The 230,686-nt window shown below is 60.3% G+C and carries 212 protein-coding genes, 4 tRNA genes and 1 riboswitch (1 of these 217 cut by a window edge); of the genes, 155 read left to right on the top strand and 61 right to left on the bottom strand.

All coding sequences use genetic code 11. The features are described from left to right. From M0814_RS19610 to phhA, 6 genes are all read right to left on the bottom strand, one after another. A protein-coding gene (locus tag M0814_RS19610) for an MFS transporter (protein ID WP_177434741.1) crosses the window boundary here: on the bottom strand, window positions 1-342 show its beginning. It extends 846 nt beyond the left edge of the window; the window shows 342 of its 1,188 coding nt (coding positions 1-342); it begins with the start codon at window positions 340-342; its stop codon lies off the left edge, out of view. Window positions 343-458: 116 nt separating this feature from the next. Further along, window positions 459-641, bottom strand: coding sequence for a hypothetical protein (locus M0814_RS19605; RefSeq protein WP_003222790.1), 183 nt, complete (start codon window positions 639-641; stop codon window positions 459-461). Between the two features lie 69 nt (window positions 642-710). After that, complete coding sequence (locus M0814_RS29100) at window positions 711-842, bottom strand: hypothetical protein (protein ID WP_003222792.1); 132 nt, start codon at window positions 840-842, stop codon at window positions 711-713. 253 nt (window positions 843-1,095) lie between these two features. Further along, window positions 1,096-2,289, bottom strand: coding sequence for an amino acid aminotransferase (locus M0814_RS19600; RefSeq protein WP_103483898.1), 1,194 nt, complete (start codon window positions 2,287-2,289; stop codon window positions 1,096-1,098). Further along, window positions 2,289-2,645 (bottom strand): 4a-hydroxytetrahydrobiopterin dehydratase, encoded by a 357-nt coding sequence (locus tag M0814_RS19595; RefSeq protein ID WP_003222798.1) that lies wholly within the window; start codon window positions 2,643-2,645, stop codon window positions 2,289-2,291. The genes M0814_RS19600 and M0814_RS19595 overlap by 1 nt, the downstream gene beginning before the upstream one ends. 118 nt (window positions 2,646-2,763) lie before the next feature. Further along, a complete protein-coding gene (gene phhA / locus M0814_RS19590) occupies window positions 2,764-3,555 on the bottom strand; it encodes a phenylalanine 4-monooxygenase (RefSeq protein ID WP_003222800.1) in 792 nt (263 codons plus the stop codon). A 383-nt stretch (window positions 3,556-3,938) separates the two neighbouring features. On the opposite strand from phhA, the gene M0814_RS19585 reads away from it, so the two are divergent. The 53 genes from M0814_RS19585 to flhB all read left to right on the top strand — a co-directional run bounded on the left by M0814_RS19585 (window position 3,939) and on the right by flhB (window position 62,542). Then, on the top strand, window positions 3,939-5,501 hold the full coding sequence (locus M0814_RS19585) for a sigma-54-dependent phenylalanine hydroxylase transcriptional regulator PhhR (protein ID WP_027613959.1): 1,563 nt from the start codon (window positions 3,939-3,941) through the stop codon (window positions 5,499-5,501). Window positions 5,502-5,875: 374 nt separating this feature from the next. Then, window positions 5,876-6,616, top strand: coding sequence for a flagellar basal body rod protein FlgF (locus M0814_RS19580; RefSeq protein WP_007965507.1), 741 nt, complete (start codon window positions 5,876-5,878; stop codon window positions 6,614-6,616). A 45-nt stretch (window positions 6,617-6,661) separates the two neighbouring features. Further along, window positions 6,662-7,447 carry a flagellar basal-body rod protein FlgG gene (flgG, locus tag M0814_RS19575; RefSeq protein WP_003222804.1) on the top strand — a complete coding sequence of 262 codons (786 nt, stop codon included), beginning with the start codon at window positions 6,662-6,664 and terminating at the stop codon, window positions 7,445-7,447. Window positions 7,448-7,499: 52 nt separating this feature from the next. Then, window positions 7,500-8,195, top strand: a complete 696-nt coding sequence (flgH, locus tag M0814_RS19570) for a flagellar basal body L-ring protein FlgH (RefSeq protein WP_003222806.1) — start codon at window positions 7,500-7,502, stop codon at window positions 8,193-8,195. A 27-nt stretch (window positions 8,196-8,222) separates the two neighbouring features. After that, window positions 8,223-9,311 (top strand): flagellar basal body P-ring protein FlgI, encoded by a 1,089-nt coding sequence (locus M0814_RS19565; RefSeq protein ID WP_080593281.1) that lies wholly within the window; start codon window positions 8,223-8,225, stop codon window positions 9,309-9,311. Window positions 9,312-9,322: 11 nt separating this feature from the next. Continuing rightward, entirely contained in the window at window positions 9,323-10,606 is a 1,284-nt protein-coding gene (gene flgJ / locus M0814_RS19560; RefSeq protein ID WP_103483899.1) for a flagellar assembly peptidoglycan hydrolase FlgJ, read from the top strand. 24 nt (window positions 10,607-10,630) lie between these two features. Then, entirely contained in the window at window positions 10,631-12,676 is a 2,046-nt protein-coding gene (flgK, locus tag M0814_RS19555; RefSeq protein WP_103483900.1) for a flagellar hook-associated protein FlgK, read from the top strand. A gap of 13 nt (window positions 12,677-12,689) precedes the next feature. Then, complete coding sequence (locus M0814_RS19550; protein ID WP_103483901.1) at window positions 12,690-14,258, top strand: flagellar hook-associated protein 3; 1,569 nt, start codon at window positions 12,690-12,692, stop codon at window positions 14,256-14,258. Window positions 14,259-14,368: 110 nt separating this feature from the next. Next, entirely contained in the window at window positions 14,369-17,962 is a 3,594-nt protein-coding gene (locus M0814_RS19545; RefSeq protein ID WP_103483902.1) for a glycosyltransferase, read from the top strand. 236 nt (window positions 17,963-18,198) lie between these two features. After that, window positions 18,199-20,187, top strand: coding sequence for a calcium-binding protein (locus tag M0814_RS19540; RefSeq protein ID WP_103483903.1), 1,989 nt, complete (start codon window positions 18,199-18,201; stop codon window positions 20,185-20,187). Window positions 20,188-20,442: 255 nt separating this feature from the next. After that, window positions 20,443-21,216, top strand: a complete 774-nt coding sequence (rfbF, locus tag M0814_RS19535) for a glucose-1-phosphate cytidylyltransferase (RefSeq protein ID WP_103483904.1) — start codon at window positions 20,443-20,445, stop codon at window positions 21,214-21,216. Next, window positions 21,198-22,280, top strand: a complete 1,083-nt coding sequence (rfbG, locus tag M0814_RS19530; RefSeq protein WP_083366619.1) for a CDP-glucose 4,6-dehydratase — start codon at window positions 21,198-21,200, stop codon at window positions 22,278-22,280. The genes rfbF and rfbG overlap by 19 nt, the downstream gene beginning before the upstream one ends. After that, window positions 22,277-22,837, top strand: coding sequence for a dTDP-4-dehydrorhamnose 3,5-epimerase (gene rfbC, locus M0814_RS19525; RefSeq protein ID WP_103483905.1), 561 nt, complete (start codon window positions 22,277-22,279; stop codon window positions 22,835-22,837). The genes rfbG and rfbC overlap by 4 nt, the downstream gene beginning before the upstream one ends. Further along, window positions 22,834-24,060: a class I SAM-dependent methyltransferase gene (locus M0814_RS19520; protein WP_103483906.1), complete on the top strand. Its 1,227-nt coding sequence runs from the start codon at window positions 22,834-22,836 to the stop codon at window positions 24,058-24,060. Before rfbC ends, M0814_RS19520 begins: the two co-directional genes overlap by 4 nt. Beyond that, window positions 24,057-24,908: an NAD(P)-dependent oxidoreductase gene (locus tag M0814_RS19515; protein WP_103483907.1), complete on the top strand. Its 852-nt coding sequence runs from the start codon at window positions 24,057-24,059 to the stop codon at window positions 24,906-24,908. Before M0814_RS19520 ends, M0814_RS19515 begins: the two co-directional genes overlap by 4 nt. Further along, the gene (locus M0814_RS19510) at window positions 24,905-25,975 is read left to right on the top strand and encodes a class I SAM-dependent methyltransferase (RefSeq protein ID WP_103483908.1); all 1,071 of its coding nucleotides are present in this window, start codon (window positions 24,905-24,907) and stop codon (window positions 25,973-25,975) included. Before M0814_RS19515 ends, M0814_RS19510 begins: the two co-directional genes overlap by 4 nt. A 17-nt stretch (window positions 25,976-25,992) precedes the next feature. Continuing rightward, window positions 25,993-26,730 carry a cephalosporin hydroxylase family protein gene (locus tag M0814_RS19505; RefSeq protein WP_027614220.1) on the top strand — a complete coding sequence of 246 codons (738 nt, stop codon included), beginning with the start codon at window positions 25,993-25,995 and terminating at the stop codon, window positions 26,728-26,730. A 55-nt stretch (window positions 26,731-26,785) separates the two neighbouring features. Further along, window positions 26,786-29,701, top strand: a complete 2,916-nt coding sequence (locus M0814_RS19500; protein ID WP_103483909.1) for a TIGR00180 family glycosyltransferase — start codon at window positions 26,786-26,788, stop codon at window positions 29,699-29,701. A 22-nt stretch (window positions 29,702-29,723) separates the two neighbouring features. Next, window positions 29,724-30,725, top strand: coding sequence for a UDP-N-acetylglucosamine 4,6-dehydratase (inverting) (gene pseB, locus M0814_RS19495; protein WP_103483910.1), 1,002 nt, complete (start codon window positions 29,724-29,726; stop codon window positions 30,723-30,725). After that, window positions 30,722-31,879, top strand: coding sequence for a UDP-4-amino-4,6-dideoxy-N-acetyl-beta-L-altrosamine transaminase (pseC, locus tag M0814_RS19490; RefSeq protein WP_103483911.1), 1,158 nt, complete (start codon window positions 30,722-30,724; stop codon window positions 31,877-31,879). The genes pseB and pseC overlap by 4 nt, the downstream gene beginning before the upstream one ends. A 31-nt stretch (window positions 31,880-31,910) precedes the next feature. Then, window positions 31,911-32,531, top strand: coding sequence for a pseudaminic acid biosynthesis-associated methylase (locus M0814_RS19485; RefSeq protein WP_103483912.1), 621 nt, complete (start codon window positions 31,911-31,913; stop codon window positions 32,529-32,531). After that, window positions 32,528-33,223 (top strand): pseudaminic acid cytidylyltransferase, encoded by a 696-nt coding sequence (gene pseF, locus M0814_RS19480; protein WP_103483913.1) that lies wholly within the window; start codon window positions 32,528-32,530, stop codon window positions 33,221-33,223. Before M0814_RS19485 ends, pseF begins: the two co-directional genes overlap by 4 nt. Further along, entirely contained in the window at window positions 33,220-34,725 is a 1,506-nt protein-coding gene (pseG, locus tag M0814_RS19475) for a UDP-2,4-diacetamido-2,4,6-trideoxy-beta-L-altropyranose hydrolase (RefSeq protein ID WP_103483914.1), read from the top strand. The genes pseF and pseG overlap by 4 nt, the downstream gene beginning before the upstream one ends. Continuing rightward, the gene (gene pseI, locus M0814_RS19470; RefSeq protein WP_103483915.1) at window positions 34,718-35,770 is read left to right on the top strand and encodes a pseudaminic acid synthase; all 1,053 of its coding nucleotides are present in this window, start codon (window positions 34,718-34,720) and stop codon (window positions 35,768-35,770) included. Before pseG ends, pseI begins: the two co-directional genes overlap by 8 nt. A 226-nt stretch (window positions 35,771-35,996) precedes the next feature. Continuing rightward, the gene (locus M0814_RS19465; RefSeq protein ID WP_103483916.1) at window positions 35,997-36,923 is read left to right on the top strand and encodes a ketoacyl-ACP synthase III; all 927 of its coding nucleotides are present in this window, start codon (window positions 35,997-35,999) and stop codon (window positions 36,921-36,923) included. Window positions 36,924-37,009: 86 nt separating this feature from the next. Next, window positions 37,010-38,299, top strand: coding sequence for a 6-hydroxymethylpterin diphosphokinase MptE-like protein (locus tag M0814_RS19460; protein WP_103483917.1), 1,290 nt, complete (start codon window positions 37,010-37,012; stop codon window positions 38,297-38,299). Further along, window positions 38,296-38,568, top strand: a complete 273-nt coding sequence (locus M0814_RS19455; RefSeq protein WP_103483918.1) for a hypothetical protein — start codon at window positions 38,296-38,298, stop codon at window positions 38,566-38,568. The genes M0814_RS19460 and M0814_RS19455 overlap by 4 nt, the downstream gene beginning before the upstream one ends. Before the next feature lie 237 nt (window positions 38,569-38,805). Further along, complete coding sequence (locus tag M0814_RS19450) at window positions 38,806-39,666, top strand: flagellin domain-containing protein (RefSeq protein WP_103483919.1); 861 nt, start codon at window positions 38,806-38,808, stop codon at window positions 39,664-39,666. Between the two features lie 73 nt (window positions 39,667-39,739). After that, window positions 39,740-40,099: a flagellar protein FlaG gene (locus M0814_RS19445; RefSeq protein WP_103483932.1), complete on the top strand. Its 360-nt coding sequence runs from the start codon at window positions 39,740-39,742 to the stop codon at window positions 40,097-40,099. Window positions 40,100-40,181: 82 nt separating this feature from the next. Beyond that, window positions 40,182-41,633 carry a flagellar filament capping protein FliD gene (gene fliD, locus M0814_RS19440; RefSeq protein ID WP_103483920.1) on the top strand — a complete coding sequence of 484 codons (1,452 nt, stop codon included), beginning with the start codon at window positions 40,182-40,184 and terminating at the stop codon, window positions 41,631-41,633. Between the two features lie 129 nt (window positions 41,634-41,762). Beyond that, window positions 41,763-42,158 (top strand): flagellar export chaperone FliS, encoded by a 396-nt coding sequence (gene fliS, locus M0814_RS19435; protein ID WP_103483921.1) that lies wholly within the window; start codon window positions 41,763-41,765, stop codon window positions 42,156-42,158. A 10-nt stretch (window positions 42,159-42,168) separates the two neighbouring features. Beyond that, window positions 42,169-42,465, top strand: coding sequence for a hypothetical protein (locus tag M0814_RS19430; protein ID WP_003222861.1), 297 nt, complete (start codon window positions 42,169-42,171; stop codon window positions 42,463-42,465). A 172-nt stretch (window positions 42,466-42,637) separates the two neighbouring features. Next, window positions 42,638-44,113: a sigma-54 dependent transcriptional regulator gene (locus M0814_RS19425; RefSeq protein ID WP_003222863.1), complete on the top strand. Its 1,476-nt coding sequence runs from the start codon at window positions 42,638-42,640 to the stop codon at window positions 44,111-44,113. A gap of 125 nt (window positions 44,114-44,238) precedes the next feature. Beyond that, entirely contained in the window at window positions 44,239-45,432 is a 1,194-nt protein-coding gene (locus M0814_RS19420) for an ATP-binding protein (RefSeq protein ID WP_177434746.1), read from the top strand. Between the two features lie 5 nt (window positions 45,433-45,437). Continuing rightward, window positions 45,438-46,829, top strand: coding sequence for a sigma-54 dependent transcriptional regulator (locus M0814_RS19415; RefSeq protein WP_103483923.1), 1,392 nt, complete (start codon window positions 45,438-45,440; stop codon window positions 46,827-46,829). Between the two features lie 250 nt (window positions 46,830-47,079). After that, window positions 47,080-47,409: a flagellar hook-basal body complex protein FliE gene (fliE, locus tag M0814_RS19410; protein ID WP_003222869.1), complete on the top strand. Its 330-nt coding sequence runs from the start codon at window positions 47,080-47,082 to the stop codon at window positions 47,407-47,409. Window positions 47,410-47,424: 15 nt separating this feature from the next. Further along, entirely contained in the window at window positions 47,425-49,212 is a 1,788-nt protein-coding gene (gene fliF, locus M0814_RS19405) for a flagellar basal-body MS-ring/collar protein FliF (protein ID WP_003222871.1), read from the top strand. Next, the gene (gene fliG, locus M0814_RS19400; RefSeq protein ID WP_003222873.1) at window positions 49,205-50,224 is read left to right on the top strand and encodes a flagellar motor switch protein FliG; all 1,020 of its coding nucleotides are present in this window, start codon (window positions 49,205-49,207) and stop codon (window positions 50,222-50,224) included. The genes fliF and fliG overlap by 8 nt, the downstream gene beginning before the upstream one ends. 4 nt (window positions 50,225-50,228) lie before the next feature. After that, window positions 50,229-51,032 (top strand): flagellar assembly protein FliH, encoded by an 804-nt coding sequence (fliH, locus tag M0814_RS19395; RefSeq protein ID WP_103483924.1) that lies wholly within the window; start codon window positions 50,229-50,231, stop codon window positions 51,030-51,032. Then, complete coding sequence (fliI, locus tag M0814_RS19390; RefSeq protein ID WP_003222877.1) at window positions 51,022-52,380, top strand: flagellar protein export ATPase FliI; 1,359 nt, start codon at window positions 51,022-51,024, stop codon at window positions 52,378-52,380. The genes fliH and fliI overlap by 11 nt, the downstream gene beginning before the upstream one ends. Before the next feature lie 6 nt (window positions 52,381-52,386). Then, the gene (fliJ, locus tag M0814_RS19385) at window positions 52,387-52,836 is read left to right on the top strand and encodes a flagellar export protein FliJ (RefSeq protein WP_103483925.1); all 450 of its coding nucleotides are present in this window, start codon (window positions 52,387-52,389) and stop codon (window positions 52,834-52,836) included. Between the two features lie 192 nt (window positions 52,837-53,028). Beyond that, the gene (locus M0814_RS19380; protein WP_103483926.1) at window positions 53,029-53,334 is read left to right on the top strand and encodes an STAS domain-containing protein; all 306 of its coding nucleotides are present in this window, start codon (window positions 53,029-53,031) and stop codon (window positions 53,332-53,334) included. 5 nt (window positions 53,335-53,339) lie between these two features. Then, complete coding sequence (locus tag M0814_RS19375) at window positions 53,340-55,043, top strand: fused response regulator/phosphatase (protein WP_103483927.1); 1,704 nt, start codon at window positions 53,340-53,342, stop codon at window positions 55,041-55,043. Window positions 55,044-55,073: 30 nt separating this feature from the next. Continuing rightward, entirely contained in the window at window positions 55,074-55,421 is a 348-nt protein-coding gene (locus M0814_RS19370) for an Hpt domain-containing protein (RefSeq protein ID WP_103483928.1), read from the top strand. 106 nt (window positions 55,422-55,527) lie between these two features. Then, window positions 55,528-56,922, top strand: coding sequence for a flagellar hook-length control protein FliK (locus tag M0814_RS19365; RefSeq protein WP_103483929.1), 1,395 nt, complete (start codon window positions 55,528-55,530; stop codon window positions 56,920-56,922). A gap of 217 nt (window positions 56,923-57,139) precedes the next feature. Next, window positions 57,140-57,643, top strand: a complete 504-nt coding sequence (gene fliL, locus M0814_RS19360) for a flagellar basal body-associated protein FliL (RefSeq protein ID WP_003222887.1) — start codon at window positions 57,140-57,142, stop codon at window positions 57,641-57,643. A 9-nt stretch (window positions 57,644-57,652) separates the two neighbouring features. Further along, window positions 57,653-58,621, top strand: coding sequence for a flagellar motor switch protein FliM (gene fliM / locus M0814_RS19355; protein WP_003222890.1), 969 nt, complete (start codon window positions 57,653-57,655; stop codon window positions 58,619-58,621). Window positions 58,622-58,674: 53 nt separating this feature from the next. Next, on the top strand, window positions 58,675-59,136 hold the full coding sequence (gene fliN / locus M0814_RS19350; protein ID WP_164747895.1) for a flagellar motor switch protein FliN: 462 nt from the start codon (window positions 58,675-58,677) through the stop codon (window positions 59,134-59,136). Continuing rightward, the gene (gene fliO, locus M0814_RS19345) at window positions 59,137-59,586 is read left to right on the top strand and encodes a flagellar biosynthetic protein FliO (RefSeq protein WP_103483930.1); all 450 of its coding nucleotides are present in this window, start codon (window positions 59,137-59,139) and stop codon (window positions 59,584-59,586) included. After that, the gene (gene fliP, locus M0814_RS19340) at window positions 59,586-60,344 is read left to right on the top strand and encodes a flagellar type III secretion system pore protein FliP (protein WP_003222895.1); all 759 of its coding nucleotides are present in this window, start codon (window positions 59,586-59,588) and stop codon (window positions 60,342-60,344) included. Before fliO ends, fliP begins: the two co-directional genes overlap by 1 nt. Beyond that, complete coding sequence (gene fliQ / locus M0814_RS19335; RefSeq protein WP_003222897.1) at window positions 60,341-60,610, top strand: flagellar biosynthesis protein FliQ; 270 nt, start codon at window positions 60,341-60,343, stop codon at window positions 60,608-60,610. The genes fliP and fliQ overlap by 4 nt, the downstream gene beginning before the upstream one ends. Window positions 60,611-60,613: 3 nt before the next feature. Beyond that, on the top strand, window positions 60,614-61,399 hold the full coding sequence (fliR, locus tag M0814_RS19330) for a flagellar biosynthetic protein FliR (RefSeq protein ID WP_003222899.1): 786 nt from the start codon (window positions 60,614-60,616) through the stop codon (window positions 61,397-61,399). A gap of 3 nt (window positions 61,400-61,402) precedes the next feature. After that, window positions 61,403-62,542 (top strand): flagellar biosynthesis protein FlhB, encoded by a 1,140-nt coding sequence (gene flhB, locus M0814_RS19325; protein WP_003222902.1) that lies wholly within the window; start codon window positions 61,403-61,405, stop codon window positions 62,540-62,542. Window positions 62,543-62,788: 246 nt separating this feature from the next. Here the strand turns inward: flhB and M0814_RS19320 are convergent, their stop codons facing one another. The 3 genes from M0814_RS19320 to M0814_RS19310 all read right to left on the bottom strand — a co-directional run bounded on the left by M0814_RS19320 (window position 62,789) and on the right by M0814_RS19310 (window position 67,548). Then, complete coding sequence (locus M0814_RS19320) at window positions 62,789-63,148, bottom strand: hypothetical protein (RefSeq protein WP_112997824.1); 360 nt, start codon at window positions 63,146-63,148, stop codon at window positions 62,789-62,791. A gap of 640 nt (window positions 63,149-63,788) precedes the next feature. Beyond that, entirely contained in the window at window positions 63,789-66,731 is a 2,943-nt protein-coding gene (locus M0814_RS19315) for a hypothetical protein (RefSeq protein ID WP_177434742.1), read from the bottom strand. Between the two features lie 655 nt (window positions 66,732-67,386). Further along, window positions 67,387-67,548 carry a hypothetical protein gene (locus tag M0814_RS19310; RefSeq protein WP_158547275.1) on the bottom strand — a complete coding sequence of 54 codons (162 nt, stop codon included), beginning with the start codon at window positions 67,546-67,548 and terminating at the stop codon, window positions 67,387-67,389. 202 nt (window positions 67,549-67,750) lie between these two features. Between M0814_RS19310 and M0814_RS19305 the strand changes: the two genes are divergently transcribed. Then, entirely contained in the window at window positions 67,751-68,137 is a 387-nt protein-coding gene (locus M0814_RS19305; protein WP_103486583.1) for a response regulator, read from the top strand. A gap of 479 nt (window positions 68,138-68,616) precedes the next feature. Here M0814_RS19305 and M0814_RS19300 read toward each other — a convergent pair whose 3' ends face one another. Next, complete coding sequence (locus M0814_RS19300; RefSeq protein ID WP_112997825.1) at window positions 68,617-68,976, bottom strand: hypothetical protein; 360 nt, start codon at window positions 68,974-68,976, stop codon at window positions 68,617-68,619. A gap of 645 nt (window positions 68,977-69,621) precedes the next feature. On the opposite strand from M0814_RS19300, the gene M0814_RS19295 reads away from it, so the two are divergent. Next, window positions 69,622-69,864 (top strand): hypothetical protein, encoded by a 243-nt coding sequence (locus M0814_RS19295; protein ID WP_103486732.1) that lies wholly within the window; start codon window positions 69,622-69,624, stop codon window positions 69,862-69,864. Window positions 69,865-70,027: 163 nt separating this feature from the next. Here the strand turns inward: M0814_RS19295 and M0814_RS19290 are convergent, their stop codons facing one another. Beyond that, entirely contained in the window at window positions 70,028-70,387 is a 360-nt protein-coding gene (locus M0814_RS19290) for a hypothetical protein (protein ID WP_112997827.1), read from the bottom strand. A gap of 522 nt (window positions 70,388-70,909) precedes the next feature. Between M0814_RS19290 and M0814_RS19285 the strand changes: the two genes are divergently transcribed. The 15 genes from M0814_RS19285 (at window position 70,910) to M0814_RS19215 (ending at window position 86,163) form a co-directional block, all read left to right on the top strand. Beyond that, complete coding sequence (locus M0814_RS19285) at window positions 70,910-71,569, top strand: hypothetical protein (RefSeq protein ID WP_103484798.1); 660 nt, start codon at window positions 70,910-70,912, stop codon at window positions 71,567-71,569. A gap of 173 nt (window positions 71,570-71,742) precedes the next feature. Further along, window positions 71,743-73,872, top strand: coding sequence for a flagellar biosynthesis protein FlhA (gene flhA, locus M0814_RS19280; RefSeq protein ID WP_003222912.1), 2,130 nt, complete (start codon window positions 71,743-71,745; stop codon window positions 73,870-73,872). Window positions 73,873-73,883: 11 nt separating this feature from the next. Further along, a complete protein-coding gene (gene flhF / locus M0814_RS19275; protein ID WP_003222914.1) occupies window positions 73,884-75,224 on the top strand; it encodes a flagellar biosynthesis protein FlhF in 1,341 nt (446 codons plus the stop codon). A gap of 113 nt (window positions 75,225-75,337) precedes the next feature. Next, window positions 75,338-76,168: a flagellar synthesis regulator FleN gene (gene fleN, locus M0814_RS19270; protein ID WP_003222917.1), complete on the top strand. Its 831-nt coding sequence runs from the start codon at window positions 75,338-75,340 to the stop codon at window positions 76,166-76,168. After that, window positions 76,165-76,905, top strand: coding sequence for an RNA polymerase sigma factor FliA (gene fliA / locus M0814_RS19265; protein WP_003222919.1), 741 nt, complete (start codon window positions 76,165-76,167; stop codon window positions 76,903-76,905). Before fleN ends, fliA begins: the two co-directional genes overlap by 4 nt. A 166-nt stretch (window positions 76,906-77,071) precedes the next feature. Next, complete coding sequence (locus M0814_RS19260; protein ID WP_024012118.1) at window positions 77,072-77,443, top strand: chemotaxis response regulator CheY; 372 nt, start codon at window positions 77,072-77,074, stop codon at window positions 77,441-77,443. 18 nt (window positions 77,444-77,461) lie between these two features. Continuing rightward, window positions 77,462-78,250 (top strand): protein phosphatase CheZ, encoded by a 789-nt coding sequence (locus M0814_RS19255; RefSeq protein ID WP_003222924.1) that lies wholly within the window; start codon window positions 77,462-77,464, stop codon window positions 78,248-78,250. A 35-nt stretch (window positions 78,251-78,285) separates the two neighbouring features. After that, on the top strand, window positions 78,286-80,559 hold the full coding sequence (locus M0814_RS19250; protein WP_103484796.1) for a chemotaxis protein CheA: 2,274 nt from the start codon (window positions 78,286-78,288) through the stop codon (window positions 80,557-80,559). A gap of 49 nt (window positions 80,560-80,608) precedes the next feature. Further along, window positions 80,609-81,751, top strand: a complete 1,143-nt coding sequence (locus tag M0814_RS19245; RefSeq protein WP_103484795.1) for a chemotaxis response regulator protein-glutamate methylesterase — start codon at window positions 80,609-80,611, stop codon at window positions 81,749-81,751. Continuing rightward, on the top strand, window positions 81,751-82,491 hold the full coding sequence (locus M0814_RS19240) for a flagellar motor protein (protein WP_003222929.1): 741 nt from the start codon (window positions 81,751-81,753) through the stop codon (window positions 82,489-82,491). The genes M0814_RS19245 and M0814_RS19240 overlap by 1 nt, the downstream gene beginning before the upstream one ends. 15 nt (window positions 82,492-82,506) lie before the next feature. Beyond that, complete coding sequence (motD, locus tag M0814_RS19235) at window positions 82,507-83,397, top strand: flagellar motor protein MotD (RefSeq protein ID WP_003222931.1); 891 nt, start codon at window positions 82,507-82,509, stop codon at window positions 83,395-83,397. A gap of 43 nt (window positions 83,398-83,440) precedes the next feature. After that, entirely contained in the window at window positions 83,441-84,229 is a 789-nt protein-coding gene (locus tag M0814_RS19230; protein WP_003222933.1) for a ParA family protein, read from the top strand. Window positions 84,230-84,231: 2 nt separating this feature from the next. Next, a complete protein-coding gene (locus tag M0814_RS19225; protein WP_103484794.1) occupies window positions 84,232-85,194 on the top strand; it encodes a CheW domain-containing protein in 963 nt (320 codons plus the stop codon). A 90-nt stretch (window positions 85,195-85,284) separates the two neighbouring features. Then, a complete protein-coding gene (locus M0814_RS19220; RefSeq protein WP_003222936.1) occupies window positions 85,285-85,770 on the top strand; it encodes a chemotaxis protein CheW in 486 nt (161 codons plus the stop codon). Further along, window positions 85,771-86,163 carry a DUF2802 domain-containing protein gene (locus tag M0814_RS19215; RefSeq protein ID WP_003222938.1) on the top strand — a complete coding sequence of 131 codons (393 nt, stop codon included), beginning with the start codon at window positions 85,771-85,773 and terminating at the stop codon, window positions 86,161-86,163. Window positions 86,164-86,287: 124 nt separating this feature from the next. On the opposite strand, the gene M0814_RS19210 is transcribed toward M0814_RS19215, so the two are convergent. Both M0814_RS19210 and M0814_RS19205 read right to left on the bottom strand, forming a co-directional pair. Beyond that, a complete protein-coding gene (locus tag M0814_RS19210; RefSeq protein WP_003222939.1) occupies window positions 86,288-86,617 on the bottom strand; it encodes an EscU/YscU/HrcU family type III secretion system export apparatus switch protein in 330 nt (109 codons plus the stop codon). After that, a complete protein-coding gene (locus M0814_RS19205; RefSeq protein ID WP_103484793.1) occupies window positions 86,614-88,194 on the bottom strand; it encodes a flagellar hook-length control protein FliK in 1,581 nt (526 codons plus the stop codon). The genes M0814_RS19210 and M0814_RS19205 overlap by 4 nt, the downstream gene beginning before the upstream one ends. A gap of 197 nt (window positions 88,195-88,391) precedes the next feature. On the opposite strand from M0814_RS19205, the gene ccmA reads away from it, so the two are divergent. The 10 genes from ccmA (at window position 88,392) to M0814_RS19155 (ending at window position 95,775) form a co-directional block, all read left to right on the top strand. Then, on the top strand, window positions 88,392-89,027 hold the full coding sequence (ccmA, locus tag M0814_RS19200) for a cytochrome c biogenesis heme-transporting ATPase CcmA (RefSeq protein ID WP_003222941.1): 636 nt from the start codon (window positions 88,392-88,394) through the stop codon (window positions 89,025-89,027). Continuing rightward, on the top strand, window positions 89,024-89,692 hold the full coding sequence (gene ccmB / locus M0814_RS19195) for a heme exporter protein CcmB (protein WP_003222942.1): 669 nt from the start codon (window positions 89,024-89,026) through the stop codon (window positions 89,690-89,692). The genes ccmA and ccmB overlap by 4 nt, the downstream gene beginning before the upstream one ends. A 78-nt stretch (window positions 89,693-89,770) precedes the next feature. Beyond that, window positions 89,771-90,526 (top strand): heme ABC transporter permease, encoded by a 756-nt coding sequence (locus M0814_RS19190; protein WP_003222943.1) that lies wholly within the window; start codon window positions 89,771-89,773, stop codon window positions 90,524-90,526. Then, entirely contained in the window at window positions 90,523-90,699 is a 177-nt protein-coding gene (gene ccmD, locus M0814_RS19185; RefSeq protein ID WP_003222944.1) for a heme exporter protein CcmD, read from the top strand. Before M0814_RS19190 ends, ccmD begins: the two co-directional genes overlap by 4 nt. Beyond that, window positions 90,696-91,151: a cytochrome c maturation protein CcmE gene (gene ccmE, locus M0814_RS19180; RefSeq protein WP_003222945.1), complete on the top strand. Its 456-nt coding sequence runs from the start codon at window positions 90,696-90,698 to the stop codon at window positions 91,149-91,151. The genes ccmD and ccmE overlap by 4 nt, the downstream gene beginning before the upstream one ends. Window positions 91,152-91,154: 3 nt before the next feature. Beyond that, on the top strand, window positions 91,155-93,143 hold the full coding sequence (locus tag M0814_RS19175) for a heme lyase CcmF/NrfE family subunit (protein ID WP_103484792.1): 1,989 nt from the start codon (window positions 91,155-91,157) through the stop codon (window positions 93,141-93,143). Beyond that, window positions 93,140-93,676 carry a DsbE family thiol:disulfide interchange protein gene (locus M0814_RS19170; RefSeq protein WP_003222947.1) on the top strand — a complete coding sequence of 179 codons (537 nt, stop codon included), beginning with the start codon at window positions 93,140-93,142 and terminating at the stop codon, window positions 93,674-93,676. The genes M0814_RS19175 and M0814_RS19170 overlap by 4 nt, the downstream gene beginning before the upstream one ends. Next, window positions 93,673-94,143 carry a cytochrome c-type biogenesis protein gene (locus M0814_RS19165; RefSeq protein ID WP_103484791.1) on the top strand — a complete coding sequence of 157 codons (471 nt, stop codon included), beginning with the start codon at window positions 93,673-93,675 and terminating at the stop codon, window positions 94,141-94,143. Before M0814_RS19170 ends, M0814_RS19165 begins: the two co-directional genes overlap by 4 nt. Then, the gene (ccmI, locus tag M0814_RS19160) at window positions 94,140-95,342 is read left to right on the top strand and encodes a c-type cytochrome biogenesis protein CcmI (RefSeq protein WP_103484790.1); all 1,203 of its coding nucleotides are present in this window, start codon (window positions 94,140-94,142) and stop codon (window positions 95,340-95,342) included. Before M0814_RS19165 ends, ccmI begins: the two co-directional genes overlap by 4 nt. 28 nt (window positions 95,343-95,370) lie before the next feature. Beyond that, a complete protein-coding gene (locus M0814_RS19155; RefSeq protein WP_003222950.1) occupies window positions 95,371-95,775 on the top strand; it encodes a hypothetical protein in 405 nt (134 codons plus the stop codon). Between the two features lie 59 nt (window positions 95,776-95,834). On the opposite strand, the gene M0814_RS19150 is transcribed toward M0814_RS19155, so the two are convergent. From M0814_RS19150 to M0814_RS19140, 3 genes are all read right to left on the bottom strand, one after another. After that, window positions 95,835-96,410 carry a PIN domain-containing protein gene (locus M0814_RS19150; protein WP_103484789.1) on the bottom strand — a complete coding sequence of 192 codons (576 nt, stop codon included), beginning with the start codon at window positions 96,408-96,410 and terminating at the stop codon, window positions 95,835-95,837. Further along, window positions 96,407-96,874, bottom strand: a complete 468-nt coding sequence (locus M0814_RS19145) for a helix-turn-helix domain-containing protein (protein ID WP_103484788.1) — start codon at window positions 96,872-96,874, stop codon at window positions 96,407-96,409. The genes M0814_RS19150 and M0814_RS19145 overlap by 4 nt, the downstream gene beginning before the upstream one ends. A gap of 83 nt (window positions 96,875-96,957) precedes the next feature. Next, the gene (locus M0814_RS19140; RefSeq protein WP_103484787.1) at window positions 96,958-97,845 is read right to left on the bottom strand and encodes a LysR family transcriptional regulator; all 888 of its coding nucleotides are present in this window, start codon (window positions 97,843-97,845) and stop codon (window positions 96,958-96,960) included. 267 nt (window positions 97,846-98,112) lie between these two features. Here M0814_RS19140 and M0814_RS19135 point away from each other — a divergent pair, with 267 nt between their 5' ends. Together M0814_RS19135 and M0814_RS19130 are read left to right on the top strand one after the other, a co-directional pair. Further along, window positions 98,113-98,325, top strand: coding sequence for a type II toxin-antitoxin system HicA family toxin (locus M0814_RS19135; RefSeq protein WP_103484786.1), 213 nt, complete (start codon window positions 98,113-98,115; stop codon window positions 98,323-98,325). Then, window positions 98,325-98,729, top strand: coding sequence for a type II toxin-antitoxin system HicB family antitoxin (locus M0814_RS19130; protein ID WP_103484785.1), 405 nt, complete (start codon window positions 98,325-98,327; stop codon window positions 98,727-98,729). Before M0814_RS19135 ends, M0814_RS19130 begins: the two co-directional genes overlap by 1 nt. Window positions 98,730-98,783: 54 nt before the next feature. On the opposite strand, the gene M0814_RS19125 is transcribed toward M0814_RS19130, so the two are convergent. Next, complete coding sequence (locus M0814_RS19125; protein WP_003222953.1) at window positions 98,784-99,971, bottom strand: MFS transporter; 1,188 nt, start codon at window positions 99,969-99,971, stop codon at window positions 98,784-98,786. A 243-nt stretch (window positions 99,972-100,214) separates the two neighbouring features. Between M0814_RS19125 and M0814_RS19120 the strand changes: the two genes are divergently transcribed. Continuing rightward, a complete protein-coding gene (locus M0814_RS19120) occupies window positions 100,215-100,835 on the top strand; it encodes a DUF5666 domain-containing protein (protein ID WP_103484784.1) in 621 nt (206 codons plus the stop codon). 182 nt (window positions 100,836-101,017) lie between these two features. Here the strand turns inward: M0814_RS19120 and M0814_RS19115 are convergent, their stop codons facing one another. The 8 genes from M0814_RS19115 to gcl all read right to left on the bottom strand — a co-directional run bounded on the left by M0814_RS19115 (window position 101,018) and on the right by gcl (window position 110,717). Further along, window positions 101,018-102,016 (bottom strand): sulfate ABC transporter substrate-binding protein, encoded by a 999-nt coding sequence (locus M0814_RS19115; RefSeq protein ID WP_103484783.1) that lies wholly within the window; start codon window positions 102,014-102,016, stop codon window positions 101,018-101,020. A gap of 105 nt (window positions 102,017-102,121) precedes the next feature. Continuing rightward, window positions 102,122-102,946: an ion transporter gene (locus M0814_RS19110; protein ID WP_003222956.1), complete on the bottom strand. Its 825-nt coding sequence runs from the start codon at window positions 102,944-102,946 to the stop codon at window positions 102,122-102,124. A 22-nt stretch (window positions 102,947-102,968) separates the two neighbouring features. After that, the gene (locus M0814_RS19105) at window positions 102,969-103,883 is read right to left on the bottom strand and encodes an urea transporter (RefSeq protein WP_103484782.1); all 915 of its coding nucleotides are present in this window, start codon (window positions 103,881-103,883) and stop codon (window positions 102,969-102,971) included. 198 nt (window positions 103,884-104,081) lie between these two features. Next, on the bottom strand, window positions 104,082-105,497 hold the full coding sequence (pyk, locus tag M0814_RS19100) for a pyruvate kinase (RefSeq protein WP_103484781.1): 1,416 nt from the start codon (window positions 105,495-105,497) through the stop codon (window positions 104,082-104,084). Further along, entirely contained in the window at window positions 105,494-106,768 is a 1,275-nt protein-coding gene (locus M0814_RS19095) for a glycerate kinase (RefSeq protein WP_103484780.1), read from the bottom strand. The genes pyk and M0814_RS19095 overlap by 4 nt, the downstream gene beginning before the upstream one ends. A gap of 161 nt (window positions 106,769-106,929) precedes the next feature. Further along, on the bottom strand, window positions 106,930-107,823 hold the full coding sequence (locus M0814_RS19090; RefSeq protein WP_003222962.1) for a 2-hydroxy-3-oxopropionate reductase: 894 nt from the start codon (window positions 107,821-107,823) through the stop codon (window positions 106,930-106,932). Between the two features lie 161 nt (window positions 107,824-107,984). Continuing rightward, window positions 107,985-108,767 carry a hydroxypyruvate isomerase gene (gene hyi, locus M0814_RS19085; RefSeq protein ID WP_003222964.1) on the bottom strand — a complete coding sequence of 261 codons (783 nt, stop codon included), beginning with the start codon at window positions 108,765-108,767 and terminating at the stop codon, window positions 107,985-107,987. Between the two features lie 174 nt (window positions 108,768-108,941). Further along, window positions 108,942-110,717 (bottom strand): glyoxylate carboligase, encoded by a 1,776-nt coding sequence (gcl, locus tag M0814_RS19080; RefSeq protein ID WP_103486058.1) that lies wholly within the window; start codon window positions 110,715-110,717, stop codon window positions 108,942-108,944. A 268-nt stretch (window positions 110,718-110,985) separates the two neighbouring features. On the opposite strand from gcl, the gene M0814_RS19075 reads away from it, so the two are divergent. Continuing rightward, window positions 110,986-111,426 carry a heme-binding protein gene (locus M0814_RS19075; protein ID WP_003222968.1) on the top strand — a complete coding sequence of 147 codons (441 nt, stop codon included), beginning with the start codon at window positions 110,986-110,988 and terminating at the stop codon, window positions 111,424-111,426. Between the two features lie 211 nt (window positions 111,427-111,637). After that, window positions 111,638-112,096, top strand: a complete 459-nt coding sequence (locus tag M0814_RS19070; protein WP_103486059.1) for a transposase — start codon at window positions 111,638-111,640, stop codon at window positions 112,094-112,096. A 113-nt stretch (window positions 112,097-112,209) separates the two neighbouring features. Here the strand turns inward: M0814_RS19070 and M0814_RS19065 are convergent, their stop codons facing one another. Beyond that, window positions 112,210-112,815, bottom strand: a complete 606-nt coding sequence (locus tag M0814_RS19065; protein WP_007969638.1) for a TetR/AcrR family transcriptional regulator — start codon at window positions 112,813-112,815, stop codon at window positions 112,210-112,212. Window positions 112,816-113,076: 261 nt separating this feature from the next. On the opposite strand from M0814_RS19065, the gene M0814_RS19060 reads away from it, so the two are divergent. The 5 genes from M0814_RS19060 (at window position 113,077) to M0814_RS19040 (ending at window position 122,937) form a co-directional block, all read left to right on the top strand. After that, window positions 113,077-114,210, top strand: a complete 1,134-nt coding sequence (locus M0814_RS19060) for an efflux RND transporter periplasmic adaptor subunit (protein ID WP_003222969.1) — start codon at window positions 113,077-113,079, stop codon at window positions 114,208-114,210. Window positions 114,211-114,223: 13 nt separating this feature from the next. Then, the gene (locus M0814_RS19055) at window positions 114,224-117,307 is read left to right on the top strand and encodes an efflux RND transporter permease subunit (protein ID WP_103486060.1); all 3,084 of its coding nucleotides are present in this window, start codon (window positions 114,224-114,226) and stop codon (window positions 117,305-117,307) included. Next, window positions 117,297-120,419 carry an efflux RND transporter permease subunit gene (locus tag M0814_RS19050; protein WP_103486061.1) on the top strand — a complete coding sequence of 1,041 codons (3,123 nt, stop codon included), beginning with the start codon at window positions 117,297-117,299 and terminating at the stop codon, window positions 120,417-120,419. The genes M0814_RS19055 and M0814_RS19050 overlap by 11 nt, the downstream gene beginning before the upstream one ends. A gap of 132 nt (window positions 120,420-120,551) precedes the next feature. Beyond that, window positions 120,552-121,955, top strand: a complete 1,404-nt coding sequence (locus M0814_RS19045) for an efflux transporter outer membrane subunit (protein ID WP_247868519.1) — start codon at window positions 120,552-120,554, stop codon at window positions 121,953-121,955. Window positions 121,956-122,022: 67 nt separating this feature from the next. Beyond that, window positions 122,023-122,937, top strand: coding sequence for a DUF808 domain-containing protein (locus M0814_RS19040; RefSeq protein ID WP_103486064.1), 915 nt, complete (start codon window positions 122,023-122,025; stop codon window positions 122,935-122,937). A gap of 16 nt (window positions 122,938-122,953) precedes the next feature. Here M0814_RS19040 and M0814_RS19035 read toward each other — a convergent pair whose 3' ends face one another. The 3 genes from M0814_RS19035 to M0814_RS19025 all read right to left on the bottom strand — a co-directional run bounded on the left by M0814_RS19035 (window position 122,954) and on the right by M0814_RS19025 (window position 126,047). Further along, window positions 122,954-123,778, bottom strand: a complete 825-nt coding sequence (locus M0814_RS19035; protein WP_103486065.1) for a Cof-type HAD-IIB family hydrolase — start codon at window positions 123,776-123,778, stop codon at window positions 122,954-122,956. Between the two features lie 189 nt (window positions 123,779-123,967). Continuing rightward, the gene (locus tag M0814_RS19030) at window positions 123,968-124,756 is read right to left on the bottom strand and encodes a VacJ family lipoprotein (protein ID WP_003222981.1); all 789 of its coding nucleotides are present in this window, start codon (window positions 124,754-124,756) and stop codon (window positions 123,968-123,970) included. Next, entirely contained in the window at window positions 124,749-126,047 is a 1,299-nt protein-coding gene (locus tag M0814_RS19025) for a hypothetical protein (RefSeq protein WP_003222983.1), read from the bottom strand. The genes M0814_RS19030 and M0814_RS19025 overlap by 8 nt, the downstream gene beginning before the upstream one ends. Window positions 126,048-126,270: 223 nt before the next feature. On the opposite strand from M0814_RS19025, the gene M0814_RS19020 reads away from it, so the two are divergent. Next, window positions 126,271-126,639 (top strand): hypothetical protein, encoded by a 369-nt coding sequence (locus M0814_RS19020; RefSeq protein WP_003222985.1) that lies wholly within the window; start codon window positions 126,271-126,273, stop codon window positions 126,637-126,639. Between the two features lie 115 nt (window positions 126,640-126,754). Here M0814_RS19020 and M0814_RS19015 read toward each other — a convergent pair whose 3' ends face one another. Beyond that, window positions 126,755-128,350 (bottom strand): beta (1-6) glucans synthase, encoded by a 1,596-nt coding sequence (locus M0814_RS19015; protein WP_103486066.1) that lies wholly within the window; start codon window positions 128,348-128,350, stop codon window positions 126,755-126,757. A 33-nt stretch (window positions 128,351-128,383) separates the two neighbouring features. Between M0814_RS19015 and M0814_RS19010 the strand changes: the two genes are divergently transcribed. The 4 genes from M0814_RS19010 (at window position 128,384) to M0814_RS18995 (ending at window position 131,760) form a co-directional block, all read left to right on the top strand. Further along, window positions 128,384-128,560 (top strand): hypothetical protein, encoded by a 177-nt coding sequence (locus M0814_RS19010; RefSeq protein ID WP_247868518.1) that lies wholly within the window; start codon window positions 128,384-128,386, stop codon window positions 128,558-128,560. A gap of 77 nt (window positions 128,561-128,637) precedes the next feature. Continuing rightward, the gene (locus M0814_RS19005; protein ID WP_003222989.1) at window positions 128,638-129,489 is read left to right on the top strand and encodes a glycine betaine ABC transporter substrate-binding protein; all 852 of its coding nucleotides are present in this window, start codon (window positions 128,638-128,640) and stop codon (window positions 129,487-129,489) included. 304 nt (window positions 129,490-129,793) lie between these two features. After that, window positions 129,794-130,105: a DUF485 domain-containing protein gene (locus M0814_RS19000; protein ID WP_003222991.1), complete on the top strand. Its 312-nt coding sequence runs from the start codon at window positions 129,794-129,796 to the stop codon at window positions 130,103-130,105. Next, window positions 130,102-131,760, top strand: a complete 1,659-nt coding sequence (locus tag M0814_RS18995) for a cation acetate symporter (RefSeq protein WP_103486067.1) — start codon at window positions 130,102-130,104, stop codon at window positions 131,758-131,760. Before M0814_RS19000 ends, M0814_RS18995 begins: the two co-directional genes overlap by 4 nt. 1,100 nt (window positions 131,761-132,860) lie before the next feature. Here M0814_RS18995 and gltA read toward each other — a convergent pair. Beyond that, entirely contained in the window at window positions 132,861-134,150 is a 1,290-nt protein-coding gene (gltA, locus tag M0814_RS18990; protein WP_003222994.1) for a citrate synthase, read from the bottom strand. 363 nt (window positions 134,151-134,513) lie between these two features. On the opposite strand from gltA, the gene sdhC reads away from it, so the two are divergent. From sdhC to M0814_RS18930, 12 genes are all read left to right on the top strand, one after another. Further along, entirely contained in the window at window positions 134,514-134,888 is a 375-nt protein-coding gene (sdhC, locus tag M0814_RS18985) for a succinate dehydrogenase, cytochrome b556 subunit (protein WP_016773673.1), read from the top strand. After that, window positions 134,882-135,250, top strand: a complete 369-nt coding sequence (sdhD, locus tag M0814_RS18980) for a succinate dehydrogenase, hydrophobic membrane anchor protein (protein ID WP_003222999.1) — start codon at window positions 134,882-134,884, stop codon at window positions 135,248-135,250. Before sdhC ends, sdhD begins: the two co-directional genes overlap by 7 nt. Before the next feature lie 3 nt (window positions 135,251-135,253). After that, the gene (gene sdhA, locus M0814_RS18975) at window positions 135,254-137,026 is read left to right on the top strand and encodes a succinate dehydrogenase flavoprotein subunit (RefSeq protein ID WP_003223001.1); all 1,773 of its coding nucleotides are present in this window, start codon (window positions 135,254-135,256) and stop codon (window positions 137,024-137,026) included. 11 nt (window positions 137,027-137,037) lie between these two features. Then, a complete protein-coding gene (locus M0814_RS18970) occupies window positions 137,038-137,742 on the top strand; it encodes a succinate dehydrogenase iron-sulfur subunit (protein WP_003223007.1) in 705 nt (234 codons plus the stop codon). 259 nt (window positions 137,743-138,001) lie between these two features. Beyond that, window positions 138,002-140,833 carry a 2-oxoglutarate dehydrogenase E1 component gene (locus M0814_RS18965; RefSeq protein WP_003223009.1) on the top strand — a complete coding sequence of 944 codons (2,832 nt, stop codon included), beginning with the start codon at window positions 138,002-138,004 and terminating at the stop codon, window positions 140,831-140,833. Window positions 140,834-140,875: 42 nt separating this feature from the next. After that, window positions 140,876-142,099 (top strand): 2-oxoglutarate dehydrogenase complex dihydrolipoyllysine-residue succinyltransferase, encoded by a 1,224-nt coding sequence (odhB, locus tag M0814_RS18960; protein WP_003223011.1) that lies wholly within the window; start codon window positions 140,876-140,878, stop codon window positions 142,097-142,099. A gap of 97 nt (window positions 142,100-142,196) precedes the next feature. Continuing rightward, a complete protein-coding gene (gene lpdA / locus M0814_RS18955; protein ID WP_003223013.1) occupies window positions 142,197-143,633 on the top strand; it encodes a dihydrolipoyl dehydrogenase in 1,437 nt (478 codons plus the stop codon). A 198-nt stretch (window positions 143,634-143,831) separates the two neighbouring features. Beyond that, entirely contained in the window at window positions 143,832-144,998 is a 1,167-nt protein-coding gene (gene sucC / locus M0814_RS18950; RefSeq protein ID WP_003223015.1) for an ADP-forming succinate--CoA ligase subunit beta, read from the top strand. Further along, a complete protein-coding gene (gene sucD / locus M0814_RS18945) occupies window positions 144,998-145,879 on the top strand; it encodes a succinate--CoA ligase subunit alpha (protein ID WP_003223019.1) in 882 nt (293 codons plus the stop codon). The genes sucC and sucD overlap by 1 nt, the downstream gene beginning before the upstream one ends. 455 nt (window positions 145,880-146,334) lie before the next feature. Beyond that, window positions 146,335-147,648, top strand: coding sequence for a branched-chain amino acid transport system II carrier protein (gene brnQ, locus M0814_RS18940; protein ID WP_103485430.1), 1,314 nt, complete (start codon window positions 146,335-146,337; stop codon window positions 147,646-147,648). Window positions 147,649-147,905: 257 nt separating this feature from the next. Then, window positions 147,906-148,643: a DUF599 family protein gene (locus M0814_RS18935; protein WP_003223022.1), complete on the top strand. Its 738-nt coding sequence runs from the start codon at window positions 147,906-147,908 to the stop codon at window positions 148,641-148,643. After that, window positions 148,643-149,044, top strand: a complete 402-nt coding sequence (locus tag M0814_RS18930; protein ID WP_003223023.1) for an MAPEG family protein — start codon at window positions 148,643-148,645, stop codon at window positions 149,042-149,044. Before M0814_RS18935 ends, M0814_RS18930 begins: the two co-directional genes overlap by 1 nt. A 75-nt stretch (window positions 149,045-149,119) precedes the next feature. Here M0814_RS18930 and M0814_RS18925 read toward each other — a convergent pair whose 3' ends face one another. Continuing rightward, window positions 149,120-149,356 (bottom strand): hypothetical protein, encoded by a 237-nt coding sequence (locus M0814_RS18925; RefSeq protein WP_003223025.1) that lies wholly within the window; start codon window positions 149,354-149,356, stop codon window positions 149,120-149,122. A 158-nt stretch (window positions 149,357-149,514) separates the two neighbouring features. Between M0814_RS18925 and M0814_RS18920 the strand changes: the two genes are divergently transcribed. From M0814_RS18920 to M0814_RS18905, 4 genes are all read left to right on the top strand, one after another. Beyond that, on the top strand, window positions 149,515-149,991 hold the full coding sequence (locus tag M0814_RS18920; RefSeq protein ID WP_103485431.1) for a PaaI family thioesterase: 477 nt from the start codon (window positions 149,515-149,517) through the stop codon (window positions 149,989-149,991). Next, entirely contained in the window at window positions 149,988-150,440 is a 453-nt protein-coding gene (locus M0814_RS18915; RefSeq protein ID WP_003223029.1) for a PaaI family thioesterase, read from the top strand. The genes M0814_RS18920 and M0814_RS18915 overlap by 4 nt, the downstream gene beginning before the upstream one ends. 81 nt (window positions 150,441-150,521) lie before the next feature. Continuing rightward, on the top strand, window positions 150,522-152,426 hold the full coding sequence (htpG, locus tag M0814_RS18910) for a molecular chaperone HtpG (RefSeq protein WP_103485448.1): 1,905 nt from the start codon (window positions 150,522-150,524) through the stop codon (window positions 152,424-152,426). A 67-nt stretch (window positions 152,427-152,493) separates the two neighbouring features. Beyond that, window positions 152,494-153,222 carry a dienelactone hydrolase family protein gene (locus M0814_RS18905; RefSeq protein WP_103485432.1) on the top strand — a complete coding sequence of 243 codons (729 nt, stop codon included), beginning with the start codon at window positions 152,494-152,496 and terminating at the stop codon, window positions 153,220-153,222. 146 nt (window positions 153,223-153,368) lie between these two features. Here M0814_RS18905 and M0814_RS18900 read toward each other — a convergent pair whose 3' ends face one another. Both M0814_RS18900 and M0814_RS18895 read right to left on the bottom strand, forming a co-directional pair. After that, the gene (locus tag M0814_RS18900; RefSeq protein ID WP_103485433.1) at window positions 153,369-154,232 is read right to left on the bottom strand and encodes a pirin family protein; all 864 of its coding nucleotides are present in this window, start codon (window positions 154,230-154,232) and stop codon (window positions 153,369-153,371) included. 61 nt (window positions 154,233-154,293) lie between these two features. Further along, window positions 154,294-154,710 carry an OsmC family protein gene (locus M0814_RS18895; protein WP_103485434.1) on the bottom strand — a complete coding sequence of 139 codons (417 nt, stop codon included), beginning with the start codon at window positions 154,708-154,710 and terminating at the stop codon, window positions 154,294-154,296. A gap of 128 nt (window positions 154,711-154,838) precedes the next feature. On the opposite strand from M0814_RS18895, the gene M0814_RS18890 reads away from it, so the two are divergent. Together M0814_RS18890 and M0814_RS18885 are read left to right on the top strand one after the other, a co-directional pair. After that, on the top strand, window positions 154,839-155,894 hold the full coding sequence (locus tag M0814_RS18890) for an amidohydrolase family protein (protein ID WP_103485435.1): 1,056 nt from the start codon (window positions 154,839-154,841) through the stop codon (window positions 155,892-155,894). Window positions 155,895-156,024: 130 nt separating this feature from the next. Further along, a complete protein-coding gene (locus tag M0814_RS18885) occupies window positions 156,025-157,650 on the top strand; it encodes a methyl-accepting chemotaxis protein (protein ID WP_003223037.1) in 1,626 nt (541 codons plus the stop codon). Window positions 157,651-157,843: 193 nt separating this feature from the next. Here the strand turns inward: M0814_RS18885 and M0814_RS18880 are convergent, their stop codons facing one another. Genes M0814_RS18880 through purM form a run of 3 tightly spaced genes read right to left on the bottom strand, consistent with a single transcriptional unit; the run spans window position 157,844 to window position 160,271 of the window. Next, on the bottom strand, window positions 157,844-158,557 hold the full coding sequence (locus M0814_RS18880) for a DUF3108 domain-containing protein (protein WP_045122349.1): 714 nt from the start codon (window positions 158,555-158,557) through the stop codon (window positions 157,844-157,846). A gap of 8 nt (window positions 158,558-158,565) precedes the next feature. Further along, complete coding sequence (gene purN / locus M0814_RS18875; RefSeq protein ID WP_003223038.1) at window positions 158,566-159,213, bottom strand: phosphoribosylglycinamide formyltransferase; 648 nt, start codon at window positions 159,211-159,213, stop codon at window positions 158,566-158,568. After that, on the bottom strand, window positions 159,213-160,271 hold the full coding sequence (gene purM, locus M0814_RS18870; protein ID WP_003223039.1) for a phosphoribosylformylglycinamidine cyclo-ligase: 1,059 nt from the start codon (window positions 160,269-160,271) through the stop codon (window positions 159,213-159,215). The genes purN and purM overlap by 1 nt, the downstream gene beginning before the upstream one ends. A 374-nt stretch (window positions 160,272-160,645) precedes the next feature. On the opposite strand from purM, the gene M0814_RS18865 reads away from it, so the two are divergent. The 5 genes from M0814_RS18865 to M0814_RS18845 all read left to right on the top strand — a co-directional run bounded on the left by M0814_RS18865 (window position 160,646) and on the right by M0814_RS18845 (window position 165,330). Next, window positions 160,646-161,704: a DUF2066 domain-containing protein gene (locus M0814_RS18865; protein WP_003223040.1), complete on the top strand. Its 1,059-nt coding sequence runs from the start codon at window positions 160,646-160,648 to the stop codon at window positions 161,702-161,704. Window positions 161,705-161,735: 31 nt separating this feature from the next. Then, on the top strand, window positions 161,736-162,809 hold the full coding sequence (locus tag M0814_RS18860) for an AI-2E family transporter (protein ID WP_003223041.1): 1,074 nt from the start codon (window positions 161,736-161,738) through the stop codon (window positions 162,807-162,809). A gap of 219 nt (window positions 162,810-163,028) precedes the next feature. Further along, the gene (gene hda / locus M0814_RS18855) at window positions 163,029-163,733 is read left to right on the top strand and encodes a DnaA regulatory inactivator Hda (protein WP_003223042.1); all 705 of its coding nucleotides are present in this window, start codon (window positions 163,029-163,031) and stop codon (window positions 163,731-163,733) included. A gap of 225 nt (window positions 163,734-163,958) precedes the next feature. Continuing rightward, a complete protein-coding gene (locus M0814_RS18850) occupies window positions 163,959-164,573 on the top strand; it encodes an NlpC/P60 family protein (protein ID WP_103485436.1) in 615 nt (204 codons plus the stop codon). Window positions 164,574-164,793: 220 nt separating this feature from the next. Then, window positions 164,794-165,330 carry a C40 family peptidase gene (locus tag M0814_RS18845; protein WP_027614054.1) on the top strand — a complete coding sequence of 179 codons (537 nt, stop codon included), beginning with the start codon at window positions 164,794-164,796 and terminating at the stop codon, window positions 165,328-165,330. A 129-nt stretch (window positions 165,331-165,459) separates the two neighbouring features. Here the strand turns inward: M0814_RS18845 and M0814_RS18840 are convergent, their stop codons facing one another. Together M0814_RS18840 and M0814_RS18835 are read right to left on the bottom strand one after the other, a co-directional pair. Beyond that, on the bottom strand, window positions 165,460-166,773 hold the full coding sequence (locus tag M0814_RS18840; protein WP_103485438.1) for a sorbosone dehydrogenase family protein: 1,314 nt from the start codon (window positions 166,771-166,773) through the stop codon (window positions 165,460-165,462). A 66-nt stretch (window positions 166,774-166,839) separates the two neighbouring features. After that, window positions 166,840-167,424 carry a hypothetical protein gene (locus tag M0814_RS18835; RefSeq protein ID WP_103485439.1) on the bottom strand — a complete coding sequence of 195 codons (585 nt, stop codon included), beginning with the start codon at window positions 167,422-167,424 and terminating at the stop codon, window positions 166,840-166,842. Window positions 167,425-167,588: 164 nt separating this feature from the next. Next, window positions 167,589-167,819, top strand: a riboswitch (cobalamin riboswitch). Window positions 167,820-167,899: 80 nt separating this feature from the next. On the opposite strand from M0814_RS18835, the gene cobO reads away from it, so the two are divergent. The 14 genes from cobO to M0814_RS18770 all read left to right on the top strand — a co-directional run bounded on the left by cobO (window position 167,900) and on the right by M0814_RS18770 (window position 179,556). Beyond that, on the top strand, window positions 167,900-168,511 hold the full coding sequence (gene cobO, locus M0814_RS18830; RefSeq protein WP_003223053.1) for a cob(I)yrinic acid a,c-diamide adenosyltransferase: 612 nt from the start codon (window positions 167,900-167,902) through the stop codon (window positions 168,509-168,511). Next, window positions 168,508-169,890, top strand: a complete 1,383-nt coding sequence (locus tag M0814_RS18825) for a cobyrinate a,c-diamide synthase (RefSeq protein WP_103485440.1) — start codon at window positions 168,508-168,510, stop codon at window positions 169,888-169,890. The genes cobO and M0814_RS18825 overlap by 4 nt, the downstream gene beginning before the upstream one ends. After that, window positions 169,887-170,537 (top strand): 5,6-dimethylbenzimidazole synthase, encoded by a 651-nt coding sequence (gene bluB, locus M0814_RS18820; protein ID WP_103485441.1) that lies wholly within the window; start codon window positions 169,887-169,889, stop codon window positions 170,535-170,537. The genes M0814_RS18825 and bluB overlap by 4 nt, the downstream gene beginning before the upstream one ends. Next, the gene (gene cbiB, locus M0814_RS18815) at window positions 170,534-171,442 is read left to right on the top strand and encodes an adenosylcobinamide-phosphate synthase CbiB (RefSeq protein WP_103485442.1); all 909 of its coding nucleotides are present in this window, start codon (window positions 170,534-170,536) and stop codon (window positions 171,440-171,442) included. Before bluB ends, cbiB begins: the two co-directional genes overlap by 4 nt. Then, window positions 171,435-172,427, top strand: a complete 993-nt coding sequence (cobD, locus tag M0814_RS18810; protein ID WP_103485443.1) for a threonine-phosphate decarboxylase CobD — start codon at window positions 171,435-171,437, stop codon at window positions 172,425-172,427. Before cbiB ends, cobD begins: the two co-directional genes overlap by 8 nt. Continuing rightward, window positions 172,424-173,875, top strand: coding sequence for a cobyric acid synthase (locus M0814_RS18805; RefSeq protein ID WP_103485444.1), 1,452 nt, complete (start codon window positions 172,424-172,426; stop codon window positions 173,873-173,875). The genes cobD and M0814_RS18805 overlap by 4 nt, the downstream gene beginning before the upstream one ends. Before the next feature lie 228 nt (window positions 173,876-174,103). After that, window positions 174,104-174,625, top strand: a complete 522-nt coding sequence (gene cobU / locus M0814_RS18800) for a bifunctional adenosylcobinamide kinase/adenosylcobinamide-phosphate guanylyltransferase (protein WP_003223063.1) — start codon at window positions 174,104-174,106, stop codon at window positions 174,623-174,625. After that, entirely contained in the window at window positions 174,622-175,677 is a 1,056-nt protein-coding gene (cobT, locus tag M0814_RS18795; protein ID WP_103485445.1) for a nicotinate-nucleotide--dimethylbenzimidazole phosphoribosyltransferase, read from the top strand. The genes cobU and cobT overlap by 4 nt, the downstream gene beginning before the upstream one ends. Beyond that, complete coding sequence (gene cobC, locus M0814_RS18790; protein WP_103485446.1) at window positions 175,674-176,249, top strand: alpha-ribazole phosphatase family protein; 576 nt, start codon at window positions 175,674-175,676, stop codon at window positions 176,247-176,249. The genes cobT and cobC overlap by 4 nt, the downstream gene beginning before the upstream one ends. Window position 176,250: 1 nt before the next feature. Beyond that, a complete protein-coding gene (locus tag M0814_RS18785; RefSeq protein WP_103485447.1) occupies window positions 176,251-176,982 on the top strand; it encodes an adenosylcobinamide-GDP ribazoletransferase in 732 nt (243 codons plus the stop codon). A gap of 174 nt (window positions 176,983-177,156) precedes the next feature. Next, entirely contained in the window at window positions 177,157-177,561 is a 405-nt protein-coding gene (locus M0814_RS18780) for a MarR family transcriptional regulator (RefSeq protein ID WP_007950413.1), read from the top strand. A gap of 53 nt (window positions 177,562-177,614) precedes the next feature. Beyond that, on the top strand, window positions 177,615-178,823 hold the full coding sequence (locus M0814_RS18775) for an MFS transporter (protein WP_103486115.1): 1,209 nt from the start codon (window positions 177,615-177,617) through the stop codon (window positions 178,821-178,823). Beyond that, window positions 178,820-178,945, top strand: a complete 126-nt coding sequence (locus tag M0814_RS29095) for a hypothetical protein (protein WP_256616859.1) — start codon at window positions 178,820-178,822, stop codon at window positions 178,943-178,945. The genes M0814_RS18775 and M0814_RS29095 overlap by 4 nt, the downstream gene beginning before the upstream one ends. 53 nt (window positions 178,946-178,998) lie before the next feature. Then, complete coding sequence (locus M0814_RS18770) at window positions 178,999-179,556, top strand: redoxin domain-containing protein (RefSeq protein ID WP_003223074.1); 558 nt, start codon at window positions 178,999-179,001, stop codon at window positions 179,554-179,556. 202 nt (window positions 179,557-179,758) lie between these two features. Here M0814_RS18770 and M0814_RS18765 read toward each other — a convergent pair whose 3' ends face one another. The 3 genes from M0814_RS18765 to M0814_RS18755 form a co-directional block, all read right to left on the bottom strand. Beyond that, window positions 179,759-181,030: an outer membrane protein transport protein gene (locus tag M0814_RS18765; RefSeq protein ID WP_003223075.1), complete on the bottom strand. Its 1,272-nt coding sequence runs from the start codon at window positions 181,028-181,030 to the stop codon at window positions 179,759-179,761. A gap of 146 nt (window positions 181,031-181,176) precedes the next feature. Beyond that, on the bottom strand, window positions 181,177-181,659 hold the full coding sequence (locus tag M0814_RS18760; RefSeq protein ID WP_103486114.1) for a hypothetical protein: 483 nt from the start codon (window positions 181,657-181,659) through the stop codon (window positions 181,177-181,179). A 274-nt stretch (window positions 181,660-181,933) separates the two neighbouring features. Next, window positions 181,934-182,158: a hypothetical protein gene (locus tag M0814_RS18755; RefSeq protein ID WP_003223079.1), complete on the bottom strand. Its 225-nt coding sequence runs from the start codon at window positions 182,156-182,158 to the stop codon at window positions 181,934-181,936. 1,010 nt (window positions 182,159-183,168) lie between these two features. Here M0814_RS18755 and M0814_RS18750 point away from each other — a divergent pair. Continuing rightward, the gene (locus M0814_RS18750) at window positions 183,169-183,492 is read left to right on the top strand and encodes a hypothetical protein (RefSeq protein WP_080593230.1); all 324 of its coding nucleotides are present in this window, start codon (window positions 183,169-183,171) and stop codon (window positions 183,490-183,492) included. Between the two features lie 175 nt (window positions 183,493-183,667). Next, window positions 183,668-185,032: a DNA recombination protein RmuC gene (rmuC, locus tag M0814_RS18745; protein ID WP_177434747.1), complete on the top strand. Its 1,365-nt coding sequence runs from the start codon at window positions 183,668-183,670 to the stop codon at window positions 185,030-185,032. 113 nt (window positions 185,033-185,145) lie between these two features. On the opposite strand, the gene M0814_RS18740 is transcribed toward rmuC, so the two are convergent. Both M0814_RS18740 and M0814_RS18735 read right to left on the bottom strand, forming a co-directional pair. After that, window positions 185,146-188,616, bottom strand: a complete 3,471-nt coding sequence (locus M0814_RS18740; RefSeq protein ID WP_103486112.1) for a PAS domain-containing hybrid sensor histidine kinase/response regulator — start codon at window positions 188,614-188,616, stop codon at window positions 185,146-185,148. A gap of 222 nt (window positions 188,617-188,838) precedes the next feature. Further along, a complete protein-coding gene (locus M0814_RS18735; RefSeq protein WP_003223085.1) occupies window positions 188,839-189,381 on the bottom strand; it encodes a TetR/AcrR family transcriptional regulator in 543 nt (180 codons plus the stop codon). Window positions 189,382-189,472: 91 nt separating this feature from the next. Between M0814_RS18735 and M0814_RS18730 the strand changes: the two genes are divergently transcribed. From M0814_RS18730 to M0814_RS18715, 4 genes are all read left to right on the top strand, one after another. Continuing rightward, window positions 189,473-190,660, top strand: coding sequence for an MFS transporter (locus M0814_RS18730; RefSeq protein WP_103486111.1), 1,188 nt, complete (start codon window positions 189,473-189,475; stop codon window positions 190,658-190,660). A 52-nt stretch (window positions 190,661-190,712) separates the two neighbouring features. Beyond that, a complete protein-coding gene (locus M0814_RS18725; RefSeq protein WP_103486110.1) occupies window positions 190,713-191,024 on the top strand; it encodes a cupin domain-containing protein in 312 nt (103 codons plus the stop codon). 105 nt (window positions 191,025-191,129) lie between these two features. After that, complete coding sequence (locus M0814_RS18720) at window positions 191,130-192,281, top strand: TDT family transporter (RefSeq protein ID WP_103486109.1); 1,152 nt, start codon at window positions 191,130-191,132, stop codon at window positions 192,279-192,281. Between the two features lie 97 nt (window positions 192,282-192,378). Continuing rightward, entirely contained in the window at window positions 192,379-194,253 is a 1,875-nt protein-coding gene (locus M0814_RS18715; RefSeq protein WP_103486108.1) for an MFS transporter, read from the top strand. Window positions 194,254-194,376: 123 nt separating this feature from the next. On the opposite strand, the gene sugE is transcribed toward M0814_RS18715, so the two are convergent. From sugE to rdgC, 3 genes are all read right to left on the bottom strand, one after another. Next, the gene (sugE, locus tag M0814_RS18710) at window positions 194,377-194,691 is read right to left on the bottom strand and encodes a quaternary ammonium compound efflux SMR transporter SugE (protein ID WP_003223093.1); all 315 of its coding nucleotides are present in this window, start codon (window positions 194,689-194,691) and stop codon (window positions 194,377-194,379) included. A gap of 119 nt (window positions 194,692-194,810) precedes the next feature. Next, complete coding sequence (locus M0814_RS18705) at window positions 194,811-195,776, bottom strand: bile acid:sodium symporter family protein (RefSeq protein WP_103486107.1); 966 nt, start codon at window positions 195,774-195,776, stop codon at window positions 194,811-194,813. Window positions 195,777-195,922: 146 nt separating this feature from the next. Beyond that, window positions 195,923-196,843, bottom strand: coding sequence for a recombination-associated protein RdgC (gene rdgC, locus M0814_RS18700; RefSeq protein WP_003223096.1), 921 nt, complete (start codon window positions 196,841-196,843; stop codon window positions 195,923-195,925). Between the two features lie 159 nt (window positions 196,844-197,002). On the opposite strand from rdgC, the gene M0814_RS18695 reads away from it, so the two are divergent. The 4 genes from M0814_RS18695 (at window position 197,003) to M0814_RS18680 (ending at window position 197,544) form a co-directional block, all read left to right on the top strand. Next, a tRNA-Val gene (locus M0814_RS18695) sits at window positions 197,003-197,078 on the top strand. A 19-nt stretch (window positions 197,079-197,097) separates the two neighbouring features. Beyond that, a tRNA-Asp gene (locus tag M0814_RS18690) sits at window positions 197,098-197,174 on the top strand. Between the two features lie 198 nt (window positions 197,175-197,372). Beyond that, window positions 197,373-197,448, top strand: a tRNA-Val gene (locus M0814_RS18685). Window positions 197,449-197,467: 19 nt separating this feature from the next. Then, window positions 197,468-197,544: transfer RNA gene (locus tag M0814_RS18680), tRNA-Asp, on the top strand. Between the two features lie 137 nt (window positions 197,545-197,681). Here M0814_RS18680 and M0814_RS18675 read toward each other — a convergent pair. Both M0814_RS18675 and M0814_RS18670 read right to left on the bottom strand, forming a co-directional pair. Further along, the gene (locus M0814_RS18675; RefSeq protein ID WP_177434743.1) at window positions 197,682-198,818 is read right to left on the bottom strand and encodes a catalase family protein; all 1,137 of its coding nucleotides are present in this window, start codon (window positions 198,816-198,818) and stop codon (window positions 197,682-197,684) included. A gap of 26 nt (window positions 198,819-198,844) precedes the next feature. Further along, window positions 198,845-200,653 carry a di-heme-cytochrome C peroxidase gene (locus tag M0814_RS18670; protein ID WP_103483770.1) on the bottom strand — a complete coding sequence of 603 codons (1,809 nt, stop codon included), beginning with the start codon at window positions 200,651-200,653 and terminating at the stop codon, window positions 198,845-198,847. A gap of 270 nt (window positions 200,654-200,923) precedes the next feature. Here M0814_RS18670 and M0814_RS18665 point away from each other — a divergent pair, with 270 nt between their 5' ends. The 9 genes from M0814_RS18665 (at window position 200,924) to M0814_RS18610 (ending at window position 209,846) form a co-directional block, all read left to right on the top strand. Further along, window positions 200,924-201,643, top strand: coding sequence for an FKBP-type peptidyl-prolyl cis-trans isomerase (locus M0814_RS18665; protein ID WP_003223103.1), 720 nt, complete (start codon window positions 200,924-200,926; stop codon window positions 201,641-201,643). A 300-nt stretch (window positions 201,644-201,943) separates the two neighbouring features. After that, window positions 201,944-202,399 (top strand): YkvA family protein, encoded by a 456-nt coding sequence (locus tag M0814_RS18660; protein ID WP_025111971.1) that lies wholly within the window; start codon window positions 201,944-201,946, stop codon window positions 202,397-202,399. Window positions 202,400-202,511: 112 nt separating this feature from the next. After that, on the top strand, window positions 202,512-202,856 hold the full coding sequence (locus M0814_RS18655) for a helix-turn-helix transcriptional regulator (protein WP_103483771.1): 345 nt from the start codon (window positions 202,512-202,514) through the stop codon (window positions 202,854-202,856). After that, complete coding sequence (locus M0814_RS18650; protein ID WP_003223109.1) at window positions 202,853-203,224, top strand: hypothetical protein; 372 nt, start codon at window positions 202,853-202,855, stop codon at window positions 203,222-203,224. Before M0814_RS18655 ends, M0814_RS18650 begins: the two co-directional genes overlap by 4 nt. Then, the gene (locus M0814_RS18645) at window positions 203,225-203,623 is read left to right on the top strand and encodes a sel1 repeat family protein (RefSeq protein ID WP_103483772.1); all 399 of its coding nucleotides are present in this window, start codon (window positions 203,225-203,227) and stop codon (window positions 203,621-203,623) included. Window positions 203,624-203,869: 246 nt separating this feature from the next. Further along, window positions 203,870-208,588: an RHS repeat-associated core domain-containing protein gene (locus M0814_RS29185; RefSeq protein ID WP_103483773.1), complete on the top strand. Its 4,719-nt coding sequence runs from the start codon at window positions 203,870-203,872 to the stop codon at window positions 208,586-208,588. 5 nt (window positions 208,589-208,593) lie between these two features. Further along, window positions 208,594-208,977: a hypothetical protein gene (locus tag M0814_RS18620; RefSeq protein WP_103483782.1), complete on the top strand. Its 384-nt coding sequence runs from the start codon at window positions 208,594-208,596 to the stop codon at window positions 208,975-208,977. A 282-nt stretch (window positions 208,978-209,259) separates the two neighbouring features. After that, entirely contained in the window at window positions 209,260-209,430 is a 171-nt protein-coding gene (locus M0814_RS18615) for a hypothetical protein (RefSeq protein WP_247868517.1), read from the top strand. After that, entirely contained in the window at window positions 209,430-209,846 is a 417-nt protein-coding gene (locus M0814_RS18610; RefSeq protein ID WP_103483775.1) for a hypothetical protein, read from the top strand. The genes M0814_RS18615 and M0814_RS18610 overlap by 1 nt, the downstream gene beginning before the upstream one ends. A gap of 88 nt (window positions 209,847-209,934) precedes the next feature. On the opposite strand, the gene M0814_RS18605 is transcribed toward M0814_RS18610, so the two are convergent. Together M0814_RS18605 and M0814_RS18600 are read right to left on the bottom strand one after the other, a co-directional pair. After that, on the bottom strand, window positions 209,935-211,725 hold the full coding sequence (locus M0814_RS18605) for a bifunctional diguanylate cyclase/phosphodiesterase (RefSeq protein WP_103483776.1): 1,791 nt from the start codon (window positions 211,723-211,725) through the stop codon (window positions 209,935-209,937). 133 nt (window positions 211,726-211,858) lie between these two features. Next, window positions 211,859-213,943, bottom strand: a complete 2,085-nt coding sequence (locus M0814_RS18600; protein WP_177434744.1) for a carboxy terminal-processing peptidase — start codon at window positions 213,941-213,943, stop codon at window positions 211,859-211,861. Window positions 213,944-214,081: 138 nt separating this feature from the next. Between M0814_RS18600 and M0814_RS18595 the strand changes: the two genes are divergently transcribed. Beyond that, window positions 214,082-215,044, top strand: coding sequence for a zinc-binding dehydrogenase (locus tag M0814_RS18595; RefSeq protein ID WP_003223121.1), 963 nt, complete (start codon window positions 214,082-214,084; stop codon window positions 215,042-215,044). A 119-nt stretch (window positions 215,045-215,163) separates the two neighbouring features. Here the strand turns inward: M0814_RS18595 and M0814_RS18590 are convergent, their stop codons facing one another. The 6 genes from M0814_RS18590 to M0814_RS18565 form a co-directional block, all read right to left on the bottom strand. Continuing rightward, window positions 215,164-215,817, bottom strand: a complete 654-nt coding sequence (locus tag M0814_RS18590; RefSeq protein WP_103483778.1) for an HAD family hydrolase — start codon at window positions 215,815-215,817, stop codon at window positions 215,164-215,166. 31 nt (window positions 215,818-215,848) lie between these two features. Then, complete coding sequence (locus M0814_RS18585) at window positions 215,849-216,841, bottom strand: ABC transporter ATP-binding protein (RefSeq protein WP_103483779.1); 993 nt, start codon at window positions 216,839-216,841, stop codon at window positions 215,849-215,851. Further along, window positions 216,838-217,638 carry an ABC transporter permease gene (locus tag M0814_RS18580; RefSeq protein ID WP_003223125.1) on the bottom strand — a complete coding sequence of 267 codons (801 nt, stop codon included), beginning with the start codon at window positions 217,636-217,638 and terminating at the stop codon, window positions 216,838-216,840. The genes M0814_RS18585 and M0814_RS18580 overlap by 4 nt, the downstream gene beginning before the upstream one ends. Next, on the bottom strand, window positions 217,625-218,461 hold the full coding sequence (locus M0814_RS18575) for an ABC transporter permease subunit (RefSeq protein ID WP_177434748.1): 837 nt from the start codon (window positions 218,459-218,461) through the stop codon (window positions 217,625-217,627). The genes M0814_RS18580 and M0814_RS18575 overlap by 14 nt, the downstream gene beginning before the upstream one ends. Before the next feature lie 5 nt (window positions 218,462-218,466). After that, on the bottom strand, window positions 218,467-219,273 hold the full coding sequence (locus tag M0814_RS18570; RefSeq protein ID WP_103483781.1) for an alkaline phosphatase family protein: 807 nt from the start codon (window positions 219,271-219,273) through the stop codon (window positions 218,467-218,469). 182 nt (window positions 219,274-219,455) lie between these two features. After that, on the bottom strand, window positions 219,456-220,523 hold the full coding sequence (locus tag M0814_RS18565) for an ABC transporter substrate-binding protein (RefSeq protein WP_003223128.1): 1,068 nt from the start codon (window positions 220,521-220,523) through the stop codon (window positions 219,456-219,458). Window positions 220,524-220,874: 351 nt separating this feature from the next. On the opposite strand from M0814_RS18565, the gene M0814_RS18560 reads away from it, so the two are divergent. Beyond that, complete coding sequence (locus tag M0814_RS18560) at window positions 220,875-221,588, top strand: UTRA domain-containing protein (RefSeq protein ID WP_025113378.1); 714 nt, start codon at window positions 220,875-220,877, stop codon at window positions 221,586-221,588. Window positions 221,589-222,753: 1,165 nt separating this feature from the next. Here the strand turns inward: M0814_RS18560 and M0814_RS18555 are convergent. Then, a complete protein-coding gene (locus M0814_RS18555; protein ID WP_103486610.1) occupies window positions 222,754-224,088 on the bottom strand; it encodes an amidohydrolase in 1,335 nt (444 codons plus the stop codon). A gap of 315 nt (window positions 224,089-224,403) precedes the next feature. Between M0814_RS18555 and M0814_RS18550 the strand changes: the two genes are divergently transcribed. Beyond that, complete coding sequence (locus tag M0814_RS18550) at window positions 224,404-226,353, top strand: S-type pyocin domain-containing protein (protein ID WP_103486611.1); 1,950 nt, start codon at window positions 224,404-224,406, stop codon at window positions 226,351-226,353. Beyond that, window positions 226,353-226,607: a bacteriocin immunity protein gene (locus tag M0814_RS18545; protein WP_103486612.1), complete on the top strand. Its 255-nt coding sequence runs from the start codon at window positions 226,353-226,355 to the stop codon at window positions 226,605-226,607. The genes M0814_RS18550 and M0814_RS18545 overlap by 1 nt, the downstream gene beginning before the upstream one ends. Window positions 226,608-226,655: 48 nt before the next feature. Here the strand turns inward: M0814_RS18545 and M0814_RS18540 are convergent, their stop codons facing one another. The 3 genes from M0814_RS18540 to M0814_RS18530 all read right to left on the bottom strand — a co-directional run bounded on the left by M0814_RS18540 (window position 226,656) and on the right by M0814_RS18530 (window position 230,552). After that, the gene (locus tag M0814_RS18540) at window positions 226,656-228,812 is read right to left on the bottom strand and encodes a mechanosensitive ion channel family protein (protein WP_103486613.1); all 2,157 of its coding nucleotides are present in this window, start codon (window positions 228,810-228,812) and stop codon (window positions 226,656-226,658) included. A 77-nt stretch (window positions 228,813-228,889) separates the two neighbouring features. After that, window positions 228,890-229,066, bottom strand: a complete 177-nt coding sequence (locus M0814_RS18535) for a hypothetical protein (RefSeq protein WP_016773747.1) — start codon at window positions 229,064-229,066, stop codon at window positions 228,890-228,892. A 196-nt stretch (window positions 229,067-229,262) separates the two neighbouring features. After that, window positions 229,263-230,552, bottom strand: coding sequence for a M18 family aminopeptidase (locus M0814_RS18530; protein WP_003223140.1), 1,290 nt, complete (start codon window positions 230,550-230,552; stop codon window positions 229,263-229,265). Between the last annotated feature and the right edge of the window lie 134 nt (window positions 230,553-230,686).

Here is a 230,686-nt window from a genome sequence, read left to right as displayed (position 1 = left end):
GATCAACAGGCTGATCAGACTGAGCATCGGCAGGTTGGGTGTCCACGCCGAAATCAGCATGAACACACCGCTCAAGCCGCAGCCGGCGAGGCCATACATCACCGCACGTTTGCTGCCCTGGTTGTCGATGATCTTGCCGGCGTATGGACGGCTGAGCAGGGTGGCGAGGTATTGCACGCTGATCACCAGCCCCGCGATCACCGCGCCGAAGCCCAGGTCGCTGTGGACGTAACCCGGCAACACCGCGAGTGGAATGCCGATGTTCAGGTAGCCGATGAAGGTGAAGAGGACGATGGAAACGACTTGCAGCGTGACCGCCAGGGGACGCTGGGGTTCTGACATAGAGGACGACATGAGTAACGATCCACGGCAAAGCAGGATTAGATAGGCTGCTTATGATACCGGCGCGAACGAGTCAGGGGCGGGGAAAAGTAAAACTATTTGCCGGGAGGGGGGCTTCAGGGTTTGGCTGGGGCGACCAGTTGTGTAGTGACCAGTGCAGCGAGGGCGTTTTCTTCGCTGCCGAAACGGGCGAGCAGGGCGGCCTGTTTTTCCGGGGAGAGGCGGTTCCAGATCTCGATCATTTTCTCGGTGGCGCCGATCAGGACGGCAGCTTGGCTTTCAGAGAATTCGTCGGTCATGGCGGGCTCGGTTTCAGGCAGTGTGGAAAGCGCATCTTAGCGCTTTCCACACGGTCTGTACGGCGGGTTTTACTCTTCGCTGTCGGCCGGGCGGCTCTCAACGGCTTCTTTCGGCTCGGGCTGTTGGGCACCGGCTTGTTGCGTGGTCGTCTGCTCAGGTACGTGCAGGCTTGGGAAGGGGAGATTAGGAATCTCGTGCATGGTTGCGCTCCTCGCTAAGTCTGTTGATAGATCTGGTAGATCCGCGCTTCTTGAAAGCCTGCGCAGGATACAGCAGGAAAAATGACAATCAGACTTTTAATTCAAAATAATGCGACAGATGGCCGCAGGGCGCGCAAAAACAATTGTGGGAGCGAGCTTGCTCGCGAAATCGGTGTATCAGTCAACATATCTGTCGAATGACACTCCGTATTCGCGAGCAAGCTCGCTCCCACAGGGGTTTGTGTAGCTGGATCTACTCGCTGACGTCAGCGATGGCTTGTGCCAGCAGCGCCAGGCGCGTGGCATCGATTCCGGCGACGTTGGCCCGGCCCGAGCTGACCATGTACACGCTGTGATGCTCACGCAGTTGTTTCACCTGCTCCGGTGACAGCCCGGTGTAGGAGAACATTCCGCGCTGCACGCCAATGTGCGCAAAGCGCTCTCGCAGGCCGTGCGGTTCCAGTGCTTCGACCAGACCGCTGCGCAACTGAGCGATGCGCAAGCGCATGGCTTCCACTTCATCGGCCCAGCGGCTTTTCAGCTCCGGGTCGGCGAGGATGGTCGCGACCACTGCCGCACCGTGATCCGGTGGGGTCGACCACAGGTTGCGGGCGATATTGGCCAGTTGGCTGCGGATGTCGATCAGCTTGTCGGCGGTTTTTGCACAGACAATCAATGCACCAGTGCGGTCGCGGTACAGGCCGAAGTTCTTCGAGCAGGAACTGGTGATCAGCAGCTCGGGAACCTCGGCGGCGAACAGCCGGGTCGACCACGCGTCCTGCTCAAGACCATCGCCAAAACCCTGGTAGGCAAAGTCGATCAGCGGCAGCAGGTCACGGCGGCGCACCACGTCGAGCACGCGCTGCCAGTCGTCATGATTCAGGTCGAAACCGGTCGGGTTGTGGCAGCACGCATGCAGCAGCACCACGTCGCCGTGCGGCACTTCGTTGAGCACGGCGAGCATCGCATCGACGTCGAGGCGGTTGTCGCTGCCCACATAAGGGTAGTGACTGACCTTGACCCCGGCCGCCGCGAAAATGGTTTCGTGGATCGGCCAGGTCGGGTTGCTCAGCCATACGCCCTTGCCCGGCAGGCACTGGGCGATGAAGTCGGCCGCCAGACGCAGTGCGCCGGTACCGCCCGGGGTCTGGGTGGCGCCGGCGCGCTGTTCGGCGATCAGCTTCGAGTCGGCGCCGAGCACCAGCTCATTGATGACTTTGCCGAACAGCGGGTTGCCGTGACCACCGATGTATGTCTTGGTGTCCTGGCTTTCGACCAGTCGCGCCTCGGCGATTTTCACCGCTTCGGGGATCGGCGTCAGGCCCTGGGCATCCTTGTAGACGCCAACGCCGAGGTCGAACTTGCGCGGGTTACTGTCCTGCGCATAGGCCTCCATCAAACCGAGGATCGGGTCGCCGGGTACCCGGCCGATGGCGTCGAAGTGCATTACTTGCGTCCTTCTGCGGTCTTGGCCACTTCGTCAGTGCGTGCGGCCATGATGAAGTCGTTGCGGTGCAGACCCTTGATCGAGTGGCTCCACCAGGTCACGGTGACTTTGCCCCACTCGGTCAGCAAGCCCGGGTGGTGACCTTCGGCCTCGGAGATCTCGCCGACAGCGTTGGTGAACGCCAGCGCATGCTTGAAGTTCTTGAACAGAAAGACCTTCTCCAGCTGCATGATGCTGTCGCGTACTTCGATGTTCCAGTCCGGGATCTGCTTGATCAGGATCGGCAGTTCTTCGTCGCTGACTTGTGGCGCATCGGCACGGCACGCTTCGCAGTGGGCTTGGTTCAAAGTGGACATGGTGTGATTCCTGAAATCGAGTGTGTTTTTTTTATAGAAGCTATCGGCCCGTCAATGCCGTCACGCTAAACCAAAGTGGCGGCGACTGACAGACTCAATTGTCAGCAAAAGACGCGGATCACGCGGCTTTCGGTTTTGGCGGAAACTTTGGAGCGTGCAACCCCAGCTGCATGCCTTGCTTGACCATGGCCATGATGTCTTCATGGGCGACGTCGAACAGGCGCTTGAGGTTCGGCAAGACAAAGTACAGCGGCTGCAGGATGTCGATGCGATACGGCGTGCGCATCGCTTCCAGCGGATCGAAGGCTTGATGTTCGGGTTCGTCCGACAGCGAGTAAACGGTTTCTTTTGGCGAGGACAGGATGCCGCCGCCGTAGATGCGTTTGCCTTGCGGGGTATCGACCAGGCCGAACTCGATGGTCATCCAATACAGACGCGCCAGATACACGCGCTCTTCCTTGGTCGCCTGCAGGCCGAGCTTGCCGTAGGTGTGGGTGAATTCGGCGAACCATGGGTTGGTCAGTAGCGGGCAGTGGCCGAAGATCTCGTGAAAAATGTCCGGCTCTTGCAGGTAGTCCAGTTCTTCGCGGGTACGAATGAACGTGGCCACCGGAAACTGTTTGCTGGCGAGCAATTCGAAGAAGGTCTGAAAGGGAATCAGTGCCGGGACGCGGGCCACCTGCCAACCGGTGGTCTCACCGAGTACCTTGTTGATTTCGCCCAGCTGCGGAATGCGGTCGTGGGGCAGACCGAGTTTTTCGATACCGTCCAGGTACTCCTGGCACGCCCGACCCTCGATCACTTTCAACTGGCGAGTGATCAGCGTGTTCCACACCGCGTGTTCTTCGGCGGGGTAGTCGATAAAACCTTGCGCATCGGGCTCGCGGGCCACGTACTGCGTCTGCTTCATACTGCTCTCCTGCTAGGGGAATTCGTTCTTGTTATGTCCAGCGATGGGCTCAGGATTACCCGAGTGCGGGGTTGGATGCAGCAGGTTGAGCGGTCTCTGTGTAGGAAGATTCGCCGTATTTCGTAAAAAAATCGTTACGCTTTGACTGGTATCACGCATTTGCGGTGATTTGCGGGTTTGAAAAGGGCTGTGGCTGTCACATAATCTTGACAACTATCTGCGCGCCTCGACAGAAAAGTCAGGCGCTAAGCCCTGTGGGAGCGAGCCTGCTCGCGAAAGCGGTATGTCAGCTGAATGAATGGCGACTGACACACCGTCTTCGCGAGCAAGCCCGCTCCCACAGGGATTGTGTTCAACCCCTCATCCTTGTCGGGCCTCTTTTTATGCGTATCAAAGTCCACTGCCAAAACCGCATCGGCATCCTGCGCGACATCCTCAACCTGCTGGTGGAGTACGGGATCAACGTTGCACGCGGCGAGGTCGGCGGCGAGCATGGCAACGCGATCTATCTGCACTGCCCGAACCTGATCAACATCCAGTTCCAGGCGCTGCGGCCAAAGTTCGAGGCGATTGCCGGGGTGTTTGGGGTCAAGCGCGTCGGGCTGATGCCCAGTGAGCGTCGGCACATGGAATTGAACGCGTTGCTCGGCGCGCTGGAATTCCCGGTGCTATCGATCGACATGGGCGGCTCGATCGTCGCCGCCAACCGCGCGGCGGCGCAGTTGCTCGGGGTGCGGGTGGATGAGGTGCCGGGGATTCCGCTGTCGCGCTATGCCGAGGATTTCGACCTGCCGGAACTGGTGCGTGCCAACAAATCGCGAATCAACGGCATGCGGGTCAAGGTCAAGGGCGACATCTTCCTCGCCGACATCGCGCCGCTGCAATCGGAGCATGACGACAGTGAAGCCATGGCCGGTGCGGTGCTGACCTTGCACCGCGCCGACCGCGTTGGTGAGCGCATCTATAACGTGCGCAAGCAGGAGCTGCGCGGCTTCGACAGTATCTTCCAGAGCTCGAAAGTGATGGCCGCTGTCGTGCGTGAGGCGCGGCGCATGGCGCCGCTGGATGCGCCGCTATTGATAGAAGGCGAAACCGGCACCGGTAAAGAGTTGCTGGCCCGCGCCTGTCACCTCGCCAGCCCGCGCGGGCAGTCGCCGCTGATGGCGCTCAATTGCGCCGGGCTGCCGGAGTCGATGGCCGAGACCGAGCTGTTCGGCTATGGCCCCGGCGCGTTCGAAGGTGCGCGCGCCGAAGGCAAGCTCGGCCTGTTGGAGCTGACGGCGGGCGGTACGCTGTTCCTCGATGGCGTCGGGGAAATGAGCCCGCGCTTGCAGGTGAAGTTGCTGCGCTTTCTGCAGGACGGCTGCTTCCGCCGGGTCGGCAGCGACGAAGAGGTGTATCTGGACGTGCGAGTGATCTGCGCGACCCAGGTCGACTTGTCCGAGCTATGCGCCCGTGGCGAGTTTCGTCAGGATCTGTATCACCGCTTGAACGTGCTGTCGCTGCATATCCCGCCGCTGCGCGAATGCCTCGACGGTCTGACCCCGTTGGTCGAGCACTTCCTCGATCAGGCCAGTCGGCAGATCGGCTGTTCGCTGCCGAAACTGGCGCCGGCGGCGATGGATCGGCTCAGTCATTACCACTGGCCGGGCAACGTGCGGCAGCTGGAAAACGTGCTGTTTCAGGCGGTTTCGCTGTGCGAGGGTGGCACGGTCAAGGTCGAACACATTCGCCTGCCGGATTACGGCGTGCGTCAGCCGCTTGGCGATTTCTCGCTGGAGGGCGGGCTGGACGAGATCGTCGGACGCTTCGAGAAAGCGGTGCTCGAGCGCCTGTATTCCGAACACCCGAGCAGTCGGCAGCTGGGTAAGCGGTTGGGGGTTTCGCATACGACTATTGCCAACAAGCTGCGTGAGTATGAAGTCGGTAAAGACCCCGAGAGTTGACAGCAACACTGTGGTGAGAAGAGCTTTTGTGGTGAGGGGATTTATCCCCGATGGGTGGCGAAGCCGCCCCGATACCGATGAACGCGATTCACCTGATCCATCGCATTGGATGGTTTTGGGGCTGCTGCGCAGCCCATCGGGGATAAATCCCCTCACCACAGGTTTTATTTCCATCTGCAACAATCGGGATTGCCGCCAAGCGGCATAACACCGCCGGTTTTTCGACTTCGATACATTTCCAATTTCCCCGCAACCCCCCTCAAGTCCTTTGTTTACCGGGCCGCAAGCCGCCAGAAAAAAGTTGGTCTGCAAATTGCTTATGGCTCAGCAGTACAGCGGTGGGCGGCAAACGTCCGGCATGCAGAGGAAAGAGTGTGGACAAGTACCTTTATGTGGCAATGACCGGCGCCAGTCAGAACGCACTGGCGCAAAAGGCGCATGCCAACAACCTGGCGAACATCTCCACCAATGGTTTTCAGCGCGACCTGGAGCAGGCGCGTTCGATGCCGGTGTTCGGTGACAGCTTTCCGGCGCGTGCGTTTGCCATGAGCGAGCGGCCCGCCACCGACTTCACCGCCGGTTCGCTGGTGCAGACCGGGCGTGACCTTGACGTCGCCGTGACCGGCAACGGTTTCATTGCCGTGCAGAACCCCAACGGCGGCGAAAGCTACGTGCGCACCGGCAGCCTGAACATCGACGCCCTCGGCGTATTGCGCGCCGGCAACGGCATGCCGGTATTGGGCAACGGCGGTCCGATCGCCGTGCCGCCGGAGCAGCAGGTGGAGGTCGGTGAAGACGGCACCATCAGTATTCGTGCGATGGGCGAAGGCCCGCGCGTCATGGCGGAAGTCGACCGGATCAAACTGGTCAACCCGGACATCAAGAACCTCAACAAGGGCCTCGATGGCTCGATCTACACCAAGGACGGCCAGCCTGCGCCGGCCGATGCCAACGTCAAACTGGTGTCGGGTTTCCTTGAGTCGAGCAACGTCAATGCCGTGGAAGAAATGACCTCGGTGCTGGCCCTGGCCAAGCAGTTCGAGTTGCACGTCAAGATGATGAACACCGCCAAAGACGACGACCAGGCCATGGCTCGGGTCTTGCAGATCAGCTAATTATCAGAACGTCGCGCCGTAAAACAGGCGCACGAGGAGAATCGAATGCTTCCGGCTCTATGGGTTGCCAAAACCGGTCTGTCCGCCCAGGACACCAACCTGACCACCATTTCCAACAACCTGGCGAACGTCTCGACCACGGGTTTCAAACGTGACCGTGCCGAATTCCAGGACCTGCTGTATCAGATCAAGCGTCAGCCAGGCGCCCAGTCGACCCAGGACAGCGAACTGCCGTCGGGTCTGCAACTGGGTACCGGTGTGCGCATCGTCGGCACGCAGAAAAACTTCACCGCCGGCAGCCTGCAAACCACCGAGCAGCCGCTGGACATGGCCATCGACGGTCGCGGTTTCTTCCAGATCCTGCAGCCGGACGGCACCACGTCCTACACCCGTGACGGTACTTTCCACCTCGACTCCAACGGCCAGATCGTCAACGCCAGCGGTTTCGCCCTGGAGCCGGCCATCGTCATCCCGAATAACGCGCAGAGCTTCACCGTCGGCACCGACGGCACCGTGTCGATCACAGTGCCAGGCAACCCGGCTGCTCAGGTGATCGGCAACCTGCAAACCGCCGACTTCATCAACCCGGCCGGTCTGCAAGCAGTGGGCAACAACCTGTTCCTCGAAACCGCTGCTTCTGGCGCGCCGCAAATCGGCACCCCGGGCCTGAACGGTTTCGGTACCACGCTGCAGAACACCCTGGAAGGTTCCAACGTCAGCACCGTTGAAGAGATGGTCAACATGATCACCACTCAGCGCGCTTACGAGATGAACTCCAAGGTGATCTCCACCGCCGACCAGATGCTCTCGTTCGTAACGCAGAATCTGTAATCAGTCTATGAGGCGGCCATGAGGCCGCCTGCAACACCGTGAGGTAAGGGTCATGAAACGCTTCGTATCTGTTCTGGCATTGGGTGGGGTCGTCTCGCTCGCGGGCTGCGTCGCTCCGCCGCCAAAGCCCAATGACCCTTACTATGCCCCGGTATTGCCGCGTACGCCGTTGCCGGCTGCAGCCAACAACGGCTCGATCTATCAGGCCGGCTTCGAGCAGAACCTGTACAGCGACCGCAAGGCGTTCCGGGTCGGTGACATCATCACCATCACCCTGAACGAGAAGACCCAGGCCAGCAAGAACGCCAACTCCCAAGTGGCCAAGAACAGCAAGACCGGCATCGGCCTGACCTCGCTGTTCGGCGGCAGTGGCACCACCAACAACCCGTTGGGTGGCAATGACCTGAGTCTGGATGTCGGGTACAGCGGCGACCGTTCAACCAAGGGTGACAGCAAGGCGGCGCAGGGCAACACCCTGACCGGTTCGATCACCGTGACCGTGGCCGACGTGCTGCCCAACGGCATCATCGCCGTGCGCGGCGAGAAGTGGATGACCCTCAACACCGGCGACGAGCTGGTGCGGATCGCCGGTCTCGTGCGTGCCGATGACATCGCCACCGACAACACCGTGTCGTCGACCCGTGTCGCCGATGCGCGCATCACCTACTCGGGCACCGGTTCGTTTGCCGATGCGAGTCAGCCAGGCTGGTTCGACCGTTTCTTCCTCAGCCCGCTGTTCCCTTTCTAGGTGGCGACTTTGAACTTCAAACACCTGATGCTGGCTGCGGCATTGATGTCCGCAGCCTTTGGTGCCCACGCCGAGCGGCTGAAAGATATCGCCAGCATTTCCGGCGTGCGCTCCAACCAATTGATCGGTTACGGCCTGGTGGTCGGGCTTAACGGCACCGGCGACCAGACGACGCAAACCCCGTTCACCCTGCAGACCTTCAACAACATGCTCTCGCAGTTCGGCATCAAGGTGCCGCCGGGATCGGGCAACGTGCAGTTGAAAAACGTCGCGGCGGTGTCGGTGAGTGCCGATCTGCCGGCGTTCGCCAAACCGGGGCAGCAGGTCGACATCACCGTGTCTTCGATCGGTAACTCCAAGAGCCTGCGCGGCGGCACCCTGTTGCTGACCCCGCTCAAGGGTATCGACGGCAACGTCTACGCCATCGCTCAGGGCAACCTGGTGGTCGGCGGTTTCGATGCTGAAGGTCGTGACGGTTCGAAGATCACCGTCAACGTTCCGTCGGCCGGTCGCATCCCGGGCGGTGCGTCGGTGGAGCGTTCGGTGCCGAGCGGTTTCAACCAGGGCAACAGCCTGACGCTGAACCTCAACCGTTCCGACTTCACCACCGCCAAGCGCATCGTCGACAAGATCAACGACATGCTCGGCCCTGGCGTGGCGCAAGCCATCGATGGCGGTTCGATTCGTGTGACGGCGCCGCTCGATCCGAGCCAGCGCGTCGACTACCTGTCGATCCTCGAAAACCTCGAAGTCGACCCGGGTCAGGCGGTGGCGAAAGTCATCATCAACTCGCGTACCGGCACCATCGTCATCGGCCAGAACGTGAAAGTCTCTCCGGCCGCCGTGACCCACGGCAGCCTGACCGTGACCATCACCGAAGACCCGATCGTCAGCCAGCCGGGCCCATTGTCCAATGGGCAGACGGCCGTTGTGCCGCGCTCGCGGGTCAACGCCCAGCAAGAAGCCAAGCCGATGTTCAAATTCGGCCCGGGTACCACCCTCGACGAAATCGTGCGTGCGGTAAACCAGGTTGGCGCGGCACCGGGTGACCTGATGGCAATCCTTGAAGCACTGAAGCAGGCCGGCGCGTTGCAAGCCGACCTGATCGTGATCTGAGGACGGCGACCATGGATATGCGCAAAGGCAGTCTGGCGGGCACTGGCGATTCGGGTTCGTACTCCGACCTCAATCGTCTGAACCAGCTCAAGGTCGGCGACAAGAACAGCGATGCGAACATGCGCAAAGTGGCGCAGGAATTCGAATCGCTGTTCCTCGGCGAAATGCTCAAGTCGATGCGTTCGGCCACTGAGGCGTTGGGTAAAGACAACCCGATGAACACCCCGGCGGCCAAGCAATATCAGGAAATGTACGACCAGCAACTGGCGGTGTCGCTGTCCCGTGAGGGCGGTGGTATCGGTCTGGCCGACGTGCTGATGAAGCAGATGTCGAAGAACAAGCCAATGGCGCCGGGTGAGGCTGCGGCCGCGTCCGCTGCCAAGCAGGAAGCGGCGAAAGCCGCTGCGGTGCAGACGCCGATTGCTGCCGGCACCACCGGCACCGGCCCGCTGTCACGGCTCAATGGCGAGCGCCCGTTGTGGGCCTCGCGTTCGTTGCATGCGCCGAACACTCAATTGGCCCACGCCAATGACATGGAAATGATCAACAAGCGTCGTCTGGCACTGCCGCCGAAACTGGCTGATCGTTTGCTTGCCGGTCTGGTGCCTTCCGCTACGCCGACTGCCGCCAATGCGTTGCCGCAACGCACCGCGACCACGGCCGCCACCGGCGCCGGCCCGCTGTACAACGGCGACTGGCTGAGCCGTGCCGAAGACGCCAAGGCGTCCGGCGGGCAGATGCAGATTTACGGCCGGGCAATGGCGCAGATTCCGCTGGCGCCGGCCAAGCGCGCCTTCAGCTCCGCCGACGAATTCGTCAACACCATGCTGCCGATGGCCAAAGAAGCCGCCGCGCGTATCGGTGTCGATCCGCGCTATCTGGTGGCGCAAGCCGCACTGGAAACCGGTTGGGGCAAATCGGTCATGCGCGCCCAGGATGGCAGCAGCAGTCACAACCTGTTCGGGATCAAGGCCAGCAGCAACTGGACCGGCGATTCGGCCCGGGCAATCACCAGCGAGTTCCGCAACGGGCAGATGGTCAAGGAGACGGCGCAGTTCCGTTCCTATGCCTCGTACAAGGACAGTTTCCACGATCTGGTGACTTTGCTGCAGACCAACAATCGCTATCAAGATGTGGTGAAGTCGGCCGATAACCCAGAACAGTTTGTACGCGAGTTGCAAAAGGCCGGTTACGCGACCGACCCGAACTACGCGACGAAGATTTCGCAGATAGCCAAGCAGATGAACAGTTTTGAAAACTACGCTGCGGCGGGCGTTTCCACCCAGCCTTTTTAAGGCACAAGGTATAAGGTCTGAACCATGAGTTTGCTCAATATCGGGATGTCGGGTCTGGCGTCGAGCCAGGCCTCTTTGGCTACGACAGGCAACAACATTGCCAACGTCGACACCGCCGGTTATTCACGCCAGCAAACCGTGCAGGGCACCAAGGCCTCGCAGCAGTACGGCACCGTTTTCATCGGCACGGGCACAACCCTGGCTGACGTGCGCCGGGTCTACAACTCCTACCTGGAATCGCAATTGCACACCGCGACTTCGCTCAACAGCGAAGCGGCGTCGTACCTGGCCCAGGCCACGCCCCTGGACGCCACGTTGTCCGACACCAACACCGGCCTGACCGGCGTGTTGCAGAAGTTCTTCACCTCGATGCAGGGCGTCGCGACGTCGGCGACCGATGACACCTCCCGTCAGTCGGTGCTGACCGGCGCACAGGCGCTGACCAGTCGCTTCAACACCATCGCCAAACAGCTGAACGACCAGAACACCAGCATCAACGGCAGCCTGGGCGACATGACGGCCCAGGTGAACAAACTGGCGACCTCGATTGCCAATCTGAACCAGAAGATCGGTGAGATTTCCACCAGTGGCGGTGCCCCGAACGATCTGCTCGACAGCCGTAACGAAGCCGTGCGTCAGCTGTCCGAGCTGACCGGTGCGCAGGTCGTCGAGCGCGGTACCAGCTTCGACGTGTACATCGGCAGTGGTCAGCCACTGGTGATCGGCAACACCACCAACACCCTGAGCACCGTGCCAAGCAAAGACGATCCGTCGCGCATGGCGATCCAGATGGACCGCGGTTCGAGCACCATTGACGTCACTTCGGCGATGACCGGTGGCGAAATCGGTGGCCTGCTGACCTATCGCAGCGACGTCCTCGACCCTTCGCTCAATGAGCTGGGGCGTGTAGCGCTGGTCGTCGCCGATCAGATCAACAGCCAGCAAGCCCAGGGCATCGACAAGAACGGTGACTTCGGCGCAGCACTGTTCAACAACATCAACAGTGCCGCGCTGGTCAGTCAGCGCAGCATCGCGCAGTCGGGCAACAGCGCAGGCTCGGGCAACCTCGATGTGACCATCAAGGACACCGGCAAGCTGACCACCAGCGATTATCAGGTCACCTTCACCAGCGCCACCGACTACTCGGTCAAACGCTCCGACGGTACCGACCTCGGTTCGTTCAGCACCACCACCAACCCGCCTCCGGTGATCGACGGCTTCAGCCTGTCGCTCAATGGCGGTGCGCTGAGCGCCGGTGACACCTTCAAGGTGACCCCGACCCGTAACGCGGCGGCGAGCATCCAGACGGTGCTTACCGATCCGAAGAAAATCGCCGCCGCCGGCCCATTGACCGGCTCGGCTAGCGCCAACGGCCTGGGCACTTACACCCAGCCGACGCTCAGCGACAAGATTGATATCTACAACCCGACTGCCCAGGCCGACATGCAGGCGGCGCTGAAGAATTCGACGCCGGTCAAACTGGTGTTCGGTGACGCGAGCGGCGGCAGCCAGTCGTACAACCTGGTCGATGCCAAGGGCGCGACCATCGGCACTGGCACCATCGTTCCCGGCCAATCGAACACGCTTAACCTGAAAGTGGGCATCGTCGACGCCAGCGGCAACCCGGTGATGGACACCACTGTCACGCCGAACGTGCAGAAAACCTTCACCGTACAGACCACGGTCGGTGGCACGCCGAAGTCCGGCGAAACCTTCACCATGAACCTAACCGGTGCCGCCTCGTCCGACAACCGCAACGCGCAAGCGCTGGTGGCTCTGCAAACCAAGCAAACCGTCGACACCGGTTCGGCGAGCAAGGGCATCAGCCTCACCGACGCCTACAACAAGCTGGTGACCAACGTCGGTACCAAAGCGGCGCAAGGCAAATCCGACGCCACGGCCACTTCGCAGATTCTGGATCAGGCCCAGGGCGCACGCGATTCGCTGTCCGGGGTCAACCTGGATGAAGAAACCGGCAACCTGGTCAAATACCAGCAGTACTACACCGCCTCGTCGCAGATCATCAAGGCGGCGCAGGAAACATTCTCTACGTTGATCAACAGCCTTTAAGGAGTCGTAATTCATGCGCCTTTCCACCGCCCAGTATTACGGCACCCAAGCGGCTGACTATCAGCGTAACTTCAACAAGGCCGTTGCCACCGCGAGCGAGGCCAGCAGCCTGCAGCGCATCAACACTGCAGCTGATGATCCGATCGGTGCCGGTCGTTTGCTGCAACTGGGCCAGCAGGCGGCGATGCTGGATCAGTACAACACCAATATCAGCAGCACCAAGAGCGGGTTGTCCGTACAGGAAACCACGCTGGACTCCATCACCACGGCACTGCAACGCGCCAAGGAATTGTCTCTGGCCGCCAACAACGGCACGGCCACCGACAAGGATCGCCAGGCCTACGCTCAGGAGCTGGGACAGATTCAGCAAACAGTGCTGGGCCTGATGAACTCCAAGGATGCCAACGGCAACTACCTGTTCTCCGGTTCGAAGACCGACACCGCGCCGTACTCGCAGAATGCCGACGGCACCTTTTCTTACAACGGTGACCAGACCACCATCAACCTGGGCATCGGCGACGGCATGACCGTCGGCACCAACACCACGGGTTGGGATGCTTTCCAGCAGACCATCAATACCGGTCGCACCAGCACCACCATGACTGCTCCGGCGGTGGATGACGGTCGTGTGGTGCTGTCCAACGGTACGGTTGGCACCGCAGCCACCTATGACGCCAAGTTCACCGCTGGCCAGCCTTACACCGTCAGCTTCGTCAGCAGTACTCAGCTGAAAATCACCGATGCCCTGGGCAACGACGTTACCGCCGAGGCCAGCAAGAACGGTGTTGTCAGCAACAGCAGCGGCGCCAACCAGACGGTCAGCTTCCGTGGTGTCGACATGAAGCTGAACATTAACCTGAAGGCGGGTGACACTAACCCTGACGCGGTCATTGCCGGGCACAGTTTCCAGTTGGCTTCCACGCCTGACTCGTTCACCACCACGCGCAGTCCGGGCAACCCGTCTACCGCGGTGATCACCGGTTCCAGCATCACCGACCAGGCGGCGTATAACAATGCCTTCCCGCAAGGTGGCGCGGTCCTCAAGTTCACCAGCGCCACGGCGTTCGATCTGTACGCTGCACCTGTTACCGCTGACAGCAAGCCTGTGTCGTCCGGCACGGTGGCCGGGGGCAACGCAACCGCTGCTGGTGTGACCTTCGCGTTAGGCAGCGCACCGGCAGCGGGTGATCAGTTCTCGATCCAGCCGAACAATCATCAGACCCAGAATATCCTCGACACCCTGGGCCAGATGATCACTGCGATGAACACGCCAATCGATGGCGATGACGTGGCCAAGCAGAAATTCCAGGGCGCGATGGAGGCCGGTCTTGGCAACATCGACAGCGCTAATAATCAGATTGGTGCTGCGGTTACTGCAATCGGTGCGCGTGGTCAGTCGCTGGATATGCAAACCGTGACCAACCAGAGCCTGAGCACCGCGAACACTACGACCCAGGGTTCGATTCGCGACTCGGATCCGGCCGAAGTCATGACCCGCCTGACGTTGCAGCAAACCATGCTGCAGGCAGCGCAACTGGCCTTCAGCAAAATCAGCCAGTTGGGTCTGTTCAACAAGATCTGATGGTCAACGGGTGTGCAAACACCCGTTTTGCCGTGTCCCCTTAGTTAATGTTTTTTGCGGTTTTCAGGGCTCGCTTTCAGGAGCGGGCTCGTACCGCCTGTGAGCCCGCCGTGAATTCACTCCCTCTCGTCAGTATTGCCATTCCCGCCTTCAGTCCACGTTTCTTCGAACGGGCATTGCGCAGTGCCGTCGGTCAGAGCTACGGCAATCTCGAAATCATTGTGTGTGATGACAGTCGCGGCAACGAGATCGAAGACATCGTTGCCAAGGTGGTCGAGGGCACGGGTTTTGCCGTGAGCTACGTGCGCAATCCACGCACGTTGGGCATGGTCGGCAACCTGAAGGTCTGCCTCGATCAGGCGCAGGGTGAGTTCATCAAGTTTCTGTGTGACGACGATCTTCTCTATTCCACCTGTGTCGAACAACAAGCCCATGAACTGTTGCGCGACGAAGTCAGTCTGGTAGTGGCCCAGCGACTTCTGTGGGATGCGGGCGAAATCATCCTGCCTTCGCGTCTGGAAAATACTTCGTTGACACCTTTCAGCGGCTTGCTCAAGGGCGATGATCTGCTGGGGATATTCGAAAAATTCCCGGTCAACGTTCTGGGCGGGTTCAGTAGCGCCTTGTTCCGCCGTGCGGATGTTGTGGAGCTCTTGCCGGCGCTGACCCAGGAAGGTTACTGCTTTGTCGCAACCCTGGATTTCGCGTTGTACGTCTGCCTGCTGCGGCGCGGCAATCTTGCGCTGTCCAACAATGTGCTCAGCGTCGAGCGACTTTACGCAGAGCGCTTGAGCGCACAACAACCCATGAAGGATGCGGTAGAGGTTGAGCGCGAATGGATTTCGCAAATGCTCAAGGCCCGCAGCGGCGAGGCGGCACCTGCATCCGGATGGGTTCGCTACGTCCAGTTGACCAAGGCCGATGAGTCGCCGCGAGTCTGGGAGGAGCTGCCTTTGAGCCGTACTCTCGGTACCAAACAGAGCCGTCAGGAGTGGAGTGTCGGCGCCGACAGTTTCAGTTTCACCGAACTCTATGCGCAGTGGCTGGCGTGTCGGGTGCTCACCGACGAGCAGCGAAAATATCTGCCGGAAACGATTTCCAACTGGCCGCATCAGCCCCGGATCGTGCCGGTCATCATTGATGGTCGGGGCAACCGTAACGGTCTCGAACGCACGTTGGAGGCGCTCGGTGCTCAGGATTACCCGCCAGAATTGATTCTGGTGCTATCGGAGTCCTGTGCCGAAGCCGAGCTGGACGGGCGCGTATTTCGCATGCCGTTGCAAGGGGACGGTCTGGAGCAGATCAATGCGTTGCTGCCGCAGCTGGAAGGCGCCGACTGGTTCTACCTGTTGCAGGCCGGTGATTGTCTGGTAGCGCCAGCGCTGTTGATAATGGCAGAGCGGATCGCGCACTCGAACACTTTCACCTGCCTGTACAGCGATGAGGGCAGTTTGCGCGGTGGTGAGTCGGTAGAGCCGGCTTTCAAACCGGATTTCAACATCGATCTCATGCGCAGCTACCCTTACGTCGGGCGTGCTCTGGCGTTCAAGCGCGAGCGTTTTCTTGAGCTGGGCGGGTTTGAGCCGGACTTTGCCGAGCTGGCAGCGCATGACGTGCTGTGGCGCATGGTCGAGAGCGACGGGACGCAGGCTATCGGCCATGTCGCGGAAGTTTTACTGGAGTCCAGGCACGACCTATCCAAATGGCTTGCCGAACCAGGCGTCGTGGAGCAAAACCCACGGGTGCTCGAAGCGCATTTGCAGCGTTTGGAGGTCGCACACGGTATTCGCCGAGGCAGCCGCGAGTTGCTCAATCGTATCGACTATCAACATGCCCGACGCCCGTTGGTGTCGATCATCATTGTGACGCAGGACCAGACAGCCGCTTTGCAGCGCTGTGTCGAGACGCTACTGGAAAAAACTGCTTACACCGAGTACGAATTGCTGTTGGTCGACAACGGCAGCAAAAGCGCTGAAGCACTGGCATGGCTGGAAGGAATGGCGCAGCTGGGCAGCGACCGGATTCGCGTAATCACCTGCTCACAAACGAGTAATTTCGCTGCATTGCACAATTTCTCGGTGGCGCAGGCGCGCGGTGAGTATGTGTTGATGCTCAACTCCTTTGTGGTGATTACCCAGGCTGACTGGCTGGACGAACTGGTCAACCATGCACAGCGCCCGGAAGTGGGTGTGGTCGGAGCCAAACTGTTCAACCCGGACGGTTGCGTGTTGCATGCCGGCCTGATTCTTGGCTTGCAAGGGCCGGTCGGTCTTCCGTTTTACGGTCAGCCTGCACAGTCCGACGGCTATATGTTCCGTCTGCAAGCGGTGCAAGACCTGAGCGCTGTGGGTGGCGATTGTCTGATGATCCGCAAATCGCTCTTCGAGGCGCTTGGGGGGCTGGATGAGCATGATCTGAAACAAGCGCTCAATGTCGCGGATCTCTGCCTGCGGATCGGTCAGGAAGGCTATCTGGTGGTGTGGAACCCTTACGCCATTCTGGCCATTGGCGAACGGCCAACCAGTGTGGCGACGGAGCAGGAAGAGCAACTGCATGTCCAGGAGCAGGAAGTGTTTTATCGACGTTGGCTGCCGCTCATTGCGCGTGACCCGGCTTATAACGTCAACCTGGCCTTGCAGGGTATCGGAGCGACTTGCTTCAGTCTTGAGCCGGGGCTGCGCACTGGCTGGAGCGCATTCTCCAGAGTGCAGTTGCCCAATGTGCTTGCGGTGCCGATCAATGCCTCGGCGATTGGGCATTACCGCATGAGTCAGCCGTTGATCGAGCTGAAGGCGGCCAACAGAGTAGAGGGGCGCATTTGTTACGGCTTGCCATCGATCATTGATATCGAGCGCCAGACGCCTGACGTTATCGTGCTGCAAGGACGCTACTCGGAACACGCCATCGATGAAATTCCACCACTGAAGAAGTATTTCAATGCGCGGCGAATCTTCGAGCTGGACGACTATGTGATTGACGTTCCACATCGCAACGCGCACATCCGCAACATGCCGAGCAAGCAGGACATGGAGCGTATGGTACGACGTGCTATCGGCCTGTGTGATCGTGTGGTGGTCTCCACTCAGCCGCTCGCCAACGTCCTGTCGGACATGCATCACGATATTCGTGTTGTGCCGAACATGCTGGCCAAAGACATGTGGAGCAACCTTCGCAGCCAGCGCCGTACCTCGAAAAAACCTCGAGTGGGCTGGGGCGGAGGCACCAGTCACCATGGCGATCTGGCGGTCATCGCCGACGTGGTTCGTGAGCTGGCGAATGAAGTCGAATGGGTGTTCTTCGGCATGTGTCCGGATGACCTGCTGCCGTACATGCACGAGTTCCACGGCGTAATCCCCCTCGAGGTGTATCCGGCAAAACTGGCCAGTCTCAACCTGGATCTTGCGTTGGCGCCGCTGGAGTTTCACATCTTTAACGACTGCAAGAGCAACCTGCGTCTGCTGGAATATGGTGCCTGCGGTTACCCTGTGATCTGCACCGACACCGAGGCCTATCGCGGCTACCTGCCGTGCACGCGGATCAAGACCAACACCACCGATGAGTGGCTGCAAGCGATCCGCATGCACCTGGCCGATCCGGATGCTAGCTACCGCATGGGTGATGATTTGCGTGAGGTCGTGTTGCGTGACTACGTGTTGCGTGGCGATAACCTGCGGTATTGGGAGTATGGCTGGCTGGCGGATTGATCGATTCGCGCACGGCCCCATTGCAAAAACAGGCGACTTTCGAGTCGCCTGTTTTTTTTTGCGTGGCGAAAAGTTTTTGTATCAAGCCCGATACTTTTTTGGCGGCGGGCTCAAGCATCGGGATTTTTCTGTCGATACCTTTCCATGCGCTCAATTGGCACGGTCAGCGAAGACCGCCCGGCCAGTGTCTGAGGTGACCGATTTCCGGATTCGACAACAACGCAAGGAAGAAGCAAATGGCAGTAGTAAATGGAACGAGTGAAGCGGATGTCCTGTCGGGCACCGATGGCAATGACGAACTCCATGGACTGGAGTCCGATGATCAACTGCTGGCCAGTGCGGGATCCGACCTGCTCGACGGTGGTGAAGGTTTTGACACGGCGAACTATTACGCAATGGGTTCGGGAGTCAGCGTCGAGTTTGGCACTGGTGCGGCAACGGTCGCAGGGCCTGACGGCAAGGTCGATACGCTGGTGTCGGTGGAGAAGGTGGCCGGCAGTTACCACAACGACACGTTTACCGTTTCGGTGGGCGGGGTGACGCTGGACGGCAGCGGCGGTGATGATCTGTACATCGTCGACGCCGAAGGCGTGACCCTGATTGAAGAAAACTACGGTGGCTACGACGAGCTGCGCACCAGCCTCAACACGGTCAAGATGGACCCGTTTATCGAGAAGCTGACCTTCACGGGCACGGGGGATCTCAAGGTTTACGGCAACGCCAGTGACAACGAGATCATCGCCGGAGCGGGCAATGACTGGCTGTGGGGCGGCGCTGGTGCCGACCACTTTGTCGGTGGCGATGGTTACGATACGGTCAGCTACAGCGACAGTCTCGAGGGCGTGCGCGTCGAAGACTTTACCAACTACGACGGACTGACCATTGCCTACGGCGATACCTTTACCGGTATCGAGGCGATTCAGGGCTCGGGGTTCGATGATGTGATTTATCGCCATCAAGGCTCGATGGTCATCGATGGTGCCGACGGTCATGACACCGTGAATTATCGTTACGCGTTCGATGTGGCCAACGTTGTGATCGGCGGTGGCACCAATGCTGCGGGCGATACGTTGCTTAGCGTGGAAGAAGTCATCGGCTCCACCGGTGCTGACCGCTTCACCGTGAACGCCAGCGGTGTGACGGTCGCAGGCGGTCACGGTGATGACGTTTATGTGATCAACAGCACCGGCGTGACGGTCGAGGAAGACGACGGTTTCATGGGCGGAACCGATCACGTGTTCACCAGCCTTTCGGAACTGAAGCTGAGTGCGTTCGTGGAAAACCTGACCTATACCGGCACTGCCGACTTCACCGGCTACGGTAACGACGAAGCCAACACCATCGTTTCCGGTGCCGGCAATGACGTGTTGCTGGGCGGTGCAGGTGGCGACCGTTTTGAAGGCGGCGCCGGTATCGACATCGTCAGTTACGACGACAGCACTGAAGGCCTGAGCGCCTCTCTGAACTGGGGGCCGCAGAGCGGAATTGCGCTCTACGATATCTACATCGATATCGAAGGTCTGCGCGGCAGTCAGTACAACGATTCGCTGCAAGGCAATTCGGACGACAACATCCTCGAGGGCGGGGCCGGCGACGACCAGATTACCGGTGGCGATGGCAATGACCACATCTATGGCGGCCTGGCATCCGGTCTGGATCAGGCCGGGCAGTCCGACTCCCTGTCGGGCGGCGCGGGGGATGATGTCATCGTCGGTGCCAGCAATGATCTGTTCACCTGGGCCAGTGGCGATGACGGCAACGACACGATCACGCTGGGCCGTGGAATGGCCTTTGGCGGTGAAGGCAACGATGTGCTGACCGCTACGGGCAGCAACTACGTGCTGAACGGTGATGGCGGGAATGATCTGCTGATTCTCAATCTTGCCGGCCAGTCGTCTTCCGGCGGCAGCGCCTATGGCGGCCAGGGTGACGACACTTACGTGGTCAACACCAGCGGCCTGGTGACGATTCAGGATTACGGGCTGGACATCAACGACACCCTGATCCTCAACACCATCACCAACGCCAGCCAGTTGAACGTCACCCGCATCGGCGATGACGCCTACCTGCACAGCGCCAATGACGGCAGCAGCGGTGTGCCGGACAACGGCGTGAAACTGGCGGGATGGTACGCCGGGTTCAACAACATCGAGCACCTGCAGACTGCCGACGGCCAGGTCTACGACCTGCCGGCGACGGTTGATGGGTTCGCCATGTTCGGCTGATCACTCGATCTGTTGATGCACCGCAATGAAAGGGATGAATCCGCTGCTGGATTCATCCCTTTTTTCATGCCTTACGGCGCACCCGACGCAGCGCTCGCGGAGCTGGCGCGTTTCCTGCAAGTCCCCCTCAAATCGCCATAAAACGAGCGCTCGCGGTCATCGCAGCGGCGCCGCAGGCGGCAAAAGGGTTAGCCAGACGGCGCGCATCGCTCAAAAAAGCCATGCGCAGCCCGGTGACGAACGAGAGGGGAGACGATGAAGGCAGTTATTTTGGCGGGTGGCCTCGGCACGCGCATCAGTGAAGAGTCGCACCTCAAGCCCAAGCCGATGATCGAGATCGGCGGCAAGCCAATTCTCTGGCACATCATGAAGCAGTATTCCGCTCACGGAATCCACGACTTCGTGATTTGCCTGGGCTACAAGGGCTATGCGATCAAGGACTTCTTCGCCAACTACTTCCTGCACACCTCCGACGTCACTTTCAACATGCGCGAGAACCGCATGGACGTGCATCAGAATTACAGCGAGCCATGGAGTGTCACCCTGATCGACACCGGCGAGGAAACCATGACCGGAGGCCGTCTGTTGCGTGCCGGTCGTTACCTCAAGGATGAAGAGGCGTTCTGCTTCACCTACGGCGATGGCGTTTCCGACATCAACATCGCTCAGCTCGTCGATTACCACAAAGCGCACGGTCGCCTGGCCACCGTCACCGCGGTGCAGCCGCCGGGACGTTACGGTGCCCTTGAGCGCCAGGGCGATCAGGTGCTGGGTTTCACCGAGAAACCGCGCGGCGACGGTGGCTGGATCAACGGTGGCTTTTTCGTGCTGTCACCCAAAGTCCTGTCCTATATCGCTGGCGATGAAACCACCTGGGAAGCCGAGCCGCTGGCGCGTCTGGCTCAGGAAGAACAGTTGAACGCCTTCGAACACGAAGGCTTCTGGCATCCGATGGACACCCTGCGCGACAAGAACCATCTCGAAGCGCTGTGGCAGAGCGGGGAGGCCCCATGGAAGCAATGGGCCTGAGTGCGGATTTCTGGCGCGGCAAACGTGTGCTGGTCACCGGCCACACCGGTTTCAAGGGCAGTTGGCTGACCCTGTGGCTGCAAAGCCTCGGCGCGCAAGTCAGCGGTTTTTCGCTGGATCCTTCGACCGAACCGAGCCTGTATGAACTGGCGCGGGTTCACGAAGGGATCAACGATCAGCGCGGTGATCTGCGCGATCTCGGCGCGTTGCTGGAGATCATTGCCGACACCGAACCGGAGATCGTCCTGCACCTGGCCGCTCAGCCGCTGGTGCGTGAAGGCTATCGCGATCCGCTGGGGACTTACTCCAGTAACGTCATGGGCACGCTGAACCTGCTCGAAGCGATTCGTCAGGTCGGTTGCGTGCGCGCCTGCGTGCTGGTGACCACCGACAAGGTCTACGCCAACAAGGAATGGCTGTGGCCGTACCGCGAAGACGAAGCCCTCGGCGGGCACGATCCTTACAGCAGCAGCAAGGCCTGCTGCGAACTGTTGGCGCAGTCATACGCGGCGTCGTTCTTCCCGGCTGACAAGTACGCCGAGCACGGTCTGGCCCTGGCCACCGCGCGCGCCGGCAACGTGCTGGGCGGCGGCGACTTCGCCCCGGAGCGCCTGATTCCCGACGTGCTCAAGGCCTGGACTGCCGACGAGCCGGTGACCCTGCGTTACCCGCAAGCGGTGCGCCCGTGGCAGCACGCGCTGGAACCGCTGGCCGGTTACCTGCAACTGGCCGCCGGCCTCTACGAACAAGGCCCGGAGTACGCCGGGGCGTGGAACTTCGGACCCGGCGAGGCCGACATGTGCAGCGTCGGCGAAGTGGTCGAACTGCTCGCCAGTCGCTGGCCGCAGGCACGCGGTTTGCGCATCGAAAAAAGCGAACTGCACGAGGCTGGTCTGTTGCGCCTCGACAGTAGCCGCGCCCGTCAGGTGCTCGGCTGGCAGCCACGCTGGACCTTGCAGCAATGCCTGACCCAGACCCTCGACTGGCATCTGGCGTGGCAGAACGGCGATGACATGCGCGCCGTGACCCTCGGCCAACTGAACCTGTACCGAGGCGCGCTGTGAGCGAGTTTTCCTTGAAACAGTTGCCGCTGGCCGGGTTGTTCAGCGTCCAGCACAAACGCTTCGAAGATCAGCGCGGGCACTTCGCCCGGTTGTTCTGCGAGGGCAGCCTGAGCGCGTTCGGCAGCGAATTTCATATCCGCCAGATCAACCATTCCTGCACCCGCGAGAAGGGCAGTGTGCGCGGTCTGCATTACCAGAACGCCAACGCCCCGGAAGCCAAACTGATCACCTGCCTGCGCGGCGAAGTGTGGGACGTGGCGGTGGATCTGCGCCCTGATTCCGAGACCTTTCTGCACTGGCACGCCGAGCACCTTAAGGCCGGCGACGGTCGCAGCCTGTTGATTCCGGCCGGCTTCGCTCACGGCTTCCAGACCCTGACCGACGATGCGGAACTGCTTTATCTGCACAGCGCCGATTACGCGCCGGAGCACGAGAGCGGTCTGTCGGTGAACGATCCACGGCTGGCGATTGCCTGGCCGTTGCCTGTCAATAATTTGTCAGCGCGTGATTCCAGCCATCCCGCGCTCGATCAACACTTTGCTGGAGTGCGTCTATGAACTGCCGTGGGTGCGCCGCACCGCTGAGCCTGCCGCTGATCGACCTCGGCACCTCGCCACCGTCCAATGCCTACGTGCACGCCGAGCGCCTGGAACAGGCCGAGCAATGGGTGCCGCTGAAGGTTGCCGTTTGCCAGCAATGCTGGCTGGTGCAGACCGAGGACTACACCCGCGCCGACAGCCTGTTCGACGCCGAGTACGCCTACTTCAGTTCGTTCTCCAGCACCTGGTTGGCCCATGCCGAGCGCTATGTCGCCGAGATGGTCGAGCGCTTTGCTCTGAACGCCGACAGCCGTGTGGTCGAAATTGCCGCCAATGACGGCTATCTGCTGCAGTACGTCGCTGCTCGCGGTATCCCGTGCTTGGGTGTCGAACCGACCCGCAGCACCGCGCAAGCGGCGCGGGAAAAAGGTCTGCAGATTCGTGAAGTGTTCTTCGGTCGCGACAGCGCAGCACAGTTGAAAAGCGAAGGCTGGGGCGCCGACCTGATGGCCGCCAACAACGTGCTCGCGCATGTGCCGGACATCAATGATTTCCTCGGTGGTTTCGCCACCCTGCTCAAGCCGACCGGCGTCGCCACTTTTGAATTTCCGCAACTGCTGACGCTGATGGCCGGTGCGCAGTTCGACACGCTGTACCACGAGCACTATTCCTATCTGTCGCTGACCGCGGTGCAGACCCTGTGCGAGCGCAATGGTCTGGAAGTGTTCGATGTCAGTCAGTTGAGCACTCATGGCGGTTCGCTGCGGGTGTTCGTGCAACGCCAGGACGGTGAGCGTCGTGCGGTGCAGCCGGCGGTGCAGCAACAGTTGCAGGCCGAGCTGGATGCCGGGGTGAAAACCCCTGAGTACTACGCGACCCTCGCGCCGGCTGCCGAACGTATCAAGCATGAACTGCTGCGCTTCCTGTTGCAGGCCAAGGCCGACGGCAAGCGTGTGGTCGGTTATGGCGCGGCAGCCAAGGGCAACACCTTGCTCAACTACGCCGGGGTCAAACCCGACCTGCTGGCCTGGGTGGCCGATGCCAACCCGCACAAGCAGGGCAAGTTTCTGCCGGGCAGTCGTATCCCGATTGTCGCGCCGGCGCAGATCGACATCGAAAAACCGGACTACGTGCTGGTGCTGCCGTGGAACCTGCTGCACGAAGTCAGTCAGCAACTGGCGCAGGTGCGTCAGTGGGACGGGCGCTTCGTGATCGCCGTGCCTGAGATGAAAATCCTGTGAACGTCCTGGTAAGCGGGGCCACGGGCTTCGTCGGCCGGCATCTGGTCGCGGCGTTGCTGGCGCGTGGCTGCGACGTTCGCGCGGTGGCGCGCAATTCAGATACGGCTGCGACCATGCCGTGGATCAACGACGTCGAATTCGTCGCGGCGGATATTCACGCGGCGGATCTGGACATTGCGGCGCTCACCGACGGTATCGACGTCCTCGCGCACCTGGCTTGGCCGGGGTTGCCGAACTATCGGGCGCTGTTCCATTTCGAGCACAACCTGATGGCCGACTACCGCTTTATCAAAGGCGCGGTCGAGGCGGGTGTGGCGCAAGTGCTGGTGACCGGCACCTGCTTCGAGTACGGCATGCAAAGCGGCCCGCTCAGTGAGCAGGTCGAGCCGCAACCGAGCAATCCTTACGGTCTGGCCAAACACACGCTGCATCTGTTTTTGCAAAATCTGCAACAGGAAAAACCGTTCGCCTTGCAGTGGGCGCGTCTGTTCTATCTGCATGGCGAAGGGCAGAACCCCAACAGTCTGCTGGCGGCACTGGACCGGGCGATCGATGCCGGGGAGGCGTCGTTCAACATGTCTGGCGGCGAGCAGTTGCGGGACTTTTTGCCGATCGCCAGCGCCGCCGCTTACCTCGCCACGATCGTCCATCAACGCGATTTCAACGGCGTGATCAATTGCGCCAGCGGTCAGCCGGTATCGGTGCGCGCACTGGTTGAACAACGGCTGCGCGAGCGCGGTGCGGCACTGAATCTGAACCTCGGTCATTACCCGTATCCGAGCCATGAACCGATGGCGTTCTGGGCGGTGACCGAGCGTTTGCAACAGCTACTGGGAGAGCCGCAATGAGGCACGAGTTGTATCGGGTCACCGACCTGCCGGTGTTGCAGAACCGCACCTTCGCCGACCCGGAGTCGGCCAAGGCTTCGGCCAGCGCCGACATGCTGCTGGTGCAGGATGAGCGCAGCGGCCTGATCTTCAACGCCGCGTTCGATGCCGACAAGCTCAGCTATGACGCTGACTATCAGAACGAGCAGGCCCATTCGGGCCAGTTCCAGAAGCACCTGAGCGACGTCGAAGGCATCATCGCCAGGCACTTCAAGGGCCAGGAGCTGATCGAAGTCGGCTGCGGCAAGGGCTACTTCCTCGAGCTGCTCAAGGGCCTCGGTTATTCGATCACCGGGATCGATCCGGCCTACGAAGGTGAAAACGCCGACGTGATCAAGGCACCGTTCACCCGTGGCCTCGGCCTGGCGGCGGACGCCATCGTCCTGCGCCATGTGCTGGAACACATCGAAGACCCGGTGAGCTTTCTGGCGGTGATCGCCGAAGCCAATCAGGGCGGGCAGATCTACATCGAAGTGCCGTGCTTCGACTGGATCCTCGAGCACAAGGCCTGGTTCGACCTGTTCTACGAGCACGTCAATTATTTCCGCCTCGATGACCTGCGCCGGATGTTCGGCACCGTGCACGAGGCCGGTCACCTGTTCGGTGGCCAGTACCTGTACATCGTCGCCGACCTGTCGACGTTGCGCCTGACCCCGGAGCAACCGGTGCCACGCCTGTCTCTTCCGGACGGTTTCACGGCGAGCCTTGAGCGCGCGGTGCAGATCATTCAATCCGCACCCGAGCAGGGTTCGGCGATCTGGGGCGCATCGTCCAAAGGCGTGATCTATTCGCTGTTCCTGCAACGCGCGGGTGTCGCGGTGGATCGTGTGGTGGATATCAACCCGGCCAAACAGGGGCGTTATCTGCCGCTGAGCGGCGCGCGAGTGTCCTCGCCGCAAGAGGCGATGGATGCGCTGCCCGAAGGCGCCAACCTGTTTGTGATGAACTCCAATTACCTCGAAGAAATCAAGCGGATGACCGGTGGACGCTACGTCTATCACGCCGTCGATAGCGCTTCGTTCCAGTGACCATTGAGACTTTGAACATGACCGACAACAGCATCAACCAAGCCTTCGAAGCCGAATGCCGCGAGCAGATCGCCCAGCAGGGTGACGACCAGAAACTGACTGGCCTGGCCCGTGATTTCTTCAACGAATCGGCCAAGCACAAATACAGCTACCACTTCTCGTGGATGGGCCGCCCGATCATCCAGTTGCCGCAGGACATGATGGCGATGCAGGAGATCATCTGGCAGGTCAAGCCGGATCTGGTCATCGAGTGCGGCATCGCCCACGGCGGTTCGATCATCTACTACGCCTCCCTGCTGGAACTGCAAGGTCACGGCGAAGTGCTGGGCATCGACCTCGACATCCGCCCGCACAACCGTGAAGCGATCGAAAGCCACCCGATGGCCAAGCGCATCAAGATGATCGAAGGTTCGAGCATCGACCCGGCCATCGCCGCTCAGGTGCAGGCTGCGGCCAAAGGCAAGAAGGTCATCCTGGTGCTCGACTCCAACCACACCCACGACCACGTACTCGAAGAGCTGCGCCTGTACGCGCCGCTGGTCTCGGTCGACAGCTACTGCGTGGTGATGGACACCGTGGTCGAAGACATGCCCGCCGATTTCTTCCCGGATCGTCCATGGGGCCCGGGTGATAACCCGAAAACCGCGGTGTGGAAGTACCTGGAAGAGAACCAGGATTTCGAGATCGACCAGCAATTGCAGAACAAGCTGCTGATCACCGTGGCGCCGGACGGCTATCTGCGTCGCGTTCGTTAATTCGCAACATCACCAAAGCGTTATCTCGGCGAGTCGCCGGTTGTGGAGAGAAGTTATGCAAGGCAAGTACAGTTCTGAACTGGCGCTACCGCTCAACGAGCTGTTGACCGTGGTGCTGATTACTCACAATCGGCCGGCGTTCCTGCGCCGGGCGGTGAAGTATTACAGCAGCTTGCCCTGCCGGATCATGGTGCTCGACTCCACTCCCGAGCGGCCGGAAGGGGATTTTTCCGCCGTCGATTATCACCATGTGCCGCAGTTCGCTTACTGGGGCATGCAGTCCAAACTGGCTTATGGTGTAGAGCGACTGACCACGCCGTACATGGTGCTGGCGGCTGACGACGATTTTATCCTGCACGATTCGCTGGCCGAGTCCGTCGGTTTCCTGCAGGCGAATCAGGACTACGGCATGTGCCACGGCTACTGCCTGATGTACCTGTCTCTGGCACACGGGGTGAGTTACTACCGCCGCGACAAGAAAGTCCAGGAAGATTATGCGTCGGAGCGAGCTCAGGATCGGGTCATCGATTACATGAGTCAGTACATCCCGCCGTTCTACGCGGTGACCCGTACCGATCTGATGAAGACTTGGCATTCGGCGCTGCCGCCGGGTACCAGTTTCCAATGGCAGGAAATCGGTCACGTGTATTTTCTGCTGGCCAGTGCCAAGGCGCGGATCCTGCCGATGCCTTACGTGGTTCGCGAGATCAACTATGGTGCCTCCGAGCACAGCACGGACGTGTATCACTCGCTTACTTACGTCGACAGTAAGTCGGTTGCCGAACGCGAGGCTTTCACCGACTTCCTGATAACGCTGCCGACCGAGATCAATGGCCTGGACACCGAACAGGCCAAGGCCTTCGTCGAACAGAGTTACGAAGCGATGGCCGAGAGTCTGCGGACCGGCCGGGCTCTGGCTGCCGAGTTGATTTTTGAATCCACCTGGAATCAGCACTCGAAAGTACCGGATCGTCGTTTCGGACCACTGCAATATGTCGAGATGCCGTTCTACAACCAGGCGTTCTTCGACCGTCTGGAACAGTTCGAATTCATGCTGCACGCCATGCCGGCCGGGCGCATGCAGCTGGAAGGGCTAGAAGGTATCTGGGCGCGCCAGACGCACCTGTTGCAGTCACGCAATAACGATAATCCAGAGAGTGTGCTGGACCGTTTGTGGCAGGCGCATGACCTCAATGCCTTCAATCGAAATGTGCTCAAGCGTCTGGCGGGGCAATTGGACCTGTTGGGCGACGCCGAAGCGGCACCGGCGATTCATGAATGGATTGCCCGTCTCGAGTCGCTGAGCGTCGACGATCATCGCGCAGTCTTTGACAATATGACGTCGGGTCGCCTGCTCAACTGGCTGGCCGCGCGAGCGCCTTCCGAACAACAGTTCGAGTCAATCCGTCAGCACTTGGCAACTAACGGTGGTGGTCCGCAGTTCGGGATTTTCCTGCTTGATCTGGATAACGACATCGACAAACTGCAGGTCTCTCTCGACAGCCTGCTCGAGGGGCACTGCAAGGCGTTCAAGATTGTCGTGCTCACCACCGGCGAACCACCAGCGGCAACCACGGCGCAAAACATTCTGCATTTTGTCCGGGTCACTCCAGGCAATTTTGTGGACAGGCTCAACCAGAGCATTCGGCAGTCTCCCTGCGATTGGATGTTGCTGGCGCAGGCGGGGGATGAGTTCACGTCGAGCGGATTGCTGCGTGCCAGCCTGGAGTTGATGTCCGTCGAGGGCGTTCACGCGGTTGCCACCGATGAAGTCCAGCGCAAGGAAGGCGGGGCGCTGATTGACGTGTTCCGCCCCGGCTTCAATCTGGATCTGCTGCAGAGTATTCCTTCGTTGATGGCGCGCCACTGGTTGATTCGCCGAGAGGTACTGCTTGAGGTTGGCGGTTATCAGTCGGATTTCCACAAGGCGCTGGAATTCGACTTGCTGCTACGCATCATTGAGCAAGAAGGGCTCGGTGGCCTGGCCCACCTTGACGAACCGTTGTTGATTACCCAGGCAGCGGTGCTGGAAGAAAACGCCCACGAGCGTCAGGCCTTGTTGCGTCACCTGGGGCATCGTGGCTACAAGGCGCGGATCAGCTCGACAGTGCCGGGGACTTACCAGATTGATTACCGCCATTGCGAACAGCCGAAGGTTTCGATCATCCTGCCTGCGGGCGACGATCTTGCGGAACTGCAACGCTGCCTGAACGGCGTATTGTTGCGAACGCGCTACACCCGTTATGAGGTGCTGATTGCGGCCAATCCGCATTTGTCGGCTGCGATCAATGACTGGCTGGGTTCTCTGCAGAATGCCAGGGTGCGCGTGCTGTACGCCGATCGGCCACTGACTGAGGTGGCACTGTGCAATGCGGCGAGTCAGGAGGCACAGGGCGAGTATCTGGTACTGCTGGCAGCGGACAGCGAAGTGGTCAATCCGAACTGGCTCGAGTCTTTGCTCAACCACGCTCAGCGTCCGGAAGTCGGCATCGTGGGGGCCAAAATGATTGATCGCGACGGCAAGATTTCTCAGGCCGGTTTGATTCTTGGTCTGAACGGTGGCGTCGGATCGGCCTTCATCGGCGAAACACACACCACCGAGGGCTACATGCAACGCCTCGTCGTCGAGCAGAACTACTCGGCCGTGTCGAAGGTGTGCCTGATGGTGCGCAAAGAGTTGTTCGACGCGCTCGGCGGTCTGGACGAAGTGACCTTTGCCGACGGTTTCAGCGACGTCGATTTGTGCCTCAAGGCCGGTCAGGCCGGTTACCTCACGGTGTGGACGCCGCTGGTGCAGGTGCTGCACACCGGCGAGCTGCCGCAGGCTCCCGAAGCATTGGCGGCATTGCGGGAGAAATGGAGCGCGGCCTTCGCCCGGGATCCGGCCTACAACGCCAACCTGGCCCTGACTGGCAAAGGCTTCACCCTGGGCGACAGTGCCCCGATCAATTGGGCGCAGTTGCTCGCCTGAGCCGGCCGACAGGAATCCGAACATGTTCAACGGTAAATCGATCTTCATCTCCGGCGGCACCGGCTCGTTCGGGCGCAAGTTCATCGCCCGTCTGCTTGAGCAATACCAGCCCAAGCGCGTGGTGGTGTTCTCCCGCGATGAGCTCAAGCAGTACGAAATGCAGCAGACGTTCAACGCGCCATGCATGCGTTACTTTCTCGGTGACGTGCGCGATGCCGACCGTCTGCGGCAGGCCATGCGCGGCATCGACTACTTGGTGCACGCGGCGGCGCTCAAGCAGGTGCCGGCGGCGGAGTACAACCCGACCGAATGCATTCGCACCAACGTCAATGGCGCGGAGAACATCATCGCCGCTGCCATCGACAACGGCGTGAAGAAAGTCGTGGCACTGTCCACCGACAAGGCGGCCAGCCCGATCAACCTGTATGGCGCAACCAAGCTGCTCTCGGACAAACTGTTCGTCGCCGCCAACAACATTGCCGGCGAGCAGCAGACCCGTTTTGCCGTAGTGCGCTACGGCAACGTGGCGGGCTCGCGGGGGTCGGTGGTGCCGTTCTTCAGCAAGCTGATTGCCGAAGGCGCGCAGGAGTTGCCGATCACCGACGAGCGCATGACCCGCTTCTGGATCACCCTCGATCACGGCGTGCAATTTGTCCTCGACAGCTTTGCGCGGATGCACGGTGGTGAAGTGTTCGTGCCGAAGATTCCGTCGATTCGCATCGTCGATCTGGCGCGGGGCATGGCCGAGCATCTGCCGCACAAGAACGTCGGTATTCGTCCCGGGGAAAAACTGCATGAACTGATGGTGCCGCTGGACGATGCGCGGATGACCCTGGAATTCGCAGACCATTACACCATCCAGCCGTCGATCCGCTTCACCAGCGTCGATGTCGATTTCTCCGTGGACAAGCTCGGCGAACATGGCCGGCCGGTGAGTGAAGATTTCGAATACCGCTCCGATACCAATCCGCACTACCTCTCGGTCGGGCAGATCGCCGAGCTGCACGCGAAGTTGTCGGCATGATTCCCTACGGTCGGCAGAGCGTTGATCAGGCGGACATCGATGCTGTGGTCGAGGTGCTGCAATCGGACTGGCTGACTCAGGGCCCGACTATCGAGCGCTTCGAGCAGGCGATGGCCGAACGGTGTCAGGCCGACTTCGCGGTGGCGGTGTGCAACGCCACGGCGGCGCTGCACATTGCCTGCCTCGCTGCCGGCCTTGGCCCGGGCGATCGCTTGTGGACCACGCCGAACACTTTTCTGGCTTCGGCCAACTGCGGGCGCTATTGCGGCGCCGATGTGGATTTCGTCGATATCGATCCGCTGACCTGGAACCTCGATGCCTTCGCCCTCGCGGCGAAACTCGATCAGGCCGAGCAGGACGGCACGTTGCCGAAAGTGCTGGTGGCGGTGGCGTTCTCCGGGCAGAGCTGCGACCTGCGCAAGATTGCCGAACTGGCCGAGCGCTACAACTTCACCGTGATCGAAGACGCCTCGCACGCCGTGGGCGCCAGCTACGCCGGGCGCCCGGTGGGTTGCGGGGAATTTGCGGCAATGACCGTGTTCAGTTTCCACCCGGTGAAGATCATCACCAGCGCCGAAGGCGGCATGGTCCTGACCAATCGCCCGCAACTGGCGGAGCGTCTGCAACGCCTGCGCAGCCATGGCATGACCCGCGATCCGCAGCAGATGAACGAACCCAGCCACGGCCCGTGGTATTACCAGCAGATCGAGCTGGGCTTCAATTACCGGATCACTGATTTGCAGGCGGCGCTGGGCCTGTCGCAACTGGCCAAGCTGGACGGCTTCATCGCCCGTCGCCGCGAACTGGCGGCGCGTTACGACCGTTTGTTGGCCTACCTGCCGCTGACCTTGCCCAGCGCGCAGCCGGAGGCCGAATCGGCGTGGCACCTGTACGTGGTGCGCCTGCAGACCGAGCGCATCGGCCTGACCCACCGTCAGGTGTTCGAAGGCTTGCGTGCCGCCGGTATCGGCGTGAACCTGCACTATATTCCGGTGCATTTGCAGCCGTACTATCGCGAACTGGGTTTCGCCGAGGGCGACTTCCCCGAAGCCGAGCGTTATTACGCCGAGGCGATCAGCCTGCCGCTGTTTCCGTTGCTCAGCGATGAGCAACAGGATCATGTGGTCGAGCAACTGCGTCGGTTGACCGAATAGAGACCGCTGCGGCGGTGAATGAGACTGTGCGATGCGTGATCTGAGTGAGCAGGAAAAATTCTGGCAGGGCGACTTTGGCAACCAGTATGTCGATCGCAACGTCGGACAACCGCTGGTGGCGGCCAATCTGGCGCTGTTCGCCAAGGCCCTGAGCCGCGCCGGGCGCATCGACAGTGTGGTTGAGCTGGGCACCAATGCCGGCAACAACCTGCAGGCGTTGCATCAACTGCTGCCGCAAAGTGAGTTGTTCGGCGTCGAGATCAATGAAAGCGCCTGTGCTCAGGCGCAGGCACTGGGCATCGCGCAGATCTGGCACGGCTCGCTGTTCGACTTTCCCCGCGAGCGCAGTTACGACCTGACCCTGAGCAAAGGCGTGCTGATCCATCTGGCGCCGGAGCTGCTGCCGACTGCCTATGCGCAGCTCTATGAGCTGAGCCAGCGCTACATCCTGATCGCCGAGTACTACAACCCGGCGCCTGTGGAAGTGTCCTATCGCGGCAACAGCGGCAAGCTGTTCAAGCGCGATTTCGCTGGGGAAATGCTTGATCGTTATGCCGATCTGCACTTGCTCGATTACGGCTTTGGTTATCACCGTGACCCGCAATTCCCGGTGGACGACATCACCTGGTTTCTGCTGGAAAAACGTCCTTGAACAGCGTCGCAATCATCCCGGCCCGTGGCGGCAGCAAGCGCATCCCGCGCAAGAATCTGCTGCCGTTCGACGGCGTGCCGATGATTGTCCGCTCGATCCGTACGGCGCTCGACAGTGGCCTGTTCGAACAGGTCGTGGTCAGCACCGATGACGCCGACATTGCCGAGCTGGCGCTGGCCCATGGTGCGCAAGTGCCGTTCCTGCGCCCGGCTGAACTGGCGGATGATTTCACCGGCACTGCTGCGGTGATCAAGCATGCGTTGCAGCAACTGCCGGCGTTCGATTACGCCTGCTGCGTGTACGCCACGGCGCCGTTGCTGCAGGCACGCTTTCTATGCGAAGGATTCGAGTTGCTGCAGCAGCATCCGCAGAAGTCGTTTGCGTTCTCCGTGTGCAGTTTTGGTTTCCCCGTGCAGCGGGCGCTGACGCTGGACGGGCAGGGCGCATTGACCGCGTTGTACCCGGAATTTCGCAATACCCGCTCGCAGGATCTGCCTGAAGCTTTTCAGGACGCCGGCCAGTTTTACTGGGGGCGTAGCGAAGCGTGGTTGCGCGGCGAGGTGCTGTATTCAAGCGCCAGCCTGCCGGTGATTCTGCCGCGGCATCTGGTGCAGGACATCGACACGCTGGAAGACTGGAAGCGCGCCGAATACCTCTACGCCGCGCTCAAGGCCGGCGGAGAACTGCAATGAGAGTGCTGATCCGCGCTGACGCTTCGCCGACCATCGGCAGTGGCCACATTGCCCGCTGCCTGACCCTCGCCAGGGTGTTGCGCGGGCAGGGCAGTCATGTCGCGTTTGCCTGTCGGCAATTGCCGGGCCATCGACTGGATGCACTGCAGGCCGAGGGGTTCGATACGTTCGCGCTGCCCGACAGCTATCCCGGTGAAGATCCGCAACAGGCCATCGAGTCGATGCTGCCGTGGCAGGCTGATATCGACGCTCTGGACGCCTTGCTGGCAGGTCACGCCGCATTCGACTGGATCATCGCCGACCACTACGGCCTCGATCATCACTGGCAAACCGCGGCCCGTCAGTGGTCGCCACGAATTGCTGCAGTGGATGACCTCGCCACGCGGCATTACAGCGTTGATCTGTTGCTCAATCAAAACCTGTCCGGCCTGAGCGCCGACTACGCGCCACTGCTGCCCACCGGCTGCCGCACCTTGCTCGGCCCGCGCTACGCCATGCTGCGCGAAGAATTCGTCTGCCCGGCCATCGAGATCAAACCCAAGGCCCGCCGTGTGCTGGTGAATTTCGGTGGTTTCGACGCGGCGATGCAGACCCATCACGCGATGTTGGCCCTGAAGGATTTCACCGAACTGGAAGTGGATTTCGTAGCCGGCGCAGACAATCCGGCATGGACACAAATGCAGGCGCTCGCCGAAACACGCCCGCACTGGCGCCTGCACAGTTTCGTCAGCGATTTCCAGCAACGCATGACCGAAGCCGATCTGTTTATCGGCGCCGGCGGCGGCACCAGTTGGGAACGCGCGGCGCTGGGTCTGCCGACGATCTGCATCGCGGTATCGAACAATCAGCATGCCAACGGCGAAGTCATGGCAGCGGCGGGGGCGCATGTGTTCATGGGCGCCCGCGAGCAGGTCAGCGTCGAACAACTGCGCGATGCCGTCGGTTTTGTCGTCGACAATTTTTATCTGCGCCAGAGCCTGGCCGAGCGTTCGCGGCAACTGGTCGATGGGCGCGGTGCGTTGCGCGTGGCGGCAGCGCTGGCCGGTGCAGTGCTCACGCTGCGCCCGGCGACCCTCGATGATGCGCAACTACTGTTCGACGGGCGCAATGCCGAGGCTGTGCGGCGCTGGTCACTGGACACGGCTGCAATCGAATGGCCGCAGCACCTGAATTGGCTCAATGCGAGTCTGCGCAACCCTCAACGCCTGCTGTTGATTGCCGAGGCCGATGACGGGCCGGTTGGCGTCTTGCGCTATGACCTGCGCGGCTTCGAAGCTGAGGTGTCGCTGTATCTGCTGGACGGGCGTTTCGGTCTCGGCTGGGGCAGGGCGCTGCTGGCGCGAGGTGAGGCGTTCGTCCGCGAGCACTGGCCGCAGTTGAGCGCGATTACCGCGCAGGTCCTGCCGGGCAATCGCCCCTCTTTGAATGTATTTCGTGACGCCGGATTCACCCAGAGTGCCTGCGCGTTCACCCAGGTTTTGAAGGATCACCGCGATGAGTAGTTTCAAGATTGGCGAGCGTCTGATCGGTGCCGATGCGCCGCCGTTCATCATTGCCGAGATGAGCGGCAACCATAACCAGTCGCTGGAGGTGGCCCTGCAGATCGTCGAGGCCGCCGCCAAGGCCGGCGCGCATGCCTTGAAGTTGCAGACGTACACCGCGCAGACCATGACTCTGGATCTGACCGAGGGCGAGTTTTTCATCAAGGATCCGAACAGCCTGTGGGCCGGCACTTCGCTGTACGACCTGTACGAGAAGGCCCATACCCCGTGGGAGTGGCACGCACCGATTTTCGCCCGGGCCAAAGAGCTGGGCATGCTCGCGTTCTCGACGCCGTTCGATGACACGGCGGTGGACTTTCTCGAAAGCCTCGATGTGCCGGCCTACAAGATCGCCAGTTTCGAAAACACCGATCTGCCGTTGATTCGTCGCGTGGCGGCGACCGGCAAACCGCTGATCATCTCCACCGGCATGGCCAGCATCGCCGAACTCGACGAAACCGTGCGTGCCGCCCGCGAGGCGGGGTGCAAGGATCTGGTGCTGCTCAAATGCACCAGCACCTACCCGGCAACGCCGCTCAACAGCAATGTGCGCACGATCCCGCACCTGCGTGAGCTGTTCGGTTGCGAGGTGGGTCTTTCCGATCACTCCATGGGCGTTGGCGTGTCCGTGGCCGCTGTGGCACTCGGGGCGACCGTGGTGGAAAAGCACTTTACCCTCGACCGTTCGGCAGGTGGGGTGGACGCGAGTTTCTCGCTGGAACCTGCGGAGCTGGCCAGTCTGGTGGTCGAAACCGAACGCGCCTGGCAGGCCATGGGCCAGGTGCATTACGGCGTCACCGAGGCCGAGCGCAAGTCGCTGGTTTATCGCCGTTCGCTGTACGTCACCGCCGACATGGCCGCCGGTGAGCCCTTCACCGCCGCCAATCTGCGCGCCATTCGCCCCGGTCTCGGTCTGCCGCCCAAGCACACCGAAGCTGTCCTCGGTCGCTGCGCTCGTCTGGCGATCAAACGCGGCACGCCGCTGGACTGGTCGTTGGTCGAATAACCCGATCTGCAACCGATTCGGCAAAATAGCGTGACCTGCGAGTCATAACGCGCATCTTCACTGTATTGTATTGACCGGGGAGATGGCGCCTGGCCGTGTATCGGTTCCAGTGATAGCCCTTTGCGCTCCCCGTGGCTGCCCTTTGTGGCGGCCGTTTTCTGTTTGTCGGCGCCCCTCGAATCCTTGCGAGCGGTGGTTTTGGGCTGTTTTTTATTGGGAAGCCGTAATGATTGGCATAAAAAGCATTGCGAGCTACGTTCCTGTAGCCGGCGTGGACAATTACGCACAAGGTGCAAAATTCGAGAAGGATGAAGAATTCATCCTCGGCAAAATCGGTTCGGCCTTCCTGCCGCGCAAAGACGCTGAACAGGAAACCTCCGATCTGTGCGTGGAAGCGGCCAATGCGCTGTTTGCCAGCAACCCTGAACTGAAACGTGAATCGATCGACGCACTGATCGTCGTCACTCAGAACGGTGACGAAGAAGGCCTGCCGCACACTGCTGCAATCGTTCAGGACAAACTCGGTCTGCCGACCAATGTCGCGGCGTTCGATATTTCCCTGGGTTGCTCCGGTTACGTCTACGGCATCTACGCGATCAAAGGCTTCATGGAAGCCGCCGGTCTGAAGAACGGCCTGCTGATCACCGCTGACCCGTATTCGAAAATCGTCGACCCGGAAGACCGCAACACCACCATGCTCTTCGGCGATGCCGCCACCGCCACCTGGATGGGCGAAGACCCGGCCTGGGCGTTGGGCAAGGCCAAGTTCGGCACCGACGGTTCCGGCGCACCGCACCTGAAAGTCACCGATGGCGTGTTCTTCATGAACGGGCGTCAGGTGTTCAACTTCGCGCTGCTCAAAGTCCCGGCGCACTTGCACGAATTGCTCGACGACTCCGGCCTCAAGGCTGACGACATCGACGCCTTCTGCATTCACCAGGGCAGTGCGGCGATTGTCGATGCGGTGGCGCGGCGTTTCGAAGGTGAGCCGGAGAAGTTCATCAAGGACATGGTCGAGACCGGTAACACCGTATCGTCGAGCATTCCGTTGCTGCTGGAAAAGCATGTACTCGATTCCGACTGGCAGCGCGTTGCCCTGAGCGGTTTCGGTGTCGGTCTGTCGTGGGGCTCGGCGATCATCTATCGTCCTTGAGTCCGGTCAAAAACGGCGGATACAAAAATAGCGTTCAGGGTTACCCTTGAACGCTATTTTTTTGCCTGAAGGGAGCGCGAGCCGGCATGAGCGAGTTTTTCCAAGCCAACGCCGAGGTTATCCAGCAGCGCTGGCCGGCACTGTTCGCACGATTGGTGGCTGAAGACAGTGCGGTCATCGACGCCGAACTGGTGCAGGGCCTGGGTTCGACACTGAGCGTTAACGGGATTCAACTCACCAGTCGTCACGACCGGGTCCACGAAGCGCGCGTTCAGGCGGCCAGTCTGCCGGAAAAACCTCAGTTGCACGTTTACGGCACCGGTCTTGGAGACTTGCCGGTCGTGTTGCTGGAGCGTGCCGGGCTTGAGCGGTTGTACGTGCACGTGCTTAACGGCGCCCTGTTCGCGCTGGTGCTGCAACTGCTCGATCAGCGCCAATGGCTGGAAGACCCGCGCGTGCAGCTGTTCTATGCCGGTGATCTGTCAGACATCTGCACACCGTTTTTCGCCCTGCCGGCCGAGATGCTGCTGGCTGATGACTTCAACGCGAAGATCCGCGATCGGCTGGTCAGCGAAGTGCACCTGAGCTTCAACAATCGCGAGTTCGATCCAAACTTGCCGTTCATTCAACAGCGCTTGCAGGACTGCCTGCCGGTGTTGCTGGGCGATGACGATGTGGCGCAATTGTTCGGGACCGCCAGTGGCCGGGACATCTATGTGATCGGCACCGGGCCGACCCTGGAGGGGCATTTCCAGCGTCTGGCCGCGGTGCACGCGCAGGCTGAACGTCCATTGTTGATGTGCGTCGATACCGCTTACCGGCCACTGCGCGAGCACGGCATCGTCCCGGATCTGGTGGTCACCATCGATCAGCGCATCAGCTTTCGGCATTTGCCGTTCGAGGACTCCGCTGGCATCCCGCTGGTGTATCTGCCCATGAGCGATCCTGCGGTGCTGACCGCCTGGAAGGGCAAGCGCTACGGCGGTTACTCGGCCAGCCCGGTGTACGCCGCGTTGCGTGAGCAATACCCGCGCGGACAACTGCATGTCGGTGGCAGCGTGATTCATCCGGCGGTGGACCTGGCGGTGAAGATGGGCGCCTCGCGTATTACCCTGTTTGGCGCCGACTTCGCGTTCCCGATGAACAAGACCCATGCCGGTTGGAATGACGGTGATCTGGGCCCCGGTGTTGATCAGGCGCGGCATTGGGTGCAGGACGGCCATGGCCAGCGGGTCAGCACCCAGCTGAATTTTCGCGGCTATCTGTGCGTACTGGAGCGTTATATCGCCGCACATCCGCAGGTACAGTTTTTCAACAGCAGTCGGGCGGGCGCACTGATCGCCGGGACGCAGTTCAATCAGGAGTTTGTGCAATGACGACGATTGAGCAGTGCGTTGGCGAATGCCGTCAGTGCGCCGGGTTGTTTCGCCTGGGACGTGATGTCGAGGCGGCGCTGGATATGGTCGATGTATTCGAGGGCGCGCAGCAGTTGCTGATAGCCAAACCTGCGCCGATTCAACAGGACTGGGCCTTTGTACTCACGCACATGCTCGCTTGTCAGGAACGTCAGGACTGGTTGGGGCTGGCGGACTGGATGGAGTATGAGTTGATCGAACTGTTGCAAAAAGCACGATCGGCACACTGACCGAGCGCACTGGCCCGCGGCTTTACGGGCGGGTCGGTTTTATGGCGTCATTTTTTCGCAGGTGGGAGGGCGCTAAGCCCTTGTTTTCTCGGGGGTGGCAGGGTGATGGCAAATTTTTTTCAAAAAGCCCTCAAGCAACCTGCCAACCCGACGATAACTATTACGAAGGTTCTCTAGGCCACACCAGGCGGTTGCCAGGGCCGGAAGCCGCAGTACCCAACCAACGAGGAATTCGTCATGGCTTTAACAGTAAACACCAACACCACGTCGCTGAACGTTCAGAAAAACCTGAACAACGCTTCCAACGCCCTGTCGACTTCGATGCAGCGCCTGTCTTCCGGCCTGAAAATCAACAGCGCTAAAGACGACGCCGCTGGCCTGCAGATCTCCAACCGTATGGCTTCGCAAATCCGTGGTGGCAACCAGGCTATCCAGAACGCCAACGACGGTATCTCCGTTGCTCAGGCAGCTGAAGGCGGCCTGCAAGCGACCACCGACATCCTGCAACGTATGCGTGAACTGGCTGTTAAAGCACGTAACGGCACCAACGGCACTGCTGACCAGACCGCAACCAACGCTGAATTCGCTCAGATGTCCGACGAGATCACCCGTATCTCGGCTTCGACCAACCTGAACGGCAAAAACCTGCTGGACGGTTCGGCTGGTACTGTAACCCTGCAAGTTGGCGCAAACACTGGTTCGGCTAACCACATCGACCTGGTACTGAGCTCCAAGTTCGACGCCGTCAGCCTGTCCGTAGGTAGCGGTACTGTAGTTCTGACCGGTGCTACCGGTACTGGTGCTGGTTCTGCTTCGCAGAACATCGACAACGCGATCACTGCAATCGACGCCGCTATCGCTGCCATCGGTGCACAGCGCGCCAGCCTGGGTGCTTCGCAAAACCGTCTGACCAGCACCATCTCCAACCTGCAGAACATCGTGGAAAACACCACTGCTGCACAGGGTCGTGTACAAGATACCGACTTCGCCGCAGAAACTGCTAACCTGACCAAGCAGCAAACTCTGCAGCAGGCTTCGACCTCTGTTCTGGCTCAAGCCAACCAACTGCCATCCGCTGTACTGAAGCTGCTTCAGTAATTTCGGATTGAGTTCGGGCGGGGGAGTGCGCTGGTCGCGCTCTCTCGCCTTTTTACGTTAGAGGGTGATGAGCATGGACATGAGCGTAAAGCTTAACGTGTCTTATCCGGCTCCCAAGCCAGCAGCACCGGTTGCTGACAAACCGTCAGAGGCGCCAGTCGTTGCCAAGGTGGATGCTCCGGTCGCTGATAAAAAGAGTCAGGATTCGGATGATGCCAAGTTGAAACTGGCGGTGCAGGAGATCGAAAAGTTTGTACAGTCGATCAAGCGCAATCTGGAGTTCTCTATCGACGAACACTCCGGAAAGGTCATCGTCAAGGTGATCGCAAGCGAGACGGGTGAAGTCGTTCGACAGATTCCCTCCGCAGAAGCCCTGAAGCTGGCAGACAGCCTCGCCAACGCGAGTCACGTGTTGTTCGACGCCAAAGTCTGATAGCTGGCATGAATAATGTTTGTACGTTCTCAGGACGCTGTTAACGGTCAAAAGAATGGCAACAATTTGAAGGGAGATGCACATGGCAAGTCCAATTCTACCGGGTTCCGGACTGGGTTCCGGCCTGGACATCGGCGCGATCGTGACCGCGCTGGTCAACGCCGACAAGTCTGCCAAGCAGACGCAGATCGATACTCAGACAAAAACCAACTCGCTGAAGATTTCCGGTGTCGGCTCGCTGAAAAGTGCGCTGGCGGCATTCCAGAAGTCGATGACTGATCTGGGCAAGGCGACCAGTCCTGCGTTTGCCGGTTATACCGCGACTTCGGATACGCCGACGGTACTCGGTGCAACGTCCGACAGTACTGCAGTACCTGGCAGCTATAGCGTTATCGTGAACAAACTGGCAACCGGCTCGAAAGTAGCCAGTGCTGCTTTTGCTGGCGGCGCCACCAGTGCCATTCCGAGTGGTACTCTGAAAATCAGTCAGAATGGCATTGATTACAATGTTGCGATTCCGGCCAATGCCACCTTGCAGAGCACTCGGGATGCGATCAACACCGCGCAGGCGAGCAATGGTATCTCCGCCAACATCGTGACCGACGCCAGCGGCGCTTCGCGTTTGGTGATCAACTCGAGCAAGACCGGCGCAGGCATGGACTTGCAGGTGAGTGGCATCGCGGGTCTCGAGATCGACGGTACTCAGAAAATGGGGACCAGTCCTGCGGCAGGTGCCTCGGGCGCCGTTGGCGACTTGGCTCAGGACGCATCGCTCACCATCGACGGTCTGACCGTTACCAGCAAGAGCAACACGGTAACAGGTGCAATCAGCGGAATGACGTTGAGCCTCGCTGCCGTAAGCCCTAAAGACGCCAGTGGGACTCCGACGCCCGCAACCGTGACCGTCGCAACCAACACCGCAGGCATCCAGACGTCGCTGCAGACGTTCATGGATTCCTACAACACGCTCAAGCGAACCATCGATACCCTGTCCAATGCGACCGCGGACGCTGATGGCAACCTGACTGTTTCTGCTGCGTTTACCGGTGACTCGCTGCCGCGTTCGCTGATGGCGGATATCCGTTCGCAGCTGACCCAGAGCTCGGCAGGTACCGGACAGTTGGCCGTCCTGGCGCAGATGGGTGTGCTGACCGACAAGGAAACCGGTGAGTTGACCCTCGATACCAAGGTGTTCAACGATCGTATGAGTATTCCGGGCATGTCTGGTCAGGTTCAGCAGATGTTCTCCGGCACCAATGCCACCAATGGTCTGTTGGCGCGCATGAGCAGTGCGGTTGATCCGTACATCAAGTCGGGTACCGGGCTGCTCGATCAGCGCAGCACCAGTTTGACCAACGCTGCGGCGAATCTGAAAAAGCAGCAGACAGCGTTGGACTTGCACGTGACGAGCCTGACGGCGACGCTGACCGCCAAATACAACGCCATGGACCTGTTGGTCGGGCAAATGAAGGCGACGGCAAGTAACATCACGTCGTTCTTCAGCTCGCTGAACGCTCAGCAATCCGCGAAGTAACCCGTAAGAACGACAAAAACCCGGCTACGCTTCATCGGCGTGCGCCGGGTTTTTGTCTTTTGATCTAAAGTTCTGTGATTCGTTGGCGATACACTGGTTATACGAGTCATTGTGGCAATGAGGTAGAACATGAACCCAATGTTAGCCCTTCGGCAATATCAAAAAGTCGGTGCACACGCCCAGACATCCGAAGCGAGCCCGCACCGCTTGGTGCAAATGTTGATGGAAGGTGGTCTGGAGCGCATCGCTCAGGCCAAGGGTGCCATCGAGCGCAAAGACATCCCTGCCAAGGGTACGGCTATCAGCAAGGCCATCGGTATCATTGGCGGTTTGTGCGAGGGTCTGGATCTGGAAAACAGCGCCGATTCGGTCGCTGATCTCAATCAGCTCTACATCTACATGATGAAGCGGCTGGCGCAGGCCAATATTGACAGCGACCCGCGAATTCTTGATGAGGTCGCCGGCCTGCTGCGCACCGTAAAGGAAGGCTGGGACGGCATCGCTCCGCCAGGCCCCCAGTTTTAAGGAGAGCACCATGAGTCTTGTATTGCAGCGAATCGCAGATACCCGTGAAGCGTTGGTCAGCGCGCTGGCCGAACGTAACTGGGAGGCCATTGGCGAGCTGGATCTGGCCTGCCGTTCCTGCATGGAAGACGTCATGGCCGAGGCCTCGCTGGATGAGGAGGCCTTGCGCAATAACCTTGAGGAGCTGCTCCACGTCTACAAGGAGCTTCTGGAGGCGGCGATGGGTGAGCGGCAGGCGATAGCCAACGAGATGTCGCAGATCACCCAAGCGCAGAAGGCGGCAAAGGTTTACCATCTGTTTGGTTAATTAACCTCCAGTTAATCCAGACATGTGCGCCATAAATTTGACTGTGCACGGTTTTTTGACTTAACTAGTGGCTGTTTTCAGATTTCAGGCGTCTACAGGCACAAGGTGTCCTGCAAGCGTCTCGCTTGCCCCATTTTTCGGGCATTGAGTTGACTAGGGAAGTTGCTATTGCATGTGGCGTGAAACCAAAATTCTGCTGATCGATGACGATAGCGTCCGCCGCCGCGACCTGGCGGTGATTTTAAATTTTCTTGGCGAAGAAAATTTACCCTGCGGCAGCCATGACTGGCAGCAGGCCGTCGGCTCTTTGTCATCGAGTCGTGAAGTCATCTGTGTACTGATCGGGACGGTAAATGCTCCGGGTGCACTTTTGGGCTTGTTAAAGACACTCTCGACATGGGATGAGTTCCTTCCGGTTTTGCTGATGGGCGATAATTCTTCCGTCGACCTGCCGGAAGACCAGCGCCGCCGGGTGCTTTCGACCCTGGAAATGCCGCCCAGCTACAGCAAACTGCTCGACTCCCTGCACCGTGCCCAGGTCTATCGCGAGATGTACGACCAGGCCCGCGAGCGCGGCCGTCATCGCGAACCCAATCTGTTCCGCAGCCTCGTCGGCACCAGTCGGGCGATCCAGCACGTCCGGCAGATGATGCAGCAAGTGGCCGATACCGATGCCAGCGTGCTGATCCTCGGCGAGTCCGGCACCGGCAAGGAAGTGGTTGCGCGCAATCTGCATTACCACTCCAAGCGTCGCGACGCGCCATTCGTGCCGGTCAACTGCGGGGCGATCCCGGCAGAGCTGCTGGAAAGTGAACTGTTCGGCCACGAGAAGGGCGCCTTCACCGGTGCGATCACCAGCCGTGCCGGCCGTTTCGAACTGGCCAATGGCGGTACGCTGTTCCTCGACGAAATCGGCGACATGCCGCTGCCGATGCAGGTCAAGCTGCTGCGCGTCCTGCAGGAGCGCACCTTCGAGCGCGTGGGCAGCAACAAGACCCAGAGTGTCGACGTGCGCATCATTGCCGCGACCCACAAGAATCTCGAAAGCATGATCGAGATCGGCACCTTCCGCGAAGACCTCTACTATCGCCTGAACGTGTTCCCGATCGAGATGGCGCCGCTGCGTGAGCGCGTCGAAGACATTCCGCTGCTGATGAACGAACTGATCTCGCGCATGGAACACGAAAAGCGCGGCTCGATCCGTTTCAACTCGGCAGCGATCATGTCGCTGTGCCGTCACGGCTGGCCGGGCAACGTCCGTGAGCTGGCCAACCTGGTCGAGCGCATGGCGATCATGCATCCGTACGGGGTGATCGGCGTGGTCGAGTTGCCGAAGAAATTCCGCTACGTCGACGACGAAGACGAGCAGATGGTCGACAGCCTGCGCAGCGATCTCGAAGAGCGCGTGGCCATCAACGGTCACACCCCGGACTTCACCGCCAACGCGATGCTGCCGCCGGAAGGTCTGGACCTCAAGGACTATCTCGGTGGTCTGGAGCAGGGCCTGATCCAGCAGGCGCTGGACGACGCCAATGGCATCGTGGCGCGTGCCGCCGAACGCCTGCGCATTCGCCGTACCACGCTGGTGGAGAAGATGCGCAAGTACGGCATGAGCCGGCGCGAAGGTGATGAACAGGCGGATGATTGACGCCTGTTTTTCAACGCCTTCATTTATAAGCAGTTTTTTTTAGGCACGGGTATTGCTACATCCCTCGCAACGTTCCGTTTAACTGACGGTCAGCCAAGCGAGAGAACACAATGCCCCACGCCCAGATGTCTTCTGCCTCCAATGCCGAGGGGCAACCGTCGTCCTTAGAGCAGACGAGCCGCCTGGGTCTTGAGCAGGCGTTCGCGCTGTTCAATCAGATGTCCAGCCAGTTGACCGATTCCTACAGCATGCTTGAAGCCCGGGTCACCGAGCTCAAGGGTGAACTGGCCGTGGTCAGCGCCCAGCGCATGCAGGAGCTGGCAGAGAAAGAACGCCTGGCCAACCGTCTGCAAAACCTCCTTGATCTATTGCCCGGTGGCGTCATCGTAATTGACGGCCACGGCATGGTTCGCGAAGCCAATCCGGCGGCGATCGACTTGCTCGGGCTGCCACTGGAAGGCGAATTGTGGCGTCACGTCATCGCCCGCTGCTTTGCCCCGCGTGAAGACGACGGTCATGAAATCTCTCTGAAAAACGGTCGACGCCTGTCGATTGCCACGCGTTCGCTGGATGCCGAGCCGGGGCAGTTGGTGTTGCTCAACGACCTGACAGAAACCCGTCATCTGCAGGATCAACTGGCGCGCCATGAGCGTCTGTCGTCGCTGGGGCGGATGGTCGCCTCGCTGGCTCATCAGATCCGCACGCCGCTGTCCGCCGCTTTGCTCTATGCCAGTCATTTGACTGAGCAGGAGCTTCCGGTCGCCACTCAACAGCGCTTTGCCGGCCGCCTCAAAGAGCGCCTGCATGAGCTGGAACATCAGGTGCGCGACATGCTGGTGTTCGCCCGTGGCGAGCTTCCGCTGACCGACCGGATCACCCCGAATGCCTTGATGCAGTCGCTGCAAGCGGCGGCGCTGACCCATGTGCAGGATTTGCCGATTCGTTGGCAGTGCGACAGCCATGCCGGCGAATTGCTGTGCAACCGCGACACGCTGGTCGGGGCGATTCTCAATCTGATCGAAAACGCGATTCAGGCCAGCGATGGCTACGTGCGCCTGAAAGTGCACTGCTACAGCCGCGACAACAGCCTGCGCCTGTGTGTCAGCGACAGTGGCAGCGGCATTGATCCGGCGGTGTTGGAGCGTCTCGGTGAGCCATTTTTCACCACCAAAGTGACCGGTACCGGGCTTGGCCTGACCGTGGTCAAGGCTGTGGCGCGGGCACATCAGGGAGAATTGCAGCTGCGCTCGCGAGTCGGGCGCGGCACGTGCGCGCAGGTGATCCTGCCGCTGTTTTCCGCTGTACACGGAGCTGAGTAAACGTCATGGGCATCAAGGTTTTGCTGGTCGAGGATGACCGCTCGTTGCGCGAAGCGCTGGCCGATACGCTGCTGCTGGCGGGGCACGACTACCAGGCGGTCGGCAGTGCCGAAGAGGCGTTGCAGGCGGTCGAGCGCGAGGCGTTCAGTCTGGTGGTCAGCGACGTCAACATGCCTGGCATGGACGGCCATCAACTGCTCGGTTTGCTGCGTGCGCGGCAGCCGCAATTGCCGGTGTTGCTGATGACTGCGCATGGCGCGGTCGAACGCGCCGTGGATGCGATGCGTCAGGGCGCGGCGGATTATCTGGTCAAGCCATTTGAACCCAAGGCCCTGCTGGACCTGGTGTCGCGGCATGCCCTGGGTAGTGTCAGCGTTGCTGACGGTGAAGGTCCGGTGGCGGTCGAGCCGGCCAGTGCGCAGTTGCTCGAACTGGCCGCGCGGGTGGCGCGCAGTGATTCCACGGTGCTGATCTCCGGCGAATCCGGTACAGGCAAAGAAGTGCTGGCGCGCTACATCCACCAGCAATCCCATCGCGCCAGCCAGCCGTTTATTGCGATCAACTGCGCGGCGATTCCCGACAACATGCTTGAAGCGACGCTGTTCGGTCACGAGAAGGGCTCGTTCACCGGCGCCATCGCGGCGCAGGCCGGCAAGTTCGAGCAGGCCGATGGCGGCACCATTCTGCTTGACGAGATTTCCGAAATGCCCTTGGGCCTGCAAGCCAAGTTGCTGCGGGTGTTGCAGGAGCGCGAAGTCGAGCGCGTCGGTGCGCGCAAACCGATCACCCTGGATATTCGCGTGGTCGCCACCACCAACCGTGATCTGGCCGGCGAAGTGGCGGCGGGGCGTTTCCGTGAAGACCTTTTTTACCGTCTGTCGGTTTTTCCCCTGGCGTGGCGTCCACTTCGCGAGCGCACTGCCGATATCTTGCCGCTGGCGGAGCGGTTGCTGAACAAGCACGTCAATAAAATGAAGCATGCGGCGGCGAAACTTTCGCCAGAGGCCCAGGCTTGCCTGACCCACTACCCGTGGCCGGGCAACGTGCGTGAGCTGGATAACGCGATTCAACGGGCGCTGATTCTGCAGCAGGGCGGTTTGATCCAGCCGCAGGATTTCTGCCTGACCGGCGCGGTGACGTTTAGCGCAGCGCCGACCGTCGCGCCGGTGCAACCGTTGGTGCGCGAGATTGAAGTCGAGGCCGAGTCCGCCGGTGCGCTGGGCGATGACCTGCGTCGCCGGGAGTTCCAGATGATCATCGACACCCTGCGCACCGAGCGTGGTCGGCGCAAGGAAGCCGCGGAAAAACTCGGTATCAGCCCGCGTACCCTGCGCTACAAACTGGCGCAAATGCGGGATGCCGGGATGGACGTCGAAGGCTACCTGTTCGCCACCTGAAACTCGCCGCGAACAATGTGGGAGCGAGCCTGCTCGCGAAGAGGGCGTGTCATTCGAAGCTTATTTGCCTGACACAGCGCCTTCGCGAGCAGGCTCGCTCCCACAGTTGTTTTTCAGTGTTTGTAGTTGAGCCACAGCCTCTAGCCGCTTTTATGAAACAAGACCAGCCGAGCTGGCACCCTTGTTGCTAATACCTGTGTACCCGCCGAGTGAGTGTCAAAAAATTGCGGGCCGCCCAAGAGAGTAGACCATGAGCCAAGGTATTGAATTTAATCGGTTGATGATGGACATGAAGGCCATGAAAATGGACGCCATGGCCACGCCGAAATCGACTGCCGCCGTCCCTGAACTGGCAGGCAGCAGCTTTTCCGACATGCTCGGTCAGGCCATCAACAAAGTCAGCGATACCCAGCAGGCGTCGACTCAGTTGGCCAACGCATTTGAAATCGGCAAGAGCGGCGTCGATCTGACGGACGTGATGATCGCCTCGCAGAAAGCCAGCGTGTCGTTCCAGGCTCTGACCCAGGTGCGCAACAAGCTGGTTCAGGCTTATCAAGACATCATGCAGATGCCGGTTTAAGGACGAGATTGAGTCATGGCAGAAGCAGTCGCCGATAACGTTCCGGCCAAGGCCACCCCGATAGACGGCAAACCGCCGCTGTTCGGCCTGTCCTTCCTGGAAAACCTCTCCGAGATGACCATGTTGCGTCAGGTGGGCCTGTTGGTCGGCCTGGCTGCGAGCGTGGCGATTGGCTTTGCCGTGGTGCTGTGGTCGCAGCAGCCGGATTACCGTCCGTTGTACGGCAGCCTTGCCGGCATGGACGCCAAGCAGGTCATGGACACCCTGGCCTCCGCCGACATTCCCTATACCGTCGAGCCGAACTCCGGCGCCTTGCTGGTCAAGGCCGACGACCTGTCCCGTGCGCGGATGAAACTCGCGGCCGCTGGTGTCACTCCCAGCGACGGCAACATCGGTTTCGAAATCCTCGACAAGGAACAGGGTCTGGGCACCAGCCAGTTCATGGAAGCGACCCGTTACCGTCGCGGCCTCGAAGGCGAACTGGCACGCACCATTTCCAGCCTGAACAACGTCAAGGGCGCCCGTGTGCACCTGGCGATTCCGAAGAGTTCGGTGTTCGTGCGTGATGAACGCAAGCCAAGTGCGTCGGTACTGGTCGAGCTGTACTCCGGGCGTTCGCTGGAGCCGGGGCAGGTGGTGGCGATCATCAACCTGGTGGCGACCTCCGTTCCTGAACTGAGCAAATCGCAGATCACCGTCGTCGATCAGAAGGGCAACCTGCTCTCCGATCAGGCGGAAAACTCCGAAATGACCATGGCCGGCAAGCAGTTCGATTACAGCCGCCGCATGGAAAGCATGCTCACCCAGCGCGTGCACAATATTCTGCAGCCGGTGCTGGGCAACGATCGCTACAAGGCTGAAGTCTCGGCCGACATCGATTTCAACGCCGTCGAATCGACTGCCGAGCAGTTCAACCCGGATCAACCGGCGTTGCGCAGCGAGCAGTCGGTCAACGAACAACGCACCGCCAGCAATGGCCCGCAAGGTGTACCGGGTGCCCTGAGCAACCAGCCGCCAGCGCCGGCCTCGGCACCGCAGACCACCGGTGGCGCGCAAGCCTCTACCGGCATGATTCAGCCCGGTCAGCCACTGGTTGATGCCAACGGTCAGCAGATCATGGACCCGGCCACCGGCCAGCCAATGCTCGCGCCGTACCCGGCGGACAAGCGTCAACAATCCACCAAGAACTTCGAACTCGACCGTTCCATCAGCCACACCAAACAGCAACAGGGTCGCCTGAATCGTCTGTCGGTGTCGGTGGTGGTCGACGATCAGGTCAAGATCAACCCGGCCAACGGGGAAACCACCCGCGCGCCGTGGAGCGCCGATGAACTGGCGCGTTTCACCCGTCTTGTGCAGGACGCGGTCGGCTTCGATGCCAGCCGTGGCGACAGCGTCAGCGTGATCAACATGCCGTTCTCCGCCGAACGCGGCGAAGTGGTTGCCGATATTCCGTTCTACTCCCAGCCATGGTTCTGGGACATCGTCAAACAAGTGCTGGGTGTGTTGTTCATCCTGGTGCTGGTGTTTGGTGTGCTGCGTCCGGTGTTGAACAACATCACCGGTGGTGGCAAAGGCAAGGAGCTGGCCGGTCTGGGCAGCGACGTGGAACTCGGTGGCATGGGCGGCCTGGACGGCGACCTGGCCAACGACCGCGTGAGCCTCGGTGGTCCGCAGAGCATTCTGTTGCCTAGCCCGAGTGAGGGTTACGACGCACAACTGAATGCAATCAAGAGCTTGGTGGCCGAGGATCCGGGTCGCGTGGCTCAGGTCGTGAAAGAGTGGATTAACGCAGATGAGTGATAACCGAGCCGCAACCGCCAAACTGAACAAGGTCGACAAAGCCGCCATTCTGCTGCTGTCCCTGGGTTCAACCGATGCCGCGCAAGTGCTGCGCCACATGGGCCCGAAAGAGGTTCAGCGTGTCGGTGTGGCCATGGCGCAGATGGGCAACGTCCATCGCGAGCAGGTCGAGCAGGTCATGAGCGAGTTCGTCGACATCGTCGGCGACCAGACCAGCCTCGGCGTCGGCTCCGACGACTACGTGCGCAAAATGCTTACCCAGGCGTTGGGCGAAGACAAGGCCAATGGCCTGATCGACCGCATCCTGCTCGGTGGCAACACCAGCGGCCTCGACAGCCTGAAATGGATGGAGCCGCGCGCCGTTGCCGACGTGATCCGTTACGAACACCCGCAGATCCAGGCCATCGTCGTCGCGTACCTCGACCCGGATCAGGCCGGTGAAGTATTGGGCAACTTCGACCACAAGGTGCGTCTGGACATCATCCTGCGCGTCTCGTCGTTGAACACCGTGCAGCCGGCAGCGCTGAAAGAGCTGAACCAGATTCTCGAGAAGCAGTTCTCCGGCAACTCGAATGCCTCGCGCACCACCCTGGGTGGCATCAAGCGGGCGGCAGACATCATGAACTTCCTCGACAGCTCGATCGAAGGCCAGCTCATGGACTCGATCCGCGAAGTCGACGAAGACCTGTCCGGTCAGATCGAAGACCTCATGTTCGTGTTCAACAACCTGGCCGATGTCGACGACCGCGGCATTCAGGCGCTGTTGCGCGAGGTCTCTTCCGACGTGCTGGTGCTGGCCCTCAAGGGTTCGGACGAAGGCGTCAAAGAGAAGATCTTCAAGAACATGTCCAAACGTGCGGCCGAACTGTTGCGCGACGACCTCGAAGCCAAAGGCCCGGTGCGCGTCAGCGACGTGGAAACCGCGCAGAAAGAAATCCTCACCATTGCCCGTCGTATGGCCGAAGCCGGCGAAATCGTGCTCGGTGGCAAGGGCGGCGAGGAAATGATCTAAGCCCATGGACAAGCATGACGATGTGACGGATCTGATCCGTGCCCGGGATGTCCGTGGTTTCGAATCCTGGGAAATGCCCAGCTTCGATCCGCCGAAACCGGAACCCGAGCCGGAACCGGAGCCCGAACCGCCGGAAATGGAAGAAGTGCCGCTGGAAGAAGTCCAGCCACTGACCCTGGAAGAACTCGAAAGCATCCGTCAGGAGGCTTACAACGAGGGCTTTGGCATCGGCGAGAAGGAAGGTTTTCACAGCGCTACGCTCAAAGTGCGTCAGGAAGCCGAAGTGGCGCTGGCGGCGAAACTCGCCAGCCTCGAGCAACTGATGACCCACCTGTTCGAGCCGATTGCCGAGCAGGACACGCAGATCGAAAAGTCGCTGGTCGACCTCGTGCAACACATCACCAGACAAGTGATCAAACGCGAGCTGGCCATCGACTCCAGCCAGATCGAACAGGTCATGCGTGACGCGCTCAAGCTGTTGCCGTTGGGCGTGGAAAACGTGCGTCTTTACGTCAATCCGCAAGACTTCGAGCAGGCCAAGGCCTTGCGCGAACGTCATGAGGAATCCTGGCGTATCGTCGAAGATGACTCGTTGCTGCCGGGCGGTTGCCGGGTTGAAACCGAGCACAGCCGTATCGACGCCAGCATCGAGACCCGCGTGACCCAGGTCATGGCCAAGCTGTTCGACCAGTTACACGAACAGGCCCTGCACCCGGCCGCGCCGGATCTGAGCCTGGACATTCCTGAACAAAACCAACCGGCGGCTGCGCCTGAAGAGCCGCTCGCGGACACCCCCGATGCGCCTTGAACGCACCAGTTTCGCCAAGCGCCTCAGCACTTATGCTGAAGCCACTGAGATCGCTGGCGCGCCGATTCTCGAAGGCCGCCTGCTGCGGATGGTCGGCCTCACCCTCGAAGCCGAAGGCCTGCGCGCCGCCATGGGCACGCGCTGCCTGGTGATCAATGACGACAGCTATCACCCGTCCCAGGTGGAAGCGGAGGTCATGGGGTTTTCCGGCAACAAAGTCTTTCTGATGCCGGTTGGCAGCGTCGCGGGTATCGCACCGGGCGCCCGCGTGGTGCCGCTGGCGGAAACCGGTCGCCTGCCGATGGGCATGAGCATGCTCGGGCGGGTGCTCGACGGCGCCGGTCGCGCGCTGGACGGCAAGGGCGGGATGAAGGCTGAAGACTGGGTGCCGATGGACGGCCCGACCATCAACCCGCTCAACCGCGATCCGATCCACGTCCCGCTGGACGTCGGTATCCGTTGCATCAACGGTTTGCTGACGGTCGGACGTGGTCAGCGTCTGGGTCTGTTCGCCGGTACCGGTGTCGGTAAATCGGTGCTGCTGGGCATGATGACCCGCTTCACCGAGGCCGACATTATCGTCGTCGGTCTGATCGGTGAGCGGGGTCGAGAAGTTAAAGAGTTCATCGAGCACATCCTCGGTGAAGAAGGCCTCAAGCGTTCGGTGGTGGTCGCCTCGCCGGCGGACGATGCGCCGCTGATGCGTCTGCGCGCGGCGATGTATTGCACGCGCATCGCCGAGTATTTCCGCGACAAGGGCAAGAATGTCCTGTTGCTCATGGATTCCCTGACCCGTTTCGCCCAGGCCCAGCGGGAAATCGCTTTGGCCATTGGCGAGCCGCCAGCGACCAAGGGTTATCCGCCCTCGGTGTTCGCCAAACTGCCGAAACTGGTGGAGCGCGCCGGTAACGCGGAGAAGGGCGGTGGTTCGATCACCGCGTTCTACACCGTGTTGTCCGAAGGCGATGACCAGCAGGACCCGATTGCCGACTCGGCGCGGGGCGTGCTCGACGGCCACATCGTGTTGTCCCGGCGTCTGGCCGAGGAAGGGCACTATCCGGCCATCGACATCGAAGCGTCGATCAGCCGGGTGATGCCGGCCGTGGTTTCGGCGGAGCACATGCAGCGCGCGCAGTACTTCAAGCAATTGTGGTCGCGCTATCAGCAGAGCCGCGACCTGATCAGTGTCGGCGCGTACGTCGCCGGTGGCGACCGCGAGACCGATCTGGCGATCAATCTGCAGCCGCAACTGACCCGCTACCAGCGTCAGGGGCTCAACGACAAGATCAACATGGGCGAGAGCCAGGCCTACCTCGAAACCCTGTTCGCGCCCGCGGCGGGTGGGTAACCGGCCATGGCCGTGAGCCGAGCTGCGCGTCTGGCACCGGTGGTGGAAATGGCCGAACAGGCCGAGAAAACCGCCGTGCAGCGCCTGGGTTACTTTCAGGGCCAGGTCAAAGTGGCCGAAAGCAAACTCGCCGACCTCGACGCCTTTCGTCTGGATTATCAGGAACAGTGGATCGTGCGCGGCAGCGACGGGGTTTCCGGGCAATGGCTGCTGGGGTATCACGGCTTTCTGGCGCAACTGGACACTGCCATCGACCAGCAGCGCCAGAGCCTGGTCTGGCACCAGAACAACCTGATCAAGGCGCGGGATGCCTGGCAGCAGGCGTTTGCCAAGGTCGAAGGCCTGCGCAAACTGGTGCAGCGTTATCGCGAAGAGGCGCAACGCCTCGAAGACAAGCGTGAGCAGAAGCTGCTGGACGAGTTGTCGCAGCGCTTGCCGCGGCACGATCCGTTCTGACCAGACGCCGCAAAACCCCGTGTGGGAGCGAGCCTGCTCGCGAAAGCATTCGTTCAGTTGACGGAGATTTTGACCGGGAGGACGCTTTCGCGAGCAGGCTCGCTCCCACATAGGTTCTGCGTTGAACCTTGCCCCAACCCTGTCCAAGTGCTAAACCTTGTACACGTTCGTCAATGACAAGGAAGCCAGTCAATGTCAGTCGTTACAGAAGTCTCTCCGGATGGTCAAAAACTGACGATTTCGGTCAAGGGGCGGTTCGATTTTGGGCGCCATCAGGAGTTTCGCGAGTCCTATGAGCGGCTTCACCAAAAACCCGAATCCATCGTGGTTGATCTGAAAGAAGCCACCTACCTCGACAGCTCCGCGCTGGGCATGCTGCTCCTGCTGCGAGATCATGCCGGCGGCGACGACTCGGATGTGCGCGTGATCAACAGCAACTCCGACGTGCGCAAGATCCTCGCCATCTCCAACTTCGACAAACTGTTCGACATCAGTTGACGGTCATGCAGGCGCAAGAGCCGCTGACGATCCTGATCGCCGAAGACAGTGCCGCTGATCGCCTGCTGCTTTCCACTATCGTCCGGCGTCAGGGGCATGAAGTGCTGACGGCGGCCAATGGCGCTGAAGCGGTTGAGGTCTTTCGCCGGCAACAACCGCATCTGGTGCTGATGGACGCGATGATGCCGGTGATGGACGGCTTCGAAGCGGCGCGGCAGATCAAGGCGCTGGCGGGGGAAACCCTAGTGCCGATCATCTTCCTGACCTCGCTGACCGAAAGTGAAGCCCTGGCCCGTTGTCTGGAGGCTGGGGGCGACGACTTTCTGGCGAAGCCCTACAACCAGGTGATCCTTGCCGCCAAAATCAAGGCGATGGATCGCTTGCGCCGCTTGCAGGCCACCGTGCTGCAGCAGCGCGATCTGATCGCCAAACATCACGATTACCTGCTCAACGAACAACGCGTGGCCAAAGCGGTGTTCGACAAGGTGGCCCACTCGGGCTGCCTGAGTGCGCCGAACATCCGCTATCTGCAATCGCCTTACGCATTGTTCAACGGCGACCTGCTGCTGGCGGCGTACACCCCGGCCGGCGACATGCATGTGCTGCTCGGTGATTTCACCGGTCACGGTCTGCCGGCGGCGGTGGGGGCGATGCCGCTGGCAGAAGTGTTCTATGGCATGACCGCCAAGGGCTACGGCCTGGCCGAAACCCTGCGCGAGATGAACGCCAAGCTCAAGCGCATCCTGCCGGTGGACATGTTCTGCTGCGCGACGATGCTCTGCCTGAGTTTTCAGCGGCGCACGGTGGAGGTGTGGAACGGCGGTATGCCCGACGGTTATCTGCACCGGATTGCCAGCGGCGAGCGGGTGCCGCTGTCGGCGCGGCACTTGCCGCTGGGCGTGCTCAGCCCGCAAGCGTTTGACGACCGGACAGAAGTGCAAACCATGGCGGTGGGGGATCGGGTGTTCCTGCTGTCGGACGGTGTGATCGACACCACTGACGGCGATGACCGGTTGTTCGGTGTCGAGCGTTTGCAGCAGCTGTTTGCTGTCAACCGTGAGCCGGACAACCTGTTTGCCGAAATTGAACAGGCCTTGCTCGAGTTTCGCGGCGAGCCCCGTGACGACGTGAGCATGGTCGAGATCAGTCTGCTCGACGCGGCGCAGGTCATGCCACCGGCGCCGGTGTATTCCGATAGCGGCCAGTCGTGTCCGCTGGACTGGTCGGTGAGCTTCGAGTTTCGCGGCGCTACACTGAAGCGCTTCAATCCTTTGCCGTATCTGCTGCAGTTGTTGCTGGAGGTACACGGGTTGCGCACCCAGAGCGGGGCGATCTACAGCGTGCTCGCCGAGTTGTACTCCAATGCGCTGGAGCACGGCGTGCTGGGTCTGGATTCCAGCCTCAAGCGCGATGCCGCAGGATTCGCCCGGTACTATGAGCAGCGCAATGCGCGACTCGAGGCCTTGCAGGACGGTTATGTGCGCGTGCATCTGCAGGTCCGGCCGCAAGGTACCGGTGGCTGTCTGGTCATTCGCGTCGAGGACAGCGGCAAGGGTTTTGACGTGGCGCGGGTGATGGAGCGGCCGCTGGACGGTGTCCGTCTGTCGGGGCGCGGGGTCAGTTTGATCCGGCAATTGGGGCATAACGCCAGATGGTCGGACGAAGGTCGCAGTGCCTGCGTAGAGTTTTTCTGGGAGGTTAAGGCATAATTCGCCGATTCTTGATCAAGGAGTGAACAAGTGACTGACCAACATGTGGATCGCGAAGTACTCGATGCGTTGCGCGAAGTGATGGAAGACAGCTATCCGGATTTGCTGGATACCTTCCTGACCGATTCTGAAAGTCGCTTGCATCAACTGCAGAAGACCGCCGATGCCAGGGTGTTGGCCGAGGTCGCCCATAGTTTCAAGGGCAGCGCCAGCAATATGGGGGCCGTTCGGCTGGCGACCCTTTGTCAGGCACTCGAGGCGGACGCCAGAAACAAAAGCCCGGCTGAAATCGTCGATCTGGTGGCGGACATCAGCAGCGAATTCGCCGATGTGCGACCTGTCTACGAAGACGAACGCCAGCACGCCCTGACCCATTGAATCCCGCCGTCCGGCGCTTTTCGCAAGCGCCGGACAAAACTGGCCCGACACTTGCAATAATCCCCGTCAACTGTACCTACGATCCCAGTGCAGCGGAGACCGTGTCATGCCTGCGACCCCCAATGTTCTTCTTCAATCTGCCGCTCAGGCCAAGGCACAAGCCGCCGCCACGAAAACGCCGGTAATGGCTGCAGACACCGGGGACAAGGCCTCAAGCTTCGCTCAGGTGTTCGCCGACCAGGGCCCGAAAAAGGTTCTTTCGAACTCTGACAGTTCGTTGAAACCGGCGCGCGACAAGGTTGCCGACAACAGCGACAGGAAAGATTTCGCCAAGGATAAGTCTGCCGCATCGCAACAGACCGTTGCCGATAGCGGCAACGCCTTGCCTGTCGACAAGTCTGCACCGACGACATCCGATGATCAGGCCGCCGCTGACAAGGCCGCTGCCGATGCTGCCGCAGACGACGCGCAGACTCCGGTGGCTGACACCACGCCGGTTGACCCGGCGCTGGATCCGGCGCTGGCGCAAACCGTGCAGCCGCTGGTCGCGGCGCCTGTGGTGCCAGCACCGGTGGCTGTAACACCGGAGCCGGTCAAGGCCGAAACACCGGTCGTGGCCGCAACCGTCGCGCCGGCAGTGGTCAAAGACCCTGCTGCGTCGACCGACAGCGCTTTCGACCCGGCGGCCGATCCGCTCGACTCGTTGCCGGCGTTGCGCATGGCGATGGAGCAGGGCGGGCACATTTCCGCATCCAGCCAGACACAGCCCAAAGCTACGCCGGCCCAGTCTCAGGCCGACGGTGAATTGACTTCGGCGCAGAACTTCGCCGCCGGCATGGCCAGCATGCTCGACGTGCAGGCCGACAAGGACAGCACCAGTCAGAATGGTGAAAAAACCTTCAGTGGCCTGATCGACGATGGCCTGAAAGATCTGAAAAGCGCCACCAGTGATACCCGTGTCGATGATTTCGCCAACCGTCTGGCGGCGCTGACTCAGGCAGCCACACCGAAAACCGCGAACGCCGTACCGGTGAATCAGCCGATCGCCATGCACCAGAGCGGCTGGACCGAAGAAATCGTCAACCGGGTCATGTACCTGTCGAGCGCCAATCTGAAGGCGGCGGATATTCAATTGCAACCGGCGGAACTGGGGCGTCTGGATATCCGGGTGAACATGGTTCCCGATCAGCAGACCCAGGTGACGTTCATGAGCGCGCATCCAAGCGTGCGTGAAGCGCTGGACGGTCAAATGCATCGCCTGCGTGACATGTTCACCCAGCAGGGCATGGGCCAGGTCGACGTCAATGTCTCCGACCAGAGCCGCGGCTGGCAGGGTCAGCAGGGCCAGGAGCAGGCGCAGCAGGGCCAGAGTGGCCGCACCAGCGCTGCTGGCGGACGTCTGGATTCGGCGGAAGAAGAGCTGACGCCGGCGGCAGTGGCGGAAGCCGCTGCGCAAACCACCAGCGTCATTGGCAGCAGCGCCGTCGATTACTACGCCTGATCAAACGCTGATCCACTCACTGTGGGAGCGAGCCTGCTCGCGAAAGCGATATAACAGTCGACATCAATGTTGAATGTTAAACCGTCTTCGCGAGCAGGCTCGCTCCCACATTTGTTTTGTGGTGCTCTCCAGATCAATCCTCCGACACTTCTGGCATAACACTTGCTCTTGCCTTGCCGTGCGACTGTGAAAACCCGAATAGTGACGGATTATTGGCATGGCGAAGAGCGAAGCAGCAGCTGTAAAAGACCCCGCGACCAAAGGCAAACTCAAGATGATCATCCTGATCGTGGTGGCTCTGCTGCTGGCGATCGGTGTGTCCGTGGGCGCGACCTGGTACTTCATGCACAGTGCTCAGAGCAAGCCTGCCGCAGCGGCCGAAGCCGCACCGACCGGCAAGCAGCCGGCGATTTTCGAGCCGATGGCGCCGGCGTTTGTCGCCAACTACAACCAGAACGGCCGTCAGCGCTACATGCAAGTGAGCATCACCATGCTGGCGCGTAACCAGGCCGATCTGGACGCGCTCAAAGTGCACATGCCGGTGATCCGCAACAACCTGGTGATGCTCTTCTCCGGTCAGGATTTCGCCACGCTGGCGACCCCGGTCGGGCAGGAGATGTTGCGCCAGAAGGCCACAGCCAGCGTCCAGGAAGTGGCGCAGAAAGAGCTGGGCAAAGTGGTGATCGAACAGTTGCTTTTCACTAATTTCGTACTGCAGTAGGAACACGACATGGCCGTGCAGGATCTGCTGTCCCAGGATGAAATCGACGCGCTGTTGCATGGCGTCGACGATGGTCTGGTACAGACCGATAACGCTGCCGAACCCGGCAGTGTCAAAAGCTACGACCTGACCAGCCAGGATCGCATCGTCCGTGGACGCATGCCGACTCTGGAAATGATCAACGAGCGTTTTGCCCGTTACACCCGCATCAGCATGTTCAACATGCTGCGCCGCTCGGCGGACGTTGCCGTCGGTGGCGTCCAGGTGATGAAGTTCGGCGAATACGTGCACTCGCTGTACGTGCCGACCAGCCTCAACCTGGTCAAGATCAAACCGTTGCGCGGCACCGCGCTGTTCATCCTCGACGCCAAACTGGTGTTCAAGCTGGTGGACAACTTCTTCGGCGGCGACGGCCGTCACGCGAAGATCGAAGGGCGTGAATTCACCCCGACCGAACTGCGTGTGGTGCGCATGGTGCTGGAGCAGGCCTTCGTCGATCTGAAGGAAGCCTGGCAGGCGATCATGGAAGTCAATTTCGAGTACATCAACTCGGAAGTGAACCCGGCCATGGCCAACATCGTCGGCCCGAGCGAAGCGATCGTGGTCTCCACCTTCCACATCGAACTCGATGGCGGCGGCGGCGACCTGCACGTGACCATGCCGTACTCGATGATCGAGCCGGTGCGCGAGATGCTCGACGCCGGTTTCCAGTCGGACCTCGACGATCAGGACGAGCGCTGGGTCAATGCCCTGCGTCAGGACGTGCTCGATGTCGATGTACCGATCGGCGCCACTGTGGCCCGCCGCCAGTTGAAGTTGCGCGACATCCTGCACATGCAGCCGGGGGACGTGATCCCGGTCGAGATGCCGGAAGACATGATCATGCGCGCCAACGGCGTACCGGCCTTCAAGGTCAAGATGGGCTCGCACAAAGGCAACCTCGCGTTGCAGGTGATCGAGCCGATCGAGCGTCGCTGAAACGCCGCTCTCACCCCCACGCATTTAACTGAATTGTTGCCCGCCGAGGACAAATGATGAACGACGAAATGAACGCCCAGGACGATCAGGCACTGGCCGACGAATGGGCTGCGGCCCTGGAAGAGACCGGTGATGGCAGCCAGGCTGACATCGACGCGCTGCTCGCGGCCGACGCTGGCGCTGCAAGCTCCAACCGTCTGCCGATGGAAGAGTTCGGCAGCGTGCCGAAGAACAACGATCCGGTGACGCTGGACGGTCCGAACCTGGACGTGATCCTCGACATCCCGGTGTCGATCTCGATGGAAGTCGGCAGCACCGACATCAACATCCGCAACCTGCTGCAACTGAACCAGGGTTCGGTGATCGAGCTCGATCGTCTGGCCGGCGAGCCGCTGGACGTGCTGGTCAACGGCACGCTGATCGCGCACGGCGAAGTGGTGGTGGTCAACGAGAAGTTCGGCATCCGCCTGACCGACGTGATCAGCCCAAGCGAACGCATCAAGAAGCTGCGCTGAGTGAAACGGTTCCTGTGGGCGCTGCTGGCGCTGCCGTTGAGTGTGCTGGCCGCTGAACCGGCCGCCACGTCCGCCGCTGCGGTTGCCGCGCCGGCGATCGGCAGCGGTGTGGCCGGGCAACTGACGCAACTGGTCTTCGGTCTGTTGCTGGTGCTGGGCTTGATCTTCTTCCTCGCCTGGCTGCTGCGCCGGGTGCAGCAGTCCGGGCCGGCAGGCAAGGGCCAGGTGATCGAGCTGATTGGCTCCCGCGCACTCGGTCCGCGCGACCGGTTGATGCTGGTGCAGGTCGGCAATGAACAGATTCTGTTAGGCCTCAGCCCTGGCACCATCACGGCGCTGCATGTGCTCAAGGAGCCGGTGCAAGTGCCGAGCAGCAGCGAAAAAGCGACCCCGGAATTTGCCCAGCATCTGCTGAAGATTCTCGGCAAGGATCAGAAGGATAAGAAGTAATGGGTGCGCTACGCATCGTCTTGACGCTGGCCCTGATGCTGGCCGCGCCGCTGGCGTTCGCCGCCGATCCGTTGTCGATCCCGGCGATCACGCTGGGCACCAACGCCGATGGCGCGCAGGAATATTCGGTCAGCCTGCAGATCCTGCTGATCATGACGGCGCTGAGCTTCATTCCGGCGGCCGTGATTCTGATGACCAGTTTCACCCGGATCATCATTGTCTTCTCGATCCTGCGTCAGGCCCTCGGCCTGCAACAGACGCCGTCGAACCAGATCCTTACCGGCATGGCGCTGTTCCTGACCATGTTCATCATGGCCCCGGTGTTCGATCGGGTGAACAACGATGCGCTGCAGCCCTACCTGGCGGAAAAACTCACCGCGCAGCAGGCGGTGGAAAAGGCCCAGGTACCGATCAAGGACTTCATGCTCGCCCAGACCCGCACCAGCGATCTGGAGTTGTTCATGCGCTTGTCCAAGCGTACCGACATCGCCACACCGGATCAGGCGCCGCTGACCATTCTGGTGCCGGCGTTCGTCACCTCCGAACTGAAAACCGCGTTCCAGATCGGTTTCATGATCTTCATTCCGTTCCTGATCATCGACCTGGTCGTGGCCAGTGTGCTGATGGCGATGGGGATGATGATGCTCTCGCCGCTGATCATTTCGCTGCCGTTCAAGATCATGCTGTTCGTACTGGTGGATGGCTGGGCGCTGATCATCGGCACCCTGGCCAGTAGCTTCGGAGGTGTTTCGCCATGACGCCGGAAGTTGCGGTCGATATCTTTCGGGAAGCGCTGTGGCTGACCACGATGATGGTCGCAATTCTCGTGGTGCCGAGCCTGCTGGTCGGCCTGCTGGTGGCGATGTTCCAGGCCGCTACCCAGATCAACGAACAGACCCTGAGCTTCCTGCCGCGTCTGCTGGTCATGCTGGTCACCTTGATCGTCGCCGGCCCGTGGCTGGTGCAGACGTTCATGGAGTACATCATCCAGCTCTACAAGAACATTCCGATGGTCATCGGCTGAGCCATGCAATCGCTGCTTCAGCTGACCGACACCCAGATCAGTACCTGGGTGGCGTCGTTCATGTTGCCACTGTTTCGCGTCGCCTCGATGCTGATGGTCATGCCGGTGTTCGGCACCACGTTGGTGTCGCGCCGTGTGCGTCTGTATTTCGCCGTGGCGATTACCGTGTGCATTGCCCCGGGGCTGCCGCCGATGCCGGAGGTCAGTCCGCTGGCGCTCAGCGGCTGGTTGCTGATCGCCGAGCAGATTCTGGTCGGCGCGGTGCTCGGGTTTTCCCTGCAACTGTTTTTCCAGGCCTTTGCCGTGGCCGGGCAGATTGTCGCGATCCAGATGGGCATGGGCTTCGCCTCGATGGTCGACCCGGCCAACGGCGTCTCGGTGGCGGTGATCGGGCAATTTTTCACCATGCTGGTGACCCTGCTGTTCCTGTCGATGAACGGCCATCTGGTGGTCTTCGAAGTGCTCACCGAGAGCTTCACCACGCTGCCGGTGGGTGGCGGGTTGATGACCGCGCAATACTGGGAGCTGGCCGGCAAACTCGGCTGGGTTCTCGGGGCGGCGTTGTTGCTGGTGCTGCCGGCGGTCACTGCGCTGCTGGTGGTCAACATCGCGTTCGGCGTGATGACCCGCGCTGCGCCGCAACTGAACATTTTCTCCATCGGTTTTCCGCTGACCCTGGTGCTGGGGCTGTTCATCGTCTGGGTCGGTCTGGCGGACATTCTCAATCAGTATCAACCGCTGGCCACCGAGGCCTTGCAGTTGCTACGCGAACTGGCACGGGCGCGCTGAGGCATGGCTGAGAGCGAAAGCGGTCAGGACAAAACAGAAGACCCCACGGAGAAACGCAAAAAGGACTCCCGTGAGAAGGGTGAGATTGCCCGTTCCAAAGAGCTCAACACCCTCGCGGTGATGCTCGCTGGTGCCGGCGGCCTGCTGGTGTTCGGCGGCATGCTGGCGCAGGAATTGATGGATCTGATGCGCCTGAATTTCTCGCTGTCGCGGGAAGTGATCATGGATGAAAAGTCCATGGGCACGTTCCTGCTGATCTCGGGCAAGATCGCGCTGGTGGCGATTCAGCCGATCATGATCACCCTGTTGCTGGCCGCACTGATCGGGCCGATTTCCCTTGGCGGCTGGCTGTTCGCCGCCGGCTCCATGGCGCCGAAATTCAGCCGGATGAACCCCGGTGCGGGCCTCAAGCGCATGTTCTCGATGAAGGCCGTGATCGAGCTGGTCAAGGCGCTGGCCAAGTTCCTGATCACCCTGTTCGTGGCGCTGATGGTGTTGTCGTCCGACATCGATGACTTCCTGCGCATCGCCCATGAACCGCTGGAGCAGGCGATCATTCACAGCGTGACGCTGGTGGGCTGGAGCTCGCTGTGGCTGGCCTGCGGTTTGATCATCATCGCTGCGGTCGACGTGCCGGTGCAGTTGTGGGAAAGCCACAAGAAACTGCTGATGACCAAACAGGAAGTGCGCGACGAGCACAAGGATCAGGAAGGCCGGCCAGAGGTCAAGCAGCGCATCCGTCAGACCCAGCGCGAGATGTCGCAGCGGCGGATGATGGCGGCGATTCCCGACGCCGACGTGGTCATCACCAACCCGACCCACTACGCCGTCGCGCTCAAGTACGACTCGGAGAAGGGCGGGGCGCCAGTATTGCTGGCCAAGGGCAGCGACTTCCTGGCGCTGAAGATCCGCGAAATCGCCGTCGCCAACAATGTCATGCTCCTCGAGTCGCCGGGGCTGGCGCGCTCGATCTACTACTCCACCGAACTCGACCAGGAAATCCCCGGCGGCCTCTATCTGGCGGTCGCCCAGGTGCTGGCCTACGTCTACCAGATCCGCCAGTACCGCGCCGGCAAGGGCAAACGCCCTGATCCGCTCAAGGACGATTTGCCGATCCCACCGGATCTGCGCCGCGATTCCTGACTAGACAGTGATGACAAAAAAACCGCCGCCCCGATTGAACGGGGTGGCGGTTTTTTTATGCCTGACTCAATGATACTTCGGCTCCTGCCGCAGTCATTGTGGTGAGGGGATTTATCCCCGATGGGCTGCGCAGCAGCCCCAAAACCTGTCACTGCAATCTTTCAGAAATACCGTGAACTCAGGGTTTACGACTGCTGCGCAGCCGGTCGGGGATAAATCCCCTCACCACAGGGCTTGCCTGACTTCTTAGTCCGGCAATTCCAGATTATCCAGCGCCCGATTCACCGCCAGTTCGCCGAGCATGATCAGTTGTGCGATGCCCAGCAGCGTCCTGCGCTGCGATGCGGGTATGAGGTGGGCGAAGTCATTGGCGATGGCTCTGGCTGAGGCGAGTGTTTCGCAGGCATCGGCCAGCAGTTCCTCGTTTTTGAAGTCGGCGGTCACGGCGTACATCGAGCGGGTTTTACGCTGAATGGGCGTGGCGCCGGGCGAGCAGAGGTAGTGGTCGAGGGCGCGGTCGGCGGCTTCGTGGAGCTTTTTTGAATCGAGGGATTCGTAGGGGGAGGTGGTGTCGGTATCGGGTGGGTTGGGTGTTGGTTTGATCATGGTGAAGCTCCTTTGAGGTGGAGCCGCTACAACCTGTCGCTAAACAGGAGGGGTGGCGGCTGTACGCAGGTTAGCGAACCGGTCAAAGGCACCCGGCAGACCCGAAGGTCTCCCGCATACAGCCACCATGACGAAATCGCGAAAATATAGATCCGCAACGAAGCCTGGAACGCTGATGCACCTTTGAATTGAGTTCGAGTCGCTAAACCCGATCGCTGATTCGTCAGCGACCTACCCACAATAGAACCCGCCCCCAAGGCGCACAAGCCGGCGGATTCTGGCGTAGCTGTAGGCAATGGCGCAAGGATGTGTAGCCTTGGAGGCGTGTCTGGAGGTGTCTTTTAAACGCCAAAGTTTAAAAGGCGTTGCTGCTCCTGATTTTGTGGTGTCGCTGATGGCCTCTTCGCGAGCAAGCCCGCTCCCACATGGGATCTGCGTGATACATCCAATCTGTATTCACTGAAGATCGAAAGTGGGAGCGAGCTTACTCGCGAAAGCGTCAGTCCAGGCGCCCGAATTGTCCCGATGAGTCGCGGCTCAGTGCCCGGATCCACTCAAGGACGATTTGCCGATCCCGCCGGATCTGCGCCGCGATTCCTGATGCGGGGCTTCCTGCATTGAAACCCCGTCTTTGCCCAGATCATGGGAAGAATGAAAAGTAATCCAGCGCAATGTGGTCGCTTTCATTGAGTATTTCAATCCTGGTTATTCCGATTGCACTGAATTCGACGAGATGGGCGTCATGCCGCGATTGAGTAAATTTTTCTTCTCCTAAAAGTTGACCCGCTGTGTTGTAAAAAAAAGCGGTGGTCTTGTCGGTGGTTGTCCAGGTATGCCAAAAACTGACTTTTGAATAGGCTGATTTGAGATCAATTCTGCACCGCTGTGGGGGCCAGCCGGCGGCAAGATGCAGTAATTGCCCGCTACGTTTGCCGGGGAGTGTCGGGTGGGTCAGAGTGCCATCAATTCCTATTTTTCCGCTACCTGAAATAAAGGTAATAGTCATGCTCGGGAGTTCGATGCGCTGACCAACTGTTATGTATTGAGTAGGCTTGTTATCAAAGTTCTCAAGTACAGGAGGCAAAATGTTTTTTATGCTATAGGCGCGTAGCGGAAAGGTTACCGCGTTAGCTTTGATAGCGGACCCATCCAGGTTAGCCGCGCACGCTATCTTCAGCTCAGTGCCTTCTTTGAGTTCTTTCAACCAGTCAATCGGCGCCGCCACCGATAAGCCATTCACTGAATCATTAGGCTCTCCCGACCTTACTTCCTTGCTGACGGGTGCACCAATCTTGTTAAAACCTGTAGCCGTCACCCAGATCGGTTGCCTTGGCTCGAACAGCGGCCATTTCACCGCGAGAATACGTGCGCCTGTTGTGAGGTCTTGAACGCGCAGCTCTTTATTGGTGTTGCCGTTGATATCAGGTTTTGGAAGACGCGGGTCTTCATCGATAATTTTCAGCAGGCTCACCGTGATCGCGTCTGATTGACCAGCCTGACCACCGTTGCGATACAGGTTCCCGCGCAGCTCGATCACCGTTCCTTGTCGCGCCGCTAGGAAGGCGGGGCTCAACACTGTGTTCACCCGCTTGTTGCTGTTGAATTCCACCAACGGAAACGGCGGCCAACCTGCCGGTGGATTGTCTTCCTCCAGGCATGCCTTGTCGCCGCTCAATGCTTCAAGGAATTCGATGCCCACTGTCACGCCGTTCGGGTAGGCCAAGATATCAATCGGATCTTTGGCCGGTGCTACAAGGAACGGTGGCGGTAGCTCCCCCAGCGCCGTCGCGATGCGCAACGTCAACTCATGAGAATGCCCCAACTGCACGCCGCCGCGCTGAATACTGTAATCGGCGACCACCGTACCATTCAGGTTGGCGGTCACGTATTTTTTCTCAACGGTAATCCGCACAGGCTTGCCGGCGGTGGCGGGGATGAGGTCGACATGGTCGCTGATGCTGCCGCCACTGGCTGAGCCGCGCCAGCGGTAATTCACGCGGTCCTTGTCGAGGGTGTCGAGGTACGGGATCACCAGCGTGGCACCGGTCGGCGGCACGTTGTCCGGATCGAGCACATCATTGGGTGCACCCTCGACTTCCGGCCGGTCGAACGTCGGCAAGGCCACGCCGACCTGCATCATGAACGGCAGCGACTCGCGTACGCTCAACAGCCCCGTTTCGCTATTGGTGACGACGTAATAGACCTTGACGCGCAGGCCATTGAAACGCTGGATTTCGGCATTGCTGACGCTGCGCAGGACGGGCTGATTGTCCGCTACGTTGCCGACCGGACGCGGGTCTTCGTAATAAACGGTGCCGCCACCGGGGGTCTGGGCTTGCCAGATCAGGTTGATCAGGTCGCTGCTGTTGCGACCGAAATACCAAGGGATCTGCACAGACGCCCAGCGCGTTTCGGGTGGCAACGTTCCGCCCGGTGCCTCGTCGACGGTGGGGGCGACTAACTGGCTGATGTCGCCATTCACGGTGACGCTGGCATTTTTTGAGGGGCGGTCGCTTTCACCGCTGCGACGGCGCACATAGCCGACCGAGGCTGCGCCTTTGGCGATGGCTTTGACGGCGGCGTTGGGGATGGGGAAATCGAGCTGGAAAGGCACGTACAACACCTCTTTTTCCAGCGGCCCGACGATGATTTGCGACCCTTGCGCCGGGGTGCCGAACCAGGTCAGGAGCACCTTGTCGCCTACCGCAAAATTGTCCTTGGTGATGTACACGCGGGCGTTCACATCGTCATCCCCGAGCTGATCGAGGTCGATGCTGTTGGTTGGAATTCCGTTGACCAGCGCCTGCGGTTCGTCCAGCCGATTGCCCCCAAGGTCCACCAGCATATGATGCGTCGCCGACCAGGGCGCGCGTTCGTCCGGGAAGTTACCGCAGCGATCAATGACCTGATAAGCCACCGCGACACGATCGCCATCCCCCGCAGCGTCGATAACGGCACGGCTGAAAACGACCTCAATCGGGTTGCTGATCGGGTCCTGGGCCTGTTCCGGCGTAACGATATGCACCACTTGCTGGCTACCCCAGCGGGCGAGAATGCGGTCGTATCGGGTGAGGTTGCGGTAGGGCACGATGTGCATCGTCACCCCGCTGGGCGGCAAAGTTTCATCGACCTCGTCGTGAGAGAGGGAGAACCTGAGATCGGAGTGGCCGTCATCGCCGGCAATGTCATCGTACTCGCCGGGCCGGGTGAGTTTGACCAGCAAGGTCAGAACGGGCTTCGAATCCTCCGGGGACTGGTTCTTTTGCTTGATCCGGTAGAACACTGGCGTGGCATCCCCCTCCAGCACGTGCGCCTTGGCAATGGTGAAAGCTACATCCTTGTTGAGCTCGGCATCGTTCTCGATGAACTTGCTCCAGACCGCTGCGCTGCCATTGCCCCAGAACACCTCGGCCAGATCGCCAATGGCCATGTCCTGCCAGGCGGAGATGACGCCTTGCAGATCGCCTTCCACGGCTCTGATGGGGATGCCGCCGTTATAGTGTTCGGCAGGGCTGAGGCTGACCAGCGCCGGAAAATACGGAGGTCTGGGGGCTTTAGGGGTAGGGGCTGCTTGGCTGGACATTTGGCGAACTCCGGTCGGAGGGGTTGGTGACGGAGTTATTGAGCGCGGATTGGAGGAATTGCGCACCTGTCAGATCTGACAGGTGGCGACGAACGGTGATCAAGGTGACGACTAAAGGCGAAAGATTGCACCCGCCGCAACAGTAGGAAGGTTGCTTGGCATAGCCGCCGTGCGCCCGCTCCGGGCGCCAAAAAAATGCTCTAAAAGAATCTGGGAAAACGGTGGATCGCTCTCAACTGCTTAGCAGGACCTGCAGCATTCACAACGACCGGATGGGAGGTTGTCAGCTTGCGATATCAATCAGGACTCGTCGCTATATTGACGGGTTGAGGTTGACTGATCCCTCAACGTCAAAAGATCCAGTCTTCTGCCGCTCCGGTCATTGTGGTGAGGGGATTTAGCGAGACGTCGCACCGCCCCGATCGGCTGCGCAGCGGCCCCAGACTGCGATCTTTCAGAAATACCGCGAGCTCAGGTTTTACGACTGCTGCGCAGTCGAGCGGGAGCAAGCTCCCTCGCCACAGGGCTTGCCTGCCTTCTTAGCCCGGCAATTCCAGATTATCCAGCGCTCGATTCACCGCCAGTTCGCCCACCTGACCCAATGAAACTTCGGCTTCTGCCGCAGTCACTGTGGTGAGGGGATTTGCCTGACTTCTTAGCCCGGCAACTCCAGATTATCCAGCGCCCAATTCACCGCCAGCTCTCCGAGCATGATCAGTTGCGCGATGCCCAGCAGCGTTCTGCGCTGCGATGCGGGTATGAGGTGGGCGAAGTCATTAGCGATGGTTCTAATGTGTGGAATTGGAGATGACCACATCGGCAATGATCCTGCTTGAGTCGGCAGGGCTGGCGCGACGTCGGCCAAGTTTGAAGCTTATTGAACCATTCGTCGCAAATACTCGGTTACCTGTCAACTCTGACAGTAGCGAGGGTTGGCGGCTGGGCTCTTAATTCAAGGTGTCGTTCCATGCGATTGCAGTGGAACTGCCAAGCTTCTCTCGATAACGCAGGAGGTTCACATGGATAAGAGTATGCGTATTCTCGTTGTTGATGACGACCCCACAATGCGCCAGATTGTGATAAGGCTTTTTAAGAGCCTCAAGTATGACAATGTCGAGGGGGCAGAGAATGGCACGGCTGCTCTGGACATGCTGCGAAACGGCAGTTTCGATTTTCTGGCTACGGATTGGGATATGCCGGGAGTCAAAGGTATCGAACTGCTGCGAAGCGTGCGCGCGGATAATAATCTTAAGAATTTGCCAGTATTAATGATGACTGGTGTGTCCAAGAAAGCGGAAATCATCGAGGCTGCCCAGGCTGGGGCAAGCGGATATGTGGTGAAGCCATTCACTGCGGAAGTCCTTGACGACAAAGTCAATAAAATACTGAAAGAACTCAACTTATAGCGTGAGCGCTCAGTTGGGCTTTGCTAGCGCTTGGGGGCAGTGATCTCCAAATTGACGCGTCATCAGCAAGGTGTAAATCCTCGCAGCTTGAAAGCAAGACATCGCAGCCTGCGGCATTTCCTACAGGGGATCGCATTTCAGGTGCGATTTTTTCTGCGCAGATTCGTCAGTTCCTCGCGGGCGAGAACAAGCACTCGAACCCACTCAAGGACATATGCCGATTCCGCCGGATCTGCGCCGCGATTCCTGACCTGACAGTGACACAATAAAAAACCGCCATCCTGATTGAACGGGACGGCGTTTTTTTATGCCTGAAGACCTCTGTCGGCTGTGAGGCCGCTTTCGCGAGCAAGCCCGCTCCTACAGGTTCGGCGTGTAGGCACAGGCTTGTGATCGACCCCAATCCCTGTGGGAGCGGGCTTGCTCGCGAAGACGTTAGCAGCCGCAACGCCTCATTCAAAGCTTGTCACCGATCCCTGTTACTGCGGCAACTCCAGATTATTCAGCGCCCGATTCACCGCCAGTTCGCCGAGCTTGATCAGTTGTGCGATGCCCAGCAGCGTTCTGCGCTGCGACGCCGGTATGAGGTGGGCGAAGTCATTGGCGATGGTTCTGGCTGAAGCGAGTGTTTCGCAGGCATCGGCCAGCAGTTCCTCGTTTTTGAAGTCGGCGGTCACGGCGTACATCGAGCGGGTTTTACGTTGAATGGGCATGGCGCCGGGCGCGCAGAGGTAGTGGTCGAGGGCGCGGTCAGCCGCTTCGTGGAGCTTTTTTGAATCGAGGGATTCGTAGGGGGAGGTGGCGTCGGTATCGGGTGGGTTGGGTGTTGGTTTGATCATGGTGAAGCTCCGTGGTTGATTTAGCCGCCACGGCTCATCGCTAAACAAGTAAAGGTGGCGGCTGTACGCAGGTTAGCGATCCGGGTCACAGAAACCCCGGGTAGACCCGAAGGTCTCCCACGCACAGCCACCATGAAATCAAGTGCAGGTCGAAAAACTGCAATTGAGATTGGGCATTGGTGCGTCTGTAAGGTGTCGGATCGCTAAACCCGATCGCTGATTTGTCAGCGACCGACCCACAATAGAACCCGCCCCCAAGGCGCACAAGTCGGCGGATTCTGGCGTAGCTGTAGGTAATGGCGCAAGGATATGTAGCGTGGAAGACGTATCTTGAAGTGTCTTTTAAACACCAAAGTTTAAAGAGCAATTTTCGCCGACTGCACTGACCCGTTCGCGAGCAGGCTCGCTCCCACATTTGGAATATATTCCACTTCCGGATTTGGAATGCATTTCCACTGTGGGAGCGAGCTTGCTCGCGAAGGCGTCAGTCCAGGCGCGAAGTTTTTCCGTTACGCCCTCAGCCTGATGCCTTTGGTCTGAAAGCAGGCGTGACCTGTCAACTCTGACAGGTGCATGTAGCTTTCTTTTGCCGTTTGATTGCGGGGTGATTCCGCGCACTTCGCGCGACTGCAAGGGAGCAAGGCAATGAAAGGCACATTCAGCAGCTATGACCCGAAAACCGGTAAAGGCACCATTACGCCAGATCCAGAGCCTGTATCAACAGGTTTTTCTTTTGGCGCGGCCGCGGCGGGCGTTCTGTTCGCCGAAGATTACCCGTTCAGCATTCCATTGGCCGAGGCCGGACGTGTGAAGATCAAAAAGGATAAAGCGGTGGAGTTCGACAAGCCATCAACGGCTGGTGGCGAAGCCACGAACCTGAAGTATTAGTTTCCCCCGAAACCAAAAGATCGCAGCCTCCGGCAGCTCCTACAGGGATCGGTGTAGGAGCTATCGAAGGCTGCGATCTTTTGATCTGGCTTTTGAAAAAAAAGATCGTCCGGTCGCGGCCCGAGCTTTCGGCAGTTCCTAAAGGGGAGGGCAGAGAAGCGTGCTACTGCGGCAACTGCAGATTATCCAGCGCCCGATTCACCGCCAGTTCGCCGAGCATGATCAGTTGTGCGATGCCCAGCAGCGTCCTGCGCTGCGACGCCGGTATGAGGTGGGCGAAGTCATTGGCGATGGTTCTGGCTGAAGCGAGTGTTTCGCAGGCATCGGCCAGCAGTTCTTCGTTTTTGAAGTAGGCGGTCACGGCGTACATCGAGCGGGTTTTACGTTGAATGGGCATGGCGCCGGGCGCGCAGAGGTAGTGGTCGAGGGCACGGTCGGCGGCTTCGTGGAGTTTTTTTGAATCGAGGGATTCGTAGGGGGAGGTGGTGTCGGTATCGGGTGGGTTGGGTGTTGGTTTGATCATGGTGAAGCCTCTAGAGTAGTGAAGCTGACACCGTTCGCTGCTAACGAAGGAGGTGGCGGCTGTACGCGGGTTAGCAGACCAGGACTCTAGAACCCGGCGCACCGAAGTGCCCCACGCAAAGCCGCCATAACGACAACGGACTTTGTGCGTCTAGGGAAACCCCAGGCTGCTAAACCCGATCACTGAACAATCAGCGACCGACCCACAATAGAACCCGCTCCCAAGGCGCACAAGCCGGCGGATTCTGGCGTAGCTGTAGGCAATGGCGCAAGGAGGTGTAGCCTTATTAAGTATCCTGACGTGTTATTTAAACGTTGATGTTTAAAAACCAGCAGTGGAAAGTGTCTTGTGATACGACCTGCGCCTTTCGGGGAAGGGCACCGTTTATCCGAAATGCTTAACGGACTGTCAGTTCTGACAGTAGACGGCCAGTTCTTTTGATTGCCTCATACCTTTTGACGGATTCTTGCAAACACAGTGTTTGTCGAGATGCCCCGTCCTGCTGATTGAAGGGGTGTGAACATGATTGCTGACAACTACAGGCAGCTCGGTAAGATGGGGCTGGAATTTGTATCTGGCGCGCTTGAGCAGGATGCTGACAGAAAGGTCCTCAGTTATACGGTGACGTTCAGGCTGTCGCTGGATTTCATCAACTTTGTAGTGATGACCGGACAGTTTGTTCCTGGCTATCTGGATGATCCACTCAATGCGATACGGCCAGAGTTGGGCGGGTTTGCCTATCACTTCTCCTATAACTACTTTTTCAGCGCGGCTGGCAATATCAAGACCAGTGAGGCGCTTTTCAAGGTGTTCGCCAATCCCGAATATTATTCCGATAGCTGGGCTACCGCGGATTTAGAGCATCGATACCACAAGCCCGCATTTCAATACATTGACGGCGGCTTGCAGGTGACCGCTCGGCGCGATTACCGCTGGGCGGATGGGCGCGAAATCGAGGTCGCGGATTTACCGATAATCCCGTTTGGCTGGGAGCTCAATGTGCTGCAAGGCCACGAAATGGTTGATCCGCCCATATCGCCGGCAACAGCGGTGATCGTCGGATATGCATCGGAGGATATGGTCGACGTTGGCGGGCTGACGATGCGCAAAGGTACGCGTTACATGATCGGCAGTGAGCTGCGAATAGGTGCCATCAGCGAGGTGCAAATCCTTACTGCTTGAACACAAAGGTCGCAGTCTGCGGCAGCTTCTAAAGGAGAGCGTATTTCTCTGTGGGAGCTGCCGCAGGCTGCGATCTTTTTTTGCCTGCGCAAAAGTTGGAAGGCTTCTTGCAGTAGCCGCCGTGCGCTCGCTTTGGGCGTCAAAAGTTTGCTTTAAAGGAACGGGGAAAACCGGTGGATCGCTCTCAGTTAATCAACAGCGCACGCTCGAACATTGCCGACCTCAGTCGAGGCAATCTGGGCGTGCCGTTGTTGCTGCTGGTCATGCTGGCCATGATGATGTTGCCGGTGCCGCCGTTCCTGCTGGACGTGTTTTTCACCTTCAACATTGCGCTGTCGATTGTCGTCCTGCTGGTCTGCGTGTACGCGCTGCGGCCGCTGGATTTTGCGGTGTTCCCGACCATTCTGCTGGTGGCGACGCTGCTGCGGCTGGCGTTGAACGTGGCCTCGACGCGAGTGGTGATGCTCCACGGTCAGGATGGCCACGCCGCTGCCGGTAAGGTGATCCAGGCCTTCGGTGAAGTGGTGATCGGCGGTAACTACGTGGTCGGTATCGTGGTGTTCGCGATCCTGATGATCATCAACTTCGTCGTGGTGACCAAGGGTGCCGGGCGGATTTCCGAGGTGAGCGCGCGCTTCACCCTCGATGCGATGCCCGGCAAACAAATGGCGATCGACGCCGACCTCAACGCTGGTCTGATCGACCAGAACCAGGCGAAGCTGCGCCGTCAGGAAGTCGCGCAAGAGGCCGAGTTCTACGGTTCGATGGACGGTGCCAGCAAGTTCGTCCGGGGTGACGCCATCGCCGGCCTGCTGATTCTGTTCATCAACCTCATTGGCGGTATGGCCGTCGGTATCTTCCAGCACAACATGACCTTCGCCGACGCGGGCAAGGTTTACGCCTTGCTGACCATCGGTGACGGTTTGGTGGCGCAATTGCCATCACTGTTGTTATCGACAGCGGCAGCGATCATGGTGACCCGTGCTTCCGGTTCGGAAGACATGGGCAAACAGATCAATCGCCAGATGTTCGCCTCGCCAAAAGCCTTGGCGGTGGCCGCTGGTTTGATGGCCGTGATGGGCCTCGTCCCGGGCATGCCGCACTTCTCGTTCCTGAGTATGGCCGCGCTGGCTGCCGGTGGCGCCTACCTGTTCTGGAAGAAGCAGAACGTCGCCAAGGTGCAGGCGCTGCAAGAGGTTCAGCGTCAGCAGGAACTGCTGCCGTCGCCGGCCCGCGCCATGGAAACCAAAGAGCTGGGCTGGGATGACGTGACGCCGATCGACATGATCGGTCTGGAAGTCGGCTATCGCCTGATCCCGCTGGTGGATCGCAATCAGGGTGGTCAGTTGCTGGCGCGGATCAAGGGCGTGCGCAAGAAGCTCTCGCAGGATCTGGGCTTCCTGATGCCGACGGTGCATATTCGCGACAACCTCGATCTGGCGCCGAGCGCCTATCGCCTGACCCTGATGGGGGTGATCCTCGCCGAAGCCGAGATCTACCCGGATCGCGAACTGGCGATCAACCCGGGGCAGGTCTACGGCACGCTCAACGGCATTACCGCCAAAGATCCGGCTTTTGGTCTGGAGGCGGTGTGGATTGAAGTCAGCCAGCGTGCGCAGGCGCAATCGCTCGGTTACACCGTGGTCGACGCCAGTACCGTGGTCGCGACGCACTTGAACCAGATTCTGTACAAGCACTCCAGCGAGCTGATCGGCCACGAAGAAGTGCAGCAACTCATGCAATTGCTGGCCAAAAGCTCGCCGAAACTGGCTGAAGAGCTGGTGCCGGGGGTGGTGTCGCTGTCGCAGTTGCTCAAAGTGCTGCAGGCGCTGCTGGCCGAACACGTGCCGGTGCGCGATATCCGCAGCATTGCCGAGGCTATCGCCAACAACGCCGCCAAGAGTCAAGATACCGCCGCTTTGGTGGCCGCAGTGCGCGTCGGGGTATCCCGCGCCATCGTCCAAAGCATTGTAGGCACTGACTCCGAGCTGCCTGTGATCACCTTGGAACCAAGGTTGGAACAAATATTGCTCAATAGTCTGCAGAAGGCAGGACAAGGCTCTGAAGAGGGCGTTCTGCTGGAGCCAAGCATGGCTGAGAAGCTGCAGCGTTCGCTCATCGAAGCGGCGCAGCGCCAGGAAATGCAAGGTCAACCGGTGATCCTGTTGGTAGCAGGCCCGATACGCGCGATGCTCTCGCGTTTCGGCCGCCTCGCAGTCCCAGGGCTGCACGTGCTGGCCTACCAGGAAATTCCGGACAACAAGCAAGTGACCATCGTTGCGACAGTAGGGCCCAACGGCTGAGGTAGTGGTTTATGCAAGTTAAGCGTTTTTTCGCCGCCGATATGCGTCAGGCCATGAAGCTGGTTCGTGATGAGCTGGGCGCTGATGCCGCCATCATTGGCAACCGCCGCATTGCCGGCGGCGTCGAGCTGACGGCGGCGCTGGATTACAAATTGTCGGCGCTGGCGCCACGGGTTCCGAACATGGAACTCGAGGACGAGCTGCGCAAGACCCAGTCGCGCATCGTTACCGCCCAGGCCGAACTGAGCCTGCGTGGCGAAGCCGACGGCAACACCAATCGCCAGTTGTTCGCCGGGCTGCCGTTGACGGCCGGCCTGCCGCTGACCGCTGCCGAGCCGTTGAGCGAACCGACTTACGCCGCCCCGGCGCGTCCAGCGCCAGCGCCTGCACAGTCGTCCGCCGGCATCGATCCGCGTGCGCTGGATTCGATGCGTTTCGAATTGAACAGTTTGCGTGAGCTGATGGAAGTGCAGCTCGGCACCCTGGCCTGGAATCAACTGCAAGGCAGCCGTCCGGCACAAGCCAATCTGTATCGCCGTCTGCAACGCATCGGTCTGTCCGGGCCGCTGTCGCGCGACTTGCTGGCGATGATCACCGACATCGAAGAACCGCGTCAGGCCTGGCGCATGCTGCTCGCGCACCTGGCGCGAATGATTGCCGTGCCAGAAGTCGAGCCGCTGGAAGAGGGCGGGGTGATTGCCATGGTCGGCCCGGCCGGCATGGGCAAGACCACCACCCTGGCCAAACTCGCGGCGCGCTACGTGCTCAAGTACGGCGCGCAGAACGTGGCGCTGGTCAGCATGGACAGCTTCCGCATTGGCGCCCAGGAACAACTCAAGACGCTGGGGCGGATTCTCAACGTGCCGGTAACGCACGTCGATCCGGGCCAGTCGCTGGTGCAGGCACTCGACCCGCTGCTGCGCAAACGCGTGGTGCTGATCGATACCGCCGGCCTGCAGGCCAGCGATCCGGCACTGCGCATGCAGCTGGAAAGTCTGGCCGGGCGTGGCATCCGTTCAAAAAATTATCTGGTGCTGGCAACCACCAGCCAGAAACAGGTTCTAACCGCCGCTTATCACAGTTACAAGCGTTGCGGGCTTGCCGGCTGCATCCTGACTAAACTGGATGAGACGGCCAGCCTTGGCGAAGTGTTGAGCCTGGCGATCAGTCATGAACTGCCGGTCGCCTACCTGACCGACGGCCCACGGATTCCGGATGATCTGCATCTGCCGCGCCGTCATCAATTGGTCAGCCGCGCCGTCAGCGTGCAAATGCAGGAAGAACCCAGCGAAGAAGCCATGGCTGACATGTTCGCTGATATCTACCACAGCCCGACCAAGCAGGTTGGCTGAGGTAATGAACAGTTTTTGTACCTACATCGATGGTCTGCCATGCATTGTTCCGGTTGAGAACGCGCAGCCAGTAATGTGGCCTCCGTCTATGCAAGACAAGGTAAAGAAATAACATGGGCAGCATGCATCCCGTACAGGTGATCGCGGTGACCGGCGGCAAAGGTGGCGTCGGCAAGACTAACGTGTCAGTGAACTTGTCTCTGGCGCTGGCAGAGCTTGGCCGTCGGGTCATGCTGCTGGACGCCGATCTGGGGCTGGCGAACGTCGACGTTCTGCTGGGACTGACCCCCAAACGCACTTTGGCCGATGTCATCGAAGGCCGCTGTGAGCTGCGCGACGTGCTATTGCAGGGCCCCGGCGGGATCCGCATCGTGCCGGCCGCTTCCGGCACCCAGAGCATGGTGCACCTGAGCCCGGCACAACACGCCGGTCTGATTCAGGCCTTCAGCGACATCGGCGACAACCTCGATGTGCTGGTGATCGACACCGCTGCAGGTATTGGTGACTCGGTAGTCAGTTTTGTCCGCGCCGCGCAGGAAGTGTTGCTGGTGGTCTGCGACGAGCCGACCTCGATCACCGACGCCTACGCGCTGATCAAACTGCTCAACCGCGACTACGGCATGAACCGCTTCCGCGTGCTGGCCAACATGGCGCAGAGCCCGCAGGAAGGGCGCAACCTGTTCGCCAAGTTGACCAAGGTCACGGATCGCTTCCTCGACGTCGCCTTACAATACGTCGGCGCGGTGCCGTACGACGAAAGCGTGCGCAAGGCAGTGCAGAAGCAGCGAGCGGTCTATGAAGCCTTTCCGCGTTCCAAGTGCGCGCTGGCGTTCAAGGCGATCGCGCAGAAGGTCGATACCTGGCCGCTGCCTGCCAACCCGCGTGGCCACCTGGAGTTTTTCGTCGAGCGCCTCGTGCAGCAAACGGCAGGGCCTGTGCTATGACCGCCAGCGGTATGAACTACTACAAGAAGTCGGCACGTGACGCGCAGTACGAGTTGATCGAGCGTTACGCGCCACTGGTCAAGCGCATTGCCTATCACCTGCTGGCGCGCTTGCCGGCGAGTGTGCAGGTTGAAGACCTGATTCAGGCCGGGATGATCGGCCTGCTCGAAGTCTCGACCAAATACGACGCCAGCAAAGGCGCCAGTTTCGAAACGTACGCGGGCATCCGGATCCGCGGCGCGATGCTCGACGAAGTACGCAAAGGGGACTGGGCGCCACGTTCGGTTCACCGCAACACCCGTATGGTCAGCGACGCAATTCGGGCAATTGAAGCTAAAACCGGCCGTGACGCTAAAGATCACGAGGTTGCGGCCGAACTCCAATTGAGTCTCGACGATTACTACGGGATTTTGAATGACACCCTGGGCAGCCGGCTGTTCAGTTTCGACGACCTGTTGCAGGACGGCGAACACGAAGGGCTGCACGAGGATGGCGCCAGTGCTCATCTTGAGCCGTCACGCGATCTGGAAGATGAACGCTTCCAGGCGGCGCTGGCGGACGCGATTGCCAATTTGCCGGAGCGTGAGCGACTGGTGTTGGCGCTGTACTACGACGAAGAGCTGAACCTCAAGGAGATCGGTGAAGTCCTTGGCGTCAGTGAATCGCGGGTCAGCCAGTTACACAGCCAGTGCGCGGCCCGTTTGCGGGGGCGTTTGGGGGAGTGGCGAGCGCGCTGAAGGCAGTGTGGGGACACTGCGAACGAGGCTGGTGCGGTGATGAACGGCACCGGTCTTGCTCTGTTGTGCTCCAGACAGTCTTCGAGTGCTGCGCCGATTGATTGAAGTGGCGCGTCCAGGTGCTGGGCGCGTTTAAGACTGCTTGGAGGTCGAATTGAACAAAGACATGAAAATCCTCATCGTTGATGACTTCTCAACGATGCGGCGGATCATCAAGAACCTGCTGCGGGATCTTGGGTTCACCAACACCGTCGAGGCCGACGATGGCACTACCGCCATTCCGGTGCTCAACAGCGGCAGCATCGACTTTCTGGTAACGGACTGGAACATGCCGGGCATGACCGGTATCGACTTGCTGCGCCACGTGCGTGCCGATGAAAAACTCAAGCATCTGCCCGTGCTGATGGTGACCGCTGAAGCCAAGCGCGAGCAAATCATCGAGGCTGCTCAGGCTGGTGTGAACGGCTATGTGGTCAAACCTTTCACGGCTCAGGCGTTGAAAGACAAAATCGAGAAGATTTTCGAACGCATCGGCTGATGAACGCGCGGGGGAGCTATGGAGCATAACGAATCTTCACAGGGCGATTTCGAGTCGACCCTGAAAAAACACGCGGTCGAACTGGTCGAAAGCCTTGAAAAAGGCAGGTTCGGCGACGCTGTGCAACTGATCCATGAGCTCAATCAGACCCGTGACCGCGGCCTGTATCAGGAAGTGGGCAAGCTCACACGCGAACTGCACAGTGCGATCGTCAACTTCCATATCGATCCGCACATGCCGCAGGCCGAGGAAGTGTCGCAAATCACCGACGCCACCGAACGCCTGGGCTATGTGGTCAAGCTGACCGAAGCCGCGGCCAACCGCACCATGGATCTGGTGGAAAGCGCCACGCCGGTGGTCAATGGCCTGGCTGAAGAAGCTCAGGCCTTGAGCACCGATTGGGGGCGCTTCATGCGTCGCGAAGTCGGGGCTGAAGAGTTCCGCGAACTGGCGCGCCGGGTCGACGGTTTTCTGTCACGCAGCAGCACGGACAACCGTGCGGTGTCGAGCAACCTGAACGACATCCTGCTGGCTCAGGATTACCAGGACCTCACCGGTCAGGTGATCAAGCGTGTGACCCAGTTGGTCACCGAAGTCGAAAGCAATTTGCTCAAACTCGTACTCATGGCCAGTCAGGTGGACCGCTTTGCGGGCATCGAACACGACCGTGCCGCGATGCTTGCAGAAAAAGATCCACAAAAACATCTCTCGCAGGGTGAAGGTCCGCAGATTCATGCCGATAAACGAGAAGACGTTGTGTCCGGTCAGGACGATGTGGACGATTTGTTATCCAGCCTTGGATTTTGAGTTTAGGTTTTTAGACCTGTAGGAGCACCCCATTAATGAGCTTCGGCGCCGATGAAGAGATCCTTCAGGATTTCCTGGTTGAGGCCGGCGAGATTCTTGAGCAACTGTCCGAGCAACTGGTCGAGCTGGAAAGCCGCCCGGATGACGCAGATCTGCTCAACGCAATTTTTCGCGGTTTCCACACTGTAAAAGGGGGCGCCGGCTTCCTTCAGCTCAATGAGCTGGTGGAGTGCTGTCACATCGCCGAAAACGTGTTCGACATCCTGCGCAAGGGTGAGCGTCGCGTTGATGCAGAACTGATGGACGTGGTGCTTGAAGCACTGGACGCGGTGAACAGCATGTTCAGCGAAGTCCGTGAGCGTGCACCGATCACTGCTGCAACCCCGGAACTGCTGGCTGCGCTGGCGCGTCTGGCCGAACCGCAATCGGCGGACGAAGCCCCGGCTTCGCCAGTGGCCGAGATGATCGAAGAGCTGGTTGTCGAAGGCGATTCCGGCGACATCACCGATAACGAATTTGAACAGCTGCTGGATTCGCTGAACGCCGTCAAGGCTGAAGCCGAAGCCCCGGCCGCTGCTGCACCTGCGCCAACTGCCGATACGGCAGCGAGCGATGAAATTACCGACGCTGAATTCGAGTCGTTGCTCGATCAGTTGCACGGCAAGGGCCAGTTCGCGCCAGACGCCGTGGCACCGACAGCGGCCGCTCCGGCGGCACCGGCTGCCGGTGACAGCTCGGACATCACCGATGACGAATTCGAAGCACTGCTCGATCAGTTGCATGGCAAGGGCAACTTTGCCGTTGAAGCGCTGGAGTCGGCGATCGCCTCGGCACCGGCTGCGCCAGCCGCTCCGGTGGCCGCTGCTGCCGGCAGTGATCTGATCAGCGATCACGAATTCGAATCACTGCTCGACGAGTTGCACGGCAAAGGCAAGTTCACCGATGTCGGCGCTGCTGCTGCGGGCACCGCGTCGACCGTGGCCGCGCCAGCCGCCAAGGCCGCCGCCGCTCCAGCTGCTGCACCGAAAGCAGCGCCCAAGCCTGAGCCAAAAGCTGAAGCGCCCAAACCGGCTGCCGCTGCTGCACCGGCTCCGGCCCGTGCCGCCGCTGCTCCGCCACCGGAAAAACCGGCCAGCGAAGCCGAAACCACTGTTCGTGTCGACACCGCGCGTCTCGACGAAATCATGAACATGGTCGGCGAACTGGTCCTGGTGCGTAACCGTCTGGTGCGCCTGGGCCTCAACAGCGGCGACGAAGCCATGTCCAAGGCCGTGTCGAACCTCGACGTGGTCACGGCTGACTTGCAGACCGCGGTGATGAAGACCCGGATGCAGCCGATCAAGAAGGTCTTCGGGCGCTTCCCGCGTCTGGTTCGCGACCTGGCGCGTCAGCTCAAGAAAGAGATCAACCTGGAACTGGTGGGTGAAGAAACCGACCTCGACAAAAACCTTGTCGAGGCCCTGGCCGACCCGCTGGTCCACTTGGTGCGCAACGCGGTCGACCACGGCATCGAGTCGCCGGAAGAACGCGAAGCGTCGGGCAAGGCCCGTGGCGGTCGCGTGGTACTGGCAGCCGAGCAGGAAGGCGATCACATCCTGTTGTCGATCTCCGACGACGGTAAGGGCATGGACCCGAACGTCCTGCGTTCGATCGCGGTAAAACGCGGTGTGATGGACAAGGACGCGGCCGATCGCCTGAGTGATACCGAGTGCTACAACCTGATCTTCGCCCCGGGTTTCTCGACCAAGACCGAGATTTCCGACGTGTCCGGCCGCGGTGTTGGCATGGACGTGGTGAAGACCAAGATTTCCCAGCTCAACGGTTCGATCAACATCTACTCGACCAAGGGCCAGGGCTCGAAGATCGTCATCAAGGTGCCGCTGACGCTTGCGATCATGCCGACCCTGATGGTCATGCTCGGCAATCAGGCGTTTGCGTTCCCGTTGGTCAACGTCAACGAAATCTTCCACCTCGACCTGTCGACCACCAACGTGGTGGATGGCCAGGAAGTGGTGATCGTGCGGGACAAGGCGCTGCCATTGTTCTACCTCAAGCGCTGGCTGGTCAGCTCCGCCGCTCACGAAGAGCAGCGTGAAGGCCATGTGGTGATCCTTTCGGTGGGCACTCAGCGGATCGGCTTCGTCGTCGATCAACTGGTCGGCCAGGAAGAAGTGGTCATCAAGCCATTGGGCAAAATGCTCCAGGGCACTCCGGGCATGTCCGGCGCCACCATTACCGGTGACGGCCGCATCGCTCTGATCCTTGATGTTCCAAGCATGCTCAAGCGTTACGCCGCACGGCGTATTTGAATCCGGGGCAGCGGGGCGACGACGTCCCGCTGCGCCTAATGGAGTGTTTATGGCAGTCAAAGTCCTGGTGGTGGACGATTCGGGTTTTTTCCGCCGCCGCGTCTCGGAAATTCTTTCAGCGGATCCGAGCATCCAGGTGGTCGGCACGGCCACCAACGGTAAAGAGGCGATCGATCAGGCCCTGGCCCTCAAGCCGGACGTGATCACCATGGACTACGAGATGCCGATGATGGATGGCATCACGGCGGTGCGGCACATCATGCAGCGCTGCCCGACTCCGGTGTTGATGTTCTCCTCGCTGACGCATGAAGGCGCCCGGGTCACTCTGGATGCGCTGGACGCCGGCGCGGTGGATTTCCTGCCGAAGAATTTCGAAGACATCTCGCGCAATCCCGAGAAGGTCAAGCAACTGCTGTGCGAGAAGGTTCACAGCATCTCGCGCAGTAATCGTCGTTTCAGTGCCTACAGTGCGCCGGCTCCAGCCGCTGCACCGACGCCTGCACCCGCCCCGGCGCCAGCGGCTTCGAGTTTCAGCAGCCACAGCGCTGCTGCTCCGACGCGTCCGGTCCCGGCTCCAGCACCTGCTCGCGCGCCGGCTGCCAGCGCTTCGTCGCCGGCACCGAAACGCAAAGCCTACAAACTGGTGGCCATCGGCACTTCGACCGGCGGCCCGGTTGCCCTGCAACGGGTGCTGACCCAGTTGCCGGCGAACTTCCCGGCGCCGATCGTGCTGATCCAGCACATGCCGGCGGCGTTCACCAAGGCGTTTGCCGAACGTCTCGACAAGCTGTGCCGCATCAGCGTCAAGGAAGCCGAGGATGGCGACATCCTGCGTCCGGGCCTGGCGCTGCTGGCGCCGGGTGGCAAGCAGATGATGATCGACGGCCGTGGTGCGGTGAAAATCCTGCCGGGCGACGAGCGTCTGAATTACAAGCCGTGCGTGGACATCACCTTCGGTTCTGCGGCCAAGTCCTACGGTGACAAAGTTCTGGCGGTGGTCCTCACCGGCATGGGCGCCGACGGCCGCGAAGGCGCGCGTCTGCTCAAGCAGGGCGGCAGCTCGGTATGGGCGCAGGACGAAGCCAGTTGCGTGATCTACGGCATGCCGATGGCCATCGTCAAAGCCGATCTGGCTGACGCGGTCTACGGCCTGGACGACATCGGCAAGCACATCGTCGAGGCGTGTATCTGATGGATGTTCTAAGCCTTATCGGGATCATCATGGCGTTCGTCGCCATTATCGGCGGCAACTACCTTGAAGGCGGTCACCTCGGCGCGCTGGCCAACGGTCCGGCGGCGCTGATCGTTCTCGGTGGCACCATCGGTGCCGCGCTGCTGCAATCGCCGATGAGCGCCTTCAAGCGCGCGATGCAGATCCTCGCCTGGATCCTGTTCCCGCCACGGGTCGACCTGGCCGGCGGCATCGACCGGGTGGTCAACTGGAGCCTCACCGCACGCAAGGAAGGCCTGCTCGGGCTGGAAGGCGTCGCCGATGCCGAACCGGACAACTACTCGCGCAAGGGCCTGCAACTGCTGGTCGATGGCGCCGAACCGGAAGCGATCCGCAGCATTCTCGAAGTGGATTTCTACACCCAGGAAGCCCGCGACATCGAGGCTGCCAAAGTCTTCGAAAGCATGGGTGGCTACGCGCCGACCATCGGCATCATCGGTGCGGTGATGGGCCTGATTCATGTGATGGGCAACCTCGCTGATCCGACGCAATTGGGCAGCGGCATTGCCGTGGCGTTCGTCGCGACCATCTACGGTGTGGCCAGTGCCAACCTGGTGTTGCTGCCGGTGGCGGCCAAGCTCAAGTCAATCGCGTTGCGGCAGTCGCGTTATCGCGAAATGTTGTTGGAAGGTATTTTGTCGATCGCCGAAGGTGAAAACCCTCGCTCTATCGAGCTGAAGCTTCAGGGCTTCATGGATTGATGGGGGTAATGGACTATGGCTCGCCGCAGGCATCAGGAAGAACACGTTAATCACGAGCGCTGGCTCGTGTCCTACGCGGATTTCATCACGTTGTTGTTCGCGTTCTTCGTGGTGATGTACTCGATCTCGTCGATCAACGAAGGCAAGTACAAGGTCATTTCCGAAGCGCTGATCGGGGTTTTCACCGACTCCGATCGCTCGCTCAAACCGATCCCGATCGGTGAGGAACGCCCGAAAACCGTGACCCCGGCCAAGCCGTTGGTCAAGGACAGCGAGCAGGTTGATGCCGGTATCGCCGGTGCCAGCGATCCGCTGAAAAGCATTGCCGATGACATCAGTGCCGCGTTCGGCGACTTGATCGCCTCCAACCAGATGACCGTGCGCGGCAACGAGTTGTGGGTCGAGATCGAACTCAATTCCAGCCTGTTGTTCGGCAGCGGCGACGCGATGCCGAGCGACATCGCCTTCAACATCATCGACAAGGTCGCGGCGATCCTCAAACCGTTCGACAACCCGATCCATGTCGAAGGCTTCACCGACGATCAGCCGATCCGCACCGCGCAGTACCCGACCAACTGGGAACTGTCCTCGGCGCGTTCGGCGAGCATCGTGCGCATGCTCGCGATGCAGGGTGTGAACCCTGGTCGTCTGGCCTCGGTGGGTTACGGTGAGTTTCAGCCGGTGGCCAACAATGCCACCGCCGAAGGCCGGGCGAAAAACCGTCGCGTGGTGCTGGTGGTGTCGCGCAACCTCGATGTGCGCCGCAGTCTGACCGGAACCGGAACCGCCAATGCGCAACCGGACGCGGCATTGAAGCGCGCTGGCACACAAACTGCACCGACCCCGGTCAAGACGCCGGGACGCGAGAGTGCCGTCAATTCTCCGTCACCCGCATTAATACGCTGAGCTATGTCTCGGTCGAGCATCTCGGCCGGGAGGAACGAACCGAATGAGAGTCTGGGCAGTCGCCAATCAAAAGGGTGGTGTCGGTAAAACCACATCTTCCATCGCTTTAGCCGGATTGCTGGCGGAGGCGGGCAAGCGCGTGGTTGTGGTCGATCTCGACCCGCACGGCTCGATGACCAGCTATTTCGGCTACGACCCCGACAGCCTGGAACACAGCAACTACGACCTGTTTCTGCACAAGGGCAGCGTGCCGCAAGGCTTGCCCGGACAGTTGCTGCTGTCGACCAGCGACGAACGTATTTCCCTGTTGCCGTCGAGTACCGCACTCGCCACCCTTGAGCGCCAGTCGCCGGGGCAGAGTGGTCTGGGCCTGGTGATCGCCAAGAGTCTGGCGCAGCTGTGGCAGGACTTCGATTACGCGATCATCGACAGCCCGCCGTTGCTCGGCGTGCTGATGGTCAACGCCCTGGCCGCGAGCCAGCAACTGGTGATCCCGGTGCAGACCGAGCACCTGGCCGTCAAAGGCCTGGAACGCATGGTCAACACCCTGGCGATGATCAACCGCTCGCGCAAACAGGCGCTGCCGTTCAGCATCGTGCCGACCCTGTTCGACCGCCGTACGCAGGCGTCGCTGGGTACCTTGCGCGTGCTGCGTGACAAATTCCCCGAAGAGATCTGGCAGGGTTACATCCCGGTCGATACCCGTCTGCGCGACGCCAGCCGGGCCGGTGTCACACCTTCGCAGTTTGACGGCAAGAGCCGTGGCGTGCTGGCTTACCGCGCGCTGCTCAAGCATCTGCTGGCGCAACAACTTGTTCCGCAGGTGGCTTGAGCATGAACCGGCCGATCAAACTGACGTCGCGCCCGCAACTGGCGTTGCAGTCGTATCTGGATAGCTTGCTGCAGGAAATCCCTGACGAGTTGCCGCCAGTGGAAGTGCAGGTCGAGGCGCCGGTCGAGGTGGTCGAAAGCGCTGCGGCGCTGGATGAATTCCAGGCGGCGGTGCTTGAAGAGCAGGCGCGTGATGCGCAGAAAGCTGCCAAACCTGCCGCACCGATGGTTGCGTCTGCCGCCGCGCCAGTGGCCAAGGCACCTGTCGCATTGATTGAAGAGTCAGCGCCGGTGCGCGCAACGGTTTCGACCCTCGCACCGCTGTTGCAAACCCAATTGCTGAAAACCGCGCCGGAACCGGTCGTGGCCGAACCTGCGCCGGTTGCGCCGGCACCCGTGGAGCAAACACTGGTGCCGCCGGTTGTAGAAGTGCATCTGCCGCCGAGCAACACGCCGCCACCGGTGGAGACCGATGGCCGTCCGGCCTGGGCTTCGGAAGCCTTCGAATGCCTGTTGTTCGATGTCGCCGGGCTGACCCTGGCCGTGCCGCTGGTGTGCCTGGGTTCGATCTATTCGCTGGCCGGCCACGAGTTGACGCCGCTGTTCGGTCAGCCGGAATGGTTCCTCGGGATTCTGCCGAGCCAGGCCGGCAATCTCAAAGTATTGGATACCGCGCGTTGGGTCATGCCGGATCGCTACCGCGATGACTTCCGTCAGGGCCTGCAGTACGTGATTTCGGTACAAGGTTACGAGTGGGGCCTGGCGGTGCATCAGGTCAGCCGCTCGTTGCGCCTGGACCCGAATGAAATCAAATGGAGAAGTCACCGGGGTCAGCGGCCATGGCTCGCCGGCACGGTGATTGAGCACATGTGTGCATTGCTTGATGTAGCCGCGCTGGCCGAGTTGATCGCCAGTGGTGGGGCAAAGCATTTGGGCGGCCACAAGCCGCTACATAAATCGACATAGCAGCCGACATAACAGTCAGGCGAAGGCATTTTTCAATGCCTCCACACAGAACACACACCGCCCAGTGCGGTTTTTTCGAGGGGTCAGGGTATGAGTAGTCAGGCGACGAATGCAAAAGGTTCTGAAGATCCGATCCTGCAATGGGTGACCTTCAAGCTGGACAACGAAACCTACGGCATCAACGTGATGCGCGTTCAGGAAGTCCTGCGCTACACCGAGATCGCGCCGGTTCCGGGTGCGCCAAGTTACGTGCTGGGCATCATCAACCTGCGCGGTAACGTGGTCACCGTGATCGACACCCGTCAGCGCTTCGGCCTGAACAGCGGCGAGATCAGCGACAACACCCGTATCGTCATCATCGAAGCCGACAAGCAAGTGGTCGGGATCATGGTCGACAGCGTGGCTGAAGTGGTTTACCTGCGTCAGTCGGAAATCGAGACCGCGCCGAACGTCGGTAACGAAGAATCGGCCAAGTTCATCCAGGGCGTGTGCAACAAGAACAACGAGTTGCTGATCCTGGTCGAGCTGGACAAGATGATGAGCGAAGAAGAATGGTCGGAACTGGAGAGCATCTGATTGATTCTCGAGGTAGCGGTCATTGTCCTGTTCCTCTTCTGGGCAGGCACGCTGGCAATGTTTCTGGCGTACATCAAGGCGCAAAAGGTCATCGCTGCGCAGCAGGCCCAGGGCGATGCGCTGCGTGATCAGCGCATCAAGGACCTGGCCAAGCGCGTCGACGATTACCAGAACGGCAACGTGCGCATGGGCGAAGCCCTGCACGAGCTGCGCTCGGTGGTCGGTCCGTTGCCGGACAAGATTGTCGCGCTGGAACAGCGCGACCCGTCGAGCCTGTCGTTCGCCCAGGCGGCGAAACTGGTGGGGATGGGCGCGAGCGTCGATGAGCTGACTCAGTCCTGTGGCTTGACCCAGGCTGAGGCGGAGTTGATGCGCAAGTTGCACAGAAGCTGATTTTTGCTCTAAAGCGGAAATCGCCATTCGCGAGCAAGCCCGCTCCCACATTCGACCGCGATCCTATTGGAGGAATGCGATCAAATGTGGGAGCGGGCTTGCTCGCGAAGGGGCCCTCGAAACCTCAGTAATCATCCCCGCGTTCGGTAACGTCCTTCTCGACCATCGGCGCATCCGGGTCCTGTCCCTCGGGGAATTTCCCCTTCAGGTTCCATGCAAACGCGATGATCTCGGCAATCGTGCGGTACAGCTCCTCGGGAATGCTGTCGCCCAGTTCCATGCGCGCCAACAGCCGCACCAGCTCGGCGTTTTCATAGATCGGCACTTCACAGTCGCGGGCAATGCGCAGGATTTCTTCGGCCAGTTCCTCGTCGCCCTTGGCGGTGAGGGTCGGGGCATGGTTGCCGTCGTATTTGAGGGCGATGGCCTGGCGTGGAGCAGTGGAATCGTTCATGCGGTTTCGTCGACCCAGCGGTGTTCGAGGCGGGTGTGGTTGCCTTGCGGCGGCGTGCCGAGGTGGCAGTCGAGATCGCCGACATTCAGGCCGCGATCAAGCAGGCGCTGGCGCAGCGCGAACAGATTGGTTTCGATCAGGTCGGCGGTGTACGGGCGTTCGGCCCAGAGCTGGCTCGACAGGCTGCCGGCAATCAACTGCGCCTGAATCTGCATCGGTCCCAGCGGCTCCATGTCAAAGGCCAGATCGACGCGCCACAGCTGTTGTTTGGGCTCGCGCTCGTCACGGCGTTCGTTGGGTTGCGGTTCTCTTTCCGGCGCTTCTTCACGTTGGAACTTGACCTGCAGCGGCACGATGTCCTGCAAGTTGCGCATGGGGATTTCCAGCTGCCAGGTACTGAGCAGGCGACCATCGTCGGTGAGCCCGGTCTGTTCCAGGCTCGACAGTTGATGGCTTTGCAGGCGCGACACGGCTGCCGCGGCGAGGCGCAGCAGATGTTCCAGATCGCCTTCGCCTTCGAGGCTTTGCAGCAGGCGGTCGGGCAGCGGGAAACTGCTCGGCAGCGGTTTGGCGCTGACCTGGCCGAGGGTGCCGAGGGCGTTGCGCACGAAGCTCGGCAGCGCTTGCGCCAGGGTGTTGGCGGCGATGATCGCGTTGAAACTGGCATTGCCCGGCGCCCCCGGTGACAGCTGTGCGATCAGCTTGAGCAGATCGGCTTTCATGTCCGGGGCCAGCGCGGGATTCTGTCCGGTCAGCAGTTTGGCTTCGAGAAAGGCGCCGCTGCCGGCCAGGGCCAGGGCGACGCCTTTGGCGGTGCTCATCTGCTGCACGTCGGGCAGGTTGGCGAGCAGGCGTACGACGGCTGCGCGCAGGTCCTGCGAGGTCTGATCGTCGTCGCTCGGCAGGTTTTGCAAGGCGTTGAGCAAACCGTCCAGCGAACCCTGGCGACTCTGCTGGCCGAGCAGTTGCTGGCTCACCGCCAATTGCTCCTGGCGGCTGCTCAGTGGCACGAACTTGAGGGTTTGCGAGTCTTCCACCAGTGCCGAGAGCAGGGTGCCGATGCGCAACGGCGTCGGGCTGTCGATATCCAGCGTGGCACCGCTCTGCGCGGTGTTGAGCAGGCTCACCAGCGAGCGGTACACCGTCGGCTGCCCCGGCACTTGCGGTAGTGTCTGCGAGGTCAGCACCTTGCCTTGCAGCAACGTGCCGACCGGCAACTGCGCCGTATCAATGCGGGTGAGGGCGGCGACGCTGCTGGCAATCGCCTGTTGCACGGTGATCGCCAGATTGCCCGCCGACGGCTGGGTGACGGCAAGGTTGGTGCCGGTCGGCAGCGGCAGGGTGCTGGTCGCTTGCACGGTGGTCTGCCGGCCGCCGTCGACGGTCACCTTCAGCAGCAGTTGAAAGGTCTGATCCGCCTGTTTGAGTGACAACACCTCGGCCTGCGCGCTTTGCCCGGCGCCGATCAAGCCTTCGACCGGGGTCAGCAGCTTGAGCAATTCACCGCTCATCACCAGCGGACGCGCGTTCGCCGGGGTGGTAGGCGGGAGCGGGAGGATGTTCATTTCACCTGTCATACGCGGACACAACCTGAGGAAATTGCACGCTTGGGAGTAAGGCACGCCATGTATAATGCCGCGCGTCTTGCGCTTCGTTCAGAAAACATAGCAATTGTTTGATCCAGCTCTCTGATTCGCACCGTCATTGCATTTATCCTGCATCTCTTTAACGGCCGCGCCAGAGCCGACTTGAACCGTATAAGGCCCGTGATCCCTTGACCAGTCCTGTCCTGCAAACCGTTGCCCTTGCCTGTGAGCGAGACCTGCGGCTGCTCTTCGAAAATCTCGAATTGCGACTGGCCAGTGGCGATATGGTGCAGATCAGCGGCCCCAACGGCAGCGGCAAGACCAGTCTGCTGCGCCTGTTGTCCGGGTTGATGCAGCCGACCAGCGGTCAGGTGCTGCTCAACGGCCAGCCCTTGACCGCACAGCCGAGCGAACTGGCGCGCAACCTGTTGTGGATCGGCCACGCCGCCGGGATCAAGGACCTGCTGACCCCGGAGGAGAACCTGTCCTGGCTCTGCGCCCTGCATCGGCCGGCCGAGCGCGAGGCGATCTGGCAGGCATTGGCTGCCGTAGGATTGCGCGGTTTCGAAGATGTTCCCTGCCACACCCTGTCCGCCGGTCAGCAACGCCGCGTGGCCCTGTCGCGGTTGTATCTGGACAGCCCGCCGTTGTGGATTCTCGACGAGCCATTCACCGCGCTCGACAAACAGGGTGTGGCGCAACTTGAAGAACACCTGGCCGGGCACTGTGAACGCGGCGGTCTGGTGGTGTTGACCACGCACCACACGCTGAGCCGGATGCCGGCCGGTTATCGCGATATCGATCTGGGGAACTGGGCAGTATGAGTGTGTTCGGCCTGCTGGTTGCCCGTGAGTCCCGTCTGCTGTTTCGTCGCCCGGCGGAACTGGCCAATCCGCTGATTTTCTTCGCCATTGTCATCGCTTTGTTCCCGCTGGCCGTCGGCCCGGAAACTCAAGTCTTGCAAAACCTGTCCCCGGGGTTAGTCTGGGTGGCCGCGCTGTTGTCGGTCCTGCTCTCGCTGGACGGACTGTTTCGCAGTGATTTCGAAGATGGCTCCCTGGAACAGTGGGTCCTTTCGCCGCATCCGCTGCCCCTATTGGTGCTGGCCAAGGTGCTGGCACACTGGTTGTTCTCGGGACTGGCACTGGTTCTGCTCTCGCCGTTGCTGGCGTTGATGCTCGGGTTGCCGGTCGCCTGCCTGCCGGTGTTGCTGTTGTCGTTGCTGCTGGGTACACCGGTGTTGAGCTTGCTCGGCGCGGTGGGCGCGGCGCTGACGGTCGGTTTGAAACGCGGTGGCCTGTTGCTGGCGTTGCTGATTCTGCCGTTGTACATCCCGGTGTTGATCCTTGGCAGTGGCGCCTTGCAGGCCGCCTTGCAAGGCATGCCGGCGACCGGGTATCTGCTGTGGCTGGGTAGCCTGACCGCCCTGGCGATCACCCTGACACCTTTTGCAATAGCTGCTGGCCTGAAGATCAGCGTCGGCGAATAATGAGGTCTGGTTAAAATTTAACCAGCAAAGACCCTGAGACCGCTCACACCGATGAGCGGCACCCGTGATGGAAACAGTATGAACTGGACCTGGTTTCACAAGCTCGGCTCGCCCAAGTGGTTCTACGGCATCAGCAGCCGGTTTCTGCCGTGGCTGAGCATTGCCGCGTTGCTGTTGATCAGCGTTGGCGTCGTCTGGGGCTTGGCCTTCGCGCCGCCGGATTATCAGCAGGGCAACAGCTTCCGCATCATCTACATCCACGTGCCTGCGGCGATGCTCGCGCAGTCGATCTACGTGATGCTGGCGGTGTGCGGCGTGGTCGGGCTGGTGTGGAAGATGAAACTGGCTGACGTCGCGCTGCAATGTGCGGCACCGATCGGCGCATGGATGACCGCGGTGGCGCTGGTTACCGGGGCGATCTGGGGCAAGCCGACCTGGGGTTCGTGGTGGGTCTGGGATGCGCGGCTGACGTCGATGCTGATTCTGCTGTTCCTGTATTTCGGGGTGATCGCGCTGGGCAATGCCATCAGCAACCGTGACAGCGCCGCCAAGGCCTGCGCGGTACTGGCGATCGTCGGGGTGATCAACATTCCGATCATCAAATACTCGGTGGAGTGGTGGAACACCCTGCACCAGGGCGCGACCTTCACCCTCACCGAAAAACCGGCGATGCCCGCCGAAATGTGGCTGCCGCTGCTGCTGACGGTGCTGGGGTTCTACTGCTTCTTCGGTGCGGTGCTGTTGCTGCGCATGCGCCTTGAAGTGCTCAAGCGCGAAGCTCGCGCCAGTTGGGTGAAAGAAGAAGTGCAGAACAGTCTGGAGGCTGCGCGATGAGTTTCGCTTCATTCGGCGACTTCCTCGCCATGGGCCATCACGGCCTGTATGTCTGGTCGGCCTACGGCATCTGTCTGGCGGTGCTGATCCTCAACGTGGTCGCACCGATTGCGGCCCGCAAGCGCTATCTGCAACAAGAGGCGCGTCGTCTGCGCCGGGAGAACGGCAAGTGAATCCGCTGCGCAAAAAACGTCTGATCATCATTCTGGCGATTCTGGTCGGGGTCGGCGCTGCCGTCGGCCTGGCTCTCAGCGCCCTGCAGGAAAACATCAACCTGTTTTACACGCCAACCCAGATCGCCAACGGCGAAGCCCCGCACGACACGCGCATCCGCGCCGGCGGCATGGTCGAAAAGGGTTCGCTGCAACGTTCGCCGGACTCGCTGGACGTCAAGTTCATCGTGACCGACTTCAACAAATCCGTGACCATCACCTACCGCGGCATCCTCCCGGATCTGTTCCGCGAAGGGCAGGGCATCGTCGCCCTGGGCAAGCTCAACGCGGACGGCGTGGTGGTGGCCGATGAAGTGCTGGCCAAGCACGACGAGAAGTACATGCCGCCGGAAGTGACCAAAGCGTTGAAAGACAGTGGTCAATCGGCACCGACCCAAGCGAAGGAGGGTTGATCGATGACTTCTGCACTGTTTATTCCTGAACTCGGTCATCTGGCGATGATTCTGGCGCTGTGTTTTGCGCTGGTGCAGGCCGTGGTGCCGTTGCTCGGTGCCTGGCGTGGCGACCGTCTGTGGATGAGCCTCGCCCAGCCGGCGGCATGGGGCCAGTTCGCGTTCCTGGTGTTTGCCTTTGGCGCGCTGACTTACGCGTTCATGACCGACGATTTCTCGGTTGCCTACGTGGCGATGAACTCCAACAGCGCCTTGCCGTGGTACTACAAGTTCAGCGCGGTGTGGGGCGCCCACGAAGGCTCGCTGTTGCTGTGGGCGTTGATCCTCGGTGGCTGGACCTTCGCCGTGTCGGTGTTCTCCCGTCAGTTGCCGCAAGTCATGCTCGCCCGGGTGCTGGCGGTGATGGGCATGATCAGCACCGGTTTCCTGTTGTTTCTGATCCTCACCTCCAACCCGTTCTCGCGGATTCTGCCGCAGATTCCGGCGGATGGTCGTGACCTCAATCCGCTGCTGCAAGACATCGGCCTGATTGTGCATCCGCCGATGCTCTACATGGGTTACGTCGGCTTCTCGGTGGCGTTCGCCTTCGCCATCGCTGCACTGCTCGGTGGTCGTCTCGACGCCGCGTGGGCACGCTGGTCGCGGCCGTGGACGATCGTCGCCTGGGCCTTCCTCGGCATCGGCATCACCCTCGGTTCGTGGTGGGCTTACTACGAACTCGGCTGGGGCGGCTGGTGGTTCTGGGACCCGGTGGAAAACGCCTCGTTCATGCCATGGCTGGTCGGCACCGCGTTGATTCACTCGCTGGCGGTCACGGAAAAGCGTGGCGTGTTCAAGAGCTGGACGGTGTTGCTGGCGATTGCCGCATTTTCGTTGAGCCTGCTTGGCACGTTCCTCGTGCGTTCCGGCGTGCTGACTTCGGTGCACGCGTTTGCCTCCGATCCTGAACGCGGTGTGTTCATCCTGATCTTCCTGCTGTTCGTGGTCGGCGGTTCGCTGACGCTGTTTGCGTTGCGCGCACCCGTGGTCAAGAGCCAGGTCGGCTTCAATCTGTGGTCGCGGGAAACCCTGCTGCTGGGCAACAACCTGGTGCTGGTGGTGGCGGCGTCGATGATTCTGCTCGGCACACTCTATCCGCTGATTCTCGATGCCTTGAGCGGCGCCAAACTGTCGGTCGGTCCGCCTTACTTCAACGCGCTGTTCATCCCGCTGATGGCGTTGCTGATGCTGGTGATGGCGGTCGGCGTGATCGTCCGCTGGAAGGACACCCCGGTGAAGTGGCTGGCGAACATGCTGACCCCGGTGCTGCTCGGCAGCGTCACATTGGCGGTGGTGGCCGGTATCGCTTACGGCGATTTCAACTGGGCGGTGATCGCGACGTTCCTGCTCGCCGCGTGGGTGTTGCTCGCCGGTGTGCGCGACATCTTCGACAAGACTCGCCACAAGGGCCTGATCAAAGGCCTGCCTACCCTGACCCGCAGCTACTGGGGCATGCAGATCGCTCACCTCGGCATCGCCGTATGCGCCCTCGGTGTGGTGCTGTCGAGTCAGAACAGTGCCGAACGCGACCTGCGTCTGGCGCCGGGCGAGTCGATGGATCTGGCCGGTTATCACTTCATCTTCGAAGGTGCCAAACACTTCGAAGGGCCGAACTTCACCTCCGACAAGGGCACCATCCGGGTGATCCGCGACGGCAAGGAAGTCAGCGTGCTGCACCCGGAAAAACGCCTGTACACCGTGCAGAGTTCGATGATGACCGAGGCCGGGATCGACGCCGGTTTCACTCGCGATCTCTACGTCGCACTGGGCGAGCCGCTGGAAAACGGCGCGTGGGCGGTGCGGGTTCACGTCAAACCGTTCGTGCGCTGGATCTGGTTCGGCGGTCTGCTGACCGGTCTGGGCGGATTGCTGGCGGCGCTGGATCGGCGTTATCGAGTCAAGGTCAAAGCCAAGGTGCGTGAAGCCCTCGGCCTGCAAGGAGCGGCTGCATGAGACGTTGGTTGATGCTGGTACCCCTGGCGATTTTCCTGCTGGTGGCGGTGTTTCTGTATCGCGGTCTGTACCTCGATCCGGCGGAGCTGCCGTCGGCGATGATCAACAAACCCTTCCCGGAATTCAGCCTGCCGAGCGTGCAGGGCGACAAGACCCTGACCAAGGCTGACATTCTCGGCAAACCGGCGCTGGTCAACGTCTGGGGCACCTGGTGCATTTCCTGCCGGGTCGAGCACCCGGTGCTGAACAAACTGGCCGAGCGCGGTGTGGTGATCTACGGCATCAACTACAAGGACACCAACGCCGATGCGTTGAAGTGGCTGGCCGAATTCCACAACCCGTACCTGCTGGACATTCGTGACGACGAAGGCTCGCTGGGCCTGAACCTCGGCGTGTACGGCGCGCCGGAAACCTTCTTCATCGACGCCAAGGGCATCATCCGCGACAAGTACGTCGGGGTGATCGACGAGCAGGTCTGGCGCGAAAAACTCGCGGCCAAGTATCAGGCGCTGGTCGATGAGGCCAAGCCATGAAGCGCTTTATCGCTACCGTGGTCTTGGGCCTGAGTCTGGCCGGTGTGGCGCATGCCGCGATCGACACCTACGAGTTCGCCAAGGAAGGCGATCGCGAGCGTTTCCGTGAACTGACCAAGGAACTGCGCTGCCCCAAGTGCCAGAACCAGGACATCGCCGACTCCAACGCGCCGATTGCTGCCGACCTGCGCAAAGAGATTTTCCGCATGCTCGGCGAGGGCAAGGACAATCAGCAGATCATCGATTTCATGGTCGATCGCTACGGTGATTTCGTCCGTTACAAACCGGCGCTCAATGCCAAGACTGCACTGCTGTGGTTCGGCCCGGCCGGCCTGTTGTTCGGCGGTCTGGTGGTGATCGCAGTGATCGTTCGCCGGCGTCGCGCGCAGCGCACCGAGACCCCGCCATCGCTGTCCACCGAAGAGCGTCAGCGCCTCGACCAACTGTTGGATAAAAACCAAGAATGATTGATTTCTGGCTTGCCGCAGGGCTGTTGCTTCTGGTCGCCCTGAGTTTTCTGCTGATTCCGGTTTTGCGTGGCCGTCGCGCCCAGCGTGAAGAGGATCGAACTGCCCTGAACGTGGCGCTGTATCAGGAGCGCGTGGCCGAGCTGCAAGCGCAGCAGGCTGAAGGCGTACTCGATGCGGCGCAAATGGACAGCGGTCGCGCGGAAGCGGCGCGTGAGCTGCTCGCCGATACCGAAGGCGTTGCCGCACCGCGTGTGTCGAAACTGGGCAAGCCGTTGCCGCTGCTGGCGGCGGTGTTGGTGCCGGTATTGGGGCTGGGGCTGTATCTGCATTTCGGTGCTGCCGACAAAGTCGAACTGACCCGCGAATTTGCCCAGGCACCGCAGTCGATGGAAGAGATGACCCGACGGCTGGAGCGTGCTGTTGCGGCGCAGCCGGATTCGGCGGAAGGCCTGTACTTCCTCGGGCGCACCTACATGGCCCAGGAACGTCCGGCGGATGCGGCGAAGATGTTCGAGCGCGCCGCCAACCTGGCCGGTCGCCAGCCGGAACTTCTCGGCCAGTGGGCGCAGGCGCAATACTTTGCTGACGGCAAGAAGTGGTCGGACAAGATCCAGGCCCTGACCGATGAAGCGCTGAAAGCCGATCCGAAAGAAGTCACCAGCCTCGGCCTGCTCGGCATCGCCGCGTTCGAGGGTGAGCGTTATCAGCAGGCAATCGACTACTGGAACCGCCTGCTGGCGCAACTGCCGGCGGACGACAACTCCCGCGCCGCGCTGCAAGGCGGGATCGAGCGCGCCACCGAGCGCCTGCAAGCCAGCGGCGGTAAAGTCGCCGCCACGCCGGCTGCCAAGGTTGCCACACTGCTCAAGGTGCACGTCGATCTGGCCAGCGAACTCAAAGGCAAGGTGCAACCGGGCGACAGCGTGTTCATCTTCGCCCGTGCCGTTTCCGGCCCACCGGCACCGCTGGCGGCCAAGCGTCTGACCGTGGCGGATCTGCCGGTGACTGTCGAACTGGGCGATGCCGACGCGATGATGCCGCAGTTGAAACTGTCGAACTTTCCTGAAGTCCAACTGGTTGCGCGCATTTCCCGAGCCGGTCAACCGACCGCCGGGGAGTGGGTGGGTCGCAGCGGCCCTCTGGCCAGCAGCACCACCGCGGCGCAAACACTGACCATCGACAGCCCGGACCAATAACCACCGGCATCCACAGGAAAGCACCGCCATGCACAGTCTCGCCCGAATCGCAGTCATCACAATGGCCCTGGGCATGAGCGCCTGTGCGGTGCACCGACCTGAACCGACCACCAGCCTGCCACCGATCCCGCCGTCACAACCGAGCCCGACCCCATCGACCTCGCCGACCCCGGGCAAAAGCATCCCGGCCAAACCGTCCAAGCCAGTCCCACGCACCTCAGCCAGCTTCGCCCCGCCACCGGGTGGCAACAGCCACTGGGATCAGCAACTCGGGGTCTATGTCCTCGACGATCAGCCCAACACCTTCTACCGCCAGCGCACCTACTTCCGCTGGAACAACGGCTGGAGCCGCTCGATCAGCCCCAACGGCCCCTGGGAAGACACCGATATCCACGGTGTGCCGCCGGGGTTGGGCAAACAGTTCGGGCAGTGATAAACAAACGGCGATCTCTGGATCGCCGTTTGTTTATCTGGTGTTCCCAAAACGAGTATTCAGAGAATCGCACGGTAGGTGCTCAGCTCCCGAACTGACTCGACCAATCCTTGGCGCCGCAAAAGGTCAAGAAACGGCTCGACCTCCATTGGCGGCAATTTCAGTTGTTGGCGCTGCCGTTGCGCTGCAGCGATAACTGCTGCCGGATCAAGGTGAAACAGGTTTTCGACAAACTCATCAGGGTGTTGGGCCTCGACGCCATAGGGGGCGAGGCAGGCATCGGGAAAATCTTTCAGATTGAACGTCACGATCACCCCAGCGCCACAGCGTATGGCTGCAGCCAGTACATGGCGGTCGTTGGTATCGGGTAAGGAAAGTCCGGTGATCAGGTCTTCAAAATCGTAGACACAGGCATCCGGGATCGCACGATCCATAAGCTCGGAAGTGCGATCCAGTTGCTCCATCGTCAGATCGGTTCGGTTCTTCAATAAATTGCGTTTCCATTCGCCGTGAATCTCCTTGGTCCATCGGGCTCGAAATCTCCCCGAAAGCGCGAGCCACATCAGCAAGTCTCTAAGCGGGGCGGGGTACAAAACACATGCATCGTATACAGCGGTGAAAGGGGAATGCCTCACTCGTATCCTGTCCTTAACGCCTGTGCCTGCTCCGCGAGAAGCGCCATTGCCTGCTCGCTGGCGGTGTCGCGCCGGGTTTTATAGTCCATCAAATCGGCGAAACGCACACGTCGGTGCTTGCCGGTTTTGTGGTAGGACAACTCGCCACTTTCCAGCAGTTTTATCAGGTGCGGGCGTGAGACGTTGAGCAGATCGGCGGCTTCTTGCGTGGTCAGTTCGGCGTGCACCGGTACGACTTTGACGGCGTTGCCTTGAGCCAGCTCCGCCAGAATATCCATCAGTAGCCGCAGTGCCGACGTCGGAAGCTCGACCTGATGCGCCTGGTTTTGCTCATCGAAAATCTGGATGTGCTGGGTTTCGAATTGAGTCGCGAGGTAGGCGGCTAGCGCGCGTTTGCCTTCGATTGCGGCTTTGACTTCGCGCTCAACCGGGAGGTTGAGAGAGGGGTGAAGGACAATCGACATAATGGATTCCAGCATTCTGAATAGAGGATGCTGAAACGTTATTCGAATTAAATGAAAATCGCAATAAACGAAACGTGGCCAGTTCAGGTCAGGTGTTTCAGCAAATTTTCCATGTACTCCACAAACGCCCGCGCCTTCGCACTGACCATCCGCCCCGTGGGAAACACTGCCCACAGGTCCTGATCCGGCAATCCCCAATCGCTCATCACCGCCCTGACCGCACCGCTTGCCAGCTCCGGGGCGAACATCCATTGCGAGGCGATGGTAAGGCCCTGATCGGCCAGCACGGCTGCGCGCAAACCCTCGGCGGCGCTGACACGCAGGCGGCCGGTCAGGGTTTGCGTCTGCTGTTCGCTGCCTTGGGTGAAGGTCCAGGTGGCACCGCCGCTGAGGTTGTAGACGATGCCTTGGTGCTGATCCAGATCGGTAGGGCAGCACGGCTCGCCGTGGCGGGAGAAGTAGGCCGGGGTGCCGAGCACCACGCGGCGGCAGTCGGCGATCTTGCGCGCGGTGAGGCTGGAGTCGCTGAGCGGGCCCATGCGCAGGGCGACGTCGATGCCTTCTTCGACCAGATTGATGTTGCGGTCATCGAGCATCAGGTCGATGTTCAATTGCGGATGCTGATCGAGAAACGGCCCCAGTTGCGGCACCACATGCAGGCGTCCGAAAGTCACCGCCGCGCTGATGCGCAAGTTGCCGCTTAAGCCGCTGGCGCTGCCACGGGCGGCGTTATCGGCTTCGTTGGCTTCGTCGATGGCGCGTCTGGCCCGTTCGAAAAACGCGAGTCCGGCTTCGGTCGGCGTCAGGCCGCGAGTCGAGCGCAGCAACAGGCTGACCGCCAGGCGTTTTTCCAGTTGAGCGATGGTTTTCGACACGGCGGGCTGACCGATATTCAGGCGTCGGGCGGCAGCGGAAAACGAGCCGGTTTCGACCACGTAGACGAAGGTTTCCATGGCGGCGAGGCGGTCCATCAGTCTTCCTGCAAATCTGAAAGTTGTCGTAGTCCCCTTGTGGGAGCGGGCTTGCTCGCGAAAGCGGTCTGACATTCAGCACAGGTATTGGCTGATCCGACGCCTTCGCGAGCAAGCCCGCTCCCACAGGGAATAGGGTGCTGAGTGTAATCCGCGTCCATTCAATCACATGCTGTAAAACAACCGAACGTCGTTCTGCAGATTTATGTGCTTGAGTAAAGATAACTCTAGAGTTACTTTTATTCGGCCGGAGCAAGGAGGCGGTAGGTGCAAAGCAGGCTATTGATCAAGGAGCTGGAGGAGGCAGGCTGGACGCTGGATCGAGTCACCGGCAGTCATCACATCTTCACTCACCGTTACAACCCTTACACCATTCCCGTTCCCCACCCGAAAAAGGATTTACCGTTGGGGACGGTCAAAAGCATCAGGAGGCGTGCCGGGTTGCACCACCCGCCAGCCAGCAACAAGGGAGATCCATAATGCAATATCCGATCTGCATCGAATGGGGTGACGACAACACCGCCATCGGTATTCAGATACCTGACATTCCCGGCGCCGTCACGGCTGGGGATACCTTCGAGGACGCCTACAACGCAGCCGTTGAAATTGCTCACATCATGCTGCAGGAGATAGCGGCGGACGGGGAATCGATTCCCATGCCGACATCGGCAGCGGGCCATCGCAATAATCCGGAGTTTGCCGATATGGGCTGGGGGATGCTCGAGCTGGATATCTCGCCGTACATGGGCAAGACCGAGAAGGTCAACGTGACGTTGCCAGGTTATGTGATCCAGCGCATCGATCGTTATGTGCGTGAACACAATGTCAAAAGCCGCTCTTCGTTTCTGGCGGATGCGGCGATGGAGAAACTGGTTCGCTATTAAGCGTCATCGCTCCCATAGGCGCAGTGAGCAACCTGTGGGAGCGAGCCTGGATGCCTACGCCGTTGCCAAAGAACCACGCTGCGACGCACTCAGGAACCGCAACAACGCCAGCAGCGGGAACGCGCTACCGACAATCACGATCCACAACCAGCCACCGTGCTCATACACCGCACTGGCCACCGACGAGCCGAAAGCGCCGCCGATGAAGATGCTGGTCATGTACAAAGCGTTCAGGCGACCGCGGCTTTTGGCATCGAGTGAGTACACCGCGCGCTGGCCGAGGACCATGTTCATCTGTACGCAGAAATCCAGTACCACGCCAGTCACGGCCAGGCCAATCACGCTGTAGGCCGGGTGGATGAAGGCGGGCAGGAAGCTCAGGCTGGCGAACAGCATGGCCAGCAGCGAAGCGATGCGGGTGTGGCCGGCGTCAGCCAGGCGTCCACTGATCGGCGCGGCGATGGCACCGATGGCGCCGACCAGGGCGAAGATCGCGATTTCGCTTTGCGACAGGCCATGGTTGCGCGCCAGTTCCAGCGGCACCGCGGTCCAGAACAGGCTGAACGTGGCGAACATGCAGCCTTGATAAAACGCCCGCTGACGCAGCACCGGTTGCTGGCGCAGCAGCGTCCACAGTGAGCCGAGCAACTGGCCGTAGGACGCGCTGTGATCCGGTTGGCGCTTGGGCACGGTCAACGCTAAAACCACGCTGATCGCCGCCATCAGAGCTGCCGCGATCATGAACATCGCACGCCAGCCGAAATGGTCAGCCACCACGCTCGACACCGGTCGCGCCAACAGAATGCCCAGCAGCAGGCCGCCCATGATCCCGCCGACCACCCGGCCACGGGATTCCTCCGGCGCCAGGTGCGCAGCCAGCGGAATCAGGATCTGCACCGACACCGAGCTGAAGCCCACCAGCAACGAGATCAGCAGGAACACGTTGGGCTGACTGGTGAACGCCGCGCCGAGCAGGCTGGCAATCGCCACCACCGTGGTGATGATCATCAACCGACGGTTTTCCAGCAGGTCGCCCAGCGGCACCAGGAAGAACAGGCCCAGCGCATAACCGATCTGCGTCAGCGAGACGATGAAGCTGGCCATGGTGTCGGAGAGGCCGATGTCTGGCGCGATCAGGCCGATGATTGGCTGTGCGTAGTAGATGTTGGCGACGATGGCGCCGCAGCAGAAGGCGAACAGCAGCACCATGCCTCGGGTCATTGCGTGAGTTGTGGCGTTCATAAGGTTTCTCGATCCAGCGAAAGGGAATGCGGTGAGGCTAAGGGACGTACCGAAGCGGCGGTAGAAGCCTTTGATCGATATCAGTTATTCCGTTGCGGAATGATTGGCTTCCAACAGGGTGTCGTCCATCGGCGAACCTTGCGTCCGGCCGGGGAGGGTCGATGATACATTCACTTACATGTTCTTCGATAGCGTGCTTATGTTTACTTCTGCGCTATTACTGTTCATGAACGGAGGATTGCCATGTTGCGTCAGCTGCTGCGTCACACGACTACGATTGCCTTGCTTGGCCTGCTCAGTGCCACTGCGGTGCAGGCCACCGATGCCCCGGGTACGCGTCTCGGCGTGCGCGGCGAGATCACCGGGGTCGGCGCCGACTCGCTGAAAGTCCACGTCAACAGCGGCGAGAATGTGGTGATCCGGTTGAACCCGGACACCAGGATTCGCGCCGTCACCCTGGCCAATATCGAGGACATCAAACCCGGCAGCTACATCGGCTCGGCCGCCATGCCCCAGGAGGACGGAACCCTGAAGGCGCTCGAAGTGCATGTGTTCCCGCCGGAACTGGCCGGCAGCGGCGACGGCCATCGGCCATTCGACCTGGCCAAGGGCAGCAGCATGACCAATGGCAGCGTCGGTGATCTGGTGGTCAGCAATGGCCGCGTGCTGACGGTCAATTACAAGGGCGGACAGCAGAAGATCCTGGTGCCGGAGGACGTGCCGATCGTCAACCTGACGCCGGGGGATCGCAGCTTGCTCAAGGTCGGGGTGAAGATTGTCAGCTTCGTGACCCAGGACGCAGACGGCACGTTGACGGCGCAATCGATTTCCGCCGGCAAGGATGGCGTCACGCCGCCGATGTAACTGGCTGACAAACAATCCCTCTGTGGGAGCGGGTTGCTCGCGAATGCGGTGTGTCAGATACATGTTTTTGACTGACACACCGCATTCGCGAGTAACCCGCTCCCACAGGGGAAGTGTGGTGATTTCAATGCCCACAAAAAAGGCGACCTGTCGAGGTCGCCTTTTTCGTTATCGCTTAAGCCTTACTGGCCGGTATAAATCTGATCAAAGATTCCGCCATCATTGAAGTGGGTCTTTTGCACCGAACGCCAGTCACCGAAGGTTTTCTCCACCGACAGGAAGTCGACTTTCGGGAAACGGTCGGTGTACTTCGCCAGCACTGCCGGGTCCCGTGGACGCAGGTAGTTGGCGGCGGCGATTTCCTGGCCTTCCGGCGACCACAGGTACTTCAGGTATTCATCGGCAGCGGCGCGGGTGCCTTTCTTGTCGACCACTTTGTCGACCACCGACACGGGTGGCTCGGCTTCGGCGGAGACACTTGGGTAGATCACTTCGAACTGGTCGCGGCCAAACTCGCGGGCGATCATTTCGGCTTCGTTCTCGAAGGTCACCAGCACGTCGCCGATCTGGTTGGTCATGAACGTGGTGGTCGCGGCGCGGCCACCGGTGTCCAGCACCGGCGCTTGTTTGAACAGTTTGCCGACGAACTCCTTGGCCTTGTTCTCGTCACCGCCGTTTTTCAGCACATAGCCCCAGGCCGAGAGGTAGGTGTAGCGGCCGTTGCCCGAGGTTTTCGGGTTCGGCACGATCACCTGCACGCCGTCCTTGAGCAGGTCCGGCCAGTCTTTCAGGGCTTTCGGGTTGCCTTTACGGACGATGAACACGGTGGCCGAGGTGAACGGCGCGCTGTTGTTCGGCAGGCGGGTCACCCAGTTTTCCGGAACCAGTTTGCCGTTGTCGGCGAGGGCGTTGATGTCGGTCGCCATGTTCATGGTGATGACGTCAGCCGGCAGGCCATCGATCACCGAACGCGCCTGCTTGCTCGAGCCGCCGAAGGACATCTGCACGGTGATGTTTTCGTTGTGTTCAGCCTGCCAGTGTTTCTGGAACGCAGTGTTGTAGTCCTTGTAGAAATCGCGCATCACGTCGTAGGAAACGTTCAGCAGAGTCGGAGCCGCCTGAGCGATGTTGCTCAGGGCCAGGCCAGCGGCGAGAAGTGAGGCGCCAAAGAGTTTTTTCACTGCGCATTCCTTGTTGTGTCGGTGATGACGGTAGGGGGTGATACCGTTTTGCCAGCGACTATAGCCGGGGCGGCATAGTCGCTTAAAGATTAAAAAGCTCTGTGCTTATTCCATTTTCTTGAACAGGGCATTGCCACAACGCGAGCAGAACGAAGCTTCGTGTTCATGGCTGCTTTTCGAGCAGACCGGGCAGTCGTGTTGCTGCTGACCCCCGCGCATGGCGGTAGCCAGTTCGGCGGTGAAAATCCCGGTCGGCACGGCGATGATCGAGTAACCGGTGATCATCACCAGCGACGAAATGATCTGGCCCAACACCGTTCTGGGCACGATGTCGCCGTAACCCACGGTGGTCAGCGTCACGATAGCCCAATAAATGCCTTTGGGAATGCTGGTGAAGCCGTGTTCCGGACCTTCGACCACGTACATCAAGGTGCCGAACACCGTGACCAGCGTGCAGACGCTGAGCAGGAACACGAGGATTTTCTGCTTGCTGCCGCGCAGGGCGTCGAGCAGGTAGTGGGCCTGTTTCAGGTACGGGCCGAGCTTGAGCACCCGGAAGATCCGCAGCATTCGGATGATCCGGATAATCAGCAGGTACTGCGCGTCGCTGTAATACAGCGCGAGGATCCCGGGCACGATCGCCAGCAAGTCCACCAGCCCGTAAAAACTGAAGGCGTAGCGCAGTGGTTTGGGCGAGCAATACAGACGCAGGATGTATTCGCTGAGGAAGATGACGGTGAAGCCCCATTCGATGTACGCCAGCACGTTGGCGTAGTTCTGGTGGACTTCATCGATGCTGTCGAGGATCACCACCACCAGGCTTGCCAGAATGATCAGCAGCAGGGTGCTGTCGAAACGGCGCCCGGCCACGGTGTCGGTCTGGAAAATGATCACGTACAGGCGATTGCGCCACGTGTCGTTGTTGTTCATGCAAGTCGCCCTGGCCATAAAATCAGCGCAGCCTAGGTTGATTCTCCCCATGAGCGCAAGACGGGCTTTCGACCGCGCTGTTGCCGAGCATCTGCGCGCCAGCGCGGATCAGCCAGCAGGCAAGGATAAACGGCGCGGTGAGCGTCGCCAGGCCAATGGCGGCGAACAGCGGGGTGACCAGCAGCGCAACGACAATACCCAGCAGTGGCAGCCACGGTTGTTGGCGTTGCGCACTGAAGGCGAGGGCGGCAAGCACCGCGTTGTAACTGCCCAGCCCCAGCAGCGCAGCAACGGTTTCGTGGTGCAACAGACTGGACGCAAGGCCGATGGCCGACGCGAGCAGCGCCCAGCAGAATGCCCGACGATCGGCGATCAACAAGCCGATGCCGATCAACGCGCCGGCCAGAGGATGGCCGAGGAACATCACTTGGCCGAGGCCTTTGAGTGCTGCCGCGAGCAGATTGAGGGTGCTCATTTCGACCGCTGGTATCGGCGCGGATGGCTCAGCGAACAGCAACAGCACCCAACTCATTCCAACAAAAGGCGCGGTGTAGGCCGGCATGCTTTGGCTCAGACGCACGCGCTTGAGCCATTGCTGTGTGACCATCGCACTCAGGCCGCCGGCAGCCAGGATCAGCGGCGGCAACATTGGCGACCAAGGGAAATACAGGCTCAGCAACAAGCCGAGCAGCACGCCGTTGTAACTGAACAATCCGGCCTGGCGATCAGCCTTGGCGTAGTTGCGCCGCTGCGCGGTAAGCAACCCGGCGACCGCACCGAGCAACGCACCGGCAAACAGCACCGGCGCGGTGAGCAGGATCGCCAGTAGGCACAGCAGGCCGCACAGCGGATGGCGCTGAAGGAATATCTGACTGAAACCGTTGAGCAAAGCCTCGGCCCAGTCGGGGCAGTGGGTGTTGAAATGATTGGCAGGCATGTTGAAAAAATCTGGGCAGTTGGAAAATCAAAAGGTCTTGCATAAATGTGGTGAGGGGATTTATCCCCGATGGCTGCGAAGCAGCCCTAAATCGGGGAGTGCGGTTTTTCTGTGAAAACCGTCACTCTCTTGAAAGCGGTGACTGCTGCGCAGTCAATCGGGGATGAATCCCCTCACCACAGGGTTCAGTCGCAATCGTCAGATCAGCGTTTCGATCCGCAGCGAATTAGTCGATCCTGGCTGCCCGAACGGCACCCCGGCGGTGATCAGCAACGTATCGCCACGCTCGGCCATGCCTTGCGCCTGAGCGATTTCCAGCGCGGTCGAACACACTTCATCGACCTGACGCAGGCGATCGTTGACCACCGAGTGAATACCCCACGCCACGCTCAAGCGCCGTGCCGTCTGCAGGTTCGGCGTCAGGTTGAGGATCGGCGCTTTCGGCCGTTCCCGCGCTGCACGCAATGTCGAGGCGCCTGACTCGCTGTAGTTGACCAGCACCGCCACCGGCAGCACGTTGCTGATGCGGCGGATCGCGCAGCTGATGGCATCGGACACCGTCGCCTCGGCTTTCGGTCGGCTGACGTCGAGTTGAGTCTGATAGTCCGGACCGTTCTCCACCTGACGGATGATTTTGCTCATCATCTGCACCGCTTCCAGCGGGTATTCACCGGACGCGGTTTCGGCCGAGAGCATCACCGCATCCGCGCCCTCAGCCACAGCGTTGGCCACATCAGTGACTTCAGCGCGGGTCGGTGCCGGAGAGAAGCGCATCGACTCGAGCATCTGCGTCGCCACCACCACCGGTTTGCCGAGTTCACGGCAGGTGGTGATGATGTTTTTCTGGATCTGCGGCACGCTTTCCGCTGGCACTTCCACGCCGAGATCGCCGCGAGCCACCATGATCGCGTCGCTCAGTTCGGCGATTTCACGCAGTTGTTCAACTGCAGACGGCTTCTCGATTTTCGCCATCAGGAACGCCTTGTCGCCGATCAGTTCGCGGGCCTCGAGAATGTCCTGCGGACGTTGCACGAACGATAGCGCCACCCAGTCCACACCCAGCTCCAGACCGAAGCTCAGGTCGCGGCGATCCTTGGCGGTCAGTGGGCTGAGGTCGAGCACCGCTTGCGGCACGTTCACGCCTTTGCGGTCCGAGAGTTCGCCACCGTTGAGCACGGTGGTGTCGATCGCGTCGGAGTATTTTGTGACCACGCGCAGGCGCAGTTTGCCGTCATCCAGCAGCAGATCCATGCCGGCTTCCAGCGCGGCAATGATCTCCGGATGCGGCAGGTTCACCCGGCGTTCATCGCCCGGCGTAGCGTCCAGATCGAGGCGGAACGCCTGACCGCGATGCAACTGCACCTTACCGTCGGCGAACTTGCCGACGCGCAGTTTCGGCCCCTGCAAATCCATCAGGATGCCCAGCGGATAGTTGAGCTGGCGCTCGACTTCGCGGATCCACTGATAGCGCTGGGCGTGGTCGGCGTGATCGCCGTGGCTGAAGTTCAGGCGGAAGATGTTGACCCCGGCCTCGACCAGCTCACGGATGTCGTCGATGCCGTCGACAGCAGGCCCGAGGGTGGCGAGGATTTTGACCTTTTTATCAGGCGTCATGATTTAGAGTTCTCAAGGATCAGGATGGCGCGGAAGTCGTTGACGTTGGTGCGGGTCGGCTCGGTGACGATCAGCGCATCGAGCGCCTCGAAGTAGCCGTAACCGTTGTTGTTATCCAGCTCGTCACTGGCGCTCAGGCCCAGAGCGGCGGCGCGGGCGTAGCTGTCCGGGGTCATGATCGCGCCGGCGTTGTCTTCCGAGCCGTCGATGCCGTCGGTGTCACCGGCCAGTGCATAAACGCCGGGCTGGCCCTTGAGGCTGTCGGTGAGGCTGAGGAGGAATTCGGCGTTGCGTCCGCCACGGCCATTGCCGCGCACGGTCACGGTGGTTTCGCCGCCGGAAAGAATCACGCACGGCGCCGCCAGCGGCTGACCATGGTTGATGATCTGCCGAGCGATGCCGGCGTGGACCTTCGCCACTTCACGTGACTCACCTTCCAGGTCGCCAAGGATCAGTGTGCTGAAACCGGCCTGACGGCATTTCACCGCCGCGGCATCCAGCGATTGCTGCGGGCGGGCGATCAACTGGAAGTGACTGCGGGCCAGGCTCGGATCACCGGGTTTGACGGTTTCCGATTCCGGGCTTTGCAGCCAGTTGCGCACCGAGGCCGGGACTTCAATGTTGTAGCGCTTGAGGATCGCCAGCGCTTCAGCCGAGGTGCTTGGGTCGGCCACGGTCGGGCCGGAAGCGATGACCGTGGCGAGGTCGCCCGGCACATCGGAAATTGCGTAGGTATACACAGTGGCAGGCCAGCAGGCCTTGCCGAGGCGGCCACCCTTGATCGCCGAGAGGTGCTTGCGCACGCAGTTCATCTCGCCGATGGTCGCGCCGGATTTGAGCAGGGCTTTGTTGATCGACTGCTTGTCGGCCAGGGTAATGCCTTCGGCCGGCAGGGCGAGCAGGGCAGAGCCGCCACCGGAGAGCAGGAAGATCACGCGGTCGTCTTCGGTCAGGTTGCTGACCAGTTCCAGCACGCGTTTGGCCACGGCCAGACCGGCGGCGTCCGGTACCGGATGCGCGGCTTCGACCACTTCGATTTTTTCGCACGGAGCGCCGTGACCGTATCGGGTCACCACCAGACCGGATACTTCACCCTGCCAGCAGCGCTCGACCACCTGCGCCATGGCAGCTGCGGCTTTGCCGGCACCGATGACGATCACCCGACCGCTGCGATCAGCAGGCAGATGGGCTTCGAGGACTTGGTTCGGATGGGCCGCGTCGATGGCTGTGGCAAACAGCTCGCGCAGCAGTTGTTGCGGATCGACCGACATGGCGGGCTCCCGGAATTCTTGTTATTCGAAAGGGCGGTAGAGATCCCTGTGGGAGCGAGCTTGCTCGCGAAAGCGATGGATCAGGCAATATCCATGTCGACTGATACGCCCTCTTCGCGAGCAAGCTCGCTCCCACAGGTTCAAGCGGTGGGGCAGTGGCTTTATTTTTTGTCGCGAATCGAGAAGTTGGCCATGTGTTCCAGACCCTTGATCAGCGCCGAGTGGTCCCAGTTGCTGCCACCGATGGCCGCGCAGGTGCTGAACACTTGCTGGGCGTTGGCGGTGTTCGGCAGGTTGATGTTCAGCTCCTTGGCGCCTTGCAGGGCCAGGTTCAGGTCCTTCTGGTGCAGGCTGATGCGGAAGCCCGGATCGAAGGTGCCTTTGATCATGCGCTCGCCGTGCACTTCGAGGATCTTCGACGAAGCGAAACCGCCCATCAGCGCTTCACGCACCTTGGCTGGATCAGCACCGTTTTTCGAGGCGAACAGCAGGGCTTCAGCCACGGCCTGAATGTTCAGCGCGACGATGATCTGGTTCGCCACTTTGGCGGTCTGACCGTCGCCGTTGCCACCGACCAGAGTGATGTTCTTGCCCATGGCCTGGAACAGCGGCAGTGCGCGTTCGAAGGCATCGGCGTCGCCACCGACCATGATGCTCAGGGTCGCAGCCTTGGCGCCGACTTCACCACCGGATACCGGGGCGTCGAGGTATTGCGCGCCTTTTTCGTTGATCTTCTTGGCGAAAGCCTTGGTGGCGGTCGGCGAGATCGAGCTCATGTCGATCACCACTTTGCCTTTGCCGATGCCGGCAGCAACGCCGTCGGCGCGGAACAGCACGTCGTCGACCTGCGGGGTGTCCGGGACCATGACGATGATGAATTCAGCTTCCTGCGCCACTTCGCGCGGGTTGGCCAGAGCGACGGCGCCAGCGGCGACCAGATCGGCCGGAGCGGCGTCGTGATGCGCCGACAGGAACAGGCTGTGACCGGCTTTCTGCAGGTTCGAAGCCATTGGGTGGCCCATGATGCCGGTGCCGATAAATCCGATTTTAGCCATGAGAAAATCCTCTTGTTTTTGTCTTGCTCAAGCGAAATAGGGGGTGTTGCCTTGGGTGGGAGCGGGCTTGCTCGCGAATGCGGTGGAACATTCAATATCCGTGTTGACTGAACCACCGCATTCGCGAGCAAGCCCGCTCCCACAAGGGTTTTGCAGTGTTCTTAAATTGCGTTGTGGCTCTTGAGCCAGCCGAGACCGGCCTCGGTGGTGGTCAGCGGCTTGTATTCACAGCCAACCCAACCCTGATAACCGATGCGATCCAGGTGTTCGAACAGGAAGCGGTAGTTGATTTCACCGGTGCCCGGCTCGTTGCGCCCCGGGTTGTCCGCGAGCTGCACGTGGTTGATCTCGCCCAGGTGCGATTGCAGGGTGCGGGCCAGATCGCCTTCCATGATTTGCATGTGATAGATGTCGTATTGCAGGAACAGATTGGCGCTGCCGACCTGCTCGCGAATCGACAGGGCTTGCGCCGTGTTGTTCAGGTAGAAACCCGGGATGTCGCGGGTGTTGATCGCTTCCATCACCAGTTTGATACCGGCCGCCTGCAGCTTGTCGGCCGCGTACTTGAGGTTGGCGACGAAGGTTTTCTCCACGGTCACATCATCAATGCCTTGCGGACGGATACCGGCCAGGCAGTTGACCTGGGTGTTGCCCAGCACTTGTGCGTAGGCAATCGCCAAATCGACCCCGGCGCGGAATTCTTCGACCCGATCCGGCAGACACGCGATACCGCGCTCGCCCTTGGCCCAGTCACCGGCCGGCAGGTTGAACAGCACTTGGGTCAGACCGTTGGCATCGAGCCTGGCCTTGATTTCGGCAGAGCTGAAGTCGTACGGGAACAGGTATTCCACACCACTGAAACCGGCTTTGGCGGCGGCGTCGAAACGGGCAAGGAAATCCTGTTCGGTGAACAGCATGGACAGGTTGGCTGCGAAACGCGGCATGGTGGTCTCCCGTAAATCTTGTGAGGATCCCCTTGTGGGAGCGGGCTTGTGTGGCGAGGGATTTTGCTCCCGCTGGGCTGCATAGCAGACCCAGGATTTTCAGGGCAGCTTCGCCCCAGCGGGAGCAAGCTCCCTCGCCACATGGCCCGCTCTCACAGGGAGAGCGGTCAGCAGTTAATCAAGCAACGAAATCGCCGTTGGCGCGTCGTTGCCGACCAGTGCCAGGTCTTCGAATTCGTTGACGGCGTTGATCTCGGTCCCCATGGAGATGTTGGTCACACGCTCCAGGATGATCTCGACAATCACCGGTACCTTGAACTCTTCGATCATCTGTTCGGCCTTGCGCAGGGCAGGGGCGATTTCCGATGGTTCGAACACCCGCAGGGCCTTACAGCCGAGGCCTTCGGCGACTGCGATGTGGTCGACACCGTAACCGTTGAGTTCCGGCGCGTTCAGGTTATCGAAGGACAGTTGCACGCAGTAGTCCATTTCGAACCCGCGCTGGGCCTGACGGATCAGCCCCAGGTACGAGTTGTTCACCACGACGTGGATGTAAGGCAGTTTGAACTGAGCGCCGACCGCCAGCTCCTCGATCATGAACTGGAAGTCATAGTCCCCCGACAGGGCCACGACTTTCCGGCTCGGATCGGCCTTGACCACGCCCAGCGCCGCCGGAATGGTCCAGCCCAACGGGCCGGCCTGGCCGCAGTTGATCCAGTGACGCGGCTTGTAGACGTGCAGGAACTGCGCGCCGGCAATCTGCGACAGACCAATGGTGCTGACGTAGCAGGTGTCCTTGCCGAACACCTGGTTCATCTCTTCGTAAACGCGCTGCGGCTTGACCGGCACGTTGTCGAAGTGGGTCTTGCGGTGCAGGCTGGCTTTGCGCTGCTGGCAATCCTGCAGCCAGGCGCTACGGTTTTTCAGCTTGCCGGCGGCTTGCCATTCACGGGCGACTTCGATGAACACGGTCAGCGCGGCAGCGGCGTCGGAGACGATGCCCAGATCCGGAGTGAACACGCGGCCGATCTGCGTGCCTTCGATGTCAACGTGAATGAACTTGCGGCCTTCGGTGTAGACGTCGACCGAACCGGTGTGACGGTTGGCCCAACGGTTACCGATGCCCAGTACCACGTCGGATTTCAGCAGCGTGGCGTTGCCGTAACGGTGCGAGGTCTGCAGACCGACCATGCCGACCATCAACGGGTGATCGTCCGGAATGGTGCCCCAGCCCATCAGGGTCGGGATCACCGGAATACCGGTCAGCTCGGCGAACTCCACCAGCAGATCGCTGGCATCGGCGTTGATGATGCCGCCACCGGCCACCAGCAATGGGCGCTCGGCCTGATCCAGCAGGGCCAAAGCCTTCTCGACCTGAATGCGGCTCGCGGTTGGCTTGGCCAGCGGCAGCGGCTGGTAGGCGTCGATGTCGAATTCGATTTCAGCCATCTGCACGTCGAACGGCAGGTCGATCAGCACCGGGCCTGGACGGCCGGAGCGCATTTCGTAAAAGGCTTTCTGGAATGCGTAAGGCACCTGGCCCGGCTCCAGAACCGTGGTCGCCCACTTGGTGACGGGCTTGACGATGCTGGTGATGTCGACGGCCTGGAAGTCTTCCTTGTGCATACGGGCGCGGGGTGCCTGGCCGGTGATGCAGAGGATAGGGATCGAGTCGGCCGAGGCGCTGTAGAGCCCGGTGACCATGTCGGTACCGGCAGGGCCGGACGTACCGATGCACACGCCGATGTTGCCGGCCTTGGTGCGGGTGTAACCCTCGGCCATGTGTGACGCGCCTTCGACGTGGCGAGCGAGGACGTGATCGATGCCACCGACTTTCTGCAGGGCGGAGTACAGCGGGTTGATCGCAGCACCCGGAATGCCAAAAGCGGTATCAACCCCTTCACGGCGCATCACCAGAACGGCGGCTTCGATTGCTCTCATTTTGCTCATGGTTTTGTGCCTCTTTACGTTTTGTAATTGTATACAAGTGGCTTTGCGCAGAGTGTATTCACGGCGGACGGCGCAGGTCAATCCATTTTCTCAAGCGTCTGTTTCATTCGTCGGAAGCCGGTTTTGCTGTGGCTTTTCGTCGCATGTGGCGCCTTTCGAGAATTATTGTATACAAAAAAATAATTCATTGTGTTCTATTTGTGGCATCGGTCTGCGGCACTTGAGCGCAGCCCCACGACTTTCCCAATAACAAAATGAGGACGGCACCATGAGCGCTTTAACCTTGAAAGTCGCAGTCAACCTGGTCAATCAGGCCATCAGCACCGGACGCGGCATCAACGCCGCGCCGCTGACCATCGCGGTACTCGATACCGGCGGCCACCTGATCACCCTGCAACGCGAAGACGGCGCCAGCCTGCTGCGCCCCAACATCGCCATCGGCAAAGCCTGGGGCGCCATCGCCCTGGGCAAGGGCTCACGCCTGCTGGCGCTGGACGCCCAACAACGCCCGGCGTTCATCGCCGCACTCAACAGCATGGGCCAGGGCAGCGTCGTCCCGGCCCCGGGCGGGGTGTTGATTCGTGATCAGGCGGGGAACGTGCTGGGCGCGATCGGGATCAGCGGCGATCTGTCGGATATTGATGAGCAGGTGGCGATCAAAGCGGTGGAGGCGCTGGATTTGAGGGCGGATGCGGGGGTGGCGGCTTGATCTGTAGCGTCTGATTAACCGCTTTCGCGAGCAGGCTCGCTCCCACATTGGATTTGTGTTTAGACACCAAATGTCTGAATACCCAAGTCCACTGTGGGAGCGAGCCTGCTCGCGAAGGCGATCTTCCGTACACATCCTGCTAAACGTCTGACGCTGCTCGGAAATTCACTGAACTAGCCTTTTCATAATCAGGACATGAAAAGGCAAAGGAATGCTGGATCTATCTGCTTCAAATCGTTTGCGCATTGGTCGCTACTCCGAACAAAACCGCATCTACTTACTGACTACCAATACGGCGGGAAGGCAGCCTGTTTTCAGCGACTTTGCACTGGGTCGATTGGTCGTCAGCCAATTTCGCATCGCAGAGGAGATGGGGTTTGCCAATTCGTTGGCCTGGGTCGTCATGCCAGATCATTTTCATTGGCTGATTGAATTGAAGCGTGGTTCGCTCAGCGAGTTGATGCAGCGTACAAAATCCCTCAGCACCAAAGCCGTGAATCTCTCGACGGGTCGAAAGACCAGTCTTTGGCAATCTGGCTTTCATGATCGTGCATTGCGCAGAGAAGAAGATCTGGTGAAGTTGGCTCGGTATATCGTGGCCAACCCGTTGCGGGCTGGTCTAGTGGAGAGGCTTGGAGACTATCCGCTGTGGGATGCCATTTGGGTTTGAGCTGATATCGAGTTGCTGCCATTCGCGAGCAGGCTCGCTCCCACATTGGATAGGCGGCGGTTATAAATCTCCTGTGGGAGCGAGCCTGCTCGCGAAGCGCTCAACGAGGTCTATCAGTCCGGCTCACACCCCTTCAACACCAACCGAATGATCGTCTGCGCCGCCGCTTCGTAATCCGCCTCGTCCAGTTTGTCCTTGCCGGTGACCGCAGAGATCTGCCAGTCGAAGTCGGCGTAGGTCTGGGTCGCGGCCCAGATGCTGAACATCAGGTGGTTGGGGTCGATCGGGGCGATCTGGCCGCGGTCGATCCAGCTCTGGATGCAGTCGATATTGTGCTTGGCCTGGCTGTTGAGCTGCTCGACCAGGTCGGCGCTGAGGTGCGGGGCGCCGTGCATGATTTCGCTGGCGAACACCTTGGAGGCGAAGGGCAGGTCGCGGGAGATGCGGATCTTCGAGCGGATGTAGCCACTGAGTACTTCGCTCGGCACGCCGTCCGGGTTGAACGGAGTCGAGGCCTGCAGGATCGGCACGATGATGCTTTCCAGGACCTCGCGGTAGAGGTTTTCCTTGGACTTGAAGTAGTAGTAGACGTTGGGCTTGGGCAATCCTGCCTTGGCGGCGATGTCGCTGGTTTTGGTCGCAGCGAAGCCTTTGTCGGCAAATTCCTCACTGGCGGCACGCAGGATCAGTTCTTTGTTGCGCTCGCGGATTGTGCTCATAAACCCGGTGGTTCCTTGCCTGTTCTGGCGGTTGCGCATGGTAGCACCGGCCTCGCGCAGCGCTCAAGAATGCCCCGGCCACGGGGCGGACGGACTTCGCTGTCTCGGGGCTGAACGAACCTGCAGATCTTTGGGTGAACTCGGGAGGCGCTGCTAGAGTTCAAGGCAGCGATCAAGCCATTGGCCAGGGATTTGCCTTGTATGGCCGGGCTTCACTTTCAATTGCCGTGTGTGATTGTCGGCCTGTTCGAGTGAAATACCGTGGAAAAACGCAGACGCAGCAAAATCGCCTGGGCCATCGTTGTGCTGGGGCTTGTATTGCTGGCAGTGGTGCTGTGGCTGTTCCTCGCGTCGAACCAGCGCAAGCCCAAGCCACCGCCGCCGGCCGAACCCGTGGCAACGGTCGCAGTCAAGTTGCAGGATGTGCCGGTGTACATCGACGCCCTCGGCACTGTCACCCCGACCCGCAGCGTGACAGTGATCACCCAAGTCGACGGAATTTTAAGCTCGGTCGAATTCCAGGAAGGCCAGCAGGTGCGCAAGGGCCAGGTGATCGCCCGCATCGATGACCGCGCACTCAAGGCGCAATTGGCGGTGGCCAAGGGTACGCTGATGCACGATCAGGCGTTGCTTGCCAACGCCGTGCGCGATCTGGCGCGCTATCGCGAGCTGATCAAGGTCGGTTCCACCACCCAGCAAACCCTCGATACCCAGGCCTCCCTGGTGCAGCAACTGCAAGGTACGGTCGCTTCCGATCAGGGCAGCGTGCAGAACCTCGAAGTGCAATTGAGTTATTGCACCATCACCTCGCCGGTGGATGGCGTGGTCGGCCTGCGCCAGGTCGATCCCGGCAACTACGTGACCACCACCAGCACCACCGGGATTGCGGTCATCACCCAGATGACCCCGGCCACGGTGGTGTTCGCCGTGCCCGAAGATGATCTGGGCGCAATCAATCAGGCCATGGCCAAGGGGCCGGTGACGGTGCTGGCCTACGACCGCAACAAGCACAATCTGCTGGCCACTGGCAGTCTGCTGGCGCTGGACAACCAGGTCGATACCAGCACCGGCACGATCAAGGTCAAGGCGCAGTTTGACGATGCGGGCAAGGCGCTGTTTCCCAATCAGTTCGTCAATGCGCGACTCAAGGCCGACACGCTGACCCAGATCAGCGTGGTGCCGACCCGGGCGATCCAGCACGGCAGCAAGGGCGATTTCGTGTTCGTCGTGGTCGATCCGGGCAACAAGGTCAGCCTGCGCAACATCAAGACCGGCCCGGCGACGGGGGACGTCTCGGCAGTGCTCGACAACGGCGTGAAGGCCGGTGAGCAGGTGGTCACCGAGGGCGCCGACAAACTCGACGATGGCTCTGCGGTGAAAGTCGTCGCGCAGTGAGGAGGCGCCCAACATGAACGTCTCGCGCCCCTTCATCGAACGCCCGGTCGCTACCACGCTGTTGATGGTGGCGGTGCTGTTGCTGGGCATGCTCGGTTATCACTTGCTGTCGGTGTCGGCGTTGCCCGAGGTCGATTACCCGACTATCCAGGTCTTCACTCAATACCCCGGCGCGAGTCCCGAGGTGATCAGTTCGTCGATCACCGCGCCGCTGGAGCGTCAGCTCGGCGAGATGCCGGGCCTCAAATCGATGAGCTCCACCAGCTCCGACGGCGCTTCGGTGGTGACCCTGCAATTCGATCTGTCGCTGTCGCTGGATGTTGCCGAGCAGGAAGTGCAGGCCGCGATCAACGCCGCCGGCACGTTCCTGCCAGCCAACCTGCCGTACCCGCCGGTGTACAGCAAGGTCAATCCGGCCGACGCGCCGGTGCTGACCCTGTCGCTGACCTCCGACGTGCTGCCGCTGACCAAGGTTGAAGACCTTGCCGACACGCGGCTGGCGCAGAAAATTTCGCAGATCACCGGCGTCGGCCTGGTCACCATCAGCGGCGGTCAGCGCCCGGCGGTGCGGGTCGAGGCCAACACCTCGGCGCTGAACAATCTCGGTCTGTCCCTCGATGACCTGCGCACTTCGCTGGGCACGGCCAACGTCAATCAGGCCAAGGGCAATATCGACGGCAAATATCAGGCGTATTCGATCGGCACCAACGACCAGTTGCAGTCGGCCGAGGAGTACCGCGACCTGGTGATCGCCTACAAGAACGGCGCGCCGATCCGTCTGTCGCAGATCGCCAGTTCGACCCAGGGCCCGGAGAATCCACGCCAGGCCGCGTGGACCAATAGCACGCCGTCGATTGTCCTGAATATCCAGCGCCAGCCCGGCGCCAACGTGATCGACGTGGTTGACCGTGTGCAGCAACTGTTGCCCAAATTGCGCGCCAGTCTGCCGGCGACGCTCAAGGTCAACGTGCTCACCGATCGCACGCAAACCATTCGTGCCTCGGTCACCGACGTGCAGTACGAACTCGGTGTGGCGGTGCTGCTGGTGGTGATCGTGATTTTCCTGTTCCTGCGCAATCTCCCGGCGACGATCATTCCGGCGGTAACCGTTCCGCTGACCCTGGTCGGTACGCTTGCAGTGGCCTATGGGCTGGGCTTTTCGCTGAATAACCTGACGTTGATGGCGCTGACCATCGCCATCGGTTTCGTGGTCGATGACGCCATCGTCATGATCGAAAACATCACCCGTTACATCGAGGCCGGCGACTCGCCGATGGAGGCTGCGCTCAAGGGCTCGGAGCAGATCGGCTTCACGATCATTTCGCTGTCGGTGGCGCTGATCGCGGTGATGATTCCGCTGCTGTTCATGGGCGATGTGGTCGGGCGATTGTTCCGTGAATTTGCCATGACCGTGGCGGTGACCATCGTCATCTCGGCGCTGATCACCCTGACCCTGACGCCAATGATGTGCTCGCGCATGCTCAAGCACAGGCACGAGGAGCGCCGGGTCGATTTCTTCGACCGGATCAACGGCTATTACGTCAAGGGCCTGGACTGGGTGTTGCTGCACCGCGGGTTGACGCTGATTTCCATTGTGTTCACCGGGGCACTGACCCTGCTGATCATTGTGGTGATGCCCAAGGGCTTTTTCCCCGAGCAGGACACCGGGCTGATCCAGGGTATTTCCCAGGCCTCGCCGACGATTTCCTTCCAGCAGATGCAGATCGAACAGCAACGGCTGGCCGCACGAATTCTGAAAGATCCCGCGGTGGCCAGCCTGTCGTCGTTCGTCGGTATCGACCAGACCAACCCGACGATCAATCAGGGCAACCTGCTGATCAACCTCAAGCCCCACGGCGACCGCGACAGCAGCGCGGCAGTGATTCGCCGGCTCTCGGACGCCAACGCCGACGACGCCGGGATTCGCCTGTACCTGCACAGCGTGCAGGACCTGACGCTGGACGCCACGGTCTCGACCACCAGCTACCGCCTCGGCCTGCAGGCCACCGACCCGGATGAGCTGGAGCAGTGGACCAACACATTGCTGGCGGCGATCAAGCAGGACCCGATGTTCACCGATGTGCAGAGCCAGGCGATGCAGTTCGGCAATCAGATCCAGCTCAACTTCGACCGCGCCACCGCTTCACGTCTGGGGATCACCCCGCAAGCCATCGACGATGTGCTGTACGACGCCTTCGGCCAGCGTCAGGTGTCGACCATCTACACCCAGCTCAACCAGTATCACGTGGTGATTGCCACTGATCATCCGCCGCACAATCTGGCCGATTTGCTGACCGGGCTCTACGTCGATATTCCCGGCGGCGGGGTGGCACCGCTGTCCAGCATGGCGACCATGCAGGTGATTCGCGCGCCGGTGACCATCAACCGCCTCGGGCAATTTCCCTATGCCGACGTGTCGTTCAACCTCGCCCCCGGCCAGACCCTTGGTGCTGCAGTGACCCGGCTCAACGAGATCGAAGCCAAGGCCGGCCTGCCGCTGTCGGTGCAGGCTAATCTGGAGGGGGCGGCGGCGACGTTCGAGGCGTCACTGTCGAATCAGGTGTTTCTGGTGCTGGCGGCGATCATCGTCGTGTACCTGATGCTGGGCATTCTCTACGAGAGCTTCGTGCACCCGGTGACGATTCTTTCGACCTTGCTCTCGGCAGCGCTGGGCGCGCTGCTGGCGTTGCTGATCACCGGCACGCAGTTCGACATCATCGGCCTGATCGGCATCGTGCTGTTGATCGGGATCGTGATGAAGAACGGCATCATGATGGTCGACTTCGCGCTGGAGCTTGAGCGCGAGGGCGGGCTCGATGCCGTGGCGGCGATTCGTCAGGCGGCCGAGCTGCGTTTTCGGCCGATCCTGATGACCAGCATGGCCTCGCTGTTTGGCGCGGTGCCACTGGCGCTGGGCACCGGGATCGGTTCGGAGCTGCGTCATCCGCTGGGCATCGCGATCATCGGCGGGCTGCTGCTCAGTCAGTTGTTGACGCTGTTTTCGACCCCGGTGATTTTCCTCGCCATGCACAGTCTGGAGCAGCGTTTCACTCGGCGCCGGCCAGCGCTGGTCGAGGCCTATCGCGATGAACCTTAGCGCGCCGTTCATCCAGCGCCCGATCGCCACCACGTTGCTGGCGGTGGGGCTGGCGCTGTTCGGCGTGTTGGCGTTCAACCTGCTGCCAGTGGCGCCGCTGCCGGAAGTGGATTTCCCCACCATCAGCGTGCGCGCTTCGTTGCCCGGCGCTGATCCGAGCACTGTCGCATCGTCGGTGGCGACGCCGCTGGAGCGCCAGTTCGGGCAGATCGCCGGGGTCACTGAAATGACCTCGTCGAGTTCGCTGGGGGCGACGCGCATCACCCTGCAGTTCGACCTCAACCGCGACATCGACGGCGCCGCCCGGGACGTGCAGGCGGCGATCAACGCGGCGCGCAGCAATCTGCCGAGCGACCTGTCCGGCAACCCGACCTACCGCAAGGTCAACCCGGCCGACTCGCCGATCCTGATCCTCAGCCTGACCTCCGACACCGCGACACGCGGGCAGATGTATGACGTGGCCTCGACCCTGCTTGAGCAACGCCTGTTGCAGACCACCGGGGTCGGCGACGTGACGGTGGGCGGCGCGGCGCTGCCGGCGGTACGCATCGAGCTCAACCCGGATCGGCTCAACCGCTATGGCGTCAGCCTCGAACAGGTGCGCCAGGTGATTCAGGCGTCCAACGTCAATCTGCCCAAGGGCACGGTGGCGCTCGGCGCTCAATCCTATGGCCTCAAGGCCAACGACATGCTCTATCAGGGCGCCGATTACGGGCCGTTGGTGGTGAAGAAAAACAATGGCGATCTGGTGCGCATTTCTGATCTGGGCGACGTCACCGAAGACGTCGAAGACCTGCGCAACTTCGGCCTGTCCAACGGCAAACCAGCGGTGCTGCTGGTGGTGTTCAAGCAGCCCGGGGCCAACGTCATCGACACCGTGGATGCGGTGAAGGCCGACCTGCCGTTTCTGCAAAGTTCGATCCCTTCGGCGATCAAGATCAACATCCTGATGGATCGCACCACCACCATTCGTGCGTCGTTGCATGACGTGGAAATGACCCTGCTGATTTCCATCGCACTGGTGACGCTGGTGACGTTCGCGTTCTTCCGCGACTGGCGCAGCACGCTGATCCCGGCCATCGTCGTGCCGTTGTCGCTGCTCGGCACGTTTGGCGCGATGTACTTTCTCGGCTATAGCCTGAACAACCTGTCGTTGATGGCGCTGACCATTTCCACCGGGTTTGTGGTGGACGATGCGATCGTGGTGGTCGAGAACATCATGCGCCATCTGGAGAAGGGCGAAAGCCGTGTGCAGGCGGCGCTGGCCGGGGCGCGCGAGGTCGGCTTCACGGTGATGACCATCAGTGTGTCGCTGGTGGCGGTGTTCATTCCGTTACTGCTGATGGGCGGCATAGTCGGGCGACTGTTTCGCGAGTTTTCGATTTCGCTGTCGGTGGCCATCGTGATTTCGATGCTGGTATCACTGACCGTGACGCCGATGCTCGCCAGCGTGCTGCTGCGTACCAATGAGCAGGCTGGGGACGGCGAAGATCATCCGGATTCGCGCTTTCACCGCTTCTATGACCGCACCCTGGGCTGGGTGGTGGAGCATTCGTTCCTGATGGGGTTGCTGACGTTGCTGGTGATCGTGCTGGCGTGCGTCCTGTACGTGATGGTGCCCAAGGGCTTTTTCCCGCAGGAAGACACCGGGCGCATGTCCGGCAGCATCATCGCGGCGCAGAGCATTTCCTTCGGGGCGATCCAGTCGAACTTCAGCGAGATCAACCAGAAGGTGCTGAGCAATCCGAACGTGGCCACCGTCGGTGGTTTTGTCGGCGGTGGCGGCGGGATCGGCGGCGCGGTCAACAGTGCGCAGTTGTTCATTACCCTCAAATCACTGGCCGATCGCAAGGACAGCGCCGATCAGGTCATCGGGCAGATTCGCCGCACCCTGGGCGACATGCCCGGCACGCGCCTGTACCTGCAATCAGCGCAGGACATCACCGTTGGCGGGCGGCAGAGCGGGGCGCAGTATCAGTACACGATGACCGCCGATGACCAGAGCACCCTCGATGAATGGGTGCCCAAAGTCGTGGCGGCGCTGCACACCTTGCCGCAACTGACCGACATCAACACCGATCAGCAGGACAACAGCCTGATGGCCAGCGTCACCGTCAATCGTGATGCGGCGGCGCGACTGGGCGTGAGCATGTCGGCCATCGACCAGACGCTGTATGACGCGTTCGGCCAGCGTCAGGTCTCGACCATCTACCGTTCCGCCAACCAGTACCACGTAGTGATGGAAGTTGCGCCGCCGTACTGGGCTGACCCGGCCACCCTGAAAAATGTCTACGTGCCGGTGGGCACGGCGGCCGTCACCACCAAGGGCGCTGCGGCGGCGCCGAACCTCAGCGCCACCGCTTCGCAACCGTTGGTGCCGCTGTCGGCTGTTGCTGATTATTCGGTGGGGCGCACAGCGATTTCGATCAGTCATCAGGGCACCTTTCCAGCGGTGACCGCTTCGTTCAACCTCGCGCCAGGCGTATCCATCGGTCAGGCGACGGCGTTAGTGGAAAACGCCGTGAAGCAATTGCGCATGCCGGCCAGCGTGGTCGGCCAGTTCGCCGGCACCGCGCAGGTGTTCCAGTCTTCGGTGGCCAGTGAACCGCTGCTGATCGTCGCGGCGCTGCTGTCGGTGTATGTCGTGCTGGGGATGCTTTACGAGAGTCTGGTGCATCCGCTGACGATTCTTTCGACCTTGCCCTCGGCCGGGGTCGGTGCGTTGATCGCGTTGCTGCTGACGGGGACTGAACTGTCGATCATCGCGCTGGTGGGGGTGATTCTGTTGATCGGGATCGTGAAGAAGAACGCGATCATGATGATCGACTTCGCCATCACCGAGCGCCGCGAATTCGGCCTCAGCGCGAAAGAAGCGATTCGCCGCGCCTGTCTGATCCGTTTCCGGCCGATCATGATGACCACGCTGGCGGCAATTCTTGGCGCGCTGCCGCTGGTGCTCGGCACCGGCTATGGCTCGGAGCTGCGCCGACCGTTGGGGATTTCGATCATTGGCGGCTTGCTGTTCAGCCAGTTGCTGACGCTGTACACCACGCCGGTGATCTACCTTTGGCTGGATCGGGCGTCGCAGCGCCTGAAGCGTAAGGAGCAATAGATGAAACGTCGCAAATCCCCTGTGGGAGCGGGCTTGCTCGCGAAGGCGTCGGGTCAGCCAGCATTGATGGTGAAGGTGAAATCGCTTTCGCGAGCAAGCCCGCTCCCACAGGGGTTAGTGCTGGCATTGATCATGGCGCTGTTGTTGAGTGGCTGCATGGTCGGTCCGGATTATCAGAAACCGGCCATGGAACTGCCGACCTCCTTCAAGGAAGGCACCCAATGGCAGCGCGCCCAGGCCAATCCGCAGGGGGCGCTGAACAGTCAGTGGTGGCGGATTTATCAGGATCCGATACTCAACGATCTGGTCGAGCGCTCGGCCATGGCCAACCCGTCGATCATTGGCGCCGAAGCGGCGTATCGGCTGGCGCAGGCACAAGTGGCATCGAGCCGCGCCGGGTTGTGGCCGACGGTGGGCGTGGGCTTGTCCGGCGCGCGCGGGGTCGGTGGCGGGGCCAGCGGCAGCACCACCAGCGGCTTGACCGGCACCAGCAGCAGTGGCGGCACCGTCGAGCAATCCGTCAGCGCGACCTTGAGCGCCAGTTGGGAGCCGGATCTGTGGGGCCAGGTGCGGCGCGGCATCGAATCGAGCCAGGCCTCGCTGCAATCGTCCGATGCCTTGCTGGCCGGGGTGCGGCTGTCGATTGGAGCGAGCGTAGCGACCAATTATCTGGGGCTGCGGCAACTGGATATCGACATCGATCTGTTGCAGCAACAGCAGACCATCAACCAGCAACTGCTGACGATGATCCAGGCGCAAACCGTGCAGGGTACGGCGACCAACGATCAATTGCTGGTGGCGCAGGATCAATTGAGCACGGTGATTGCCGCGCTGCAAACCGCGCAGCGTTCACGCGAGCAGGCCGAGCATGCATTGGCGGTGCTGGTGGGCGTGGCGCCGGCGCAGTTCAATCTGCCCAAGGCTGCCGACTATCAGTTCACCACGCCGATGCCGCCGCCGGTGCTGCCGTCGAATCTGCTATTGCGGCGTCCTGATGTAGTCTCGGCCGAACGCCTGGCAGCAGCGGCCAACGCGCGAATCGGCGTCGCCGAAGCGGCGTTTTTCCCGACCCTGAGCCTGACCGCCGAAGGCGGTTTTCGCGGCACGGCGCTGGGCGGTCTGTTCTCGGTGCCGAACCGCATCTGGACCCTCGGCCCGGCGCTGGCCGAAACGATTTTCGACGGCGGCGCCCGCGAAGCCGCCAAGCAGGAAGCCGAAGCCACCTACGATCAGGACGTGGCGAATTATCGCGGCACGGTGCTCGGTGCGTTGCAGAACGTCGAGGACAACCTGTCGGCGATCAATCACCTGCACACCCAGGCGCAGGCCTACGAGCAGATGTTCCAGCGCAATCAGCAATTGTTCGGCAGCCAGCAGGCGCAGCAGCGCGCGGGCACGGTCAGCCAGCAAGCGGTATTGACTCAGCAATTGGTGCTGTTGCAGGCCGAGCAGAACCTGCGCGACACGCAAGGTTTGCTCAGTCAGGGCAGTGTCGCGCTGTTCCAGAGCCTGGGGGGTGGCTGGCAGGTGCCTTAGCGTCTCGCTCCCGTGAGTGCGGCGCGGTATGCTGCGCGCACTTTTTTCATGTAGGGAAGCCTGACCCATGGCAGGAAGCAGTTTGCTGGTGCTGATCGACGACATCGCTACGGTTCTGGATGATGTGGCGTTGATGAGCAAAATGGCCGCCAAGAAGACCGCCGGCGTACTCGGCGATGACCTGGCGCTCAATGCCCAGCAAGTCTCCGGCGTGCGCGCCGAGCGGGAAATTCCCGTGGTCTGGGCGGTGGCCAAGGGCTCGTTTCTCAACAAACTGATTCTGGTGCCGTCGGCGTTGGCGATCAGTGCGTTTGTGCCGTGGCTGGTGACGCCGCTGTTAATGGTCGGCGGCGCCTATCTGTGCTTCGAAGGCTTCGAGAAACTCGCGCACAAGTTCCTGCACAGCAAGGCCGAAGATGACGCCGGACATGCGCAATTGACCGAGGCCGTGGCCGCGCCGAGCACCGATCTGGTGGCTTACGAGAAGGACAAGATCAAAGGCGCGATCCGCACCGATTTCATCCTTTCGGCGGAAATCATCGCCATCACCCTCGGCACCGTGGCCGACGCTTCGCTGACCCAGCAAGTGATCGTGATGTCCGGCATCGCCATCGTCATGACTGTCGGTGTTTATGGTCTGGTGGCCGGCATCGTCAAACTCGACGACCTCGGCCTGTGGCTGACGCAGAAACCCGGTGCCGCAGCGAAAAGCATCGGCAACGCGATCCTGCGCGCCGCGCCGTACATGATGAAAGGCCTGTCGGTGATCGGCACGGCGGCGATGTTCCTGGTCGGCGGCGGCATCCTCACCCACGGCATTCCTGCGGTGCATCACTGGATTGAAAGTGTGGGTGCGGCGTCCGGTAGTGTCGGGTTTGCAGTCCCGGTGCTGCTCAATGGCGTGGCCGGGATTATTGCCGGGGGCGTGGTGTTGCTCGCGGTGAGCCTGGTTGGCAAATTGTGGAAAGCTGTGCGGGCGTAAGGACGCCCGCAGGTGTTCATGCCGGGCGATCAGCGCTCTTCAGCAGATGCTTCGACAGGTAGTGCGCGACGGCTTCATCGGTGCATCGGCCGATGATCTCCGCTTCGGGCAGTGCCTGTATCAACTCGGCATGTGCGTTGCCCATCAGCACGCCTTTGCCGACACTGGCCAGCATGTCGGCGTCGTTCATGGCGTCACCAAACGCGATGCAGGCCTGAATGGGCACGTTGAGGAATTCGGCCAGCTGCTTCAGGGCATTGCCCTTGGAGACGTCTCTGGCCATGACCTCCAGGCACCATGGAAACGTGAATACCGTGCCGATCTGATCGCCCAGCCGTTGTTCCAGCCGCGCCTGCAGCCTGAGCAGGGCGTCATGATCCTTGCTGCGTTGAAAGAAAAACACTTTCTGCACAGCCTGCAGCGGCAGATTCTCGGTCGCGCAGAGTGTTGGCTGGAAGTCCGGGTTCTGGCTGAAGTCCTTCAGGTTTTCGTCTTCTCGACTCATCAGCCAGCAGGATCGGCAGTAAAGGTTGATGGTCAGGTCGGTGTCGGCGCGGGTTTCCTCGAGCAATGTCTGAACAACGGCGGTCGATAATTCCGCGCTCAGTGAAAGCCCGCCACAGGTGCTGGAGATGCGCGCGCCATTGGCGGTGATCAGGTGAACCGGCGGTGACTGACTGTCGAGCAATGACTCGACGTCCGTCTGATGCCGACCCGTTGCCAGCACGATGTGATGACCTGCGCGTTTCAGGCTGTGAATCACGCTTTTGGTAAAGGCACCGAAAGTATCGCCTGGCAGCAGCAGCGTGCCATCCAGGTCAGAGGCAATAAGCAAGTACATCATGACTCCTCGGAAGGGATCGCCTGCCCACCCAGTTGACCGGGCGTACGCCGCTGCCTGAAAGACGAAAGGGCGGCGTCAGTCTTTACCCGGGCTGGCGCAGAAGGGCAGGCATATGAAAAGAATGTCGGGCGTGCAGACGCGCTGACAAGCTCGGCGGGGCCGATGCTTGCCAGCGGTTGGAAGCGCTTACTCGGCAATCTGCAGCTTGCGCGACTCGGTGTACACGTAACGGACTTTCTCGTACTCGAACGGCGAGTTCATCTGGCCGTAGCGGAAGTTGGTCTGGTAGCGCTTGTCGACCGCGCGCAGGGCCCAGATTTCCGGGTGGTTTTCGCTGACTTTCGACACGTTCAGGTAGTTGATCGCCGATTCGGCGGTGTAGTCGACGGCCAGGCCGGCGGTGTCGCGGATGTTCGACGGGCCGAGGATCGGCAACACGAAGTAGGCGCCGCCCGGTACGCCGTAGAAGCCCAGGGTCTGACCGAAGTCTTCGCTCTGGCGCGGCAGGCCCATGGCGGTGGCCGGGTCCCACAGACCGGCGACGCCGATGGTGGTGTTGAGCAGCAGCCGCGCCGTGGTTTCCATCGAGCGCTTGCCCTTGAACTGCAGCAGGCTGTTGACCAGGTTCGGCACGTCGCCGAGGTTGTTGAAGAAGTTGCTCACCCCGGTACGCAGGAAGCTTGGCGTCACGTAGCGATAACCGTCGACCACTGGCAGGAACACCCATTGGTCGAAGCGGTAGTTGAAGTGGTAGACGCGGCGGTTCCACGACTCCAACGGGTCGTAAACGTTGAGCGCGTTAAGCGTCGAGCGTTCGAATTCACGCTGGTCCAGACCAGGGTTGAACTTGAGTTTGGACAGCGGTTCCTTGAAGCCGTCGTTGTCGACCACCACTGGCGCGTTGGCTTTGCTGTTGTCGGCCTGGGCCACGCCTGCACTGAGGAGCGCTGCAATCAGCAGGAGATATTTAGCCACGGAAGAACTCCAGCATGGCGTCGCTGTTGACGCGGTAGTTAAGGTTGCCGCAATGGCCGCCGTAAGGATAAACGGTCAGGCGATCGCCGAAGGTCTTGCGCAGGAAACCGAGGTCGCCGGGGCCGAGGATCACATCGTCGGCGTTATGCATGACGGCGATTTTCGGGCTGTCGTGCAGGTAATCCTTGAGCGCGTACAGGCTGACCTGGTCGATCAGTTGCAACAGGCTGCCGCCGTCGGTGCGCGCGCGCCACATCGGGATTACCTGTTCGGTCAGGTAGCAGTCGAAGTCGCATTGCAGCGCACGCTTGAGGAATGGCGTGAGGCTGGTGCCTTCGGTGATCGGGAATTTCGGCGGGGTGATCAGGCCGCGACGGTTGATCAGGTCGGAAGTGAAGGCAATGTCGGCCGCCGAGAAACGGAACGAGGTGCCGATCAGCATCGCCATCTGTTCGTTGGTCAGATGCTGTTTCGACTGCTGGAAGTCGTAGAGCAGGGCGTCGTTGAGGTCGATGTAGCCTTTCTGCTGGAAGTAGCGGGTCAGCTTGTTCAGCACCAGTTCATAGAAGGTGGTGCTGTTGTTGATGCCTTTCACCTCGGTCTGCACCAGCTTGTCGAGGTTGGTGATCGAGGTATAGAGGTTGACCGGCGGGTTGAGCAGCAGGACTTTCTTGAAGTTGAAGCTGCGCCGGGTTTCGTCCAGGTGCGCGACGAACGCGGCATCCAGCGCACCGAGGCTGTAGCCGCTGAGGTAGTACTCGGTGACCGGCAATTTCGGATGTTGCGCGCGCACGGCTTGCATCACCCGGTACATGTCTTCGGCGTCTTCCTTGGTGATGCCCGGGGTGGCGAAGCGTGAGGCGGCGCTGATGAAGTCGAAGCTGGTCGGCGACGACAACTGCACGACGTGGTAGCCGGCCTTGTAATAGAGCTTCTTCAGGTATTCGTTGATCGCGCTGTCATAGCGCGCGCCGGTGCCGGCGATCAGGAAGATCAGCGGCGCCGGTTTGTCCTGCTCGGCGATGCGGTACGTGAGTTTTTTCACGGCCCAGAAATTGTCCGGGAGAATGAATGCCCGTTCCGGGCGCAGGGTAATGCTGTGGTCGGACTGGTTGATCTCGTCGTCCGACGGCAATTCCGGGCGCAGGTCCGGTGGCGTCGTGGCGATGGTCGCCTCGAACGGGTTGGTCAGGGGATAGCCATAACCGGCGGCATCGATATCCACCGCCAGTGCGGACGCACTCAGAATAAGGCCGCAGAAAAGCGCGGCGAAGCGCAAGGAACGGAGCATGACTGGATCCCTTAAAGGAAGGTGCCGAATGAAGTTCGCAGGCTATGACCACCGGGGTTGCGCCAAAGTGCCATGCCTCGGCACCAAACAGGCAGAATTCGGAGTAATAGTAGCTGGACGATACACTTTGCAAGGCGCGGATGACCAGTTAACAGTTGTTAGTACTTGCCAACGGTACAAGTGCGATTAAGCTGGCCGCCGATTTCGTTGATTGGAGAGATTCATGTCCCGCCGCTTGCCCGTGATCCTGTTGCTCGTTCTGTTGCCGCTGTGGCTGGCCGCCAGTTATGGCGCGCGTTATGGCTTTATGGAGGACGGACGGTGGGTTGGCATCTGCGTCGATGAAGCGAGCCGTTGGGAATGCTCGGTACGTTCGAACCTCGGGCTGATGATCCACTTCAAGGTGTTGGGCTGGACCGCGCTGGGTGCAGCGCTGCTGGGATTTGTACTGCCCGGGCGGGCAGGGTGGTGGCTGGCGGTGCTGGCGCTGGTGTTCGGGTTGCCGGCGCTGGCGTTGTACAACACGACTTTGGCGGTATTTGCGGTGGTGATTGCCGGGTTGCGGTTGGTCCGGGAATCCCGTAGCGCCTGATAGTCAGCCTTCGCGAGCAAGCCCGCTCCCACATTTAATCGAGTTCCTTCAGTTGGAATGCAATCAAATGTGGGAGCGGGCTTGCTCGCGAAGGGGCAAGACTGGCCTCTGGAGATCAGCCCTTGCGAACCCGCAGGCAGCGCCAAAGTGCCGCCACCAGCAACCCGCTGACCAACGCCCAGCCCCATGCCTGCTGATTCAACAATCCCTCTTCATACAACTGCGGCGCAATGCCGGCATCGATGATAAAGGTCAGCAGGGCGATTTCCCGACGCGGCACACTGACCGGTCGGCACACGTAAACCAGCGCCGGCAGGATGAACGCCATGCTGGCAAAGCTGCGATAACGTGCGTCGAAGACCATCTCCAGCATCATCACCGCCGCCGCGAAACCTGCCAGCGCCACCAGCCAGCCGGCACGGCGCTCGAGCCGATTGAAGACGCGTTCACGCCAACCCTGGCGGGCGCTCAGGCTCAGCGCGGCATGGGCCAGCACTAACAGATTCAATACCGTCAGCAAACCGACCCACAGCCATTCGCTGGCAAACCGCGTGGTCACTCGCGCCAGATCACCCCAGGCGCCGATCGAGCAGGCGGCCAGCGCACCGAGCAGCGGCAGGATCAATGCCGATCGGGTGGTGCGCACCCGGCCGCCGAGCAGCAGCGTGCCGAGGAAGATCAGCCCGCCAACCCCCAGCCATTCCTTCCAGTACGGCACGTTGGTCACCGGTCCGGCGAGCACACCCTTGTCCTGGCGATCGGCATCAAACAGGCCCCAATAGCCGCCGACCGCACCTTCGCTGCCACGCTTCCATGGCTGGTCGAACGCCTCGATCAGGTTGTAATGCCAGCCTTCCTTCTCGGCCATCGCGACAAAACCGCGAATGAACTTGGCCTCGTTGACCCGGCTCGGCAGGGCGGTCTCGCGCTGGCGACCTTCGCTGGGCCAACCGGTTTCGCCGATCATCACGTCCTTGGGCGCGAACTTGTTGCCGAACACCTGACGCACATCCGCCACATGTTGCAGCGCGACGTCGATGTTCGACGGATCGTCTTCCCAGTACGGCAACAGGTGAATGGTCAGGAAATCCACCGCCGGCGCGACTTCCGGGTGCTTGAGCCAGAACTCCCAGACATCGGCATAGGTGACCGGTTGCTTGACCTGGCTTTTGACCTTGTTGATCAGTCTGGCCAGTTGCGCGCCGGTGACTTCCTTGCGCAGCAAGGCTTCGTTGCCGACGATCACCGCGCTGACCACATCCGGGTTGGCGTTGGCCGAGGCGATCAACTGGTCGACCTCTTTTTCGGTGTCCACCGGGTTGCTGTTGACCCAGGCGCCGATCATCAGCTTCAAACCGTGTTTGCGCGCCAGTTCCGGCAGCGCTTCGAGGCCGGTCATCGAATAGGTGCGGATGCACTCGAAGCGCGTCGCCAGCAGGGCGAGGTCGGCGTCCATGCGCTCCGGGCGCAGTTTGAACGGTACGTCGAACGGCGACTGATCCTTGTCGAACGGCGTGTAGGAGGCGCATTGCAACTTGTGCGTCGGGGTCGCGGCGTCCGGCAGGATCACCGGTTTGCCGAGGCCGTACCAGAAGCCGCCGAGGGCAAACAGGCCGAGCAGGCAGGCGAAGAGGTAAGGAAGAAAGGGAAAGCGGGAAGTCGCGGACATGGTCAGGCCGAGTGGCTGCAAAGCGACGCATGTTACCTGCATTTTTCAGCGGTTGGTGGCCTGCATGATTTGCCCATGCAAAGTTCGGGCGGATTGTCTGGCGCCATTTATTCGGAGGCGATTAATGGCCTTCTGATGTCGTTTCTCGGTGTATTGAGGTCGCTGACAGAGCAGGTCGCTGCGGGCGTCAGGCCGATGATCGAAAGCGTCAGCACTCCACTGGCGTTCAAGCGAGTTTGCGGTCAGGCGTGATGGGGGCGCTGTGCACCATAACAATACGTTGACGATGCCCGGCATCCGTCGGGCGCAGCATTTCGGGGAAGTAAACGATGAAGATGCGACGACTTTTAGGCGCAGGTGCCGCTCTGGTGCTTGCGATGAGTTCCACATTCGCCAGCGCTGAAAAACAGACCCTGAACATCGGTTACGTTGACGGCTGGTCCGACAGCGTCGCGACCACCCATGTGGCGGCCGAGGTGATCAAGCAGAAACTCGGCTACGACGTGAAGTTGCAAGCCGTCGCCACCGGGATCATGTGGCAGGGCGTGGCCACCGGCAAACTCGATGCGATGCTTTCGGCCTGGCTGCCGGTCACCCACGGCGAATACTGGGCGAAGAACAAGGATCTGGTCGTGGATTACGGCCCGAACTTCAAGGATGCGAAAATCGGCCTGATCGTGCCGGAGTACGTCAAAGCGAAATCGATCGAAGACCTCAAGACCGATGACAGCTTCAAGAACCGCATCGTCGGCATCGACGCCGGTTCAGGCGTAATGCTCAAAACCGATCAGGCGATCAAGGATTACGGCCTGGACAAATATACGCTCAAGGCCAGTTCCGGCGCCGGCATGATTGCCGAGCTGACCCGCGCCGAGAAAAAGAACGAGTCGATTGCGGTCACCGGTTGGGTGCCGCACTGGATGTTCGCCAAGTGGAAACTGCGTTTCCTCGACGACCCGAAAGGCGTGTACGGCGCGGCTGAAACCGTGAACAGCATCGGCAGCAAAGAGCTGGATGCCAAGGCTCCAGAAGTTGCCAAGTTCCTGAAAAACTTCCAGTGGGCGTCGAAAGACGAGATCGGCGAAGTCATGCTGGCCATCCAGGACGGCGCCAAGCCAGAAGCGGCAGCCAAGGATTGGGTCGCCAAGCACCCGGATCGCGTGGCTGACTGGACCAAATAACCCAGACACTGCAATAACCCTGTGGGAGCGGGCTTGCTCGCGAAGGCGTCGTATCAGTCACATTTGCATTGACTGGCACACCGCCTTCGCGAGCAAGCCCGCTCCCACATTTGTTTCTTGTGCACCCTTCTTTACAGGGTTTACGGCTGTTTCAAAGCCTCTTTCCATTTCTTTCGGCTAATTACCGTCCGAAAATTGGCGAAAACGTCATGTCGTTCTAATACTAAGGTCGTCTGGAACCCGTTCCGCAGCCGCATACAGTGGATACGTTCCAACAATAATCTGTGCTGCGAGGATAAAAACAATGAACGACAGCATTTACCTCTCGATTCAAAACAGCCCGCGCTTCAAGGAGCTGGTGAGAAAAAGGGAACGATTCGCCTGGATTCTCTCGGCAATCATGCTCGGGCTTTACTCCGCATTCATTCTGCTGATCGCCTACGGGCCGCAAGTGCTCGGGGCGAAACTCAGTCCGGGATCTTCGATTACCTGGGGCATTCCGATTGGTGTCGGCTTGATTGTCTCGGCCTTCATCCTGACCGCGATCTACGTACGGCGCGCCAATGGCGAGTTTGACGACCTGAACAATGCGATTCTCAAGGAGGCTCAGCAATGATCCGGCGTCTACTGGCTCTTTTGAGCATCGCAGCGTTCGCTCCAGCCGTCTGGGCCGCTGACGCCTTGACCGGCGAAGTCCACAAACAACCGCTCAACGTTTCCGCCATCGCCATGTTCGTGGTGTTCGTCGGTGCGACCCTGTGCATCACCTACTGGGCCTCCAAGCGCAACAAGTCGGCCGCCGACTACTATGCGGCGGGCGGCAAGATCACTGGTTTTCAGAATGGTCTGGCGATTGCCGGTGACTACATGTCGGCGGCATCCTTCCTGGGGATTTCCGCGCTGGTGTTCACCTCCGGCTACGACGGCCTGATCTACTCGATCGGCTTTCTGGTGGGCTGGCCGATCATTCTGTTCCTGATCGCCGAGCGTCTGCGTAACCTGGGCAAATACACCTTTGCCGACGTGGCGTCCTACCGCCTCGGGCAAACCCAGATCCGCACCCTGTCTGCCTGCGGTTCGCTGGTGGTGGTAGCGTTCTACCTGATCGCGCAAATGGTGGGTGCCGGCAAGCTGATCCAGCTGCTGTTCGGTCTCGACTACTACGTTGCGGTGATTCTGGTCGGTATCCTGATGTGCATGTACGTGCTGTTTGGCGGCATGCTGGCGACCACCTGGGTGCAGATCATCAAGGCTGTGCTGTTGCTGTCCGGTGCCTCGTTCATGGCGCTGATGGTGATGAAACACGTCAACTTCGACTTCAACACACTGTTCTCCGAGGCAATCAAGGTTCACCCGAAAGGTGAAGCGATCATGAGCCCGGGCGGTCTGGTGAAAGATCCGATTTCGGCGTTCTCCCTGGGCCTGGCCCTGATGTTCGGTACCGCTGGTCTGCCGCACATCCTGATGCGCTTCTTCACCGTGAGTGACGCCAAAGAAGCCCGCAAGAGCGTGCTGTACGCCACCGGTTTCATTGGCTACTTCTACATCCTGACCTTCATCATCGGCTTCGGCGCGATTCTGCTGGTCAGCACCAATCCTGACTTCAAGGACGCGGCGGGCGCTCTGCTCGGCGGCAACAACATGGCGGCGGTGCACCTGGCTGACGCAGTGGGTGGCAGCATCTTCCTCGGCTTCATCTCGGCGGTGGCGTTCGCGACCATTCTGGCGGTAGTGGCGGGTCTGACTCTGGCCGGTGCTTCGGCGGTGTCGCACGACCTGTATGCCAGCGTGATCAAGAAGGGCAAGGCCAACGACAAGGATGAGATTCGCGTGTCGAAGATCACCACCATCGCACTGGGTGTGCTGGCGATCGGCTTGGGCATCCTGTTCGAAAGCCAGAACATTGCGTTCATGGTTGGCCTGGCGTTCTCCATCGCGGCGAGCTGCAACTTCCCGGTGCTGTTGCTTTCGATGTACTGGAAGAAGCTGACCACCCGCGGCGCGATGATCGGCGGCTGGCTGGGGCTGGTGAGTGCGGTGGGGCTGATGATCCTTGGCCCGACCATCTGGGTGCAGATTCTGCATCACGAGAAGGCGATCTTCCCGTACGAGTATCCGGCGCTGTTCTCGATGGTGATCGCGTTCATCGGGATCTGGTTCTTCTCGATCACCGACAAGTCGGCTGCGGCCGAGAACGAGCGGGCGCTGTTCTTCCCGCAGTTTGTGCGTTCGCAGACGGGGTTGGGGGCGAGTGGGGCGGTTTCGCACTGATCGCTGATTAGATGTTTTGAGTGGAATGCCCCGGTTGAGAGATCGGGGCATTTTTTTGTGGGCGGTTATCGGGCTAGGGCCTTGGTGTTTGGTGGTTATTGAGTACATATCCGTTGCTGCGGTAACGGCTACTTAGGGTTCCGCCCTTACGGCGGGTCACTTTTGGCAAACGCCCCAAAAGTAACCAAAAGGTCTGTGCCCTGACGTTCGGCCCTCGCCTGGGCTCGGGTTCCTTCGCTCCGGGATTCATCCGGGGGGCAGCGCCTACGGTTTGCTTCGCTGCACCTCCTCTCGCTGTGTTTGGCTGCGCCAAACGGTCGCTGCGCTCCCACCCCCGGATAAATCCCTCCCCTCAGCCTGCCGACGGGCCCTCAGATCAAAATCAAAAGCGGTACTCGAGCTAACGCTCATTGTGTTGAGTGGGGCGGCTGCGCCGCAGGGGCAGCATGCAATCTGAACTGTACCTGCTGGCGATGGCGGCCTACGAGCCGACCGATCTCTAACTGAATGCACTCAATCCAACTGTGGGAGCGGGCTTGCTCGCGAAGGCGGCCTACCAGCCGACCAAACTCCAAATGAAAACACCCAATCCCATGTAGGAGCTGCCGAAGGCTGTGATCTTTTGATCTGCTTTGGCTTTGGCTTTGGCTTTGGCTTTGGCTTTGGCTTTGGCTTTGGCTTTGGCTTTTGATGTGGCTTTTGATCTTCTGCCCCTTCGGCAGGCCGAGCGAAGGTGTCCATCAGGGGGTAGGCGCGCAGCGCCATGCGGCGAAGCCGCATACATCGAGAGGAGGTGCAGCGAAGCAAACCGGAGGCGATGCCCCCGGATGGACACCGTAGCGAGGGAACACTGAGCCTCAGCGAAGTGCCGTACGCCGGGGCAAAGCCTTTTGGGTTACCTTTTCGGCGTTTGGAAAAGGTGACTCGCTGTAAGAGCGAAACCATAGGAGGCCGTTACCGCAGCAACGGATATACACCCAAAACCCCAAACCCCCAAAACCCAGTCGGCCCCTAGGCCGCTGCGACCAAACAAACAAAAACGGCCTCTATATAAGAGGCCGTTCCCGATACAACTTCAAGACGTTATCGCAAGACAGGTCTTATTTGCGATCTTCCAGCTTGGTGATATCACGCGACTCATAGCCAGTATACAACTGGCGCGGACGGCCAATCTTGTACGGGCTGGAGAGCATTTCTTTCCAGTGCGAGATCCAGCCGACGGTACGGGCCAGAGCGAAGATCACAGTGAACATGCTGGTTGGAATGCCGATCGCCTTGAGGATGATCCCCGAGTAGAAGTCGACGTTCGGGTACAGCGAGCGCTCGATGAAGTACGGGTCGGTCAGCGCGATCTCTTCCAGGCGCATGGCCAGTTCGAGTTGCGGGTCGTTGTTGATGCCCAGTTCTTTCAGCACTTCGTCGCAGGTCTGCTTCATCACAGTCGCGCGAGGGTCGCGGTTCTTGTAAACCCGGTGACCGAAGCCCATCAGCTTGAACGGATCGTTCTTGTCCTTGGCCTTGGCGATGAACTTGTCGATGTTGGACACATCGCCAATCTCGTCAAGCATGGTCAATACGGCTTCGTTCGCACCGCCGTGGGCAGGGCCCCACAGTGCGGCGATACCGGCGGCGATACAGGCGAACGGGTTGGCACCCGAGGAGCCTGCCAGACGCACGGTGGAGGTCGATGCGTTCTGCTCGTGGTCGGCATGGAGGATGAAGATCCGGTCCATGGCCTTGGCGAGTACCGGGCTGATCGGTTTGATCTCGCACGGGGTGTTGAACATCATGTGCAGGAAGTTTTCCGCGTACGTCAGGTCGTTGCGCGGGTACATCATGGGTTGGCCCATGGAGTACTTGTAAACCATCGCTGCCAGGGTCGGCATCTTGGCAACCAGACGGATCGCGGAGATTTCGCGATGCTGCGGGTTATTGATGTCCAGGGAGTCGTGGTAGAAGGCCGAGAGGGCGCCGACTACGCCGCACATGACGGCCATCGGGTGGGCGTCGCGACGGAAACCGTTGAAGAAGGTTTTCAGCTGCTCGTGAACCATGGTGTGGTTTTTCACGGTGCTGACGAACTGGGCCTTCTGTTCTGCGGTCGGCAGTTCGCCGTTGAGCAGCAGGTAGCAGGTTTCCAGGTAGTCCGACTTTTCAGCCAGCTGTTCGATCGGGTAGCCGCGGTGCAACAGAATGCCGTTGTCGCCGTCGATATAGGTGATCTTCGATTCGCACGAAGCGGTCGACATGAAACCCGGGTCGAAAGTGAAGCGGCCCGTGGCCGTCAGGCCCCGAACATCGATTACATCGGGACCAACGGTGCCGGTTAAAATGGGCAGCTCGACGGGGGCTGCGCCCTCGATGATCAACTGCGCTTTTTTGTCAGCCATGTGGCCTCCTATTTATGCTTGAACCATCAGACAGACCCCCCACGCAGGGCCCGCACCACTATAGTGAGATAAATTCGAATGTCAATTTGCCTAAAGTCTTGCTCCAGAAGGCTTTAAGCGCACTTTTTCCTCGAAATTGACTGCCATTTACGCCTTTTATGCGACTTGTGCAATCAGCTATTGGGGGTAGGTGATTGCGTTGTCATTAGTAGCCTAACTGTCTATACTCGGCCACCGACCGCCAAGGGCTTTTGGGCTTGCTTTCATTGGGGGTCGCATCCCTGGGTGGTGGTTACCTGACCAGTGCACTCCCCAACAACTTTGCCCTGATTGTTAGGGGCTCTTCAGTGTGAAAAAAAAGCCGTGAAAAGCCAACGACCTGTAAACCTAGACCTAAGGACCATCAAACTCCCAGTCACTGCTTACACGTCCATTCTTCACCGTATCTCCGGTGTCATCCTCTTTGTGTGCCTTGCCATCATGCTTTACGCATTGGACAAGTCGCTGAGCTCCGAGGAAGGCTTCGGTCAGGTGAAAGCGTGTCTGACCAGTCCGCTAGCCAAGCTAGTGATTTGGGGCATCCTGTCCGCTCTGCTGTATCACCTGGTTGCCGGTGTGCGCCACTTGATCATGGACATGGGCATCGGTGAGACGCTGGAAGGCGGCAAGCTGGGCTCGAAAATCGTTATCGCCGTTTCCGTGGTGGTAATCGTTCTGGCAGGAGTCTGGATATGGTAACTAACGTCACGAACCTCTCGCGTTCGGGCCTCTATGACTGGATGGCGCAACGTGTGTCGGCGGTCGTTCTCGCGGCTTACTTCATCTTTCTGATCGGATACGTCGTGGCCCACCCAGGCCTCGAGTACGCCCAGTGGCATGAACTGTTCGCTCACAACGGGATGCGTATTTTCAGCCTCCTGGCCCTTGTTGCTCTCGGCGCTCACGCCTGGGTCGGCATGTGGACCATCGCGACTGACTACCTGACGCCAATGGCGTTCGGCAAGTCCGCGACGGCTATACGTTTCCTTTTCCAGGCAGTATGCGGCGTTGCAATGTTCGCTTACTTCGTCTGGGGTGTGCAGATTCTCTGGGGTATCTGAGTCATGGCTAACATTCCAACGATTTCTTTCGACGCCATCATTATTGGTGGTGGCGGTGCCGGCATGCGCGCTGCGCTGCAGCTGGCGCAGGGCGGTCACAAGACTGCGGTGATCACCAAGGTTTTCCCGACCCGTTCGCACACTGTATCCGCCCAGGGCGGCATCACCTGCGCGATCGCGTCCGCTGACCCGAACGATGACTGGCGCTGGCACATGTACGATACCGTCAAGGGTTCCGACTACATCGGTGACCAGGACGCTATCGAATACATGTGTCAGGAAGGCCCGGCTGCCGTTTTCGAGCTGGACCACATGGGTCTGCCGTTCTCGCGTACCGAACAAGGCCGTATCTACCAGCGTCCGTTCGGTGGTCAGTCCAAGGACTACGGTAAAGGCGGCCAGGCTGCCCGTACCTGCGCAGCGTCCGACCGTACCGGTCACGCGCTGCTGCACACCCTTTATCAGGGCAACCTGAAAGCCGGTACCACGTTCCTGAACGAGTACTACGCGGTCGACCTGGTGAAAAACCAGGAAGGCGAGTTTGTCGGTGTGATCGCGATCTGCATCGAAACCGGCGAAACTTCGTACATCCGCGCCAAGGCCACCGTACTGGCAACTGGCGGTGCTGGCCGTATCTACGCCTCCACCACCAATGCCCTGATCAACACCGGTGACGGCGTTGGCATGGCGCTGCGTGCTGGCGTGCCGGTACAAGACATCGAAATGTGGCAGTTCCACCCGACCGGCATCGCCGGCGCCGGTGTACTGGTGACCGAAGGTTGCCGTGGTGAAGGTGGTTACCTGATCAACAAGCACGGTGAGCGTTTCATGGAGCGTTATGCTCCGAACGCGAAAGACCTCGCTGGTCGTGACGTGGTTGCCCGCTCGATGGTTAAAGAAATCATCGCCGGCAACGGTTGCGGTCCGAATGGCGACCACGTAATGCTCAAGCTCGACCACCTGGGCGAGGAAGTGCTGCACAGCCGTCTGCCAGGCATCTGCGAACTGTCGAAGACTTTCGCGCACGTTGACCCGGTGGTTGCTCCGGTTCCGGTGGTTCCGACCTGCCACTACATGATGGGCGGCGTTGCCACCAACATTCATGGTCAGGCGATCACCCAGAACGCCGAAGGCGTGGATCAGATCATTCCTGGTCTGTTCGCGGTAGGTGAAGTGGCTTGCGTATCGGTGCACGGTGCCAACCGTCTGGGTGGCAACTCGCTGCTCGACCTGGTGGTATTCGGCCGCGCTGCCGGCCTGCACCTGGAGAAGGCGCTGACCGACGGCATCGAATACGACGACGCTACCGAGTCCGACATCGAAGCAGCCCTGTCGCGTCTGAATGCGCTGAACGGCCGTACCGATGGCGAAGACGTGGCCACCCTGCGTCGCGAGCTGCAAAGCTGCATGCAGAACTACTTCGGTGTGTTCCGTACCGGCGAATACATGCAGAAAGGTATCGCTCAACTGGCCGATCTGCGCAAGCGCATCGCCAACGTGAAGATCAACGATAAGTCGCAGGCGTTCAACACTGCACGTATCGAAGCGCTCGAGCTGCAAAACCTGCTGGAAGTGGCTGAAGCTACCGCCATCGCGGCCGAAGTACGTAAAGAGTCCCGCGGCGCTCACGCCCGTGAAGACTTCGAAGACCGTGACGACGAAAACTGGCTGTGCCACACCCTGTACTTCCCGGGTGAGAAACGCGTCGCCAAGCGTGCCGTTAACTTCTCGCCGAAGACTGTTCCGACTTTCGAACCTAAAGTCCGGACTTATTAAGGGTGATCGCCATGTTGCAAGTCAGTGTTTATCGCTACAACCCTGATCAGGACGCTGCGCCGTTCATGCAGGAATTCCAGGTCGATACCGGTGGTAAAGACCTGATGGTGCTGGACGTGCTGGCCCTGATCAAAGAGCAGGACGAGGGTTTCTCCTATCGTCGCTCTTGCCGTGAAGGCGTCTGCGGCTCCGACGGCATGAACATCAACGGCAAGAACGGTCTGGCGTGCATCACGCCGCTGTCCGCCGTTGTAAAAGGCAACAAGTTGATCGTTCGTCCGCTGCCAGGTTTGCCGGTTATCCGTGACCTGGTTGTCGATATGAGCATCTTCTACAAGCAATACGAGAAGGTTAAGCCTTACCTGCAGAACGACACGCCGGCTCCGGCCATCGAGCGTCTGCAGTCCCCTGAAGAGCGTGAAAAGCTCGACGGTCTGTACGAGTGCATCCTGTGCGCCTGCTGCTCGACCTCGTGCCCGTCCTTCTGGTGGAACCCGGACAAGTTCCTGGGTCCAGCTGCCCTGCTGCAAGCGTACCGCTTCCTGGCAGACAGCCGTGACACCAAGACATCCGAGCGTCTGGCTTCGCTTGATGACCCGTTCAGCGTTTTCCGCTGCCGGGGCATCATGAACTGCGTCAACGTATGTCCGAAAGGCCTGAACCCGACTAAGGCCATCGGTCACATCCGTAACATGCTGCTTTCGAGCGGCGTGTGATTCAGCTGCTGTAACCGTAGAACCGCTGTACCGAAGAGGCTGTGGCGCGGGCTTCAACCCGCGTCATGGCTATAACCAGAGCAGTAGCCACAAGCTGCAGCTCTTATTTTGAAGAAATGAGACAAGCAGGGGCATCCGGGCTGGTACCCGGACTATCAGCGTGATCCTAAGTGGCTTGTTTTGGTCGCTGCATTCGGACTTCTGCAAGTTTGCTCGGTATTGACGCCGATGGTGTTCCCCTAACCGAGGGTGACCAAGCATGCAAGAAAGCGTGATGCAGCGCATGTGGAACAGCGCCTACCTTTCAGGTGGAAACGCTGCCTATGTGGAAGAGCTTTATGAGCTCTACCTGCACGACCCTAACGCTGTGCCAGAAGAGTGGCGCACCTACTTTCAGAAGCTGCCTGCCGACGGCAGCTCTGCCACTGATGTTTCGCACTCCACAATTCGCGATCATTTCGTGCTGCTGGCAAAGAACCAGCGCCGCGCCCAACCGGTTTCCGCCGGTAGCGTGAGCAGTGAGCACGAGAAGAAGCAGGTTGAAGTGCTGCGATTGATCCAGGCCTACCGTATGCGTGGCCACCAGGCAGCCCAGCTGGATCCGCTGGGGCTGTGGCAGCGTCCTGCACCTGCAGACCTGTCGATCAATCATTACGGCTTGACCAATGCCGATCTTGATACGACCTTCCGTGCCGGCGACCTGTTCATCGGCAAAGAGGAAGCGAGCCTACGCGAAATTCACGAAGCGTTGCAGCAGACATATTGCCGCACCATCGGCGCTGAATTTACGCACATCACCGATTCCGAGCAGCGCCACTGGTTCCAGCAGCGTCTGGAAAGCGTGCGTGGTCGTCCGACGTACTCCGCCGACATCAAGAGCCATCTGCTCGAGCGCGTCACTGCCGGTGAAGGCCTGGAAAAATACCTGGGCACCAAATACCCGGGCACCAAGCGTTTCGGTCTGGAAGGCGGCGAAAGCCTGATTCCGATGCTCGACGAACTGATCCAGCGTTCCGGTTCCTACGGCACCAAGGAAGTCGTCATCGGCATGGCCCACCGTGGCCGTCTGAACGTGCTGGTCAACACCTTCGGCAAGAACCCGCGCGAGCTGTTCGACGAGTTCGAAGGCAAGAAGAAGGTCGAGCTGGGTTCCGGTGACGTCAAATACCACCAGGGCTTCTCGTCCAACGTGATGACCGCCGGCGGTGAAGTTCACCTGGCCATGGCGTTCAACCCGTCCCACCTGGAAATCGTTTCCCCGGTGGTAGAAGGTTCGGTTCGCGCCCGTCAGGATCGTCGTAACGACCCGACCGGTGAGAAGGTTCTGCCGATCTCCATCCACGGTGACGCTGCATTCGCAGGTCAGGGCGTGGTCATGGAAACCTTCCAGATGTCGCAGACCCGCGGTTTCAAGACCGGCGGTACCGTGCACATCGTGATCAACAACCAGGTCGGTTTCACCATCAGCAACCCGCTGGACTCGCGTTCCACCGAGTACGCCACCGACGTTGCGAAGATGATTCAGGCGCCGATCCTCCATGTGAATGGCGATGATCCGGAAGCCGTGCTGTTCGTGACCCAGTTGGCCATCGACTACCGCATGCAGTTCAAGCGTGACGTGGTGATCGACCTGGTCTGCTACCGTCGTCGCGGCCACAACGAGGCCGACGAGCCTAGCGGCACTCAGCCGCTGATGTATCAGCAGATCACCAAGCAGCGCACCACCCGTGAGCTGTACGCTGATCGTCTGACCCAGGCCGGCGTACTCGACGCAGAGCGTGTTCAGGCGAAAGTCGACGAATACCGCAACGCGCTGGACAACGGTCTGCACGTTGTGAAATCGCTGGTCAAAGAGCCGAACAAAGAGCTGTTCGTGGACTGGCGTCCGTATCTGGGCCACGCCTGGACTGCGCGTCACGACACGCGTTTCGATCTGAAGACCCTGCAGGAACTGTCCGCCAAGCTGCTGGAAATTCCGGAAGGCTTCGTGGTTCAGCGTCAGGTTGCGAAGATCTACGAAGACCGTCAGAAGATGCAAGCCGGCGGCCTGCCGATCAACTGGGGTTACGCCGAAACCATGGCGTACGCGACCCTGGCGTTCGAAGGTCACCCGATCCGCATGACCGGTCAGGACATCGGCCGCGGTACGTTCTCGCACCGTCACGCTGTGCTGCACAACCAGAAAGATGCTGGCACCTACATTCCGCTGAAACACCTGTACGAAGGTCAGCCACGCTTTGACCTGTACGACTCGTTCCTGTCGGAAGAAGCGGTACTGGCCTTCGAATACGGCTACTCGACCACCACGCCAAACGCGCTGGTGATCTGGGAAGCCCAGTTCGGCGACTTCGCCAACGGTGCACAGGTTGTTATCGACCAGTTCATCACCAGCGGCGAACACAAGTGGGGCCGTCTCTGCGGTCTGACCATGCTGTTGCCGCACGGCTACGAAGGTCAGGGTCCTGAGCACAGCTCGGCTCGTCTTGAGCGTTACCTGCAGTTGTGCGCCGAGCACAACATTCAGGTGTGCATGCCGACCACTCCGGCCCAGATCTACCACTTGCTGCGTCGTCAGGTGATTCGCCCGCTGCGCAAACCTCTGGTAGTGCTGACGCCGAAGTCGCTGCTGCGCCACAAACTGGCCGTCTCGACCCTGGAAGATCTGGCCGAAGGTTCGTTCCAGACCGTGATCCCGGAAATCGATGCCCTGGACCCGAAAAAGGTCGAGCGCGTTGTTCTGTGTAGCGGCAAGGTCTACTACGACCTGCTGGAAAAACGCCGTGCCGAAGGCCGTGACGATATCGCCATCGTGCGTATCGAGCAGCTGTATCCATTCCCTGAGGACGACTTGAAAGAAGTCCTGGCGCCTTATACCAACGTCAAGCATGCCGTTTGGTGTCAGGAAGAGCCGATGAACCAGGGTGCCTGGTACTGCAGCCAGCATCACCTGCGTCGCAGCATCGGTAACCTCAACAAGTCTCTCGTACTCGAGTACGCGGGCCGTGAGGCTTCTGCTGCCCCAGCATGTGGTTACGCATCGATGCACGCCGAGCAGCAGGAAAAACTGCTGCAAGACGCGTTTACCGTTTAACGCCTTCGCGCACCTGAAACCGAATTTAAGGAACCACAGATAATGGCTATCGAGATCAAAGCCCCCACTTTCCCGGAATCGGTTGCCGATGGCACCGTTGCCACCTGGCACAAAAAACCGGGCGACGCCGTCAAGCGTGACGACCTGATCGTCGACATCGAAACCGACAAAGTCGTACTGGAAGTGTTGGCTACCGCCGACGGCGTGCTGGGCGCAATCGTCAAGAACGAAGGCGACACCGTTCTGTCCGACGAAGTTCTGGGCTCCATCGAAGCGGGCGGCGCTGCTGCCGCTGCTCCAGCCGCCGCTGCTGCTCCGGCCGCTGCTGCCGCCGCACCGGCTGCTGCCGAAGGCGAAGACGATCCTGTTGCTGCTCCTGCTGCGCGCAAGCTGGCTGAAGAGAATGGCATCAACATCGCTTCCGTTGCCGGCACCGGCAAGGGTGGTCGTGTGACCAAGGAAGACGTGGTCGCTGCTGTTGCCGCGAAGAAAGCCGCTCCAGCTGCCGCACCTGCCAAGGCTGCTGCTCCGGCTGCCGCTGCTCCGGTATTCGCTGCCGGTGATCGCGTTGAAAAACGCGTGCCGATGACCCGTCTGCGTGCCAAGGTTGCCGAGCGTCTGGTTGAAGCCCAGTCGAACATGGCGATGCTGACCACGTTCAACGAAGTCGACATGACCGAAGTCATGGCCCTGCGTTCGAAGTACAAGGACCTGTTCGAGAAGTCCCACAACGGCGTACGCCTGGGCTTCATGTCGTTCTTCGTCAAGGCTGCCACCGAAGCGCTGAAACGCTTCCCGGCGGTCAACGCCTCGATCGACGGCGCGGACATCGTTTACCACGGCTACGCCGACATCGGTGTTGCCGTTTCCAGCGACCGTGGTCTGGTCGTACCGGTTCTGCGTAACGCCGAGCTGATGAGCCTGGCTGAAATCGAAGGCGGCATCGCCACTTTCGGCAAGAAAGCCCGTGACGGCAAATTGTCGATGGAAGAGATGACTGGCGGTACCTTCACCATCACCAACGGTGGTACCTTCGGTTCGATGATGTCGACTCCGATCGTCAACCCGCCGCAGGCAGCGATTCTGGGCATGCACAACATCATCCAGCGTCCTATGGCCATCAACGGTCAGGTCGTGATCCGTCCGATGATGTACCTGGCACTGTCCTACGATCACCGTCTGATCGATGGCAAAGAAGCTGTAACCTTCCTGGTGACCATCAAGAACCTGCTGGAAGACCCGGCTCGTCTGTTGCTGGATATCTGATAGAAGCAGCCATGCGCTGCGGGTAGCGTACCGTCGGAAACGGCGGTGCGGCCCGCAGCGCGCGGCTTGAAGCTTTTCGCTCAAGAGGATTTTTTGAATGTCGCAGAAATTTGACGTAGTAGTGATCGGTGCCGGCCCTGGCGGCTATGTTGCTGCCATCAAGGCCGCGCAGCTGGGTCTCACCACTGCCTGCATCGAGAAGTACACCGACGCTGAAGGCAAGCAGGCCCTCGGCGGTACTTGCCTGAACGTCGGCTGCATTCCGTCCAAGGCGCTGCTGGACAGCTCCTGGAAGTACAAGGAAGCCAAAGAGAGCTTCAACGTTCACGGTATCTCGACCGGCGAAGTCAAAATGGACGTCGCTGCGATGGTTGGCCGCAAGGCTGGCATCGTCAAGAACCTGACCGGCGGCGTTGCCACCCTGTTCAAGGCCAACGGCGTTACTTCGATTCAGGGCCACGGCAAGCTGCTGGCTGGCAAGAAAGTCGAAGTCACCAAGCCGGACGGCTCGGTTGAAGTCATCGAAGCCGAAAACGTCATCCTGGCGCCAGGTTCGCGTCCGATCGACATTCCACCGGCTCCGGTCGATCAGAAAGTCATCGTCGATTCGACTGGCGCTCTGGAATTCCAATCCGTACCTAAACGTCTGGGCGTGATCGGCGCTGGCGTGATCGGTCTGGAGCTGGGCTCGGTCTGGTCGCGTCTGGGTGCAGAAGTGACTGTCCTGGAAGCTCTGGACACGTTCCTGATGGCAGCGGACACCGCCGTTTCCAAGGAAGCGCTGAAAACCCTGACCAAGCAGGGTCTGGACATCAAGCTGGGCGCTCGCGTCACCGGTTCCAAAGTCAACGGCGACGAAGTCGTTGTTAACTACACCGATGCCAACGGCGAACAGACCATCACTTTCGACAAGCTGATCGTAGCCGTTGGTCGCCGTCCGGTAACCACTGATCTGCTGGCTGCCGACAGCGGCGTGACCCTGGACGAGCGCGGTTTCGTGCACGTTGACGATCACTGCGCCACCACCGTACCGGGCGTTTACGCCATCGGTGACGTGGTTCGCGGCATGATGCTGGCTCACAAAGCCTCGGAAGAGGGCATCATGGTTGTCGAGCGCATCAAGGGCCACAAAGCCCAGATGAACTATGACCTGATCCCTTCGGTTATTTATACTCACCCGGAAATCGCGTGGGTTGGCAAAACCGAGCAGGCCTTGAAAGCCGAAGGCGTTGAAGTTAACGTCGGCACCTTCCCGTTCGCCGCTTCCGGCCGTGCCATGGCCGCCAACGATACCGGTGGTTTCGTCAAGGTCATCGCTGATGCCAAGACTGACCGCGTATTGGGCGTGCATGTGATTGGCCCAAGCGCTGCAGAACTGGTTCAGCAGGGCGCGATCGGTATGGAATTCGGCACCAGCGCTGAAGACCTGGGCATGATGGTTTTCTCCCATCCGACCCTGTCTGAAGCCTTGCACGAAGCTGCTCTGGCTGTGAATGGCGGCGCCATCCACATCGCCAACCGCAAGAAGCGTTAAGACAATAAGAAACCACGGCGGTAACGGCCCGTCGTGAGCCTTGCGAGCAAGTCTCACCGCGGAATGTCCGCTGGACGCAGTCTTGCGTAGCTGCACCGGGTATCCGGAAAGGCTACGCAAGCAGCAGTCACAGGTGGCGCGGCACTCATCAAGAGCGCAGCGCCGAATGCGCAGTACCTAACGAAGACGGTAAAAAGCATGAATCTTCACGAGTATCAGGGTAAGCAGCTGTTCGCTGAATACGGCCTGCCAGTTTCCACTGGTTACGCAGTAGACACCCCGGAAGCAGCAGCAGAAGCTTGCGACAAAATCGGCGGCAGCGAGTGGGTTGTCAAAGCCCAGGTCCACGCCGGTGGTCGCGGTAAAGCGGGCGGCGTCAAGCTGGTTCGCAACAAAGAAGACGCCAAGGCCTTCGCACAGCAGTGGCTGGGCAAGCGTCTGGTGACTTACCAGACTGACGCCAATGGTCAGCCAGTCACCAAGATCCTGGTTGAATCGTGCACTGATATCGCTAAAGAGCTGTACCTGGGCGCTGTCGTTGACCGTTCGAGCCGTCGCATCGTGTTCATGGCTTCCACCGAAGGTGGCGTGGACATCGAGAAAATCGCTCACGACACTCCAGAAAAAATTCTGAAAGCCACTATCGATCCACTGGTTGGCGCTCAGCCATTCCAGGGTCGCGAGCTGGCGTTCCAACTGGGTCTGGAAGGCAAGCAAGTTGCCCAGTTCGCCAAGATCTTCGTCGGTCTGGCCAAACTGTTCCAGGATCACGATCTGGCCCTGCTGGAAGTGAACCCGCTAGTGATCAAGGCTGACGGCGATCTGCACTGCCTGGACGCCAAGATCAACATCGACGCCAACGCCATGTACCGTCAGCCTAAGCTGAAGACTTTCCACGATCCGTCGCAAGACGATCCGCGCGAAGCGCACGCTGCCAAGTTCGAACTGAACTACGTAGCGCTGGAAGGCAACATCGGCTGCATGGTCAACGGTGCCGGCCTGGCCATGGGTACCATGGACATCGTCAATCTGCACGGCGGCAAGCCAGCCAACTTCCTCGACGTAGGTGGTGGTGCTACCAAAGAGCGCGTGACCGAAGCCTTCAAGATCATCCTGTCCGACACCAACGTCGCTGCAGTACTGGTCAACATCTTCGGCGGCATCGTTCGCTGCGACATGATTGCCGAAGGCATCATCGGCGCTGTGAAAGAAGTCGGCGTGAAAATCCCGGTTGTTGTTCGCCTTGAAGGCAACAACGCTGAGCTGGGCGCTAAAGTACTGGCAGAAAGCGGTTTGAACATCATCGCTGCTACCAGCCTGACCGACGCTGCTCAACAAGTTGTCAAAGCTGCGGAGGGCAAATAATGAGCGTCCTGATCAATAAAGACACCAAAGTTATCTGCCAGGGTATTACCGGTTCGCAAGGTAGTTTCCACACCCAGCAAGCCATCGAATACGGCACCAAGATGGTTGGCGGCGTAACTCCGGGCAAAGGCGGCACCGAGCACCTGGGTCTGCCAGTGTTCAACACCGTTAAAGACGCAGTTGCTGCCACTGGCGCTACCGCCAGCGTGATCTACGTTCCGGCTCCTTTCTGCAAGGACTCGATCCTGGAAGCAGCGTTCGGCGGCATCAAGCTGATCGTCTGCATCACCGAAGGCATTCCTACCCTGGACATGCTGGACGCTAAAGTTAAGTGCGACGAGTTGGGTGTTACCCTGATCGGCCCTAACTGCCCAGGCGTGATCACCCCAGGCGAATGCAAGATCGGCATCATGCCAGGTCACATTCACTTGCCAGGCAAGGTCGGTATCGTTTCGCGTTCCGGCACCCTGACCTACGAAGCTGTTAAGCAGACCACTGACGCCGGTTTCGGTCAGTCGACTTGCGTCGGCATCGGTGGTGACCCGATCCCGGGTTCGAACTTCATCGACATCCTGAAGCTGTTCCAGGAAGACCCGAAGACCGAAGCGATCGTGATGATCGGCGAGATCGGCGGTTCGGCTGAAGAAGAAGCGGCTGCCTACATCAAGGCACACGTGACCAAGCCGGTTGTTTCCTACATCGCTGGTGTGACTGCTCCTCCGGGCAAGCGCATGGGCCATGCTGGCGCAATCATCTCTGGCGGCAAAGGCACTGCAGACGAGAAATTCGCTGCGCTGCAAGACGCAGGCGTAAAAACCGTGCGTTCGCTGGCAGACATCGGCAAGGCCCTGGCCGAGCTGACCGGTTGGGCTGTCAAGTAAGCCTCGTGCTTGACTGACGCTTCACCAGACAAAGGCCACCTTCGGGTGGCCTTTGTTGTTTCTGGCATATGGGTATTTGAGTGGATTCTTGTGGCGAGGGAGCTTGCTCCCGCTGGGCTGCGAAGCGGCCCTAATGCAATCTTCGGATTCATGAGTGTTTTCGGGATTTGCGCCTGCTGCGCAGTCGAGCGGGAGCAAGCTCCCTCGCCACGGAGTGCTCCGCAGGAAAAATAAATGCGTAAACGCGACACAGACACGTCGTGTATCGGATAGTTCGCCCTCAAACAGTGCGTTTGTCAGACAAATTCGTTAGGCTAGCAGCCATTTTTGCGTCTGCCGCCCACAAGGCATGCAACGCGCTAAACGGGTCAGTCTTATACGGACTGACAGCATTTCCCTAACCCCACAGGGAAATCCCCCTCTAAATTCCGATTCAGTAGTGTGGTATTTCCTTAATGAAAGTTTTGAAAGGTCAGGACATCCTGGCACTGGGCTTTATGACATTTGCCCTGTTCGTCGGGGCCGGCAACATCATTTTCCCGCCTATCGTCGGCCTGCAGTCCGGACCTGACGTCTGGATGGCGGCGCTGGGCTTTCTGATCACGGCAGTCGGTCTGCCGGTGGTCACCGTCGTCGCCCTGGCCAAGGTCGGTGGTGCGATGGATGCGCTGAGCAGCCCGATCGGCAAGATCGCCGGCGGTGTGCTTGCCGCGGCGTGCTACCTGGCGGTCGGCCCGCTGTTCGCCACCCCGCGCACCGCGACCGTGTCGTTCGAAGTGGGTCTGGCGCCACTGACCGGCGAAAGCCCGCTGGCGCTGTTCCTCTACAGCTCGGTGTACTTCCTGCTGGTGTTCTTCATCTCGCTGTATCCGGGGCGTCTGCTCGATACCGTTGGGCGCTTCCTCGCGCCGTTGAAAATCATCGCCCTGGCGGTACTCGGCATTGCCGCGTTCGCCTTGCCGGCCGGTGATATCGGTCAGGCCACGCCTGAATACGTCGCGGCACCGTTCTCCCAGGGCTTCATCAATGGTTACCTGACCATGGATACCCTCGGCGCGCTGGTGTTTGGTATCGTCATCGTCAACGCGATCCGCTCCCGTGGCGTCGAGTCGCCTGCGCTGATCACCCGTTACGCGATCATTGCCGGCCTCATCGCCGGTGTTGGCCTGGCGCTGGTGTACATCAGCCTGTTCCGCCTCGGTTCCGGCAGCCATGAAGTCGCGGCGGGTGCCACCAACGGCGCGGCGGTATTGCACGCTTACGTGCAGCACACCTTCGGTTCGCTGGGCAGCGGTTTCCTCGCGGTGCTGATCTCGCTGGCGTGCCTGGTGACGGCGGTCGGTCTGACTTGTGCCTGCGCTGAATACTTCAGCCGCGTGCTGCCACTGTCCTATAAGACCCTGGTGATCATTCTCGCTGCGTTCTCGCTGCTGGTGTCGAACCTCGGCCTGACCAAGCTGATCGCGTTCTCGATCCCGGTGCTGACCGCGATCTACCCGCCGTGCATCGTTCTGGTGGCCCTGAGCTTCTGCAAGGACTTCTGGCATGAACACGGTCGGATCCTCGGCCCGGTGATGCTGGTGTCGTTCCTGTTCGGCACTATCGACGCCCTCAAGGGCGCCGGTCTGGCTGACTGGATGCCGTCGCAGCTGTCGCACCTGCCGCTGAGCGAGCAGGGCCTGGCGTGGCTGGTGCCATGCGTGATGACCCTGGTGGTCGCCGTGATTTGCGATCGCCTGCTGGGCAAGCGCAGCGAAGCCGTTGCCTGACGTTGCCTGACCCGCCACAAGCGGGTCTTCAGCGCTTAAACAGAAATGCCCCGTATCAATCGATACGGGGCATTTTTTATGGGTGTCTGGCAGTGTCTTTTTTCGCGAGCTAACGTCGAAGCACTGCCGAACTCCTAATGTGGGAGCGAGCCTGCTCGCGAAAGCGTTGTGCCAGCCGCCATCAATGTTGTGTGATACGCCGCTTTCGCGAGCAGGCTCGCTCCCACAGGTAGCATCCATACTCCACAGGGAATTGCATGTCGTTCATCCAAGCCAACCTGATCCACCTGCTGGCCGCGCTCTGGTTTGTCATCTGCTGGGGCGGCTACACCCGCTATGCGTCCTGGAAGGCCCGCGACACCGCGTGCCTTGCCAGCGTATTGCACCTGTACCGCGAAGACTGGATGCGCCGCATGCTGCTGCGTGACAACCGTATCGCCGACGCCAGTGTGATCGGCAATCTGGAACGTAACGCCTCGTTCTTCGCCTCCAGCACCCTGATCATCCTCGCCGGTATTCTCACCGTGCTCGGTGCGTCCGAGCGTGCAGTGTCGTTGCTGGCGGACATCCCGATGGTGCAGCAGGCGTCGCAGGGTATGTCGGAGATCAAGTTGCTGTGCCTGGCGCTGGTGTTCGTCTATGCGTTCTTCACGTTCAGCTGGTGCATGCGTCAGTACAACTTTGCGGCGGTGCTGGTCGGTTCAGCGCCGATGATCGGTGAGCGTCAGGTTTCGGAGCAGGAGCGCAAGGCATTCGCACTGCGGGCGGCGCGGGTGATTTCGATGGCGGCCAACCAGTTCAACTTCGGCCTGCGCTCTTATTACTTCGGCATGAGCATGCTGGCCTGGTTTGTCAGCCCGTGGTTGTTCATGTTGATGAGTGCTGGAGTCGTACTGGTGTTGTACCGCCGCGAGTTTCATTCCGACGTTCTCGACGTGATGGTCTATACCCCTACAGAGGCGCCGTTGCCCGAAACCAATAAAGAGGCCGCTTGATGAGTATTCCGTTCTGGTGTGTGTTTATCAGTGCACTGTTGATTTACATCGCGCGTATGCCGGTGGGCAAGGCCATGAAAGAGCAGGGCGGTTACAACAACCATCTGCCGCGCCAGCAACAGGCGCAACTGACTGGCTATGGCGCGCGGGCACTGGCGGCGCACCAGAACAGCATCGAAGCGTTCATCCTGTTTGCCGTCGGTGTGCTGATGGCGCACACCACGCAGACACAAGGCTGGTTGATCGATGCCTTGGCGATCATCTTCGTGATCGCACGGATTCTCTACTTGTGGCTGTACCTGGCTGATAAACCCTCCCTGCGCAGCCTGGTCTGGCTGGTCGGCCTGATATGTTCTTTGTTGCTGATGATTAGTCCGACTTTTAGAACCGTCTTGCTCTAAGCGGCACTAGCGAAAAATTACAGGCAAAAGAAAACCCGCACTTGGCGGGTTTTCTTTTTCTGCATCAAGTCGCAATTATTGCTTCTTGGCAGCTTCTTCCTGAGCAGCCTGATTCGATTCAGCCTGATCTTTGGCGGCTTCAGCGTTTTCTTTCGCTGCGTCGTTCACTTTATCCTGAGCTTCGTTCATTTTCTGCTGAGCTTGTTCAGCATGTTGGTTGGCATCTTGAGCTTTGTCCTCGGATTTTTTATCGCAGGCAGCGAGACCGAGGGAAGCGGTCAACATCAAGGCAATAGCTAAAGTCTTACGCATGGGGTGTTTCTCCTTATGGAAAATAACTACTGGCCTTAAGAACGTTGCCCCTAACGTTAAGTTCCTCATTTCTTTCAGATATATAAGTTTGTTTTTCAGTGGAACTTTTGCGTTATTTCCTACTACTGGCACAAGGCTCTGACGAGAGTAATTATCAAATGGCTGAAAACCCCGTTTTTGAGCGCGCAACGCGATTTCTCTCGGCCCTGCGTCATTGTCAGGTGCTCGGTTTGACGGTGCACAGCGCCAGCAGCGAAGGGCTGACGGTAAAGCTGCCGTACAGCGCGCAAATCGTCGGCAATCCGCAGACCGGGGTCATCCACGGCGGTGCCATTACCTCGCTGATGGACACGGCGTGCGGCATGTCCACGTTGTGCGCGCTGCCGGAATTCGAAGTCTGCCCGACCCTGGACCTGCGCATCGACTACATGCACGCCGCCGAACCGAACAAGGATGTCTACGGCTTTGCCCAGTGTTATCGGGTCACCACAGACGTAATCTTCGCCCGCGGCTTTGCTTATCAGGACGACCCGCAGCAACCTATCGCTCACGTCGTCGGTACCTTCATGCGCATGGGCAAGGGTCTGAAGGGCACACAGGGATTTGGCGGCAAAATCAAAGGAGAAAGCCGATGAGCGATGACTGGAAGCAACAACTGCAGCAGGCTCACGCTCAGGGTGACTACGCGCCGCTGCTGCAGATCATTCCTTACGCCGGATTGATCGGCGTCGAATGCTCTCGGGTCGGTGATGAGTTGCTGTTCAAGCTGCCGGCGAACAAGGACAACATTGGTAACCCTTTATTGCCGGCGATCCATGGCGGGGTGATTGCCGGGTTCATGGAGCTGGCAGCCGCGTTGCATTTGTTGATCTTCACCGGTTCGCCCGGGGTGCCGAAGATCATCGACTTTTCCCTGGATTACCTGCGTGCCGGGCAGTTTCGCGACACTTGGGCCAAATGTCAGGTCTGCCGCCAGGGCCGGCGCGTGGCCAACGTCGCCATCACCGCCTGGCAAAGTACCGAGAGCGAACCGATTGCCACCGCTCGTGCACACTTCAAAATTGATGAGCCCTTGAAATCCTGAACGCTGCCCCCAACTCAGTGAACAACCCGCCGCCGACCATCTGGGTCGCGGCCAATGCCATCTGATTGGAGTTTGATGACCATGAGTGTGGAAACTCAAAAGGAAACCCTGGGCTTCCAGACCGAGGTAAAGCAGCTGCTGCACCTCATGATCCATTCGCTGTATTCCAATAAGGAAATTTTCCTTCGCGAATTGATCTCGAACGCCTCTGACGCTGTCGACAAGCTACGCTTCGAAGCCTTGGCCAAGCCTGAGTTGCTCGAAGGTGGCGCTGAACTGAAAATCCGTGTGAGCTTCGACAAGGACGCCAAGACCGTCACGCTCGAAGACAACGGTATCGGCATGAACCGTGACGATGTGATCACCCACCTGGGGACCATCGCCAAGTCGGGCACCGCCGATTTCATGAAGAATCTCTCGGGCGATCAGAAGAAAGATTCGCACCTGATCGGCCAGTTCGGTGTCGGCTTCTACTCGGCTTTCATCGTCGCTGACAAAGTTGACGTGTACAGCCGTCGTGCCGGCACTCCTGCCAGCGAAGGCGTGCACTGGTCGTCGAAAGGCGAGGGCGAGTTCGAAGTCGCCACCATCGACAAGCCAGAGCGCGGCACCCGCATCGTCCTGCACCTGAAAGCCGCGGAAGACGAGTTCGCCGATGGCTGGCGCCTGCGCAACATCATCAAGAAATACTCCGACCACATCGCGCTGCCGATCGAGCTGCCGAAAGAAGTCACTGCCACCGAAGGCGAAGAGAAGCCAGCCGTTGAATGGGAAACCGTCAACCGCGCCAGCGCCCTGTGGACCCGTCCGCGCACTGAAGTGAAGGACGAGGAATACCAGGAGTTCTACAAGCACATCGCTCACGACTTCGAAAACCCGCTGGCCTGGAGCCACAACAAGGTCGAAGGCAAGCTCGAGTACAGCTCGCTGCTGTACGTGCCGGCCCGCGCGCCGTTCGATCTGTACCAGCGTGAAGCGCCGAAAGGCCTGAAGCTCTACGTGCAGCGCGTGTTCGTGATGGATCAGGCCGAGTCGTTCCTGCCGCTGTACCTGCGCTTCATCAAGGGCGTGGTCGATTCCAACGACCTGTCGCTGAACGTGTCGCGGGAAATCCTGCAGAAAGACCCGATCATCGACTCGATGAAGTCGGCGCTGACCAAGCGCGTGCTGGACATGCTGGAAAAACTGGCGAAGAACGAGCCTGAGCAATACAAGGGCTTCTGGAAAAACTTCGGTCAGGTCATGAAAGAAGGCCCGGCAGAAGATTTCGCCAACAAGGAAAAAATTGCCGGTCTGCTGCGTTTCGCATCGACCCAAGGCGACGACGGCGAGCAGATCGTCGGTCTGGCCGACTACTTGGCGCGAGCCAAGGAAGGTCAGGACAAGATCTACTACCTCACCGGCGAAACCTACGCGCAGGTCAAGAACAGCCCGCACCTGGAAGTCTTCCGCAAGAAAGGCATCGAAGTGCTGCTGCTGACCGACCGTATCGACGAGTGGCTGATGAGCTACCTCAGCGAGTTCGACGGCAAGACGTTTGTTGACGTGGCACGCGGTGACCTCGATCTGGGCAACCTGGACTCGGAAGAGGACAAGAAGGCCGCAGAAGAAGTCGCCAAGTCGAAGGAAGGTCTGGTCGAGCGCCTGAAAACCGCGCTGGGCGATTCCGTTGCCGAGGTTCGCGTCTCTCACCGTCTGACCGATTCGCCAGCCATTCTGGCGATCGGCGAACAGGACCTGGGCCTGCAAATGCGCCAGATCCTCGAAGCCAGCGGGCAGAAAGTGCCGGACTCGAAGCCGATCTTCGAATTCAACCCAAGCCACCCGCTGATCGAGAAACTCGACGGCGAGCAGAACGAAGAGCGTTTTGGCGACCTGTCGCACATCCTCTTCGATCAGGCAGCCCTGGCTGCCGGCGACAGCTTGAAAGACCCGGCCGCTTATGTGCGCCGTCTGAACAAGCTGCTGGTTGAACTGTCGGTTTAATCACGTTGCAGAAAAACCCGCTTCGGCGGGTTTTTTCATTCTGGTGTTTAACATTCAGGAGTCAGAAATGAGCCAAGTCACTGTACGTTCCGTGGTCTATCAGCTGGATGGCCAGCCTTATGAAGGTCGTCTGGCGTTCGACGCCGAGCACAAGGGCGCGCGCCCGGGCCTGTTGATGGCGCCGAACTGGATGGGCGTCAGCGCCGGTGCCGAGGAGATCGCCAAGTCGGTCGCGGCCAAGGGCTACGTGGTGTTGATTGCTGACGTGTACGGCCAGGCTGTGCGTCCGCAGAACGGTGATCAGGCCGGTGCGGCGATGATGCCGCTGAAAAATGATCGCGCTCTGCTGCGCAAGCGCATGCAAGCGGCGTTCGAGCAATTGCAGACGCAGGGCGAAGCGGCGGTCGATACCTCGAAACTGGCGGTGTTCGGGTTCTGCTTCGGTGGTTGCTGTGCGCTGGATCTGGCGCGCACCGGTGCGCCAGTGAAGGCCGCCGTATCATTCCACGGCACCCTCGACTCGCCGAACCCGGCCGATGCGCAGAACATCAAGGGCTCGGTGCTGGTGTTGCACGGTGCCTCCGACCCGTTGGTGCCGAAAGAGCAGCTGCCGGCGTTTGAAGATGAGATGAACGCGGCGAAGGTCGATTGGCAGTTGCTCAGCTACGGCGGTGCGGTGCACTCGTTCACCGATCCGCATGCCAATGTGCCGGGCAAGATGATGTACGACGCGAAGACTGCCAAGCGTGCGTTCAAGTCGATGCATGACTTGCTGGAAGAAGTGTTCAAGGGCTGATTTTTTCGGCGCCTGTACTGGCCTCTTCGCGAGCAAGCCCGCTCCCACAGGGGAATTGTGGTGTGTACTCAGAACTCATGCACACCACAATTCCTCCTGTGGGAGCGGGCTTGCTCGCGAAGGCTTACTAACCAGCGACCCAATACTCAGGGCAGTTCGATTCGCTCAACTTCCCCCGGCACCGTCGGCCAGTCCCCGGCTGCCCATTTGCGCCGCGCCTCATCAATTGTCGCCGGATCGCTCGCAACAAAATTCCAGTTGATCCGTCGTGGTCCGTCCAGTGGCGCACCGCCGAACACCACCGCGTGCACATCGCTCTCGGCGAACAGGCTCATCTGTTCCCCGGCCGGCAACACCGCCAGCGCATGGGGTTCGAGGGGCTCGCCATTCAACTGTGCCTCCCCATTCAACACATAAATCGCGCGTTCCGCATGCTCGGTCGGAATCAGCAAAGTGGTCGCGGTCTGCATCTTCACTTCCGCGTACAGCGTAGGAGAAAGCACTGGCACCGGCGATTCCAGGCAAAAGCCTGACCCGGCGATCATCCGAATCTGCACGCCAAGGTTATCGCTGACCGGCAGGGTTGCCGCCGGGTGATGGCTGTAATGTCCGGGGCCTTGCTCCTGATCCTTGGGCGATGCCAGCCAGATCTGCAGGCCGTGCATCGTGAAGCTTTGCTCCCACAACGGCTCGGGCGTGCGCTCGACGTGGGCAATCGCACTGCCGGCGGTCATCCAGCTGACATCGCCAGCGCTGACCACCTGATCGGAGCCGAGGCTGTCCTTGTGCTGGATCTGCCCCTCGAACAGGTAGGTCAGGGTCGACAGACCAATGTGCGGATGCTGTCGGATGTTCATGCCTTTGCCCGTCGGATAAACCGTCTCGAGCATGTGGTCGAAAAACACGAAAGGCCCGACGCTGCGACATTTGGCTGACGGCAGCGGGCGCAGGATCGGCTGGCCTTCGACGTCTTCGGCGCGCGGGCGGATGATCAGTGGTTGCGTATCCATGGTGCATTCCAGGCTGAGCGGGTGATGCCAGAAGCATAACCCGCCACTGGCATGAGGGAGATTACTGGCTATCGAAGCCCTGTGGGGCGTGGGTCTCGATACTGACTTCGCTGGTAGTCATCAGTTTGTGGATCGGGCAGCGATCGGCGACGCGCAGCAGTTCTTCACGCTGGGCATCGGTGAGGACACCCTTGAGGGTAAGCGTCACGTGCAGAACGTATTTGCCTTTTTGCTCTTCGCTGTTGTCGCGTTTGACCTCGACACCCACGCCGGTCAGCGGGATGTCTTTCTTCTTCGCGTACATCTTCAGGGTCAGGGCCTTGCAGGCACCGAGCGCGGCGTCGAAGTAGTCGTGTGGCTCGGGTGCCGAGCCTTCGCCGCCGGCAGACTTCGGTACGTCGGCAAACAATTCGTGGTCATCGATCTTTACGGTGTGACGAAAACCTTCGGCGGAGACGGTATTGACGGTAACAGTCATGGCAACCTCACTGGCAGTAGGAAAAGTCGTGCGATCAAAAAAGACCTTGCAGTTATAGAGCATTCCTACGGAGGCGCGTTCCACTTTCCTGCAGGATGAACCCTTGTCATCGGCTCAAGGTCTAGGCTATGCCTACCTGCCGGAGATTACTTGTGTCCTTGTTTCGTTTGAGTCTTGCCTGCCTGCTGGCCTTTGCCGGCCCCGCCAGCGCCCGCGATTACACCTACAGCGATGCGCACCTGCACTACGTGGATTTCTTCCAGGAAACCGCCGGCATGGCGAAATTGCTCACGGCCATGCAGGACAATTCCATCGACCACGTGATGATTTCCGGTATTCCCGTGGCGAAGAAGTGGCACGAGGACGAACCCAAGCGTCCGCGCTATTACGCCGGCGATGATGCCGATGCCTACTGGTACAGCGCCACCGATGTGATCGTTGCCGATGCGGTGCAAAAGCTGACTCCGGAGCAGCGCCAGCACTTTCATCCGTTCCTGTCGGGCTTCAACCCCAATGACAAGAACTCCGCCGCGCACATCCAGCGCATGCTCGACCTGTATCCGGGGCTGTGGCAGGGCATTGGCGAGGTGTTCACCCGCCATGATGACCTGACGGCGCTGACCGCCGGCGACACACCTCGGGCCAATAACGAAGCGATGAAGCGGATTTATCACCTGGCAGCGGAAAATGATCTGCCAGTGATGCTGCATTCCAATATCACCTCCAAGCGTGAGAGAAATCCGCTGTACCTGAAGGAAATCGAGGAGCCGCTGCGTAATCACCCGCACACGCGTTTCATCTGGGCTCACGCCGGTACCAGCGCCGAGATCCATCGGCACCAGACGCAGCTGAAATTCCTCCTGCCCACGGTGAGCCGGATGCTTGAGGCCTACCCGAACCTGTTCATCGATCTGTCGTGGAGCATGCTCAGCCCTTATTTGCTGGACGAGCAGGGCAGGCCGCGAGCGGAATGGCTGGCATTGGTGGAAAAATACCCTGAGCGCTTCATGGTCGGTTCGGATGTTGTCGGCCGATTCAACAAGCTCGGTCAGGAAATGCACAGTTTCACCCCGTTCCTTGATGCCTTGCCCGAGGATGTCGCCCGTAAAGTGGCCCGGGACAACTTCCTGGCAATATTGCCGCGAACAGCGGCAAAGTCCGGGAAAAGCGCGCTGAATCGTTAATGCCAAGCGTTAGAAGTATCAAGGCCTTTTGATATCAGCTTTTCGTCTTACGCAATTCTTCGCCGGGCCGATACCTTCTAAGGCAACCAGCTGCAGGGTTGATGCAGCGCTTTTGGAAGGAACCAAAGTAATGAGCATCCGTAGTCTCAATATCGCGCCGCGTGCCGGCCTGGGTTTTGGTGTACTGGCGCTGATGGTATTTGCCTTGGGGGCGTTCGCCCTGCTGCAAATGTCGAACATGCGCGCCCAGTCTGATGAGGTCGACAACAACTGGCTGCCGAGCGTGATGGCGGTCGGCGAGATGAGTCAGGACATGCTGCGCCTGCGCGCGCTGACCATGCGCCTGCTGCTCAATCGCGATCCGCAGGCGCTGGAGCAGAACGTTACCAAGATCAATGAGCTGCGCGGCGTTTTGAGCGAAGCGCAGCAGCGCTATGACGTGCTGATCGTATTGCCCGAAGAGCGAACGCTGTTTGATCGCTTCAAGGTCGCCGAGCACAAATATCTGGAGCTGCAGGCGCAGGTCATGCAGTTGTCTGCACAGAATCGTGTCGAGGAGGCCGCAACGATCCTCAACGGTCAGATGAGCCCTTTGGCTGACGACATGGCGGTGACCCTGAAGGAGTTGGTCGAGCTGAACAAGCACAACGCCAACCTCGCTACCGAAGCCGCACGGCTGGTGTTTATCAATTCGCGAGTGTGGGTCGGGGTGATGATCGGTATTACGGCGCTGATCACCATCGGTCTGGCATTGTTGCTGACCCGCAGCATCGTTCTGCCTCTGGCACAGTCGCTGGGCGTGGCTGAAGTGGTGGCCGGCGGCGATCTGACCGGCGATATCAGTATTTCCGGGAAGGACGAGCCGGCGCGGCTGCTGCAGGCGCTGAAAAGCATGCAGCACAACCTGCGCGACACCATTCGGCAGATTTCCGAGTCGTCCAGCCAGTTGGCTTCGGCGTCGGAAGAGCTGAGCTGCGTCACCGAGGACGCTACGCGCGGGCTGCATCAGCAAAGCCTGGAGATCGAGCAGGCAGCCACGGCGGTCAATCAGATGACTGCCGCCGTGGAAGAGGTGGCGAGCAACGCCGTGGCAACCTCCGAAGCGTCACGCGAGTCTGACCGCATTGCCCAGCATGGGCGCGAGCAGGTCAGGCAGACCGTGACTTCAATCGAATCGCTGGCCGAGGATGTCACGTCCAACGCAACGCAGGTCGAGGATCTGGCGCAGAAGGTTCACGGCATCAGCAAGGTGCTCGATGTGATCCGCTCGATTGCCGAACAGACCAATCTGCTGGCGTTGAACGCGGCGATCGAGGCGGCACGGGCCGGTGATGCTGGTCGCGGGTTCGCAGTGGTCGCTGATGAAGTGCGGGCGCTGGCGCATCGCACTCAGCAATCGACTCAGGAAATCGAGCAAATGATCGGTGGCATTCAGCAGGGCACCGATTCGGCGGTGAGCTCCATGCAGCAGAGCAACATCCGTGCGCATTCGACCCTTGAGCTGGCCAAGGCTGCAGGTGTGGCGTTGGAGGAGATCGCCTCAGCGTTCACCTTGATCAACGAACGCAACCTGGTGATCGCCAGTGCCTCGGAGGAGCAGGCGGCGGTGGCGCGGGAGGTGGATCGCAATCTGATGAACATCCGCGATCTGGCGATGCAGACGTCGGCGGGGGCGAATCAAACCAGTGCGGCGAGCCAGGAGTTGTCGCGGCTGGCAGTGGATTTGAACAATATGGTGGCCAAGTTTTCGGTCTGAGCTGACCCTTGATGATTGCACTCACCCCCTGTGGGAGCGGGCTTGCTCGCGAAGGCGTTGTATCAGATACATCTTCGTTCGCTGGCAGACCGCCTTCGCGAGCAAGCCCGCTCCCACAGTGATTGTGTGTCGCTTGGGAATCGCACGCACAAAAAAGCCCCGCATCTGCGGGGCTTTTCGTTGTAGCGGCGGATCAGCTGCCTTTGACAGGCTTGCCGTTGACCGTACCGTCCTGGAGCATGATGTTGTACTCCTTGCCGTCGGTTTCGACCTGTTGCAGGCGGACCAGCAGGTAATCCCAGTCCTTGGCGAACCACAGGACAGTGATGCGCTTGCTTTGTGTCGGGTCGCGCACGCGCTCGACTTTGATCGCGTCGATCTGGCCGGCCTTGGTGTCGACTTTCTCGGCACCCAGTACACGGAAGTCATAGGTATCGACATCGCTGCCATCGACCACTTGATAGCTCATGGTCTTTTTGCCGGCGGCCAGGTCGTGCTGCAGTGCCAACTGGTAGGTGGATTTGTCGACCATGCCACGGTTCAGTGCAACCTTGACCGGATCGCCGCGATCGGTGCCGGTGACCATCTTGGCATTCCAGTCGAAGTCCAGATCCATTTTCTTGGTTTTGCCCAGACCACCACGTTCGAAGTGGTAGGACTGTGGCAGCAGGGTGTCCTTGTCCAGAGTCAGGGTGCTTTCTTCGGTCAGGCTGGCGATCATCATCGACGCCTTGAAGCTGAGTTTCCAGACGCCGTTGGCTTCCTTGGTCAGGCTGCGTTCGGCGGTGCCGCTCATGGGCAACTGTTTCCAGTCGGCGGTGTAGCTGGCGGAGAACGGTTGAAGGTCTGCCGCCTGCGCAAAGGGCAGGGCGAACAGAGCGCAAGCGAAGAGCAGGGCGCGACGCATAAAATCTCCTAGTGTCGAATCAAGTGGCCGCTGGCCGCGAGTAACTGGCCATCCAGTAAAGCACCTTGTTCACCAAGTGCCAGCCGGCCTTCGGCAAACCAGCGTACGGCCATCGGGTAGATCAGGTGTTCCTGGACATGCACTCGCTGCGCAAGTGTCTGCGGCGTGTCGTGCAACTCTACCGGTATTACTGCCTGTACGACCAGTGGTCCACCATCGAGTTCCTCGGTGACGAAGTGCACGGAGCAGCCGTGCTCGGCATCGCCGGCCTCCAGCGCGCGCTGATGAGTGTGTAACCCTTTGTATTTGGGCAGCAGCGACGGGTGGATATTGAGCAGGCGACCCTGGTAGTGACGCACGAAATCAGCGCTGAGAATGCGCATGAAGCCGGCCAGTACCACGAGTTTCGGTTTGAATTCGTCGATCAGTTCGATCAGGGCAGCATCGAAGGCCTCGCGACCTTCGAAAGCCTTGTGATCCAGCGAGCGGGTGGCGATACCCGCGTCACTGGCGCGTTGCAGGCCGTAGGCGTCGGCGCGGTTGGAAATCACCGCAGCGATGCGAACCGGGCTGTCGCCGGTCCGCGTGCTGTCGATCAGAGCCTGCAAGTTACTGCCGGTGCCGGACAACAGCACCACGACATCACAGGTAGGCATTAGTGAGCCTTGAGGTTTTTCAGCTCGACCTGTGCAGCGCCTTCGGCAGCGGCAGCGATCTGGCCGATGACCCAAGGCTGTTCGCCGGCGTCACGCAGGGTGTTCAGGGCCACTTCAACGTGCTCCTGAGCCACGCAGATCACCATGCCCACGCCACAGTTCAGCACGCGGTGCATTTCGGTCTCGTCGACATTGCCTTTCTCTTGCAGCCAGTCGAAGACCGCCGGGCGAGTCCAGCTGGCCACGTCAACCACGGCCTGAGCGCCTTTTGGCAGAACGCGAGGGATGTTGTCCAGCAGGCCACCGCCAGTGATGTGGGCCATGGCTTTGACCGCGCCGGTGTCTTTGATCAGCTTGAGCAGCGGCTTCACGTAGATGCGGGTCGGAGCCATCAGCAGGTCGGTCAGCGGTTTGCCGTCGAGCTGGATGTTTTCGATGTCAGCGCCGGACACTTCGATGATCTTGCGGATCAGCGAGTAGCCGTTGGAGTGCGGGCCGGACGATGGCAGGGCGATCAGTGCGTCACCGGTGGCGACTTTCGAGCCGTCGATGATTTCGGCCTTTTCCACGACGCCGACGCAGAAACCGGCCAAATCGTAGTCTTCGCCTTCGTACATGCCAGGCATTTCAGCGGTTTCACCGCCAACCAGCGAGCAACCGGACAGTTCGCAGCCGGCGCCGATGCCGGTTACAACCTGGGCGGCGGTGTCGACATTCAGTTTGCCGGTGGCGTAGTAGTCGAGGAAGAACAGTGGCTCGGCACCGCAAACGACGAGGTCGTTGACGCACATGGCGACCAGATCGATGCCGATGCTGTCGTGCTTGTTCAGGTTCAGCGCCAGGCGCAGCTTGGTGCCAACGCCGTCGGTGCCGGAAACCAGTACAGGCTGCTTGTAGCCGGCCGGGATTTCGCAGAGGGCGCCGAAACCGCCCAGGCCGCCCATGACTTCCGGGCGCGCAGTGCGCTTGGCGACGCTCTTGATGCGTTCGACCAATGCTTCACCGGCGTCGATGTCTACACCGGCGTCCTTGTAGCTCAGGGAGGGTTGCTTGCTCATGATCCAGGCCTTTAGGGGAGGGGATTCAGGGGTAACGACCGAGTTCAGCGGGAACATCGAAATCGAGAGGGCGATGGCCTCACGCGAATTTCGGGGTGCCCGGCTGTTGCCGGTCTGCGAAGGCGCGCGATTTTATCAGGCTTGAGGGGCAGCGGCCATCCTCGCGCCGACGGGCAGGGGCATAATCGACTGAAATTTTTTGCAATTGTGCCGGGCGGCTGCCTGTATAAGGTGTGCCGATTAACCGTCTATCGTTATCACTGTGCAAAAACTTACCGCTAGCGTGTGAATGTTTTGCGATGGCAGATTGTCACAGCCTTGCTTAACCGGTTCACGCGGCCTGTTCCAGCCGCTCCTGTCGACGGGAATTTTCCATGCGTTTTTGTAAATTGTTGGTTGTGGGTTGTTTGTCGGTCGTCAGCCTGGCGAGTCATGCCGAGAACCTCAAGGGTCTTTATCAAGTACGCCAGCCGGTGAGCAGTCAGGCCCCGGAAGAGCGTGATCGCGCCACGCAGGCGGCGCTCGATACGCTGGTGTTGCGTCTGACCGGTGACCCCAAGGCCCCGCAGAATCCGGGGCTGGCGGCGATTCGCAAGGACCCGCAGCAGATCATCAGCCAGTTCGGTTTCGATGCCGGGCCGCCGGAGGTGCTGAAAGTCGATTTCGATCCGGCCACCACCGAGCAGGCACTGCGTCGGGCCGGGCTTTCGTTGTGGGGCGCGAGTCGCCCGTCGATTCTGAGCTGGTGGCTGAACGATTCGACTGAAGGCTCGAGTCTGGTCGGCGACGGTCAGGCAGCGGCTGCGCCATTGCGTTCTGCGGCTCAGCATCGTGGCTTGCCGCTGCGTTTGCCGCTGGCGGATCTGAGTGAGCAATTGGTCGCCACGGCGCCGGTGCTCGATGGCACCGATCCCGCGCCTTTGCGCGGGGCCTCGGAGCGTTACGGTGCAGATGCCTTGCTGGCGGTGCATGCGCACGAACAGGGCGGGCAGTGGCAAGCCAGCTGGCATCTATGGCTGGGCGATCAGAAAGAGGCCGGTAATGTGCAGGGCGCCGATCAGGCCGCGGTGGCCGATGCGGTGATGCTGGCGGTGGCCGAGCGTCTGGCGCCGCGATTTGTCGCCAAGCCTGGCGCTTCGGGTCAACAGACGCTGGAAGTGCAGGGCATGAATCTTGAGCATTACGCCACGCTGCTGCGGTTACTCGAACCGTTCGGTGTGCGTCTGCAAAGTGTCGAGGGTGATCGCATCGTGTATCGGGTCAGCGGCAGTGCCGATCAGTTGCGTTCGCAATTGTCGCTGGCGAAGTTGCAGGAGTTGCCGGCCGAAGCACCGACGCCAGTGGCAGCGCCGCAGCCAGCCGTCGCAGGTGCGGCGCCTGTTGCGGCTCAGGCGCCTGCACCGGTAGCGCCTTCGTTGCGGTTTCGCTGGTAAGTCTTTCCTTATATAGAAGCAGGAGTGATACATGGCCGATTCGCGGCGTTGGTTCTGGCTCGGTGGGGTAGTCCTGCTTTGCGCGTTTGTCTGGTTGCTGCATCCGATCCTCACACCGTTCCTGGTGGCGCTGCTGCTGGCGTATCTGTTCGATCCGCTGGTGGATCGCCTGGAACGTCTCGGCATGTCACGCACCTGGGGCGTGATCGCGGTGTTTGCGTTGTTCACTCTGATCGTCACGACGTTGCTCTTGGTGCTGGTGCCGATGCTCGCCAAGCAGTTGGTGCGCTTGTACGAACTGGCACCGCAGATGCTCGACTGGCTGCAGCACACTGCACTGCCGTGGGCGCAGTCGAAGCTGGGGTTGTCGGACGGCTTCTGGAAGTTCGACAAGGTCAAGGCAGCGATTAGCGAGCACATGGGCCAGACGACCGACATCGTCGGTGTGGTGTTGAGTCAGGCGACGGCCTCGAGTCTGGCGCTGATCGGCTGGTTGGCGAATCTGGTGCTGATTCCGGTGGTGAGTTTCTACCTGCTGCGCGACTGGGATGTGATGATGGCCAAGATCCGCAGCCTGTTGCCGCGTGATCGTGAAGAAACCATCGTCTCGCTGGCGGGTGAATGCCACGAGGTGCTCGGCGCGTTTGTGCGCGGGCAACTGCTGGTGATGCTGGCGCTGGGCGTGATTTATGCGGCGGGCCTGATGATCGTCGGTCTGGAGTTGGGCCTGTTGATAGGCCTGATTGCAGGCCTGGCGGCCATCGTGCCGTACATGGGTTTCGTGATCGGCATTGGCGCGGCGCTGATTGCCGGGCTGTTCCAGTTCGGTGGTGATCTGTATCCGATGATCGGGATCGTTGCGGTGTTTATGGTCGGCCAAGCCCTGGAAGGCATGGTGCTGACGCCGCTGCTGGTGGGCGACCGGATCGGCCTGCATCCGGTGGCGGTGATCTTTGCGATCCTGGCCGGTGGTGAGCTGTTCGGCTTTACCGGTGTCCTGCTGGCACTGCCGGTGGCGGCGGTGATCATGGTGCTGGTGCGTCACGTGCACGATCTGTACAAGGACTCGGATATCTACAGCGGGACAGATGAGCCCGAGTTGTAATCCGATCACGGGCGGCCCGGCATTGCGCCGGGTTGGCCTGCGTTTTGCGCAGGGTTCGCACGGCAGTGCGTCAGAGAAACTGTCATAAAACCAGCGCATTAACGCAAACCTTTGATTTTGCTTGGGGTCTGTCGCATTGTGCGCTCCGCTTCACGGGTATAAACTTCGCAAACTTTACACAGAGGCCACTAACGGTTCCTTGAGAACTGTTCAGTCAGCATGAAACCGATTCAGCTGCCCCTAGGTGTGCGTCTGCGTGACGACGCCACCTTCATCAACTACTACCCAGGCGCCAATGCCGCTGCACTCGGCTATGTCGAGCGCCTATGCGAAGCCGACGCCGGCTGGACCGAAAGCCTGATCTACCTGTGGGGCAAGCATGGGGTAGGGCGTACGCATCTGTTGCAGGCGGCTTGCCTGCGTTTCGAGCAGATGGGTGAGCCAGCGGTGTATCTGCCACTGGCCGAGCTGATGGATCGTGGTATCGAAATCCTCGACAACCTTGAGCAGTACGAACTGGTCTGCCTGGATGACTTGCAGGTGATTGCCGGCAAGGCAGACTGGGAAGAGGCGATGTTTCATCTGTTCAACCGTCTGCGTGACAGCGGTCGGCGCTTGCTGATTGCTGCTTCAACCTCGCCACGCGAGTTGCCGGTGAAACTGGCCGACCTCAAATCGCGCCTGACCCTGGCGCTGATCTTCCAGATGCGCCCGCTTTCCGATGAAGACAAATTGCGTGCCCTGCAATTGCGCGCATCGCGTCGCGGTCTGCACCTGACCGATGAAGTCGGACACTTTATTCTGACCCGCGGCACCCGCAGCATGAGTGCATTGTTCGACCTGCTCGAACAGCTGGATCAGGCCTCGTTGCAGGCGCAACGCAAGCTGACTATTCCGTTTCTGAAAGAAACCCTCGGCTGGTAGCCAGCCCTTGAAATACGGGGGCTGGAGCACGTTTCGGCATATTTCAGGCGCCAGAAAATCCGCTTTTCCGCACCGTGTGCAGACCGCGTATCGATTCAAATGGGCTTAAGCGCTTAGATGTAAACGAGAAACCGGGAAGTCACAAAAAGATCGATTGAATTTGCAAATGAGGCCGATAGCGGGCATAGTCTCGGCTTCTTTACAACTTCAGCCACGGTCGTGCCCATGCTAAATCGCTTCGCACCCCTCGTGCCTCTCGCACTCGTCACCCTGTTGTTCGGTTGCGCTGCTCATTCTCCAGTTCAAGAGCAGCCTCAACAGGTTAAAAATTCTGCCACTGCCCAGTCTTCCGTTATTTACCAGGAAGAGCTGGATACCGAAAAAGAACTATCGGACTTCAACAAGAAGCCGTACGAGCTTCCGGTTCTGGCCGACAGCATCCTCGAACGCGGCATGTCCCTGATCGGTACCCGTTACCGTTTCGGCGGTACCTCTGAAGCCGGTTTCGATTGCAGCGGTTTCATCGGTTACCTGTTCCGCGAAGAAGCCGGCATGAATCTGCCGCGCTCCACTCGCGAAATGATCAACGTGGATGCCCCACTGGTCTCGCGCAGCAACCTTGAGCCGGGCGATCTGCTGTTCTTCGCCACCAATGGTCGTCGCGGTCGTGTGAGTCACGCGGGGATCTACCTGGGTGACAACCAGTTCATCCACTCCAGCAGTCGTCGCAGCGGCGGTGTTCGCATCGACAGCCTGGGTGACAGCTACTGGAGCAAGACCTTCATCGAAGCCAAACGCGCCCTAGCGATGGCACCGACCGTGGTCACCGCTCGCAAGTAATTCCCCCTTTGTCGCCACGCCCGTGGCGACAAAAACGGTGCCCGGCCAGGGAGTAGACCTAGACTTTACAAGGTGAAGTTAAAGTCTTACTTGAAGTTTGCCGCGTAGCCGCTAGAATCCTGTATCTATATTGATGGCAAACCGCCTGCGTGCTCCGCAGGCGGTTTTGTTTCTGTCCATTTGGCAGAGAAAGCCGCAGCCAGATCAGGATGTTCTGCTTATGACGATGTCGGCCCGCCTCACAGTGATCTTCTTCGCAGCGCTGCTCAGTGCCTGCGCCAGCCGCACTCCGCCGCCTGCGCCCGTCGTACGCGCCCCGGTGGTGTTCGGGCCTTCCCAAGCTTTTTCGCCTGCTGCTGAAGACGTGCTGTTTCGCGCGCTGGGCCTGGTCGGCACGCCTTATCGCTGGGGCGGCAACACACCAGACTCCGGGTTTGATTGCAGTGGCCTGATCGGTTTCGTCTACCGCGATGCCGCCGGTATCTCGTTGCCGCGCTCTACCCGCGAGATGATCGTGATGCAGGCGCCGAATGTCGGCAAAGAAGGGTTGCAGACCGGCGACCTGATCTTCTTTGCCACCAATGGCGGCTCGCAGGTCAGCCATGCGGGGATCTACGTCGGGGAAGGGCGTTTCGTGCATGCGCCGGCGACGGGCGGCACGGTGAAGCTGGACAGCCTGTCAAAGGCGTACTGGCAGAAGGCGTATCTGAGTGCCAAGCGGGTGTTGCAGCCGGAGCACCTGGCGCATAACCCGTAAACGCTGAAAATCTAAATGTGGGAGCGGGCTTGCTCGCGAATGCGGTGTGTCATTCATCCATGATTTTGAATGACCTGACGCTTTCGCGAGCAAGCCCGCTCCCACATTTGTTATGTGTCGGGCCCTGATTTATTTAGCGGACGACACCCGCCAAACCTTGTTCCCCACATCATCCGCCACCAGCAAACCACCTTGCTGGTCGATCACCACGCCCACCGGGCGGCCAAGTGCGCTTTCGTCCTTGTCGAGGAAACCGGTCAGCACATCCACCGGTGCTCCGTTCGGCTTGCCGGCGGCGAACGGTACGAAAATCACTTTGTAGCCACTGTGCGGTTTGCGGTTCCACGAGCCGTGCTGGCCGATGAAGGCGCCCTCCTTGAATTGCGCCGGCAGGCTGTTGCCATCGGCGAAGGTCAGACCCAGTGAAGCGGTGTGCGGGCCAACGGCGTAGTCCGGGGCGATGGCCTTGGCCACCAGATCCAGATTCTGCGGCTTCACCCGCACATCCACGTGTTGACCGTAATAGCTGAATGGCCAGCCGTAAAAACCGCCGTCCTTGACCGAGGTGATGTAGTCCGGCACCAGGTCGCTGCCGATTTCGTCACGCTCGTTCACCGCTGTCCAGAGCGCACCCGTGGTGGGTTCCCAGGCAAGACCGTTGGGGTTGCGGATGCCCGAGGCGAAGATCCGGTGGTTGCCAGTGGCGCGATCGACTTCCCAGATCGCGGCGCGACCTTCTTCTTTATCCAGACCATTCTCGCCGACGTTGCTGTTCGAGCCGACGGTGACGTACAGCTTGCTGCCGTCCTTGCTGGCGATGACGTTCTTGGTCCAGTGGTGGTTCAGCGTGCCGCCCGGCAGGTCGGTGACCTTGATCGGCTGCGTCTTGATCTCGGTCGCGCCGGGTTCGTAGTGGAAGCGCAGCAAGCGATCGGTGTCAGCGACGTACAGGTCATTGCCGACCAGGGTCATGCCAAACGGCGAATTGAGGTTTTGCAGAAACACCGTGCGCGTTTCGGCCACGCCATCGTGGTCGGCGTCGCGCAGCAGGGTGATGCGGTTCGGGCTGGGCACGCCAGCACCGGCCTTGCCCATGACTTTCTTCATCACCCAGCCACGAATGCCGGCGCTGTCATCGGGTTTCGGTGGGGCGTTGGTTTCCGCCACCAGCACGTCGCCGTTGGGCAGGACATAGAGCCAGCGCGGATGGTCGAGGCCTTCGGCAAACGCTGCCACTTGCGTGCCGGCTGCGGCGGTCGGTTTGCCGCCGGCGGGCCAGCCGATCGCCGGGGCGATGTTCACCGTCGGGATCAGGGTTTTGTTCGGTTCAGGCAGTTTCGGTGACGGGCCGGTGCCGTCGGAAACTTGCAGGCTGGAGGATTCACCACAGGCGGCGAGCCCTCCGGCGAGGGCGATGACGAGAGCGAGTTGGGTTTTGCGCATTACTGATCTTCCCTATGAATGCATGCCTAATCATAGAGGAGTGTGCGCACCCGATGGTTCAACCGCTCAACCGCGGGCCTCTTTGAACAGCACGGCGATGCCCGGGTGATAGTTGCCCGCTTCGCTGCGCAATTTGCGGTAGGCGTAGGGGAAATACCAGGCCACAGCGCAGCAATGTTCCTTTTGCAGGTCGTCGACCATGTCCTGCAACTCTTCGGGGCTGGCGCTATGCTGGGCCTTCTGCGGGGCGACGAACAGGCAGCCGAGCTTGAGGTCGCTGGCAAAACTGATGCGTTTGGCGTCGCTGGTGATCTCCAGCAGGGCCTGGGTCAGGTTGAGGTTGTTGACTCGCGGCCAGCGCTGGGTCGCCTGAAGGTAGGCGCGGTCTTCGGCCCCGGCGATGAACAGGTCGGCGCGGGCGTTGCGTTCGCCGTCCTCGTTCTGTTTGCGCGTGGCGGTATCGCAAAGAGTCACCAGCTCGGCCATCCATGCCGCCGCGGAGAGCAGTCCGAGATTGGCTTTCTCGTCATGCCAGTAAGGGGTGTCGTTGTCGCCGCGTACAGCGTTGTAGCGGTCGATACAGTCAAACCAGCGTTCAAGCATCGGGCGCAGGAATTCCAGGCGCGGGTTGCTGATGATCATGCCTTGCATCGTCATCATCCTTATTGTTGTGATGTGCTTTTTCAACCAAAAGCATGGCTTTTTGATATCACTTGTCTCAGTGTGGCACAAGATTGGCGTCAGATAATTGATCGGCGGCAGTTATTCGCCCGACGGCCCCCTCTTTAATTGACGCTCCACCCCCAACCCTCTAACCTTCGCGGCTTGTTTCAGGTGCTCTGTGACCTGTGTCGACAGAGTGAAACAGGGAAGCCGGTGAGGGTTGTCTTCAGGCGAAGAACGATCACGATCCCGGCGCTGCCCCCGCAACGGTAAATGAGTGAAAACTGTGCATTGAGCCACTGTGTCGTAGACGCGGGAAGGCGCGCAGTCAGGCGATTCGCCGCTCATGAGCCCGGAGACCGGCCTGATCCATCCAGCGGCATCACGGTGGGCGATGCCAGGCTTTTTGCCGTCTATTCTTGTGCCTGCCCGCCGTTATCCAGCCTCAACGGAGAGCTCCCCCATGACCGATTCCCCCGAGCGCGACGAACGCCATCTGGCGCGTATGCAGCGCAAAAAAGCCGTGATCGACGAACGCATCGCCAATTCGCCTGACGAATGCGGCCTGGTGCTGGTGTTGACCGGCAATGGCAAAGGCAAAAGCAGCTCGGCGTTCGGCATGCTCGCCCGCGCCATGGGCCACGGCATGCAGTGCGGCGTGGTGCAGTTCATCAAAGGCCGCAACAGCACGGGCGAAGAACTGTTCTTCCGCCGCTTCCCCGAGCAAGTGCGCTTTCACGTGATGGGCGAGGGCTTCACCTGGGAAACTCAGGATCGCCAACGTGACATCGCTGCTGCCGAAGCCGCGTGGGCCGTGTCCCGCGAGTTGCTGCGCGATCCGTCGATTGGCCTGGTGGTGCTGGACGAGCTGAACATCGCGCTCAAGCACGGCTACCTCGATCTGGATCAGGTGCTCAGTGACTTGCAGGCGCGTCCGCCGATGCAACACGTGATCGTCACCGGTCGCGCGGCCAAGCCGGAAATGATCGAGATGGGCGATACCGTCACCGAAATGGGCATGCTCAAACACGCCTTCCAGGCCGGCATCAAAGCGCAGAAAGGCGTCGAACTTTGAATCAACCACGTCACTGCCCGGCGGTACTGATTGCCGCACCGGCCTCCGGTCAGGGCAAGACCACCGTCACCGCCGCGCTCGCGCGCTTGCATCGCAATCAGGGGCGCAAGGTGCGCGTGTTCAAGTGCGGCCCGGACTTTCTCGACCCGATGATTCTCGAGCGCGCCAGTGGTGCGCCGGTGTATCAACTGGACATGTGGATGGTCGGCGAGCAGGAAAGCCGCCGCCTGTTGTGGGAAGCCGCCGCCGAAGCCGATCTGATCCTGATCGAAGGCGTGATGGGCCTGTTCGACGGCACGCCGTCCAGCGCTGATCTGGCGCGGCATTTCGGCGTGCCGGTACTCGGCGTGATCGACGGCACCGCCATGGCCCAGACCTTTGGCGCGTTGGCGTTGGGGCTGGCGCGTTATCAGCCGGATCTGCCGTTCGCTGGCGTGCTGGCCAACCGTGTCGGCACTTTGCGTCATGCGCAATTGCTCGAAGGCAGCCTCACCGAAGGTTTGCGCTGGTACGGCGCATTGTCCCGGGAAACCGGGATCGAGTTGCCGAGCCGCCATCTCGGCCTGGTGCAGGCCAGTGAACTGAATGATCTGGATCTGCGTCTCGACGCCGCCGCCGAAGCCCTGGCCAGCAGTTGCGAGGTAGCGCTGCCACCGGCCGTGGCATTCGCCGCGCCCGAAGTGATCCCTGCTGAACCACTGCTCGATGGCGTGCGCATTGCTGTCGCTCGCGATGAGGCTTTTGCCTTCACCTATGGCGCCAGTCTCGATCTGCTGCGGGCGATGGGCGCCGAGTTGAGCTTCTTCTCGCCGATCCGCGATACCCAATTGCCTGCGGCCGACAGTCTGTATCTGCCCGGTGGTTACCCGGAATTGCACCATGTCGCGCTGGCGCAAAACACCGCGATGCTCGACGCGATCCGTGCGCACCACGCCGCCGGCAAACCGCTGCTCGCCGAATGTGGCGGCATGTTGTATCTGCTCGACGCGTTGACCGACGTTGACGGCACCCGCGCCGAACTGGTCGGGCTGCTGCGCGGTGAGGCGGTGATGCAAAAGCGTCTGGCGGCACTGGCACTGCAAGCGGTGGATTTGCCGGAAGGTTCGTTGCGCGGTCACACCTATCACCATTCCCTGACCAGCACCGAGCTGACGCCGATTGCCCGAGGCCTGAGCCCGAATGGCGGGCGTGGGGCGGAGGCGGTTTATCGGCAAGGGCGGATGACGGCGTCGTACGTGCATTTCTACTTTCCGTCGAATCCTACGGCTATCGCGGCACTATTTGCACCAGATCTCGAGGCCGCTTTCGCGAGCAAGCCCGCTCCCACATTGGATCACCTAACCCCTGTGGGAGCGGGCTTGCTCGCGAAGAGTCCATGACCGACAACACATTCTCCGAAGCCGAGCGCCAAGCCGTCTACCGAGCCATCGCCGAACGCCGCGACATGCGCCACTTCACCGGCGGCACGGTCGACCCGGAGCTGCTGCGCCGCCTGCTCGAAGCCGCGCATCAGGCGCCCAGCGTCGGCCTGATGCAGCCATGGCGCTTCATCCGCATCAGCGATCGCGCCTTGCGCGGGCAGATTCAGCACCTCGTCGAAGAAGAACGCATCCGCACCGCCGAAGCCCTCGGCGAGCGCAGCGATGAGTTCATGAAACTCAAGGTCGAAGGCATCAACGACTGCGCCGAAGTGCTGGTCGCAGCGCTGATGGACGATCGCGAAAAACACATTTTCGGTCGTCGTACGCTGCCGGAAATGGACATGGCCTCGCTGTCCTGCGCGATTCAGAATCTGTGGCTGGCGTCTCGTGCCGAAGGGCTGGGCATGGGCTGGGTGTCGCTGTTCGAACCGCAGGCACTGGCCGACCTGCTGCAGTTGCCGGCCGGGGCCAAGCCGCTGGCAGTGTTGTGCCTGGGCCCGGTCAAGGAATTCTATCCGGCGCCGATGCTGGTACTCGAAGGGTGGGCGCAGGCGCGTCCGCTCAATGAGTTGCTGTACGAAAATTATTGGGGAGTGAGTCAATGAGTGTGGCGTTGTTGAGTGTCGCCGCGGTCGCGCTGGATGCGCTGCTGGGTGAACCGAAACGCTGGCATCCGCTGGTGGCGTTCGGCAATTTTGCCGGGCGCATCGAGCGCCGTTTCAATGCGGGCGGGCGCGGCTGGCGCAGTCATGGGGTCACCGCGTGGGTGATCGCCGTGTTGCCGCTGACCTTGCTCGCCACCGCGTTTTCCTGGGCACCGTACGTGGGCTGGATCGTCGAGATTCTGGCGCTGTATTGCGCCCTCGGCATGCGCAGCCTCGGTGAGCATGTCGCGCCGGTAGCCGCCGCCTTGCGCGCTGATGATCTGCAAGAGGCGCGCAAACGCGTCGGCTATCTGGTCAGTCGCCAAACCAGCGAACTGGACAGCACCGCCGTCGCTCGCGCCGCGACTGAATCGGTGCTGGAAAACGGCAGTGACGCGGTGTTCGCCGCGCTGTTCTGGTTTGTCGTGGCCGGTGCGCCGGGCGTGGTGCTTTATCGCCTGAGCAATACCCTCGACGCGATGTGGGGCTATCGCAACGAACGCTTCGAGCGCTTCGGCTGGTGCGCGGCAAAAATCGACGACGTGCTCAACTACATTCCGGCCCGGCTGGTGGCGCTGACCTACGCGCTGCTGGGCAACACCCGACTTGCCTGGAAATGCTGGCGCAATCAGGGGCCGCAATGGGACAGCCCTAACGCCGGTCCGGTGATGGCGGCTGGCGCCGGTGCATTGGGTGTCGAACTGGGCGGGCCAGCGATCTATCACGGCGAACTGCACGAGCGTCCACAACTGGGTGAAGGTCCGCCAGCCGATGCCGATTCGATTGATCGCGGCTGGCAATTGGTCCAGCGCGGGGTATGGTTATGGCTGCTGATTCTTTGCGTGGGGGCTGAATTCTATGCTTGAGCACGGTGGCCGGCTGCGCAAGGCTGCACTCGATTACGGGATTGCCGAGGCTGACTGGCTCGACCTGTCCAGCGGCCTCGCGCCGTGGCCATTTGCAGTGCCGGAGATTCCGTTGCGCGCCTGGGCACGCTTGCCGGAAACCGATGACGGGCTGGAGCAGGCCGCGTGCGATTACTACGGCGCCTCGCAGGTGCTGCCGGTGGCCGGTTCGCAAATGGCGATCCAGTTGCTGCCGCGTTTGCGCCGCGCCGGCAAGGTCGGCGTGTTGTCGCCGTGTTATGCCGAGCACGCCGAAGCCTGGCGCCGCAGCGGTTACATCGTGCGCGAAGTGCTGGAGCAGGAAGTCGAATTCTTTCTCGACAGCCTCGACGTGCTGGTGGTGGTCAATCCGAACAACCCGACAGGCCTGAGCCTGACCCCGGCGCGGCTGCTCGATTGGCACGCGCGGCTGGCTCAGCGTGGCGGCTGGCTGGTGGTCGATGAAGCGTTCATGGACAACACGCCGCAGCTGAGTCTGGCGCCGCATACCAGCCAGATTGGTTTGATTGTGCTGCGCTCGTTCGGCAAGTTTTTCGGTCTGGCCGGGGTGCGTCTGGGCTTTGTGCTGGCCGAGCGCAAATTGCTTAGATTGCTCGCCGAACAGGTCGGACCCTGGGCGGTCAGCGGGCCGACACGGGTGCTCGGTCAGGCCTGTCTGCAAGACACCGAAGCGCACACCCGGCAACGTATTCGCAGCGATGAGGCCAGTGAGCGTCTGGCGCTGCTGCTGGAGCGCTACGGCTTCAAACCCCACGGCGGTTGCGCGTTGTTTCAGTGGCTGATCACCGAGCACGCGGCGGCGCTGCACGAATTCATGGCCCGGCGCGGCATCCTCCTGCGCATCTTCGTTCACAACAGCAGTCTGCGTTTCGGTCTGCCCGCCAACGCCGCTGAAGAAGCGCGTCTCGAAAACGCGCTGCAAGCCTTTGCCAAGGAAATGAAATGACCACCCTGATGGTGCAAGGCACCACTTCCGACGCCGGTAAAAGCACGCTGGTGACAGCGCTGTGCCGCTGGGCCACCCGTCAGGGTGTGGCGGTGGTGCCGTTCAAACCGCAGAACATGGCGCTCAACAGCGCGGTGACCGCCGACGGCGGCGAGATCGGCCGGGCGCAGGCGGTGCAGGCGCAAGCGGCGCACCTCGAACCGCACACCGACATGAACCCGGTGCTGCTCAAGCCCAACAGCGACACCGGCGCGCAGGTGATCATCCATGGCCGCGCGGTCACCAGCATGAACGCGGTGGCGTATCACGACTACAAAGCCATCGCCATGCAAGCTGTGCTCGCGTCGCACCAGCGACTCAGCGCAGCGTATCCGCTGGTGATGGTCGAAGGCGCTGGCTCGCCGGCCGAGATCAATCTGCGTGCCGGTGAAATCGCCAACATGGGCTTTGCCGAAGCGGTGGATTGCCCGGTGCTGCTGATCGCCGACATCAATCGCGGCGGCGTTTTCGCTCATCTGGTCGGCACGCTTGAACTGCTGTCGCCGAGCGAGCAGGCGCGGGTCAAGGGCTTCATCATCAACCGTTTTCGCGGTGACATCGCCTTGCTGCAACCAGGCCTCGACTGGCTGGAACAGCGCACCGGCAAACCGGTGGTCGGCGTGCTGCCGTACGTGATGGATCTGCACCTGGAAGCCGAGGACGGCATCGACCAGCGCCAGACCGACAAGGCCGAGCAAGTGCTGAAAGTGGTGGTGCCGGTGCTGCCGCGCATTAGCAATCACACTGACTTTGATCCGCTGCGTTTGCATCCGCAGGTCGATCTGCAATTCATCGGCCCGGGGCAGGCGATTCCGGCTGCCGACTTGATCATCCTGCCTGGCTCGAAAAGCGTGCGCAGCGACCTCGCGTATCTGCGCGCCAATGGCTGGGATGCGGCAATCAATCGGCACTTGCGTTATGGCGGCAAGTTGCTGGGGATTTGTGGCGGTCTGCAAATGCTTGGCGAACAAGTACACGATCCGCTGGGCCTGGAAGGCGCGCCGGGATCCAGTGTCGGTCTGGGTTTGCTGGCGTTCGAAACCACGCTGGAAGCCGAGAAGCAATTGCGCAATGTACGCGGACGTCTGGCGCTGGAAAACGCCGAGGTCAGTGGCTATGAAATCCATGCGGGCGTGACGGTGGGGCCGGCGCTGGAGAACCCGGCCGTGCATCTGGATGACGGCCGTTGTGACGGTGCGCAAAGTCTGGACGGGCAGGTGTTCGGCACCTATCTGCATGGCTTGTTCGAATCACCGCAAGCCAGTGCCGCGTTGCTGCGCTGGGCCGGGTTGAGTGATGTGCAGGAGGTGGATTACCACGGCTTGCGCGAGCGCGATATCGAGCGGCTGGCGGATCTGGTGGAGCAGCATCTGGATACCGGGCTACTGCGCCAGCTCTGCGGGATTTAGGCTGGCTGTTACGGCCTCTTCGCGAGCAGGCTCGCTCCCACTTTGGAACGCATTCCCATGTGGGAGCGAGCCTGCTCGCGAAGGGGCCGGTTGCCTCAATACATAAATGACAGGACATCTCCATCCTCCACAGGGGAGTGAGGTGTTTCAGCCACTGCGGTCACTGTGGGAGCGGGCTTGCCCGCGAAGAGGGCGATTGCCTCAACACATAATTTTCAGGATGTCCCCATGCTCCAATTGATCCTCGGCGGCGCCCGCTCCGGCAAAAGTCGCCTAGCGGAAAAACTCGCCAGCGCCAGCCATCTGGCGGTCACTTACATCGCCACCAGCCAGCCGCTGGACGGCGAGATGAATGAACGCGTCGCCCATCACCGCGCGCGGCGTCCGGCCGAATGGGCGCTGATCGAAGAGCCGCTGCAACTGGCCCGTGTCCTGCGTGAAAGCGCCAGCGCCGAGCGTTGCCTGCTGGTGGATTGCCTGACCCTGTGGCTGACCAATCTGCTGATGCTCGATGACGCCGCGCGACTCGCTGCCGAGCGTGAAGCCCTGCTGGACTGCCTGGCGTCATTGCCGGGAGAAATCATTTTTGTCAGCAACGAGACCGGAATGGGTGTCGTGCCGCTGGGCGAATTGACTCGCCGCTACGTCGATGAAGCCGGTTGGCTGCATCAAGCTCTGGCCGAGCGTTGTCAGCGAGTCGTCCTGACCGTCGCCGGCCTGCCCCTGACCCTGAAAGGACCTGCGTTATGACCCAAGCGTGGTGGTTGAACCCGTGCCAATCCGTGAATGCCGAGATCGTTGAACAGGCGGCGGCGCGCCAACAGCAACTGACCAAACCGGCCGGCTCCCTCGGTCGCCTCGAAACCGTGGCGGTGCAACTGGCTGGATTGCAGGGGCAGATCAAACCGACGATTGAACAGGTGTGGATCGCAATTTTTGCCGGCGATCATGGTGTGGTCGCGGAAGGTGTTTCCGCGTTCCCGCAGGAAGTCACCGGGCAGATGTTGCTCAACTTCGTCAGCGGCGGTGCGGCAATCAGCGTGCTGGCGCGGCAGCTCGATGCGCGTCTGGAAGTGGTCGATCTGGGCACCGTGACACCGACGTTGAATCTGCCGGGTGTGCGTCATCTGAACATCGGCCCGGGCACAGCGAACTTCGCCAAGGGCGCGGCGATGACCCGGACGCAGGGCGAACTTGCGTTGCAGGCCGGTCGTGACAGCGTGCTGCGGGCCAAAGCTGCTGGCGCACAGTTGTTCATTGGCGGCGAAATGGGCATCGGCAACACCACCGCCGCCAGTGCGCTGGCCTGTGCCTTGCTCGACTGTCCGGTGGTGCACTTGACCGGTCCCGGTACCGGGTTGAATGCCGAGGGCGTCAGCCATAAAGCGCAAGTGATCGAGCGCGCACTGGCGCTGCACGCGGCGCAGCGTGGTGATGCGCTGCAAACCCTGTTCAACCTCGGCGGTTTTGAAATCGCCGCACTGGTCGGCGCGTATCTGGCCTGTGCGCAGGAAGGCGTCGCGGTGCTGGTCGACGGCTTTATCTGCACGGTCGCTGCGCTGGTGGCGGTGCGGCTGAATCCGGCCTGCCGCGAGTGGCTGCTGTTCGGCCACCGTGGCGCCGAGCCGGGCCATCGTCACGTGCTGGAAACCCTCAACGCTGAACCGCTGCTGGAGCTTGGCTTGCGTCTGGGTGAGGGCAGTGGGGCGGCGTTGGCCGTGCCGTTGTTGCGTCTGGCCTGCGACCTGCACGGGCAAATGGCGACGTTCGCCGAAGCCGCGGTGGCGGATCGTCCGGCATGACGTTGCGTCTGGACCTGCTGCGCCACGGTGAGACTGAACTGGGCGGCGGTTTGCGCGGCAGCCTCGATGATGCGCTGACTGAAAAAGGCTGGGCACAGATGCGTGCCGCCGTGGTGGCAGGTGGGCCGTGGGACCGGCTGGTCAGTTCGCCGCTGCAGCGGTGTGCGCGGTTTGCTGCCGAGTTGGGCGAGCAACTGAATCTGCCGGTTCATTTGGACAAGGATCTGCAGGAATTGCATTTCGGTGCCTGGGAAGGGCAGAGCGCAGCGGCGTTGATGGAAACCGATGCCGAGGCGCTGGGGCTGTTCTGGGCCGATCCGTATTCGTTCACGCCGCCGCAGGGTGAGCCGGTCAGCGATTTTGCTGAACGTGTGCTCGGTGCGGTGGCGCGTTTGCATCAGGCCTATGCCGGCGAGCGCGTGTTGCTGATCAGTCATGGCGGCGTGATGCGCCTGCTGCTGGCGCAGGCGCGTGGTTTGCCGCGAGAGCAGTTGCTCAATGTCGAAGTCGCGCATGCTGCGCTGTTCGCGCTGAGCGTCGAAGCCGATGGCGCGCTGAAGGAAGGTCACTGAGATGTTGCCACTGTGGATCGCTCTGCAATTTCTCAGCAGCTTGCCAATTCGTCTGCCGGGGATGCCGCAGCCGGAACAGCTCGGGCGTTCGCTGTTGTTTTATCCGCTGGTGGGGCTGCTGTTCGGGGTGATCCTCTGGTTGTTGAATCTGGCATTGGCTGGCGCGCCGTTGCTGCTGCATGCGGCGCTGTTGCTGACGGTGTGGGTGCTGCTCAGCGGGGCGCTGCACCTCGATGGTCTGGCTGACAGCGCCGATGCCTGGCTCGGTGGCTTCGGTGATCGCGAGCGCACGCTGACGATCATGAAAGATCCGCGCAGCGGGCCGATTGCCGTGGTGACGCTGGTGTTGGTGTTGCTGCTGAAGTTCTGCGCGTTGCTGGCGCTGATCGAGCAAGGGCATGCGCTGATGTTGCTCATCGTACCGCTGCTCGGACGTGCGGCGTTGCTGGGGCTGTTTCTGACCACGCCGTATGTGCGAGCGGGTGGGTTGGGGCAGGCGTTGGCTGATCATTTGCCGCGCCGGGCCGGTTGGTGGGTGCTAGGGGCGAGTGCGCTGGCCTGCTTGCTGATTGCCGGGGTGACAGCGATTGTTGCGCTGGTTGTCGCGTTCGTTGGGTTTGTCTGGCTGCGGCAGGTGATGATGCGGCGGTTGGGCGGGACTACGGGCGATACGGCGGGGGCGTTGCTGGAATTGCTGGAAATGGCGGTGTTGGTTGGAGTGGTGTTGGTCTGAGATATTTCTATGACAGTACCGGCCTCTTCGCGAGCAAGCCCGCTCCCACATTTGGAATGCATTCCCCTGTGGGAGCGGGCTTGCTCGCGAAGGCGGTGTGTCAGACGCCACAAAGCTTATTGATAAACTCATGTGTAACTTGATTTAACATAGTCGCGGGTATATACACGCATCATGCTTCCTTCTCAGTGTTTGTGCACCAACCTGCGTCGCGCCGCTCGTGGCGTCAGCAGGCATTACGACGGCGCTCTCGACGGCTTCGGGATCAACGTTGCCCAGTATTCTTTGCTGTGCAATCTGCAGCGCCTGGATCAACCGAGCATCTCGGAACTGGCCGAAGCCATGGGCCTGGATCGCAGCACCCTGGGGCGCAATCTGCGGGTGCTCGAAGGTGAAGGTCTGGTGGCGCTGGCCGAGGGCGAGGACATGCGTAATCGCATCGTCCGGCTCACCGAAACCGGTGCACAGCGCCTTGCGGCGGCCCTGCCGGCCTGGGAAGCGGCGCAACAGCGATTGATCGATCGGCTGGGCGCCGAGAAGCGTGAAACCTTGCTGCGACTGTTGGACGAACTGGCCTGAAGGCCGGTTTTTCCGGTTTTAAGCGGGTATATACCCGCGAACGGAGAATAACAATGACATCGATGTGGCGTACGTGCGGTTGGGTGTTGCTGGGAAGTGCGCTGATTCTGGCGTTGTCATTGGGCGTGCGGCACGGCTTCGGTCTGTTCCTGTCGCCGATGAGTGCGCAGTTCGGCTGGGGGCGCGAAGTGTTCGCCTTCGCCATAGCCCTGCAGAACCTGATCTGGGGCCTGGCGCAGCCGTTCACTGGCGCGCTGGCTGACCGCTTCGGTGCGGCGAAAGTGGTGTTGGTCGGCGGCGTGCTGTATGCCGCGGGTCTGGTGTGCATGGGCTTGTCCGATTCAGCGCTGACCCTGTCGCTGAGTGCCGGTCTGTTGATCGGTATCGGCCTGTCTGGCACCTCGTTCTCGGTGATTCTCGGTGTGGTTGGGCGTGCCGTGCCGCCGGAAAAACGCAGCATGGGCATGGGCATCGCCAGTGCCGCCGGTTCGTTCGGCCAGTTTGCGATGTTGCCGGGCACGCTGGGTTTGATCGGCTGGCTCGGCTGGTCGGCGGCGCTGCTGGTGCTTGGCCTGCTGGTGGCGCTGATCGTGCCGCTGGTGAGCATGCTCAAGGACAAGCCGCTGCCGGTGCTGGGCCACGAGCAAACCCTGTCCGAAGCGTTACGTGAGGCCTGCTCGCACTCGGGTTTCTGGTTGTTGGCGTTCGGCTTCTTCGTCTGCGGTTTTCAGGTGGTGTTCATTGGCGTGCATTTGCCGGCCTATCTGGTTGATCAGCATCTGCCCGCCACGGTTGGCACTACGGTGCTGGCGCTGATCGGACTGTTCAATATCTTCGGCACTTACACCGCCGGCTGGCTCGGCGGCCGTATGTCCAAGCCGCGTCTGCTGACGGCGTTGTACCTGTTGCGGGCGGTGGTGATCGTGCTGTTTCTGTGGCTGCCGGTGACGACGACCTCGGCGTACCTGTTCGGCATGGCCATGGGCTTCCTGTGGCTGTCGACGGTGCCATTGACCAACGGTACGGTGGCGACCTTGTTTGGCGTGCGTAACCTGTCCATGCTCGGCGGTATCGTGTTCCTGTTCCATCAGCTCGGCTCGTTCCTCGGCGGCTGGCTGGGTGGGGTGGTGTATGACCGTACCGGGAGTTATGACTTGATCTGGCAAGTGGCGATTCTCTTGAGCCTGCTGGCGGCTGCGCTGAACTGGCCGGTGCGCGAGCGTCCCGTGGCGCGTCTGCAACCGGCTGTCGGCGCCGTATGAAGCGTTCCTGGCCGCGAATCGCCTTCATCGCACTCGGCGCGCTGTTGCTGGCGCTGGTGTGGTGGGGCTGGCATCAGGGCGGGCTGGCGTTGATGCAGTTGGGCATGGGCGCTTGCTTGTAGGCTTGGAGGGCGAGTAACGTCGATGTCTGATAACCGCATCAAGGATGCCCGACATGTTCATGCGCTGGTGTGCTGTACCCGCGTTGTTGATGGCGTTGACCGGACTGGCCCAGGCCGCTGATTGTCCGGAGGCGCTGCAAGGTTCGTTGCCCAAGTTGCGCGCCAAGGAATCCGTCGATCTGTGCCAGCGTTACGCTGGCAAACCGCTGGTGGTGGTCAATACCGCCAGTTTCTGCGGCTTCGCCCCACAGTTCGAGGGCCTCGAGGCGCTCAATCAGCACTACAAGGCGCAAGGCCTTGAAATGCTCGGCGTACCGTCCAATGACTTCAAGCAGGAGTCCAAGGACAGCGCCGAAACCGCCAAGGTCTGCTACGCCAATTACGGCGTGACCTTCACCATGACCGAACCGCAGAAAGTCCGTGGCGACGACGCTACTCATCTGTTCAAGGTGCTGGCCGAGCAGAGCAGCGCGCCGAAGTGGAATTTCTACAAGTACGTGATTGATCGTCAGGGCAAGGTGATCGCGAATTTCTCCAGCCTGACCAAACCCGACGATCCGGAGTTTATTGCGGCAGTTGAAAAGGCCATTGCCTCAAAACCTCTCAACTGATAACACACGCTTTTTGTGGGAGCGGGCTTGCTCGCGCAGGCTGCGCATCATTCAGCACTTGTTCTGGATGTCAGACCGCATTCGCGAGCAAGCCCGCTCCCACATTTGATCTGTGGTGTCTGAACAGGCACAAAAAAGCCCCGCTTTCTGCAAAGAGAGCGGGGCTTTTCAATGGGCGAGGGGTTAGCCTCGCCGTGCAGCATCAGAAGCGGTAAGTAGCGCCGACACCGAAGCCGTTTGCCGAGTTTTCATACTTGGCGTCGTAGGTCTGGCCACGATCGTTTTCGTTGTGGACTTTGATCGCTTCTTCCTTCAAGTACGAGTAGGCCACGTCGATGGTCAGCGCTTCGGTTGGGCTCCAGCCGGCACCGATGCTGAAAATGGTCCGGTCGCCAGTAGGGATACGTGGCGAACGGTCGACGTTGTTGGTCGGCGACTGGTCGAAGGTCAGACCGGTACGCAGTACCCATTCCTTGTTCAGCTGGTACGAAGTACCCACGGCGTAGGCCCAGGAGTCGTGCCAGTTCTGTTCTTCGGTGATCTCGCCGAACTGACCGGCCAGCAGCGGCTGCACGCCCGAGTTTTCAACGGTGATCTTTTTCAGCTGGCTCCAGCGCGTCCAGGTGGAACCGGCGTAGACGTTCCAGCGGTCGTTGATCGCTTGAGTAACCGAGAAGTCCACAGATTCAGGCGTGGTGATCTTCAGCGAAGCGTCGTACTTCTGCTCGGCACCCAGACCGAGAGCGCCCAGCACGCCGTAGTTGACCTTGGTGTTGCCTTCGAGCTTGTAGTCGACTTTCGAGTGGTAGGTCAGACCCAGACGGGTGGTGTCAGTGGCCTGAACCAGTACGCCGATGTTGTAGCCCAGCGCAGTGTCGTCACCCTTGATCTTGACCTTGCCGTCCGGCGCAGCCTGGGTAATCGACAGGTTGGATTCCAGCGTGCCGTCGATGCGGTTGATGGTCGGACCGAAACCTACCGACACCACGTCGTTGAACTTGTAGCTGACAGTCGGCTGGAAGGTGATGACCTGGACTTCGGACTTGCTGCCGAAGTAACGGCCGGCAAAGCCTTTTTCGTAGTCGGTAATCAGGCCGAACGGCACGTACACGCCGAGGCCAAATGCCCAATGCTCGTCGATCGGTTTGACGTAGAAGCCCATAGGTACGGAGGTGAAGGGCACCATGTCGCCTTTGTTGCTGCCGCCGTTCGGGCTGGAGCTGGCGTCTTTGATATCGGTTTTGGCATCGAGGAATGCAACGCCGCCAGTGACTTGTTCGCTTGTGAGGCGCGACATGCCGGCAGGGTTACCGTAAACAGTGCTTGCGTCGTCGGCAGAAGAAGATCGCCCGGCATAACCAGTGCCCATGCCGCTGATGCTGTGTTCGTTGATGGCAAAGCCAGCTGCGAAGATCTGGGTGGATGCCAAGGAAACGGCGAGGCTAATGGTGGTTTTGAGCATTACTTTTTTCATTATTAGAACTCCTGGTGATCACCGGGGCGAAAATTACCAACATTTTCGTTCCAGCGCTATAGTCCGTATAGCCTGAGTTAGAGCGGTTTTGTAGGACAATCCGACCAGAATCCTGACCTGTTGGCCGATCTTTGGAAACTGCAGGGTCAACATGCGACCTGATTCACAGGTGAAACACAGGTGTGCCAGGCGAAAGTAAAGTCGCGCAGGCGGCCTTGGGGCTGGAAGGTCTGGCGCCAGATTCGCGCCATGCCCAGCAGGTCATCGGCGTCGGGGAGCTGAGTGTTTTGTTCTTCGACCAACAGCCAGGCAATGGCGGTGGCGTAACGCAGGTTGACGGTCAGTTCGAGGTGCGGGCCGCTCAAAAAAGCATGTTGGCTGGCGAGGCCGCGAACCAGGCTTGCGCGTTCCGGATCGAGTGCCAGGTAATGGTCCCAGAGAGCCTGATGGCGGTGCTCGGCAATCCGGTAGAGGCCGTGGCCACGGCGGTCATGCAGGGCGGAGCCGAGGGCGGATTGGCTGGCGGCGATCCCCAGCAGCAGGGATTCGGCAGTTGCGCAGTGGCGTCCCAGATAGATCAGTGTGGGACGGATCACGTAGCGGCACAGTTCGCTGGCAGCGATACCCATAATGCCCTCGATTCTTGTAATTGGGCGGCGATACCTGAAGGGGCCTTGGCAGCGGTGGATCGAATCAGGCTCGCCGAAAGCGGATCAAGCCGCTTGAGTTGAAGTGTAGTGTCATATTCGCGACGTAAAGGCCTGTTTTTAAAATATTTCCAGCCGCGAGCCAAAAGCGTTATATCCGATGGTGCTTAGGCGCGGAGGGCTAAAAGCGAAACATCGGGCAATAAAAAGCCCCGCATTTTGTGCGGGGCTTTTGCTTTTGCAGCCTTTTCGGCTCTCAGGCAATCAGGGCCTGACGTGTACGATCGATCACGGCCTGCAGCGGTTCGGCGCTGGAGTATTGATCGGGGTACAGACGCTCGCTGTGGCGAGCGATCCCGTGTTCATTGACCACGGTGAAGCTGAAGCAGCCTTTGCGAGCGGCCATGATCAGGCAGTTCATTGGGGCAAAAGCGTTGGTTAGGGTGCGAATGGCATCCTGAGTATGGATTTGAGTAGACATAGTTATTAGGTGTTCCTACAAATGACACGGATAAGAACCGTGCAACGTTAAAACGTTCCAGTAATGTCGACCACCGTTGGTCGAACAAAGAACCCGACTGGAACAAAGCAGCCAGTTTGAAGCGCTATTAAGTTGGCGCGCTTGGGCTGGCAGGTAGGTACTTAGGAGGACAGGCAACACATCAAGGGCAAAGGTTCTGGGCCCGGGGTGAAGATCCTGATCAATTTGCAGGCTGGTTCGGTCAGAGTAAGTGGTCTTCGCAACACCCTTTGCATTCATTCAAAGGCAGTGTCGGCGCAAGATTTACCTGGAAACCATCGAGGGGTCGTTCCCGCTTTTTTCGGTGAAGGGCTTCTTGGAAGAAGGTTGACCGTGGGGATGTGTTCGACCGGAATTGACTTTCAGCTTGGTACTAACGCCGCGGATAGTAACGGAACGTCTTGGGCAATGCAAACCCGGCGGCAAAAAAAGATTTCGGTCTGTGGTGCAGATCAAGGGTGACAGGGCTGGCCCCTTCGCGAGCAGGAGAACGGGGGCCGATTGTGGGAGCGAGCCTGCTCGCGAAGGGATCACCCCGGTCAACCGCCGGTCGCCACAAAAGCGTGCAGCCATCCCCATCACCAACCCGCTTATCCCCAGCCCGAGAAGCAAAACGACCCGAAAAAGCGCATCGATATAACCGGGTAACAGGTACTTGTGCACATTAGTTGCGCAGACCGTAACCCCACTGTCATATCAATCCTGACCCCGGTAGCTGCCTGCATCAAAAGTTTAAGTCAATGAAAAATATCGTCTTTTTTTGTTGGTGAAAAAATCGTCAGTTTGACTGCGGGCCCCATTCCACAAGGCTTTGCGCGAGTTCGGGAGCGGTTGTCCACTGAGTTATCCACAGCTTCTGTGGATTGTCCCTAGCGCTTGCTCTAGCACGGGCGTGCCGGGTTTTTTTTGACTTTACCTGTACGAAAAAGAGAGTAGAGTGGCGCGCCCTCAGATCTGTCCCACAGTGTTTTATGAAGTTTCGCTCAGTATCAGGCTCTGTTACCTCCGAACACCCTCGTGTTACCTCTCCCAAGCGATTTTCCGTGCGTGTGGCCGAATGGCTGCTCGACAGCCCGCGTCTGGGCGATAGCCGCAATGCCAAGCATCTGGCGGGGCGTCTGCTCAAGCAACCGGCACGCGAAGGCGTGGTTGCGGCGCAAAGTCGTCTCGGTCAGTTGATGTGCCGCGAGTGCGGCAATGCCCGGGATCGGCGCATCGGTCAGGATCTGTTGCGTCAGGCCGCCCGCGCCGGTGACCGTCGTGCACAACAGGAACTCGGTCTGCTCGAAGACTGAGCTGTCCAACGTCCCACGCCTTGGTTAACCTTCAGGCTTTATCGGATCGGCAGGAGTGGCTATGGCTATGGACTTGACCAGCGTGTTGCTGGGTCTGGCGGGCGCGGGATTGCCGCTGCTGGCACTGGCCTGGCAACTGCAACGGCGGGCCAGCGACCGGCAAGCCGAGGTCGCCTTGCTCGAAGAGCGTCTGACCATGGCGCAACTGGCGCAGGACGGGCTCAACGCCCAGCTTGAGGCAAGCCGCGATGAAATCGTCGACCTCGGCCAGGCCAATGCCGCCAAGCAGGCGGAGCTGGCTGCACTGCGCCGCGAAGTCGAGCTGCTGCAGATCGAGCGTGATGACGCCCGTGACGCTTCGCACGCCTGGAACATCGAGCGCGCCAACAAAGAAGCCGAATTGCGTCGCCTCGACGCGCAGGCTGCGTCGCTCAACGCCGAATTGCGCGAGCAGCAGGAAAGCCATCAGCAACGCCTCAACGACCTGCAAGGCTCGCGCGATGAGCTGCGCGCGCAGTTCGCCGAACTCGCCGGGAAGATCTTCGATGAGCGTGAACAGCGCTTTGCCGAGACCAGTCAGCAGCGCCTCGGCCAGTTGCTCGATCCGCTGAAAGAGCGCATCCAGTCCTTCGAAAAACGCGTGGAAGAGAGCTATCAGGCCGAGGCTCGCGAGCGCTTCTCGCTGGCCAAGGAGCTGGAGCGTCTGCAGCAATTGAACCTGCGCCTGAGTGACGAAGCGACCAACCTGACCCGTGCCCTCAAAGGCCAGAAGGCCCAGGGCAACTGGGGTGAGCTGATTCTTGAGAGGGTGCTCGAACACGCGGGTCTGGAGAAGGGCCGTGAGTACCAGACCCAGGTCAACCTCAAGGGGCCGGATGGCGAGCGCTTCCAGCCGGACGTGATCATTTACCTGCCGGGCGACAAGCAGGTGGTGGTCGACTCCAAGGTCAGCCTCACGGCGTATCAGCAGTACGTTGCCGCTGAAGACGACACCCTCGGCCAGATCGCGATCAAGCAGCACGTGCTGTCACTGCGCAGCCATGTCAAAGGCCTCGCAGGTAAGGACTACAAACGTCTGGAAGGTCTGCACAGCCTCGATTTCGTCTTGCTGTTCGTGCCGATCGAAGCGGCATTTTCCGCGGCTTTGCAAGCTGAGCCGACGCTGTTTCAGGAGGCGTTCGACCGCAACATTGTCATCGTCAGCCCGACCACGTTGTTGGCGACGCTGCGGGTGATCGACAGCCTGTGGAAGCAGGAGCGGCAGAGCCAGAACGCGCGGGAAATCGCCGAGCGTGCCGGCTGGCTGTACGACAAATTCGTGCTGTTCATTCAGGATCTGGACGAAGTCGGCAATCGCCTGCAACAGCTGGACAAGGCTTACAGCTCGGCGCGCAACAAGCTCACGGAAGGGCGCGGCAACCTGGTCAGTCGCAGTGAACAGCTCAAATTGCTCGGCGCGCGGGCCAGCAAGAGTTTGCCGGCGGATCTGCTGGAGCGGGCGATGACCGATGTCGATGGGCTGGTCGAACTCCCGGAATAACCCGAAGAGCTTCGCGAGCAGGCTCGCTCCCACAGTGAAATGCATTCCAAAGGTGGGAGCGGGCTTGCTCGCGAAGGCGTCAGCGGTAGCGCTGCAACACTCAAGTCGAACGGTTACAACGGCACATACCGACTCAACAACGCTCGCAACGCCGCCGGTTTCACCGGTTTGGCCAGATAATCCAGCCCCGCCGCATGCACCTGCGCCACCGTCTCCGGTCGGCCATCAGCGCTGATCACCACGCCCGGTACCGGTTCGCCCAATGTGGTGCGTAGCCACGCCATCAGCTCGGTCCCGGTATCGCCGTGATCGAGGTGATAGTCGACCAGTGCCAGTTGCGGTCGCACACCCTCGTTCAGCAACGCCGCGCATTCCTCGCGATTGCGCGCTGTCCAAACCTGACAGCCCCAACGGGTCAGCAGGCTGTTCATGCCAATCAGAATGCTGTCTTCATTGTCGATGCACAGCACTTGCGCGCCGCTGAGCAGCTTGCCGTTCAACTCCACCGCAGTTTTCTGTGGCAGCGATTGCGCCCGGGCCAGCGGCACACTGACACTGAACACACTACCGCGCCCCGGCCACGAACGGACGCGCAGGGTATGGCCGAGCACGCGACACAAACCGTCGGCAATTGCCAGGCCCAGACCCAGGCCCTTCTCGGCGCGGGTCTGATGGCTGTCGAGGCGTTTGAATTCCTCGAAAATCACTTGTTGCTTGTCTTCCGGAATGCCCGGCCCGCGATCCCAGACTTCCAGACACAGCTCGCCATCGCGCCGACGCACGCCCAGCAGCACCGGGCCCTTGGCATAGCGGAAGGCGTTGGTGAGGAAGTTCTGCAGAATCCGTCGCAGCAGCTTGATGTCGCTGTCGATGCGCAACTGGCTGCCGCGCACACGGAACTTCAGGCCTTGTTCCTGCGCCAGCGCCTTGAATTCGGCGCCGAGCGTATCGAACAGCTCATTGAGCGCGAACGGCTTGGGATCGGGGTTGATCTTGCCGTTTTCCAGGCGGGATATATCCAGCAGGTCGCTGATCAGGTCTTCTGCCGAACGCAGCGAACTGTCGAGGTGTTGCACCAGTTTCTGCGCCTCGCTGCTCAAGCCGTCGTCCTGATGGGAGAGGGCGGCAGAGAACAAGCGAGCGGCGTTCAACGGCTGCATCAGGTCATGGCTGACAGCGGCGAGGAAGCGGGTTTTCGACTGGTTCGCCGCCTCGGCATGGCCCTTGGCTTCGGTCAGTGCGACGTTGAGTTGCGACAGCTCCTGCGTGCGCTCGCTGACCCGTTGTTCCAGGCCTTCGTTGGCCTCGGTCAGCGCCTGCTCGGCTTCGCGGAACGCGGTAATGTCAGTGAAACTCATGACGAAACCGCCACCAGGCATCGGGTTGCCGATCAGCTCGATCACCCGGCCGTTGGGGAACAAACGTTCGGAAGTGTGCGCGCGGCCCTGACGCATCCAGTGCAGGCGTCGGGCGACGTGGACTTCCGCCTCGCCGGGGCCGCACAAGCCACGTTCGGCGTTGTAGCGAATGATGTCGGCAATCGGCCGGCCGACGCTGATCAAGCCATCCGGGTAGTTGAACAGCTCCAGATAGCGGCGGTTCCAGGCCACCAGTTTCAGCGACTGGTCGACCACGCTGATGCCCTGGGTGATGTTCTCGATCGCGCCTTGCAGCAGCGCGCGGTTGAACTGCAGGACTTCCGAGGCTTCGTCAGCGATACGGACGACGTCCTCCAGCTGCATTTCCCGACCTTCGATGGCGGCTTTTACTACGGCGCGCGTCGAAGAAGCGCCGAGCACGCCGGCCAGCAAGCGTTCGGTGTGGGCGATCCATTCGCCATCGGCGTTCTGGTTCGGATTGAAGCCTTTGCCCTGGCGGTAGGCGAAACGAATGAAGCTCTGCCGCGCACGTTCTTCGCCGACAAAGCGCGCCGCCAGTTGCAGCAAATCATCGATCTGCACCGCCAGCATCGAGCGCGCACTCGGCCGCGCGCTGATTTCCTGACCAATGAAGCGCCCGGCCTGCCAGTGTTCCGAAACCCGCGTGCGCGACAGCACCGAGACCCAGGCGAACAACGTGAAGTTGCCCGCCAGCGACAGCACCACGCCTTGCGTCAGCGGGGTGATCGGCAGGTTCAGCGGGTTGCTGTGCAGCCACGCCAGACCGGGAAAAGTGCTCAGCGACCAGCCTAGGCTGTGGGCGGCAATCGGCAGGATCAATGTGTAAAACCAGAGGAACGTGCCCGCCGCGAGACCGGCGAACACCCCACGACGGTTGGCCTGTTTCCAGTACAGCGCGCCGAGCATCGCCGGGGCCAGTTGGGTGACAGCGGCAAAGGCGATCTGGCCGATGGTCGCCAGGCTCGCGGTGGAGCCGAGCAAGCGGTAGCTGACGTAGGCCAGCAGCAGAATCAGCACGATGCTCACCCGGCGTACCGAGAGCATCCACTGGCGGAACACCTCGAACGGGCGCTCGGCGTTGTTGCGCCGCAGCAACCACGGCAACAGCATGTCGTTGGAGACCATGGTCGACAGCGCCACGCTGGCCACGATCACCATGCCGGTGGCCGCCGACGCACCGCCGATGAACGCCAGCAACGCCAGGGCCGGATGGGCCTGGGCCAACGGCAGGCTGATCACGAACGAATCCGGAAGCACGTGACTCGGCAGCATCATCTGCCCGGCAAGGGCGATCGGCACCACGAACAGCGCGGCCAGCGCCAGATAGGCCGGGAACACCCACTTGGCCAGGCGCAGGTCCTGCGGGTCGATGTTCTCCACCACCGTGACGTGAAACTGCCGCGGCAGGCAGATGATCGCCATCATCGCCACCCCGGTTTGCACCACCATCGACGGCCAGTTAATCGTTTCCTTCCAGTACTCCTCGAGGCGCGGTGCGAGCATCGCCTGATTGAACAGGTCGTCAAAACCGTCGTACAGCCCGTAGGTCACGAACGCGCCGACGGCGAGAAAGGCGAACAGCTTGACCAGCGATTCAAACGCAATCGCCAGCACCATGCCCCGGTGGTGCTCGGTGGCGTCGAGGTTGCGCGTACCGAAGACGATGGTGAACAGCGCCAGTACCAGCGACACGATCAGTGCGGTGTCCTGGGCGCGGGTGCCCATGGCGTCGGCACCGGCGCCGATCAGCAGGTTCACGCCGAGCACGATGCCTTTGAGTTGCAGAGCGATATAAGGCAGGACGCCGACCAGACAGATCAGCGCTACCACCACCGCCAGCGATTGCGATTTGCCGTAGCGCGCGGCGATGAAGTCGGCAATCGAGGTGATGTTTTCCTGCTTGCTGATCATCACCATTTTCTGCAGAACCCACGGTGCGCCCAGCAACAGCAGGATCGGCCCGAGGTAGATCGGCAGGAATGACCACAGCTGTTCGGCCGCCTGACCGACCGCGCCGAAGAACGTCCAACTGGTGCAATAAACCGCCAGCGACAGGCTGTACACCCACGCGCGCATCCGCGGCGGCAATGGCGCGCTGCGACGGTCGCCGTAGAAGGCGATGGCGAACATGATGGCCATATAGGCGAGGGCGACGGCGGCGATCAGCCCGGTGGACAACGACATGCAACACTCCCGACAGAAGACTCCCCGGCAGTCCTGCCCGGGCGGACAGTCTCGCATGAGTGCGGCGGTTAGTCAGTGTCGACCAAGGTCGTGGCGTGGCGGGGTGTCGCAGGTTTGAAACCGGGTGGTTCTGAGGTGAATGGTCGGGCCTCTTCGCGAGCAGGCTCACTCCTACAGGTGGAACGCATTTCAATTGTAGGAGTGAGCCTGCTCGCGATAGCGTCAGTCCTGTTTCAACGCCATATCGATCAACCGATGCAGTTCATCCACCTCCAGCGCCGCCGCCGCAAACAGAATCCGGAACACCACCGGCGCCACCACCAGATTGATCAACCGATCGACACTCGGCGCTGGCTCGTCTGGGTGACGCTCGATGATGGTCTGCAACTGCGCGCCAATGATCGTCACGCAATAACCCGGCGTGGCGCTGGCCTGCACGTCGCGCATCATGTTGCGCCCCGGCTCCGAACTCATTTCGTCCAGATACTGCTCGGCCCAGGCGCGGATATCACCGCGCAGGTCACCGGTCACGGCCGGTTCGCTGTCGGGGCGCATGCGGGCGAGGGCGACGTCCGCCAGCAACGCCGTCAGATCGCCCCAGCGCCGATAGATCGTCGAAGGCGTGACCCCGGCCCGCGCAGCGATTTGCGGGACGGTCACGGTGCTGCGCTCCTGTTCTTGCAGAAGCGCGCGGACTGCCGAATGAATCGACTCTTGCACCCGGGCACTGCGGCCGCCGGGGCGTAAACCTTCTTTAATAGCCATGCGCCAGACCTTAACACAAAGAATTTGCTTTAAGCCAAAGCCGAGAGCACACTCCGCAAAAGCAAAAAATTAGCTTTTGCGGAGTATGCCCATGACCAGCCTTGCTTCCAACCGTGGCAGCCTGATTTTTCTGGCGATCACCTTGTTGAGTTTTCTCGCCGCCTCCACGGCGCCGACGCCGCTGTATCACCTGTATCAGGATCAGCTGCACTTTTCGGCAGCGGTGCTGACCCTGATTTTCGGCGTGTATGCCTTAAGCCTGCTGGCGGCGCTGCTGACGGTCGGTTCGTTGTCCGATCATCTGGGGCGCAAACCGGTGATTTTCACCGCGGTGCTGCTCAATGCCCTGGCGATGCTGCTGTTCATCCACGCCGACAGCGTCGCATGGCTGATCAGCGCCCGCGTGCTGCAAGGTTTTGCCACCGGCATGGCCACCGCTGTTCTGAGCGCGACGCTGCTCGACACCGACCGCCAGCAGGGGCCGTTGATCAACAGCGTCGCACCGTTGCTCGGCATGGCGCTGGGCAGCATGGGCTGTGGCTTGCTGGCCGAGTTCGCTCCGGCGCCGTTGCAACTGACTTACTGGTTGCTGCTGGCACTGTTTGTGTTGCAGGCGGTGTATGTCTGGCGTCTGCCGGAAAGCGTCACCCCGCAAGCCGGGGCCTGGGCGTCACTGCGGCCGACCCTGCATGTGCCGGTTCAGGCGCGTTCGACCTTGTGGCGTGTGCTGCCGCTGAACACCGCAACCTGGGCCCTCGGCGGCTTTTTTGCCTCGCTGGCGCCGTCGCTGGTGCGCACCGCCACCGGTTCGACTTCCAACTTGATCGGCGGTGCTACGGTCTCGGCGCTGACGGTGACGGGCGCGCTGATGATTTTCACGTTGCGCAATCGGCCTGCGACCCGCGCCCTGCAACTGGGCGCCAGTCTGCTGCCGATCGGGGTGCTGCTGATTCTGCTCGGCGTGCACAGCGCCAGTCTTGGGCTGTTTTTCCTCGGCACGCTGGTCGCCGGTTGCGGCTTTGGCTCGGGTTTCCTCGGGGCGGTGCGCAGCCTGGTGCCGTTGGCCCTGCCGCATGAACGGGCCGGTTTGATGTCGGCGTATTACGCGCTGAGTTATCTGGCGTTTTGCTTGCCGGCACTGCTCGCCGGGCACTTGACCCGCACCTACGGCTTGCTCGCGACCACCGACGGTTACGTCGCCGCATTGATCGTGCTGGCCGTCGCCGCGCTCCTGCTCAGCTTGCGTGCGCAAGCGGCCAAGGTTTGCAGCGCTCCATAAGTGTGGCGGTTTCAGTTAGCCTTAAGCGGCCCTTCTTTGCATGGATCGACCGATGAAGATTATCCGCAGCAAGTCGTTCACCGCCGAGCGTGCCTGGGGTGCGCTGGACATCGCCAACATGAACGGCATCACCACGCGCCTGCACTGGACCGATCAGCCGTACAAATGGCACGTCAACGAGGGTGAGGAAGTGTTCGTGGTGCTCGATGGTCAGGTGCAGATGCGCTATCGCGAACAGGGCGAAGAAAAGCAGGTGCTGCTTGAGGTCGGGGATATCTTCTACGCCTCGGTCGGCACCGAGCACGTGGCGCATCCGCAGGGAGTGGCACGGATTCTGGTGATTGAAAGCGAAGGCAGTGTCTAGGCGCTTATCTGTAAAGTAGATAACAGATAGAGAAATTACCCGTTATATAGATATTCGATTCGGTTCTACCATGGACTCAACCTCACCTGAGGACAGGAGTTCATGATGACTTGCCCCAACATAGCCAAACCCGGCATCAAGCCGTTCAGCCAGCTTCAGCATCCGCGTGAAGTGATCCGTCAATTCACCCCGAACTGGTTCGCCGCGACCATGGGCACCGGTGTGCTGGCCCTGGCCCTGGCGCAACTGCCGGTGGCGATCCCCGGGTTGCACGCGGTGGCCGAAGGTTTGTGGCTGTTCAACATTCTGTTGTTCACCCTGTTTACCTTCGCCTATGCCGCGCGCTGGGTTCTCTTCTTCGATGAAGCGCGGCGGATCTTCGGCCATTCCACCGTTTCGATGTTCTTCGGCACCATCCCCATGGGCCTGGCGACGATTATCAACGGCTTTCTGCTGTTCGGCCTGCCACGCTGGGGCGAAGGCGTGATTCATTTGGCCGAAGTGCTGTGGTGGCTCGACGTGGCGATGTCGCTGGCCTGCGGTGTGTTGATCCCCTACATGATGTTTACCCGCCAGGAACACAGCATCGATCAGATGACCGCCGTCTGGCTGTTGCCGGTAGTGGCGGCGGAAGTGGCGGCGGCCAGCGGCGGCTTGCTCGCGCCGCACCTGGCCGATGCCCACGCGCAACTGGTGGTGCTGACGACAAGCTACGTGCTCTGGGCATTTTCCCTACCCGTGGCGTTTAGCATTCTGACCATCCTGTTGCTGCGCATGGCGCTGCACAAACTGCCCCACGAAAACATGGCCGCCTCGAGCTGGCTGGCCCTCGGTCCGATCGGCACCGGCGCGTTGGGCATGCTGCTGCTGGGCGCTGATGCACCGGCGATCTTCGCCGCCAATGGCCTGCCGGGCATCGGTGAAATCGCTGCGGGCCTGGGGCTGGTCGCCGGGATCACCCTGTGGGGGTTCGGTTTGTGGTGGATGTTGATGGCGCTGCTGATCACCGGGCGTTACCTGCGCGACGGTATCCCGTTCAACCTCGGCTGGTGGGGTTTCACCTTCCCGCTGGGCGTGTATTCGCTGGCGACCCTCAAGCTCGCCAGCACGCTGAACCTCGGTTTTTTCAGCGTGGTGGGCAGTGTGCTGGTGATCCTGCTGGCGGTGATGTGGCTGATCGTCGGTAAACGCACCGTGCAAGGCGCGTGGCGCGGTGAGCTGTTTGTCTCACCTTGTATTGCAGGGTTGAAGAAATAACCTGAAAAGTTTAGGTAATGTGTGGCCTGGATCGCCGATCGAGATTCCAATAAGCAGATCCAGGCCATTCTCTACCGACCTCAGGGAAACACGGAAGATGAGTCACCCCTCACAGTTCAACCTGCTTCGCACCCGGCGCTTTCTGCCGTTTTTCATCACGCAGTCGCTGGGCGCGTTCAACGACAACGTGTTCAAGCAGTCGCTGATCCTCGCCATTCTGTATCGGCTGACCATCGAAGGTGACCGTTCGATCTGGGTCAACCTGTGTGCGCTGCTGTTTATCCTGCCGTTCTTCCTGTTCTCGGCGCTGGCCGGGCAGTTCGGGGAAAAATTCGCCAAGGACGCGCTGATCCGTCTGATCAAACTCGCGGAAATCGCGATCATGGCCGTAGGATCGATCGGTTTTCTCTTCGATCACCTGTCGCTGATGCTGGTGGCGCTGTTTGCCATGGGCACGCATTCGGCGCTGTTCGGGCCGGTGAAGTATTCGATTTTGCCGCAGGCGTTGCGCGAGGATGAACTGGTCGGCGGCAACGGACTGGTGGAGATGGGCACGTTCCTGGCGATCCTTGCCGGGACCATCGGCGCTGGCGTCATCATGTCTTCGACCCATTACGCGCCACTGGTGTCGACCGCGATTGTCGGCATTGCGGTGCTCGGGTATCTCGCCAGTCGCGGCATTCCTCGCGCCGCCGCGGCGTCGCCGGAAATGCGCCTGAACTGGAACATTTTCAGCCAGTCCTGGGCCACGCTGAAACTCGGTCTGGGCCAGACGCCCGCGGTGTCGCGCTCGATTGTCGGCAACTCGTGGTTCTGGTTTGTCGGGGCGATTTATCTGACGCAGATCCCGGCCTACGCCAAGGAGTGGATGCACGGCGACGAAACCGTGGTAACGCTGATTCTCACCGTGTTCTCGGTGGGGATTGCGCTGGGTTCGATGCTCTGCGAGAAGCTTTCCGGGCGCAAGGTCGAGATCGGACTGGTGCCGTTCGGTTCGTTCGGTCTGACCGTGTTTGGCCTGCTGCTGTGGTGGCATTCCGGTGGAATCCCGGAGAGCGTCACCGGCCATAGCTGGACCCAAGTCTTGGGCTTTGCCCATACCTGGGCGGTGCTGGTCGACATTCTCGGCCTCGGTATTTTTGGCGGCTTCTATATCGTGCCGCTGTACGCGCTGATCCAGTCGCGCACCGCCGAGAACGAGCGGGCGCGGGTGATCGCGGCCAACAACATTCTCAACGCGCTGTTCATGGTGGTGTCGGCGATCGTTTCGATCGTGTTGCTGAGCGTGGTCAAACTGTCGATTCCACAGCTGTTTTTGGTGGTGTCGCTGCTGAACATCGGCGTCAACGCCTACATCTTCAAGATCGTCCCCGAGTTCAGCATGCGTTTCATGATCTGGCTGCTCAGCCATTCCATGTACCGCGTCGAACACCGTAACCTCGAAGCGATTCCGGACGAGGGCGCGGCATTGCTGGTGTGCAACCACGTGTCGTTCGTCGATGCCTTGCTGATTGGCGGCGCGGTGCGTCGGCCGATTCGCTTTGTCATGTACTACAAAATCTACAACCTGCCGGTGCTGAACTTTATCTTCCGCACGGCGGGGACGATTCCGATTGCCGGACGCAACGAAGACATCCAGATCTACGAAAAAGCCTTCACCCGGATTGCCGAGTATCTGAAGGACGGTGAGCTGGTGTGTATCTTCCCGGAAGGCAAGTTGACCACCGATGGCGAGATCAACGAGTTCAAGGGCGGGCTGACGCGGATTCTCGAAGAAACCCCGGTGCCGGTAATTCCGCTGGCGCTGCAGGGATTGTGGGGGAGTTTCTTCAGTCGCGATCCGAACAAGGGCTTGTTCAAGCGGTTGTGGTCGCGGGTGACGTTGGTGGCGGGTTCGGCGGTGGCGGTGGAAGCGGCGCAGCCGGCGAAATTGCAGGGATTGGTGGGGGCGTTGCGCGGGGCTGTCAGATAGTTGTTGCCTGAATTGGCCCCATCGCTGGCAAGCCAGCTCCCACAGGTTTTCTGGATTTACACAAGATTTGTGTTCACCGGAGATCCCTGTGGGAGCGGGCTTGCTCGCGAAAGCGGCAGTGGCCTAAGCGCTGACCTTGAGGCCGATCAAACCGGTGATGATCAACGCCACGCTGGCCAGCCGAATCAACGCCATCGACTCGCCAAACAGAATGATCCCGGCAATCACCGTGCCTACGGCACCGACCCCGGTCCAGATCGCATAAGCCGTACCCAGTGGTAATTCCTTCATTGCCAGGCCCAACAGGCCGAGGCTGATTGCCATCGCTGCGACGGTCAGTACGGTGGGGAGCGGGCGGGTGAAACCGTCGGTGTATTTCAGGCCGACGGCCCAGCCGACTTCGAACAGGCCGGCGAAAAACAGAATGATCCAGGACATGAAAGACCTCCATCGATTGACGGGGCCGTCCCCAGATTGATAACTCGATCGAGCCGCAGGGTCGTCCCCGCGTAGCGCAATAGTCTGCCGAGCATTAATCCGGGGATCAAGCTTCCCGGTCAGTCGGTCGGCTGCTGCGCCAGCGCCTCACGGTCTTCCTTCTCGCTCATGCGCCGGAAGTAGGTCGAGAGCAACGCCCCGGAAATGTTGTGCCAGACGCTGAACAACGCGCTCGGCACCGCCGCCAGCGGCGAGAAGTGCGCACTGGCCAATGCCGCGCCCAACCCCGAATTCTGCATGCCGACTTCCAGCGCCAGCGACTTGCGCTGCGCCAGTGGCAACTTGAACAGGCGCCCGGTGAAGTAGCCCAGCAAGTAGCCGAAGCTGTTATGCAGCATCACCACCGCCATGATCAGCAGCCCGGATTCGGCAATCTTCGCCTGACTGGCGGCCACCACGGCGGTGACGATGATGACGATGCTGACCACCGACACCAGAGGCAACACGTCCACCGCGTGCCGCACTCTATCGCCGAGCAAACGTTGCGCGACCACGCCGAGCACGATCGGCAGCAGCACCACTTGCAGGATCGACCAGAACAATTCCATGAACGACACCGGCAACCACGCCGAAGCCAGCAGCCAGATCAGCGCCGGGGTCAGCAGCGGGGCGAGGAGGGTAGTAACAGCGGCAATCGCCACCGACAGCGCCAGGTCGCCCCGGGCCAGCCAGGTCATCACGTTCGAAGAGGTGCCACTTGGGCAGCAGCCGACCAGAATCACCCCGACGGCGATTTCCGGTGGCAGATGGAAGATCTGGCAGAGCAACCACGCCACACCGGGCATGATCACGAAATGTGCGACCACGCCCAAAGCCACGCGCCACGGATGGCGGGCGACGGCGGCGAAGTCATCGAGTTTGAGGGTCAGGCCCATGCCGAACATCACCAGCCCCAGCAGCGGCACGATTGCGCCTTTGAGGCCGAGGAACCACGCCGGTTGCAGGAACGCGATCACCGCGAAAATCAGAACCCAGTAAGCGAAGGTATTGCCGACAAAGCGACTCAGTGCAGCCAGTGCGCGCATGGCCTGTTCCTTGTTATTAGTTACACCACAAAGCCAATTGTGGGAGCGGGCTTGCTCGCGAAAGCGGCGGGTCAGCCAAGTTAATGTTGAATGACACACCGCTTTCGCGAGCAAGCCCGCTCCCACATTGGGGTTTCACGAGGGTTTTAGATCCCCTGCGGCGTCTCTTCACCGCCCAACGCTTCCACCAGCGCCGGCAGGAAGTCGCCGAAGGTCAGCATCATCAGGGTGAAGCTGGCGTCCAGTTGGCCCAGGGCCTCGTCGCCACCGTCCTGTTCCGCCTGATCTTGCAGCAGGTCTTCGAACTTCAGGCGTTTGACGGTCATCTTGTCATCGAGCATGAACGACAACTTGTCCTGCCAGGCCAGCGACAACTGAGTCACGACTTTGCCGGTGCTCAGGTGCAACTGGATTTCTTCGCTGGTCAGGTCCTGACGCTTGCAACGCACGATGCCGCCGTCTTCGTGGGTGTCGCGCAGCTCGCACTCGTCCAGAACGAAGAAGTCCGGGGCCGCTTGCTGGGTGGTGACCCACTCGGTCATCACGGCGGTCGGCGCGGTTTTCACGGTCAGCGGACGGACGGGCAGGGTGCCGAGCACTTCACGCATGGTGGAGAGCAGGTCTTCGGCGCGTTTCGGGCTGGCCGAGTTGACCAGGATCAGGCCCTGTTTCGGCGCGATGGCGGCGAAGGTCGACGAGCGACGGATAAAGGCGCGCGGCAGGAACGCCTGGATGATTTCATCCTTGATCTGATCGCGTTCCTTCTTATAGACCTTGCGCATCTGCTCGGCTTCGATCTCTTCGACCTTTTCCTTGACCGCGTCGCGCACGACGCTGCCCGGCAGAATGCGTTCTTCTTTACGCGCAGCGATCAGCAGGAAGTCACCGCTGACGTGTACCAGTGGAGCATCTTCGCCTTTGCCGAATGGCGCGACGAAACCGTAGGTGGTCAACTCCTGGCTTGCACATGGACGCGCCAGTTTGGTGGCCAGTGCAGTTTCCAGCGCCTCGGCATCGACAGGCAGGTCTTGGGTCAGGCGATAGATAAGCAGGTTTTTGAACCACATGGGGTGAGTCTCTCCTTTATACAAAGGGGGGCATTATTGTCTTCGCCGGGTCATAGGCCAACCCTTCTCTAAGCCTTTGGAAGGCCTGAGAAAATTAATTAAAAAAGTGCTTGCCAGAGGTTGGGTCGCTCCGTAGAATGCGCGCCACACCGAAGCGAAGGGTGATTAGCTCAGCTGGGAGAGCGTCTGCCTTACAAGCAGAATGTCGGCGGTTCGATCCCGTCATCACCCACCATTCGTTTCAAGTGTTTAGCGCAGCGGTAGTTCAGTCGGTTAGAATACCGGCCTGTCACGCCGGGGGTCGCGGGTTCGAGTCCCGTCCGCTGCGCCATATTCGGTAACCTGGACCACTGAACGCCAGGTCACCACGGAAAAACCCGCTGAAGCGGGTTTTTTTCTGTCTCACGTTTGTACCTTGTTCCATCGGGTTGTGTCGTTTCACCGGTTTTCGGATTTTTTTGAAAAAAACTTCAATTAAATCAACACTTTACGAAAACTTGTGGCATAATGCACCCCGTAACGAAGCGAAGGGTGATTAGCTCAGCTGGGAGAGCGTCTGCCTTACAAGCAGAATGTCGGCGGTTCGATCCCGTCATCACCCACCATTCGTTTCAAGCGTTTCGCGCAGCGGTAGTTCAGTCGGTTAGAATACCGGCCTGTCACGCCGGGGGTCGCGGGTTCGAGTCCCGTCCGCTGCGCCATATTCGGTCACCTGGACCCACTGAACGCCAGGTCACCACAGAAAGCCCGCCTAGTGCGGGCTTTTTGCTGTCTGCGATTTGATAATTTCTGCATTGCCGCTGTGGTGAGGGGATAAATCCCCTCACCACAGGTACTGTTACTGTTCGGCATTGCGGCTATGCCGATAGTCACTCACCGCCTCATACACCGCTTTGCGCAAGCGGTTGATCCCGCCAATCGGCCGATGCGCCTCAATACCAAACCATGGGTTGAACGACAGGTTGTCGCATTCTAGATTCAGTGCCGGAGTGTCGAAGTCCTGTGCAGGCAGGGTAATCCGCGCCACGCTTTCAAACGGTGAATCCTGCTCGCGCCATTCGATGCTGGTGTCCTCGATCGGCATGTACCTGTTCGCATCCTGGCGCTGAATCTGCAGCACGAAACACGCCGGCACCCGATCCGTCGACAATTGCTGATTCAAGGCACTGCGCAGGAAGTTCGGCAGGTCATGGTTTTGCGGGGGCAGGGCATACGCCGGGCAATTATCAGGATCCGGTGCTACCCGAAACTTCGCATTGGCCTCACCGAATTTGTAGGGGGATACCGAAAAGTAAGTCGTCCCTGTCGGGCTGTCCGGTGGCGGCGACAGTGTTGCCAGGGCGATGAACAAGTGGCGGATCTGCCAGGTGCGCGGATCCCAGCCGGGGAAAAATGCCATGATCTTTTTGCCATCAGCCTGAGCCGCTACATTCTGACGATACTCGGCGACATCGCTGACAAAGAAATTCGCATGGCTGAACATCACAAAGTCTTGTTCGTGGCGCTCCTGACGGTCGCCTAGCAGCTGTTTCCCGGGAACATCGAGCAGTTTGATCGCCATGCCCCGGGCGTCGCGGATGCTGTCGAACTGTGGATAGGCGTTGCCATTGGACAGGCGAATCATCGCCTGCCAGGTTTTACCCGGCTCGCTGAATACGCCTTGGCGCAACGCTGGCGCCAGTTCCTGCAGCACCGTCACTTCGGCCTTCACGCAACCGTGGGCCTTGGCATGCGCGTCGCGCAGGTAGCGAGTGCCTTCGCGGTGTTGATCGACGATGCGCACCGCCGTCTGGATCACATCCTGGGTCATCGCCGCTTCACCGGCGGTAATCTGTTCTTGCGCCGACACCGGGCCGCGGTGTTGCCAGGCGAACCATGCGCTCGCGATGGCCCAGCCCAGCAGGCCGATAATCAGCAATGCCAGCAGGGTTTTGCCGAGCAGGCGTCCCAGCCACAACCAGAGGCGGGCGAGCATGGACGGTCTTTTGTACGAATTGATCATCATGGCAATTGAGCCTCCAACGGTCCGCCCAGTACTTTCAGGTACTCCAGCAATGCCCAGCGTTCCTGCGGTTGCAGCAGTCGGCCGATGACGCCATTGCCACGCTCGCCGGCGCGGAATTCATGACCGCTGTTGTGGTTGCCGCTAATCCGGGTGTCGAACAGAAAGCCGTTGGTAAAGGCCTCGGTGCGATACCCCAAGTGGCGCGGGTCGTACTCGAGAGTGCCTTTATAGAAGGTGGTGGCGCGTTCATCCTGGGGCGACAGCAGTTGATAAAGACTCGGTACCGAACCGTTGTGCAGAAATGGCGCGGTGGCCCAAACCCCGGCCAACGGTCTGGCCTTGTAAGCGACTTTTTCGCGCACGCCGATCGGCAAACCGAAGCCATCAAGTTGTGGCTTTTCCTGAGGGCTGACACCGGCCTCGCGATAAGCGCGGTTTTCGACGAATGCGGTGACGTAAGCCAGGCCCTTGGCCACCGATAGCTGGCTCAAATCCAATGGCTCTTTGGGCGTTGGATGCAGCTTCACATCCATCTGCTCAAGCTCCTTCAGATCCCATTGCAGCGGCGTCAGGTCGAAACGGTGGTTGGCAATGTTGGTCGCTGCATTCGGATCGGTGCCGATCACCTCCACCGGCAGCATGTGCAAATGCTGCACCCAGCGTTCGCCCTCCTGAGTCTTGCGTGGCACGTGGCAACCGGCGCAGTTCTCGGTAAACAGCGCGCGGCCCCTGGCGGCCAGTGGCTTGTCCACCGCACCCAAGACATCTTCCGGCCAGGCGGGTGGTTGCAGGTGTTGCAGGGTTTCTTCGATTTTGTGCAGGTCACGCACGCGGACACTGGAGGCGTAACGGGCATCGCCCTGCAGCGGCTGGCCATTGCTGTCGAAGAAATTCAACGTGGCGCCGACACCCAGTGCCTCCCCGATATTGCGCGCCATCGGTTGCTGTGCCGAGCCGTTCCATTGCACCCAGTCGAACGTCCACATGTCCCACAGTTGCGGGTAGTCCACCGGGGCGTTGGCCACCCGGTAGTTGGTGGGGGAGATCGCGTCGCCGAAGGTGGCGTTGGCGATGCGGCCGAACGCATCGGTGCGTCCCGGGCCTTCTTCGGTGGGGTAGAGGCCTCGGTGAGTGTCGTTCCAGGCGACTTTCAGGAACGTGTTCAGAGACGCCTTGAAGTCTTTGCGCAGTTGCTCGTGGCGCGCCTCATAGTCATTGCCCAGCACATTGCGGGCGAAACGCTCGAATTTCCATGGGTTGTAGTAAGTCGAGGTCAGACTGGCGACCAATGCCTGTCCGAAACTGCCGCCGCGCAATGTCGGAACGCTGGAAGGCAAGACATGCTGCGCCGAACCGCCGTCAATTCGCACGGCCTGGTCCTTGAAGCGTAATTCGCCGGTGTGGCAAGCGGCGCAGGTGATATCGAGATATTGCTCGTTACCGCCGGGATTTCGATGGCGGGCGAAACCGACCGGCAGATTGCCAGGGTTGTTCGGTGTGGCTTTCTGTTGCGGGTCAACCAGAAAGCCGAAGCGTGCGAGGTATTCCGGGGACGCGAAACGCTGCTGCGAGAAGGGCAATTCCAGCGCCTCGAACCATTCATAACGCAGGCCTTTGACCTGTGTGCCCTGCGGGGTGAAGTAGTAGGTCTGGCGTTCTTCTTCACTCCACTGGTTCAGGTAATGCACCTTTTGGACGGGGGAGTAGAACGGTAATTTCGGGTTGGCGACGTAGTACAAAACCACCGCCAGGCCCAGGCCCAGCAGCACGATGATCAGGGTCAGCACACGGTAGAAGAGGCGCAAGATAAACATCCTTGTCGAGTTGTTGCGCTGTTATGCCTCAGCTGCTGCGGGTGCGGCAAGTGGCCATTACGCCAACTGTCGTAGGAAGTCTCATAAGTCTTTGTCGGGCCAAGATGACAGAAGCTTCATCGTCCCTTTTCCCGAATGCGTTTTAATCCCTGAACTTATCGGACGTTTCCTGCTCTCATGCCGGTAGCCATTGGTCGTGGCGGCCTGATAAGCTCGCGGCTTTACTCGATTGCCCTTTCGGCGCATGAACAAGGAAATAGCATGAAACAGCATCGGTTGGCGGCGGCGGTAGCCCTGGTTAGCCTGGTCCTCGCGGGTTGTGATTCGCAGACCAGCGTAGAGCTGAAAACCCCGGCGCAAAAAGCTTCCTACGGTATCGGCCTGAACATGGGCAAGAGCCTTGCTCAGGAAGGCATGGATGATCTGGACTCCAAAGCGGTAGCCCAGGGCATCGAAGATGCCGTCGGCAAGAAAGAACAGAAGCTGAAAGACGAAGAACTGGTCGAAGCCTTTGCCGCGCTGCAGAAGCGTGCTGAAGAGCGCATGGCCAAGATGAGCGAAGAGTCGGCAGCTGCCGGCAAGAAATTCCTCGAAGAAAACGGCAAGAAGGCCGGCGTGACCACTACTGCATCCGGTCTGCAGTACGAAGTGATCAAGAAAGCCGACGGCCCACAGCCTAAGCCTACCGACGTAGTGACCGTTCACTACACCGGCAAGCTGACCAACGGCACCGTGTTCGACAGCTCCGTTGAACGTGGCAGCCCGATCGATCTGCCTGTCAGCGGCGTGATCCCGGGTTGGGTTGAAGGTCTGCAACTGATGCACGTTGGTGAGAAGTACAAGCTGTACATCCCTAGCGATCTGGCTTACGGCGCGCAATCGCCAAGCCCGGCGATCCCGGCCAACTCGGTCCTGGTCTTTGACCTGGAACTGCTGGCCATCAAGGATCCAGCCAAAGAAGACGCCGCTGCTGCCAAGTAACAGGCATCGTTAACGGCTTCGCCAACAACGCCTCGCTTATGCGGGGCGTTGTTGCATCTGGACGAAGCTGGCGGTAAACAGAGCGAACGGATGGCGCTCGCAGCAGTCCTAGAGATTGAGGCCGCCAGCGCTAGACGCCCTGAGCTGCCAAGTCAATGAAATATTGGGGTTTTTTATGTGAGTAAAAAACGCCCGATCTGAGCGCGGCCCTTATAAAACGGGGCTTTCAGCGCTGAAATGCAGCTCTGTTCACAAGGTTATCCACAATTTGTGTGGATAACATTTCAACGGGAGAAATAGATGAAAGCGCCGTGGAATTTCGCCCGATTTCTGCCCCTGGCCGGTCGATTGCTGGCGCGTGGGCGTCTGCCGACTCTGTTGTTCGCGGTGGCGAGCAAAGGTGCCGCGCAAGGCAATCGTCTTGGCAAACTCAAGGATGATCTGCGTCTGCTCCAGGCACTGTGCCTGGCCTACTGGCGTGGCGAGTATCGGGCCATCAGCCCGAAAGCCATGGTTTCGGTGGTAGCAGGGCTGATGTACTTCCTCAGTCCGGTGGATGCGATCCCGGATTTCATCCCGGTGTTCGGCATGCTCGATGACATCGCGGTTCTGGCTTGGGTGATGAAAACTCTCGACGACGAGCTCAATGCTTTCCGGCTCTGGCGCAACCGGCAGCAGCCGGAAAAGCTCGCGGTGGTCGAGCGCCTGCCTGATACCCCCGAGCAACTTCAGCTGCAGGGCCCGAAAAAGCCCTGATTCACTTCGCCCGGATACAGATAGATACCCCCCGCGACCTTGGCCGCTGTTAGGATTACACTTCTAGGGAAAAGTGCCGACTCGCTAAGTGTTGTTGTCCTACGGGGTAGTCATGGATATTCAGATAATTGCACGCGATGGCGAACCCGAATATGCGGTTCTGCCATGGGTTCAGTATCAGGCTCTACTGAAAGCAGCAGGCATCAACGAAACACCGCAGCAGCAGCAGGCGCCAGCGCCGGCCGCTGCAACGCCGGACCCGATTCTTCCAGGTCTGGATCAACTACGCAGTTTGCGCGAAGGGAAGGGCATCGCCATCGAGGCGCTGGCCCGCACGGTAGGCATCAGCCCGTCTTATCTGGCCATGATCGAAAGCGGCGAGCGTCAACCTGACGCCGCGATTCGTCGCAGCCTGGCCTGGGAATTGACGGTGCCGGGTTGGAGGGATGAATCGTGAGCGTACGCATCAGTCGTCAACATTGGGACGGATTGCTCGGGGAGCTGGATCAGGCGCGCAGGCAGCGCCATCTGTTGACCTATCGAGCCTTGCTCGAACGTTTGCAACTGCCGACGCCGGCGATGCAGACGCTGACCGCGGCACTTGAGCATCTGGCTGCACTGGACGCCAAGGCCGAGCAGCCATTGCGCAGCTCGCTGGTGATCAGCCAGGGTGCCAGCCGTTTGCCACGTACCGGTTTTTTTGAATGCGTCGAGCGTCTGGGGCGCTTTTCCGGGCCCTCCGATGGCGTCGCGGCTGCTTCCTGGCATGCATCGGAAGTGGTCAGGGTTTTCGAATACGAGTACCCGGAATCGGCGGAGGCCTGAGTGTTCTTACGACTCAAGGCGTCGGCCAGTTACTGGTTGGCCCGTAGGCTGTTTCACTGGTCGTGGTTCGTCCGCCAGCCCAGAGGCTGGCGCTGGCTCGAAGGGCAGTTTGCGCGCATGGCCAATCTTGGCGATGTTGGCGCGCAAAGCTTTTATGGGCACATTCTGACGTTTCGCGGGGTTGGCCTGGGTGCCCGCGAAGAGGGTGTGCGGCTATTGCGTCTGGCGGCACTCGCCGGCGATGGCAAAGCGGCCTATCAGGTCGGCGTGATCTGCCTTGCAGGCACCCCGAGCAAGGGGCCGGATCCAGCAGAGGCTGCGCGCTGGTGGACTTTGGCCGCCAAGGCCGGCCACCCTTTGGCCGAACTCAAACTCAAAGAATTGAGCGCTCGCGATTAAACCCAGTAAATCCATTTGTGTCGGCCTGATAAACGTGGCGTGAGGGAAACCTCACGCCACGTTTACGTTTATAGCTATACGTTTTGTAGTAACTGTTTTTTACAGATTAGTCCTACAGCAAACGCCTACTCGCCTGACTTCTTTCCTGGCTGATCCCCCGCAAAGTCCCCGCGCCTAATTTCTGCGCGAGGGAACGCTCATGTTTGACCCGGTTTTTCATTCCACCCCGCATCGTCGTGTGCGCTGATGGACGCCGTCAGCCGCATCGAGCAGGAACTCGACAGCTTCCCCGACACCCTCGACCTCTATCGCCAACAACTTGAGCATTGGTTGAGTCGCGCGGCCGACCAGGTCAGCCACGCGGCCGACCTGCCGTCGCTGATGGGCATGGAGCGGATCATTCGCTTCGGCGATCGCGTCACCGCCGTCAGCACTGGCGACAGTGAGTTTTCCTCCAGCGTCGTGCAGTGCCCGAAGAGCGGAGTGCTGGCGATCGAGAGCAAGTTCGAGTCGGTGTACGACATTCCGCTGGGCGACATCGTGGTGGATGTGGTGGCGGTGGATGATGAAAAAACCTCGCCCGTGGCACTGGATGCGCAAGGCCGGGGAACATTCACCGGTACGCCAGGCAAGTTCTATCGCGTGCAGGTGCACAGCGAGGTTACCCCGGAGCAGATCAAGGCGCTGTTCAAGTCCTACGACGGCTTGACCGGTGAGTTGGATGGCTGGCTGCGCAGCGAGTGGCAGGGGTTCAAGCCGCAGTGGTCGCAGTCGGTGGCGACAGCGGCAGGCAACGGCATGCTCTCCGGGAGTTGGGCGGCGATCGAGGGGGTGTGGGACAGCATCGGGATGCTGTCGGACATTCTCAAGGATCCAGGCGCATTTGCCGAGCGGCTGGGAAGCGGCGCGGCTGATCTGATCCGGCTCGCAGAATCAGCTCCGGATGTCATGCAGAAACTGCAGTTGCTGGTCAGTGATGAAGCGGCGCTGTGTTTGCTGTTGCGTGCGGCGAGCCTCTGGCTCGAGATGCTGCCGCCCAGCCAGATCGCCGGCAAAACCGCTGAAACGGCGTCGATGATGATCGTGCAGGTGCTGATCGATGTGCTGATCGGCGTTGTGTTGACATTCGTCGGGGCTGGCGCAGGGATCGCTTATCTGACCCTGCGCCTGGCGGATCGCGCGGCCCAGTTGCTGTCGGTTGTAAAGCGCCTGGTCAAGGCGATTTTTGGCATCGTCAACACGTTCATCCATTACGTCGACCAGTACAAAACCGTTGCCGCGCGGGGTATTGCCGCCGGCGTGAAAAAGGGGCGCATGCAATTGCGCTGGGATGCGAAGCGCAATGCCGCCCTGAAGAAAAACGAGCACCACGATAACGCTCCCGATCAAGCGAAAAACCCCAACGGCGACAGCGCCGATTGCGCGCCGCTGACCTGCACCAACGGCTGTCCGGTGTCGATGGTCACCGGCGAAGAACTGCTGACCCTGAGCGATGGCACGCTCGATGGTTTGCTGCCGTTCGAGTTCACCCGGTTGTACCGCACCAGCGCGGTGGAGATCGATGTCGGGCTGGGGTTTGGCTGGAGTCATTCGCTGGCGCATCGGCTGGAGTTTGATGGCGATGTGGTGGTCTGGGTCGATCACGAGAACCGCCGCACGCGGTTTCCGTTGCCCAGCGTTGAACGGCCGCAGATTCACAACAGCCTGTCGCGGGCGGCGATTTTTCTCGGGAATGAGCCGGAGGAACTGATCCTCGCGCTGGCGGGGGATACGGCGCGGTTTTATCACTTTCGGGCTGGGCGGCTGACGGCGGTCAGTGATGCGTATGGCAATCGTCTGACCGTTAATCGCGATTATTCCGACCGTGTGCAGCGCCTGGATAACGGCGCAGGTCGCTCGCTGTTTTTGCGCTACGACCAGGCGCATCTGGTAGCGGTGGATTACCAGGTGCTTGGGGGCGATGGCTGGCGCACCGAGCAAACGTTGGTCAGTTATTGCTACGACGCCCGCCAGCGTTTGTTGGCCGCGACCAACGAGGTCGGTGACAGCGAGCGTTACGACTACGACGATCAGCACGTCATCCTGCAGCGGCAACTGACCGGCGGCGCAAGCTTTTTCTGGGAGTGGGAGCGTGCCGGCAAAGCTTCGCGCTGCGTGCGGCACTGGGCGTCGTTCTCGCAGATGGACACGCGGTATGTCTGGGACGACGACGGCCGTGTCGCGGTGCATTACGTCGATGGCACCGAAGAGGTTTACGTCCACGATGACAGCGCACGGCTGGTGCGCAAGGTCGAGGCCGATGGCGGTGAGCACCTCAAGGCCTATGACGATCAGGGGCGGCTGATCGCCGAGCAGGACGCGCTCGGTGCGGTCACCGAATACCGCTACGACGACGTCGGACGGCTGATCGCGCTGCTTCCGCCGGAAGACGAGCCAACATCCTACGAGTACCGCAACGGTTTCCTGCACAGCCGTTCTCGCGGTGAGGCGGTGTGGACATTCCGGCGCAACGCTGAAGGGGATGTCACCGAAGCGGTCGATCCCGACGGCCAGGTCACCCATTACTACTACAACGTTCGCGGGCAGTTGCTGTCGATCCGCTATCCGGACACCAGTCGGCACATTTTTGTCTGGAACGACCTCGGCCAACTGATCGAAGAAACCCTGCCCGCTGGCGGTGTGCGGCGTTTTTCCTACGATGCGCTGGGACGGCGGACGACCTCTAGCGACGAACACGGCGCGATTACCCGTCAGCAGTGGGATGCGGCTGGCCGACTGGTTCAGACGACCTTTCCTACAGGTGCCACCCGCGCCTACAGCTACGGCGCTTATGGCCAGGTTACCGCCGAGCGCGACGAACTCGGGCGCATCACCCGCTACGAGTATGACGATGACCTGCACCTGGTCTCGCGCAAGATCAATCCCGACGGCACGCGGGTGCAATACCGCTACGACCATGCGCAACTGCTGCTGACGGAAATCGAGAACGAGTCCGGGGAAAAGTATCGACTGGACTACACGCCGAGCGGATTGATCCGACAGGAAACCGGGTTCGACGGCCGGCGCACCGCTTACGCCTACGATCGCAACGGGCACCTGCTGGAAAAGACCGAGTTCGGCGATGACGGCTCAAGGCTGGTCACCGCTTACCAGCGTGATGCGGCCGGGCGTCTGCTGCTGAAAACCCTGCCCGACGGGGTTCAGGTGGCTTACCGCTACGATCGCCTGGGGCGGTTGACCGGTGTCGATGACGGCCAGAAACATCCACTGGCCTTCGCATACGATCTGCAAGACCGGCTGATCACCGAGCATCAGGGCTGGGGCACCCTGCGTTACACCTACGACGCCTGCGGCCAGCTCAAGCGCCAGCGTCTGCCGGACAACAGCAAGCTCGATTACCACTACGCCAAGGGCGGTGCGCTGACCGCCATCGACCTCAATGGCACGCGGCTGACCAGCCACGTCTACCAGTGCGGTCGCGAACAACAACGCCAGCAAGGCCTGCTACTCAGCGACTATGCCTACGACGATCAGGGCCGTTTACTGGCCCACACTGTAGGCCATCAGCACGACTCGCTGTATCGCCGCGACTATGCCTACAGCGCCAACGGCAATCTGGAGCACATTGCCGACAGCCGTCACGGCCAGCGCACCTACGCCTACGACGCCCTCGACCGCTTGATCCGCGTGCGCCACTCGCGTGACGAACTGCCCGAGTCCTTCGCTCACGACCCGGCCGGCAACCTGCTGATGCAGGACCGCCCTGGTCCCACGCGGATCAAGGGCAACCGCCTGCTGATGCAAGGCGACCGGCACTACGACTACGATGCTTTCGGCAACCTGATCCGCGAGCGTCGTGGCCGCGACCAGCAACTCGTCACCGAGTACCGCTACGACTGCCAACACCGCCTGATCAGCCTGACCCGCCCCGACGGCCAAACCGCGACCTATCAATACGACGCCTTCGGCCGACGCATCCGCAAAACCGTCGATGGGCAGAGCACTGAGTTCTTCTGGCAAGGCGACCACCTCGTCGCCGAGAGCAGCAAAACCCACCACCGCAGCTACGTCTACGAACCCGGCACCTTCCGCCCGCTGGCGTTGCTCGACGGCAAAGGCCCGAAACGCGCCTGCCCGTTCTACTACCAACTCGACCACCTCGGCACCCCGCAGGAACTCACCGACTACAGCGGCGAAATCGTCTGGTCGGCGCAGTACGACGCCTACGGCAAAGTCGCGGCGATCACCCTCGCCGGCGAGGACTATCTCGACCAGCCGCTGCGTTTTCAGGGGCAGTATTTCGACGCGGAAAGTGGGCTGCATTACAACCGGCATCGGTATTACGACCCGCGGTTGGGGCGGTATCTGACGCCGGATCCCATCAAGTTGGCGGGTGGGTTGAACCAATACCAGTACACGCCGAATCCGACGGGGTGGGTGGATCCGTTGGGGTTGAATGATTGTCCGGGAGGAGCGGGGTGCAACAAACCGTCTTTTGAATCAAACGATCCGACTAAAAAGATACTTGGAGGGGAAGCTGTTTCCTCTCCTCCCGCAGCGAAAATTAAAAATACGTATTTGTACCGTGGAGATACGAAAGATCCTTCGGAAGTTTTTGAGCACGGTTTTAAAAGTAAAGGAGATAGCAATGATCTATTTCTTCACTCAATCGATAGCGACTTTCCTCCTAGTAACTTTATTAGCACATCTCTTTCGAGAGATATGGGAAAGGCATTCGCTACAAGCTACTTCACAAGGCCAGGGTTCCTTTACACACTTAGAATGATTCCAGGTCGCGATCTTAAAAAAGAGCTAGGAACAGCCTATAATTTTAGTAAAGAGCAGGAAGTTGCAATCCCAGGTAGGATAAGGAGGGAGGATGTCCTCGGTGCTACATTGATTATTGATGATGGTAAGGAGTTTGGCTATTCCATTCCAAATCCGCATAGGAAAATAGACAAATGAAATCAATGTTTGTAGCTACAATTAAAATTTTAGATGGTAATAAAAGTCGAGAGCTTGACCTGATTTGTGATCGTGAGGAAATATCAATAGCATTCATTTGTGAAAGTGGGTGTAAGCGGATTTATTTTGGGTGTGATTTTTACAAATGTTTCGCTTTGTTGAGGAAAGATAATCCAGAGTTAACCTTTTGCTGCAAGGGGGCGAAAATAAATGTTCATCCGTCAAGCATGTCTTCTCAAATGTCTCTTGGACTGAAAGCATACGAACTAGTGGTTGGTAAAGAACCCTCTTTAGATGATCTTGTATATATATTTGATTATGAGGATCGGGATTTAACAAACGATCCAGATGAACAGCGATTTTTTTATATGAATTGGATTAGCCCTTAAAGCGATTCATCGTCTCTAACTCTTGTGGGGCTTGATTTTTTCGAGATCGGTTTTCTAATGGTTGATGTCCAAGGTGGAAAATTTTATAGAGTTTGGATCCTTAATTTGAAAGTTGTGTTTTTGCTGTTTTTCGATAATGAGTTGAGTTAGGGGGGCAGGTGGAAGATGTTTAGAGGTGTTTATAGCTCGCGGTTTTTATCCCATCGAGCGCAGTTGAATGCTTTAAACGAAGCGATGACAAGAGAAGCACGGAAGATGTCGCGATTCACGGGAGAAGACAGCATGGGTAATTTGGTTGTGAGAATGGCAGCCGAAAATGTGGGGGAAGGATACGAACCTAACCCATCAGATCCATTAGAACCCCGTTACATTCAAAAGATGAATGGGTTTGAAATGAAATTTGACTTTGAAACATTGCAACCCTTCGCTCTATATCCGGTGGAGCACGTTTGATGTTGATGCATCCCTATCTTGACGTTCCATACAGCCCTAAGTTGAAGCACTTTCTTGGCGGGTTTGATATATACGATCGCGAGGAGACGCTGGGCGCGGAGTTGGCGGAGTTCGATCCTGAGTGTCCTTCAGATAGAGCGGAACTAATTTATAAATTTATTGTGAAAAGATTTTCGAGTTTGACTCATCGGCACAAATTTGTCTTGTTTTTTGTATTGGGTGAGGCTCTGGATGGAGAAACGAGTAAGCTTTCTGAGGTTTTTAAACATGATCCTTTCTCTCATTCATTGCTTCCACTTGGCTGGAATGAAATGAAAGATCCCAGGAGTTTTTTTGAGCACGTGTACTCTATTCTCTCCGAAGTCTGGTTTGATGAGTTATACCTCGCCAGTCAGGAAGACTGCTCGACGTGGTAGCCGGAACTAGAAGATGAATCTTGGAGTGATACTACTGCCCCCTTCGCGAGCAAGCCCGCTCCCACAGGGATCTGTATTGTCTGTGGAATCAGCGTTGGCCGATCAGTTGCGGTTGATGAAGGGCGGCGGCATTAAGGCTATCAATCACATGCACGCTATACCCCGGAACATTCTTCGCATGATGCTTCGCCTGCGAAGCCATCTCCGCCAGTTGACTCGCATCCAGTTCTGCGCAAGCCGTGGGGTGCAAGTGGACGACGCCGATCGATAACGAGAGCAACGGAAACTCCTGCCGAATCCCCTGCCGGTTCGGCGCGATGAAGCAGCCGGCTTCCAGGTGTTCCGGGCGATAGAAGCGGCGGCATTGGCTTTGGAAGTCGTCGAGCAACTGGTTGAGGCGTTTGCGCCAGTCTTCCGGGCCGAGCACCAGCAGGAAGTCGTCTCCGCCGATGTGGCCGACGAAGTCGCGGGACGGGTCGACGCGTTCGTTGAGGCATTGCGCCAGGCACAGCAGGACTTCGTCGCCACGGCCGTAGCCGTAGATGTCGTTGAAGGGTTTGAAGCTGTCGATGTCGACGTAGCAGATGATCGATTCGCGGCCCTGTTGCAGCAGGCGGGTCAGGCATTGCTGGATCGGCACGTTGCCGGGCAGCAGGGTCAGTGGATTGGCGTATCGCGCCTGTTGGATTTTCAGTTCGGTGATCAGCTTGAGGACGTCGATCACCCGACCGAGGCCGAGATAACCGCCGTTGAGGGTAATGATGAAATCCTCTTCGATGCGTTGCCGGGCGCGGCTGGTGATCAGGCGGCTGACCTGTTGCAGCGACTGGCTCATCTCCACGGCGAGGAAGTCGTCGTTCATCAGGCGGCTGATCGGCTTGCGGGCGAACAGGTCGGTGGCAAATGGCTTGAGCAAGGCGTCGGACAGCGAATGGCGATGGACGATGCCGCACGGCTGGCCCTGTTCATCGAGCACCGCCAGTGAGTTCAGATTGGCCTGGCGGCGGAAGGCTTCCAGTACGGTAGCGGTCGGTGTGTCGCGATGCACCGCCGGTTGGTCGTTGAGCAGGGCGCTGAGGTCGCTGCCCTCGTCGTTCAGCGCCACGGCGCTGCTGTCGTGTTTGGGCATCAGGGCCCGGGCATCGCGGGGTGGATGCTCCTGTGGGCGACCGAGCAGGTAACCCTGCACCAGATCGACGCCCATCTCGGTCAGCACCGCCAGTTCCTCTGGCAACTCGATCCCCTCGGCAATCACCTGTGCCCGTGACGCCTTGGCGATTTGCAGGATCGAGCCGACGAACTCGCGTTTCAATGCGTCCTGATGGATGCCGTCGATGAAGTGGCGGTCGATCTTCACGTAATCCGGGCGCAGCTCCGACCATAGACGCAAGCTCGAATAGCCGGCACCCAAGTCATCCAGCGCAATCGAAAAGCCCATCGCCCGATAGTGATGCAGCGCGGTTTGCAGCAACTGGAAATCGTCGATTGGCGTCTGTTCGGTGAGTTCGATCACCACTTGGCTTGGTGGAATACCGAAGTCCTGCAGCAGTTGCAGGGTCCGCCCCGGTTGGTGCGCGGCTTCAAGCAGGGATTCCGGTGAAACGTTGAGGAACAACTTGCCCGGCAATTGCTGCTCGTTGAAACGACGACAGGCAGACTGGCGGCAGGCAATTTCCAGTTCGCTCAAACGACCGGCCTGACGGGCCACGGCGAACAACGCGATAGGCGAGTGCAAAGGGCTGTTGGACGGGCCACGGGTGAGGGCTTCGTAACCGAGAATACGACGTTCGGAAAGACAAATGATCGGCTGGAACAGACTGTGCAAACCGCTTTGAGTCAGGATCGAGCTCAAGGCACTCAGCTGTTCGGTCGTGGTCATGGCTATCTCTGGCGATAAAAAAAGGACCGGGAGCGCTCTTGCTTGAAGAGACGCTCCCAGTCCTTTATTTCACGACAGAATGATGACTGTTTGATGACGCTCCGAGGAGCGCCAACACTAAATTGCCATCATCTTACTTTTTAGCCACCTGATTACTCAGTTTCAGGTAATCCAGCAGCACGCGCCCGGTTTCGGCCAGGTAGGCGTCGTCCTCTGGTTTGACCTTGTCCGGCTCGGCTGCCGCGAGTGCGTCGTCGTCTTCCTTCTTCAGCTCTTTCAGCGGTTCTTCGCCTTTGGCTTTGCGACGGATGTTTTCCATCGCCAGTTGCTTGGCATCGATGTCCGCGTGCTGGGCACGGCGCTCGGCTTCGTTGAGGCTGACGGTTTTTTCTTCCATCAGCTTCTGCGCCAGGGCCAGCTTGTCGCGGATGAACACGAACTCGGCGTCTTTGGCGCTACGTGCCTCATGCTCGGACTTGAGCTGCGCCAGGTACGGCTTGAACGGATCGACCGCAGGTTTGATCGCTGCCTTGATGGTGTCCCACGGCATGGCTTCCGGCAGGGCGCTTTCGCCGATTTCCTTGGTGTCGATGATCGACGGATAATCGATGTCTGGCAGCACACCCTGATGCTGGGTGCTCTGCCCGGAAACCCGGTAGAACTTGGCCAGGGTCAGTTTCAGTTCGCCGTGGTTCAGCGGCTGAATGGTCTGCACGGTGCCTTTGCCGAAGGTCTGGCCACCGATGATCAGTGCGCGATGGTAGTCCTGCATGGCGCCGGCAAAAATCTCCGAAGCCGAGGCGGACAGGCGATTGACCAACAGCGCCATCGGGCCTTTGTAGAACGCGCCCGGGTTTTCATCTTCAAGCACATCGACGCGGCCATCGGCATTACGCACGAGTACGGTCGGGCCCTTGTCGATGAACAGGCTGGTCAGCTCGGTAGCTTCCTGCAGGGAACCGCCGCCGTTGTTGCGCAGGTCGATGACCACGCCGTCGACTTTCTCTTTCTGCAGTTCGGTCAGCAGCTTCTTGACGTCACGGGTGGTGCTCTTGTAGTCCGGATCACCGGCACGGAACGCCTTGAAGTCGAGGTAGAAGGCCGGGATCTCGATGATGCCGAGCTTGTAGTCCTTGCCATCCTGTTTCAGGCTGAGGATCGATTTCTTCACCGCTTGATCTTCAAGCTTCACCGATTCGCGAGTGATCGGCACGATCTTGCTGGTCTGGTCGTTCGGCGCATTGCTGGCCGGAATCACTTCCAGACGCACCACGGTGCCTTTCGGGCCGCGGATCAGCTTGACCACTTCGTCCAGGCGCCAGCCCACCACGTCGACCATCTCTTTGTTGCCCTGGGCAACGCCGATGATCTTGTCCGCCGGTGCAACCTGCTTGGTCTTGTCGGCCGGGCCTGCCGGCACCAGACGCACGACTTTCACCTGATCGTTGTCGCTCTGCAACACGGCGCCGATGCCCTCGAGGGACAGGCTCATGTTGATGTCGAAGTTCTCCGCGCTATCCGGCGACAGATAGTTGGTGTGCGGGTCGTAGGACATGGCGAAGGTGTTGATGTACGCTTGGAAGATGTCTTCCGCGCGTGTCTGATCGAGGCGCGCCAATTGGTTCTTGTAGCGCTTGGTCAGGGTGTCCTGAATCTGCTTGGAATCCTTGCCGGCGATCTTCTGCCGCAGCACTTCGTCCTTGACGCGTTTGCGCCACAGGTCGTCGAGTTCAGCGGTGGATTTGAGCCAAGGGGCGTCCTTGCGATCGATCAGCAAGGTTTCCTTGGTGGTGAAGTCCATCTTGTCGACGCCCTTGTTCAACTCCGCAATGGCGAAGTCCAGACGCGCCTTGACGCGGTCCAGATAGCGTTTGTAGATGGTGAACCCGGCGTTGAGGTCGCCGCTTTTGAGGAAGTCGTCGAATTGGGTCTTCCACTTGTCGAATTCGGCGATGTCGCTGGCCAGGAAGTAGCTGCGCGACGGGTCCAGCAGCTTGATGTAGCTGTCGTAGATGATCACCGAGCGCGCATCGTCGAGCGGCGGCTTGCTGTAGTGGTGACGCTTGAGCAACTCGACGACATTGAGGCTGGCGATGACTTCGTCGCGATCAGGCTGCAAGTTGTCCCAGCTGTTGGCTGCGAATGTTTTGCCCGACATCGGCAACAAACCGATACCGATGAAAAGAGCGAGGGCGGTGCTGGGGAGCAAATGCTTCATGCTGATTCGACGCGGGGACAATTGATAACGCATATTAGGCCGTCTTTGAAGTCGCCGGTTCTACGAGAGCCGGTCGCATAATGCAAAAAGCCCGGCGCTACAGCTTCGGGCTCAGTCCAGACTCACTATGGAGGCACTGTGAAGGCATTGCAAGGCGTTGAAGGGCAAGTGGCATGGGTTGAAGAGCCGAGTCCGGCATGTGATGTAGGACAAGTGCGCATTCGCGTGGCGGCTGCCGGCCTCAATCGCGCCGATTTATTACAGAAAGCCGGGCTTTATCCACCGCCGCCTGGCGCCAGTCAGGTGCTCGGTCTGGAGTGCTCCGGGGTGATCAGCGAGGTCGGCGCCGGCTCGTCCTGGCAAGTCGGCGACCGGGTCTGCGCCTTGCTGGCCGGGGGCGGAATGGCGGAAGAGGTGGTCGTCGACGGACGGCACGTGCTGCCGGTGCCCGAGGGCGTGTCGTTGATCGAGGCCGCAGCATTACCCGAGGTTTATGCAACGGTCTGGCTGAATGTGTTTCAGCTCGCAGCGTTGAAACCCGGTGAAAAGGTTCTCCTGCATGCCGGCGCAAGTGGAATTGGTTCAGCCGCCATTCAGCTGTGCAAGGCATTCGGCAATCCATGCTGGGTCAGCGTCGGGTCTGCCGAGCGGTTGGCCTACTGCGAGGCGCTGGGGGCCCAGGGCGGGGTGGTGCGCACCGATGATCTGGAGAGCCTGCGCGACCTCGGGCCGTTTGACGTGATTCTTGATCCGGTCGGCGGCAATTATGCGGCGCTGAACCTCAAGTTGACGGCGCTGGACGGGCGCTGGGTGCTGATCGGTTTGATGGGCGGACGAGAAGCGAAGCTGGATCTGGCACAGGTGCTGGCCAAGCGCGTGCAGTTGCTCGGTTCGACGTTGCGCAGTCGCGATGATCAGTTCAAGGCCGACTTGTTGAGTGACCTGAGCCAGCATGTGTGGCCGTTGTTTGCCGAAGGGCGATTGAGTCCGCAACTGGCGAAGACTTTCCCGGTGAAGGATGCCGAAGCGGCGTTTGCCGAGCTGGCGAGCAATACGGTTTCGGGGAAGGTGGTGTTGGTGATTGACGATAGCCTCACCTGAGGACTCTGAAAAACCTGTGTGGGAGCGGGCTTGCTCGCGAAAGCGGAGTGTCAGTCGATATATTCTTGACTGATCCACCGCCTTCGCGAGCAAGCCCGCTCCCACATTTAAATCTCTGTTTATTTCCAGAGATGGATCGGCCAGCCTGCTTTTTCGGCATGCTCCAGCAGCACCGGATCCGGATTTACCACATGCGGGAAATCCACCTTCAGCAGCAACGGCAAATCGTTGCGTGAGTCGGAGTAGAAACTCGCGCCTTCCAGATTTTCTTCCTCGGCATCCAGCCATTCCAGCAGGCGGGTGATCTTGCCTTCGCGGTAGGTCAGCGTGCCGACGGTCTGGCCGCTGTAAACGCCGTGCGCGACTTCAAGTTCGATACCCAGAATCTCGTCGATGCCCAAACGATCAGCGATCGGTTTGACCAGGTGTGTACCCGAGGCCGAGATCACCAGAATCCGGTCGCCGGCCTTGCGGTGGGCGGCGATGGTTTTGGTCGCGTCGCTGAAGATGATCGGTTCGATGAAATCTTCGACCCACGGGCCGACCAGGTGGTCGACTTCTTCCGGGGTGCGGCCGATCAGCGGTTCGAGGCTGAACGCCATGAATTCTTCCATGCGCAATTTGCCATGGCTGTAGGCGTCCATCAGCTCGTTGTTCTTGCGCATGAACGACTCGCGATCGACCCAGCCCAGGCGCCCCATCTGTTCGCTCCAGAGGGTGGCGCAGTCGCCGTGGATCAGGGTTTCGTCCAGATCAAATATTGCCAGGGCCATCAGTGCAGTTCTCTCTTCAACGTCAGCAAAGTCAACAGGCTACCTCACACAGGGCCGTCGGATCGATGGAAAGCGCCAGACGCTGACCGTCGGGATGCAGATCCGCCGCCGAGCGGTTGAGCACGTCCACCACCAGTTCCACGCCGCGCGCTTCGACGCGGTAGCGGATCACGTTGCCGAGCAGGCTGTGGCTGCGGATCTGCGCATCGAGCTCGCCATTGAGGCTCAACTCGATGGCTTCCGGGCGAATTGCGATACGGTGGTTGATCGGCCGTTGCAACAGCTTCGAGGCGCTGTCGGCGTCAAGCAAGTTGTAGTTGCCGATGAAGCCTGCGGCGAATATGTCCACTGGTGCGGTGTAGAGGGTTTCGGCATCGCCGCTCTGCACGATCTTCCCTTGGTTCATCAGGAAAATCCGGTCGGACATGGTCAGCGCTTCTTCCTGGTCGTGGGTGACGAAAATCGTCGTCAGGCCGAGTTCGCGCTGGATCTGCCGGATCTGCTCGCGCAGGTGTTTGCGAATTCGTGCATCCAGCGCCGACAGCGGTTCATCCAGCAGCAACAGGCGTGGGCGAGTGACCAGCGAGCGGGCGAGGGCAACGCGCTGGCACTGACCGCCGGAAAGCTGATGCGGATAACGACTGGCGAAGTCGTTGAGCTCGACCAGTTTCAACACCTCGGCGACACGTTTGTGGCTGTCGTCGGCATTGACCTTTTGCATGCGCAGGCCGAAGGCGACGTTCTGTTCGACGGTCATGTTGGGGAACAGCGCGTAGCTCTGGAACACCATGCCGATCCCGCGCTTTTGCGGACTCAGCGGCACAATATCGACGCCATCAAGGAGGATCTTGCCGCCATCCACCGGCGTCAACCCGGCAATGCAGCGCAGCAGCGTGGACTTGCCGCAGCCGGACGGGCCGAGCAAGGTGACGAATTCGCCCTTGTTGATCTCGCAGTTGATGTCGCTGAACACCGTAGTGCCCGCGTAGTTTTTCTGCAGGTGTTGGACGCTGACATAGCTCATTCGCTTTTGTCCTTGTTCAAGATGTTGGCGATCCAGGTCAGGACCAGCACGAAAAAGAAGTACGAGATCACCAGTGCACTGGTGAAGTGGCCGCTGCTGTTGCGCATGTTGTTCAGATACACCTGCAGGGTTTCGTAGCGTGTGCCGACGAGGATGTTGGCGAACACGAACTCACCGAACAGGAACGAGAACGACAGCAGCAGCGCGACCATCAGGCCTTTGCGCAGGTTCGGCAGCACCACCAGGAACGCCGCCTGAAAGGTGCTGGCGCCGAGCAGCTGCGCGGCGTCCATCAGGTCGCGCAGGTTGATCGCCTGCAGGTTGTTGGTGATCGCCCGGTACATGAACGGCAGCGCCACGGTGAAGTAGCAACCGATCAGGATCCACGGCGTACCGACCATCGCCAGCGGCCCGGAACCATAGAGTTGCAACAGCCCGACCGACGACACCACTGGTGGCACCGCGAAGGGCAACAGGATCAGGATGTTCATCAGCGCATCGAGTTTCGGGAAGTGGTAATGCACCACGAACAGCAGGGGCAGGATCAGCACTACCGACAGCACCAGCGCACCGACGCACACCAGCAGCGACTGGCCGAAGGCATGCAGGAAGCGCGGATCACTCCACAACTGGATGTACCACTTGAAGGTGAAGCCGCTGGGCAGGATGGTCGCCGACCAACTGCTGGCGATCGAGTAGATCAGCGTGCCCACCAGCGGCAGCAGCAGGATCGCGAACAGCAGATACACCACGACGCGGTGGTAGACGCCGGCCGGGCCGGATTCAGCGCGAGACATGGTAGCTCCTCTTCAGCAGCAGTTGATGCACGACGGTGACGATAGTCATCAACGCCACCAGCACCACGGCCAGGGCACTGGCGAGATTCGGGTCGAGGGAAATGTCGCCGGAGACCATCGCCGCGATGCGGATCGGCAGTACGTTGAAGTTGCCGGTGGTCAAGGCGTACACCGTGGCGTAGGCGCCGAGGTCGTTGGCCAGCAGGATCACGAAGGTGCCGAGCAGTGCCGGGGTCAGTACCGGCAGACCGATGTGCCGCCAGAATTGCCAGCCGTTGGCGCCAAGCAACGCGGCGGATTCGCGCCAGTCTTCGCGCAAGGCGTCGAAGGCCGGGTAGAGCAGCAGCACGCCGAGGGGAATCTGGAAGTAGGTGTAGAGGATGATCAGACCGGTTTTCGAGTAAAGGTTGAAGTCCTGAATGATCCCGGCCTGCTTGAGCATGATGGTGATGCTGCCGTTGAAACCGAGCAGGATGATGAACGCGAAAGCCAGGGGCACACCGGCGAAGTTGCTGGTCATGTTGGCGAAGGCATTCACGAAGTTGCGCAGTTTCGAGTCGACCCGGCGCAATGAATATGCACCAAGCACGGCGATGATGATGCCGAACACGCTCGACCAGAAACTGATCTCGAGGCTGTACTGGATCGCCTGCAAATAGAACTTCGAGCTGAAGATCTTGCTGAAGTTGGCGAAGCCCCAGCCGAACTCTTCCGATTGCAGGCTGTTGATCATCACCCAGACCAGCGGGGCGATTTCGAACACGATAAAGAACAGCGCGAACGGCACCAGACACAGGGCCGCGAGCCATTTGCCGCGAGTCATGGCGTTCACTTGAGCAGCTCCCGGCACACAGGTTTGTCATGGGGCACGCCGAGCAGTGCGCAGACGGTGCCGCAGATCTCGGTCTGCTTCGGCGCGGCATCAGCATTGAGGCTGAACGCGTCGCCGAGGACGAACAGCGGCACCTGGCGCTCTTCCGGCAGCAAGCCGTTGTGCGAGCGGTCGTTGTTCATGCCGTGATCCGCGGTCACCAGCACCTGATAGCCAGCGTCGAGCCAGCCTTGCAGGTAGTCGGCGAGGATGATGTCCGCCGAGCGCGCGCTGTTGCGGTATTGCGCGGAATCGAGGCCGTGCTTGTGGCCGGCGTCGTCGATGTTCATCGGATGGATCAGCAGGAAATTCGGCGCATGACGCAGGCGCAGGTTTTCCGCGTCGGCGAACAGGTGCGAATCCGGGTAGTGGTCACTCCAGTAGAAGTGCCCGTGCTGGATCGGCAGCGACAGGTTGTCGGTATGCCGGTCGCGGGCCGCCACGAACGGCGAGCGGTTGTACAGCTCGCTGACCCAGTGATAGGCCGCTGCGGCGGTTTTCAGACCGGCGTCGCGGGCGTAGTGATAGATGCTGCGCTGATTGGACAGCCGTGCAACGTTGTTGTGGACGATGCCGCTGTCGATCGGCGGCACGCCGGTAAGGATGCATTCGTAAAGCGGTCGGGACAGGGCCGGCAACTCGCACTCCAACTGATAGAGCGCGGCGCGTCCTGCGCCAACGTAAGCCTGCAGATGCCCCATGGCGTGACGCGCGACCTCGTAGTTGAGACCGTCGAGCACGACAAGGATGACGTTGTGCTTCATAGGGGCAAAAACTCCGCGAAATTCAAATAGCTCGAAATCAACTCGACCCCCCTGTGGGAGCGGGCTTGCTCGCGAAGGCGTCGGGTCAGTCAACATCATCGTTGAATGACTCACCGCCTTCGCGAGCAAGCCCGCTCCCACATTTGGATCTCCAATGGATCCAGCAGTGGGGATTTACAGGATTACTTCATCTCTACGATGACTTCTTCGTTCCACTTCTGCGGCAAGGCCTTGGAGGTTTTTTCCCAGGCGTCGGCGTCCTTGATCGGCGTGACCTTTTTGTACTGCTCGTTCGGCAGCAGCTTGGCTTTCACGTCCTCCGGCAGTTGCAGGTGATCGGCACGAATCGGACGGGCGTTGCCGCGCGCCAGGTTGGTCTGGCCGGCGTCGCTGAAGATGTATTCGCGGGTCAACTTGGCGGCGTTCGGGTTTTTCGCGTACTTGTTGATGATGGTGGTGTAGCCGGAAATCACCGAGCCATCGGACGGAATCAGCACCACGTAGTCATCCGGGTTGGCCATCTTGGCCTTGTAGCTCAGGCCGTTGAAGTCCCAGACCACGCCGACTTCGATCTCGCCTTTTTCCATGGTGGCGATGGTCGGGTTGGCCATCGACAGACGACCTTGCTTGGCGATGTCTGCAAACAGCAGCAGGGCCGGCTGGATGTTCTTCTCGTCGCCACCGTTGGCCAGGGCCGCGGCGAGTACGCCGTTGGCGGCTTGCGCGGCGGTGCTCACATCACCGATGGACACCTTGTATTTGCCGCCCTTGAGGTCAGCCCATTTGGTTGGCACTTCGGAGCCGTGCAGCAGCTTCTTGTTGACGATGAAGGCGATGGTGCCGGTGTAGGCCAGTGCCCAGTTGCCGTCCTTGTCCTTGGCCCAGTCCGGGACTTGATCCCAGGTGCTTGGCTTGTACGGTTGCACCACGCCCTGCTTGACCGCGATCGGGCCGAAGGCGGCACCGACGTCGCCGATGTCGGCGGTGGCATTGTCTTTCTCGGCGGCGAACTTGGCGATTTCCTGGGCCGAGCTCATGTCGGTGTCGATGTGTTTCAGGCCATAGGTCTTGGCCAGGTCTTCCCAGGTGCCTTTCCAGTTGGCCCAGTCATCGGGCATGCCGACGCTGTTGACGGCGCCTTCCGCTTTCGCAGCGGCTTCGAGGGTTTTCAAATCGGTACCTGCCGCCATGGCGGAGGTGCACATTGCAATGGTCGAGCCTAACAGTGTTGCCAGGAAAAGCTGTTTCATTCCGAAGCTCCTTGGTCGTGTTCAACGCTGCGATTGCGGTTTGTGTTGGTCTAGGTCAGCAATACCTGAGCCAATTTAAGGGGGCTGGATGACACTTTGATGTCGGCGGTCGCCCGGCAGGCCTTTTATTTGCCCGGTTTCGGCGCTTGCCCGCTAAGCGTAGACCAAGGTCAAAGCCCCGGCAGACAAGGGACTTGGCCGATGTATTGCAAGTCATGAGGGCGACCGTCGGGCAGGTTTGTCATCTCTCGGTCATCTGCACTGCCTAGGCTTGCAACACATGGAAACGGCTTGCAGCCGTACGGTTTTTGCCCCGAAACAGTGCTGGTCTAGTCCAGATAGGTAACGTTGATGCGCGATGAGGCAACAAAAGCGGTGACAGCGATTGGTCAGGTGTTGCAGGAGCAACTTGATCACGGCCTGCTCGCGCCCGGGAGCAAGTTGCCGGCCGAGCGCAAGCTCAGTGAGTTGTTCGGCACCACGCGCATTACTGTGCGTGAGGCGTTGTTGCAGCTGGAGGCGCAGGGGCAGATTTATCGCGAGGAGCGCCGTGGCTGGTTCGTTTCGCCACCACGTCTGGCGTACAACCTGATGCAGCGCAGTCACTTTCACGCGATGGTCAGTGCGCAGGGGCGGGTGCCGTCGACCGAAGTTATTTCGGCGCGCTTGCAGCCGGCGTCGGTGGCGGTGTGTGCGTTGTTGCAGTTACCTGCTTTGTCGAGCGTGATTCAGATTTGTCGGTCGCGGCGGATTGATGGGCGGCTGGTGTTGTATGTGGAGCATTATCTGAACCCGCAGTATTTTCCGGGGATTCTGGGGTTTGATTTGAATCAGTCGATGACCGAGTTGTATGCGCGGCATTACGATTTGCACTATGGGCGGGTGCGGTTCGAGATTGTGCCGACGTCGTTGTCGGTGGATGCGGCGGCGGCTTTGCGGGTTTCTGTCGGGAGTCCGGGGTTAAGGATTGCTCGGGTCAATTATGATCAGCATGAGCGGTTGATTGATTGTGATCTGGAGTTTTGGCGGCATGATGCGATTCACGTTGGTGTAGATGTTGTTTGAGCTTTTGGCCTTGGCGGCCTCTGGGCCGACCAGGTTCTTGGGGTTTTAGGTGTATATCCGTTGCTTCGGGTGCTGCGGCTGGCGGTTTCGCTCTTACAGCGACTCCCTTTGGCAAACGCCCCAAAGGAAGCAAAGGTCTTGGCCCCGGCGTTCGGCCCTCGCTTAGGCTCGGGTTCCTTCGTTGCGGGGTTCATCCGGGGGCATCGCCTCCGGTTTGCTTCGCTGCACCTCCTCTCGATGTGTTTGGCTGCGCCAAACGGTCGCTGCGCTCCCACCCCCGGATAACCCCCTCCACTCAGCCTGCCGATGGGGCGGGCACGGCAAGATCAAGAGCTGCAGCCGAGCTTGCGCTCATCCTGTTGAGTGGTGAAAAGCATGTGGTCGGCTTTTGCTTTTCTGTAGGAGTGAGCCTGCTCGCGATAGCGGCCTGACAGCCGACCAATCCCCAACTGACCGCCCCCCATCCAACTGTAGGAGTGAGCCTGCTCGCGAAGGCGGCCTGACAGCCGACCAATCTCCAACTGCCTGCACCCAATCCAACTGTAGGAGCGAGCCTGCTCGCGAAGTCGGCCTGACAGCCGACCAATCTCCAACTGCCTGCACCCAATCCAACTGTAGGAGCGAGCCTGCTCGCGAAGGCGGCCTGACAGCCGACCAATCCCCAACTGACCGCGCCCAATCTCACTGTGGGAGTGAGCCTGCTCGCGAAGTCGGCCTGACAGCCGACCAATCCCCAACTGCCTGCACCCAATCCAACTGTAGGAGCGAGCCTGCTCGCGAAGGCGGCCTGACAGCCGACCAATCCCCAACTGACCGCCCCCAATCCAACTGTAGGAGCGAGCCTGCTCGCGAAGGCGGCCTGACAGCCGACCAATCCCCAACTGACCGCCCCCAATCCAACTGTAGGAGTGAGCCTGCTCGCGAAGGCGTCCTGACAGCCGACCGATCTCCAACTGACCGCCCCCAATCCAACTGTAGGAGCGAGCCTGCTCGCGATGGCGGCCTGACAGCCGACCAATCTCCAACTGACCGCCCCCCATCCAACTGTAGGAGTGAGCCCGCTCGCGATGGCGGCCTGACAGCCGACCAATCCCTCGCTGAATGAACCCAATCCACCTGTGGGAGCGGGCTTGCTCGCGAAGTCGCCCGCACAATCACCCCATCTCTATCTGGCAGCCTTAGCATTCCCATACAAATAATCCGTCGCCAGCGACGCCATCGTCCTCACCCCAACCACCAGCGCCGACTCATCCACAAAGAATCCCGGATTGTGATTCGGCGCAGCTTTGCTCATGTCCTGATCCCGTGGCGTCACCCCGAGAAACACAAACAGCCCCGGCACTTCCTTGGCAAAGAACGAGAAGTCTTCCGCGCCGCCCACCAGCGGCGCATTGACCACGTCATCCTTGGCTGCCCACTTCAACGTCGGCAGCATTTTTTCCGTCAGTGCCGGGTTGTTAATCGTGGGGTCGTATTTTTCGATGATGGTGACGTCGGCTTTCGCGCCGCCGCTTTCGGCGATTTTTTCGATGGTCTGGCGAACGTCGCTGTGCAGTTTCTGGCGGATGCCGTAGTCATAGGAGCGGATGGTGCCGCTCATGTCGACGGACTCGGGAATGATGTTGTAGCGGGTGCCGCCATTGATGGTGCCGATGCTGACCACCGACGGGTAGGACGAGATGTCGGTGCGCCGGCTGACCACGGTTTGCAGGCCGACGATGGTTTGTGCGCCGACGGTGATCGGGTCGATGCCGTCCCACGGGCGGCCGGCGTGGGTTTGTTTGCCGAGAATTTTGATGCGCAGGTCGTCGGAGCTGGCCAGGGTCGGGCCGGGGCGGTAGGCGATCTGGCCGGCGGGGACGCCGGCCCAGACGTGCAGGCCGAACACGGCGTCGGGTTTGGGCGATTTCATCACGCCTTCCTCGACCATCATTTTCGCGCCCCAAGTGTTTTTGCCGTCGGGGATGAAGTCGCTCGGGCCTTCTTCGGCGGGCTGGAAGTAGAACACCACGGTGCCGGGCAGGGTGTCGCGCATGCCTGTGAGAATTTTCGCCGTGCTCAGCAGGATCGCGGTGTGGGCGTCGTGGCCGCAGGCGTGCATCACGTCGACTTCTTTGTCCAGATAAGTGCCTTTGGCTTTCGAGGCGAAGGGCAGGTCGGCGACTTCCTTGACCGGCAGCGCGTCCATGTCGGCGCGCAGGGCGACGGTCGGGCCGGGCAGGGCGCCTTTGAGGATCGCGACCACGCCGGTGCGGGCGACGTTGGTTTTGACTTCCAGGCCCATGGCCTTCAGTTGTCTGGCGACCAGTTCCGCAGTGCGTTTCTCGGTGTTGCCCAGTTCCGGGTGCGCGTGGATGTCGCGGCGGGTTTCCAGCAGTTCCGGTTCAAGTGCCTTGGCTTGCGTGGCGATCTGTTCGCGGGTGCTGTCCAGGGTGGCGGCGCTGGCGGTGCCGGCCAGCAGGGTGAGCAGAACGGTCTGGGCGATACGTGTCAGCTGCATCGGATTTCTCCATGGTTATTGTTTTTCTGGCTTCCCTGCCTGTGACAAAAAAACCGGTGGGTAAGTTTAGGGGCAACGGAGTATCGCGCGCGAAGTTTTCGAAAGTGTGCATGTTCATTAATTGGGTCGGGAATTTTCCTACTGCCTTATCGGCTTGGTCTGGCGTGACAGAAAAATAAAAAGCAATAACTATATACCGCACACCGCAGCATTTATTTCAATAAATTTCTCCGCAGTCCAGGCGATGTGGTCGACAAGTTGTCGATTTCGTTTGCCAGGAAACGACGGCGCGAATAATCCAGGGAGGATATATAAATGCTGCGTAATGGAATAACGCTTCCAGTGTCAGAGGTGAACCCGGATAAACAAGATGTATATATACATTACTTAGGGAGGGGGGATGGTTCGGGGCGAAATGTTGATTTCGCCCCGCTTGATGAAATTCTGGATATGGAAAGTGCTTACAAGTCTTTTTCCGAAAGCCTTGCTGAAGTACTTGAAGTTGAACTTGCGAATGTCAGAAATGGAGGTGATTCAGTTCCACTCCCTCCGCTAGAGGCCTTAGCGCGAGAGATGCGCTTTAGAGATTCACTGATTGTCCGCAAATACACGGCTCTGTTGTCGACACAGGATGTCGCCATTCAGCGATTCGGTCATGCACAAGTTGAAAGGTTTTATAACAGCGGCCGCCTGCCACAGGTAAACCGGCGAGGCTCCGGCGCCACTGTGCGGCAAGCCTACAGTGCATTGTTTAACGCCAAGTTGCTGGTTGAAGGCATTGGCTTGTTAAACACTCAATCCGCAAGGGTCAGGGAGGTCATTACCGTCGTACAAGCGCAAGAGACTGCGCGAATTGCCCAGGAGCAGGCGCGGTTGGCGGCGGAACACGCCCAGCAGCTTGCTCAGGAACAGGTCCGTGCAGCACAGGATCAAGCGCGCCGGATGGCGGAAGAGTTAGCGCGTATTGCCGCCGCCGATGAAATCAAGCGAGTGGCAGAAGAGCAAGCCCGTTTGGCGGCGCAAGCCCGGGAGCAGAAGCTCGCCGAGGAACGGGCAGCGCTTGAGGCGGAAGCTGAAGCACACAGGCTCGCAGAGGAAAAGCGCCGACTGGAAGAAGTCGAACAGGCCAATCGCTCGCTTGAAGACCAGCGACCAAGTCTGGGTCATGGAATACCCCTGCGCCTTCAGGGCAATGTCGCCAACGCCCAGTTGGTCTTTGCGACATCCCGTGGCGCGGTGGCCATTGCTGACAACCTGATGGCGGGATTAGCTACCGCCATTCGCTCGGCGGTTGGGGAGTTGGCTGGACTGGCTGCAGGAGCGGCGTCGGGCCTGATGGTGGGTGTGGGTGCGTTCATCTACTCACCGACACTGGGCAATGGTGAGTTGCCCGAGCGCTTCTTGCTTAGCCATCCGTTATCGGACCTGCTACCCGGGCCTATGCCGGATCTGCACAGGCTGGCAAGCGAAAGGGCATTGCTGGATTTACCAGTACGTTTAAGTCCCCGGCCATTGACAGGCAATCTGGCGGAACTGCTGGTTGTTCCGGTAGGCGGCACAAGACTCCCTTCCGGTGTGCGGGTGATTGCAGCGGGCTATAACCCCGGGGATAACACTTACGACACCACGCTTACTGACCTTCCGCCAACAACCGTGGTCTGGACGCCAATAGTTGCGCCGACCGACAGTTCAACGCAGTTGCCCGCCGAGGAGTCAGCTCCACCACGATACTTCGGCGGCAATCTCGTCCCGATTGAAGGGCGGATCGATACCTATCCCGTCCCGGGCAACATTCACTTCGACGACTTCATTCTCGTCTTCCCGCCGGAGTCGGGGCTGCCACCGCAGTACGTCATGTTCCGGGATCGTCGGAATGACGCGGGAGTGGCCAGCGGCTATGGCGAGCCGGTTGTGGGTCGATGGCTTGAGGCGGCTGCGCAAGGTGAGGGGGCGGCCATTCCATCGCAAATTGCTGATCAGTTGCGAGGCAAGCAGTTCAACAGTTTCAGGGCTTTCAGGGAGACTTTCTGGAAGGCGGTGAGCGCTGACGTTGAGCTGGCGATGTGGTTTGATCCAAATAGTCTCAGTGCAATGAGCAAAGGGCGGTCAGCGTTTGTGAGAGCGGGTGATCGAGTCGGTAAACGAGTGAAACTTGAGCTGCACCACGTCTCATCGTTATCGGACGGTGGGCAGTTGTACGATATTGATAACCTGCGTTTGCTAACTCCGAAGCAGCATTTGGAAGTTCATAAGGGAGTCGAGTAATGAAAAAGTTAATGATCAGCGATATGTCCGAAGAGCAGTTTTTGCATTTTGTACAAAAGATATGTCAATCGGATTACGCGACTGAAAAGGGGCATACCTCAGCCGTTATGGAGTTTGAACGACTGAGCGAGCATCCAGCCCGTTCCGATTTGTTCTATTACCCGGAACCGGGAAAAAGTGGTCCGGAAAACATCGTGGCGGAAGTAAAAAGATGGCGGGCCGCCCACGGCAAACCTGGTTTCAAAGAACAGTAAGCACGGCCCCCTATTGGCGCAACCTGCCGATAGGGGGCTCACCAAGACTTAATAGTCCTTCTTGCACTCCGCACCCGGCGTAATCACCTGCACACTCATCCGTGGCGTCGCCAGATCCAGTCCGGCTTCATCCAGATGGCGCTTGAGCGACAGGTTGAACGCCCGCGAAACTTCCCACTGTTTGATCGGCGCAGTCTTGAACCGCGCGCGAAGAATCGCGCTGCCGGACTCGAAGCTTTCCACGCCCTGGATCTCCAGCGGCGACCAGATGTTGCGCCGCTGCAGCGGGTCGGTGCGCATTTTCTGGCCGACTTCGCGCATCAGTTTGATCGCGTCGTCGATTTCCATGTTGTACGGCACCGCCACGCGGAAGATCGCGTAACCGAATTCCCGGGAGTAGTTCTTGATGCTTTTGATTTCGCTGAACGGAATGGTGTGGACGATGCCGTCGATGTCGCGCAGGCGCACGGTACGGATGGTCAGGCCTTCGACGGTGCCGAGGTGGCCGCCGACGTCGACGTAATCGTCGATGGCCAGCGAGTCTTCGATGATGATGAACAGGCCGGTGATCAGGTCCGCCACCAGCGACTGTGCACCGAAACCGATGGCCAGACCGATCACACCGGCACCGGCCAGCAGTGGGGTGACGTTCATGCCCATGTTCGCCAGGGCGACGATCAGCGCAATGATGAAAATCGCCACGAACAGCACGTTGCGGATCAGCGGCATCATCGTTTGTGCGCGGGCATTGGCCAGGCCTTTGCGCGAGCGGGTAAGGGCGTGATGCACGGCGGTGTCGGCGAGGATCCAGATCAGCCAGGAGAAAATCAGCGTGCCGATCAGGCTGAACAGTTTGACGCTGACGTCGTGCCCTTCGCCCTCGGCAAAACCGATCAGCGACTTGCCCCACACGCGCAGGCCGAGTTCGATGAAGGTCAGCCACACCAACAGGTGGGCGAGGGTGTAGAAGAAGCTTTTCAGGCGTTCCGAATACAGCGCATGACGCTTCGGCCCGCGCTGCGGTTTGAGCGAGTGACGGCGGACGAGTCCGTTGATCACCATGCACATCACCAGCAACACCGTGCAGATCAGCGACTGACGCAGGGCGGTGCTGGTGTCGCCGGCGGAGACGAAGGTGGCGAACAGCGAGATCCCGACCAGCACCAGCGCCGGCACGTACCAGAAGGTGCCGAGGATATCGATGGTGTCGCTGAGGGCGCGGCGGGTCAGGCGGCGGGACAACGGCTGGTTGCGGATCAGGTGCGCGATCGGCCGGCGGAAACGCAGGATGAACAGACCGGTGAACAGCGCCGCGAGGACATTGGTGATGGTTGCGGTGGTGTGCGCCAGGTGTACGCCGAGGCTCTCGACCAGGCGCGGGTCGTTCAGCGCCTCACCGAACGCGGCGAAGCTGCCGATCAGCCACAGTGGGCGGAAAGCCTGATGCCGCAGGATGTACAGCGCCCGGTGCCGGTGCGGGCCGTCGAGCAGCGAAAAGGCGATCACGCAAATCGCCGAGAAACAGGTGCCGACCACCAGCGCATAAGCCAGCACCATCGCCAGGCTCTTGCCCAATGACGAGGGCAGCGCGTAGCTCATGTAAACGGTGATGACCAACGCAATCAGCCATGGGCCGAGTTTGCGCAGGGCGAAGCGCAGCATATCGAGGGCCTTGGGGTGTTGCGGCAGTTCTTCGGTCAGGCCGAAGCGCATGCGCACCCGGTGCCCGAGCCAGATCAGCGCGGCGGCGAGCAGGCTCCAGACCATCAGGATTACCGCGAAGCCGAAGATGATCGGCAGCCATTCGCTGGCCGGCAGCATCAGGGCGTCGAGTTCGTCCTTGGCCAGATCGAATTCATTGGACCAGCGGGTGAGCGGGCTGTCGGCACCGGAGAACTGCTGTTCGAAACTGGCCAGGGTGCCGCCGATAAGGCCCAGCACGCCTTCTTCCGGCGAGGCCTGGGCTTTCTTGGTGACGTCGCGCAGCTTTTTCAGATCGGTCAGCAACTGGGCGCGTTGCTTGTCGTTTTCCAGCGACTTGATGACTTCATCCAGCGATTGACCCAGCGGCTCTTGCGCTTCGGGCTGGGTCTTGGTGGTGTTGAGCAGGCCCGGCAAACCGGCCGCATGGGCAGGGGCCAGCGGCAGCAGCGTCATCAGGCAGACAAGGAACAGGCAGGGCAGAGCAAACAGACGAGCGAACACTAGGCGGTCAACCTCGCAAAGGGGCGAATTGAGCGAGTGTACGAGGCAGCCAGAATCAATGCGAGCCGGGCGCGGATTTATTCGTTGAGTTTGGCGAGGATCTTGTAGACCACGGTCGCCAGGATCATCAGCATGCCAATCCACATGGCAAAGACGCCGGCGTTCTTGTCGCGGAAGTTGAAGCCGATCGCCAGCAGGATCATCCCGCTCAGGATCGGAATGAGCATGGCGTGGAAGGAGGACATCGAAATCATGGAGACTGCCTTGTCGAAATGAATGATGTAAGTCTAGGTCGCTTTTGGCGGAGCGGTTCTGATGTGTATCAGAATTGAGTCAGTCCAATGATGAAATTGTGTTGTCTGGACTGCCGCTTTCGCGAGCAAGCCCGCTCCCACAGCTTGGAATGCATTCCAATGTGGGAGCGGGCTTGCTCGCGAAGCTTTTCAGCTTTTACGGCAATTCGCGACTGGCGTAGAACGCGCTCAGCACTTTGACCAGGTGCGCCAGGTCGTGGCTGCCGCACAGTTCGCGGATCGAGTGCATGGCGAAGGTCGGCAGGCCGATATCCACGGTGCGCACGCCCAGGTGGCTGGCGGTGATCGGGCCGATGGTCGAGCCGCAGCCCATGTCACTGCGCACCACGAAGCTCTGCACCGGCACTTCTTCGGCCATGCACAGGTGGCGGAAGAACCCGGCGGTTTCGCTGTTGGTAGCGTAGCGCTGGTTGCTGTTGACCTTGATCACCGGGCCGGCGTTGAGTTTCGGGCCGTGGTTGGCGTCGTGCTTTTCGGCGTAGTTCGGATGCACGCCGTGAGCGTTGTCGGCCGAGACCAGCAGCGATTTCTGGATGGTGCGGACGAACTCGTCACCTTCGGGCAGCAGACGGCGCAGGGTCTGTTCGAGCATCGGGCCGTCGGCACCGCAGGCCGAGCAGGAGCCGACTTCTTCGTGGTCGTTGCACACCAGCACGCAGGTTTCTTCGGTGTCGGCGGTGAGCAAGGCTTGCAGGCCGGCGTAGCACGACAGCAGGTTGTCCAGGCGCGCACCGGCGATGAAGTCGCCGTGCAGGCCGATGATCGCAGCGCTTTGGGTGTCGTAGAAGCTCAGTTCGTAATCCAGCACCACGTCGGCGTTCAGGCCATGTTCGCGGGCCAGTTGATCGGTCAGTACGGCGCGGAAGTCGACGCGCTCGTCACCGGCGAACTGCGCGAGGATCGGTGGCAGCTCGGTCTGCGCGTTGATTGCCCAACCCTGATTGGCTTCACGGTTGAGGTGAATCGCCAGGTTGGGAATGATCGCGATCGGTGCCTTGAAGTCGATCAGTTGGCTTTCGACCTTGCCGTCGCGACGGAAGGTGACGCGGCCGGCCAGCGACAGGTCGCGGTCGAACCACGGCGCCAGCAGCGCGCCGCCGTAGACTTCAACGCCCAGTTGCCAGAAACCCTGACGTTGCAGTTCCGGTTGTGGCTTGACCCGCAGGCAGGGGCTGTCGGTGTGGGCGCCGACCAGACGGATTCCGTCGTGCAGCGGCGAGTTGCGGCCCATTTTGATTGCGACGATCGAGGAGTCGTTACGGGTGACGTAGTAGCGGCCGTTGGCCTCGGTAGTCCACGGCTCGCGCTCGTCGAGGCGCACATAACCGGCGGCCTCCAGACGCTGGACAAGGCTGGCAGTGGCGTGGAACGGGGTAGGGGAGGCCTTGAGAAAGTCGATCAGGCCTTGGTTCAACTCTTCGCGCATAAGAAGCTCCAGACAGCAATGGGCGCGAGTTTAACGCATCGGCCCGGGAATTGAATCCGAACCGGATCGGGGTGGGAGCGGGCTTGCTCGCGAAAGCGGTGGGTCAGATGCAGATTTTTGGATGACACACCGCT

The organism is Pseudomonas sp. MWU12-2020, assembly GCF_023100605.1.
GTDB classification, from domain to species: Bacteria; Pseudomonadota; Gammaproteobacteria; order Pseudomonadales; family Pseudomonadaceae; genus Aquipseudomonas; species Aquipseudomonas fluorescens_H.
The sequence above is the reverse complement of the archived record's forward strand: the minus strand, read 5'-3'. Positions and strand labels throughout refer to the sequence as shown.

Coding starts and splice junctions, on each gene's coding strand:
- M0814_RS19465 (WP_103483916.1), top strand. CDS start 35,997: ATGATTGGCATAAAAAGCATTGCGAGCTACGTTCCTGTAGCCGGCGTG.
- M0814_RS18770 (WP_003223074.1), top strand. CDS start 178,999: ATGTTCATGCGCTGGTGTGCTGTACCCGCGTTGTTGATGGCGTTGACC.
- M0814_RS18930 (WP_003223023.1), top strand. CDS start 148,643: ATGAGTATTCCGTTCTGGTGTGTGTTTATCAGTGCACTGTTGATTTAC.
- M0814_RS19320 (WP_112997824.1), bottom strand. CDS start 63,148: ATGATCAAACCAACACCCAACCCACCCGATACCGACACCACCTCCCCC.
- ccmI (WP_103484790.1), top strand. CDS start 94,140: ATGATTGATTTCTGGCTTGCCGCAGGGCTGTTGCTTCTGGTCGCCCTG.
- flgH (WP_003222806.1), top strand. CDS start 7,500: ATGAAACGCTTCGTATCTGTTCTGGCATTGGGTGGGGTCGTCTCGCTC.
- M0814_RS19230 (WP_003222933.1), top strand. CDS start 83,441: ATGAGAGTCTGGGCAGTCGCCAATCAAAAGGGTGGTGTCGGTAAAACC.
- flgJ (WP_103483899.1), top strand. CDS start 9,323: ATGGATATGCGCAAAGGCAGTCTGGCGGGCACTGGCGATTCGGGTTCG.
- M0814_RS19425 (WP_003222863.1), top strand. CDS start 42,638: ATGTGGCGTGAAACCAAAATTCTGCTGATCGATGACGATAGCGTCCGC.
- M0814_RS19380 (WP_103483926.1), top strand. CDS start 53,029: ATGTCAGTCGTTACAGAAGTCTCTCCGGATGGTCAAAAACTGACGATT.
- M0814_RS18715 (WP_103486108.1), top strand. CDS start 192,379: ATGAGTCACCCCTCACAGTTCAACCTGCTTCGCACCCGGCGCTTTCTG.
- M0814_RS18530 (WP_003223140.1), bottom strand. CDS start 230,552: ATGCGCGAAGAGTTGAACCAAGGCCTGATCGACTTTCTCAAGGCCTCC.
- M0814_RS18965 (WP_003223009.1), top strand. CDS start 138,002: ATGCAAGAAAGCGTGATGCAGCGCATGTGGAACAGCGCCTACCTTTCA.
- M0814_RS18850 (WP_103485436.1), top strand. CDS start 163,959: ATGCTAAATCGCTTCGCACCCCTCGTGCCTCTCGCACTCGTCACCCTG.
- M0814_RS18835 (WP_103485439.1), bottom strand. CDS start 167,424: ATGCAAGGCATGATCATCAGCAACCCGCGCCTGGAATTCCTGCGCCCG.
- pseI (WP_103483915.1), top strand. CDS start 34,718: ATGAGTAGTTTCAAGATTGGCGAGCGTCTGATCGGTGCCGATGCGCCG.
- M0814_RS18705 (WP_103486107.1), bottom strand. CDS start 195,776: ATGCGCGCACTGGCTGCACTGAGTCGCTTTGTCGGCAATACCTTCGCT.
- M0814_RS18605 (WP_103483776.1), bottom strand. CDS start 211,725: ATGACCACGACCGAACAGCTGAGTGCCTTGAGCTCGATCCTGACTCAA.
- M0814_RS18730 (WP_103486111.1), top strand. CDS start 189,473: ATGACCAGCCTTGCTTCCAACCGTGGCAGCCTGATTTTTCTGGCGATC.
- flgG (WP_003222804.1), top strand. CDS start 6,662: ATGCTTCCGGCTCTATGGGTTGCCAAAACCGGTCTGTCCGCCCAGGAC.
- sugE (WP_003223093.1), bottom strand. CDS start 194,691: ATGTCCTGGATCATTCTGTTTTTCGCCGGCCTGTTCGAAGTCGGCTGG.
- M0814_RS19065 (WP_007969638.1), bottom strand. CDS start 112,815: ATGAGCACAATCCGCGAGCGCAACAAAGAACTGATCCTGCGTGCCGCC.
- M0814_RS19445 (WP_103483932.1), top strand. CDS start 39,740: ATGGACATGAGCGTAAAGCTTAACGTGTCTTATCCGGCTCCCAAGCCA.
- M0814_RS19025 (WP_003222983.1), bottom strand. CDS start 126,047: ATGCTCCGTTCCTTGCGCTTCGCCGCGCTTTTCTGCGGCCTTATTCTG.
- pseC (WP_103483911.1), top strand. CDS start 30,722: ATGATTCCCTACGGTCGGCAGAGCGTTGATCAGGCGGACATCGATGCT.
- M0814_RS19510 (WP_103483908.1), top strand. CDS start 24,905: ATGAGGCACGAGTTGTATCGGGTCACCGACCTGCCGGTGTTGCAGAAC.
- cobU (WP_003223063.1), top strand. CDS start 174,104: ATGCTCCAATTGATCCTCGGCGGCGCCCGCTCCGGCAAAAGTCGCCTA.
- M0814_RS19005 (WP_003222989.1), top strand. CDS start 128,638: ATGAAGATGCGACGACTTTTAGGCGCAGGTGCCGCTCTGGTGCTTGCG.
- M0814_RS19055 (WP_103486060.1), top strand. CDS start 114,224: ATGAACGTCTCGCGCCCCTTCATCGAACGCCCGGTCGCTACCACGCTG.
- M0814_RS18840 (WP_103485438.1), bottom strand. CDS start 166,773: ATGCGCAAAACCCAACTCGCTCTCGTCATCGCCCTCGCCGGAGGGCTC.
- M0814_RS18590 (WP_103483778.1), bottom strand. CDS start 215,817: ATGGCCCTGGCAATATTTGATCTGGACGAAACCCTGATCCACGGCGAC.
- fliQ (WP_003222897.1), top strand. CDS start 60,341: ATGACGCCGGAAGTTGCGGTCGATATCTTTCGGGAAGCGCTGTGGCTG.
- M0814_RS19155 (WP_003222950.1), top strand. CDS start 95,371: ATGCACAGTCTCGCCCGAATCGCAGTCATCACAATGGCCCTGGGCATG.
- cobC (WP_103485446.1), top strand. CDS start 175,674: ATGACGTTGCGTCTGGACCTGCTGCGCCACGGTGAGACTGAACTGGGC.
- M0814_RS19550 (WP_103483901.1), top strand. CDS start 12,690: ATGCGCCTTTCCACCGCCCAGTATTACGGCACCCAAGCGGCTGACTAT.
- sdhD (WP_003222999.1), top strand. CDS start 134,882: ATGGTAACTAACGTCACGAACCTCTCGCGTTCGGGCCTCTATGACTGG.
- fleN (WP_003222917.1), top strand. CDS start 75,338: ATGGGCAGCATGCATCCCGTACAGGTGATCGCGGTGACCGGCGGCAAA.
- bluB (WP_103485441.1), top strand. CDS start 169,887: ATGACCGACAACACATTCTCCGAAGCCGAGCGCCAAGCCGTCTACCGA.
- fliF (WP_003222871.1), top strand. CDS start 47,425: ATGGCAGAAGCAGTCGCCGATAACGTTCCGGCCAAGGCCACCCCGATA.
- M0814_RS18575 (WP_177434748.1), bottom strand. CDS start 218,461: ATGACTCGCGGCAAATGGCTCGCGGCCCTGTGTCTGGTGCCGTTCGCG.
- M0814_RS19165 (WP_103484791.1), top strand. CDS start 93,673: ATGAAGCGCTTTATCGCTACCGTGGTCTTGGGCCTGAGTCTGGCCGGT.
- M0814_RS18970 (WP_003223007.1), top strand. CDS start 137,038: ATGTTGCAAGTCAGTGTTTATCGCTACAACCCTGATCAGGACGCTGCG.
- M0814_RS19190 (WP_003222943.1), top strand. CDS start 89,771: ATGAACTGGACCTGGTTTCACAAGCTCGGCTCGCCCAAGTGGTTCTAC.
- M0814_RS19310 (WP_158547275.1), bottom strand. CDS start 67,548: ATGTGGTCATCTCCAATTCCACACATTAGAACCATCGCTAATGACTTC.
- M0814_RS19520 (WP_103483906.1), top strand. CDS start 22,834: ATGAACTGCCGTGGGTGCGCCGCACCGCTGAGCCTGCCGCTGATCGAC.
- sucD (WP_003223019.1), top strand. CDS start 144,998: ATGAGCGTCCTGATCAATAAAGACACCAAAGTTATCTGCCAGGGTATT.
- fliN (WP_164747895.1), top strand. CDS start 58,675: ATGATGAACGACGAAATGAACGCCCAGGACGATCAGGCACTGGCCGAC.
- gcl (WP_103486058.1), bottom strand. CDS start 110,717: ATGAGCAAAATGAGAGCAATCGAAGCCGCCGTTCTGGTGATGCGCCGT.
- M0814_RS19295 (WP_103486732.1), top strand. CDS start 69,622: ATGAAAGGCACATTCAGCAGCTATGACCCGAAAACCGGTAAAGGCACC.
- motD (WP_003222931.1), top strand. CDS start 82,507: ATGGCTCGCCGCAGGCATCAGGAAGAACACGTTAATCACGAGCGCTGG.
- M0814_RS18720 (WP_103486109.1), top strand. CDS start 191,130: ATGACTTGCCCCAACATAGCCAAACCCGGCATCAAGCCGTTCAGCCAG.
- M0814_RS19140 (WP_103484787.1), bottom strand. CDS start 97,845: ATGGACCGCCTCGCCGCCATGGAAACCTTCGTCTACGTGGTCGAAACC.
- gltA (WP_003222994.1), bottom strand. CDS start 134,150: ATGGCTGACAAAAAAGCGCAGTTGATCATCGAGGGCGCAGCCCCCGTC.
- M0814_RS19365 (WP_103483929.1), top strand. CDS start 55,528: ATGCCTGCGACCCCCAATGTTCTTCTTCAATCTGCCGCTCAGGCCAAG.
- M0814_RS18865 (WP_003223040.1), top strand. CDS start 160,646: ATGCGTTTTTGTAAATTGTTGGTTGTGGGTTGTTTGTCGGTCGTCAGC.
- M0814_RS18750 (WP_080593230.1), top strand. CDS start 183,169: ATGAAGTTTCGCTCAGTATCAGGCTCTGTTACCTCCGAACACCCTCGT.
- M0814_RS18655 (WP_103483771.1), top strand. CDS start 202,512: ATGGATATTCAGATAATTGCACGCGATGGCGAACCCGAATATGCGGTT.
- pseB (WP_103483910.1), top strand. CDS start 29,724: ATGTTCAACGGTAAATCGATCTTCATCTCCGGCGGCACCGGCTCGTTC.
- M0814_RS19045 (WP_247868519.1), top strand. CDS start 120,552: ATGGCGCTGTTGTTGAGTGGCTGCATGGTCGGTCCGGATTATCAGAAA.
- M0814_RS19095 (WP_103484780.1), bottom strand. CDS start 106,768: ATGTCGGTCGATCCGCAACAACTGCTGCGCGAGCTGTTTGCCACAGCC.
- M0814_RS19075 (WP_003222968.1), top strand. CDS start 110,986: ATGAGCGCTTTAACCTTGAAAGTCGCAGTCAACCTGGTCAATCAGGCC.
- M0814_RS18860 (WP_003223041.1), top strand. CDS start 161,736: ATGGCCGATTCGCGGCGTTGGTTCTGGCTCGGTGGGGTAGTCCTGCTT.
- M0814_RS19225 (WP_103484794.1), top strand. CDS start 84,232: ATGAACCGGCCGATCAAACTGACGTCGCGCCCGCAACTGGCGTTGCAG.
- M0814_RS29095 (WP_256616859.1), top strand. CDS start 178,820: ATGAAGCGTTCCTGGCCGCGAATCGCCTTCATCGCACTCGGCGCGCTG.
- M0814_RS19305 (WP_103486583.1), top strand. CDS start 67,751: ATGGATAAGAGTATGCGTATTCTCGTTGTTGATGACGACCCCACAATG.
- M0814_RS18660 (WP_025111971.1), top strand. CDS start 201,944: ATGAAAGCGCCGTGGAATTTCGCCCGATTTCTGCCCCTGGCCGGTCGA.
- fliA (WP_003222919.1), top strand. CDS start 76,165: ATGACCGCCAGCGGTATGAACTACTACAAGAAGTCGGCACGTGACGCG.
- ccmB (WP_003222942.1), top strand. CDS start 89,024: ATGAGTGTGTTCGGCCTGCTGGTTGCCCGTGAGTCCCGTCTGCTGTTT.
- M0814_RS19455 (WP_103483918.1), top strand. CDS start 38,296: ATGACGACGATTGAGCAGTGCGTTGGCGAATGCCGTCAGTGCGCCGGG.
- M0814_RS19415 (WP_103483923.1), top strand. CDS start 45,438: ATGGGCATCAAGGTTTTGCTGGTCGAGGATGACCGCTCGTTGCGCGAA.
- M0814_RS19260 (WP_024012118.1), top strand. CDS start 77,072: ATGAAAATCCTCATCGTTGATGACTTCTCAACGATGCGGCGGATCATC.
- M0814_RS19000 (WP_003222991.1), top strand. CDS start 129,794: ATGAACGACAGCATTTACCTCTCGATTCAAAACAGCCCGCGCTTCAAG.
- M0814_RS18885 (WP_003223037.1), top strand. CDS start 156,025: ATGAGCATCCGTAGTCTCAATATCGCGCCGCGTGCCGGCCTGGGTTTT.
- sdhA (WP_003223001.1), top strand. CDS start 135,254: ATGGCTAACATTCCAACGATTTCTTTCGACGCCATCATTATTGGTGGT.
- fliG (WP_003222873.1), top strand. CDS start 49,205: ATGAGTGATAACCGAGCCGCAACCGCCAAACTGAACAAGGTCGACAAA.
- M0814_RS18920 (WP_103485431.1), top strand. CDS start 149,515: ATGGCTGAAAACCCCGTTTTTGAGCGCGCAACGCGATTTCTCTCGGCC.
- M0814_RS18785 (WP_103485447.1), top strand. CDS start 176,251: ATGTTGCCACTGTGGATCGCTCTGCAATTTCTCAGCAGCTTGCCAATT.
- M0814_RS19120 (WP_103484784.1), top strand. CDS start 100,215: ATGTTGCGTCAGCTGCTGCGTCACACGACTACGATTGCCTTGCTTGGC.
- fliP (WP_003222895.1), top strand. CDS start 59,586: ATGGGTGCGCTACGCATCGTCTTGACGCTGGCCCTGATGCTGGCCGCG.
- flgK (WP_103483900.1), top strand. CDS start 10,631: ATGAGTTTGCTCAATATCGGGATGTCGGGTCTGGCGTCGAGCCAGGCC.
- M0814_RS18555 (WP_103486610.1), bottom strand. CDS start 224,088: ATGCAGCTGACACGTATCGCCCAGACCGTTCTGCTCACCCTGCTGGCC.
- M0814_RS18880 (WP_045122349.1), bottom strand. CDS start 158,557: ATGCGTCGCGCCCTGCTCTTCGCTTGCGCTCTGTTCGCCCTGCCCTTT.
- rfbG (WP_083366619.1), top strand. CDS start 21,198: ATGGAAGCAATGGGCCTGAGTGCGGATTTCTGGCGCGGCAAACGTGTG.
- M0814_RS19450 (WP_103483919.1), top strand. CDS start 38,806: ATGGCTTTAACAGTAAACACCAACACCACGTCGCTGAACGTTCAGAAA.
- M0814_RS19505 (WP_027614220.1), top strand. CDS start 25,993: ATGACCGACAACAGCATCAACCAAGCCTTCGAAGCCGAATGCCGCGAG.
- M0814_RS19240 (WP_003222929.1), top strand. CDS start 81,751: ATGGATGTTCTAAGCCTTATCGGGATCATCATGGCGTTCGTCGCCATT.
- M0814_RS18550 (WP_103486611.1), top strand. CDS start 224,404: ATGCTGCGTAATGGAATAACGCTTCCAGTGTCAGAGGTGAACCCGGAT.
- M0814_RS18900 (WP_103485433.1), bottom strand. CDS start 154,232: ATGGATACGCAACCACTGATCATCCGCCCGCGCGCCGAAGACGTCGAA.
- pyk (WP_103484781.1), bottom strand. CDS start 105,497: ATGACGCCTGATAAAAAGGTCAAAATCCTCGCCACCCTCGGGCCTGCT.
- M0814_RS18545 (WP_103486612.1), top strand. CDS start 226,353: ATGAAAAAGTTAATGATCAGCGATATGTCCGAAGAGCAGTTTTTGCAT.
- odhB (WP_003223011.1), top strand. CDS start 140,876: ATGGCTATCGAGATCAAAGCCCCCACTTTCCCGGAATCGGTTGCCGAT.
- M0814_RS19605 (WP_003222790.1), bottom strand. CDS start 641: ATGACCGACGAATTCTCTGAAAGCCAAGCTGCCGTCCTGATCGGCGCC.
- M0814_RS18615 (WP_247868517.1), top strand. CDS start 209,260: ATGGGTAATTTGGTTGTGAGAATGGCAGCCGAAAATGTGGGGGAAGGA.
- M0814_RS18895 (WP_103485434.1), bottom strand. CDS start 154,710: ATGACTGTTACCGTCAATACCGTCTCCGCCGAAGGTTTTCGTCACACC.
- M0814_RS19220 (WP_003222936.1), top strand. CDS start 85,285: ATGAGTAGTCAGGCGACGAATGCAAAAGGTTCTGAAGATCCGATCCTG.
- fliD (WP_103483920.1), top strand. CDS start 40,182: ATGGCAAGTCCAATTCTACCGGGTTCCGGACTGGGTTCCGGCCTGGAC.
- M0814_RS19175 (WP_103484792.1), top strand. CDS start 91,155: ATGACTTCTGCACTGTTTATTCCTGAACTCGGTCATCTGGCGATGATT.
- M0814_RS19600 (WP_103483898.1), bottom strand. CDS start 2,289: ATGCACTTCGACGCCATCGGCCGGGTACCCGGCGACCCGATCCTCGGT.
- M0814_RS18765 (WP_003223075.1), bottom strand. CDS start 181,030: ATGAAAAAAGTAATGCTCAAAACCACCATTAGCCTCGCCGTTTCCTTG.
- flhB (WP_003222902.1), top strand. CDS start 61,403: ATGGCTGAGAGCGAAAGCGGTCAGGACAAAACAGAAGACCCCACGGAG.
- M0814_RS19125 (WP_003222953.1), bottom strand. CDS start 99,971: ATGAACGCCACAACTCACGCAATGACCCGAGGCATGGTGCTGCTGTTC.
- M0814_RS18805 (WP_103485444.1), top strand. CDS start 172,424: ATGACCACCCTGATGGTGCAAGGCACCACTTCCGACGCCGGTAAAAGC.
- rfbF (WP_103483904.1), top strand. CDS start 20,443: ATGAAGGCAGTTATTTTGGCGGGTGGCCTCGGCACGCGCATCAGTGAA.
- flhF (WP_003222914.1), top strand. CDS start 73,884: ATGCAAGTTAAGCGTTTTTTCGCCGCCGATATGCGTCAGGCCATGAAG.
- M0814_RS18935 (WP_003223022.1), top strand. CDS start 147,906: ATGTCGTTCATCCAAGCCAACCTGATCCACCTGCTGGCCGCGCTCTGG.
- M0814_RS19585 (WP_027613959.1), top strand. CDS start 3,939: ATGCGTATCAAAGTCCACTGCCAAAACCGCATCGGCATCCTGCGCGAC.
- M0814_RS19420 (WP_177434746.1), top strand. CDS start 44,239: ATGTCTTCTGCCTCCAATGCCGAGGGGCAACCGTCGTCCTTAGAGCAG.
- M0814_RS18735 (WP_003223085.1), bottom strand. CDS start 189,381: ATGGCTATTAAAGAAGGTTTACGCCCCGGCGGCCGCAGTGCCCGGGTG.
- M0814_RS19090 (WP_003222962.1), bottom strand. CDS start 107,823: ATGGCTAAAATCGGATTTATCGGCACCGGCATCATGGGCCACCCAATG.
- M0814_RS19210 (WP_003222939.1), bottom strand. CDS start 86,617: ATGAACGATTCCACTGCTCCACGCCAGGCCATCGCCCTCAAATACGAC.
- M0814_RS19565 (WP_080593281.1), top strand. CDS start 8,223: ATGCTGGCTGCGGCATTGATGTCCGCAGCCTTTGGTGCCCACGCCGAG.
- M0814_RS18845 (WP_027614054.1), top strand. CDS start 164,794: ATGACGATGTCGGCCCGCCTCACAGTGATCTTCTTCGCAGCGCTGCTC.
- fliI (WP_003222877.1), top strand. CDS start 51,022: ATGCGCCTTGAACGCACCAGTTTCGCCAAGCGCCTCAGCACTTATGCT.
- M0814_RS19070 (WP_103486059.1), top strand. CDS start 111,638: ATGCTGGATCTATCTGCTTCAAATCGTTTGCGCATTGGTCGCTACTCC.
- M0814_RS18560 (WP_025113378.1), top strand. CDS start 220,875: ATGCGCGATGAGGCAACAAAAGCGGTGACAGCGATTGGTCAGGTGTTG.
- M0814_RS19285 (WP_103484798.1), top strand. CDS start 70,910: ATGATTGCTGACAACTACAGGCAGCTCGGTAAGATGGGGCTGGAATTT.
- M0814_RS18725 (WP_103486110.1), top strand. CDS start 190,713: ATGAAGATTATCCGCAGCAAGTCGTTCACCGCCGAGCGTGCCTGGGGT.
- M0814_RS19595 (WP_003222798.1), bottom strand. CDS start 2,645: ATGTCCACTTTGAACCAAGCCCACTGCGAAGCGTGCCGTGCCGATGCG.
- M0814_RS18585 (WP_103483779.1), bottom strand. CDS start 216,841: ATGAGCTATGTCAGCGTCCAACACCTGCAGAAAAACTACGCGGGCACT.
- M0814_RS19050 (WP_103486061.1), top strand. CDS start 117,297: ATGAACCTTAGCGCGCCGTTCATCCAGCGCCCGATCGCCACCACGTTG.
- M0814_RS18740 (WP_103486112.1), bottom strand. CDS start 188,616: ATGTCGTTGTCCACCGGGCTGATCGCCGCCGTCGCCCTCGCCTATATG.
- M0814_RS19290 (WP_112997827.1), bottom strand. CDS start 70,387: ATGATCAAACCAACACCCAACCCACCCGATACCGACACCACCTCCCCC.
- rdgC (WP_003223096.1), bottom strand. CDS start 196,843: ATGTGGTTCAAAAACCTGCTTATCTATCGCCTGACCCAAGACCTGCCT.
- M0814_RS19255 (WP_003222924.1), top strand. CDS start 77,462: ATGGAGCATAACGAATCTTCACAGGGCGATTTCGAGTCGACCCTGAAA.
- purN (WP_003223038.1), bottom strand. CDS start 159,213: ATGCCTACCTGTGATGTCGTGGTGCTGTTGTCCGGCACCGGCAGTAAC.
- hyi (WP_003222964.1), bottom strand. CDS start 108,767: ATGCCGCGTTTCGCAGCCAACCTGTCCATGCTGTTCACCGAACAGGAT.
- M0814_RS19205 (WP_103484793.1), bottom strand. CDS start 88,194: ATGACAGGTGAAATGAACATCCTCCCGCTCCCGCCTACCACCCCGGCG.
- M0814_RS18995 (WP_103486067.1), top strand. CDS start 130,102: ATGATCCGGCGTCTACTGGCTCTTTTGAGCATCGCAGCGTTCGCTCCA.
- brnQ (WP_103485430.1), top strand. CDS start 146,335: ATGAAAGTTTTGAAAGGTCAGGACATCCTGGCACTGGGCTTTATGACA.
- lpdA (WP_003223013.1), top strand. CDS start 142,197: ATGTCGCAGAAATTTGACGTAGTAGTGATCGGTGCCGGCCCTGGCGGC.
- M0814_RS19500 (WP_103483909.1), top strand. CDS start 26,786: ATGCAAGGCAAGTACAGTTCTGAACTGGCGCTACCGCTCAACGAGCTG.
- fliE (WP_003222869.1), top strand. CDS start 47,080: ATGAGCCAAGGTATTGAATTTAATCGGTTGATGATGGACATGAAGGCC.
- M0814_RS18925 (WP_003223025.1), bottom strand. CDS start 149,356: ATGCGTAAGACTTTAGCTATTGCCTTGATGTTGACCGCTTCCCTCGGT.
- M0814_RS19105 (WP_103484782.1), bottom strand. CDS start 103,883: ATGCCTGCCAATCATTTCAACACCCACTGCCCCGACTGGGCCGAGGCT.
- M0814_RS19300 (WP_112997825.1), bottom strand. CDS start 68,976: ATGATCAAACCAACACCCAACCCACCCGATACCGACGCCACCTCCCCC.
- M0814_RS18915 (WP_003223029.1), top strand. CDS start 149,988: ATGAGCGATGACTGGAAGCAACAACTGCAGCAGGCTCACGCTCAGGGT.
- M0814_RS18905 (WP_103485432.1), top strand. CDS start 152,494: ATGAGCCAAGTCACTGTACGTTCCGTGGTCTATCAGCTGGATGGCCAG.
- M0814_RS19250 (WP_103484796.1), top strand. CDS start 78,286: ATGAGCTTCGGCGCCGATGAAGAGATCCTTCAGGATTTCCTGGTTGAG.
- M0814_RS19540 (WP_103483903.1), top strand. CDS start 18,199: ATGGCAGTAGTAAATGGAACGAGTGAAGCGGATGTCCTGTCGGGCACC.
- M0814_RS19485 (WP_103483912.1), top strand. CDS start 31,911: ATGCGTGATCTGAGTGAGCAGGAAAAATTCTGGCAGGGCGACTTTGGC.
- M0814_RS18600 (WP_177434744.1), bottom strand. CDS start 213,943: ATGAAGCATTTGCTCCCCAGCACCGCCCTCGCTCTTTTCATCGGTATC.
- M0814_RS18610 (WP_103483775.1), top strand. CDS start 209,430: ATGTTGATGCATCCCTATCTTGACGTTCCATACAGCCCTAAGTTGAAG.
- M0814_RS18780 (WP_007950413.1), top strand. CDS start 177,157: ATGCTTCCTTCTCAGTGTTTGTGCACCAACCTGCGTCGCGCCGCTCGT.
- M0814_RS18675 (WP_177434743.1), bottom strand. CDS start 198,818: ATGCTCGCCCGCCTCTGGTTGTGGCTGGGACGCCTGCTCGGCAAAACC.
- cbiB (WP_103485442.1), top strand. CDS start 170,534: ATGAGTGTGGCGTTGTTGAGTGTCGCCGCGGTCGCGCTGGATGCGCTG.
- M0814_RS18775 (WP_103486115.1), top strand. CDS start 177,615: ATGACATCGATGTGGCGTACGTGCGGTTGGGTGTTGCTGGGAAGTGCG.
- M0814_RS18565 (WP_003223128.1), bottom strand. CDS start 220,523: ATGAAACAGCTTTTCCTGGCAACACTGTTAGGCTCGACCATTGCAATG.
- M0814_RS18760 (WP_103486114.1), bottom strand. CDS start 181,659: ATGGGTATCGCTGCCAGCGAACTGTGCCGCTACGTGATCCGTCCCACA.
- cobT (WP_103485445.1), top strand. CDS start 174,622: ATGACCCAAGCGTGGTGGTTGAACCCGTGCCAATCCGTGAATGCCGAG.
- M0814_RS18890 (WP_103485435.1), top strand. CDS start 154,839: ATGCCTACCTGCCGGAGATTACTTGTGTCCTTGTTTCGTTTGAGTCTT.
- cobO (WP_003223053.1), top strand. CDS start 167,900: ATGACCGATTCCCCCGAGCGCGACGAACGCCATCTGGCGCGTATGCAG.
- M0814_RS19035 (WP_103486065.1), bottom strand. CDS start 123,778: ATGTACTTGCTTATTGCCTCTGACCTGGATGGCACGCTGCTGCTGCCA.
- M0814_RS18755 (WP_003223079.1), bottom strand. CDS start 182,158: ATGTCTACTCAAATCCATACTCAGGATGCCATTCGCACCCTAACCAAC.
- htpG (WP_103485448.1), top strand. CDS start 150,522: ATGAGTGTGGAAACTCAAAAGGAAACCCTGGGCTTCCAGACCGAGGTA.
- M0814_RS19460 (WP_103483917.1), top strand. CDS start 37,010: ATGAGCGAGTTTTTCCAAGCCAACGCCGAGGTTATCCAGCAGCGCTGG.
- fliM (WP_003222890.1), top strand. CDS start 57,653: ATGGCCGTGCAGGATCTGCTGTCCCAGGATGAAATCGACGCGCTGTTG.
- hda (WP_003223042.1), top strand. CDS start 163,029: ATGAAACCGATTCAGCTGCCCCTAGGTGTGCGTCTGCGTGACGACGCC.
- M0814_RS19130 (WP_103484785.1), top strand. CDS start 98,325: ATGCAATATCCGATCTGCATCGAATGGGGTGACGACAACACCGCCATC.
- M0814_RS19315 (WP_177434742.1), bottom strand. CDS start 66,731: ATGTCCAGCCAAGCAGCCCCTACCCCTAAAGCCCCCAGACCTCCGTAT.
- M0814_RS29185 (WP_103483773.1), top strand. CDS start 203,870: ATGGACGCCGTCAGCCGCATCGAGCAGGAACTCGACAGCTTCCCCGAC.
- M0814_RS19145 (WP_103484788.1), bottom strand. CDS start 96,874: ATGTCGATTGTCCTTCACCCCTCTCTCAACCTCCCGGTTGAGCGCGAA.
- M0814_RS18665 (WP_003223103.1), top strand. CDS start 200,924: ATGAAACAGCATCGGTTGGCGGCGGCGGTAGCCCTGGTTAGCCTGGTC.
- ccmD (WP_003222944.1), top strand. CDS start 90,523: ATGAGTTTCGCTTCATTCGGCGACTTCCTCGCCATGGGCCATCACGGC.
- fliS (WP_103483921.1), top strand. CDS start 41,763: ATGAACCCAATGTTAGCCCTTCGGCAATATCAAAAAGTCGGTGCACAC.
- phhA (WP_003222800.1), bottom strand. CDS start 3,555: ATGAAGCAGACGCAGTACGTGGCCCGCGAGCCCGATGCGCAAGGTTTT.
- M0814_RS19170 (WP_003222947.1), top strand. CDS start 93,140: ATGAGACGTTGGTTGATGCTGGTACCCCTGGCGATTTTCCTGCTGGTG.
- M0814_RS19110 (WP_003222956.1), bottom strand. CDS start 102,946: ATGAACAACAACGACACGTGGCGCAATCGCCTGTACGTGATCATTTTC.
- M0814_RS19010 (WP_247868518.1), top strand. CDS start 128,384: ATGCAAAGTTCGGGCGGATTGTCTGGCGCCATTTATTCGGAGGCGATT.
- M0814_RS19040 (WP_103486064.1), top strand. CDS start 122,023: ATGGCAGGAAGCAGTTTGCTGGTGCTGATCGACGACATCGCTACGGTT.
- sucC (WP_003223015.1), top strand. CDS start 143,832: ATGAATCTTCACGAGTATCAGGGTAAGCAGCTGTTCGCTGAATACGGC.
- M0814_RS29100 (WP_003222792.1), bottom strand. CDS start 842: ATGCACGAGATTCCTAATCTCCCCTTCCCAAGCCTGCACGTACCTGAG.
- M0814_RS18570 (WP_103483781.1), bottom strand. CDS start 219,273: ATGAAGCACAACGTCATCCTTGTCGTGCTCGACGGTCTCAACTACGAG.
- fliL (WP_003222887.1), top strand. CDS start 57,140: ATGGCGAAGAGCGAAGCAGCAGCTGTAAAAGACCCCGCGACCAAAGGC.
- M0814_RS19020 (WP_003222985.1), top strand. CDS start 126,271: ATGTCCCGCCGCTTGCCCGTGATCCTGTTGCTCGTTCTGTTGCCGCTG.
- M0814_RS19430 (WP_003222861.1), top strand. CDS start 42,169: ATGAGTCTTGTATTGCAGCGAATCGCAGATACCCGTGAAGCGTTGGTC.
- M0814_RS18620 (WP_103483782.1), top strand. CDS start 208,594: ATGTTTGTAGCTACAATTAAAATTTTAGATGGTAATAAAAGTCGAGAG.
- M0814_RS18580 (WP_003223125.1), bottom strand. CDS start 217,638: ATGTCTCGCGCTGAATCCGGCCCGGCCGGCGTCTACCACCGCGTCGTG.
- fliJ (WP_103483925.1), top strand. CDS start 52,387: ATGGCCGTGAGCCGAGCTGCGCGTCTGGCACCGGTGGTGGAAATGGCC.
- M0814_RS19375 (WP_103483927.1), top strand. CDS start 53,340: ATGCAGGCGCAAGAGCCGCTGACGATCCTGATCGCCGAAGACAGTGCC.
- fliH (WP_103483924.1), top strand. CDS start 50,229: ATGGACAAGCATGACGATGTGACGGATCTGATCCGTGCCCGGGATGTC.
- cobD (WP_103485443.1), top strand. CDS start 171,435: ATGCTTGAGCACGGTGGCCGGCTGCGCAAGGCTGCACTCGATTACGGG.
- pseG (WP_103483914.1), top strand. CDS start 33,220: ATGAGAGTGCTGATCCGCGCTGACGCTTCGCCGACCATCGGCAGTGGC.
- M0814_RS19245 (WP_103484795.1), top strand. CDS start 80,609: ATGGCAGTCAAAGTCCTGGTGGTGGACGATTCGGGTTTTTTCCGCCGC.
- M0814_RS19015 (WP_103486066.1), bottom strand. CDS start 128,350: ATGCAGGTAACATGCGTCGCTTTGCAGCCACTCGGCCTGACCATGTCC.
- M0814_RS18535 (WP_016773747.1), bottom strand. CDS start 229,066: ATGATTTCGATGTCCTCCTTCCACGCCATGCTCATTCCGATCCTGAGC.
- fliR (WP_003222899.1), top strand. CDS start 60,614: ATGCAATCGCTGCTTCAGCTGACCGACACCCAGATCAGTACCTGGGTG.
- purM (WP_003223039.1), bottom strand. CDS start 160,271: ATGAGCAAGCAACCCTCCCTGAGCTACAAGGACGCCGGTGTAGACATC.